Here is a 226,297-nt window from a genome sequence, read left to right as displayed (position 1 = left end):
TGGGGAGAGCGACGCAGTCCCTCCTGCCAGAAATCCTGCCTGCGCCGTGCCGACGGCTATTCCCGAGCAGACGGATCCGGGGAGGAACCCGAGAAGATACTGAGAGTCATCTCTTAGGTTGAAGAGCCAGTAGAGACTGGCGACAGCGAAGGAGCCGCAGCCTACAAGAATCAGTTCACGAGGGGAAAGCCTCGCCCTGCCGGCAGCCATGGAAGAGAGGCCGGCGATCGCGGGACCGACGACGTAGGCGAGGCCGGCCACGGTCGGATCCCAGCGCCAAACCTGAGTCAGATACATCGTTCCACCCAGGATGGACATTGCGAACCCGATGTAGAAGAGCAGCATTCCTGCTACGGACAGCGAGAACGGACGGCTGCGGAACACCCGCAGATCGAGCGCGGGAGATGGCGACGTCAGGCACCTGCGCACGAACACGAGGAGAAGCGCGACGCCGCCGCCGGCCAGGATCCCGAGACGCCAGCTGTACACTCCCCAATCCGTCGAATAGGAGATCGCCGCCACGATGCAGGCGGTTCCGGTCGCGAAGGACGCGGAACCCAGGAGATCTGGCATCTGCGAGCAGCCAGCTTCCGTTTCTCCGATTCTCCGGCTCAGCCATGCCGCCGGAAGCCCTACGGGGACATTGATAAGGAAGATAAGCCTCCAGTCGAGATGGACGAGAAGGCCCCCTAGGATGGGACCGGCCGCGGCCCCTATGCTGGCGATGGCGGCCCATGTCCCGATCGCCCGTTTGTGCGCGTCAGGAGGATAGGCTGTCAGCAGCAGAGCGAGGCTCGACGGAATCATCAGTGCGGCGCCCAGTCCCTTGAAAGCTCGGGCCGCTACCAGCCAGACTACGTCCGGAGAAAGCGCGCAAGCGGCGCTCGACGTCAGGAAGACGATGAGTCCTGTGCGAAAGAGGCGACGCCGCCCGAACCGGTCACCCATGCGGCCTCCGGGAACCATGAAGGCGGCGAAGGCAATCGAATAGGCGCTCAGCACCCAGGAGAGGCTCTGGTTGGACGCGCCGTGGAAGCTGTCGCGAATGGAGGGGAATGCAATGTTCACGATGAAAAGGTCCAAGGCGGACAGGAGGCTGGCCGTGGCAACGACCGCCTGGGTCAGCCGCGGGCCGGCGGATTCGCGCGCTCCCGCTCTATCCCGTCGTAGATTCCGATCCATTCCGTCGCGCCTCCGTTGCCGACAGAGGCATAGCTATGTAACTATTATCATGCAAGCGACTTTATGTTTGTGGTGCCTCGGCCGCAAGCGAAGAGCCCGGCGAGTAATATGCAGCCGAAACACGGAGGCAGGGGGCGAGACCTACCATCTGCCTTCCGTCGCAATCAACGCTTGGTCGAGATGGAGCGGGTTTGACGTTCCGCGGCGAGGACCCTGGAGCACAATGAAAGTGTCCGGAGGCGCCGCGTAAGGAAGCAGCCGCCTGCTTCTCAGCCTTAAGGTCCAGAGGTCTTTACCGCAATCAGATCGCTCAACCTCGATATTGCAATTGTGCATATACACATGTACTTTCTTCTCCGCCGCCGGCCTAGGCGGGAACATCTGAACAAGACGGAGAGAATATATGAGCGCTGAGCGCTACCTCGTAACGGGCGCCACTGGCGAAACCGGCCGCTATACGGTGAAGGAACTTCTGCAACGGGGGCACGAGGTCCGTGCGCTCGTTCGGAAGGATGACGAGCGCGCTGAAGAACTCCGCTCGTCGGGAGCGGAGGTTGTCGTCGGCGACATGCTGGAGCACGACGATCTCCTTGCTGTGACGAAAGGAGTGGCAGGGGCTTACTTCTGCTACCCGGTGCGGCCCGGCATCGTCCAGGCCACGGCATACCTTGCGGACGCTCTTCGGCGGGGCGGAGCGCGGGTTCTAGTGAACATGTCCCAGATCTCGGCCCGCGAGGACTCTCGAAGCCATGCTGCTCGCGACCATTGGATTGCGGAACGCATCTTCGACTGGTCGCGCGTGCCGGTGGTCCACCTGAGGCCTACCTTCTTCTCCCAGTGGTTCCTGTATCCTCATGCGCAGGCGTCCATCGTCAATGAAGGTGCGATCGATCTGCCCTACGGCGAGGGGCGTCACGCCCCTATAGCGGCAGAAGATCAGGCGCGGTTCATCGCAGCCGTGCTTGAAAGCCCGGCCGAACACATTGGAAGGACTTACGCGCTGCATGGCCCGGTCGAGCTCGACCAGAAGGGTATCGCGGCGGCGATCGGGGAGGTGCTAGGAATCGACGTCCAGTACCGGCCGACGACTGTGGCTCAGTACAAGCATCGACTAGAGGCACAGGGTCTTCCCCCATTCCTCGTGCAGCATTTCTGCGCCATTGCGGTGGACTACCAGAACGGCCTCTTCTCCGGGTCGGACAAGGTGATCGAGCAGGTGACGGGTACGAGGCCCCTGACCGTACGGGAGTTCGTCGAGCTCCACAGAAACGAGTTTGCTGTCCGGGCGTCCACCTGAGATTGGCCGTGAGGGCCGATAAACCTGGTCGCTCTGCGGCGCAGATCGGATCTCACGCTCCCCTCCGGTACGTGACGGAAACGAGAGCTGCAGATAGACGAACTGCTCTTCGGGAGCGAAATGCCCAGGGTCTGGTGAAGTCGGTCATGTGTCATGCAGCCGCTGGGACCGGCGATCGCGCTTGTCGCCCGCATGGGCGCTGAGCTGGAAGATCATTTCTCTACGAACCTTCCTGTGAAGACGTCTCAAGGAAACGACGACCTGAAAGTTGGAGCTGAAAAATGATGATTATCAGAAGAATGCAAGCGGTCGTCCTAGCGTCTTTGGCGGTCGCGGGCTGGGTCGCGCAGTGTGGAGCGGCCGACGAGGCCGTTCGTCAGGGGAGGGCGTCGGTGGACGGTCTGGAGATCTTCTACAGGGAGGCCGGCGATCCGGTGCGCCCGACGATAGTCCTGTTGCACGGCTTTCCTTCGTCATCCCACATGTTTCGCGACCTTATTCCTGCCCTTGCCCTTAATTTCCGCGTCATCGCTCCGGACTATCCCGGCATGGGAAGCAGCGCCGTCCCGCCCGAAGGCTCGCCCCCTCTGACCTTCGACAAGGTCGCGGACTATGTCGAGAAGTTCCTGGACGATATGCACGTCAACCGAACTATCCTCTACATGCAGGACTTCGGCGGACCCATAGGCATGCGGCTCGCCACGCGGAATCCGGAACGCGTTGCCGGGCTTGTCATCCAGAACACCCCAATCAGTTTGGACGGTTGGGAACCGGGTCGATTGAAGGCGGTACAAGGACTCAAGGGCCCGGTTACCCCCGAACGGCGCGCGGCGGTGGAGGCACGTGTGGCACTGGCGACCGACGTCTTTCTATACAAGAAGGGAGCCGCCGAGCCGGATCGGCTGAGTCCTGACGCTGTGGCATCCGACGCCTTCGCGCTCGCGGATCCTGCTCGACGAAGGGCGATGGTAGACTTGCAGCTGGACATACCATCGAACCTCGACCTCTATCCTGCATGGCAGTCTTACCTTCGGACGGCGCAGCCCAAAGCCCTCGTCGTCTGGGGCGACGGCGATCCCATTTTCATCCCGAGAGGAGCAGACGCCATCGAGCAATACGACTCGAACGTCGTCGTCCGCCATTATGCGGCAGGTCACTTCGCGCTTGAGGAAAGGCACGACGAAATAGCTAGGGAGATCCTAAAACGCTTCGGTGGTTGAACAGCGACGATGCGTGAAGGCTGACCAGGGGCCGAGCACAACATCGGTACAGGCTGTGCTTTAGAACGGCAACCCGCTAGAGCGCGCGCGTGTGCGGCTGACAGATCCGTCGAGAAAGATGCGCGTGCACCGTCTGGCGCGATCAGCGACGTCCTCTTCCGAAAGAGCGGGGGCGCAACCGAGCATCGCCGCGCGCTGAGGCTCCATGGCCATCATCCCGCGCAGGATCCCAGCGGCCTCCGGCACGTTGTCGAGCTGCAGCGTTTCGGCCGCCACCTGGCGCGCAAGCCATGCCTCGATCGTGGCGCTCGTTCTGCGGACCGCCTGCTCGTAAAAGACCGCGGCTAGCTCCGGGAACCGATCGGATTCCGCCAGGACCAGACGCGTCATGAAGATGGTCTCTTCCGACAGAGTCAGCCTACCGTACGCCGTAAGGAGGTGCTCGAGGCCCTCCCTCGTTGACATGCGGGCAAGCTCCCTTTCCTCGAGCGGCAGGAAATAGCGTCCGATCTGCTGCGAGATGACTTCAGCAAACAGGTCGGACTTGGCTGGAAAGAGCCGGTAGAGAGTTTTTGTTGACACTCCTGCGGAACGTGCGATCCGGGCGACGCTGGCGGAAGCGTAGCCGTCCTGCCGGAACTGCTCGGCGGCTGCGGCCACAATGACGCGCTTCGTCTCCGAGGGCGGCCTGACCGGCGGCCTGCCGCGGCATTTTTCTGTTCGCTCGGAACTCTGTTTCATTGGGCGCCTCCTCGACGTCCGTCGGTAGTTGCCGGGCGGGACGGCGTCCGGCTGGTTGACGACCGGATGGTCGTGTGCGGATCGGCAGCGAAGAAAATCCTGCGTTGGTGCCAACCCGCGGAAGAAGAATCTCAGGAGCATCAAATAGGAAGATGGCTGTTTTCCGAATTCGCGTTGACATACCATCGTACGGGTATAATTTGGAAAATACAAGTTTTCTTAATATCGGGTTGGTGGCATACGCCCCGAGCCCTTCGGAGAAGTCGCTATGGAAGAGAACGTCGTGTCACTTGGGAGCAAGGTAGAGCGGAACGCGGAGCAGGACGCCAAGGCCGAGGCCGGTCGCGCGCCCGGAGGCCGCGATCTTGCCCCGGCGGTTTCCGAGGGTGATGCAGGCAGAAGGCGCGGCAGAAAATTGGCAGGAGCACTTTCGGCATTGGTCGTTCTTGCCGCGGCCGGGTACTACGGCCATCGGTATTGGACGGTCGGGCGTTTCGAGATCTCCACCGACGACGCGTACGTTAAAGCGGACAGCAGTGCCGTCGCTCCAAAGATATCGGGATATCTGACAGATGTCCGCGTCGCGGACAACCAGGTAGTTAGAGCCGGAGAAGTTCTCGCTGTCGTTGACGACCGGGACTACGCGACAGCCTTGGCTCAGGCGAAGGCGGAACTGGACGCTGCAAAAGCCACAGTGGAGGCCAAAAAGGCGGCACTCGACAACCAGCAGGCCGTGATCGCCGCGGCCCGTTCTACCATTGACGTCGATCGCGCCAACGAGGTTTTTGCAGAGCAGAACGACAAGCGGTACGCGCACATGGCAAGCAACGGCTATGCTCCGGTGCAGACGGCGGAGCAGGCGGCCGCTCAAATCGCCGCCAGCCGCGCCACGACGGCGCGTGACTCCGCGACCCTCGACGGCGCGGTGAGGCAGCTTGAGCTTCTGAAGGCGGAGCTTGCTCAGGCGACAGCGGCGCTCGCGCGTAGCGAAGCCGTGCGACGTCAGGCCGAACTCGATGTGTCGTATACGCGCATCGTTGCGCCAATAGACGGCGTTGTGGGCAATCGTACCCTCCGCGTTGGGCAGTTCGTCCAGGCCGGCACGCAGCTTATGACGGTCGTTCCGACCGACTCGGCCTACGTCGTCGCCAACTACAAGGAGACGCAGCTGACGGACGTTCGTCCAGGCCAGGTAGTCGACATCGAGGTCGACATGTTTCCAGGGAGAAGCTTTCATGGCCGAGTCGACAGCATCGCTCCTGCGAGTGGACAGGAGTTCGCTCTTCTTCCGCCCGACAATGCGACGGGCAACTTCACCAAGGTAGTCCAGCGGATCCCGGTTCGAATAGTGCTAGACGGGGAAGGGAAGTCCTCCGGCGAACTGCGCCCAGGCATGTCCGTCACTCCCACCATCGACATCCGGTCCGAGCGCTAGTTCGCTATCCTAAGCAAATCAGGGTATGACAATGTCAAACGTCTCGACGTTCCCCGGCCCCACGCGACCGGTGGCTGAAGCATCGGTGCAAAAGGCCGGGGCGAAGGAATGGATAGCGGTCCTCGCCGGCATGATTGGCGCGTTCATGGCGATCCTCAACATCCAGATCACCAACGCGTCGCTCCTCGACATAGAGGGCGGAATCGGAACCGGCGTCGATAACGGCGCCTGGATCTCGACGTCCTACCTGATCGGGGAGATCATCGTCATCCCGCTGACGGCGTACTTCAGCAGCGTCTTCTCCTTTCGCACCTATATCCTTGCGAACACGATCCTGTTCCCGTTGTTCTCGATGGCCTGCGCGTTTACCCATGACCTAAGTTCAATGATCGCGATGCGAGGGCTCCAAGGATTCGCAGGCGGCATATTGATCCCCATGGCCTTTACTATGGTGCTGACCAAGCTGCCCAAGCCCCAGCAGCCGGTCGGGCTGTCGATATTCGCTCTGTCGGTGACCTTCGCTCCGGCGATAGGGCCAACGATCGGCGGTTACCTGACGGAGAACTACGGATGGCAGACGATCTTCTTCATCAACACCATTCCCAGTGCACTCATGGCAGTCGCGCTTGCCGCCACACTCGACAGGCAGCCGATGCGCCTCGGTCTCCTAAAGGAAGGTGACTGGGCGGGTATTGCCACGATGTCGATCGGTCTCGCTGCATTCCAGACTGTGCTGGAGGAGGGTAATAAGGACGACTGGTTCTCGTCGCCGTTCATCCTCAAGCTCAGCGTGGTCGCGTTCGTGTTTCTGGCCGCATTCATCTGGATTGAACTGACGGTCGAGAAGCCTCTGGTAAAGCTGAGGTTGCTGGCACAACGCAACTTCGGGATCGGTGTCGCAGTCAACGTGCTGGTCGGAGTCGCACTGTTTGGGACGGTGTATATCCTGCCGCAGTACCTGGGGCAGGTGCAGCGTTACAACGCGCAGGAGATCGGCAACGTTCTGGCTTGGACCGGATTGCCGCAGCTTGTGCTGATCCCCCTGGTCCCGATGATGATGAAGAGGTTCGACGCTCGCTACATAGGTTTTCTAGGCATCGCTATCTTCGCCCTCAGCTGTTTCATGAACGTCATGCTCTCCGCAGATAACGCGGGTGATCAGTTCTGGATACCGAACATTGTGAGGGCTATTGGGCAGGCGTTCGTGCTGACGCCGATTACGGCCATCACGACCGGTGGCATAGCACCCTCGGACGCCGCCGCGGCGTCCGGTCTGACGAACATGCTGAGAAACCTCGGTGGCGCAGTGGGAACGGCGACGCTTGGAACCATTCTGACCAAGCGGGAGCAGTTCCATTCGAACATCATCGGACAGTCGGTCACGACGAGTCGGGTGGAGGTTCGCGAACGGCTGGAGCAGTTGACGGCATACTTCCAGGCACACGGGGTGACAGATCACGCGAAAGCCAGCGGCCAAGCCGTGGTCGCTCTTGGACGGGTGGTGAGACGGCAGGCGCTGATCATGGGTTTTAGCGATACCTTCGCTGTGATAGGCGTGGTTCTTGCCGTCGCGGCGATCGCGCTTCTCTTGACGAAGCGGACCTCTGGCGGAGGAGCGGGTGCCCATTAGGCGTGAGTCAGGAGCATCAAGGCTTGAGAGAGAATCCATGAGCAACATGTTTGCTAGCCACGAGAGCGGGGCTCGCGCAGATGGCTGGCCGTCTATCTGACGGGGCGCAATCTGTCCCTAAGGACGTCCGCGTGGTCGCCACCGAATGCAACGGATCACCGGTTAGACACATCGTTCTGAAGGGGCGGCGATGGTTCTCGGGCGCGGACGTGCTGCGCGCATTGGGGCTGGACGTGGCGAGAAGGGGAGCGAGCACTTTTCTTCGGGTTGTTCCACGGTCAGAAGTCAAGTTGGTGTCAGCCGATCTCCTTCCTGCCATGTTCGAAGGGCGGCGCGGCTACAGGATGATGAATCTGGTGAGTGAAGTGGGCGTTGAGGTCCTGATCGATCGCTTTCGGGGCCTGCGCCGTTCGCCGGGATAGGGCCGCGCGGCGGGGCGGGATAGGGCGGCGCTGCGGATAGGAGTTAGCCCCCGCAAAAATTACGTATCGTCCAGCGCCCGCGCTAAACCAGTGCACCAGTACATCGGCTCGATCCGGTTCGTCCTCGTCGAGCATCTAGGAAGTGATCACCTTCCGATCGATCGCATAGGGCTCCTGTGCTGCCGCCGCCAGATCGATTCCCAGCCCTGTCCCTGCAGGGACTGCAACGCAACCGTGCTCGTCCAGCACCGGGCGAGCGAGGTCGAGCAGCGGATGCGGGCCCACGTCGAACTCGATGTGGGGGTAAGGCTCGGCGCCTCCGGCACGATGAGGCGGCAGCGTCGCCGCGAGATGCAGGGCTGCATGGAAGTTGACTGTGCTGCCCCAAACGTGCGGGATGACAGGCCGGTTGTAAATCGCAGCCTGCGCGGCAACTTGAGGCACTCCTGTCAGGCCGCCGCAGATGGCGATGTCGGGCTGCAGGACGTCCATGCTGCCATCGGCGAGGAAAGGCAGGAATCCTGCGGCCCGTGTCACAAAGGACATCATGGACGACGGCAGGATCCGCGACAACGCATATCGGAAATGGGGGACGAGAGGCGGTTAGAGGGCGGCACGAACGGCACTGGAGCGAGGCCGAGCAGCAGCACGCGGCGTCGGCGGAAAGAGCCAGAAGATTGCCCTCCGATTGAAACAGCGGCGTATCCCCACCAACGCGCACGGAACAGGCGCCGGCCGGACCGCAGGACGTAGACGAGCCGTCGAACGGCTTGCCTAGTTCAGGCGAGCGGTAGATCTTGCGCAGCTTAGAACGGACGCTGCCCCTGAAACGGAGCAAGCGAACCGTGTTCGTTCAGGATAGGGCCTCTCTCCCCACCAAGGTGGCGAGACACCGTTGCTTGAGAGCGGCAAGTCTTGGGTCGGCCCGGTCACGTGGGCGAGCCAGCTCTATCTCGAAGACGTCGCGGATACGACCTGGATCGGGTTCCATGACGATCACGCGGTTTCCGAGGTAAAGAGCCTCTTCCACGTCGTGGGTGACGATGACGATCGAGACCCGGTTCTTCTCCCATATGGAGAGCAGTTCGTCCTGCAGTCGCATGCGGAGGATTGAGTCCAGCGCACCGAAGGGTTCGTCCATCAGCAGGATGTCAGGTTCCTGGGCCAGCGCCCTCGCGATCGCCGCTCTCTGCGCCATCCCGCCGGATAGCTGCTTTGGGTATGCTTTTTCATAGTCGGAGAGGCCGACAAGCTGCAGGTAGTGGTGAACCCGCGCAAGACGCTCGGGTTTCCGGAGGTTGGAGGCGTCAAAAGCGAGATCGACGTTCGCGCCGACCGTGAGCCAGGGATAGAGCCGGTGATCTTGGAAGACCATGCCGACCTTGGCCGCTTTCGTATCGCTCACGCCGCCTTGGATGATCGAACCTCGGTAGTCTTCGTCGAGTCCGACTATCAGCCTGAGCAATGTCGACTTGCCGCAGCCGGATGCGCCGACGATGGAGACGATCTCGTTGGGCGCAACGTCGAAGCTGATATCATTGAGCACAGGGCGCTGAACGCCGTTCAAGGCATAGGACTTGCTGACATGTTCGATGGCGAGAGCGGTCATGACTGATCCTGTGCCCATGGAGAAAGTTGTGCAGTGAGCGACCGCACGGCCGTCGTGAGGAGCACGCCGCCGCCCGCAAGCGCGAAGACGCCGACAAGGACGATGTCCATCCGGAACTGGTCGCGAGCGCTGGCAATGTAGCTTCCCAAACCTCGTCCGTTGCCGATCGCGTATTCCGCGCCGATGGTTCCGATCCACGCGGACAGCACCGCGATCTGAAGGCCGACATAGATGCTCGGCAGAGCCGCAGGCAGATAAAGCTTCGAGACCCGCGTCCAGCGCTTCAACTTCAGCGTGCGAGCCACGTCGACGAGCTTTTCCGGAGTGCCTCGGACGCCCTGCTCGGTCGCCAGAAAGAGGGGAAAGAATGTCGATAGCCCGATGAACACCAGCTTGGTACCTTCGCCATTGCCAAACCATGCAGTCAACAGCGGTATCCATGCGAACAGGGCGACCTGCCTGATGGTATGGACGGTCGGAGCAAGGCCGAGCGACGCGACGCGGTACATTCCCGCGGCATAGCCAAGCATCAGCCCGACGATCCCGCCGATCGCTCCGCCAACAAGGACCCGCAGCATGGTCGCCAGAAGCGACAGCCAGAGCTCCCGGCCCGACGCGTCGAGGAAGGGCGTCGTCAGCACCTCCAGGGGGCTGACGGCCATCGGTCCTGACAGCATGCCGGTCATAGACGCAGCCGCCCAGGCGCCTGTCGCCGCCAGCGGCAGGACTGCGCCGAGTGGGAGCCTCCGAGGGGTATGCAGACGCTCAGGCATCTGCGCCGCTCCCTCTCCGGACGAAGGATTCGGCCTGCTTCAGGAGCCAGTCCAGAAGGAAGCCGACGACACCAACGACGACCATGCCAATGATCACGATGTCGAGCTGGAACAGGGTACGGCCCCAGACCATCATGTAACCCAGCCCATCTGTGCCGGCGAGCATCTCCACGACAATCAGAGAGACGAAGGCCTGGCTGAGAGAGAGCCGGATCCCGCTCGCGATGAAGGGCACCATCGAGGGCAAGGTCAGCTTGAAGAAGCGCGTCCGGGCCCTGAGCTTGAGGATGTCCGCGACCTCCGTCAGTCCTTTTGGGACCGTTCGTGCGCCCTCCGCAGTGCTGATGGCCATCGGCACGAAGCAGGCCTTCGCGAGGATCACGATCTTCAGGCTCTCCTCGATGCCCAGAAGAAGGATGAGAATGGGCAGCCAGCCTATGGAAGGAACGGCTGCGAGCGCCCGGAAGGTCGGTCCCAGATAGGCGTCCGCCGTTTCCGACTTGCCGATCAGCAGCCCGAACAGAAAGCCGAGCGAGGCGCCAATCAGGAAGCCTTCCGCAATCCGCCGGAAGCTGACGGCGGCGGCAGCGGCTATGTCGCCGCTTTCCAGCAGATCGAGAAAGGTCTGCAACACCCAGTCAGGCTGCGGCAGGACCTGTGGCGATACCCAGCCGTTGACCGACGCAGCCCACCAGAGCGCCAGTATTCCGGTTGGCAAGGCCAGCGGGAGTACCAGTCTGAGAGCAAGCGACCTTACCTTCCATAACTGCACGTCCGGAGCCGCGCGCTCGACACGAAAGCTCTCTTCGGCTCCGAACGTTGTCATGATATCGCCCCTCAGTTCTGAAGGACGCCTGCCGCGGACCGGTCGGGCCACAGCGACTGCAGGTTCAGCGACTTCACAGCGTTGTCGACATAGGTGCGGTCCACCCATTGGTCGAGATCGACGTCGCGGCGGATCAGCTTCTGCTCCCGGTCGAACGCGATGCCACTCCGATACCGTGCGACGAAGAAGTCGTCGAGGCGCGGGTTGTACTTCTGTCCCAGCGTGCTTCCGGAGTTTGACCTGGCGATGATCTCGACCGGCGATCCGGCGCGCGACCAGATCCTGAAGGCCTCGTCTCTGTTCTTGTCGTCCGCCAGCCACTGCGCCGCCTTCACGAACCCGTTCACAACCTTTTGGGTCGCTTCCGGGAAAGCCTTGCGGAACTTGTCGGTGACGAGGAAGGCGCCGAAGCCGTCGCCCGAAGCGCCCGCTTCCGACGACTTGTAGAAGATCTTGGCGACGCCCTTGTCTTCCAGCGGCAGAAGGAAGTCCGCTCCGAACACGGCATCGACGCTCTTGGCAGCAATCGCGGCGAGCTGATCGGCATTCTTCAGATCGACGATCGTAACGTCCTTCTCCGAAAGCCCGGCGTTCTTCAGTGCGGTGATCAGGCCCCAGTGGATGATCGTCGCCTTCTGGATCGCGACCTTCCTGCCCTTGAGGTCGGCGATCGACTTGATGTTGAGGTCCGGCCGCGCGGCTCCGAAGATCGTCGTTCCGCCGTAGGATGCAAGAATGACGGTATCGAGACCGTTGGCCTTGCCGATGATGTTCGGCACGGCGCCGTAGGAGGCGAAGTCGAGCTGGCCATTGGACAGGGCTTCGTTGATTGCCGGGCCGGTTCCGGTGAAGTAGGTGAACTCCAGCTTCGTCGGCGTGCCCCTGAACTCGTCGGCTATGAATCCCTTGGCGTCGGCGATCGCCTGCAGCCCGACGCCAAATGGCGTGCCGAAGCCGAAGCCTACGTCTCCGAAGCGTATGGTAGCGGGGGCGTCCTCCGCATAGGAAGAGTGCGCGCCGAGCACCACAGCCGCGGCAAGCAGCAGGTTTGAAAGAAGTCGTTTCATCAGTCTCTCCGGTTCAGGGTGTGATCGTGCCGGTCTCGAAGATCCGGTAGCTCAAGTCGCCAGCGGTCCCGCGCGGCTTGGCGTTCTGCCAGCCCATCTCGCGGCGGAAGCTTCCAAAGATGCCGCGGGCGAGCAGATCCTGCTCCGTCGACCCTTCGATCGTCTCGGACAGCGGCGACACGTAAAGCGCGTCGGTGGGGCAGAAGAGTTCGCAAAGGAAGCAGGTCTGGCAGTCGTCCTGCCGTGCGATCACAGGTGCTGCATTCGGAACTGCGTCGAAGACGTTGTCAGGACACGCGTCGACGCAGAGGTCGCACTTGATGCAGCGGTCCACGCTGACGATTTCGATCATGATGCTGCACTCGCCTGCGCTCGGTTGTGGAAGGACGTCCAGATGAGGTCGGTGCCGCCGGTATCAATGGTGCGCGACAAGACCGGATTGGCGTCGGGGAAATCGGTCCGCCGCTGGAGGCCGCGGCTTTCCTTTCGCAGCAGTGCGCTCGCTGTCGCCCACCTTGACGTCGCGATCAGGGCTTCTGCTTCGCGGACCTTGGATGCACGCCCGGTCCGCCAGCTTTCGTCATGCCAGAGATCGGACAGCAGGTGCTCCGTGTCGGAGAGACTCTTCTGGTTTCGGAAGTACCCCTTATCGAGGGGAAGCATCTGCTGTTTGACAATATCGAGAACCGCCTCGATGTCAGTACTCGCGCCTGACGGCCTGGTGGGCGGGCGTTCGGCCGCCGTCCTGACGCTCCTGGAACGCCAGTTCTTTCCGAGGGATCTGACGAATCTTACCGCGTCCTCGCCTGCCCAGGAGCCCGTTGCCATGGCCCAGCTCGAGTTGGGCCCTCCGCCTCCGGTCGAGGCTCCAAACATCGCCTGCCGGGTCGCGGCGTCTCCCGCAGCGAAGAGGCCGGGAACGGTCGTTCCTGCGCGGTTGTCGATCTTGAGCCCGCCAGTGCCTCTCACGGTTCCCTCGTGGCGCAGCGTGATGGGGAAGCGCTGGGTGAACGGGTCGATACCCATCCTGTCGAAGGGAACGAAGATGTTCGGCTGGCCCTTGCGGAATCCCTCCTGAAGGCGGGGGGACGCCTTGTCAAGGATGGCGTAGACCGGGCCTTTGATCAGTTCGCTCGCCACCACGCTCTGACGGTCGCCGGGGGCTGTGAGGACATTGCCCGCCTCGTCGCTGAACGTGCCCCAGAAATAGACGACGCCTTTGGTGACGCTGGAGTAGGCGGGCGAGATGCCATACTGGGCCGAAAACTCCATCCCGGAGAGGACGGCGCCGGCTTCTGCGGCGATCAGGTAGCCGTCTCCGGTCAGGTTGTTGGTGCCGAGTGCTCCGCTCATAAAAGCGCAGCCGCCGGTCGCGATCACGACGGCGCCTGCGCTGATATAAAGTGCTTCGCCTGTGCGTCTGCTGCGGGCGATCGCTCCGGCAGCCATTCCTTCGGAGACGAGAAGCTCCTCCACGGGACAATGGTCGATGACCTTGACCCGTGCCTTGATGAGCTTCTGACGCATGAAGCGCAGGTAGTCGGGTCCCCGAAGCATGCCGCGGTATGGACGGCCGTCCTCGTAAGTGGGAAAATCATAACCCCACTCGGCGAGGAGATCGAGATTGTGGAGAGTCCGGTCGAGCACCCGTTCCACACGCTCGGGCTCTGTGAAGCCGTGTCCGAGCCTGACACGCTGGGCAACGGTCGCCGCACGCTCGGTCGTGCCTCGGCGTGTGTAGATCGTGGTGGTGTTGCCGGCCGCCGTCGCACCGCTTGTCCCGACATAGCCCTTTTCGATCAAAACGACGCTCGCGCCGTTCGCGGCTGCGTTCCATGCTGCCCAGCATCCGGCCGGGCCGCCCCCGACCACCAGGACATCCGTATCCAATCGTACATCTGAAGTATTCATCATCCCCGCACCAGATAAGAGATCACGTCCCGCCCGTTTCAGCCGCCCGCGTGAAGTTCTGCCGCGGTCTTGCTCTTGTTGCTCAGTCCGTCGAAGCGCAGATCGAACTCGTCTTCTGCCTTGAGCGTCTTGCCCTTGAAGCTGCCCGCTGCCTGCAGAATGTCGATCGTCTCCTGCTGGCGCGGAATGGTTTCGCTCTTCCAGTCCGGGATGTACGACCGCTTTTCCGTTTTCACGACGCTGTCCGCGTCTTCAGAACTGAGGCGCTGGTCCTTGATCAGGTATTCCGCTTTCCAGACGTCCTGGTGATCGTTCTTCCAGAGCGAAGCGCGATACCAGTGCACGACGAGGTCGCGGATCGCGGCCGCCTGTGCCGGATCATCGAGCGCGATCTTGCTCGCGTAGAGGATCTTCAGGTTCTTGTTAGCCTCGCCGCCATTGTCGATCTCCTTTGCGCCCGTGCCGGCAACTGACTTCAGATACCTCGCCCGATCCGGCTGCTTGAGAACTGCAGCGTCGATCTGACCGGAGCGCAGAGCGTCGGCGAACTCGGCTAGCCCCAGGTTGATGGGCTTGATGTCGTCCGGCTTCAGTCCGGCCGCCTTCAGGTCGCGAAAGACGATCGCCTGCTGAGCGGTGCCTGGATTGACACCGACCTTCTTGCCCCTAAGGTCCTTCAATTCGTTGATGCCGCTATCGGGCGCCGTGGCGATGATGGTGGTCGGGCCTTCCGTGACCACGACGCCGACGATGACGACGTCGGCATTGGAGAAATGTGCCAGGATCGGCGGCACGTCTCCGACCGCCCCGACCTGCGCCGCGCCCGCGCGGATTGCCTCGAGACGTAGCGGGCCGCTCGTGAAGTTGGCAAAGCCCACGTCGGCTGCAAGCTTGTCGTACTCGCCTGACAGCTTCAGGAGGCTCGCCGCGTTGTTGGCGTCGTCAGCAAGCACGATCTTGGTACCTGACGGCACTCTCGTCGGAAGCGACCCATCCTGAGCGATAGCGCCACTGACGACGAAGAAGGAGAGGAGGGCGGCGACGCCGGCCTTGGCTGCTGCAAGTTTTCTGCGCATAAGACGCCTTTCAATGATGGTGATTGTAATGGTCGGTTACGCCGAGATGGCCCAAGATCTCGGTCCGGCGTTCGTCAAAGCGAACAGGAGATAACCTTGCGTCACCAACCTGCTCGTCATAGGAGACGACTCCATCCGTGATGATCACCACCCGGTCCGCCAGTCGGAGCGCCTCCTCGACGTCATGGGTGACGAAGAGGACGGCAGGTTGGCGACGCTTCACGAGATCGAGGAGCAGCCGCTGCATGCGGATTCGGGTCAGCGCGTCGAGAGCACTGAACGGCTCGTCCGCCAGAATGAGGTCCGGGTTGCGTACAAGCGAACGGGCAAGGGCGACGCGTTGCTGCTCCCCTCCGGATAGGGTCTTCGGCCAGACGTCCGTCCGGTGCTGGAGCTCGACCTCGTCCAGGGCCTTCAGAGCTTCGGCCCGCGCTTGCGGACCCTCAAGTCCAAGGGTTACGTTGTCTATGACGCTTTTCCAGGGAAGTAGCCTCGAATCCTGGAAGAGGACCGACCGTCGGTCTGGGACGGTTATCCGTCCTGATCCCTCGACGCCCTCGTCCAGTCCTGCAATGGCACGTAGGATCGTGCTCTTGCCAGAGCCGCTCTTGCCGAGGAGGGCGACAAACTCGCCCTGCCGGATCTGCAGGTCTACGCCGTGCAGGACTTCGTTGCCGTGGAAGCGGCGGACGAGGCGTTCAACGCGCACCGCCACCTCTCGCTTCGGTGCAGCGCTTCCCGCCATGCGAGCCACTACCGCCATGACAGCACCCTCCGTTCGAGGACGCGGACGACCGCGTCGGAGGTGAAGCCGAGCACGCCGTAGATGCAGAGGCCAAGCAGCACGAGTTCGGTCTGGCCGTAAGTACGAGCCTGCGTAATCATGTAGCCGACGCCGCTGGTCGCGTTGATGGTCTCGACGACCACGAGCGCGGTCCATGCGGCCGTGGCGCCCAGCCTGAGGCCAGTAAAGAAGCCGGGCAGGGACGCAGGAATGACGATGTCCCGCAGGAATCGGCTCTTCGACAGCGACACCGTCTGCCCCAGTTCCATATAGCGCCTGTCGATGCTGGTAAGGGCCGCGTGAACGTTGATGTAGATCGGGATGAGGACGCCGAGCGCGATGATCACGACCTTCATGGATTCGCCAATGCCAAGCCAGATAATGAAGAGCGGTATAAGGGCCAGGTTCGGGATCGCGCGCTTCACCTGGACGTTGCCGTCGATGATGGAGTCGCCGATCCGGGAGAGGCCCGCCAGTACCGCGAGCAGGAATCCCGCGGTAACGCCGATGACGATCCCGAGGCCTGTTCGTTGAAGTGAAATCGCAAGGTCAGTCGCAAGCGTTCCGTCGCTGAGTGTTCCGATGAACGCCTCGTACACGGCGACCGGCCCTGGCAGCTTGCCGGGCGATACCCAGCCGAGCGATGTCGAAACCCACCACGCCGCCAGCACCAGGACAGGTCCAAGCAGCCGCTGGCCAGGGATCCCCGGACGGGGAAGCAGCCTTGTCGGAGGGCGCTTTCTGTCGCCCTCCGACCTTGCAGTTTCGCCCGCTGGGCTGAAGTAGGAAACGAGGGTCATTGGAATACCTCCGCTACTCTGCGGCCGCGACGAAGGTTCGGGACGCCCTTGTCACAGTCGGGCGGTCGAGACCAAGGTGCTCGCGAAGCGTCGTGCCTTCGTAATCCGTTCGGAATAGACCGCGCTTCTGGAGGATCGGCACGACGTTGTCGACGAACGCTTCAAGCGACGTAGGAAGTGCCGGCGGGATGAGGTTGAAGCCGTCGGCCGCGCCGTTCTCGAACCAGTGGACGATCGTGTCGGCGATCTGCTCCGGCGTGCCAGTCGCGATGCGGTGGCCACGGCCGGCGCTGAGCCGTCGCAGGAGCTGCCGCAACGTCAAGGTCTCCGTCGCAGTGAGGTGGTGCACGAGATCGTGGCGGCTCTTCTGATCGCTGGCCAGTTCGCCACGGGCAGGGACGCGCACCACGTCGTCCAGATCGTGGGACGAATAGTCGATGCCGGTCACCCGCTTGAGCTGGGCGAGACCATATGTCGGAAGGGTCAGATCCTCGAAGGTCTCCTGCAGCCTCCCTGCTTCTTCCTCGGTCCCGCCGATAAAGGTCGAGAGGCCCGGAAGGATGTGGACCTTCTCCGGATCGCGCCCATAGGCCCTGACCCGAGCTTTCACGTCGGAATAGAAGGCCTGCGCCTCATCGAGGACCGGCTGGGCGGTGAAGATGGCTTCCGCAAAGCGGGCGGCGAGGTCCTTGCCTGGCTCCGACGAGCCAGCCTGGAAGACGACCGGACGGCCCTGTGGCGAGCGCGGCACCTCAAGGGGACCCGCGACGTCGAAATGCTTGCCGTGATGGTCGAGACGGTGGATCCCGTCCGGATCGATGAACGTACCGCTTCCCTTGTCGCCAACAATGGCGTCGTCGTCCCAGCTATCCCAGAGGCGGTTCACGATATCCAGAAACTCAGCAGCACGTTCGTACCGGGCGTCGGGATCAGGATGATGGCCGAGGCTGAAGTTCGCCGCCGCCGCGGCGTTCGCCGTCGTCACGGCGTTCCAAGCGGCGCGTCCCTTGCTGACATGGTCGAGCGTCGCGAAGCGACGGGCGAGGCCGTAGGGGTCGTTGTATGTCGTCGACGCGGTGGCGACGAGGCCGATCCTCTCCGTCACGCCGGACAGAGCAGCGATCAGTGTGAACGGGTCCAGCGAATCCCACGGACGGTCCTGCGCGCGATCCTTCAGCACCGGGTGGTCTGCGAAGAAGATGGCGTCGAGCTTTCCCTTCTCGGCAATCCTGGCGAGGTTGCGATAGTGCTCGATGTCTGTGACGGAGGCGATCCGCGTTTCTGGAAGCCGCCAGGCGGCTTCGTGCTGCCCGACGTTGCGAAGGAATGCGTTGAGATGGAGCTGGCGGTTCTTCGGCATGTCTACCTCCTGTCGATGAGGTAGATACTCGACAGATTTGATAGACATTACGAGGCAAGAAAATTTCAGATCGGCTTCGGGTGTTAGCAAATATCTCTAATTAACCATGCGCCGCGGAATATCGACGGGACGTTTATCCTGGCGCGGCTTTTTCCGAGCGCGGTCCGGCTAGCGGGGGGCTCATGTTCAAGCTCCCGCCGCGCCTGGACTATATCTTGTCCGCAGATCACCAGAAGGCATACTGGGGAGCTCGATGCATGTGGCCGTCGCAGAGTGGACTATGGCCTCCGTCACCCACACCTTCCCGTCCTCTCCTCTACGGACAACAGCTTCGGCAAGATCACGGTAGAACTCCGCATAGCGCACTACCGCAGCCGCATGCCGCCTCACCGGACCATGGACGGCGGCCATGACATTCGCAGACCCAGCCGACGCCGCTGCAGCGCAGATCGCCAACAAATTAGCGGCATCATCTCAGAAGGGATCAGTCAAATGAGCCGCTGCAGAGCGGCCATGCGTTTTGAATCAAGAATTTTCAGCGCGTGAATCAGAAGTTTTCGGCGCTTTGTGCAGAAACAGCAACTTAAGTGACTCAGCGAAGATTCAACTCGTCACAACCTGCCCAAGATCATACTCCACTAGGCGTTTGATCAGGTGGGGACCTCATGACGACGAAACGATCCGGCGGCCTGCGTCTCTTCCTGGCCGCCGTCATAGTCCTTGCAGTCATCGTTCCCGGCTTTCTGAACCGGTCCCCCTGGATCATCCTTCTCTCGGCCCCGGCCTACACAACACTCTATGCACTGGGCAAATGGAGCACCTGGACGCTGGCATGGCGTACCGGCGGTGTGCGGGCGATCCTGTTGGCTGTCGCGATCACCCTGCCTATCCAACTCGTCCTCGTTGTAGTTTTCTATATGATCGGGCTGGGCGCCAGCCTGTTGCTCGGTCAGTCCAGCGGGCTCCAGCCATTGGCTTCGGTGGATGTCGTCACCGCCGGTGCGCTCTTCCTGATCGCGCTTGCAATATCCCTCTCGATCAACTTCCTCGAGGCGAGGGGTTCAGCTGCGGATCTCCCGCCCATAGCCGATCCCCGGAAGCTCGACACCGATGCTGCGTTTGCCGATGAGGTCGAAGTTGAACTTGATCTGGATCCCCGCCCACTGACGCCGCAGAACTTTTATGTTTCTCGCGGCTATTGGAAACGCGACGCCCTCTACGACGCCTTAGAAGGACGGGGTAAGCCTGTCGTTAAACAGCCGGACGCGGCAAGCGACAAGGCAATCGCCACTGCGGAAGCAAGGCTAGGTGTCCAGTTGCCAGAATCGCTGCGCGATCTCTACAGGATCATGGACGGTGGTTATGTCGGCTGGCTTTACGTGCCGCTGAAGGATAATCCCAGGCCGGTCGACGAGGATTGGCGCGGTGCTTTCTCAATCGATTACTCGTCGCTCGCGTCACTTGATCAACTGCAGACAGTGAAGGAACATTACGAGAGCTTTACGCACGATTCGGATGAGATGCCTCGAAATGCTGACAAGATGATCGTGCTGCAAGCTCGATATCAGGACATGACCTTGCTCGACTATACCCATGGGCCTGAGCCTAAAGTGAGACTGGTCGATTTCGACCGGCATCCAGATCTTTCCACGGACGTCGAGTATTCGGATTTTAAAAGCTATTTTGCAGCCCTCCGTCGACCGCGGCCGGAGAAGCTGATCTCGAGCGATCGCCTTCTCTCCTATCGGAACCAGCCGATTGCCAAGATCAATCTAGCCCAGCAGCCTTCGGAATTCTGGCTGTCGGGTGTGCATGTCTTCGCCAATATAGCTCACTCTCGTAAAGACGGTTCTGCACCAAAGAAACAAGCCGACGACGATCTCGTTGCGGAAACAGAGGCTCGCCTCGGCGTAAAGCTGCCGCATTGCCTGGTCCGCTTCTGGAAATACCGCAATGGTGGCGCTCTTGCTGCCCGCCATCTTCAAATCAGCAAACCGGAGGAAGGCTATGCGGAGATAGAGCTGCCGGATCAACTGATGCCAATGGAATATTTCGCTACTCTGGCCGAAGCCTCTGACCGAATTAGTTATCCGGAGGGCGAAACATCGTTGCGAAAGCGCCATGCGGGTGCTGACCGGCTGGTGATTCTGCAAGCTAAGGACAAGGAAGCGGTTCTCCTGGACTATCGCGGAAATACGCTTGAGCCGGGTATTCTGGTCGTCGACGATATCAATAGCCAGCATCTTGCCAGTGCCGTTCGCGTCAACAGCTTCGATCTCCTGCTCGAGCGTTTGCGAGCCTGGAAGCAGAAGAGCTAGCCTCGACGATCAAACCTCCTTGCGCTTGAGCAGGTAGTCTAGCCCGCCGACGCGGTACCAGCGATAGGCATAGGCCTCGAACAGCAGGCGGTGCTTGCCGGTCTCATCCGCCTCGCTATTGCCGCCATCGGCAAGGTCGATCAAGGTCTCGCCCTTGTCTCCAAGCCCGACAGACAGATCGAACTCCACCGGCGTGGCGTTCAGGTTGTGGACAACCAGCACTGAATTGTCGCGCCAGTCGTAGCGCAGCGCCAGCACGCCGTTATTGCCGGGATTGAGGATCTTGCAGTCTCCCCAGCCGATCTCGGGAGCCTCCTTGCGCATGCGGATCAGCCGCTCCATCCAGTTCAGCATGGAATTCGGATCCCGGCGCTGGTCGGCAACATTGGTGTGCTGGAAACCAAAAGCTCCGCCGCTGATAACGGGAAGCACGGGTTTGTCGTTCTTGGTAAAGCCGCCATGCGGCTCGGTGGACCATTGCATCGGCGTGCGGGCGCAGTTGCGCTCCGGCAGCGACAGGTCGTCGCCCATGGCAATCTCGTCACCGTAGCGGAGGACCGGCGTGCCAGGCAGCGAGAACATCAGGCTATAGGCAAGCTCCAGCCGCCGACGGTCGCCCTGCAGCATGGGCGCCAGCCGCCGGCGGATGCCGCGGTCGTAGAGCTGCATGGACTTGTCCGGCCCGAACTCCTGGAACACCTTCTGGCGCTGCTTTTCCGACAGGCGGCCGAGATCCAGCTCGTCGTGATTGCGCAGGAACAATCCCCACTGCGCCGTCTGCGGATGTTCCAGCGTTTCCTCCACGGCCTTTGCCAGAGGCCGAGCGTCGCTGCTGGCCAAGGCGTAGAAGAGGGCCTGATTGACGTGGAAGTTGAACATCATCTGCATCCGGTCGCCATCGGCGCCGAAATATTTAACATTGTCCTTGGGAACGACATTGGCCTCAGCGAGGATGATGGAATCGCCAAGCCGCCACTGGAGAAATTCCCGGAAGGTTCGCAGCATGTCGAACTGCTCCTTCGGCTTGGTTACCTCAGGCCCTTTTTCAGCGATCACGAAGGGGACCGCGTCCATGCGGAAGCCGGAAACCCCGAGCTGCAGCCAGAAGCCCATGATCTTCAGGATTTCCGCCTGCACATGCGGATTGGCCGTGTTGAGATCCGGCTGAAAATCATAGAAGCGGTGGAAGTAATACTGCTTGGCCTTCTCGTCGCGGGTCCAGGTGGTCTTCTGGACGCCCGGGAAAACCATGCCTTCATCGGCATTGGCGGGCTTTTTATCCGACCAGACATACCAGTCGCGGTAGCGCGAATTGGGATCGCTGCGGGCGTCCTGGAACCAAGGATGCTCGTTGGATGTATGGTTGACGACGAGGTCGATCAGCACCCGGATGCCGCGCTGCTTGGCACCATGGGTGAATTCGACGAAGTCGCCGAGCGTGCCGTAGCGGGGATCGACATTGTAGTAATCAGAGACGTCATAGCCGTCGTCGCGGCCGGGCGAGGTTTGGAAGGGCATCAGCCAGATGGCGTTGACGCCGAGGCCGGCCAGGTAGTCGAGCCGGCGCTGTAGCCCCTGGAAGTCGCCGATACCGTCGCCATTGGCGTCCATGAAGGTTTCGACGGACAGGCAGTAGACGATAGCGTTCTTGTACCACAGGTCATTGATCACGGCACGGCTCCTCGAGCGGTTGACGGTCCGGGGAGGCAAGCGCACGGGCCAGCAAAATGTTCCAGCCTTTCGGTGACATTTGTGCAGTGCAACTTCGACAGGAATTTCCGTATTTCGCAGCTTGTGGTGGACCGGCTGGCCGTGCTGGACAACAAACAAAAAGGCGCCATGCTTGCGGCACGGCGCCTTTGGGATCCGATCTGCCGACCGAAATTGCGGGCGGGCTTAGAACTTGTAGTTCAGGCCGGCCTTAATCGTGTGGTCGTGGACATCCTTCTTGGAGTCGACGCCGCCGGCAAAACTCCGGACGCCGTTGGTTGCCACGTAATTATACTCCACCCGTGCCGAAATATTCGAGGTCAGCTGCTGCTCGACGCCGGCGCCGACCAGGAAGCCCGGCTTCCAGCCGTCTGGACCGGAAACGCGGCCATTGTCGCGGAAGTTCGTCATGGCGAGACCGGCCGTTCCGTAGATGAGCGTCTGATCGAGAGGCATGCCGGCCTTGACCTTGGCGGCCAAACGATGGCGCTCCTTCAGGCTGCCGCCATCCACCTTGACCCGGGCATCGCCGAGATAGGATGCCTCGACTTCGCCGCCGACGATAGCGCCGCCGACGTCGGCATTGTAACCGGCCTGTCCGCCGACGGCGAGGCCCTTGCCGCCCGAGAAGGGGTTGATCTTGGAAGAGGCCATGCCCCCGTGCACGCCCACATAGGCACCGTCCCAGCTGGTGCTGGTGGTGACGGAATCGTTGGAAACAGGTGGTTCCGAATAGGATGTCAGATCGGCGGCCAGAACCGGGGTTGTGAACAGGCCGGCAACCATTGCCAAAGCAGAAAGCTTCACGTTCATGACTATGTTACTCCGTACAGTGCCTTCGCGCGTGACCCGCATTGGCATTACTCAATACTAGCTGTGCGGCGGTTTCCGCCTTCGCCGAACCCCCGGACCGTGTCACGGCTCGGTCCTCGGCATGCGCTATTAATTTTCACGATTTTATAAAGACTTCCTTAACCGGGTGCGGGCCCGAACGATCTGGGCGATCAACAAATGTAACGGCCCTGTGAGGCAAGGCGTTTCCCCACCTTGCGGGGCAAATGCTCCAAGCTTCATCCTCCAGACCACCAGGGCAGGTCGCGCCCGCCTGTACTAGCCTTCCCCGTTCTCCCCCTGCTGTACGTCATTTCACGTATACGGTTTTGCGATGCAGCAACCGATAGTCGCTTAAGCAACGGTTAATGTTTTCGTTGCGAACCAATGAGAAGAGGGGTTCGACCAATGAATTTTAAAGCTAAGCTGGGTGGTGCGCTGCTCGCTGCCGTGCTGTCGACAACGGCGCTGCACGGCGCATTCGCGGCCGACGACACGATCAAGATCGGCGTTCTCCACTCGCTGTCCGGGACAATGGCGATTTCCGAGACGACGCTGAAGGACGTCATGCTGATGCTCGTCGATCAGCAGAACAAGAAGGGCGGCGTGCTCGGCAAGAAGCTCGAAGCCGTCGTCGTCGATCCGGCTTCGGACTGGCCGCTGTTTGCCGAAAAGGCACGCCAGCTGGTTTCCCAGGACAAGGTGGCTGCCGTCTTCGGTTGCTGGACCTCGTCTTCTCGCAAATCGGTTCTTCCAGTTTTCGAAGAACTGAACTCGATCTTGTTCTACCCAGTCCAATACGAGGGTGAAGAATCCTCGCGCAACATCTTCTATACGGGTGCTGCGCCGAACCAGCAGGCGATTCCGGCTGTCGACTACCTGGCCAAGGAAGAAGGCGTCAAGCGCTGGGTTCTGGCCGGCACGGATTATGTTTATCCGCAGACCACCAACAAGATCCTCAAGGCCTATCTGATGTCGAAGGGCGTCGCGGAAAGCGACATCATGATCAACTACACGCCGTTCGGTCATTCCGACTGGCAAACGATCGTTTCCGACATCAAGAAATTTGGCTCTGCCGGCAAGAAGACCGCCGTGGTTTCCACCATCAACGGCGATGCCAATGTTCCCTTCTACAAGGAACTCGGCAACCAGGGCATCAAGGCGGAAGACATTCCGGTCGTCGCGTTTTCGGTCGGTGAAGAAGAACTTGCAGGCCTCGACACCAAGCCGCTGGTCGGCCATCTGGCCGCCTGGAACTATTTCCAGTCGGTCGATGCCGATGTGAACGCCGAGTTCATCAAGGAATGGAAGACCTTCACCAAGAACGAAAAGCGCGTCACGAACGATCCGATGGAAGCCGCCTATATCGGCTTCAATGCCTGGGTCAAAGCCGTCGAAGCTGCCGGAACGACCGATACGGACAAGGTTCTGGACAGCATTATCGGGGTTTCCGTTCCGAATCTTTCGGGCGGCACCTCCACGGTCATGCCGAACCACCATATCACCAAGCCTGTGCTGATCGGCGAAATCCAGGCGGATGGCCAGTTCGAAATCGTCCAGGAAACGCCGGCAGTGGTCGGCGACGAGTGGTCCGACTACCTGCCGGACTCGAAGAACCTGATCTCGGATTGGCGCAAGCCGATGTCCTGCGGCAATTTCAACGTTGCTTCTGGCAAGTGCGGTGGCAAGGGCAGCTGATACCGTCTGCTCCTGATGTTCGAGTGACATCATCGCGGGTGGTTGAGCTAGCCGCCCGTGATTTTGCAAGGGGGTTTCGATGACGAGAAAAATTGCTTTCCGCCTTTTGCAGAGCCTTTGCATACTGCTCTGCCTGACATGTTCCTTTTCCGCACCAAGCTTGGCGCAGTCGGGCAGCGATCCGAAACCATTGATCGATGCGCTTGCCAAAGCGGATTTCAGCGAAACCGAGGTGCTTCTGGGCAAGCTCGCGGCCACGGGGGACACCCGCCTGGTTCCGGCGCTGGAGGCCTTCAATGCAGGTGATCTCTATTTCCGCAAGGCCGACAGCCTGGTTTTCATCGGCGAAGCTGCCGGTTCCAGCTATGAGCTGATTGATCCGCTGACGGGCGCTTCGGCCGGCCAGGCGCCAAAAAATGCCGTCACCAAGATCAAGATCAACAACACGCTGCGGCGGGCTATCCGTTCCGCCCTGGGCGGGCTCACCCTCCTGAGCCCCGATCGCTCCGTGCGTCTGCAGGCGGCGGATGCTTTGCTGCGTTCGCCCAGTCCCGAAAACCTCGATCTGGTGGAAACGGCGCTGGCCAAGGAAAGCGACGCCGAGGTGAAGGCGCGCATGGAGGAAGCCCGGGCCGTGTCGCTGCTCCCTTCGGACCGCAGTCTGGACGAAAAGCGGGCGGCCATCCAGACGATCAAGAGCCTCGGTGGGCGCAATGCGCTCGGTATCCTCAACACCGTGGCCGGCACGATCGATCCGAGCCTCAAGCCGGATCTCGATGCCGCCGTTTCCGCCATCCAAAGCGAACAGCAATTGTGGGATATGGCGCAGAATGTCTGGTACGGCCTGTCGCTGGGGTCGGTACTGCTACTCGCCGGCATCGGGCTTGCCATCACCTTCGGCGTCATGGGCATCATCAACATGGCGCATGGTGAAATGGTCATGCTTGGTGCCTATTCCACATTCGTGGTGCAGGACGTCATCCGCGATCATATGCCCAGCCTGTTCAACTGGTCGCTGGCAATTGCACTGCCGGTCGCCTTTCTGGTGACCGGCGCCGTCGGCTTCGTCATCGAGCGCGGCATCATCCGCTTCCTTTACGGCCGGCCGCTGGAAACCCTGCTCGCCACCTGGGGCGTTTCGCTCATCCTGCAGCAGACCATCCGCTCGATCTTCGGCCCCACCAATCAGGAAGTCGGCAATCCATCCTGGATGTCAGGCTCATTTCCCGTCGGCGGGATGACGATCACCTGGAACCGGATGTGGATCATCGTCTTCTCGCTCACCATCTTCTTCGCGCTGCTGGCGCTGATGAAGAAATCCTCCTACGGGCTCAGCATGCGGGCCGTTACGCAGAACCGGCGCATGGCATCCTCTATGGGGATCAAGACCCCATGGGTCGACGCGCTGACATTTGCGCTTGGCTCGGGGATTGCGGGCATTGCCGGGGTGGCGCTCAGCCAGATCGACAACGTTTCTCCCAATCTCGGGCAGAGCTATATCATCGACAGCTTCATGGTCGTGGTGTTCGGCGGGGTCGGCAATCTTTGGGGAACCTTGGTGGGCGCACTGTCGCTCGGCGTCCTCAACAAGTTCCTCGAACCCTCGGTCGGCGCCGTGCTTGGCAAGATCCTCGTCCTCGTGCTGATCATCCTGTTCATTCAGAAACGGCCGCGCGGGCTCTTCGCGCTCAAGGGAAGGGCGGTGGAAGCATGATGTCCGGCTTTGTCTTCCGCGCCCTGGAGGGCCGCATCGTCATCGCTTTGGCTATTATCTTGGGCGTCGCGGCGGTCGTTCCTGCGCTCAATCTTCTGACGCCCCCCGACAGCACGTTTCACATCCCCACCTATGCCATGTCGCTGATGGGGAAATATCTTTGCTATGCACTTCTGGCCCTGGCGCTGGATCTGGTCTGGGGATATTGCGGCATCCTCTCGCTCGGCCATGGCGCCTTCTTTGCGCTGGGTGGCTATGCCATGGGCATGTACCTGATGCGGCAGATCGGGCCGCGCGGCGTCTATGGCAACCCGGTTCTTCCCGATTTCATGGTGTTCCTGAACTACAAGGAGCTGCCGTGGTTCTGGCATGGCTTCGACTGGTTCGCCTTTGCCATGCTGATGGTGCTGGTGGTGCCGGGCCTGCTCGCCTTCATCTTCGGCTGGTTTGCCTTTCGCTCGCGCGTCAACGGCGTCTATCTGTCGATCATCACCCAGGCGATGACCTATGCGCTGCTGCTTGCTTTCTTCCGCAACGACATGGGCTTTGGCGGCAATAACGGCCTGACCGATTTCAAGGATATCCTCGGCTTCTCCGTTCAGGCGGACGGCACCCGTGCCGTTCTGTTCGCCGTGTCGGCGATCATGCTGGCGCTCTGCCTTCTCCTCGCCTCGGCCATCGTCCGTTCGAAGTTCGGCAAGGTTCTGGTCGGGGTGCGCGATGCGGAAAGCCGGGTCCGCTTCCTCGGCTTCCGGGTCGAGAATATCAAGCTATTCACCTTTGTGGTTTCGGCCATGATGGCGGGCATTGCCGGGGCGCTTTTCGTGCCGCAGGTGGGCATCATCAATCCGGGCGAATTCGCACCGGCCAATTCCATCGAAGTCGTGGTCTGGACCGCCGTCGGCGGGCGCGGCACGCTCATCGGCCCGATCATCGGCGCCTTGCTCGTCAATGCCGGGAAAAGCTTCTTTACCGGCGCCTTTCCGGAAATCTGGCTGTTTGCGCTCGGCGGCCTGTTCATCGCAGTAACGCTTTTCCTGCCGCGCGGCATCGTCGGCGCCATCCAGCACGGCTACAAGGCACGACAGGCGCTGAAGGCCGCGGCAGAGGCTGAAAAGGGCAGGGGCAGTGCCGAAACGGTTGCCCAAGCGGCGCAGGCAGCGGAGTGACGCCATGAACACGATTGCTGAGACACGATCCAAAAGCCTGCTCTACCTGGAAAACGTGTCGGTCTCCTTCGACGGGTTCAAGGCGCTCAATTCGCTGTCCTTCGTCGTCGAGCCGGGCGAATTGCGAGCCATTATCGGACCGAACGGCGCCGGCAAGACGACGATGATGGACATCATCACCGGCAAGACGCGGCCCGACAGCGGCATTGTACTTTTTGAGGACGATATCGATCTGACGAGAAAGGACGAGGCGGATATCGCCCAGCTCGGCATCGGCCGCAAGTTCCAGAAGCCGACCGTGTTCGAAAGCCATACGGTCTGGGACAATCTGGAACTGGCGCTTAACCGTGACCGCGGCGTGTTCGGCACGCTGTTCTACCGCCTGACGCCGGACGACAAGGCCCGTATCGAGGAAATTCTCGAAACGATCCGGATGACCGCCCGCAGAAACGACCTAGCGGCCAATCTCAGTCACGGCCAAAAACAGTGGCTGGAAATCGGCATGCTGCTCGCCCAGGAGCCGAAGCTGCTGCTGGTCGACGAACCGGTTGCCGGCATGACCGATGCTGAAACCACCGAGACGGCGGTGCTTCTGAAGGAAATTGCCAAGACCCGCTCCGTGGTCGTCGTCGAGCACGACATGGGTTTCATCCGCGACCTCGGCGTCAAGGTGACATGCCTTGCGGAGGGTTCGGTGCTCGCCGAAGGCTCGATCGATTTCGTGTCAAGCGATCCGAAAGTGATCGAGAATTACCTGGGGCGCTAACATGCTGACAGTCAGTCACGTCAATCTTCATTACGGCGCGGCGCAGGCGCTGCGCGGCGTCTCGCTGCAGGCGGAGATGGGCAACATCACCTGCGTGCTGGGACGCAACGGCGTCGGCAAGAGTTCTCTGCTGCGGGCCGTCACCGGCCAGCATCCGGTGAGTGCCGGGACGATCAGCTTCCAGGGTGAGGTGCTGAACGGGCTGGCGCCCTATAATCGCGCCAAGCACGGCATCGGCTATGTGCCGCAGGGACGGGAAATATTCCCGCTGCTGACGGTGCAGGAAAACCTGCAAAGCGGCTATGCGCCGCTGGCCCGCAAGGACAAGTTCATTCCCGACGAGATCTTCACTCTCTTTCCGGTCCTGAAGAGCATGCTCAGCCGTCGTGGCGGCGATCTGTCTGGCGGCCAGCAGCAGCAGTTGGCAATCGGTCGGGCGATGGTCACGCGCCCAAAAATCCTCGTTCTCGACGAGCCAACGGAAGGCATCCAGCCGTCGATCATCAAGGATATCGGCCGCGCGATCCGATACTTGCGGGATACGACGGGCATGGCCATCCTGCTCGTCGAACAATATCTGGACTTCTGCCGCGAGCTTGCCGACCAAGTCTATATCATGGATCGTGGCGAGATTGTGCACGAAGGGCCGGCGGAAACACTAGATACGGCGGAAGCAAGGCGGCATCTTACTGTCTGACGCCAAGTTTTCCCGTATGAATGTTTGCACTGCGATGCAGCAAATCGGCCTTTTCATCGCGCCTTGATCTATGCTAACAAGACGGCATTCAAGCAAATGCACATTGTTGATACACTCCTGCACCCATGATGAGGCGCTGATGGATTTTGCTCGTGTTGCCGGTAATCTTTCCGGTTCGGCTCTTGCTCGCAAGACGATGTCACGCAAGATGATGGTAGGAGCCGCTCTTTTTGCCGTCATGAGCCTTATGGCCTCCGGCAGTGCTCTTGCAGCAGGATGCGGCCAGCCGGTCGAGGCAGGCCGTCACCCGATGACCATCAGCGTAGACGGCGTGGCCCGTTCCGCCATCTCTTTCGTTCCTGCTTCCTACACGGGCCAGGACAAGGTCCCGGTCGTTTTCGATCTCCATGGTAGCCACAGCAATCCTGAATCGCAGCTGAACAGAAGCTCCTGGGACAAGGTTGCCGAGAAGAACGGTTTTGTGGTTGTGGCGCTCCGGGGTAGCCTGACATTTCCCGCCGCGCCCGGCACCTATGCCTGGAACGTGCCTTTCGTGACGGCCCAGCAGGGCGGACTGGACGAGCTTGCCTATATTCAGCAGGCGGTCGAGACCGTGAAGCAGGAATTCTGCGTCGATCCCGCCCGCATCTACGCATCCGGTTATTCGGGCGGCGGCCGCATGCTGTCGGCTTATCTATGTTCAGGCCGAGACGATTTCGCCGCTGCAGGATTCGTGCATTCGCTGCGCGCCGGCCGGCCCGTCGAGGCAGACGGCAAATGGGCGCCGGATGCGGAAAACTGCAATCCTGCGCGGCCCATCTCGATCATGGCTTTTGCCGGCGAGAAAGACGCATCCAATCCCTATGCCGGCGGCGGCAGCGCCTATTGGCAGTATGGGTTCAAGACTGCCATCCAGCGCTGGACCGAGCTGGACGGCTGCAAGGGCAATGGCGACCCGAAGACAGTCGACGGCGTCACATTCAATCTCTACGCAACCTGCAAGAACGGCGCCCGCATTGCATCCTATGTGTTCTCAAGCGGGACCCATGACTGGCCGAAGCCGACGCCGTCAACGGAAGCGGTCATGGCCGCCGCCAAGGAAGGCGTCGCCAGCGTCAGCAAGGTTGCCGCGGTGACCATGGCTAAGCCGGCTTTCGACGCGACGAATATTGATCCGGCGTCGCGGATGTGGGACTTCTTCCGCAAGGCCGACAGCACGGATGTCATTGCCACCGCAGCGCCGGCCAAGGCCGGTGCAGCCGGCAAGTCTGGCACGGCCGTTGCATCGGACTGCGTCATGCAAGCCGAACTTCAGGGGACCTCGTGCACCAGCAGCCAGCCGATCAATATGCGCCGCAGCGGGCAAGGGGTGCAGGGCGCCTTGTAACCAAGTCCTTCGGCGGGCGCACGAGACTCGCCGAATTCTTCCAGGAAGGTTGCGCAAAAATACGCCTTCCGGAAACATTCTCGCCTGAAATGGAGGCGATACTCATCAATACGTCAGGGGGACTGACGGGCGGCGACGTGATCGAATGGTCCGTCGCCGCCGCTGATTCCACTCGCCTCTGCGTCACCACTCAAGCCAACGAAAAAATCTACAAGGCTGCCGCCGATACGGCGAGCCTCACCACCCGGATCACCGTTGGCGCAAACGCTTCTATCCATTGGCTGCCGCAGGAAACCATCCTGTTCGACCGGGCTTCCCTCACGCGCAGGCTTGACGTCGACCTTCACGAAAACTCCGAATTCCTGGCTGTCGAGGCCGTGCTACTCGGCCGCAGGGCGATGGGCGAGGCCGTCAATACCGGCTTCTTCCGTGATCGTTGGCGGGTACGTCGCAGCGGCCAGCTGGTTCACGCGGAAGAAATGCGTTTCGAAGGTGAGATAGCTCGGCTTTCAGAGGCCGCTGCTGTCCTATCCGGCCAGGTCGCATTCGCCACTCTTTTCTATTCAGGCCCCCTTGCGGAAGTGCTTTTTCCCCGGCTGCGAGCCTGCGTGGAAGGCATGGCCGGCGGCGCCAGTTTTTGGAACGGCAAGATCATCGCCAGGCTCGTGGCACCAAGCGGCTTTGATCTGAGAAAAAGCCTGGTACCGGCGATTTCCGTATTGCGTAACGGGGCGCCAGTGCCGAAAGTCTGGAACATCTGATCTTACCGCGGGAATCCCATGAACCTGAGCCCAAGAGAAAAAGACAAGCTGCTGATCTCCATGGCGGCGATCGTTGCCCGTCGCCGGCTCGAACGCGGCGTCAAGCTCAACTATCCGGAGGCGATCGCCTTGATCAGCGACTACGTGGTGGAAGGCGCCCGCGATGGCCGCTCGGTCGCCGACCTGATGGAAGCCGGCGCCCATGTCGTCACCCGAGATCAGGTTATGGAGGGGATCGCCGAGATGATCCACGACGTGCAGGTCGAGGCGACTTTCCCGGACGGGACGAAGCTCGTCACCGTCCACGAACCGATCCGCTGAAGGAGGCCTTGATGCTGGAACTGCGACCCAACTGCGAATGCTGCGACAAGGATCTGCCTCCGGAAAGCCGCGAGGCAATGATCTGCACGTTCGAATGCACCTTCTGCGTCGATTGCGTGACGGGAACGCTGGCAGGTGTCTGCCCCAACTGCGGCGGCGAATTCCAGCGGCGGCCGGTGCGGCCGGTTGGGAAACTGGTCCACAATCCGGCATCCACCAAACGCGTTCTGAAGGCCGAGGGCTGTGCGCCCAAGGCGGCATAGGGGAGGAGAACGATATGATACCCGGTGAAGTCATTGCCGCTGCAGGCGACATCGAGCTGAATGCCGGTGCCCCGACGGTCACGGTCGAAGTGTCGAATACCGGCGATCGGCCGGTACAGGTCGGCAGTCACTACCATTTCTTCGAGACCAATAACGGGTTGTCGTTCGAGCGGGACAAGGCGCGCGGCATGCGCCTGGACATCCCGGCGGGTACAGCCGTCCGCTTCGAACCTGGCCAGACGCGCTCGGTCACGCTGATCCCGCTTTCGGGCTTGCGCAGGGTCTACGGTTTTCAGCAGAAGGTCATGGGTTCACTATGAAGACTTTGATGCTCTTGGGCCTCTGCGGATGCGTTCTCCTGATCGACGGCCCGGCGCCCGCGCAGGAGCCGGATGTCGACTGCAGCAAAGCAGAAACCCAGGTCGAGATGACCTATTGCTCCGAACAGGAATTTAACGAGGCTGACAAACGGCTCAATACGCAGTACCAGCGGGTTCGCAAGGCCATGAAGACCTGGGATGCCGATGCGGACCTTCCCGCCTCGGAAGGTGCGGATGCGGCTCTTGTCCGGGCGCAAAGGGCCTGGATCGCATATCGGGATGCCCAGTGTGAATTCTACGGGTTCCAGGGCCATGGCGGCAGTATCGAGCCGCAGCTGATCTACGACTGCCAGCGCGACCTCACCGTCAAGCGCACCACCGAAATCAAGGAGCAGGCGGACGCAATGAGCAACTGAACCGAGCCATCCCCCTGAGCCTCGCCGTCAGCAATCCGAGTTCGATAAGGTAGACCGATCATGCCTCACACTATGTCCCGCGCCGCCTATGCCTCGATGTTCGGCCCGACCACGGGCGACAAGGTGCGGCTGGCCGATACCGAGCTCTTCGTCGAGGTGGAGAAAGATTTCACCACCTATGGCGAAGAGGTGAAGTTCGGCGGCGGCAAGGTGATCCGCGACGGCATGGGACAGAGCCAGGCGACGCGTGCCGAGGGTGCCGTCGACACGGTCATCACCAATGCACTGATCATCGACCATACCGGCATCTACAAGGCTGATGTCGGCCTCAAGGACGGTCGCATCCATGCGATCGGCAAGGCCGGCAATCCGGATACCCAGCCGGGCGTGACGATCGTTATCGGTCCGTCCACCGAGGCGATCGCCGGCGAGGGCAAAATCCTCACCGCCGGCGGCATGGATGCCCATATCCACTTCATCTGCCCGCAGCAGATCGAGGAAGCGCTAATGTCGGGCGTCACCTGCATGCTCGGCGGCGGTTCCGGCCCGGCGCATGGCACGCTTGCCACCACTTGCACCGGCGCCTGGCATATCGAGCGGATGATCGAAAGCTTCGATGCATTCCCGATGAACCTGGCGCTGGCCGGCAAGGGCAATGCCTCGCTGCCGGCACCGCTTGAGGAAATGATCCTCGCCGGCGCTTCGTCGCTGAAGCTGCACGAGGATTGGGGCACGACGCCGGCCGCGATCGACAACTGCCTCACGGTTGCTGATGCTTATGACGTGCAGGTGATGATCCACACCGACACGTTGAACGAAAGCGGTTTCGTTGAGGATACGATCGGCGCCATCAAGGGCCGCACCATTCACGCTTTCCACACGGAAGGGGCGGGCGGCGGCCACGCACCCGACATCATCAAGATCTGCGGCAATCCGAACGTCATCCCGTCATCGACCAATCCGACGCGGCCCTATACGGTCAATACGCTGGCTGAACATCTCGACATGCTGATGGTCTGCCACCACCTGTCGCCGTCGATCCCGGAAGACATCGCCTTTGCCGAAAGCCGCATCCGCAAGGAAACAATCGCGGCGGAAGATATTCTCCACGATATCGGCGCCTTCTCGATCATCTCTTCCGACAGCCAGGCCATGGGCCGTGTCGGCGAAGTGGCGATCCGCACCTGGCAGACGGCCGACAAGATGAAGCGCCAGCGCGGTCAGTTGAAGGAGGAAACCGGCGACAACGACAATTTCCGCGTCAGGCGCTACATCGCCAAGTACACAATCAACCCGGCAATCGCCCATGGCGTTTCCCACGAGATCGGCTCGGTCGAAGTCGGCAAGCGCGCCGACTTGGTGCTCTGGAGCCCGGCCTTCTTTGGCGTGAAGCCGGAAATGGTGCTGCTTGGCGGCTCGATTGCCGCTGCCCCGATGGGCGACCCGAATGCTTCCATCCCGACCCCGCAGCCGATGCATTACCGGCCAATGTTCGCCGCCTATGGGAAGCTGCGGACCAATTCCTCCGTCACCTTCGTGTCCCAGGCCTCGCTGGATGCAGGATTGTCGCACAAGCTTGGCGTCGCCAAGAAGCTCCTGCCGGTGAGGAACACCCGCGGCGGCATTTCGAAGGCATCGATGATCCACAATTCGCTTACGCCGCATGTGGAGGTGGATCCGGAAACCTATGAAGTGCGTGCCGATGGTGAATTGCTGACCTGCCAGCCAGCGACCGTGCTGCCGATGGCGCAGCGCTATTTCCTGTTTTGACTGGCTCCCGCACCAGAAGCGCCGCATGAAAACACTCGCCCAAAGAGTTCTTGCGGTCATCTTCGCCATCGCGCTGATTGCCGCTGCCGGCACATTTATCCCCCGGCCGCTGTTTATCGAGCGCCAGGAACAGGCGGCGGAAACGCGGCGTATCCTGATCCTGTCCAATCCAATTCACACGGATATAGCCATTCCGCTGGCCGATGATACCCGCGCCGCGTTTTCCTTCCTGGCTCCATTCGGAGTTCCAGTCGCCGAACCCGCTGCGGAATGGTTGATCATCGGCTGGGGAGGGCGTGCCTTCTATCTTGAAACGCCAACCTGGGCGGACCTCAAGCCGCTGCCGGCCTTTCGCGCCATCACGCTCGATAATTCAGTTATGCATCTGGACGTGGCAGGCGGTATAGATGAAGGCCATGCCTCAGTTACGCCCCTGGCGCTAGGTCCGGCAGAGTTCCAGCATATGACCGACTTCATCCTGGCGAGCTTTGCCCGCAAGGACGGAGGCGTCATCGTCGTGCCGGACGCGGCCTACGGTCAATATGACCGATTCTTCGAGGCGAACGGCTACTTCAACGCCTTCCTTGGCTGCAATACCTGGACGGCGGCAGTACTGCGCGCTGCCGGACTGCGCACCGGCCTCTGGAATGCGCTGCCGCAAACGCTTACCCTTTCGCTCAAATTTTTCAACTGACCGGAGTTCTACATGCAGCACGTTCGTTCCTATCGTCCCGCCGGCGAAGTTTCCGATCCGCCGGTGGATATCGTGACGCTGCCGCACGACCTTCGCCACCTGCGCCGCAAGCTCCTGCACCTGTCCAACGGCGACATGGTCATGCTCGATCTCAAGGATGCGGTTCTGTTCCACCACGGCGACCGGCTGGTCTTGGAAAACGGCGATACGGTGGAAGTGCAGGCGGCGCCGGAAAAGCTGTTCGAGGTGAAGGCGCGCGACACGCTGCATCTGATCGAACTTGCTTGGCACCTGGGCAACCGGCATCTTTCGGCGCAGATTGAAGGAGGCCGCATTCTGATCCTGCGAGACCATGTCATTCGCGCAATGCTGGAGGGGCTCGGTGCTGCCGTGACCGAGATCGAGGAAGGTTTCCAGCCGGCCCGTGGTGCCTACCATTCGCACGGCGGTCACGGCCATGATCATCATGCTCACTGAGCGGCAATGACAGGCATGCCCGATACGCTCGACACGAAGGCGCTTCTGCGGCTGATGGCCTGGCTATCGCCGGCCTTCCCGATCGGCGGCTTTGCCTGGTCGGGCGGCCTGGAGCGGGCGGTTCACGACCGGCTTGTCAAGGATGCGGCGGATGTCGAGGCCTGGCTTTCGGCGCTTTTGCAGCGCGGGACGCTGTGGAACGATGCCGTGTTGTTTGCTGAAGTCTGGCGGCACTACGATGACGAGGCGGTGCTGAAGGAACTGGCTGAGCTGGGATTGGCCATGGCCGGGTCAGCCGAGCGGTTCGCCGAGACGCTGTCGCTCGGCAAGGCCTTTGTCGCGGCAGCCACTGCTTGGCCGCATCCGGTTCTGGACAGGTTACCTGGCGAAGTGCCGTATCCGGTTGCAGTCGGTGCCGTGGCTGCGGCGCATAAGGTACCGCTGAGCGACGGGCTGGCTGCCTATCTGCATGCCGCAATATCGCAGTCTGTTTCCGCCAGCATCCGGCTCGGCGCGTGCGGGCAGGTAGAGGGCGTGGCCATTCTTGCTGGCATGGAAGATTTGCTTGCTGAAATCGGCAGGAGGGTTTCCACGACCACACTTGAGGATCTCGGAGGCGCAGCCGTGCAGGCGGAGATCGCGTCGCTGAGACATGAAACGCAGTACTCGCGGCTTTTCCGCTCCTGAGAATGGAAACTAAGCCTAGATGTGGATTGAAAGGACGAACATGAAATCGGCGAACGGACCCTTGCGCGTCGGCATCGGCGGGCCTGTCGGGTCGGGCAAGACGGCTTTGACGGAAAAGCTGTGCAAGGCGATGCGTGACGACTATTCGGTCGCCGTCGTCACCAACGACATCTATACCAAGGAGGATGCCGAGGCGCTGGTGCGGATGCAGGCGCTGTCGTCCGACCGCATTGTCGGCGTCGAGACGGGCGGCTGCCCCCATACCGCCATTCGAGAAGACGCCACCATTAACCTGCAGGCCATTGCGGGGCTGAACCAACGGTTCCCGGATCTCGATCTTGTCTTCATCGAATCCGGCGGCGATAACCTTGCGGCAACATTTTCACCGGATCTCGCGGATATTACCATCTACGTGATCTCGACCTGCCAGGGCGAGGAAATTCCCCGCAAGGGTGGCCCTGGCATTACCCGCTCCGACCTGTTGATCATCAACAAGAAAGACCTGGCGCCCTATGTGGGCGCAGATCTCGATGTCATGGACCGGGATGCGAGCCGAATGCGGGACGCCAAGCCGCATATCTTTACCGACCTGAAACGTGGGGATGGCGTGGACCATGTGGTCCGCTTCCTGAAGACAGAGGGCGGGCTGTAAGGAATTTGGCCGGCAACTCCCTCGAAAGCTGCCGGCCCTCAACATGCCACTCCGCCCGCCTGCGGTGCGGCATGCTCTCCAAGAGGGCCTGGATCCCGCCAGATCCGGAACGCCTCGCTTGAACTTAAATATCGCGCAGGGCCGCCACGTCGACAACCTGGATTGCCCGCCCTCGCACCGTGACGCCCGTCTTGCGAAGCGTTGAAAAGGCGCGGGAAAGCGCTTCAGGCGCAAGCCCCAGCATTCCCGCGAGCAGGCTCTTCTGGAACGGCAGCCGGATCGACGCCGGACCGCCGTCAACAGGACAGCGGGCCAGAATATAGTTCGCCACCCGCTGCGGGGCCGTGAACAGGCGATCATTGGCGACGCAGTCCATGGAATTGAGAAGGTGTCGCGACAGGGAGGTCATGACCGCCCTGGCTACGTCCTTCTGCTCATCGGCCAGATCACGAACCGCCTGCATGTCGAAGCGTGCCAAAGTGACGTTTTCAGCAGCCTGGGCGTGATGAGCATATCGATCACCCCCATAAAGAAGGCATTCGGCAAAAGTTTCACCGGGACCGCAAATCTGGATATCGGCTTCCCGCCCCTCATGGCTGAGCCGATAAAGCCGGACATAGCCGCTCAGCACGCAGTAGAAAGCGTCCGGCTTCTCACCTTCACGAAATATAGATGTGCGGCTCGCCAGGCTCAACACGGACATGGCCGACAGCATTCCCACCAGCGAACTTGAACCCAAGCCGTTCAGGAACGGCGTTTTCATGAGAACCGCCCGATCCCGGCTGTTGAGCTTGAGGTTGCTGTTCATCATTTCTGCCGTCTCTTCCATGGTATAAAGCCACTGCACTTTCGAATGATTCAAAAATACCAGCTCGTGGGAAGGCGGGTTTGACATCGATCAAATTTCGACGCTTTTTTTCCAAGCTGCGCAGAAAAAAGCCGGGCGAACGCCCGGCCGTCCGGCATTAGTCGGCGGCGGTCGGCGGCAGTCGTAGAACCCGGCCACCGATATGCGCACCCGGAGCGCTGTCATTGGCATTCGTCTGCCGCTCGATACGAGACAGACGCTCGTCTAGCACGCTGATGGACTGGCTGTTCCTTTGCGCCTGCCTTGCCAGTTCCTCGGTCGACAGTTCCGTCTCCTCTTCATCCTTTTTGCCGACCAAGCGGCCGAACAACCGCCCGAGAAGACGCGAAAGGTCGTCCATGATCAGGAAGAAGGCCGGGACGACCAGGAGGGAGAGGACCGTCGACACGATAATGCCGCCGATGACGGCAATCGCCATGGGCGCCCGGAACGAGCCGCCTTCGCCGACGCCTAAGGCTGATGGCAGCATGCCGGCCGACATGGCGATCGAGGTCATGATGATCGGCCGGGCGCGCTTGCGGCCAGCTTCCACCATGGCATGAACCCGCTCCAGGCCGTGGCGCTTCATCTCGATGGCGAAATCCACCAGCAGGATGGCGTTCTTGGTGACAATACCCATCAGCATCAGGATGCCGATCAGCACCGGCATGGAAAGGGCGTTCTGAGTGATGATCAGCGCCACGGCGACGCCGCCGATAGCCAGCGGCAGCGAAAAGAGGATGGTGAAGGGCTGGATGACGTCCTTGAAGAGCAGGATCAGCACGACCAGAACGAGAAGCAGGCCGAGCAGCATGGCGTTGCTGAAACTCTGCACCATCTCGCCCTGAACCTTGGCGTCGCCGCTTTCCGCCAGACTGACCGTCTTCGGCAGCTCCGTTTCCGCAACGATCCGCTTGAATTCATCGGTTGCCGTATCGAGCGCGGTGCCGAACGGCACGTCCGACCCGATGGCGACGACCCGGTTGCGGTTGTTGCGCTTGATCGAGCTCGGGCCTTCGGAATAATCCACGTCGGCGACGCTGTAGAGCGGCACGGTCGAGCCGGCAGCGGTTTTGATCTTCAGCGAGCGAATGGATGCCAGATTGCGACGAAGGTCGAGCGAGGCCTGCACGCGGATCGGGATCTGCCGGTCGTCGAGCGAGATCTTCGCCAAATTGGCATCAATATCACCGATGGTGACGACGCGGACTGTTTCGGCGATCTGCTGCGGCGTGATACCAAGCCGCGACGCTTCCGCCAGACGCGGGCGGATCTGCAATTCCGGACGCGGAAGGGCACCTTCCGAAGAAACGTTTGCAAGGACGGCAGAGCCGCGGAGCTTGGATTCGAGCAGGCTTACGGCATCATTGAGATCGGCTTCGCTCGTTGACAGGAAGTTGAAAGCGAGATCGCGCTCAGCCCGATCGTTGACCTTGGATATCCGCACGTCGGGAATGGTGTGTATCGCCTCGAAGATTTCCTTTTCCACATCCCATTGCGGGCGCGAGCGGCCGTTTTCCTTTATGTGCGGAACGAACTGCCCGACCAAGGGCAAGGACCCGAGCCCCTTGTTGACCAGCGTCTTGACCAGCGAGTGGTCGATATTCTGGAGGATTACGCGCACCGTTGCGCGGCGCAGCTCCAGATCACCCTTGGGGGAAGCACCGCCGAGGATGAAGACGCTTTCGACGCCATCGATGTCACGGACCGCCTTGTCGATGGCTTCCGTGGTCGACGCAGTTTCGTCAAGCGTTGCGTTCGGCGGCAGTTCCACCGACAGGACGACGCGCGAATTGTCCTCCGGCGGCAGAAAGCTGCCCGGCACCTGGCTCAGGAGAACTACTGAGGCGGCGAGAAAGGCGATAGCGGCCAACATCGTGGCATAGCGCCAGTACCAGCGGCGGGTCGTACCAGTCACGAGCCGGGTATAGGCCTTCATGATCCAGCCGTCATTGTCCTCGTGGTCTTCCATGCCGTCTTCGGCGCCCATCAGGTAGGCAGCCATCAGCGGCGTGATCAGTCGCGCGACCATGAGCGAGAAGAAGACGGAAAAGGCGACGGTCAAGCCGAACTGGATGAAGTACTGGCCCGGTATGCCCGGCATGAAGGATACCGGAACAAAAACGGCGATGATCGTGAAGCTGGTAGCGATAACCGCGAGGCCGATCTCGTCGGCAGCTTCAAGCGCTGCACGGTAGGGTGTCTTTCCCATCTTGATGTGACGGGCAATGTTCTCGATTTCGACGATCGCATCGTCCACGAGAATACCGGTGGCAAGCGTCAGGGCGAGGAAGCTGACGAGGTTCAGCGAGAACCCCATAATGTCCATGATCCAGAAGGTCGGAATGGCCGAAAGCGGCAGCGCGACGGCTGCGATCAAAGTTGCCCGCCAGTTTCTGAGGAACAGGAAGACGACGATGACGGCAAGAATCGAACCTTCCACCAGGGTGTGAAGCGCTGCCTCGTAATTTCCGTAGGTGAAGTAGACGGAATCGTCGACCATTGCTATGTCGACATTCGCATTACCCTTGCGTACCTGGTCGAGGCTTGTGGCGACCGTTTCGGCTACCGAGACTTCGCTGGCGCCCTTGGCGCGGAAAACGGCGAAAGTGACGGCCGGCGTGCCGTTGAAGCGCGCAAAGGATTTCGGCTCTTCATAGGTATCGGCAATCGTGCCGAGCTCCGACAGTTTGACGAAGCGGCCGTTCGACAGGATGATCGTGGTATCGGCGAGCTGCGCCACGTCGCGCGCATCGCCGAGGGTGCGGATCGTTTGTTCGTTGCCTGCCACCTGGCCGCGGCCGGAGCCGAGATCCACATTCGTGCCGCGCAATTGCTGGTTCACATCCGCTGCAGTAATGCCATAGGCATCTAGCTTGGCGGGATTCAGCGATACCCGCACTTCCCGATCCGCGCCGCCATAGCGGTCGATCCGCCCAACGCCCGGCTGGCCTTGGAGCGACCGCTTGATCGTGTCGTCTACAAACCAGGACAGTTCTTCCAGCGTCATGTTGGGCGAGGAAACGGCAAATGTCTGGATCGCCTGGCCTTCGACATCCACCTTGCTGACCACCGGCTCCTCGATGCCGGCCGGCAGGTCGCTGCGGATCTTGTCGATGGCGTCCTTGGTGTCCTGCACCGCCTCCGGCGTCGGCTTTTCGATGCGGAAGACAACGACGGTCTGCGACTGTCCATCCGTCACCGTTGACTGGATCTCGTCGATGCCGCTGATGGAGGCGACAGCGTCCTCGACCTCCTTCGTCACCTGCATTTCGAGTTCGGCGGGCGAGGCGCCGCTCTGCACCACCGTGATTGCCACGACCGGCACATCGATATTGGGAAAGCGGGTGATCGGCAGGGCATAAAACGACTGGATCCCGACAAACAGCAGCAAGGCGAAGCCAAGCAAGGGTGCGATCGGATTGCGAATGGACCACGCGGAGAAGTTCATCGGCTGACCTCAGTTCGCAACAGTGGCAGGTTCGGTGGGTACGGGCGCGATCCTGTCACCGTCGCGCACGAAGGCACCGGCCTTGGCCACTACCAGATCGCCCGCCTGCAGACCGCTGACGATCTGGACGAAGCCGCCATCCTGGATGCCGGTTTCGACCTTGACCTGCTTGACGACATTATCCTCGACGCGCCGGGCGCTCGATCCGGACTGGCTTGTGGTAACGGCAGACAATGGCAGAGCAAGCGCATTGGTTTCCGTGACAATGATTTCGGCACTCGCATACATGCCGGAGCGGGCCCCGCTGTCGCCGTCGACGACGATGTTGACAAGGCCAAGCCGGTTTGTCGGATCGACGGTTGGCGAAACAAGCCGCACCTTGCCCTCGATTGGCTTGCTGCTTCCAGCGACTGTCACGCTGGCGCGTTGGCCTATTTTTACCTTCTGGATATCCGTCTCCGACAGATCCGCAACCAGCTCGATCGCGCCATTCTTGATGACGGTGAACAAGGGCTCGCCCGCGCCGCTGGCGATGGCGCCGATCTTGGCATTCTTCGCAGAAACCACGCCATCGACTGGTGTCTTGACGCCGGTTCGGGTCAGCTTGAGGTCGATATCCTTGATCTGAGCGGCGACAACCGCAATGTCCGACTGACCTACGACAACCGCCTGATTGGCGGCATTGAGGCGAGCCTCAGCCACCTGGACCTGGGCAACGGCCTGTTCGAGCTGCGAAACCGTGCTCGTGCCGCTCTGGCTCAGGCGCTGGGTGCGGTCGCGCTGGCGCTTCGCATCGTCCAGATTGGCCTGGGCTTCCAGGACCTGCGCCTTGTATTGGGCCACGCCGGCTTCGGCCTTGGCCTTGTTGGCCTGAAGCTGGCTTTTTTCAAGGATCAAGGCGTCATCGTTGAGAGAAGCAAGGATACTCTCGGCCGTCACTTCGCTGCCGACATCGACATTGATGGCCTTTATCGAAAGACCATCTACCAGCGGTTGCACGTAGATCTCGTCCACCGGGCGGATGCTGCCTGTGGCGATCACGCGGTCGGTCATCTGCTTTTCGACCGTCTTCGTCACCACAATGGCAGGTAGCTTCGGCTGCGCCGTAGCCGGCTGGCCTGGCTCCTGCGCCCATGCGAAGGTAGCCGTCATCAAAGAAGCAAGCAATGCTGTGGAGCGGACAAGGCGAAGGGGACTGCGAAACATACGGCAACTTCCACACGAGAAGAGGGCGATTTGTTCGCTTCGGGATTGTCCCAGGCCTCGCCACGCCCCTCCACGCACAAGACCCACGCTTAGGTGGCAACCACAGAAATAAGTTGCAAGACCAGCAGCGAAAGATTCCTCAGGCCGCAGTATTACGTGCTGGAAGACCAGAAATCAATCCGCAGCGGTTATGGAAGGAATGAGTTTTGGTTATGGTTGTGGCGGAGCCGGGCCATCCGAGCGAGAATGGTCCGGCTCCCAACGCGCGTTATTTTAGCGCTGCTGACGTAATGTCTGCCGTATAGGCGCCTTCCGGCTTCTTCGAGATGATCTTCTGGTCGAGCAGAGCCTTCACCGTGCGGTCATAGGTCGCCATGTCCAGCTTGCCCGATCCGTCGCCGATCAGCTTGGCCACTTCACCCATCATTCGCTTCTGGTGGTTCTCGTCCTGGCCGCCATTGTCCATGACGATTTCGGCCGCCTCTTCTGGGTTGTCGATCGCATATTTCCAGCCCTTCATCGAGGCGCGCACGAACTTGACCATGTTCTCCTTGAACTTCGGGTCCTTGAGTTTGGTATCGAGCACATAAAGACCGTCCTCAAGCAGATCGTTGCCAAGGGCGGTATAGTTGAAGACGATCAGGTCTTCCTGCTTGAAGCCCGCGTCGATGGCCTGCCAGTATTCATTATAGGTCATGACCGAAATGCAGTCGGCCTGCTTCTGGATCAGCGGCTGGACGTCAAAACTCTGCTTGAGAACCGTTACCCCATCCTTGCCGCCGTCGGTCTTCAAGCCCAGCTTGTTCATCCAGGCGAAGAAAGGATATTCGTTGCCGAAGAACCAGACGCCGAGCGTATGGCCCTTGAAATCGGCTTCCGTCTTGACCGGGCCGTCCTTCGGGCAGATCAGCTGGAGCCCCGACTTCTGGTAGGGCTGGGCAATATTGGTCAGCGGCACGCCTTTCTCACGAGCCACCAGCGCACCACCCATCCAGTCGACGATGACGTCTGCACCGCCGCCGGCGATCACCTGTTCCGGCGCAATGTCAGGCCCGCCCGGCTTGATCGTCACGTCAAGACCTTCGTCTTCGTAAAACCCCTTATCCTTAGCCACGTAATAGCCGCCGAACTGGCCCTGAGCGACCCATTTCAGCTGCAGTGTGACGGGATCGGCCGCCATTGCTTGCGAGGCCGCCATCGCCATGCTGCCTGCCAGGAATGCCATCATCATCTTTTTCATTGTCGTTTCCCTCTGTTTGGTAGCTCTTGTCATTGCCGGGCTGCGGCCCGGATATCAGCGCCTAGCTTCGGTTAGACGGATGCCAGAATGTCGTGATCCTTTCGCCGAGCGACACAAGCCCATAGAAAACCGATCCGGCCAGCGCTGCAACAGCGATTTCGGCCCAGACCATGTCGACATTCATGCGACCGATCTCGGTCGAGATGCGGAACCCCATGCCGACAATCGGCGTACCGAAGAATTCCGCAACGATGGCGCCGATCAGCGCCAGCGTCGAATTGATCTTCAGCGCATTGAAGATGAAGGGCATGGCGGCCGGCAGGCGCAGCTTGACCAGCGTCTGCCAATAGTCGGAAGCATAGGAGCGCATCAGGTCACGCTCCATGATGCCCGAGGCGGACAGGCCGGCCACCGTGTTCACCAGCATGGGGAAGAAGGTCATGATGATCACCACGGCGGCCTTGGATTGCCAGTCGAAGCCGAACCACATGACCATGATCGGCGCCACGCCGACAATCGGCAGCGCCGACGCCAAATTGCCGATCGGCAGCAGGCCGCGGCGAAGGAAGGCGATCCGATCGGCAAGAATGGCGGTCACAAAGCCCGCGGCGCAGCCGACAATGTAGCCGAAGAGCACGGCCTTGAAGATCGTTTGGCGCACGTCCGCCCAGAGGATCGGAACCGAACTCGCCAGCCGCTCGCCGATGGCCGAGGGCGGCGGCAGGAGGATGAAGGGCACGCCGGCGCCGCGGGTCACGGCCTCCCAGAGGATGAGGATCCAGGCGCCGAAGATTGCCGGGATCAGCAGGCGCAACAGCGCCTCGGTCGTGGCCGAACGGGTCTCTACGGCAGACAGCGCCGATACGCAGCGCCATGCCATCAGCCAGCTCGCCGCGATCAGCGGGAAGAAGGCCGATGTCGCGTGCCCCTCGTTGCCGGATAGCAAGCCGATCAGCAGCCAGGCGGCCGCATAGACGCCGACGAACAGGATTGCCGCGAGGATCGGGGCCGAGAGCCTTGCAAAGGAGACGAGGGCTGCACCCACGATCAGCGCGAAGATCAGGACCGTGACACCGTTTCCGGCAGCCGTTGCGGCATCGGGGCCGAGCAGCGGCAGCAAGGGCAAGGCGGCAAGGCAGAGAAGAAGCGCCAAAGCACCCTGCCAGGATCGGCGGATCAGCTTCATGCCGACCTCCCGCCCATCGACCGGTCGACGATCCGGCCCAGCAGGCCGACAAGCGCCACCAGCAGTGCTGCGAGAACCGATCCGGCGATCAGTGCGGCCCAGATGTCGATCGTTTGACTGTAATAGGAGCCGGCCAGCAGCTTGGAGCCGATACCGGCCACGGCACCTGTCGGCAATTCGCCGACGATCGCCCCGACCAGGCTTGCGGCGACCGCCACTTTCATCGAGGTGAACAGGAACGGGATCGAAGCCGGCACACGCAGCTTCCAGAAGGTTTGCGCCGTGCTGGCATGGTAGGTGCGCATCAGGTCGAGCTGAATGAGTTCCGGCGACCTCAGTCCCTTGACCATGCCGACCGCGACCGGAAAGAAGGAAAGATAGGTGGAGATGAAGGCCTTCGGGATCAGGCCGGTTATGTTGATGGCGCCCAGCACGACGATCACCATTGGCGCCACCGCCAGAATCGGCACGGTCTGCGAGGCGATGATCCAGGGCATCAGGCTGCGCTCGAGCGTCGTTACATGCACGATGCCGACCGCGATCAGGATCCCGAGCAGCGTTCCGAAGCCGAAGCCCACAGCGGTTGAGGATAGTGTCACCCAACTGTGGTATACGAGGCTCCGATTGCTGGTGACGCTGCGCAGAAACGTGTTTTCGAAGACATTGCTCACCACCTGATGCGGCGCCGGCAGGATCGGCTTCGGCTGCGACATGGTCTTCTTGAAGAAGTCCGCTGCCGTCGACGTGACATTGGCACGCCGGTCGAGATCCCGTTGGAAGGGCGCGTTCATGAAGTGGGCGCCGATATACCAGATCGCGACGATGGCCAGCACGATTACCGCGACGGGAAGTATGCGGTCCTGGACGAGTTTTTCCGTCTGCATCAGCTCTTCGCCTCCAGCGGAAGCAGCATCAGCACCATGGCGATGACGCCCAAGCCAACGCCTGCCAGTTGCATCGTATTCGGGCGTTCCCCGAAAACGGCAAAGGCGATGACGTTGATCAGCACCAGTTGCGCAATGGCCGAGGCCGAGATGGCCAGCCCCAGCCCGCCCTCGCGCATCAACTTCACCATCATCAGGTTTCCGACGCAGTAAAGCGCCAGCGATAGGACGAGCAGCAGGATATTGTTTGAAGTGATATAAGCCCGCGACGCCGTCGCTGCCGACAGAAACACCGCCATAGCCCCGGCCAGCCAGAGGAGGAAGATGGGGTTCATGCCTCACTCCTCATAACTGTGCCCCGCTCTCAGTCCTTCGCGGACCCGGTGGGCGATGGCGAGGAATTCCGGCGTCTCTCGGATGTCGAGCGGGCGTTCCCTTGGGAGGGTAGATTCGATGATGTCCGTGACGCGGCCGGGACGGGGCGACATGACGACGATGCGGGTCGAGAGATAGACGGCTTCGGGGATGGAATGGGTGACGAAACAGATGGTCTTTTCGGTGCGCGCCCAGAGCTTCAGCAGCTGTTCGTTGAGATGGTCGCGGACGATCTCGTCGAGTGCGCCGAAAGGCTCGTCCATCAGCAGGAGGTCGGCATCGAAAGCCAAAGCCCGGGCGATCGAGGCGCGCTGCTGCATGCCGCCCGAAAGCTGCCAGGGATATTTCTTGCCGAAGCCGGACAGATTGACGAGCTCGAGCGTGCGCTGGATCCGCCCGTCCCGATCGGCCTTGGAATAGCCCATGATCTCCAGCGGCAAGGCGACGTTCTTTTCGATTGTCCGCCAAGGATAAAGGGCGGGCGCCTGGAAGACATAACCGTAGGACCGCGATTTGCGCGCTTCTTCCGGCGTCATGCCGTTGACGGTGATCTCGCCCGACGTGGCCTTCTCAAGATCGGCGATAACCCGCAGAAAGGTTGTCTTGCCGCAGCCGGACGGTCCGATGAAGGAAACAAAGTCACCACGCTTTACCTCCAGATCGACATCCGAGAGTGCATGCACCGGCCCGTCATTGGTCTCGAAGGTCAGGCCCAGCCTTCTGGCGGAGACGACCGAAGATGCAGTTTCATTTACCGGCATTTCGCGAGCGGTCCCCATTTCGTGCCATCCGGGAAGGTCACCGTATAGCCCTTGCTGGATCTGTTCAGAGTTGCCGTGTCCAGCGACCCTGCTTCCCCATCGGCCTCGCATTCTGCTAGGATTTCAAAGCCCGTCGCCGTCTTTTTGGCTTCGCCCCTGAAGTCGCAGGTCGAGACCGAAGTGGTAATGCCGTCGTCGTTCAGCAGAAAGAAGTCGTCGGCGCCTGAGGATTCGCCTGTTCTGGCGTAGATGCAGCCTTCCTTGCTGCCATAGGCGCCGTCGAGGAAGGCGGCGGCGTTTGCGGATGCAGTTGCCATACCCAGGCAGAGGACAGTTGCTACCGAGCGCATCCCGTCACACTCCCGAAGCCGGAATCCCCGACCGCTCCACCTTGCGTGGCGCGGTCAGCTCCTTCCAGTTCGAAAGGGCCTTGCTGACGGCAGGATAGGGCTCGCGCTTGACGAAGTGACCGTGGCCTTCCCGGGTTTTGACGGCGCCATCCTCGATGGCAACGAAACCGCGGGTCAGCGTATATCGCGGCAGCCCGATCACCTGCTTGCCCTCGAAGACATTGTAGTCGATCGCCGATTGCTGCGTGGCAGCCGAGATGGTCTTCGACTTGCTTGGATCGAACACGACAATATCGGCATCGGCACCGACGAGGATCGCGCCTTTCCTCGGATAGATATTGAGGATCTTGGCGATGTTGGTGGAGGTCACTGCCACGAACTCGTTCATGGTGATGCGGCCGGTCGCGACGCCATGGGTCCAGAGCATTGGCAGCCGGTCTTCCAGCCCGCCGGTGCCGTTCGGGATCTTTCTGAAATCGCTGAGGCCGGTGCGCTTCTGGTCCGTGGTGAAGGCGCAGTGGTCGGTCGCCACCACCTGCAGCGAACCCGAGGCGAGGCCGGCCCAGAGTGAATCCTGATGCTGCTTGCTGCGGAAGGGCGGCGACATGACGCGGCGGGCGGAATGGTCCCAGTCCTTGTCGAAATATTCGCTTTCGTCGAGCGTCAGGTGCTGGATCAGCGGCTCACCATAGACGCGCATGCCATTCTGGCGTGCCCGGCGGATCGCCTCGTGGGCCTGTTCGCAGGAGGTATGGACGACATAGAGCGGGACGCCGGCCATATCGGCGATGATGATGGCCCGATTGGTTGCTTCACCCTCGACGGAAGCGGGCCGCGAATAGGCATGCGCTTCCGGGCCGTTATTGCCCTCGTCCATCAGTTTAGCCTGCATGGCAGCAACCACGTCGCCGTTCTCAGCATGAACCAGGGGAAGGGCTCCCAGTTCGGCGCAGCGGGAAAACGACGCGAACATCTCGTCGTCGTTGACCATCAGCGCGCCTTTATAAGCCATGAAGTGCTTGAAGGTGTTGATGCCGTGATGCGAAACAACGGCCTTCATCTCGTTGAAGACCTGCTCGCCCCACCAGGTGATCGCCATGTGGAAGGAGTAGTCGCAGGTGGCGCGCGTCGCCTTGTTGTCCCAGCGCTTCAGCGCGTCGAGCAGTGACTGGCCGGGATCGGGCAGGCAGAAATCGACCACCATGGTCGTGCCGCCGGCCAGCGCCGCGCGCGTGCCGCTTTCGAAATCGTCGGCCGAATAGGTGCCCATGAACGGCATTTCCAGATGCACATGCGGATCGATGCCGCCCGGCATGACATAACAGCCGGAGGCGTCCAACGTAGTGGCCCCGGATAGGTTGGGGCCGATCTCGACGATCTTGCCGCCATCGATCTTGACGTCGGCCATATAGGTGAGGTCGGCAGTGACGATGGTGCCACCCTTGATGACTGTGGTCATGGTTGTTCCCCTTGTTATTGGATTCGCGTGACTGGCAGCACCGATCGCCTTAGCCCGATCATAGTGATGACTGCCGCCTCAAGGAGTTGCATCTCGTCATCGTTCAAATGTCCGATGACTTGCCGTAATGCTGTCTTTTTCAGATGCGTCATCTTGTCGACCATAATCTGCGACGTTACGGACAAGCCATTGTCAGCCGAAGGGTGGATCGTCGGGCGAAAGATCGGTGAGTCGGCAAGGAAGGTCGTTAGCGGGCACATAAGAAGCGTCGTGTGGTAGTCGATGAACTCGTCAGCGTGGAGGATGACAGCCGGTCTAGGCTTGCCGAGATCGCCCTGAAATGCTGCTGTTCCCATGTCGCCGCGTCTGAACTTCACGGCTTTTCCCAATCCGTTTCCGGATCTTCATCCAGAAGTTCGTCTATGCCGGCTCTAAGATCGGACTCGACGGCAGACTTTGCCTGCCTTGCCGCCTCCTCACGATAAGCCTTACTCGTCGCGTCCGGCACCCAAATCTCGACCGGCCGATAGCCACGACGGATCAGGTCGGCGCGCTCTTCGGGTGATAACTCTGCCGGACGTCCCATGGCATTCTCCTTTTCAGCAGGCTGCTCCCCAATCTACTCCACAATCTCCGCCGTCTCCAGCACCGCATGAAACAGCACGTCCGCTCCCGCCGCCGCCCAGTCCTTCGAAATCTCTTCTGCCTCGTTGTGCGAAAGGCCGCCGACGCAGGGGCACATGATCATCGTCGAAGGCGCCACCTTGGCGGCCCAGCAGGCATCGTGGCCGGCGCCGGAGATGACGTTCATGTGGCTGTAGCCCAGACGTTCGGCGGCCTCGCGCACGCGTCCGACCAGGACCGGGTCGAAGGTCACCGGGTCGAAGTGGCCAACCGCTTCCACCGAGCAGCCGACGCCGAGCTTTTCGCAGATTTCGGCGGCCCGGGCCTCGATCCTCGTCCGCATGCGATCGAGCTTGTCTTGGCTCGGCGTGCGGATGTCGACGGTGAAGACCACCTTGCCCGGCAGCACGTTGCGGGAATTGGGCGAGAAGACCATCTGCCCGACACCGCCGACCGCGCCCGGCTGCTCGGCCATCGCCACGTCCTGAACCATTTCCAAGATGCGGCTCATGGCAAGCCCGGCATTGATGCGCATGTTCATCGGCGTCGAGCCCGTGTGGGCTTCGCGGCCGGTCAGGGTGAATTCCAGCCACCAGAGCCCCTGGCAGTGGGTGACCACGCCGATCTGCTTGTCTTCCGCCTCGAGGATCGGCCCCTGTTCGATGTGATATTCGAAATAGGCGTGCATCTTGCGGGCACCGACCTCTTCCTCGCCGACCCAGCCAATCCGCTTCAGCTCGTCGCCGAAGGTTTTCCCGTCCGGATCTTTGCGGCTATAGGCATAGTCTATCGTGTGGACGCCCGCAAAGACGCCCGAAGCAAGCATGGCGGGAGCGAAGCGCGCACCTTCCTCATTTGTCCAGTTGGTGATGGTGATCGGGTGCTTCGTGCGAATGCCGAGATCGTTCAAGGACCGTACGACCTCAAGACCTGCCAGCACGCCGAGGACACCGTCGTATTTTCCGCCCGTCGGTTGTGTGTCGAGATGGCTGCCGATATAAACGGGCAGGGCATCCGGATCGGTGCCTGCGCGTGTGGCGAACATCGTGCCCATTTGGTCGACGCCGATCGCCATGCCCTCTGTTTCACACCATGTCTTGAAGAGGTTGCGGCCTTCTGCGTCCGCATCCGTCAGCGTTTGGCGATTGTTGCCGCCGGCAATGCCAGGGCCGATCTTCGCCATCTCCATCAACATGTCCCAGAGACGGTCGCCGTTGACGCGCAGGTTCTCGCCCGGTGCTGCCACCATGGATTAAGTCCTCACCAGTTATTCTGCCGCCCAGGAGCGGCATGCTGTTCGTTCCCATGGTCCTTCCGCCAAGGAGGCGGAAGATCGGCATTGCCTTTATTATGCTTGTTACCGATATTTGACCGATTGGTAAAAGCTTACAATTTCCGTGGCTTCACTCAAGCCAAAAATCAGGAAACTCCAGATAATTCTGGGCGGTTGAATAAGAAGGCGAATAGCGGATGGCTGTGCCACGGGCGGCAAAGACACAAAGGCGCACGCGCATCCAGGAAGAGAAGGAAGAGCGCATTCTGGATGCGGCGCTCGACGTCTTTTCTTCGAACGGATTTCGCGGATCCACTATAGATCAGATCGCCGAGGCAGCCGGTATGTCGAAGCCGAACCTGCTCTATTATTTCAGAACGAAGGAAGCGATCCACCGGCAGCTGATCGATCGGGTCCTGTTTACTTGGCTGGAGCCGCTGCAGGCATTTGATGCGGAGGGCCGTCCTGAATCCGAGATCCGTTCCTATATTCGCCGGAAGCTAGAAATGGCGCGCGATTTTCCCCGGGAAAGCCGGCTTTTTGCCAATGAAGTGCTGCAGGGAGCGCCGCATATCGAGGACGAGCTGAAAGGTCCGCTGAAGGAATTGGTGGACGAGAAGGCGGAGGTGATCCGCACCTGGGCGCGAGCCGGCAAGATTGCCAAGTGCGATCCTTACCACCTGATTTTCTCGATCTGGTCGACAACGCAGCATTATGCGGATTTCGATGTGCAGGTGCGCGCCGTGCTTGGCCAGGCATCCGCAGGAGAGGGGCGTTTCGAAGACGCGGCGCGCTTCCTCGAGCAGTTGTTCATGGATGGCTTAAGGGCGCGGGCGGGAAAGTAGATCCGCCACAGCCTTTGTCGTTATGCCGGCGAGATGTCGCCGATCATGGACGCGATCGGAGCAGCGACCAGATCAAACAGAAAACGCCGGCCCTGAAGCCGGCGTTTTCGTCCTTGGGAGGATGGTATCAATAATCAGGCTGCAGCCGAAGCATAGCCTTCGGTCGGCACTTCCGAGATCGTCTTCAGAACCTGCGAAGCGATCTGGTAGGGGTCGCCCTGGGAGTTCGGACGGCGATCTTCCAGATAACCCTTGTAGTCGTTCTTGATGAACGAGTGCGGCACGCGGATCGAAGCACCACGGTCGGCAACGCCGTAGGAGAATTTGTTCCACGGGGCGGTTTCGTGCTTGCCGGTCAGACGCTTGTCGTTGTCCGGGCCGTAGACGGCGATGTGGTCCATCAGGTTCTTGTCGAACTGGGCCATCAGAGCTTCGAAATAAGCCTTGCCACCTACTTCGCGCATGAACTTGGTCGAGAAGTTGCAATGCATGCCGGAACCGTTCCAGTCGGTGTCGCCGAGCGGCTTGCAGTGGTACTCAATGTCGATGCCGTATTTTTCAGTCAGGCGCTGCAGCAGGTAGCGGGCCATCCAGATCTGGTCGGCGGCGCGCTTGGAGCCCTTGCCGAAAATCTGGAATTCCCACTGGCCCTTGGCGACTTCGGCATTGATGCCTTCATGGTTGATGCCGGCAGCAAGGCAGAGGTCAAGATGTTCTTCGACGATTTCGCGGGCCACCGAGCCGACGTTCGAATAGCCGACGCCGGTGTAATAGGGGCCCTGCGGAGCCGGGTAGCCTTGTTCCGGGAAGCCGAGCGGGCGACCGTTTTCGTAGAAGAAGTATTCCTGTTCGAAGCCGAACCAGGCGTCTTCGTCATCCAGAATGGTGGCGCGGGCGTTCGATGCATGCGGCGTTACGCCATCCGGCATCATGACTTCGCACATGACCAGCACGCCGTTGGTGCGAGCTGGGTCCGGGTAGACGGCGACCGGCTTCAGCACGCAATCGGACGAGCGGCCTTCGGCCTGCATAGTGGACGAACCGTCGAAGCCCCAAAGCGGCAGCTGCTCGAGCGTCGGGAAGGCGTCGAATTCCTTAATCTGGGTCTTGCCGCGCAAGTTCGGTACCGGGGTATATCCGTCGAGCCAGATGTACTCGAGTTTGTACTTGGTCATTTTTTATCTCTCAGGCCGTGATTCATGGTTGAGGCATCCCGGAACCGCGAATGCTTCCGCCGCCGGGGATAACAAGGAGAACGCATTTCCCGTGCCAGTTTAAGGATAGGCTGAATTTTTCCGCTCTGCTCGTAGAGCGCAGGCGGCCAAACCACAAAGAGCAGCAACAAAATACACTCCAATTCTCTTTGCTGTCCAAGTGGGAACCGGAAGGACCGGTTAGGGTTGGTAGCCGCAGCGACAGTAGGTGACAGAGCTTGGATAGCTCGGGAGTGCAAAGCAATTGAACGCTGGCGCCAGAGCCGTTTTTGATGTAAAATAATGCAATCAGCTTAAAAAATGTGCATATGATGCTGTTGGATGAATATGCGCATGACATCAGGAGACGATGGAATGACAATCGACATGCATCGTGAAACCGCCACGATACTCCAATTCCCGCTGCAGCCGCGCCTTCGCCTTGAAGGCGGGAAGACCATAGCCGGTGGTTATGAGCGCGCGGTCGTCGTGGTCGACACCTGCTGGTATCACGAAGAGGCTGTGCGCGACGCTACACCAAAGCCGGAGCGTCCCAAGCCCTGTTGATCGCTTGCAGGTGCCACGAGACCGCTGATGAGGTTGGAGGTCCCGCGTCAGAAACCGAACAGCCGTACCAGCAAATAGCCGAAAACGGAGATGAAGAGCCAGCCGAAAGCGCCAAGCGCCAGTGGTTTCCAGCCTTCTTGCCCCAGCCGACGTATGTCGGTTTGGAGCCCCATGGCCGCAAGCGCCACCGAAAGCAGGAGACTGGATCCGACCGCCAAGGCATGGCTGACGTCCGGTGGAACGGAGATGGCGCTGTTGACGAACATCGTCATCAGAAAGCCGAGAACGAACCAGGGCATGGGGATCGTCGTCCGGGGGCCGGACGCGGGGCCGGAGCGTATGGAGAATGCCATCGTCAAGACAAGCGGCGCCAGCATGACGACGCGGGCGAGCTTCGAAATCGTTCCAAACTCGCCAGAAACATCGCCTCCCTGGAATGCCGCTGCCACTACCTGCGCCACCTCGTGGATGGTCGCGCCGGTCCATAGACCGTAGGCAAGCGGGTCAAGACCGAGCGGCTGGGCGAGAAGCGGGTAAACGAGCATCGAGATCGAGCCGAACAGGGTCACGCAGGCGACCGCATAGGCAACATGCTCCTGCTTTCCTCGTACGGCTGCATTGGCGGCAATCACCGCCGATGCACCGCAAACAGACGTGCCTGCCGCGATCAGGTCGGTGAGCGACGGGTCGACGCCGATAAGCCTTCCCATCCAGCGAATGGCAACAAAGGTTGAGGCGAGCGTCAGCACGACCAGAAGAATGCCGGACCCTCCGAGTGACAGGATCTGCGTGGCCGTGATCTGGAACCCTAAGAGAACGATACCGAACCGCAGCACATGCCTGATGGAGAAACCCAATCCTGCCGTAACCGCATATGGCAGAGTGACCAAGGAACGGATCAGTAGGCCGATGACGATGGACAGGATGAGCGGGCTCAGCGCTATCCATCCGGTCAGGCCGCGGATGGCGAGAGCGGCGCAGGCGACTGCAGTCGCCAGCAGCATGCCCGGCAGAAGCTTTCGCATTCCCGCAGATGAAAGCTGGCGCCAATGGGTACGTTCTATAACAGCAGGGCAGGAGTTGCTCATGGTTCTACATTCTGCGTAATGACAGGACATAATTCTCCACCATAAGAAATAATTAATCTAACCGATAATTTTCATGATATCGTTCAATTTTACCGAACGGTTTGCTGATGACACTGGAGCAACTGAGAATTTTTGTGGAAGTCGCTAGCCGCGAACATGTGACACGCGCAGCGGAAGCCTTGAATCTCACGCAGTCGGCGGTCAGTGCCGCCATTTCGGCTCTTGAAGCCAGACATGCGGTGATCCTGTTCAACCGGGTCGGTCGGCGGATCGAACTGACGGAAGCAGGCAGGATCTTCATGTCCGAAGCGCGTGCCGTTCTGGATCGGGCCCAGTCGGCGGAGCATGCGCTTGCCGACCTTGGCCGCGCGGCCTCCGGCATTCTGCGCATCCATGCCAGCCAGACCGTTTCAAGCTACTGGTTGCCGGCGCGTCTCGTCGCCTATCACGAGCGCTTCCCCCTTGTTGATCTCCGCCTCACGGTCGGCAACACCCAAAGCGCTGCCGAAGCCGTTCTGGTCGGCGCAGCGGAAATCGCTGTCGTTGAGGGCGAGGTCGCCGTTGCCGGCTTGGAGCACGTCCAAGTCGCCGAAGATCGGCTTGTGCTGGTGGTAGGCAGCCGGCATCCCTGGTCGGACGGACGCAAGATCCGGCCGCAGGATCTGCTCGAAACCCATTGGCTCATGCGCGAAAAAGGCTCAGGAACGCGGTCTGCCTTTGAAGCTTACCTGACCAGCACAGGCATCGATCCAACCGACCTCTCGGTGGTTCTGGAAATGCCTTCCAACGAAGCTGCCATGGCTGCGGTCGAGGCCGGCTTGTCTGCCACCGTGCTGTCCAGCCGCGCCGCCTCCTCATATTCCTTCTCTGGCCGGCTGCACATTGCCGCCTTCGACATGCCGCTCCGAAGTTTTTCGGCTCTTTACCATGGGCAGAGACATGTGACGCGGGCTCTTCGGGCCATGCTGGATCTTTTGGGCGAAGAGACCGCTGAATCATCCGGCTGACGGGTGCCAGGCTTGTTTGGGCTGAGAATTGCTGATCTCCTGAGAAGCGCCGTTATCGTTCAGCGGGACTGTCATCCATGGCGCCGAATACATTCCACCTCTTGCCTTCTGCCAGGCCGGGCATCGATGCCGTTGAAGCGCGCTCGGACTGCAGCTTTCCCCGTCATACTCACGAACAGTTCGGCATTGGTGTCATCCTTCATGGCGCGCAGAAATCCGCCAGCGGACGCGGACCGGTCGAAGCCGGAGCCGGCGATATCATCACCGTCAATCCAGGTGAAATCCACGATGGCGAGCCGATCGGCGACCAAGGCCGCTGGTGGAGGATGCTTTATTTCGATCCGGTTCTCGTGGCTGAAGCCTGGAGCGACGTGACCGAAGGGAGGTCGCGACGGTTTGAATTCGCCCACCCGGTTCTGCCCAATGCCAGAGCCGCGCCGAAGCTGCTAAGGTTGTTCGACAGCGTTGCGGCGCAGGCTGTGGATGCCAAGCTCAGAACGGAAGAGCTATTAGTATGGCTTCTCGCCGACATGGCCGACCTTCATCGAGACAACGGCGCCGTTCATGCCGTTGCTTCGGCCACGTCCATGGCGAAAGCGATGATCGACGATGCGCCCGCGTCAGACTTGACGCTGGCCGATCTCGCCATTGCCTGCAGGCTGAGCCGCTTCCAGCTTCTGAGGGGCTTTGTTGCCGCAACCGGCTTCACGCCGCATGCTTATCTTCTGCAGAAACGGCTTGATCTGGCCCGGCGCCTTATCGCCCGGCGCATGTCGCTGGCACAGGCGGCCGCAGAAGCGGGCTTTGCCGATCAAAGCCATATGACCCGCGTCTTTGCCAGCCGGTACGGCTTCACGCCCGGCGCCTATGCCAGCGCCCATCGCAAGTAATCTGGCCATCGCGCAATCCTGTTCAAGACCGGGCGAGCTTTCGCAGTCAGGCTTGCAAACCTCACCGAACAGGAGCCGCCATGACCATAGAATTTCTCGTCACGACCCTCATCATCACCGCATCGCCCGGAACGGGCGTCGTTTATACGCTCGCGAATGCGCTGTCGCGCGGAGCGAGGGCCAGTCTGATCGCCGCCTTTGGCTGTACTCTCGGCATCATTCCCCATCTCCTGGCCGCGATCGGCGGTCTGGCGGCCATGCTGCATGCTAGCGCGGTGATCTTCGAAATCTTCCGGTATGCCGGAGTGGCCTATCTGCTCTACATGGCCTGGAATTCGCTGCGGGAAAATGGGGCCCTGAAAGTTGAAGGAGAATTGCCGCCCCGCTCGGCCGTGCGGATCATCGTGGATGCGGTGCTCCTTAATCTTCTCAACCCGAAGCTTTCCATCTTCTTCCTGGCTTTCCTTCCGCAGTTCGTCCGGGCCGACGATCCTCGGCCGCTCGCCAGCATGCTCGTCCTCAGCGCGGTCTTCATGGGCATGACATTTGTAGTCTTCGCCGCCTATGGCTTGCTGGCGGTCTCGATGCGGGATCGGGTTATTTCGAGACCTCCCGTGATGCAGTGGCTGCGCCGGGCCTTTGCCGGCGCTTTCGTTCTGCTCGGCCTGCGGCTTGTAATCGTAGAACGCTAGTGGTCTCATCATCGGAGCAAGGCATTGCCGGAAACCAAGAAGCCCGGTCGACCGTGAGGGCGACCGGGCTTCGCGATGCTGCGACGTCAGTTTTATCAGGCGGCGCGGGCAGGGCGGGCGTAGCTGCGCTCGTCGCTGTCCAGCTTGAAGCTCCGCAGGATCGACTGAAGCTGGCGGCTTTCTTCCGCAAGCGTCTCGCTGGCAGCCGTGGTTTCTTCAACCATGGCGGCGTTCTTCTGCGTCATCTGGTCCATATGATTGACGGAGGAATTAATTTCCGCCAGCGCCGTTGACTGTTCGCGGGCGGCGGTGGCAATCGATTCCACATGTCCGTTGACGCGGTTGACGAGGGCTTCGATTTCGAGGAGCGCATCGCCAGTCGAGCGGACCAGCGAGACGCCGCCTTCGACTTCCGAGGCAGATGTGCTGATCAGGGTCTTGATTTCCTTGGCCGCATTGGCGGAGCGCTGAGCAAGCTCACGGACTTCCTGAGCAACCACTGCGAAACCGCGCCCTGCTTCACCGGCACGCGCCGCTTCGACACCTGCGTTGAGAGCCAGAAGGTTGGTCTGGAAGGCGATCTCGTCGATCACCGAGATGATCTGGCTGATCTTCGTAGACGAGTCTTCGATACGGCTCATTGCGGTGACCGCGCTACGGACGATTTCGCCGGACTTCGCAGCGCTCTGCTTGGTCTCATGCACCATGTCACGGGCTTCGGTCGCACGGGCCGAGGCGGCACGAACGGTTGCGGTGATTTCGTCGAGAGCTGCAGCAGTCTCTTCCAGCGCCGCAGCCTGCTGCTCGGTACGCTTGGAAAGATCATTGGCAGCCGAGCTGAGTTCGGCTGAATTGTTGTTGATGGTGCCAGCGGCGCTGCGCACGTTGTTCATCGTGCCGCGCAGGCGAACCATGGTGTTGTTGACGTTGGTCTGCAGTTCGGCGAACGCACCCTGGAAGTGGCCTTCCATGCTTTCCGTAAGGTCGGCGTCGGCCAGGGCCGCGATAACCCGGCGTACTTCCGTGACGGCCCTGTCGACGCTCGAGACCAGCTCGTTGACGCCCTTGGCAAAGCGGTTGAGGTCGTTGTTCTGGTAGTCCTTGGTGATGCGGCCGGAAAAATCGCCGGCGACGGCGGAAGCAACAACGGTGGAAATGCTGCTCTGAAGGTCGCTGCTGCGCTCGTGGAGGGCGGCTTCCTGGGCCTTCAACTCGCGCATGGCGATCGCATTGCTGCGGAAAACCTCGACCGCGGCGGCCATTTCGCCGATCTCGTCCTTGCGGGAAGCATCGACTGAAATGCCGTCCATGTCGCCCTGTGCAAGGCGGCTCATCGCCTGGGTCAGCGAGCGGATGGGCCCGACGATGCCACGGCGCGCAACCATCGTGCTGACAGCCCCACCCGCGACGATGAAAGCGATGGCCGAGATGGCCGCGACAAGCATGGCCGTCGTGGAGGAGGCCAACGCCTCGGCGCGGGCTGCGGCAAGCGCATTGCCAGAATAGGTGCTGTAGACCTTGACGGTGTCGGTAACGACCTTTTGGCCCTCAAGCGCCTTCTTGAGAGATGCGCTGATGGCCGCCGTGTCTGTCGGGTTCTTCTCCGCCGTATCGACCATGGCGCGGATGCTGCCGAAATAGCTGTCGAGCGCTGCGCGGATCTTGCTCAGCTGATCCATCTCGGCGGCATCGGCCGTCGATTGGATCTTGGGCAGGCGCGCCAGCATTTCAGTGGATCGCTTTTCCGTTTCGGCACGGAAGTCCTTGGCTTTGGCCGGGTCGGCGGCAAGCTGATAGGTCATGCGGCTGATGGCAATGATGTCGACGCGCAGGTCCATGGCCTCGCGGGCAACTTCTTCCTCGGCGCCGACGTCCGTCATCGCCTTTTGAAGACCATAAAGTCCGGATCCGGATATGCCAGCAATAATAAGAGAAGCCAGTCCCATCACCACGACGACAAGACCGATCTTCTTTGAAATTGAAATATCTCTAAACGCCATAATCAACACCATTCAGCTCGTTGGCCAAAACAACAGACTGCCCGCGCAAGGAAATGCCACCTCGCGTCAAGAACTCTCGCTAAAACTCTGGCACAACTAAACTAATCCCCGGTTAAAATAATTGGCGATTAGGAGTAACACTTTGGACGTGCTCCTGACGCTCGATGAAGCCGTTGCACGGGACCGCCGGCACCACTTCCATCTCCCTTCACTAAGCTCCGGATAAAGCTCGCATTAGGAAGTCTTTTTGAGACTTTCGAAGCCGAAGCCTTCATCCGCCCAACCGGTCATGCCGCCGACCATCGCCTTGACCGCGAGGCCGAGGCGGGAAAGCCGAAGTGCCGCCTTGTCGGCGCCGTTGCAATGCGGTCCAGCGCAGTAAACGACGAACAAGGTGTTGGCCGGCCATTCCGACATGCGATGAGCCGTCATCTTGCCATGCGGTAGGTTGAGCGCGCCCGGCACATGTGATTGGGCAAACAATGTTGGAGAACGGACATCGAGCAGTACAAAGTCGACATTGGCCGATGCGAGCGACGCATGCACGTCCCAGCAATCTGCTTCGAAAGCCAGCTTGCGAGCAAAATGCTCGGCAGCACTTTCCGGCGCGGCGGCGGTGAATTCTGAAACCGGGCTCGACATGTTCTGGTCCTTTCCTAGCGCAGTTGCTGCCCATCATCGCTGATGTTACTGATGGCGGAAATTGGCCATCATGACCTATAGCGTAAAGATCATGCCAAATCTTTCCATGCCCCAAACCAAAGGTCCGCATGTCGTTGTGCTCGTCTATGACGGGCTTTGTACCTTCGAATTCGGCATCGCCTATGAGGTGTTCGGCCTGCCGCGTCCGGAGATGGGGGAGGGATGGTACAAGTTCTCGGTAGCCGGCGTTGCGCCGGGACCGCTACGGGCGGCAGGCGGGTTGCGTGTTTCCGTCGACAGCGGGCTGGAACTGCTGGAAGAGGCAGATCTCATTATTGTCCCCGGCTGGCGGTCAATCGATGCGCCAGTGCCGGAGCCGCTGGTTGTTGCTTTGCAGACAGCGCATCAGCGCGGGGCTCGTGTGATGTCGCTCTGCTCTGGCGTCGTGGTGCTGGCCGCTGCAGGCCTGCTTGCGGGGCGAAGAGCGACGACCCACTGGCATTATGTGGACACGATTGCCGAACTTTATCCCCACACGTCCTTCGATGCGGATGTTCTTTATGTCGACGAAGCCAATGTGATGACTGCGGCGGGAAGTGCCGCCGGCATTGACCTTTGCTTGCACGTGGTTCGAAGTGATTTCGGCGCTGATGCCGCCAACAGCGTAGCGCGGCGCCTCGTTGTGCCGCCGCATCGCGAAGGTGGGCAGGCGCAGTTCATCGCAAGACCGGTACCGGAGGAGAGGGAAGGGCTTCGCCTCGGTCCGTTGATCGAATGGATGCGGGAGCGGCTGTGCGAAGACCAGCCCATCCGCCTGCTTGCCGACCGGGCCGGCATGAGCATGCGCACCTTTCAGCGACGGTTTGAGGCAGTGACCGGCGACAGTGTCGGAGAATGGCTTTTGAAGGAGCGGCTGCGGCACGCCCGCGATCTTCTGGAAATGCAGCTATCGATATCGCTGGAGGACGTTGCGATCAGCTGCGGCTTTGGCACATTGGCAACCATGCGCCATCATTTCCGCAAGCGGCTGCAAACGAGCCCTAGCGCGTATCGTAGATCCTTCCGGCCATAACGAACCGGCCTCCTGGGGAGGCTACCGTTGGAAGTGGCCGGCCAGGATTCTATTCTGCCGCTTGTCGGGCCACAGGATTGTTTGGGTGCATGGTCCAGTTGGCATAGGTGGGTTCGACAACCTTGCCGGTGCGCTTGTCCAACTCGCCCGCCGGCAAGGCATCCATGGTGATGCAGTTCTCGACAGGACAGACATTGACGCAAAGATTGCAGCCGACGCATTCCTCTTCCATCACCTCAAAATGCCTGATGCCGCCAACCACGTTGGTGATCGCCTGGTGGGAAGTGTCCTCACAGGCGATATGGCAGCGGCCACATTTGATGCAAAGATCCTGATCGATCTTCGCCTTGGCAATGTAGTTGAGGTTGAGATACTGCCAGTCGGTCACGTTGGAGACGGCGCGACCGGTAATGTCGTCGAGCGTCCGGTGGCCCTTTTGATCCATCCAGTCCGACAGGCCGGTGATCATTTCCTGGACGATCTTGAAGCCATAGGTCATGGCGGCGGTGCAGACCTGCACATTGCCGGCGCCGAGCACCAGGAATTCCGCCGCATCGCGCCAGGTCGTGACGCCGCCAATGCCGGAGATCGGCAGGCCATAGGTTTCCGGATCCCGGGCGATCTCCGCCACCATGTTGAGTGCGATCGGCTTGACCGCCGGGCCGCAATAACCGCCATGGCTGCCCTTGCCGCCCACGGATGGATTGGGCGAGAAGGTGTCGAGATCGACGGAAACGATCGAGGAGATCGTGTTGATCAGCGACACGGCATCCGTGCCGCCCCGCTTGGCAGCGCGGGCAGGGTGACGAATGTCGCTGATATTGGGTGTTAGCTTGGTGATGACGGGCATGCGGGTGTACTGCTTGCACCAGCGCACCACCATTTCGATATATTCCGGCACCTGCCCGACGGCCGAGCCCATGCCGCGCTCGGACATGCCGTGCGGACAGCCGAAGTTCAGCTCGATGCCGTCGACCTCGGTTTCTTCGACGAGCGGCAGGATCGCCTTCCAGGCCTGCTCCTCGCAGGGCACCATGATCGAGGCGATGATCGCCCGGTCCGGCCAGTTCCGCTTCACCTCCTTCATCTCGCGAAGGTTGGTGTAAAGATCGCGGTCGGTGATGAGCTCGATATTGTTCAAGCCGAGCAGGCGGCGGTCTGCGCCCCATATCGCGCCGTAACGCGGGCCGTTGACATTGACGACCGGCGGTCCTTCCTCGCCGAGCGTCTTCCAGACGACGCCGCCCCAGCCGGCCTTGAAGGCCCGCTCGACATTGTAGGCCTTGTCGGTCGGCGGCGCCGACGCGAGCCAGAAGGGGTTCGGGGATTTGATGCCGACGAAAGTGTTGCGGATATCAGCCATGTTCGTCTTCCCCCTCAGGCTACGGCAGTGGCCGGCTGCAAGGCAGCGGCGAAGGCTCGGGTAATGCTTTCTGCGGCGTCGCGTCCCTGGGCGGCAGCCGAGACGGTGAGATCCTCGCCGATGCCGGTGCAGTCGCCTCCGGCCCAGACCCGCTCGAGCGAGGTGCGACCTTCAGTATCGACCGCGATCTTGCCTTTGGAGAATTGCAGGGCGCCAAGCCCGGAGGCGGAAAAGCTCTGGCCGATGGCCTTCATGATCTGGTCGGCAGCAAGGACACCGGTTTCGCCGGTGCCGATCAGCTGTCCGTCACGCATGGCGGTATATTCCACTTCGATGCCGGCCACTTTGCCATCCTGTCCGAGGATGGATTTCGGCGCCAACCAATGGCGGATGATGACGCCGTTGGCCTTCGCCAGATCCTGCTCGTAGCCGGACGCGTTCATGTTCTCCTTGCCGCGGCGGTAACAAATCGTCACCTCTTCGGCACCGAGCAGCTTCGCCTGGATGGCTGCGTCGATGGCGGTCATGCCGCCGCCAAGCACGACAACGCGCCGGCCGATCGGCACCGCGCTCTTGTCCCTGGCCTGGCGCAGAGCCGCAATGAAATCGACTGCGTCCTCCACGCCCGCCAGATCTTCGCCCTCGATGCCGAGGCCATTGACGCCGGTCAGGCCCATGCCAAGAAAAATGGCATCATAATTGGCGGTCAAGTCGCTGAGCGAGAAGTCGCGGCCGAGCATCTGGCCGTTGCGGATCTCGATGCCGCCGATGGCGGTGATATAGGCTACCTCGCGCTGGGCAAAATCCTCCACCGCCTTATAGGTGGCAATGCCGTATTCGTTAAGGCCGCCCGCTTTTTCCCGCGCATCCAGAATAACCACGGCGTGACCATGCAGGGCAAGGCGATGCGCAGCGGCGAGCCCGGCGGGACCGGCGCCAACTACCACAATGGTTTTTCCGGTAGGCGCGGCGCGGCGATAGAATTGCCTGTTCTCTTGCATGGCAATGTCTGTCGAATAGCGCTGCAGTTTGCCGATCTCGACCGGCCTGTCTTCCGCTGTGTTGCGAACGCAGGCCTGCTCGCAGAGCGTTTCGGTGGGACAGACGCGGGCGCACATGCCGCCCAGGATATTCTGGTCGAAAATGGTCTTCGCCGAGCCAAGCGGATTGCCGGTCGATATCTGCCGGATGAACAGCGGGATATCAATCGCGGTGGGACAGGCCGTCATGCACGGCGCGTCGTAACAAAAGTAACAGCGGTCCGCCGCGACCAGCGCCTCGTGCTTGTCAAGACGCGGATGAAGATCAGCGAAATTCGCCGCGTATTCGGCCGGCGTCAGGCGGCCGGCCTCAATGCCATTTCCCAGTCGTTCCATCTATGTTCCCTCTTTTATGGATTCATGGACAACTATTGTGCAGACGGTAACATAGCCGAAAAATTTATCAAACGGTAAAATTTAGGCTGCTGACCGGCCGATGCATAATCATGACTAAATTCATCAACTTTAATCTTGCCTGGTAAATTCAAGTTTCATAAGGTGCGCACCATTGAGGGGTTCCAGCCACAGGGAGCCTGCTGCCAACGGGGAGCGTCATGGCAAAGAAACAGAAACGGAAGAGCGGCAATAACGGTGCGGAAACCGCGGCCAAGCCGGCATCCCAGGCAGGCAGCGGCGCAGTCGATGTCCGCAGCTTTCTGTATGTCGGGGGCCGTGACTGTCAGGTTGCGCATCTGCGGGAAATCGCCAGCACCTTCGGTGCCGAACTCATCCACCATGATGGTGGCCTGCGCGAAGCGGTCTCGCGCATCGACACGGTCCTGCCTTCGGTGGACTGCGTCTTTTGCCCGATCGACTGTATCAGCCATGATGCCTGCTTGAGGGTGAAGACCGGCTGCAAGAAGTTCGGCGTCGCTTTCGTGCCGCTGCGCAATGGCTCCAAGTCCAGCCTTGAGCGGGCGCTTCAGACGATGAAAGAACGCAATGATGAACGAAGAACCGCATGACCTAAGCCTGCTGATCGGCCTGCACAAGCTGGCCGAGCAGAACGGCGAGGGGCTGGTGCCGGAACTCTATGCGCTTCTGTCGGTCCAACGAGAGGCTGCGCTGGACATGACCAATGTGGTTGTCTTGCCTGCGGCTTCGAGGTCGCCGGTAACCCGTCTTAGACCCAGCGGCGCCGGCAGAATACTGTCCTTCGGCCGATAATCGACGCGCTTCGGCGTTGCAGGCCCAATCTATGTGATTGCGGATACCTGGTTGTGCCTGTAACGAGGACGCATTGCCTTTTCCCGAGGAGCCTGCCGGTGCGTTGCATAGCATTCATTATTGCACTCGTCTCCACTATGGGCGGATACGGCTCTGCGGCCTTTGCCTGGGGTTGCGTAGCAGAAGCGTAAGATGGCGCCTCCGGCTGGTCGACCGAATATGAGAACCGACGTGATGCGCTGAAGCGTGCCTTGCGAGAATGCGAAGCGAAGACATCGGGAGAGTGCGAGATCACCGACTGCAACGAGGACTGGTAGGTCTCCTCCTGATCCAGCTTCAGCGGCCGGGCGTCTGGAAAAAAGCGCCCGCCGCGAGCACCAGCCATCCCAGCATCATCAGGCTCCCGCCCAGGGGCGCAGCCATCGGGAACAGCCGGTCGCCGAGATAGTGGCGCGACACCAGATCGCCTGCAAAGATGATCGTGCCGAGGCCGAGGATCAGCGCTGCCAAGGTGGCGGTGCGGAAACTCCTGTGCCCAAGATAAAGCCCCAGCAGCACCGGCGCATGCGCCAGGCACATGGTCGAGGCGGAACCCAGAAAAACCGTGTCGCCTCCATGACTTGCGCCGGCCGCCAGAGCCACGCCGGCAGCGCCCATCAACCCGCTCACAGACAGAATCAAGGGTCGCAGATACGCGAACTTTTCCAACAGCCTATCCCTTGTTCTGCATGTGGTGAGCCAGCCTCTCGATCGTTGGCCAGATGATCTCGCGAAGCTTCGGATTGTCGATCGTCTCGTCCATGGCGCGTCGGAAACACAGGATCCATTCGTCTCGCTCCTGCGGGCCGATGGCGGCGCCGAAATGACGCGAGCGCAGTCGCGGATGGCCGTGCTTCTCCACATAGACCGGTGGGCCGCCGAGATAGCCGGTGAGATAATCCTGGAGTTTTGCCTGGCTGCCCTTAAGGCTCGGCGGATGCACGGCGCGGCAGCGGGCGGCTTCGGGCAGGGTGTCCATCAGCTCATAGAACCGCTGCACCAGCTTGGCGATCGTTGTTTTTCCGCCGATCGCTTCGTAAAGCGTCACTGTTTCGCCTGTCATGCCGCTCATCCGGTTTTGATGAGCCGGTGTTAGACGCACCAAAGAAACCAGGCAAGCGGCAGGCCGTCACAGGCAGAGCAAAATACCTTATAGGAGGCCTTGAGATGACGTTGCCGGTACCAGAGCGAAACCGCGCTCAGCCGGATCCTGCGTCCGTGTCTTCGCTATTAGCTTCAGGCAGCGCGCCGGTACCGGGCGTCTTGTCGTTGTCGGTGAGATCTTCGCGTGCATGCGGGCCTGCAGGCGGCTTGCTTGCCGAGGTGGTCGACGTGTCGATATTTTCGACGGCTTGCTGAGCCTGCTTGTCTTCAGCCATGTGCGGACCTCCGGTTTCCTGTTGATGGGTTCAACGTTCGCCGGATGCCGGAGTTCCGGCATGTTCTGTTGGAGAGGGAGGACTGCGGCAGGATCTTCGCTCTCTGGAGAGTTTGTTTCCGGCGATACGGTCCGCTTGGTGAGAAGCAAAAACGCAACGGCTCGTCAACTGTGAAATGATCGCAAGCCGACCATCGGGGAAGATAAAGCCCCGAATGGAAACGAAAAAAAAGCTGGATTGCGATTGCCCGGTCGGTGAAGCTTTGCTAGAGCAGCGGCATCCGCACGGACGGCAAGTGTTCATTCACCCGTCCATCCTGTTGGGGCGTCGCCAAGCGGTAAGGCAACGGCCTTTGATGCCGTCATACCCTGGTTCGAATCCAGGCGCCCCAGCCAATTTTCTCTGAGCTAAAAAGGCTGACGACCAGAACAAACGTCACATACACCTTTCGTTAGAGCAGAATGCCTTCGTCCGCGTCAGCGGTCATCCGCTCGACGATCGAGCGTGTGGCCTGCGCCGCCGATGCTCGCTTTGATGGATTATCGATCAGATCGAGGATAGCTTGTCGCCAGGTTTCCACATCATAGGGAATGCGTATTTCGCCACTGTCGTCGGCTTCGCCGTAAGCGTGCGACGTGGAGAATATTCCAGCTGCCCGCATGCGTGCCACATCAATGCGTTTGGTGGCAGACCGGCAGTCGTTGACATGTGAAGGTGCCAGCGGCACGAGCATTATGTCGATCGAGCGAGATCGTCCTTCATCGACGTAACTTGCCCAGGGAATGGACTTTCTGACGGTTACTCGGGTAATTTTACTCCAAGAGTATGCCGCCGAGCCTTCGGCGAACACCTCGAATATTGCATTCGGGCGTTCAGACAGGACTTGCGCTATGACAGGACGCAGGAATTCATGTTCTTGTACGTGGATGCCTGTCGCGTGATAGGCTACCAAAACTGGCGCATGATCCGCGTTTTGACGGCCGGAATGAGGGATGTCCCACAATGTTCTCGGCGGAGCCGGAGGCATCAGGCGAACATCGACCTCGCCGAATGTCTGCGCCAGCCGCGGTGTCGATACCCAAACCATGTCGAGCTGCCGGTTGAGACGGCGAAGCGGTAATATCGCCTTGGTCAGCAAAGAAAACTTATACCGGATGGCGGACTGGTTGCTAGCGATGACGGCAGGAATGTCGTCATCCAGAAACAGCCCTACGCCCGCAAGTCGGTCTGCCGACGCTTCGATCCATTCAAGCGCGGCAGCTGACATATATCGGCATATGATGACGAGGGCGCCGTTCGGATTTAAGTCGGCAAACTGCTTCTGTCTAATGTCTGCGAACTGATAGGGCGGCATTCCAGGGGCAGTCAAGCGTGCGCTGAAATAGTAGTCGCTGGTCGGGTTCGGGTGCTGCCCGAAGAGAACGACGCTTTGGATCGCGTCGCGCTTCGGCTGCCGTCTTGCAGAGCGAATCCTAGGGGAGGGTAGAGCCTCGGCAATGCGGGAACGCAGTTCAAGCCTATTCATCGCCACCTTGCGCTCCTTCAGATCGAAGGCTCCCTTAACGCATGCCCTTCGATCTATCCAGTGCGCCGGAAGCCGATCGCATGGTCGGTCTATCTGCGACCCGCAAGGCTACCGAACCTCGGTGATAGATCCCGCGGCTGAACGTCGAGACTGTGGTCGCCGACGACCAACGAGAGATTGGGGTTGTAGAACGGATCATTGGCCAGAATATCTCCCCATCGTTGGTGCATATAGGCTTCCTCGGCCGCAAAACGCGCTAGTTTTTCGGGGGTATCGTCCTTGCCGCGAGAAACGGATTCCCGGTGATAGAGGCGAGCATGGGGCGTCCACATGATGCCTTTACCGATCTCGCGGACTTTCAGGCAGTAATCGACGTCATTGAATGCAACGGCAAGATGCTCTTCATCCATGCCGCCTACGGCTTCCCAAAGGCTTCGGCGCGTCAGCAGGCAGGCAGCCGTAACGGCGCTCATCTCCTGGCGTTGCTCGAGAAGACCAAAGTCTTCGCCTGTGCCGGGCTTGCGGAACTGGAAACTGTGTCGTGCGACCGAACCGGAGCCGAGCGTGACGCCGGCATGCTGCACGAAGCCGTCGGGGAAAAACAGCATTGCCCCGGCGATGCCGATATATTCGTCGTCAAGCTCCGCCACCAGCTGATCGAGCCATCCGGGCTCCATGGGTTCGACGTCGTTGTTCAAAAGCAGAATAAGCTCGTGGCGGGCATTTTCCACGCCGAGATTGCAGGCGCGGGCGAAGTTGAACGTTCCGCCCAATTTAATCCGGTTGATCAGGCTTCGTTCTTCGTAATGGGAGAAAAGCGAGAGGGTTTCCGGCTCTCGGCTTTCGTTATCTATGACGATGACGTCCAAGTCGTCATAACGGGTTCTCCGGAATAGACCCTCCAGACACGTGTGCAGGAGATCGGCCCGGTCACGTGTGGGAATGACGACACTTACCTTCGTTTGATTTCTTCGCCTTATGATAGGCGAAGCAGCGACAGACGGACGTGGTTGTCGGCGATGCAACAGAACGCGTGGCACGTGAGCAATTCTTCCGGACTTGGAAGCTTCGATGAGTAACTGGCCAGCGTCGTTCTGCTCGAGGTCGAAATTCCCTTCAAGTGCACTGAGGCGAAAGATCGCTCCATCCGGTGCCAACCAGCCCGTCTTTGCGAGGGGCGGGTTCCACGCCGGCTTGAAAAATGGATTTCTCCGTCTCCCGCGAGCGTCCATGTGGTCCTCGTCGCTATAGGCAGCGGCAACATTGGGGTCCGCCAGTAGCGGCTCGATCAGCTTTTCGACTGCTCTCTCATGAAGCCGCATGCCGGCGGAAAGCCTCATCCAGAAGATGTTTTGCGTTTTGCCGGCTGCCGCCGACATGGCGGAGGGCGCATCGATTTCCCCGATATTGCCATAGGACTGCTGTGCAAGGGATCGTCTTGTTTCTTCGACAAGCGTTTTGGCTCCGACAATGGAAACCATGACGGCAGGCAAAGCTGCGGCATCCCTTGGTGGTATCGAGATGTCGCCCTGCTCGACGACGCTCGTCCACACATCGTAAGCAGGAGCATTCAAGCCGTCGTAGAGACGTGCAAAACGGTATTGAAAGCCGCGCATGTTTTTTGCAACGAGGAGCCTGCAGGCCTGCAACATCGCCCATGGCGCATCTACCGTATTGAAAAACGCTGCCCGCGATAGGCCCACTCTGTGGACAGCCACTGACGGCCTGCGACCCTCCGGTTTACTGTGGCTGGCTACTTCAAGAATTATGTTGCTCATCCCGACAGGCGTCCAGCCGTAGAATCGTCCACAGCCCTTGTTGTTGATAAGCACCGTGCGGGTCAGGGATGATGGAACCCGGCCCGGGCGGATCAGGCCTAGTTTAGCCACGGAGCCTAGCACATGGTCGGGGTCATGAATGTCTATACGCAACGCATGACCTTCAAAATGCGCGGCTTGATCCGGTCTCAAGACAAGAAGCTTATGGCTTGGATCGTGTGACATCGTTGGAATTTTCATCAAAAGGCTGCTTGGCCGTGGGCCGGATTTCACGGCTCGAGCGTAATGTATGTTGTTAAATTACAACTTTCGGCGGTACGCGTCTCGCCGTCTGTCGAGCATTGCAGGTGTCAGGCAGGTACATTTACAGACGCGGATTTCGGTTTCATCGTCATATGCAGTTCGTTTCGCCCAGTTTATGCGCGCTTGCAAGAGAGAGTTGCTTGTCATCGAAACCAGTGTCGATCTGTGACTTTTGTTGAGATCTGACATTACGATGTGTAGCATGGCCGGCGAGGTTGCCGTGACCATCGGGACCCGATTTATTTTTCCTGTCCGGAGGTTGCTGCCCGCCCGCGCATGTGATTGAAGATGATTTTGATGCAGCGTGGGGAGCATAATGCAGTTCGAACAGCTAGCGATACCCGAAGTGGTTTTGATCAAGCCAAAGCGCCTTGGTGATGCACGCGGCTATTTTATGGAAACCTATCGTGCTGATATGTTCGAGCGTGAAATCGGGTCGTTTAGCTTTCTTCAGGATAACCGGTCCTTCTCCGCGGAGATAGGCACTGTTCGAGGTTTGCACTTTCAGCTCGACCCGAAAGCTCAAGGCAAGCTCGTTTCCTGTGCGGCCGGCGCTCTGCTTGACGTAGCGGTCGATCTTCGAACAGGTTCTCCAACCTATGGGCGATTTGTTTCCGCGAAGTTGACTTCCGAAAACGGCTTCCAGCTTTGGGTGCCTGCAGGCTTTGCTCACGGTTTCTGCACGCTACAGCCCGATACAGTGATCAGCTATAAGGTGACGAGCTATTATAGCCAAGAACATGATCGCGGGCTGCTCTGGAATGATCCGGCACTTGGCATCGAATGGCCCGTTGCTGCCGAAAAGGCGATTCTTTCTGACAAGGATCGGAAGCAGCCGACTCTCGACCATCTGGAATCGGCCTTCACCTACAACGTTAAATAGATCATTTGAGGCAGCTTAGATCATGCGCGTACTTGTCACTGGCGGTGCAGGTTTCATCGGATCAGCTGTGGTTCGGCATCTGGTTCAAGACAAGAGCTATGATGTGCTCAACGTCGACAAGCTTACCTATGCAGGTACGCTCACCTCCTTGGAGGCGGTAAAGGCCAACCCGCTTTATCGTTTTCTTCGATCCGACATCTGCGACGGAAAGGTGATGTCGGACGCGTTCGCGAGCTTCAGGCCAGACCGCGTGATGCATCTTGCTGCTGAAAGCCACGTGGATCGCTCCATCACTGGGGCCAAGGACTTTATCGAAACCAATGTCCTTGGTACCTTCACCATGTTGGAATGCGCACGCACGTATTGGCAACAGCTCGAAGGTGAAGCCAAGGAAAGGTTCCGCTTCCTTCATGTCTCGACGGATGAGGTTTACGGATCGTTGGGAGACCAAGGGCTCTTTACGGAAACAACGTCGTACGACCCCAGTTCCCCCTATTCAGCATCCAAGGCAGCCTCGGATCATCTGGCAAAGGCGTGGTTTCGTACCTATGGCATGCCGATCGTCGTCTCCAACTGCTCGAACAATTACGGCCCTTTTCACTTTCCCGAAAAGCTTATCCCCCTGATGATCATCAGCGCGTTGGAAGGGAAGCCTTTGCCGGTCTACGGAGAAGGTACCAATATTCGCGACTGGCTTTATGTCGAAGACCATGCTCGGGCTCTTGATACAATCGCCGAGCACGGACGTGTGGGTGAAACCTATAACGTTGGGGGGCGTAACGAGCGCCGGAACATCGACGTCGTTAGCCGTATCTGCGCTCTGATGGACGATTTGCATCCGGGAGGCGGTCGCCATGCTGACCTTATCACCTATGTGCAAGACCGTCCCGGCCACGATGCACGGTACGCGATCGATGCGAGTAAGCTTGAGACGGAGTTGGGCTGGAAGGCTCGGGAGAATTTCGATACCGGCATCGAAAAGACGGTTCGTTGGTATCTGGAAAACGAGTGGTGGTGGTCGCCGCTGCGCAGCGGGTACGATGGCAGCCGCCTTGGGCTGATGAACGTGAGCGCTTCGCAATGACCGCACCAAAGCGCTATCTCGTCACGGGCCTTCAGGGGCAGGTGGTTCAGTCGCTGATCGAGAGAGCCGCGGGGCATGTAGACGTCGAGCTCATCGCTGCCGGCCGGCCCGAGCTCGACCTCTCTAGGCCAGAGTCAGTTCAGTCAGCGGTTTTTTCCGCCAAACCAGATCTGATCATTTCCGCTGCGGCGTATACAGCCGTCGATCAGGCGGAAAGCGATGAAAGCGCTGCCTTCGCTGCGAATGCGCAAGGTCCGGATGCGCTTGCGAAGGCTGCAGCCCGTCTGGGCATTCCGATCGTTCATCTGTCGACGGATTACGTTTTCGATGGCAGCAAGGCGACCCCGTATACAGAGTTGGATCCCGTCGCCCCGCTTGGCGTCTACGGGCGCAGCAAACTTGAAGGCGAGTATGCTGTAGCCTCGGCGACTGATAATCATGTCATTCTTCGCACTGCCTGGGTCTATGGGCCGTTCGGGAAAAACTTTCTTAAAACAATGTTGAAGGCGGCAGAAAGCCGCGCCCAGTTCAACGTTGTTGACGATCAAAATGGCAACCCTACTTCATCCATTGATATTGCCGATGCACTTCTAGCAATCAGCCGGAACATCATTTCCTTGCCGGATTCAGCGCTACGTGGAGTGTTTCACATGACGGCAAAGGGAGAAGCCACGTGGGCCGATTTTGCCAGGGAGATATTTAAGACGTCATTGGCGAACGGCGGGCCGTCCGCTCATGTCACGTCTATTCCATCCTCCGCGTATCCCACACCCGCAAGGCGCCCGGCGAATTCTCGGCTTGATTGCGGTAAGCTTGAGCGTGCTCACAGCATTTCATTACCCGACTGGCATCTTTCGACTGCCAGCACTGTGGCGCGGCTCGTCGATGTGACGCGGCTTACCCGATAAAAGGAGCTCTGATGAAAGGTATCATTCTAGCGGGCGGCAGCGGCACCCGCCTTCATCCGATGACTCTGGTAACATCGAAGCAACTCATGCCTGTGTATGATAAGCCAATGATCTACTACCCGTTGTCGACGCTGATGTTAGCAGGCATCCGGGAGATACTGATCATATCGACGCCGAAAGACCTGCCGAGCTTTCAAAGCCTTTTAGGCGACGGCTCGAAATGGGGTATATCCCTTAGCTACGCTGAGCAGCTTGCACCCGATGGCCTTGCGCAGGCCTATATCATCGGGGCAAATTTCGTGGGAACGGAGTCTTCTTGCCTGATCCTCGGAGACAACATTTTTTACGGCCACGGCGTGAGCGAGCTTTTTCAGAAGGCGAGCAGGCGTGCCGAAGGCGCAACGGTCTTCGCGTATCATGTGAGCGACCCTCATCGGTATGGAGTTGTAGAATTCGACCAGTCGATGAAGGCGATTTCCATTGAGGAAAAGCCCGCTGAGCCGCGATCAAATTGGGCCGTTACCGGGCTCTATTTCTACGACCGTGAGGTTGTGAATATCGCCGCCGACCTGAAGCCGTCAGCGCGCGGAGAACTTGAGATCACGGATGTTAACCGAGCATATCTGGAACGAGGATTGCTCAGTGTCGAGAAGATGGGGCGGGGTTTTGCGTGGCTCGATACCGGCACACCCGACAGCTTGCTGGAGGCTTCAGAGTTCGTGGCCACCTTGGAACGGCGTCAAGGATTTAAAATCAATTGCCCGGAAGAAATCGCTTACCGGCTTGGCTATATCGACGCCAATCAACTGGCGGCCCTCAGCAGGCAGTATGGAAAGAGCACATATGGGCAGTATCTTGCAAATCTCGGTTAGTTCGAAAGCCACAGGCAATCAGCCATATATTGCCTCCCGAGCGACCGTTGTCTCGCCGGTCAAAAGTGCAACGGAGTTGGATTAGGTTCGTGATCATCCGTCTGACAGAGCCTGTTCAGGATGTCGGTGGTATCGAGACGATGCATCTGCTGTAGAGAACTCGTAGGAGTGTCTTTACGCACCGAAGAAAGTTCGAGAAGGATGCTCGCATACGCTATATGCAGGTTCGATAGGATTGGAGTGATTTATGAAGGCTGTAATATTGGCGGGTGGCTTGGGCACTCGATTGGCGGAAGAAACCAGCCTACGACCGAAGCCGATGGTGGAGATCGGTGGGCGACCGATTTTGTGGCACATCATGAAGATATACTCTCACTATGGCATAAACGAGTTCGTCGTTTGTCTCGGCTATAAGGGGTACATCATAAAAGAATATTTTATGAATTACTTGCTGCATATGGCCGATGTAAGCATCGACCTCTCAAGTCAGACCACAACTATTCATAAAAGAAGAGCCGAACCTTGGAAGGTTACCTTGGTTGACACTGGGGAGGCCTCCATGACCGGCGGCCGTATTGGACGCGTTCGCGACTACATCGGTGACGAGACGTTCTGCATGACCTATGGCGACGGGGTGAGTAACATCGATATCCGCCGCGAGATCGAGTTTCACCAGAGCCATGGGCAAGATGCAACTGTTACGCTTGTACGACCGCCCGGGCGATTTGGAGCGGCCAATCTTGACGGTGACTTCGTGCGAAGCTTCAAAGAGAAGCCAGATGGAGAAGCTGGCTGGATCAACGCTGGCTTTTTCGTGCTATCCCCAAAGGTATTCGATCGCATTGAGGGTGACGATACTGTCTGGGAAAAAGGGCCGATGGAAAGCCTTGCAGCATCGGGTCAACTTGCTGGGTTCCGACATGAGGGATTCTGGCAACCGATGGATACGCTGCGCGATAAACAGCAGCTAGAAGAAATGTGGCGGAATGGCCATGCGCCTTGGCAGGTCTGGAGTTGATGGGTGATATGGCCGGAGTCCTTGCTCGATGAGATCTGATTTTCTGAACGTGTACGCGGGCCAAACCGTCCTCGTGACGGGCCATTCCGGCTTCAAGGGAAGCTGGTTGACCACATGGCTGCACGAACTTGGTGCGAAGGTCATCGCTGCAAGTCTTCCTCCGGATCAAGGTGAAGATTCGCTTTTTGCAGCCGCCAAAATTGAGGAGCTTTGCGACGGCCGCTGGCTCGACATCCGCGACGCCGACGGTGTCTTCTCTTTGGTCGAGGAAATTCGTCCGCGGATAATTTTCCACCTTGCAGCACAAGCACTTGTGCATCGTGGCTATCGGGAACCGCTGTTTACCTTCGGCACCAACATAATGGGCGCGGCGAATGTCCTCGAAGCGGCTCGTCAGACGTCCTCGGTCGAGGCTGTCGTGTTCGTCACGAGTGACAAAGTTTATGATAATCGAGAGTGGCTCTGGGCTTATCGAGAAAATGACGCTTTGGGTGGCTTGGATCCTTATAGTGCGAGCAAAGGTGCTGCAGAACTTGTGGCCCGACCTTACATGACTGTGCTCAAGAGCGAAGGTGATCGTCTCAGGGTCGCGACCGGCCGTGGTGGGAATGTCATCGGGGGTGGTGATTGGTCAGCTGATAGAATCGTTCCGGATGTTGTAAGGGCACTTCGGAAAGGTGAAGCGCTGGTGCTACGCCGGCCCGATGCGACGCGGCCATGGCAGCACGTTCTGGAGCTTTGCTGTGGCTATCTTACCTTGGGCGCTCGCCTTCTCAATGGTTCCCCAGCACGCTCAATGACCGCCAGGAGCTTTATTGGATCGTATAATTTTGGTCCCGACCGAGCAAATGAAATGCCGGTCCGCGAGTTGACGAAAGCTGCCTTGCAGGCTTGGGGCGACCCCTCATATCCCGTGGAGTTCGGGCCGGCGGAACTTCATGAGGCTACTTACCTCAGAGTGGATTCTTCGAAATCGCAGTTCACGTTGGGTTGGAAACCACACCTCACCTTCCAAGAGACGATTGAATGGACGATGAACTGGTATTCCGATTACTGCAACGCTCGCTATGATGCCAGATCTTTGATGCTGAAGCAAATCGATGCTTATTCTAACTTGTACTTGAGGGAAACTCAGTGACAATTTCCGTTCCTCGCAGACAGACAGCGTGCCGTCATTGCAGCTCGCCACTTTCGACCGTATTTGCCGATCTTGGAGCTACACCAGTTTCCAATGACTACCTTACGGAGGAGACCCGTTTTGAGGGTGAACGCTTCTATCCGCTGAAGGCATTTGTGTGTGATGAGTGCCATCTCGTTCAGCTGGAAGATTTTCGCCGTGCGGATGATCTTTTCCGGGAAGATTATGCCTATTTTTCCTCGATCTCGACAAGTTGGTTAGCGCACGCGAAGATTTTTTCGGACGCTATGATATCCCGCCTTGGCTTGGGCGCCGATAGCACTGTGGTGGAAGTTGCCAGCAATGACGGCTATCTGTTGCAGTACTTTCAAGCCTCGGGTTTGCGCGTGCTCGGCGTCGAGCCTTGCCGCTCCGTGGCGGATTTCGCCATCAACGAAAAAGGTATACCTACCCGCATCGAATTCTTTGGGGTGGAGACAGCCAAAAAGCTGGTTGCGGAAGGTTTCCAGGCGGATCTTACAGCCGCTAACAATGTGCTTGCGCATGTTCCCGACATCAACGACTTCGTGTCCGGGTTCCGGGAAATTTTGAAACCGGACGGTGTCGCATGCTTCGAGTTTCCGCACCTGTTCCAACTGATTAACCAAAACCAGTTCGACACTATCTACCACGAACACTTCTCCTATCTTTCTCTTCTCTCCGTACAGCGGTTTTTCGCGGCAAATGGTTTGACAGTGTTCGACGTTGAGAAAATAAAGACCCACGGTGGGTCTCTTCGCGTGTTTGCCTGCAAAGCAGGGGCAAAGTGGGAGGTAGCCCCAAGTGTCGCTGACATCATTGAAGAAGAGCGCCAAGCCGGTCTCGATCGCCCCGAGGTTTATACCTCCTTTGGCGAAAAAGTGCGTGAGACCAAGCGGTCGCTCCTTGAACTTCTCATCTCGCTGAAGCGCGACGGCAAGGTGATCGTGGGATACGGCGCGCCCGCCAAGGGCAATACGCTTCTCAATTACTGCGGCATCGGCAGCGATTTTATCGAGTTCACCGTAGACCGTTCGCCGCAGAAGCAGGGAATGTACCTGCCGGGCACACGGCTGGCGATCAAGGCTCCTGAAGCGATCGATGAAGCAAAGCCCGATTTCGTGCTCATTCTGCCTTGGAACATCAAAGACGAAGTTGTCGAGCAGATGTCTCATATCCGGGACTGGGGTGGACAATTCATCTTACCCATCCCCAAGGCGATGATTATCTAGGGTTAGCTCAAGTGAAGTTCATCGATACTGGCTTGGAGGGTTGCACACTGATCGAGATCGAACCGATCGGAGACAACCGAGGTTTCTTCGCTCGGACATTTTGTTCAGAGGAATTCGCCAAGCGCGGACTGAACCCTGTTACGGCCCAATGCAGCATATCTTTCAGCGCCACGCGCGGCACCACGCGAGGCCTACATTTCCAGCATGGTACCGGCCTGGAGGACAAGCTTGTTCGATGTGTTCAGGGCTCGATATTTGACGTGATGGTCGACCTAAGGGACGGTTCTCCAACATTTGGCCGCTGGTTTGGCCAGATTTTATCGGCCGAAAACAACCTGCAGCTTTATAGCTCCAAGGGTTTTGCTCACGGGTTCCAAACTTTGACAGATGATTGTGTGGTGAGTTACCAGATAGCTCAGCCGTATGACGCCGCGTTGAGTGCCGGCGTTCTCTGGAACGATCCTGACATTGGCATCGAGTGGCCGTTGGAGCCGACTGAACAGTCATCACGCGATCTTGTATTTCCCAGGTTGCGAGAGATGAAATCAGGCGTTTTGCCATGAGCGTCGAGATGGATGTCGGATGAAGCGTCTTCTCATTACAGGTGCGTCGGGCTTCGTTGGCCGACATTGCGCATTACTGGCAGTTAAACAAGGTTACGACGTCTGGGCGACGCGTTCGGGCAGGTCAAGAGAGAACGCCGCATTAGACGTTGAGGGAGTCAATTGGCGCACGGTTGACTTATTGAAGCCAGGCGGTCTGGAAGACGTGTTGGAGGAAGCGCAGCCGACGCATGTCCTTCACACCGCATGGGTGACCGAGCACGGCTCCTACTGGTCGTCGCCCGCGAATTTAGATTGGCTCGCACTTGGCGCACGCTTTTTCCGGCGTTTTAGCGAACTTGGCGGCCAGCGTTTCGTGTCTGCTGGCACCTGCGCCGAGTATGACTGGTCGCACGGTTATATGGTGGAAGGAACAACGCCGGATGCACCGTCGACATTCTATGGCCGTATAAAACTCGCGCATCATCAGTCGCTGATGGCTGCTGCGGAAGGGCTAGGCTTCAGTGCGGCGAGTGGGCGAATATTCTTCGCCTATGGCCCTCACGAAAACTCCGCGAGGCTAATCCCTTCGCTTTGCACCTCTCTTCTAGCGAACTCATATGCCGAAATGGGAAGTGGCATGTTTTTCCGCGATTTCATGCATGTTGATGACGTCGCATCGGGATTTCTTGCCCTTCTGGAGTCCGAACTCACAGGAATATGTAATGTTTGTTCCGGTGAGCCAACGCGGCTGCTCGATATCGCTCTTGCGCTGGGTCGGCTAAACGGCCGAGCCCACTTGATTCGGCCCGGTGCCCGTAGAGACCGAGAAAGCGACCCTAAAATGGTCGTGGGATCCAATCGAAAACTTCTTTCAACGGGGTGGGAGCCGAAAGTCGGATTGGATGAGGGACTGAGCGGCGCCTATAAATGGTGGAGTCGCGTTCTATAAATCCGAAACTTAACTTTAAGTACCGCTGCGAATTTCGCATTTTTAGGGGGTTATGATACATCCAGCGCATTTCCTCGACGCTTACCCTTGCCCGAAACTCCCAACCGCCTCCAACTAGGTAATGTGCTTTTTGGGAACATAGGGTGGCTAAATTCCTCAGCTAACGATTTCGTCAGGGACGCTGTCGAATGGTCGTCTTATAAGGGTTTGATCACCATGGCCATGCCGTTCTTTGCCCAATCGAAGGCCGCTTCCAACTATGATCATCGCCGATGGCGGTGATCGACAGATAATAGCATATCTGGATGCTAGACCTGCGCGGCTTTACATAGAACTAGCGGCTAGGCACTCCGCCACCCCGCGGTGGATACAGAATTTGAGGGACTATCATGCGCGGCACAGACATGTCGCGACTTAGGTTGGGATTCAGAGCAAAATCTTGAAAATCTTCGGTGCTATGCAACTTTCGGAGATGGCTCTTCTCCATTTCGAAGCGCCTGATTTTATCTTCGCCGGTTTCCGGGCCTCGCGACAACGATTCATGGTGATACAGACAAGCAAAAGGCGTCCAGACGATACGATAACCGGCTTTGGAGGCGCGAAGGCAGTAATCGACATCGTTATAAGCGATCGCAAAATGATCCTCATCCCACATCCCGACGGCTCGTGCGCATTCAGCGGAAATCAACATAACCGCACCGGTGACACATGTGAATGAGTTGCGCACGTGCAGTCGGTTCATCGCGCCGCCGTAATCCTTCGGCGACCTAAGGTACCAGTGTCCGGCCAGTCCGCCAAACCCTACTATAATGCCAGCGTGCTGGATCGTATCATCCGGGAAGAGCAATTTTGCTCCGACGATCCCCGCATCTTTTAAAGACAAGCAGGAGGCCATTTCCTTCAGCCATTGGTCCTCTATGACTTCGACATCGTTGTTGAGGATCAGAAACGCGCCCCCTTTAGACGCTTGCATGCCTCGATTTATAGATCGCGAGAAATTGAAAGGCTCAGACTTCATCAGTACGGAGAAGCTAGCCTCATTCCGCTCCCACATCTTGTAAAGATCAAGGACATTCTGATCCGTGGTGCCGTTGTCGACGACAATGACTTCATAGTCCGGATAATCCGTCCGTTCATATACATCGGTTAGAATGCGGGAGATCAAGGCAAAGCTATTTCTGCTCGGAATTATAATCGATATCTTTGGCCAAGTTAGCTCATTCGTATCAAATACCGGCCGATGAAGTGTTGCGGTTATCGCAGATGTGACCTGTACGCGATCGCCATAACGGGCGAAATGGTCCTCGAGAGCATTCCTCGCATTTATCGTTGCTTGTTTCAGGAAGGTCTGTGAGTAGGTATTGCTCGTTCTGCGCCACCAATATGCAGGAAACGGCAGGTGCAGGATCTCTTCCTCGTTCTGACCGTGCAAGTATCGTAAGAGGGTATCGTAATCCTGGGATCCATCGAAGCCCGATCTCAGATATCCGATCTGCCTAAGGCGATCGTGGCGATATATCGAGAAATGGTTGATGTAGTTCAGACCTGTAAGCAATACTGCATCGTATGCAGGCTTCAGGAGCGTCCCGATAGGCTTCAGGCTATCGTCGACGATCAATTCGTCGGTATAGAGGAACGTCGTTTTTCGGTTCTCCGAAAGTGCTTTTCTGATGAGTTTGAGAGCATGAGGCGCAATCATGTCGTCATGGTCGAGAAAGGTAATCCATTCGCCCTTCGCTTCTAAAAGACCTGCGTTGGTTGCTGACGCAATGCCGGCATTTTCAGAGTTCATGATAATCTTTAAGTTGTTTCTTTCCTTCCGGGAAAGAAACCATTGGCGGGTATCGTCGGAATTGGAGCCATCATCGCTGAAGATCAGCTCCGCGCCATGCTGATCCTGGTTATCAAATGAGCTCAACAGATCGTCCAGGTGGCGCGCCGACGCGTTATAAACCGGTACAATGATGCTGAGCCATGGCTCAATTTGATCATAGGGTGACGGAGTTTCGCGGGCCGCAAGTGCATAGGAGGCCTGAACAAAACGCGTAAGCAAAGGACTTTTACTAGAGGAAAAACGCGGGACCTTCAGTCGGAAACGCGGCAAAACGCCGAGCTCCGCCTGCTGGGTCGACTCCACCCCGTCGAGCAGTTTGACGTAGGCCGTAAGTGCAGCCTTGGAAGGGAACGTTTTCGCCTCCATGCGGAAGGTGGAGGGTTTGCTACATGGATCCAGTCGGAAGCTACGGATGAGACCCAACCTGCCGACGTCGGCTGTAATCAGGAAAGAACCAGCCGTAGACAGTATCATGGAATCCTGTTCCCGAAAGCCTTTGCCTCTGTCTATGTAGACCCTCGGGTCGAGCGTTTTCCCATTTTCAGGGGTTAGGTGGATGAGGACGAACGCGTCTCGCATCACGTTGTAGCTCAGCTTAAATGCAGGATCTTCGCCGGTTGCCTTCCACATGGCGTCCGTGTTTGTTTCCCCGCTCAATTTTTCGACATCACTAATGGGTACTACAGTCAGTGCCAAGGAAGATGGCCTCTCATGATGATTTGGTTTCTGGACTACGGTTCAGCTTCCCGCCCGTCCAAACGTGGGGGCAATGCTGCTACCGACGGGCTACGGGTATCAGTTTGTAACGGAGGACCCAGCGCTGTATCCAGTTTTCATTGACGTAACGCTTCCGCAGGTCAACAGCGTCGGTACGTGATTAGACTAGCCGCCTTTGCAACTGCTTCATCAGTTTAATCGGGTGCGGACAATGGACAGCAAACCAAGCGAAGCACTCCAGGCAAGAAGGCTAATGACGACGACACAGCCTATCCAAAGGCCTCGGTGTGGATATTCCGCCTCCTCAGGTAAAGTCGGAGACAGAAACGGATCCAAATATACGAGCTGCTGCTTGCTGACAAACTGCACCTGTTCCACCGTCTTCACCGATGCTGCGAATTGCCGTTCAGCAAGGGTCTGCTCTAGCTCAAGCTGAGACAAATCGAGGGAAGTGTCTGCTAAGCTCCCTCGGTTGCCTTTTTGGCCGGCAAGTTGCAATTTTAGGTCGTCAATCTGGGCCTGCTTGCTGGCAATTTCCCTGCCTAGCACCAGCATTTGCGGTGCTTTGCGTGAAACCGAGACCAGTTGAGAATTGTATTTTTGCTGAAGATCCAGCAGTTGCGTCTGGGCATTGGCAAGCAGGGAGGTAATGATGACCGATGCTCCCCCGACATCCAGGACACCTGTTTTGTTTCGCGCTGCCTGGAGATGCTCACGAGCTGTTTGCAACTGCGCAGCTCCATTTCGGAGATTCGCCTGAGCGGTTTCGATCACGTCTTTCCAGATGCGGTTGTTGATGTCGTTCACCACCCGCTCTGATGCATCGACGACATGTTCGAGAATCCGACGAGCATCTTCGGGGGAAAATGCACGCACCTTAACCGTAACAATCCCACTGGAAGCACTGACGCCGGTGGAGACCATGTCTCTCCAATAATCAAGTAATTCTTCGGCCGTGGCATCCGGCTTCAACCTGGCTAATGGGTCTATATTCGCATCGCTGTAAATTTTCCGGATATTGGCGTCTTTGGATAGCGCGGTGGTCATCTCCCCGCTCAAGATGTAGTTGATTGCTATCTGTGTGTCCTGAGCGATCTTTGCCGTCGGCAGCCCCGTCACCTTTGCGATCTGGTCTTTACCTAAGGCCGGTGTGGAGGATCTAACTGTGAACCGTGCCTCGGACTGGTATTGGTCGGTCGCGATGAAGCCATAGTAGGTCACTGCCGCTGCAATCGGAACAATCAGCAGCAAGACGGTCAAAAGAGCAACGCCAGCCGCGAAAATGCGGTCGATAACGCGAGGTCGCAATCCAACTGCCTTGAACAAGCTGCTGCGATTGGAGGTCGCTAGACGAAGCTTTCTCGCTGTGACCGACAGGCGATTTGCGACATTACGGTTATAGTCGAGGACCGCTGCCGAGCGATCTTCGGGGGGGGGCAGATGTTCGTTATTGCTCATTTAAGCCGAGCCTATGTCAGTTATCTGTTAAGCCGATAATATGCCTCTATTGCAGGCTCTACCTGATCAAAGAACAACACTCGCCCGTCTACGAGCACCATGGCCTTGTCGCAATAAGACTTGATGATGTCCATCCCATGGGAAATCATAATGACGTCGGAATTCTTGCGTCGAGTTTCGAAAGCCACCCGGCATCGCTCCTGAAAGCGCGCATCGCCGACTGCGGTAATTTCATCTACTAGGTAGCAATCGAACTCGATTGCCATCGACAGACCAAACGCAAGCCGGGCGCCCATGCCGGATGAATAGGTTCTAACCGGCGCATTGATGTAATCTCCAAGCTCGGCGAAATCTTCCACGAAACGGCTGACGCGGATCGGATCCTCTCCATAAGCGCGGGCAACAAATTTCAGGTTGTCTTTGCCTGACATGTTAGGATGAAACCCTCCCGAAAATCCGAGCGGCCACGACACCCTTACATCCTTCTCAATGCGCCCAGAATTGGGAATAATCGTCCCGGCGATCATTCGCATCGTGGTGGACTTTCCGGCACCATTGACACCTAAAAGGCCGTACGAGGTACCTGATGCAAATTCGATGTTCGCCTTTTCGAGAATCACCTTTCGATGCTGTTGCGTCTTGAAATGTTTCGACACGTTGGCGAAGCGGATCATAGCCGATGATCCTCCACCGACGCCCATAGCAACATCAACGTCCCCCACAGTACGAGCAGCCCAAGACCGATGATCAAGGGGGTGGACACGCGATTTGGAAAGAGCGCCTCCTCCGGTAGGGACGGATGAACGAAAATCATGACGTATAAAGCTTTCCGCAATGACGCTGCCAGTGCGGCGTTATAGGTTGTTCGCGCCGCCTCATAGAGCTTTTCGGACACCAGGCGTTCGGTTTCCAACTTGGAAAAATTGAGCAGGTGCGCAGCCATACTGGCATTTTCCGGACCTGTTAGTTGTGATTGAAGACGTGAGACCTGGGCGTCCACGCTGCTCTGGGTTCTTACCAGCTGTTCATACGCCGGCGAAGCTTCTGCTGAGGACTGCTTCAAAACAAACAGCCGAGTTTCAAGCTCAAGTTTCTGCGCCAAAAGGGTCGTCAGTAGCTTACCTGTTTCCTTCGCCTGCACTTCCGGGCTCAAAAGTCCCGCCTGGGTCTGAAACTGGTTCAGTGAATACAATGACTCGCCATAGGCCTTTCCGGCCTTTTCGACCTCGCTCCGGATGCCTGCCACCATATCCTGCTGGGCACGACGGTTCAGCTCATTGATCAGGTTTTCGCTTTCGACCAGTATCGCCTCGACGAGAGCTTTGGAATCTTCTGGCCGAAATGTTCGAGCCCTCAGTGTGATTATTCCGGACGGGCCATCGATATAGGCAGTAACCTGTTTTTTCCAATAGTCTAGGAAAGCCTCCACGGAAAACGCCGGGTCGGAACTTGAAAGGAAGTCAATTCCATCACGGGCAAACATTGCCCGGTAATCGATAACCTTGCCAAGCCGTGCCAACAATTCCGGTGAATGGATAAAACTGGTGATGACAAAGGCATCCTGCGGGGCGACATCCAAACCAATGACGCCGCTGTCGACACCGTCAGTTTTTCCCTGATCCGCCAGAGATCGAACGGCGAAATGAGCTTCTGCCGTGTATTGATTGCTTGCCAGGAAAACAAAATAGGAAAGGCAGCCAAGAAAGGGCAGCATGACGATCAAAAAAAACGACAGGAGGCGTATCGGAGGATGGCCGCCGGGTGCTCCTTCCAACTGCCCGCCATAGTTTTCTGTTGTCGTCACTTCGACAACATAGTCAGACAGCCTTTTTTTCGAATGCAGCGCGTTGCGAGCCCGCGTAAACGGCAGAAAGCGAGAAATAGGTCGCACTGGCGCGGCTATGATCTCGATGCCGTCTTCATCTACGGACTTCGTCGCAGTCTCAAGGTTCGCCGTGCTAGTGTGTTCTCTGATCTCCATAGCTTATCGCCTGCCTAACATAGTGGTCCAAAATAAGGTCTTCTTCGAGCATCGCCTCTGCGATCGGTAAGCTGCGTAGTTTCCCCGCGATCATGTCGAGAAGTCCTTGCCGGGCCGGAATTACAAGATCGTCAGCGGAGATTTCGAGCAGGCTTGCAACTGCTTTCTGAAATGTCTGGATATCACTGTTGTGCCCAACGATTGTGAACCGCGACAGGAGATCTATCGCGGGTGCAATATCTCGCCTGCTTGCGCCTTGCTCCGGAGATGTGGTGGCAAGAAGGCGGGTAAGAGGTGACGATAGAACATCGCTGACTTTTTGAGGAGCCTTTTTCAGAAGCGTCTTCAACGAGGACACATCATCGAGATTAGCGTCTTTCAAATATTCGGCGGCTGGTCCGAGAATGAGTTTGTCGCGGTCTCCTATAAAGGAGATATGTGTCGTCGCCATTCTCTTCAAGAGAAGCAAGCGCAAAGCCATCTCGTAATACGGATCCGACAGCATCGTAATGCCAAGAAATCCTTTGTCCAAAAAATGCTCGTAGTTTCGAAAGAGCAGCCGGCCACTCAGATAGATAGAGTCTGTAGAATGGAGATGGAACGCTTGCAGGGCGGTCTCATGTCCAAATCGCTCGATGGAATGAAGTTCATAATGAAAGTTCTGTCCGCAAACCCTGTCGAGCCTCACCATCGGCAGAATTTGCGTTTCGAGCCGTATAATCTTCTTTTGGATAACCGGTGCCCTTTGTGGTCGGCGATAAACCAGCAATCCCGTCTTGGCATCCTGGATCGTAAGGGTATGTCGGCTTGCAAGCATGGGGATCATCGACTCATCCAGTCTGAAGCCGACCACACCGCTTTGGTGGCGGCCCGCCGCACTAACTGCAGGCCTAAGCTGGTCGCATGGAAATACGCCTAGATCCCCACTCTCATCTGAAACCCGAATGCTGGTTGGCTCTGAGAAACCATCAGGAACAAGGTAGCCTTCGAGTGCTTCGCCTGTATCAATCTCGATTCCGAATAGCAATTAGAATGACTCCCGAGTTCGGTTCGGACTTATCGAAGCTAATGATCTGTTCGGCAGTCGGCAGTTTTGCCGTCCCGAAATGCCTGTGCTATCGGGCGCCGCCGGAAGATTGAAGCTTTACTGTGTGGCCAGATTCAAGCTTGCACAACGCGTTTTGCAAAAATCGAAAAGGATGGACCATTGGGGTGCTTCGGGTCCTCATGAGCGACCTCCAGATTCCCAAACCCGAGCCCTGAGAGCAACGAAATAATGTCCTGCCGGTGCATCCAGTAATGTCGGTCTCTCATTCCGCCGCAGAAATTGCTGTTCGTATTTGCTTTGAAATACCCCCGTTCGTAATACCGGACAGGCACACCTCCAACCTCCCGGGTCTCGACGTTGCCGGTAAGGGGTTGCCTACGAGAATCACCCGGTGGCATTGCCGCATCGTCGAAGTAGTGCGTCCATATATATAGGTTATCGCATCTTGCGGCCATTTTCGCGATGAACTGCGCGGGGTCAGCCATATGGTACAGAACGCCCGATGCAATAATCAGGTCATAGCGCAATTCTTTTTCATCAAGCCACTTGAGTGCATCACCCAAGTGAAACTTAGCGCGGTCGATGTTCAGAATTTCTTTGGTTATAAGACACCGAAGGAAACACTGAGTATTTGCCTCTATGGCATCGATGATTGCTGGCCTGTGCTTGTTGAGAATATAGGTATGCATCCCCTCCAGAGGGCCAACTTCCAAGATTCGGCGCTCTTGGATCTGCTCCATTTGCGCAACTGCCCAAATGATTCGGTCATCTGCAAAAAGAGGATGCGTTCCTCCCCAAATTTCGGCTTCCGGTGGAAAGGCGGACGTCCATCCGCTGACAGCGTCTACCGCAGTCTGGTTGCTGGGACTGTCAAAGCAGTACTGCTCGAAGACGTTGTCATCCATGCTATCGGCCGCGGTCTTTTTCGAACGGAAAAAATTTCTGAGCTTTATCAAGTCACGCATCCACGCATAGGGTGTTTAGTTTTAGGCCACTCATAGTCGGCAGAGCTAGAAAACGCAAACCGCACGTTATAAGTTATTCAAATTATAAAGGTTTCTTTGGGTGATCTGAGAGCCAGCGGATCGTATTATAGGGAGCAATGGCCAGATAAATGCTTTTAAGTAGATGAGTGCCGATGGCCATGTCTGGCGCTACTGACACTGATCTGAAATTCGAATGATTCGGGCGCGCGCGGTCTGCAGTTGGACCGGTGAGAAGCGCTTTAGTTGGCGCCGATGGAATTATGAATCCAACATGATGAAACAATGCGGCTGCACCGCTTGAACGGCTTTGGTCGAATGACATGGAATCTGTTGGTGCCGCGTTGCCGTCGATGTTGCGGCAGAACGAATCTCCGGTACAAGCTTCGCACTCTGAAAGCTATACCGTTGGTTTAACGGCAGGCTTGATTTACTGTGATGCAGGGTTTCTAACAAGGACGAACGAATGAGCGGCTTCTTTCATCAGTTTGGGCAGCGCAAAGCTAAGAACGAGGGTGGGCATCTTACACCGGAGCCTTACGAGCCTCAGGTCCGCGTCGAAGATGTGTTTTATCAGCGGTTGGTTGACGCCGACAGGCAGCGGGTTCTAGAGGTTGGAACGCTACAGGCTGTCCCGGGCCGTTCTACGCATTCCATGTCGCTGTTTCCGTCCGTGCAGCCCAAGAATTATGTCAGGTTGGACATCATCGACGGTCCTGACGTCGATGTCGTTGGTGACCTCCACAAACTGCCTAACGACTGGAACAACCGGTTTGACTGCTTTGTCGCCCACGCCGTTTTCGAGCATCTCGAGCGTCCATGGATTGCTGCCAAAGAGGTTGCACGTGTGCTTGCGCCGGGTGGGCGGTTCTTGGTCAAAACCCACCAATGCTTTCCGATCCACGGCTATCCCAGCGACTTCTTCCGCTTCAGCGATGCAGCCTTGAGGCTCATTTTCGAAGATGCCGGATTGGTCGTCGACGCGTGCGGTTATGACTACCGGTGCATGATCATTCCGCCCAAGGAGATTGTGCCTGAAGCGCATCTTAGCGGTTGGAACAAGGAGTTTCCGTCGTACATCCATGTTGGCGCTACGGGATATAAGCCGATCGGATAATTGTTTGACAGGTAAGGGACAGGTGTCATGTCTGGTATGCCCATCTGGCGGCTGAGGCGGGATGGACAGCGAAGCGCTATGTGACAAAGGGTCGTCGATCCCGTTCCATTGGATATCGACCGCAAGTACGGATGTTGGGATGACGGTCTGTCACCCGACACATTGGATCAGGATCCCAGTTCGGCACGGAACGCAGAGACAACAGGTGTCGCCAAGGTCGGCATCCGGCAAAGATCGCGACGCTAGCGTGCGGTTCGTAGAACCCTTGGACCGCTTCACCCCATCTGCTGCTCAGATGTAATCGTAGGTTTCTGCGGCCGTAGCAAACGATAGCTGAGCGAGGACGTCGATATGGCATAGCTGAAGCTCGTCGAATTTCGTAAAGACAGCACGCAATGAGACTCGCTGCCATGGAGATTTTGACAGACGTCGAGCGTTGGCGCGACTGGTCCAATGACGAAAAGCTTTCAATACTGCAAGAGGCGTCCGACCCAGATGCGAGGATTGCCAACGTAGCGCATTGGCACGATATCAAGCCGCGGCAGATTTATACCTCGCGGCGGAAGTTCGCTGTTTCACGATCATCGAGACCGAATGATAGGGTAGAGACGTGAGCCGATGCCCTCCTTCGCTCTCATGAAAATGGCCTTGCACTATTGCGACAGCCCTCAGTGGTTCATATAAAAGTGCCATCTTCAGTTGAGGGTAGTTTCATGCTTGTGAGGTATTTCGTGACGTTTCTGAGAAGCTGGTTTGCTAAATTAGAAAATGGAAAGCGCGAAAGTGCATCTGGAAGCAAGAAATTTCGAACTCGCGTCTATCAGGCAATAGCAGAGAGTGGCGAGTTTAACCGGGACTTCTACAACCAACAGTATCCGGATGTTGCTCGGAGCAAGATAGATCCCCTCAGGCATTATATAAGATACGGCGCCGGTGAAGGGCGAAATCCTAGTGCAAGATTTGATACCCAGTTTTATATGTCCGCCAATCCGGATGTCGCCAGCTCTGGCCTAAATCCACTGTTCCATTACGTGGTACATGGAAAAATCGAAGGGCGTTCCGCAGCTCCTGCTGGAACAAGCAGCTTGACAGAGGCGGCTCTTTTTGATGAGCCATTCTATCTTTCGACATATCCTGACATTGCAGCGGCAGGTGTAGATCCATTTAGGCATTACCTGACCTCAGGTCATTGGGAAGGGAGAAATCCAAACAAATTCTTCTCTTCGGCGTGGTACTCGGCGTTGAACAGAGACAGCATTTCGGCCGGCCAGAACCCACTCAAGCACTATCATGAATTCGGATGGAGAGAGGGTCGTGATCCTCATCCGAATTTTAGCGTTAGGGAATATTTGGCGCACTATCCCGATGTTGCCCAGGCCGGGATCGACCCCCTCGTTCATTACCTCAGGAGCGGCGAGAAAGAAGGACGGCAGGCATTCGCTAGCACGCTCGCTCCGCCGGCGTCAGAGCTTTATTACAGATCGGGCGAGCTTCTTGCTTCATCAGTCACGAGATTAAGGGAAGATGGCCTTCGGGGCCTTGAGAAGAACTTTGGATTTGTCCCTCTTAATGTAGTTGTGGACCCGGTATCTATCAGAGACCCTGCGTTGCTCATTCTGCTCCCGGGGCTGAACAGGAGATACGCAACCGGTGGGCCAAACACGGCTTATATCCTAGGTTGCCTGCTTGCCGCAGAGGGTGTCCCGGTAAAGTTTGTCTCAGTCGACGCCCCAGCTGATCAGGATCTTGGGCCGCTGAAGGAGCATCTACTCAAGTTAACGGGCTTGAAGCCTGATGATCTCGGCATAGAATTTCTCGATGCCCACGCTCGCGACTTGCCGATTACCTTGAATTATAATGATATCTTGTTGGCAACGGCATGGTGGACGGCTCAGCCAGCCAAAGCCGCACATTCTTTACTTCGTAGTCCACGTTTTGCTTATCTGATACAGGACTACGAGAGCATGTTCTATGGTCTCTCGGTCCTCCACGCCTTTGCAGATGAAACATACGGGTATAATCATATTCCTGTAGTAAATACGAAGCTTCTTCTGGATCATCTTGTAGATGAGAAGGTAGGGCGGTTCGCTGATGCAAGTTTTGCAAAAAGCGCTTTGTGCTTCGACCCAGCTGTCGACAGCGAGCATTTTTATCCTGCCAAAAATTCCAAGAGAACGACGCGTCGGCTTCTATTTTATACTCGGCCAACCATGGCCGAGCGTAACCTGTTCTGGCTCGGCGTCGCCTCTCTTAAAGCGGCGGTTCTGGCGGGAGCATTCGGAGACTCCGGCTGGGAGTTCATCGGCATGGGCGAAAATTTCGACCCAATACAGCTCGGACGAGGCTATGTACTCAAACCAGCGGAGTGGATGGATTTTGCTGGTTATGCTCAGCTGATGAGGGAGTCTGATCTGCTTCTATCGCTGATGTTATCGCCGCACCCAAGTTATCCGCCACTTGAATTCGCTGCTTGCGGCGGCGTGGTGATCACAACCACTTATGGCAGCAAAACCCCAGAGCGACTTGCAGAACTCTCGCCCAATATCATTGCGGTGCCAGCCACGTTGGATGAATTAGTACCAGCGATAGTTAAGGGAAGACTAAGGTACGACAACCAGAGTGAAGCACCTGCGATGGTTCCTCTGCCAACTAGCTGGGTCGAAAGCCTTTCGGAGGTCATCCCAGGGCTCATCAGCGAGCTTGAGAAGGATGGACTAACCCGGAAGGCTCGTTTGGTGAAGGTAGAAGGGGATTCGCCTGTTCCGAATGAGGTTCCATCTCCGACCTATTCCTTACTCAATAAGCTTTTCATGGATCGAGCAAGACGGTATACGGCCTCTGAAGACACGATGACGGTTTCTGCTGTGATCCAAATTGCCGGCCCGGGAGAGCTTGACGTTGTCTTGCCCGCCTTTTCATCGCAATCTCGCGACCTTGTAGAGCTAGTTATACAGGTTCCTGAAAAATACCGCAGTAAAGCTCAAAGTTATGTTGCGTCGCGGAGCCATGGTGCGGAACCAAGGATTCTTTCGCGCGATGCATCTATGCGAGAAATCGCGGCTGCAACCACTGCCGACTACATCGTATTTGTAGGACCGGACGGAACGGTCTCTCAAGACGCGTTCGCGGTAGCAAGAGCCTTCGCTGAGCAAACCGGTAGCCCATCGCTGATAGTCGCGGACGGCTACAACGTCTCGGGATCGTCTGGTTCTTTTGATCCGCTGATGAGGACTGGATGGGATCCGGTAATTGCCCACTTCGGTGGTTTTGTTCCTGGCTTCATAGCCGTTGGCCGCAAGTTGGTCGAATCTAGCCCTGAAGACTTCAAAAATGTCGGCCAGATCTTAGCGGATGGGGACAACATCCATCAGTCTGTTCATCTGCCGGAGCAGCTGTGGTTAAGCTTCAAAGGATTAGTACAGAACACGGCGCAAGTGCGGCGCCCCTCATGGATAATCCCTGTTGAAATTCAGTTGGCCGAAGTAATCGAGAGGGATCAACTGTTGGCGGCTATCGCCGAAACGTCATCCGAGATCGTAGCCCTTATCGGCAAATCGACCGCAATTGGAACTCCAGACTACGCAAGTGTAAGTCGGGTTTTCGAGCAATTTCCCGACACTGTGATGGTCGGAGGTCGCGTTAGTTGTTCCTCAGATAAGTTAGGTCGCGGGATCGTCTTTGGGTATGACGGTCTCTTTGGTGACCCACACAATAACTCGATTGACCTGCCGTACACCGTTAATGCTGTCTCTGCGCGACTTGGTTGGGTGAAAGTGTCCCATCTGCGAGAGGCTTTGAAGGATATGCCAAAAAGTTTCGGCATTGACCTCCTTGGCCTCTGGTTGGGAGTTTACGCTAGTGAGACTAGGAATCGAATTGTCTACCTGCCGTCGTATAAGGCCGAGGTGACTTCGACCGATGCTGATTTGTCCAACGCTGATATGCTGCATTTGGGACGAAGGTTGAGGAGCTCTGACTATCGAGCGCGCGGCTATGCACCTAACCTGAACTTCAGCTCAAAGCGCACGTATGAGATTCAAGCGGGATCGTATGCGACTCCTGCTGGTGTTGCCTATGCTGAGATGCCTGTCGTGGACTCGGAAATTGAAGTGCGACGGGACGCCCCGTCGTTCGGAATTTTGACGACTGTCTATATCCGCACCGATGCCTCGCTCTTCCGTGAGACCGCAGGTTGCGTGATGGCACAACTCGACGAACTGGCAGAATGGGTCGTCTTAGCCAATGGTCCGGTCACTCCCGAAGTGGAGGGAGTGCTGCGGGACATAGGTAGTCACGCAAGCGTCCGTGTATTGCGTTGCCCAGTAAACTTAGGGATCCATGGCGGCACGCGTAGATGCCTTGACGAGGCAAGCGCGGAATATCTGATGGTCCTAGACGCGGACGATCTTCTGGTCCCGGGTTCAGCCGCGCTGGTAAGAAATGCAATATCAGAAGCGGGTAATGCGAGAATCTTCTACACCGATGAGGATCTATTAATCGGTGGACGGGCGGTGCATCCTTTTTACAGACCAGACTACGATCCCGCTCATCTACGAGCTCATTCTTTTATCTGGCACGCCATCATTTTCCACAGACCCACCGCGCTCGAACTCGGAACATTCACGAATGGCGATGCCGAGTATGCCCAAGACTGGGACAACCTCCTGAGGTTCGAACTAGCTGGCCATCATCCGGTTCATATCCCGTCTGTGGTCTATCACTGGCGGCAGCACACTAACTCTCTTTCAAACAGCGGATCTACGTTTGAAGGCAGCATCAGATCCGTACGGAACTCTCTTGAGATGATCCGGGCCGCCCAGCCATCTCCAGACAACTTCCAGGTCGTCAAGTTCCCTGGTGACATGGGCGCCCCAGACTTCTTGATCAAGAGATTGCCCAAGAATATTCCCCCAATCGTCCGGCTGCAGTTAGGTGAAGGGCGTCCTGATGACCTCGAAATCCTAATGGGTAGCGTAGATGTGCCGGCATCCAGAGGGCGGAGCGGGTTTAAGATCCTTGAAGACCATGCAAGCCCTGTGAATAGTGACCTTGTTTTGATAGCCGGCCCTAGCGTCAATCTGATTGATCAAGACAACGTGCTACATGCTCTCAGGCACCTAGAGATGATCGACACTGCTGTTGCAGTATGCGGACCGGTTGCCAAATTGGATGGAGAAATCGTCCGGGGGGCTGGTGTTTACACCGGGCCCGACATTTTGGTCGACCCGTATATGGGTAAGTCCTTCTTCCAGAGAGGAGAGGAGATGTTGTCCGCCCTTAAGCCGGTATGCGTGGGGGCGCTGAATCTGGATCTTCTGCTGGTTAGGAAGAATTTCCTTATCGACGCAATGGCGGAAGCGCCTGTGAACCTTCCTCTCCGGAGCCTCGGGGTCTGGCTGGGTATTGTCGCCGAAAGGCGTGGGCTACACGTAGTATATGAGCCTTTGTTCAGGGCTTTTGCTGAGAAGCCGGCAGATCTAATGACTGACACCATGGAACGCGCATCTGTCGCGCCATCCGTGCTGAGGGAGGCGTCGAGCCAGCCTACGCGACGACCCATAAGAGGGCATGCCGCCATGTTGGCGTCACGTAAGATTCACTCCCGTTAGTATTGTCATGGAACGCCGAGAACTCATGAAGCGAGCTCTAGTGGTCGCAGCTTTTGCAGCGGCCCGCCCTCATGAGTCTTTCTCGGACACCATGCCTGATCTTGACTCCAGGCTTCAGCGGATCTCCGGTCGCAATAGCTTCGGCGAGTTAGACATCAATGGCAGCGCCTACCTGGCAGAAGGCAGCCGAAGCGGCATCTTTGACTGGATAGCCGGGGATCATTCGGATCTTATAGCGGCAGACTTAGAACAAGGTATCTACCTAAAATCGGGCGATCGATCAGCAACAGCTGGTGCATGGGTAAGGCGATTTTCTGGGCCATGGAATGCGGCATGGTTTGGCATGAGTTCGGAAAACCAGGGAGCAGCTAATGTTCGCGCTTTCAAGGCCATGCTCGCTCTTGCCGAGACAGGAAGAGCGGAGATCACCTTCCCGCCCGGTAGGTATATGCTCAATGAAAAAATCGAGGTTATTACAGGATTTTCTCTAAGCGTGCTGAGCGACAACGCCGGGTTAGTGGAGCTAGTTTGGTCGAATAGTGATGGCGGCCTCAAAATAACTTTTGCTGACATAACGAAGCCGCCGACAATCCGCGCAATTGACTTCATAACGACTTCGATAGGGGGCGGCACAGCATTAAGTGTCGTTGGGCCGCAGGCAGATTTTGGTTTTCAGAACGGGCCGGCGCTTGAAGACATCGATGTACGTGGATCAGACCCCTCGCGACATTACTGGCAGAACGGCATTTCCCTAAAAAATGTCTGGTACCCGTACGTTCGAAGGGTTGATCTAAAGGGTCGAACGAACGTCGCAGTGGCAGCGACAATGTCAAATGGTCTGCATCTCCATAATTGCCAGGCGCCTCAGGTGCGGGATTGTTACTTCTTACACATGGAGCGGGGCATCAAAGCTACAGGGACGAAAGTAGAAGGCTTTAACCTCACGGGCGGAGAGATTGTTGGAGTGAATTATGGCGTAGATCTTGACGCCTCCCTATTTAATGCGTGCATTTCAATCCACGATCTGCACATCAACGCCTATTCCTGCTGCGTCCGTCTAAGAAACATCGGGCAGATGGCTCTCCATGATTTGCATTTATACAAAACGCCAATTGGGAGCACCTACTGGCAGGCAATAGAGGCCATCAATTGCCACGCACTCAGGATACATAACATACTCCTGTCGACCACGATGCTTGGATCGGGTGGGGCTGACGGCGTTGTTCTCAACGGCTGCACCTACTGTCTTGTGCACGACATTACTGCCGAAGCGTGGCGGGGCGGTGGCACCATGGTCGTCATATCAGGTGGGCCAAGTGAAAAGAACCAGGTTCGAAACATTGCACCTGGTCGGCTGTCTCCCGAGCTCAAATCAGTTCGTGTATCGAATGATGTATTGGGCAATAATCGTTTCGACGACGTTGCTGTAGCGTCACGTCAGAGGTTCAGAGATAAAGACGCTACACCAAGCGTACGAAATGATCTCAACGGTCATTGGCAGTTCGCAAACGCGCTACCTGTCTCTGTTACGTGCTTCACCGATGGGCTCGATGGACAACAAATCACTGTGCTTTTCGCCTCAAGCAAAACAACTTTGACGCACAACTCAAAGCAAATTCTTCGAAACGGCTCTGATGTTCGGCCCCCTGATGGAGCGATCATGACTTTCCGGTATCAGTCCGACGGTGACCTCTGGCGCGAAGAGCAGCGAAATTTTTGAGTGTCCACTTGCTCTCAGCCCTCGAGCAACCGGCGACGGATCAGTCGCTCCAACATCATTCCAGCAAACAAACACATTAGCCCAAAAAAAACTGTGTATTCTCGATCGAGAAGCTTATCGCTATAGGTGGGATAATACGCAACGCGCATCCACTCAACACACTGAAAGACAGGGTTTAGCGACAGCGCATATCCAATCTCGGACGGAAGTGATGCTGCGACGAAGAGAGTGCCAGATGAGATGTATATTACGATCGAGAACAAAGCGTAAGCAGTGACCACAAGAGGCGTCACCGCTGCTAATACGCCAAACAAAGTGCCTGTTCCGATAGCAACAAGCAAAGTGGCGAGATAAGCAGAAACAGCATCGGCCAGGTCATAAGGCCAAGGGTCGTCACCTATCAACTTGAGAATCAGAACCATCAATGCTGCAGTTGCAAACGCGCCGATTACTTCAAGATAAGCGCGAGCGAAAAGAACATCTAGCAGCTTCACGACGGGAAACGACATCATCGGCCGGTTCGATAAGACCGAATACTGCATGAACCTTGATACGTAGAGGAAGCAAAGAGTTGGCACCAACCCGGTCGCAAAGAACACCGTGGCACTTTCTCCATAGGGTACAGCTCGGCCGCTGAAGTGATACATGGCGAGAAGAATTAGCATATGCGCTAGGGGCCAAAGAGGCACGATCAAGAATCCTAGACCATGATCAAAAAACCGCGTGCGCACATCTCGCAGCACAACAGCTCGCATCACATTCGCCTTTTGACGGATCGCTAATTTGGTCGGGCTTGTGTGGTGGTCTTTAGCTAGGGGCATTGGTACTCTCACGCTACTTCAGGCCGAGGCTACCTCAGCTCCCAATGTGGCGCAATGACGACGCATTTGGCTTGTAGAGGGCGGGCGAAAATCAGTAGAGTGTTCGAAGGTGATCATTGGCGTAAGTGTCTACGCGCGATGGGTATTGCTGGTTGTAAGGCGGGCGCGATCTACATCTGATGGACGCTGCTACCCAGCTGGAATGAGGGGGTAAGGTGTCGAACCATTTGCTAATCGCTGGTACGGGCCGTTCTGGAACAAGTCTGCTTGTGAGGCTTCTTACAAAATTGGGGCTTGAAACACACGTATCGGCGTCGGGAGAGGCAAATTGGTATCTAGACGCTAACGCGGGCTTAGAGGACCTTGTCCATCATGCGGACGCAAAGCTGCCGTACGTTGCAAAGTCACCGTGGCTTTATGAGTTCGTGGATTCGGTCCTGGCGCGGGATGATATAACTATCGATGGCGTCATTATTCCGGTGCGAAACCTCGCTGAAGCTGCGAGTAGCAGAGTAGTCGTGGAGTTGCAAAACAGTCACCGCAACCACCCGTGGATGACAGCTGAAGATAAGGTTTGGGAGAACTGGGGGGCGACTCCAGGAGGCGTTCTCTATTCTCTCAACCCGCTGGATGAAGCCCGACTTCTGGCGGTTGGTTTCCACCATTTAGTGGAACGGCTGGCTAATGCGGGAATACCGACTTACCTTCTGGCCTTCCCAAGGTTCACCCACGACGCTGAGTATTTTTATTCAGTACTGAAAGGGTGCTTGCCCTCTGGCGTTAATGTGGAGGACGTCAAGGCGACCTACGAGGTAGTCGACCCCGACAAAATTCGCGTAGGAACTGAGATAGCTGGTGGGGCAGCCGAGAGGATCGTGAAGTCTCCTGAGAAATATCCGTCACTTGAAGAACTCGATAATGCAGCGCTGCGTCGAGAGTTGATAAAAATCAGGGGTGAACTTGTATCGTCAGCTGCCAGCCTTACAGAGACAAGTGCATCTTTGGCAGACTTCCAGGGGCGGAACGCTACGCTAGAGGAGGAACTGAGAGCAGTTCGTTCGCAGCAGTCTTCCCTACAGGAGGAGCTTGCGGCAAAGCTTCTTGCCGAAACTGCTACAGGGGAGAAACTTTCACTTCTTCATGCGCGCACCGTGGATCTTGAGCATGAGCTAAATGCCGCAGAAGCGCGGATCTTGGGGCTAGAAGAAGAGGTGGCTGCAAAATCTGCGGCTGAAGTAACGGCGAACGAAGAATTATCGATTTTTCGGGCACAGTGTCCTTTGATGGAGCGGGAGATAGAAGCACTGCGAATGAGGATTAGAGGTTTTGAGCGAGCTTTGTCTTCCAAGACAGAAGAACTGGAAAATGAACGTCTCGTCTTAAAAAAAGTTAGAGGCAGCGCGTCATGGCGGATTACAGCTCCCCTCCGGAGGGTCGGCCGGCTTCTTCCAAAGAATTGAAGCTTAGTTCTTTTGATGCGGTGGAGGTACTCTGCTTTTTACGTGGATCTTAGCCTCGAAGGCGATGCTGCGCTCGTTGCCGGATTTTACAATTTCGTTGAGCGAGAGGGTTGCGTCGGGGGGCTTCGTCAACAGTTCCTCAACCAGCAGATCGAACAATTCGTCTCCGGTTATGCGCAACCGCCACCACCAGCATATGGTTCTAAATGGACGGCATATTATCTGCAAACACTGAGACTGCAATGACCGACGATAAGAGTTGGCCTATCGACTCCAAACCGACAGCGAACGTAACGTGGCAGAAGACCACGCTAGATAGGCAGCGTCGTGCCAAGCTTTTGGGGCAGAGACCAGTGGTCATCTGGTTCACAGGTTTGTCGGGCTCCGGCAAATCAACCATTGCAAACGAGCTGGACATCCTTCTGCATGCTGAAGGTAGGCATACAGCCATACTAGACGGCGACAACGTCAGAATGGGGCTCAACCGGGATCTTGGTTTTACTGACGCCGATCGCGTCGAGAACATGCGTAGGGTGGCTGAAGTGGCGCGGCTCATGCTTGATGCAGGTCTTATCGTCATCGTGTCATTCATCTCGCCATTCCGCCTGGAGCGTGAGAGTGCAAGAAATCTGATAGATGCTGAAGACTTCGTTGAGGTGTTCATTGATACACCCCTGCAGGTATGCATCGATCGAGATCCGAAAGGCCTTTACGGAAAAGCTTACCGCGGCGAGGTCAAGAATTTTACTGGAATTGATTCCGCCTATGAGGTGCCTCTTGCTCCAGAGGTACATCTGAAGACGGTTGGCGCCAGCCCTGCCGGCAACGCTTCTGAGATCATGTATTATCTGAAACGCTGTCGCTGGGCGGAACGCGCCTAGCGAAGATGGATTTCTGCTGATAATTGTAGATCCCAGCCGCCAGTACGGCCGGATCAGCGTAATGTGCGGCCTGCCCTTGACCAGTTCAAAATTGAGTATGGCTTGCTTAGCCTCAGCCGTAAGCGCTGTTTGCCTCCACCTTGACTGCGGCGTTTGATGCCTTTCGAAGGCTGGAGCCGTCACGCAGATGGCGCCAACGAGGCATTGGCGGCTGGTCATTTCTCGCGGTGTGATCGCCCGCGAACAAACCCAATAACAAACACAACACTCAAGTATGCCATAATCGCCGAACCGCACAGCATTGTTAGTGCAAGGGGATAGAACAGGAAAGGGTCATCCGCGCTTGTGATGGCTGATCCACGTCTGCCGGGCAGCTTTCCATGAAAGGACCACGTAACAGAATAGGCAAGAAATGTTAGGCCTAGAAGGGAGAATCCTACGACCGCTGCCCACTTTTGAAACCAATCTCCCAAATCCTATCTTCGATATAGTGCCGATGATAAGCGCGGCGGCTCCCGTTTACATACACTTGAAGGCTGTTCAAATTGCTAACGTCAACCACTAAATTTGAAGCATTTTGTCGCCTCCGATGCAGCCACGTTGCCTTGCGTGCAGCACCAAGGTAGCAGTTCCTCAATGCGACTCTGCTTGTGGCCGTTGACGATGGCAGTGAGAGTGGAGGTCAGATAAGCCAGCGGATCGACGCCATTGAATTTACAGGTTTCGATCAGAGAGGCGATTGTCGCCCAATTCTCAGCCCCAGCGTCGTGTCCGGCAAAAAGCGCGTTCTTGCGATTGAGGGCTATCGGCCGGATTGTCCGCTCGACGGTGTTGTTGTCGATCTCGATGCGGCCGTCGGTAAGGAAGAGCTTCAATCCATCCCAGTATTTGCCGATATAGGCCGAAGCCTCGCCGAGTGGAGACTTGTTCGCGACACGGGCGCGGTGATGGATGAGCCAGGCATGCATGTCTGCGACCAATGGCGCTGACCGCTCTTGCCGTCTAGAGAGACGAGCCTCCGGATCAAGGCCGCGCAACTCGGCTTTGATGCGATACAGCTCTCCGATCTGCTTGACGCCGTCCTCGGCAATCGGTGCTGAGCCGTTGCAAATGATCTCCACCAGCTTGCGCCGGGCGTGTGCCCAGCAATAGGCAAGCCGGATGTCCGGACCAACGCGCTCAGGCGCGATCAGTCTGTTATATCCGGCATAACCATCGACCTGCACGACGCCGGAGAAGCCCTGCAATATCTGTTCGGCATGAATGCCTCCGCGACCGGGCGCATAGGTGAAAGCGACCCCTGGCGGAGCGCCGCCGCCCCAAGGGTGATCACCCCGTGCCAAGGCCCAGAAGTAACCGGTCTTGGTCTGGCGGGAGCCAGGATCGAGAACTGGAGCACGGGTCTCGTCCATGAACAGCTTGGATGAGTGCTTCAGGTCGGTAATCAGCGCATCAAAGACGGGACGCAATTCGAATGCTGCCCGTCCGACCCAGTCAGCCAGCGTGGATCGGTCGAGGTCAATGCCCTGGGGCTCATGATCTGGGCCTGCCGATAAAGCGGAAGGTGATCGGCATATTTGGAGACCAGCACATGGGCGACGGTCGCTTCCGTCGGCAGCCCTGCCTGGATCAGCCGTGCTGGTGCCGGAGCTTGAACGACTCCGTCTATGCAGGCACGGCACGCAAATTTGGGGCGACGGGTAACCATGACGCGGAACTGCGCCGGGACCACGTCCAGCCGCTCGGAAACATCCTCGCCAATGCAATGCAGGCAACCGCCGCAGGCGCAGATTAGCCTGTCTGGTTCGATCACCTCTTCGACACGCGGAAGATGCTTTGGAAGGGAGCCGCGATTGATCGCGCGTGGCTTGGCAATCCTTGTTTCCAGTAGGAACACCCGCCTCATCCTCGGCATGGATCGCGGCCATGGCCGTTTCCAAGTCTTCCAGCGCCAAATCGAATGGCCAGGATCGGTCTTCTCTGATTTGCGTCCAAAGGCTGCCTGCTTGGATGCCGCGACCAGCTTCTCGATCCGCTCATCCTTGCGGGCGATATGTTCGTCCTTGCTCGCTATCGCCACATCCTTGGCCGCCTCGCGGGCCTGCGCCGCGATCAGCATCGCCTTCAGAGCAGCAACATCATCGGGAAGATCGGCGGCATCAAGCATGGCCGGAACCTACCAAATCCCCCGCCGATTTGCCTTTGGAATTTACAGCCCTGAGTCATCGTGCCGCAGCTATTCGATGGTCTGGGGTTCTCGTCTGGACGGCATGAACTCGCCTCCAATCAAGCCCGGCAAACAGTGCCTTGAACTGAGCGTGGCTCAGTGTCATCAAGCCATCCCTGATTCCAGGCCAAGTGAACGTGTGCTCTTCCAGCCTCTTGTAAGCCAGGACGATACCAGAGCCATCCCAGTATATCAGCTTCAGCCGATCTGCTTTACGGGACCGGAACACGAAGATTGTTCCTGTGAACGGGTCTTTGTGCAACTCGTTCTTCACGAGCGCCGACAATCCGTCATGACCTTTACGGAAGTCGACCGGCTTGGTGGCTACCATGATCCGCACGCGGTTCGATGGAAAGATCATATCGTGGCCGCCAGGGCGCGAGCGATGGAAGCGATCCGGGCCGAAGACGCTCCTTCCTCCAGACGGATTGTGACCGGACCCACGACGATCTCAGCACGGGAAACGGCTTTGACCTTCGACGGCTCAGGGGATGGTGGCTCGACAGCTATGGCCGCAAACTCGACTGCGTCCTCCGGCTCTGGCAACACCAACTTCCCCCGCCGCGCCAGCCATGCCGTCGTCGCGGTCGCCACGGGTGCCCGCAAGGTCTGGCGCGTCTCTATCGAGAGCAGGGCGTCGGCCTCGCTGGAGCGTCAGATCCTCGGCGGCGCCGTGCTTGAGGGTGGGGAACTCGCAAACCACGGCAGGCAGTTCTACCTCGACAACATCGCGATCCATATGAGCGGCATGGCCGCGGAGCAGGTCTTCGTCGGTCACCTTGGGGACGGCGTCGCGTCCGACCTCAACGGAGCGACGCGCATCGCGATCATCCTCGACCGCAACCTGGGCATGAACGGCATGCTCGCCTCGTGGCTAGCAGGCGTCCACGAGCGACTGATCGACAGCGCCCGCCGGGTCGACGGCCCGCTGCTCAAGAGGATCGAACCTGTCCTGCAGGAGCAACTCGCACGCGCGAAGACCACCGTCGAATCCTACCGTACTTCGATCGAGGCTCTCTGGCTGGAGCTGATCGGGGTGGGGCATCTGACGGGACAGCAGATCGTCGACGGCCTGAAGCCGGACGACCGAAGGAAATGCCGACGCCGAAGACGCGCCGGAAAATCAGACAACGGCTGCACGGATAAAGGAGAGACAGCATGACCATCGAATCCATGACAACGACGGCGCCGCCGGAGGTCACCGGCTGGAAGGGCCTAAGCGACCCTGCCCACTTCGAGCAGCTGAAGACGGCCCTGTTCCGGTCGAGGGGCCGCGCCGGTTTCGACTGGGCGGCTCCCGACCGCATCCTCGACGACCTCCGGCACGTCGCCTATCGGCGCGGCCGTCAGGTCGCGGTGGTCTTCCAGTTCCTCGACCAGGATTTCATCGAGGCGGAGGAAGACCTGTCGATGGCGCAGGACGACCTGAACCGCATGTCGAGGAATCTGCCGTTCCTGCGGAAGGTTACGGCCGTTGTCGAAGAAATCGAATCCATTTGGGGTGAGATGTCGGATGTTGCCCGGCTGTTCATGGGATGGAGGCCGTATTCGGGGCAGTGGGCGTGGCCGAATCCTTTGTGGGTGGAAATGACGGCGGCGTTCCGAGAGGGGCGGGATGATGCGGATCGGCAGGAAGAGGTGGAGTGCCCGATCTCCCTCGTTAAAACGAGTTCCGCTTACCGCGACTTGTAGCGCTGCTCAATGTAGTCGATGTGTAGACGAAGTGCTTCTGATGCGGTGATAGCCTGGGCATCGGCGAGTGCTGCCAGTAGCGCTTCCGTCTCATCGAGTGGCAGAGCGGTGGGGGCAAGAACATGCTGGAACGGCTTCACGTCATGTTTCTCCGCCAGCTCGATGATCCTCGTGCGAGCGGTATTCTCGGGTGGAGGGAACGAGGAGGTTGGCAGATGGATGACGTCGTAGACAGGCCGCGGCTGGGCCTCGCTCTTTCAGGCGGCGGTGTTCGTGCGGCGGTGTTCCACCTGGGCGTTCTCCGACATCTTGCAGGTTGGGCCTTCTCGAGCACATCACGCAGATTTCAACCGTGTCCGGAGGCAGCCTGATCGTGGGCGCGATCTTCTCTCACGCTGATTTTAAATGGCCGACCTCCCAGCAGTTCCTGGACGAGATCTATCCCGAAGTTCGCAGGAGGCTTACGGTTGGCGACCTGTTCAGCCTCACCGCCCTGGGCTAGCGCGGAATTCTCCGGGAGAACATTCGTATCCTGTTTCGAAGAGCCGAGATTCTTCCCAAGCTTCTCTCCGCTCGCTGGGCGTCAAAGGATCGGTGAAGGACCTGCCCGACACGCCGGAATGGCATATAAACAGGACCTGCTTCGAGACCGGCAAGAACTGGCGGTTCTCGAAGAGGGTGATGGGCGACTGGCAGTTCGGGCGTCACTTCAGCCCGGACGTCCCAATCGCGAAGGCCATCGCGGCGTCGGCAGCAGTTCCATATGCGATCGGCGTCCTGCGGCTCGAGTTGCCGGAACATGGATGGTGGAAGACGGACCGGGCGAGCAAGAAGCCACAGGAGAAGATTGCGCGCCCTATGCCGCGCGTTCGGCTGTGGGATGGCGGGGCCTACGAAAACATGGGTCTGTAGGCCGTCTACAAGCCTGCCGACGGCCTTCAGGGATGCGACTTCCTCATCTGCAGCGATGCCTCGGGCCCGTTGACGCCGCCGAAGTCTTTTTCGATCACCGAGATGCTTCAGGGCAGGGTCAACTCGCCGCGGCTCTTCGACATCGCAAGCGATCAGATACGGGCACTGCGATCCCGCATGCTGATGGGATCGATCTTGCGTGGAGAAGTGAAGGGCGTCCTGATACGAATGGGCGTTTCCATGCGGCAGTTCGGCATGGAGCCAGCCGCCCTCGCGGAGCGGCTCACCGACGAGCAGAGCGCAGTTTCGCTGAACTACCCGACCAACCTGACGAAGGTATGGGAGGACGACTTTGACCTTCTTTCACGTCACGGCGCGGAGGTTTGCGAGGCCACCTTGGTCGCGTACGGGCAGGCTTGATGCTTTCCGAGCTGTTGAAGCCTGCCGGACGGGCTCGCTCTCGCGGGTAATAGCGTCGCTCTCAGAGAAACCAGTCGCTCTCGCCCGTCGCCCAGCGTTCGATTGGACCTAACATCGCGCGTTAACTGATCGTCTCGACGAGGAGTGTCCTCGCCGACTGGATCTGCCAGCGCACGCGCGTTGCGCGGAAGGCGAATATGCTTAGGGAGGTGAAAGCTCCGTCACAGGCTTGATTACTCCGAGGTGGCTGGGCGAGGAGACCCGCTATTGGCGTCGCTTCTTCGCCTGAGAGCCGTTGTGCACATGCTCGTGGCGAGCTGGCCGTGGTGACATGTCGTTGTCCGCCGGCAGCGCGTAAGTGTTCACGTAACCCGTGCGGTTATCCTTCGTGTCATTCCCGATTCGTAATCTCAGGCCAAACGTCAAGGATTCGGCGCACCCGCGAAAGGCAGTCGAATCCTTCGATAGGCATCTGCGAATCCCTTAAGGCTTTTGTTCGCCGATTACGTCGTAAAACATTCCAGAGTATAAAATGGATAACCTTCGAAATCTCACCCAATTTCGAAATGTACTTATTTATTACAGCGGGGCAAAGTACCGTGTTCGCGTTTGCAGAGCAATTATACTTGCATTCCGAGCGCGAAAACAAAGATACTTGCCGCACATCGGTCGAGCCTAGGTTAGATTTCGGTCGTGATAAAATGCCTGTAATGAAGTGTGACCGCTGGCAGACTTACGAGGCCGCAAAGCTGGGCGCTGCAGGGGACGCGGATGGAGCCGATCTGCCGCGTGGACGAGAGGATTTGGACGCTTTGACCGAAGTCCTGTTTGTAGCGACTTCCGACAGACAAGACGCCCGGAAGCGAAAGGCGCGGTAAGAATCCGGCCTCATGGTTCTCGCCGTTCGCAATAGGCGAAACTAATCCGCTCTTATGTGTCGCTCTAAAAATTAGTGGCGCACCCGACAGGATTCGAACCTGTGACCTTTGGAATCGGAATCCAACACTCTATCCAGCTGAGCTACGGGTGCTAACCGTGAAGCGATGACTCGCTTCATCCGATGAAAAGCTTCTTAGACGAGCCCGCGTGTCTGTTCAACGCATATTTTCATGTTCTTAATTTGTTCTTTTTCTTTCGATGCTGACGCGCTAAGCTCCACCCAGCATTCCTCTTGTCGTGCGGATCCCTGTGGCAAAGCTGCGCAACCTCATCTTCATCCTGGGCGATCAGCTGTCGCCGGACATATCCAGTCTCGACGGCGCGGATCCAGCGCTTGACGGCATCCTCATATGCGAAGTGCTGGAGGAGGCGAGCTATGTGCGGCATCACAAGCGCAAGATCGCCTTCATCTTTTCCGCCATGCGTCACTTTGGGAGGGAGCTGGAGGCGAAGGGTTTTCATGTCCGCTATGTGAGGTTGGACGATCCCGGCAATAGCGGCTCGTTCACCGGCGAGCTCCTTCGCGCGGTGCAGATCCTCGATCCCGAGCGCGTACGGGTCACCGAGGCCGGTGAGTGGCGGGTCATGCAGATGATCGACAGCTGGTCGTCTCGGAGCGGTCTTGCCGTCGACGTGCTCGCCGACCACCGCTTCCTGTGTTCGCATGCGGAGTTCAGGGCCTGGGCCGCCAGTCGTCCGGAACTGCGGATGGAATTTTTCTACCGTGACATGCGCCGGAAGACCGGGCTCCTGATGCGCGGCGCAGAGCCGGAAGGGCGGCGGTGGAATTATGACCTGGAAAACCGCAAGCTGGCCTCCAGCGACCTGTTTCAACCGCGGCATCTGCATGTAGAACCGGACGAGATCACCCGCGAGGTCCTGGACCTCGTGGAAGTGCGCTTTGCCGGTCATATCGGCAGCCTCAAGAATTTCGGTTTCGCCGTGACACGGGCGGATGCGGAAGCCGCCGCCCGGCTGTTCATCGCCGAGTTCCTGCCGGATTTCGGTGTCAAGCAGGATGCCATGGTGAGTGCGGATCCTTTTCTCAACCATTCGCTCCTGTCCTTCTACATCAATATCGGTTTCCTCGATCCGCTGGACGTCTGCCGTGCGGCCGAGCGTGCCTATCACGAGGGCAGGGCGCCGCTGAATTCGGTGGAGGGCTTTATCCGCCAGATCATCGGCTGGCGGGAATATATGCGCGGCGTCTACTGGCTGAGGATGCCGGATCTGGCCACTGCCAATTTCCTCCAGGCGACGCGGCCGCTGCCGCAATTCTACTGGACCGGAAAGACGGACATGAACTGCCTGGCCATCGCCATCGGCGACACGATCCGGCACGCCTATGCGCATCACATCCAGCGTCTGATGGTGACCGGCAATTTCGCGCTGATAGCCGGCATCGATCCGCGGGAGGTTCATCAATGGTATCTGGAAGTCTATGCGGATGCCTATGAATGGGTGGAGATGCCCAATGTCATCGGCATGAGCCAGTTCGCCGATGGCGGCTTTCTCGGCAGCAAGCCCTATGCGGCGAGCGGCAGCTACATCGCCCATATGTCGGACTACTGTACGGATTGCCGCTATAATCCGAAAAAGAAGACGGGTCCGGGCGCCTGTCCCTTCAATGTGCTCTACTGGGATTTTATCGGCCGCAACGAGGACAAGCTGAAGACCGTGCCGCGTCTCGAGCCGGTGCTCGCCGCCTGGCAGCGAATGCCGGCTGAACGCCAGGCGGAATATCGCGAGAATGCGCGGGTCTTTTTGGAAGCGCTTTCGTAACTGCACAAGAAGGGCTAGATGACATGGCCTGATAATGCGCCGCAGGAGATAAGGACGATGATCGACGCCAACCACCCGTTCTACCGACCCTTGTGGCGGCGCTTGATGATCCCGATCGTCTGCCTGATCTGGGTCTGTTTCGAGCTTTATGCCGGCGGGCCGATATGGGCTGCCATGGTCGGTGCAGTCGGCCTTTACGCCACCTACAAGCTCTTCATCGAAAAGCCGAAGGCGGCGGCGCAGGAACGTGCCGACGAGCGGCTGGAATAGGCGAAAGGTTTTACCGCCAGGACAGCTGCCGGATGGCGGTGTCGATCAACAGATTGGCGGTCTGCATGCGGATATTGGCGCTCTCGCGAAACTCAGGCGGGACGCCGTCCGGGTGATTGGACTTGGCGAAATGCCGGCGTTTTTCGCCAAGCTCTGCTTCCGTGTCCGAAGCGGCAATGCCAAGATCCTCGGCAATCTCCTGCGGGCTCAGGCGCAGCAGATGAGGCGGCGCGACCGGTACCGGCCGTGGTTCATCCTGCGGCATCGCCGTCGGCTGGAGATCAGCCATGGGCTCTTCCGCAAGAAAGGCAAGATAGGCGTCCGCGCCGCCCACGGTGACCATCGGTCCGTTGTCCGGCGACACCACGAAGCCCGAGCCGAGCCCCTGGATCCGGAAACTTTCTCCCGCGTCGTCCACGATGTCGTCGGCACGTTCGTCGTCGAGCCGCGTCAAAACAGACTGGAAGATCGATTGTCCGAGCAGCATAGCAACCTCATTGCGTGAGTGCGGACCCAATCATGCAAAGGTGGTGTCGGGCTTGCGGCACGTTCGCCGGCATTCTCCCGGCAGGTTTCCCAGCCAATCAGGTGCCGCTTTACCGCAGCGCCATCACCCTTGAGTTTGGCTTTGGCCCTGCTGGCTCTGGCTTGGCGTCTGGCTCGGCGCCACGCTAAGCGAGACTTTGAGATGCTCTCCTGCAATGCCGATCCGCATGCCGGAGACGGGAACGCAGTCAGTATAGGATAAGCCGGTGGCAATCCGGACATAGCGCTCGTCGGGGCAGACGTTGTTGGCGGCGTCGAAGCCGACCCAACCGAGCCCTGGCAGATGCACTTCCGCCCAGGCATGGGTTGCCACCTGCTCGGTCTGGCCATCCATCAGGAGGTAGCCGGACACATAGCGGGCTGGATTTTCCAGCGAGCGGGCGGCGGCCAGGAAGATATGCGTGTGATCCTGGCAGACGCCGGTCTTTGCCGCCAACGCTTCCTCTGCCGTCGTTTCCGTTGTCGTTGTACCAGGAATATAATCGACCCGGGCGTGAATGGCTTCCATAAGCGTATGCATACGGGCAAGTTCCGTGTCGCCCGTCAGGCTTTTGACCAGTTCGCCCACCAGTTCCCCCGGCTTGGTCAGCGGCGTTTCGCGCAGAAAGAGCCAAAGCGGGCAGAAACCCTGGTGCGGGCCGAAAACGCCGGCGCGGTCCTGCGTTTCAACTTCTCCCGTAGCGGTGATGCGGATGGTTTTTTGCGTGTCTTCTGTCGATACCAGTTCGACCCGGTTGCCGAACTGGTCCGGATAACCGACCTCAACCTTGGCGCCATCGACGCTGACGGTCCAGTTCAGCACCTTCTGGCCCGGGCCGTCCAGCGGCGTCAGCCGCAGGCGCTGCAGCGAATAAGGTACCGGCTCGTCATATTCATATTCGGTCGTATGCGAAATCTTCAACCGCATGGGCGATGTCCTGTTGCCGGTTAAGCTTACTGGTAGAAGCGGTAGCCCTCGGAAATGTCCGCACTTAGCTGGTTGTTGCGGCCGATGAAGTCCTCGAGAAACTCATGTAGGCCGTGATCCATGATGTCGGTGATCGAGCCGCGCTTCAGCATGGCCTTGATCGCATCAGCCGTGTCATGGGCCTTGTGGCGCTGGCCGTAGTCGGTTTCAAGATAGCACAGATTGCTGACGATTTTCTCATAGCAATAAGCGAGCGAACGAGGCATCTGCACCTTGAGGATGAGGAAGTCGGCTATATTGGCCGCCTGGTACTCGCCGTCATAGACCCAGCCATAGGAGCGGTGCGCCGAGACCGACCGCAGGATTGACTCCCATTGAAAATTGTCCAGTGCCGAACCAACCTGGCTGATCGAGGGCAGCAGCACGTAGTATTTCACGTCAAGAATGCGGCTGGTATTGTCTGCACGCTCGATGAATGTGCCGATGCGCGAAAAATTGTAGATCTCGTTGCGCAGCATCGAGCCGTGGAAGGCACCGCGGATCAATCCGCAGCGGTGCTTGATGACGTCGATGAGTTCCGGCAGGTCGGTCGGCTTGGCTTGCCGCGCCAGCCGCGTCTTGAGGTCGATCCAGCATTCATTGGTGGCTTCCCAAGTTTCCCGGGTCAGCGCCGTGCGCACCATGCGGGCGTTGTTGCGCCCATAGTCGATGCAGGACATGACGCTTGACGGGTTTTGCTCGTCGCGCAGCAGGTAATCAACGGCGGCGGCGGCGGTCAGCTTGTCATGCACCTGGTCATAGGCCTTGCGCACGCCTGCGCTCTGCAGCACGCCGTCCCAGTCCTCGTCGGAGGAGCCGGCACGCGTCAGTGCGACGCGGAGACCGGCATCGACGAGGCGGGCGATGTTTTCGGCCCGCTCGATATAGCGGAACATCCAGTAGAGGCCGTTCGCGGTTCTTCCCAACATTTGCGTCAGTCCTCCAGAACCCAGGTATCCTTGGTGCCGCCGCCCTGGCTGGAATTAACCACCAGCGAGCCCTGCTTCAGCGCCACGCGGGTCAGGCCGCCGGGAATGATCTTCACCTTGTCGGAAACCAGCACATAGGGTCGCAGGTCGACGTGGCGGGGAGCAATGCCCTTGTTGACGAAGATCGGCACCGTCGAAAGCGCCAGCGTCGGCTGGGCGATGTAATTGCCGGGCCTTGCGGCGAGCTTCTTGGCGAATTCCTCGCATTCCTTTTTCGTCGCCGTCGGGCCGACCAGCATGCCGTAGCCGCCGGATCCGTGGACTTCCTTGACCACCAGTTCCTCTAGGTGCTCCAGCACGTATTTGAGGCTGTCGGGTTCCGAACAGCGCCAGGTTGGCACATTTTCCAGCAGCGCCTTGCGGCCCGTATAGAACTCGACGATCTCCGGCATATAGGAATAGATCGCCTTGTCATCGGCAATGCCGGTGCCCGGTGCATTGGCAATGGTGATATTGCCGGCGCGGTAGACATCCATGATGCCGGGTATGCCCAGTGCGGAATCCGGGCGGAAGGTGAGGGGATCGAGAAAGTCGTCGTCGACGCGGCGGTAGAGCACGTCGATCGCTTCATAGCCGCGGGTGGTGCGCATTTTGACCCGCCCGTCGATGACACGAAGATCCGAGCCTTCCACCAGTTCGACGCCCATCTGGTCGGCCAGGAAGGAATGCTCGTAATAGGCGGAATTATAGATGCCTGGCGTCAGCACCGCGACCCGTGGCCGTCCCTTGCAGCCGGGCGGCGCCAGCGAGGAGAGCGATTGGCGCAATTGCCGTGGATAATCCTCGACGCGCTGCACCTTGTTCAGGGTGAAGAGCTCGGGAAACATCTGCATCATGGTTTCCCGGTTCTCCAGCATGTAGGAGACCCCGGAAGGCGTGCGGGCATTGTCTTCCAGCACGTAGAACTGATCCTCGCCGGTGCGTACGATATCGGTGCCGACGATATGAGTATAAACGCCGCCCGGCGGCTTGAAGCCGATCATTTCGGGGAGGAAGGCGACGTTCTTCTCGATCAGTTCGCGCGGAATGCGGCCCGCCTTGATGATTTCCTGCTTGTGGTAGATGTCGTCCAGAAAGGCGTTGAGCGCCAAGACCCGCTGTTCGATGCCCTGGGCCAGTTTTCGCCATTCGCGAGCGGAAATGATGCGCGGGATGATGTCGAAGGGGATCAATTTTTCCGAACTGTCGGCATGGCCGTAGACTGCGAAGGTAATGCCGGTTCTTCTGAAGATGTTTTCCGCGTCCTGCGTCTTGCGGATCAGGTGGGCGGCATCCTGATTGGCATACCAGTCGTGATAGGTCTTGTATGGCGGTCGCGGATGGTTTTCCGCCGTCAACATTTCGTCAAATGCCAAACGCATATTCCCCTTTTTTTGTCATAAGAATACAACGCCGTCGGCAATGCAAGAACCATGCGAGATGCCGTCCAAAGATTTGCCCCCCGTGGGTAATTGTCTGCCGAGCCCTACTGCAGCAGAGCTGCTTTGCCCCGTCGAATGTCCAGGCCTCTAACTGGCGAAACGGCAGAAAGATGCCTGCGGGCCATACTCCCTTGCCGCGGTTATTGATCATAGCCGTCAGTTTTTCTGTTTTGACCGGAAAGGGCCATAGGGTTAAGCAGGCCTCGCCATTCATTCCAGCCGGAACCTCCCCATGCTCGACCGCACCGCTCCGGCCATTTTCGTTCTCCTCTGGTCGACCGGCTGGATTGTTGCCAAATATGCCGCGGCCCATGCGGATCCGGTGACCTTTCTGGCCGTGCGCCATGCGCTTGCCGCCGCCGCTTTTTTCGTCATCTGCCTGGCAGTCAACGCGAAATGGCCGAAAACGCGCAGCCAGATCGGCCACGCGCTGCTGTCCGGGGTCTTTCTGCACGGGCTTTATCTTGCCGGCGTCTGGTACGCGATCGGGCAGGGCGTTCCTGCTGGCCTGTCCGGCATCATTGCGGGGCTTCAGCCGCTGCTGACGGCTCTGATGGCGCCGTTCTTCTTGGCAGAGCGGCTGCGACCGCTGCAGAAACTTGGGCTGCTGCTCGGTTTTGCCGGAATCCTGATCGCCGTGTCGCCGCAGCTCATGGGCATACTGGACCAAGGCCTTCAGGGCCTCGCCCTGCCGGTGCTGATCAACCTGATCGCCATGGCTTCGGTCACCTATGGCACGCTCTATCAGAAGCGGTATCTCCAGGAGGGCGACCTGATGTCGATTGCAACGCTGCAATTCCTCGGCGCGCTGATCGTGACCATCCCGATTGCCCTGGCCCTCGAGAACCTGCGCTTCGACTGGACCCAACAGGCGATCCTGTCCATGGCTTGGTCAGTGATCGGCATTTCCATGGGGGCGGTGGCGCTGCTGCTTTATCTCATCCGCCGCGGACAGGTGTCTCGCGCCGCCTCGCTGATCTATCTAATGCCGCCGGTGGTCGCCATTGAAGCGGCCATCCTGTTCGGCGAACCGCTGACGCTACCGATGATCATCGGCACGATCATCGTCGTTTCCGGCGTTTATCTCGTCAACCGAAAGACGGATCCGCAGGCTGCCGGGTAACGCTCCATCGGCAATGGCGTTGCCAGTCGGGAAACGGGTGTCGAGGCCTTCTCCAGACCACTAATCAGCATGGGCAACTCTAAAGGAGAGCTATAGCCATGTTGAGAAAAAAGGTCGCCATCATCACCGGAGCATCGAGCGGGATCGGCAGGGCCGCCGCATTGCTGTTTGCGAAAGAGGGCGCTGCGGTGGTCGTCAATGCGCGCGGAAAGCAAGCGCTTGAGGCGCTGGTCGCCGAGATTGAGGAGAGCGGCGGGCAGGCAGCCTCAGTTTGTGGCGACATCGTCGACGAGACGACCCACCGCCGGCTCGTCGAGACGGCCATCGGGCGCTTCGGCGGTCTCGACATTGCCTTCAACAATGCCGGCACCGTCGGGCCCTACAAACCGCTGACGGAGGTGACGCCAGGTGAATGGCAACATACCATTGCCACCAATCTCATCAGTGCCGTTCTCGCCGCCACGGCACAGATCCCGGCAATGCTGGTGCGCGGTGGCGGTTCGATCATCTTCACGTCAACCTTTGTTGGCACGAGTGTCGGCATTCCCGGCATGTGCGCCTACGGAACCTCGAAGGCCGGCCTGATGGGGTTGGTGAAGGGCATTACCGCCGACTACGCGGCGTCAGGCATCCGGGCGAATGCTCTGCTGCCCGGCGGCACAGATACGCCCATGGCCGGCGACGCGGCCCAAAAGGAATGGGCGGCAGGCTTGCATGCCTTGAAGCGCATTGCTCAACCGGAGGAGATCGCCCGGGCTGCGCTCTTCCTCGCCGGACCGATGTCGAGCTTTGTTGCCGGCACCGCCCTGTGGGCCGACGGGGGAAACTCCGCGGTAAAATGAAGCCATAGACAAAAAAGAGGCCGCGTTGGCGGCCTCTCAAGAAGATTTCAGCAGGCTAGGATCACTTACGCCGGACGGCGCTTGCGACCCTGCTGACCACCGCGGTTTTCACTCTGGTTGTCATTGCCGAAGCGCACAGGGCCACGGTTGTCGCCTGCCTTCTGGACAGGACGGGCCTGGCCGGCAGGTGCCTTGCGCTGTTCCGGACGCGCCGGACGCGCGTCGCCATGAGATGCTGCGGCAGGCTTCTTGGCTGCACGGAAATCGGAGGTCGAGCCGGCAAGATCGTTATCCGCTGCCAAGCGCGGAGCTTCCTCGCCACGACGCTGACCGCGGAAATCGTCGCTGCGGGCACGCTGCGGGCGATCGCCATTGGCACGTGCCGGACGCTGCGGGCGAGCGCCGCGTTCGTCGGAACGCGCGCCGCCCTCGGCGCCTTCACCCGCAAAGAAGGACTTGCGGGCCGGGCGCTCGCGACGCTCCGGACGACCTTCGCCCTGGGGACGGCCTTCGCCATTGCCACGGCCACGATTCTGGCCCTGACCGGCACCGTTGCCGCCCCGGCCGCCTTTGGCGCCACCGCGGTTGTTGTTGCCGCCGCGCGAAGGGCGGCTCATGCCTTCCGGACGGGTGCCGGAAGCCGTGGCAATCTCGATGCCCATGAGCTTTTCGATGTCGCGCAGCAGACCGGTTTCATCGGTCGCGCAGAATGCAATGGCGATGCCGTCGCGGCCGGCACGAGCGGTACGGCCGATCCGGTGCACGTAGGCATCCGGCACTTCCGGCAGGTCATAATTGAAGACATGCGTGACGCCGGGAATATCGATGCCGCGGGCTGCGACGTCGGTCGCCACCAGGACGCGGATCTCCCCGTCGCGGAAGGCCTTCAAAGCCCGCTCGCGCTGACCCTGGCTCTTGTTGCCGTGGATGGACGCGACCTTGAAGCCGATATGCTCAAGATATTTGGACAGCTTTTCCGCCGTGTGCTTGGTGCGCAGGAAGACCATGGCGCGACCATCCGGATTTTCTTCGAGCGACTTCTTGAGAAGTTCGGTCTTGTCGTTCTTGCCGGCGACGAAGTGGACATATTGCTCCACCTTGTCGGCAGCCTTGCCCGGAGGCGTGACGGAAACCTGGATCGGATCCTTTAGGAAGTCGGAGGCGAGATCGGCAATCGCTTTCGGCATGGTGGCAGAAAAGAGCAGCGTCTGACGGTTCTTCGGAACCATCTTGGAAATCTTGCGCAGGTCGTGGATGAAGCCGAGGTCCAGCATCTGGTCGGCTTCGTCGAGCACCAGGTAGCGCACCGCGGTCAGGCCGATCGCCCGGCGGGCAATCAGGTCTAGCAGGCGGCCCGGCGTTGCAACGAGGATGTCGGTGCCCTTTTCGAGCTGCAGCTGCTGCTTGTTGATCGATGCGCCGCCGACGACGGCATTGATCTTCATGGGCGTGCCGCGCACATAGCTTTTCAGGCTCGTAGCGATCTGGTTGACCAGTTCGCGGGTCGGCGCGAGGATCAGCGTGCGGGTCGTGCGGTTGTCAGGACGCTTCGGGTCCTTGGCCAGCATTTCAATGAGCGGCAGGCCGAAAGCCGCCGTCTTGCCAGTGCCGGTCTGGGCGAGGCCGATCATGTCGCGGCCTTCGAGAAGCTGCGGGATGGCCTGCTCCTGGATCGGGGTAGGCGTTTCGTAGCCAAGTGCAAAAAGAGTGGCTACGATCTGCTTGGACAGGCCAAGCTCCTGGAAATTCGTCAAGTCGAATACCTTTTAGGGGCGCCAAAAGCGTCACGCCGAACTGGCACCATGCCGTCCGGTCTACCTGTGGCGTCAAGAACCCCGCGTGAAGTGGGAACTTGCAAGTTGGAAAAACTTTCCAGCGCTTAAACCCTGAATGCCAGGGCGATCTATCTGTGCGCCTTAATCCTTCTTCGCGGTCATTATCTGAGGCGAGGCCAACTCACGCGGCGGCCGGAAGGTGAAAGCTGGACTGCATTTGGTGCTTTCGCAGCCAAAAGTCAAGCAGATGTTTTGTTGACCGATCAAGGCTGGCGGCCGGGCCGTCGAAATGAAAAAAACCTGCCCCGCCGGGTGGCGAAGCAGGTTTGTCTGAAAGCCAGGGGCGGATCCTGCCAGGGATTAGCGGCAGACGCGGGCGCGATAAGCTTCACCCCATTCGTTTTCGACCCATTCATAATGGCACCGTGGCACATACTGCGCCCGGTAATAGGTCCGGTGATAGACCGGCGGCGGCGGTGGCGGCGCGTAGTCGTATTCCGGCTCCACATAAACGGGCTGCTGCGACCCGGCGATGATGGCGCCGCCGATAATGCCGCCGGCCAGGCCGGCTGCCACGCCCGGCAGGATATTGTTGTGGTGGTGGTGATCACGGGCCTGAGCAGCCGGTGCCGTCGCCGCCAAGGCGCCAGCGATGGACAATGCTGCAAGGCCGGCGGAGATAGGTTTCTTGAAAACTTGCATGCTGTGGTTCCTTTCCCTTTGCTTCAGGGTAGGCGGATAATCATGCGCAAAGGCGACGAATTGATGGAAAACATACAGATTTGATCTGAACAGCTGTTCAGCTTGGATCTACCCTCAGTTGATCTTCACGCCCGACGCGCAATCCACAAACAGCATTGCGGCAAAAAGCTGGCGTAACTGCGGCTTTTCTGTTCCCTTAGAAATCCGTTGCAACGCCTCCCTCCGACTTCCGGCGGGTGACGAACTCCTTGAGCTCTTCCTCGATGGCCGGATCGAGTGCCGGTTGCTGATAGGCGGCGAGCGCCTCCTTGAAGATGCGGTTGGCGTGGTCGTAGGTGGTCGGCCGGCCGGCATCTGTCCACGTCTCGAAATTGCGCCAGTCGGACAGGATCGGCGAATAGAAGGCGGTCTCGTAGCGGGCCAGCGTATGGGCAGTCCCGAAATAATGGCCTCCGGGGCCAACGTCGCGCACGGCATCCAGGGCCAGCGCGTCCGGGCTGACGTCGAGCGGCGTCAGGAATTCCGCCACCATTTGCAGCATGTCGACGTCGAGGATGAATTTTTCAAACGAGGCCGTCAGTCCGCCCTCCGTCCAGCCGGCCGAATGCAGCACGAAATTGCCGCCGCCTTGGGTCAGCGCCCAGAGCGACATGGCGGACTCGTAAGCCGCCTGCGCGTCCAGCGTATTGGCGGCATTGGTGTTGGAGGTCCTGTAAGGAATGCGGTAGCGGCGGGCCAGCTGGCCCCCGGCGATCACCGCCTTCATGTATTCCGGTGTCCCAAAGGCCGGCGCGCCGGTCTTCATGTCCACATTGGAGGTGAAGCCGCCATACATGACCGGGGCGCCCTTCCGCACCATCTGCGTGAAGGCGATGCCAGCGAGCGCCTCGGCGTTCTGCTGCACCAGCGCTCCCGCGATCGTCACCGGGGCCATGGCGCCGGCGAGCGTGAAAGGCGTCATGATGACAACCTGGCCCCGCGACGACATTTCGATGATCCCCTGCAGCATCGGCCCGTCGAGGCGCAGCGGCGAGGAGGAATTGATCACGGTAAACAGCGATGGCTCGCTTTCCATCTGCTCCATGGAAACGCCGCGGCCGATGCGGGCGATCTCCAGGGCGTCGAGATTTCGCTGTTTCCCCAGTGAGTAGCAGTGAAAGACCTTGTCAGTCAGCGTCACCAGATCGGACAGGCAGTCGAGGTGGCGGACCGAAGGATGGATGTCGATCGGCTCGACAGGATAGCCGCCGGTCGTGTGGATGATTTCGTAATGCTGGGCGAGCTTGATCAGCTTGCGGAAGTCCGCCTGGTTGCCGGCCCGCCGGCCGCCTTCGCGATCGGCGACAAAAGGCGCGGAGGCGACCTGTGCAAAGACCAGATTACTACCGCCGATGTCGACATTGCGGGCAGGGTTGCGAGCATGCATGGTGAAGGCGGAGGGGGCGGAGGCGATCATTTCGAGAATGAGACCCCGGTCGAACCGGACCCTTTCACTGCCTGGCCTCACCTCGGCCCCGGCCGCCCGCATGCGGTCGCGCGCTTCGGGGAGGATGATATCCATGCCGATTTCCTCGAGCACGGTCAGGGAGGCCTCGTGGATGTCTTCCAGCGCTTCGGCCGAAAGCATCTCCGTGCGGGCGATCGTGTTGACCAGTTTCCGGTAACGGCTGGTCTCCGTGCCGCTTCGGTGGCGCTCGGCCCCGCGTCCGCCGGCGCGTTTGCGGCGCTCGGGTGCGGCAGCCAGCGTTTCGGTATCTGGCGCTTCGGAACCTTGCCCCTCGGAGCTTGGCAGAGGAGGTGTCGTAATCTCGCTCATGATTATCCCGTCCGCGTCATAGCGAGGACACTGTCTCAGAATTTCAGCCGGATTGTCCTCGCCATTTGCGACCACAGTCCGCCTCAACTGGAATACCGGAGCGTGTGGATCGGCAGGCTAAGGCCTGAGAAACAACAAAACCGTCCGCCAACCTCAGCCAACAACGCGTTGTTAACACCCGCTATGGTGTTATCCTCCGATTGAGGGTTAACGAATCGGTCTCGGCTTAACGAGCAAGTGGGGGTAGGTGGAGAGCGAACTGCTAAGAAGAGCCTGCGCGCGGATCCAAGATCTCGCCGAGCCCGCCTTCATTAAGGACAGCGCCCTCGTTTATGTCGCCGTCAACGCTGCCTATGCGCGCCTGTTCGGCGTGCAGCCGGAAGATCTGGTCGGCCAGGTGACCGGTAGCCTGCCCGGGAGCACCGAAGATGCCGAGCGCAAGGAAAAGGAATGCCGCGCCATCGTCTTTGGCAGCGACGAGACGGCGCTCTGCTTCGATCGTGCCGGCGTGCTGCGCCAGGAAATCTACATCGAACGGTTCCTCACCGAAAACGACCATGCCTATCTGTTCGGCACCTATGCGGCCATACCGAAGCAGCAGGGCCTCGCATCTGCCCCTAGGCATCTTGTCGTCGTCCCGTCGGTGCAGCCTGCAGAGCCTTCCTTGAACGGCGCGCTGATCGACGACGCGCTCGACATGCTGGAAATGGGCATCGGCATCTACGACAAGAACGACACGCTGATCTACTGCAATGCGCAGCTTGCCAATCATTTCGAGCCATTGGGCATAGAGATCAAAGCGGGCGTGACGCTGTCGGAAATTCTTGGCTACGCCTTCGAGCGGCGGCAGAATCTCGGGTCCCGAAGCACCGGCAGGACGGCTGCGGAAAAATCCGTCTGGATCGCCGAGCGGCTGAAGCCCTTCAAGCTTCCTTATCACGAAAGCCTCGATCATCTGTCCGATGGTCGCTGGCTTCGCACGCTCAGCAAGCGACTGGAAAACGGCCTGCTGATTGCCGTGCGTCACGACGTGTCGGATTTCAAGGAGCAGGAAATGCTGCTCCGCAGCCAGGTGGCGGAGACCGAGCTTTTCCGCTCGATCCTCGAAGACCTGCCGGCCCCGGTTTTCGTACGCAACGAAAACTACGAACTCACCTATGCTAACCATGCCTATGAGAAAATGCTCGGCGGCGATCGCGAGCAGTTCCTGGGCAAAACGGAAATCGAGATGTTTCCCTGGGGTGCGGAAAAGTTTCGCGCCGAAAATGCCGCCGTCATGGAAGGCCAGTCGATCGATAAGTCCGAGGAGATGACGTTTCCGGACGGTTCGATCATTCCTGTTCTGACGCGCCTGCGCCGCATCAGCACCGAAGGAGGCCAAAACTATCTTGTTGGGTCACGGACGGACGTCTCGCTGATCAAGGAAGCACAGGCGAAGGCGGAGAAGGTGAGCCAGGACCTGCAGACTATTCTGCATGCCCTTCCGGTCGGGATCGCCATCCTCACAGAAGACTTCACCTTCGAATACGTCAATCCGTCCGTGTACGACTTCTGGGATGCGGAAGAGCGTTTCGATCTCGTCGGCCGTCCTTACCGGGATTATCTCAAGGCCAATTTCGACCAGGGCTCCTACGCAGCGCGCAATCAGAGCTTCGAGGACATCTACCAGGAGCGTATCGAAGCGCTGGTCGATCCCGACGGCCGCCCTCCGATCGAAGTCAAGACGCTGCACGGCATGGTCATTGTCGCGTCGGGAACCAGGCTTTCCGGCGGAAAAACGCTGCTGACTTATATGGATATCACCGCCGTGCGTCGCCGCGACGAAGAGATCCAGGAGGCACGGGCGGCGCTCGAAACGCATGGCGCATTAATGCGCGATGCCACCAGCGCCATGTCGCAGGGTCTGCTGATCCTGCATGACGGCGCGGTTGTCTTTTCCAATGATGCGCTTCCGGCCATGCTGGAACTTCCATCGGACGTGGTAGGGCAGGGCGCCAGCTGGCGTGAAATCTTCCGCCTGTGCGTCGGGCGGGGGGATTTCGGCAGCCCCGCGGAAGCTGCTGCGACGCTGCGCTCCTGGGAAGAAAATATTGCCAGCGGCAAGCCGGCATTCGCTTCTTTCCGAATCAACGGCCGCAAATGGATCAAGGTCGAGGCGACGCTGACGGCGAGCGAACACTGGCTGGCCATCTTCACCGATGTAACGGAAAGCAAGGAACGCGAGGAAGAACTGACCCGGCTGCTGCATCGCGCCGAGGCTGCCGACCGGGCCAAGTCCGAATTTCTGGCCAATATGAGCCACGAGATTCGCACGCCGATGAACGGCGTGCTGGGCATGGCCGAACTCCTGGCCAAGTCCAGTCTCGACACCCGACAGAAGACCTTCATCGACATCATCGTCAAATCCGGCAATGCGCTCTTGACGATCATCAACGACATTCTCGACTTCTCCAAGATCGACGCCGGACAGATGAAGCTGCGCAAGGCGCCCTTCGACCCGGTCGAGGCGATCGAGGATGTGGCGACGCTTCTGTCTTCTTCGGCTGCCGAGAAGGATATCGAGCTCATCGTACGCGGCGACGTATCGGTGCGGGAGACGGTGCTCGGGGATGCAGGACGGTTCCGACAGATCGTCACCAACCTGGTCGGCAATGCCGTCAAGTTCACCGAAAAGGGCCATGTCTTCATCGACCTGAAGTCCGAGCCCGCTGCCGATGGCCAGCTCATGCTGGCGATCCGCATCGAAGATACGGGGCTTGGCATTCCGGAAGAAAAGCTGAAGTCGGTTTTCGAGAAGTTCTCGCAGGTCGACACATCGTCGACCCGCCGTCACGAAGGCACCGGGCTAGGGCTGGCCATCACATCCGGCCTGGTGGAACTGTTCGGCGGATATATCGAAGTAGAAAGCGAAGTCGGGCGCGGCTCGGCCTTCACGGTTCATCTGCCCTTCGAAGTGGTCAGCGCCCGCAAATCGGCCACTTCACTGCCGATCAATACCAGCGGTGCCAAGGTTCTGGTGGTGGATGACAATGCTGTCAACCGCCGCATCCTCACCGAACAGCTGAGCATGTGGGGCTTCGACACGGTCGCTGCCGAAAGCGGCGCCGAAGGCCTGGCGGTGCTCGGCGAAGCGGCGCGTCTCGGCGTCGTCATCGATGCAATCGTGCTCGACTATCATATGCCGAACATGAACGGCCTGGATTTCGCCCGCCTGATGCGCCAGGACCGCCGTTTCGACGGCACCGGCATCATCTTCCTGACCTCCATGGACATGGCAAGCGACGACAATGTCTTTGCTTCCCTGAACATCCAGGCGCATCTGATGAAGCCGGCGCGCGCCAACCTGCTGCGCAGCACGATCATCGACGTGGTGCGCTCGGTGCGCACGAAGCGGCGCATGCCGGCACCGGATGTCCCCCCGGCGGCTCCTACTGTTCCTGCGCCGCCCTCCGCGACTTCCAAGGCCGACAGCGGTTCGACGCCTCCTCTCGCGCCGGCGCCGGTGCTGGATGTACTGGTGGCGGAAGACAACGAGGTCAACCAGATCGTCTTCACGCAGATCCTGCAGACCACCGGCTGGCTGTTCCAGATCGTCAAGAACGGCGCCGAAGCGGTGGAAGCCTGGCAGAAACATCATCCGGCGGTGATCGTCATGGACGTCTCCATGCCGGTCATGAACGGTCACCAGGCGACCCAGAAGATCCGCGAGTTGGAACTGGACATGGGCGGCCATACACCGATCATCGGCGTGACGGCGCATGCGCTGGAAAGCGACCGCGAACTCTGCTTCCAAGTGGGCATGGACGACTACCTGTCCAAGCCGATCAGCCCGGAAGCCCTGGAAAACAAGATCCGCACCTGGATTGACGGAGCCGTCGCCACTTCCGTCTCCGGATAGAAGAGACGCCGGCGAGTACAGTCTATTCCTAATTACTGCTTCTTGCCGGACAGCATTTCGCGCTTTCCCGCAAATCCCGGCCGCCGCTCCACCGCAAATCCGGCCGCTATGAGATTGCGCCGCACGAAGCCGGCGGCCGCATAGGTGGCGAAGCTGCCGCCGGGAGCGGTCTTTTCGAACAGTGCCTGCATCAGCTCCGGCGACCACATGTCCGGATTGCGCGACGGTGCAAATCCGTCGAGAAACCAGGCGTCGAACGGGTCCGGCGCGCTGGCCACACCTGCGAGAGCCGGGCCGCAGACGATCGTCAGCCGCGTGGCTTGGTCCGCGTGAATTTCAACATTGCCAGACGGCTGCTCGGGCCAGGCGGCGACAAGCGCCTTGCGCTCGTTGTCGATTTCCGGCCAGCGGGACAGGGCCCTGTCGATCTCGTCGCGCTTCATCGGGAAAAGCTCGAAGGAGGTGAAATGTAGCCTCGTGCCGGGGGAACGGGCCAGCTTCCACTGCCGCCAGGTTTCGCAGAAGTTGAGGCCGGTGCCGAAGCCGAGTTCGCCGATGCGGAAAGGGCGTCCGGCGCTATCTCCTGCCGGTGACGCGTCGGCTTGCCAGCGCTGCGGCAGGCCATTGCCAGCCAGGAAGACATGGCCGCATTCCAGCCGCCCTTCGGTGCGGCAATAAAAGTGATCGCCAAATTTCTGGGAATAGGGCATATCGCCGTCGTGCCAGTCCAGCGTCTGGCTGGTCGTCTCAACCATTTCGGGATCGTGCTTGTTCATGGCATATGCGGATAATCCTGCCGGCTCAGGCGGTCAACCGCAGGCTGACCACGGTTACGCACACGACCTTCCAGCATCCGCCGAGCTCGTCATCATCGGCGGCGGCATTATGGGCCTTTGGGCTGCGGTGCACGCCGAACGGCTGGGGATCGACACACTGCTCGTCGATGCGGGCAGGCTGGGACACGGGGCAAGCGGCGGACTGCTCGGCGCCCTAATGCCGCATATGCCGGACAAGTGGAATGACAAGAAGCAATTCCAGTTCGAGGCGCTGCTTTCCCTCGAAGAGGAAATCGCCAGGCTGGAGGATGCAACAGGCATGGCCTGCGGTTATCGCCGCTCCGGACGGCTGATCCCGCTGCCGAAACCGCATCTGCGCGAGATCGCCCTTCGCCATTCGGCGGATGCCGAGGTCAACTGGCAGCAGGGGGAGCGGCACTTCCGCTGGGACGTGCTCGATCAGCCCCTGCAGGACGGCTGGCCGGACGCATCTTTCACTGCCTCCGGGCTGGTGCATGACACTTTTGCAGCACGCGTTTCGCCGCGCGCTCTTGTCTCGACGCTCGCAGCTTTCCTGCGAAGCGCAAAACACGTGCGGATCGCCGAGGGCCTGGAAGCCGCCCGCGTGGATCCGTCTTCCGGGCGTGCCATGTTCTGCCATGGCGAAAGCATTGCCTTCGGCCGCTGCGTCATCGCCGCGGGATACCAATCCTTCCCGCTGCTGCAGGCGATATCGCCGCCGCTTCCGCGCCCTCTCGGGCAGCCGGTCAAAGGCCAGGCGGCGCTCCTCAAAGCGGATGTCGATCCGGCCCTGCCGGTGATCTTCCTCAACGGGCTTTATGTCGTGGCGCATGAGGACGGTCATGTGGCAATCGGCAGCACCAGCGAAGAAAGTTTCGACAATGCGCAGTCCACCGATGTCCGGCTCGACGATCTGGTCGAGCGGGCGCGTGCGCTCGTCCCGGCCCTCGTGCATGCGCCGGTGATCGAACGCTGGGCCGGCCTGCGGCCGAAGGCGGTGGACCGAGACCCTATGGTGGGACCGCATCCGGATCACGCCCAAGTGATTGCACTCACAGGTGGTTTCAAGGTCAGCTTCGGTCTGGCCCATGCTCTGGCAGCTGCAGCGATTGGTGCCGCGATTTCCCAGGAAATATGGCTTCCGCCGTCCTTCCTGCTCGAAAGTCACCTGGCGGCGGCTTCGCGTTAAACGCGAATCTTCCATTTTTCGTCGTCAATCTGTCACGCAAATCACTTAACCCCTGCGACGGGGATTGTTGAGCATTGCGTAAAACACGGGGCTCTGGATAAGGACTCACGAGAAGGTGACGCATGCGCTATGCCATTCATTTCACGCCGCCGGCTCATGACCCTTTGGCGCTTGCCGCAGCCCAGTGGCTCGGTCGGAATGCGTTTTCCGGCGAAGCCGTGGAGCCTCCTGCAATCCGCGGCATAGGCCTGCACGATATCGCTTATCATACGGCTGTGCCGCGCCGCTACGGTTTTCAGGCGACGCTCAAGGCTCCCTTCCGATTGCCCGCCGATGTCTCAGAAGCCATGCTGCTGCGCCACCTGATGCGGTTTGCCGGTGCTCATGATCCCTTCGAACTGCCGCATCTCGAAGTGGTGCGGCTTGGAAACTTCTTTGGTCTGGCCCCGGCAGTGCCCTGCGAGACCATGCGCTTCCTCGCTGCATCGGTGGTGCAGGAATTCGATGCCTTTCGCGCGCCGCTCAGCGAGGCCGAGCTGGAGCGCTGCGATCCTGACAGCCTTTCCGCCACGCAGTTCGCCAATCTGCATCGCTGGGGCCACCCCTATGTGATGGAAGAATTCCGTTTCCACATGGCGCTGACCGGCCCGCTCTCAACCACGGAAATGCCGCTCTTCGAAAAGACGCTGCGCGAATATTTCGCGCCCTACCTGCGCCATCCCATCGAAATCGCCAATCTGGCGCTGTTCGTTGAGGAAGAAACAGGTGCGCCATTCCAGGTCCATTCCTTGCATCCCATGGGTCGAGTCGCAGCACGCCGGATTGCCTGAAGCCGCCGCTTTAAGCGAAGGCAATCGAACCATCTATCCACCACCGGCATTTGCATCTCGACATGCCCTGAACGGCTAGGCTACCGTCTCTGCGAACGTTCGAGGGGACCCGATGCAGCCACAGGACTATCCACGCGACCTCGTCGGTTACGGCCGCCGCACGCCTGACCCAAAATGGCTGGGTGACGCCCATATCGCGGTGCAGTTCGTGATCAATTACGAGGAGGGCGGCGAGAGCTCCATCCTCGACGGCGATCCTGCCTCGGAAGCGCTGCTCTCGGAAATCGTCGGTGCCGCGCCCTGGCCCGGCCAGCGCAATCTCAACATGGAATCGATCTACGAATACGGCTCGCGGGCAGGCTTCTGGCGGCTCTGGCGGCTGTTTACCGAACTCAACGTGCAGGCCACCGTTTATGGCGTGACGCTGGCTATGGCCCGCAATCCGGAAGCGGTCGCAGCCATGAAGGAAGCTGGCTGGGAAATTGCTAGCCATGGCTATCGCTGGCTCGAATACAAGGATTTCACGGAAACCCGGGAACGCGAACATATCCTCGAGGCGGTGCGGCTTCATACGGAGCTCACCGGAGAGCGGCCCTATGGCATGTACCAGGGCAAGCCGTCTGGCAATACGCTGAAGCTGATCATGGAAGAAGGCGGTTTTCTATATTCCTCCGACAGCTATGCCGACGACCTGCCTTACTGGGTGCCAGGCCTCGCGAACAAGCCCTTCCTGATCATACCCTATACGCTCGACACCAACGACATGCGATTTGCGACGCCGCAGGGCTTCAATGCCGGCGATCAGTTTTTTACCTATCTGAAGGACGCGTTCGATGTGCTTTACCGCGAGGGCGAAGAGGGCAGCCCGAAGATGATGTCGGTCGGCCTGCACTGCCGCCTTGTCGGCCGGCCCGGACGGGCCGCGGCACTCAGGCGCTTCATCGAATATGTGCTGTCCCACGATAAGGTCTGGATTCCGCAGCGCATCGAGATCGCCAGGCATTGGCACGCGCATCATCAGCCGGCCCATGTCCCAGTAGGTGCGCTTTGACGGCGCGCGGCGATTTCATCGAAAAGTTCGGTGGCGTCTTCGAGCATTCGCCCTTTATTGCCGAGCGCGCCTATGACGACGGGTTGATCTTCGTTCCCTTGACGGCCAAGGGCGTGCATGCGGCGCTTGTTTTTGTGTTTCGCAACGCGAGCCACGACGAAAGACTGGGCGTGCTGCGGGCACATCCAGATCTGGCGGGACGGCTGGCGATTGCCGGCGAACTGACCGAAGACAGCAGACAGGAGCAGGCCGGCGCCGGCCTCGACCGCCTGAGCGCTCCCGAACATGCGCGCTTCACCGAACTCAACATCGCCTACATGCAAAAATTCGGCTTTCCCTTCATCATTGCCGTGAAGGGCCTCACCAAGGACGATATCTTGGCCGCCTTCGAGCACCGCATCGGCAACGGCGTCGATGACGAATTCGAAACGGCAACGGCCCAGGTGGAAAAGATCGCGCTTTTGCGTCTGCAATCGCTGCTTCTGCAGAAGTAAGGCGGGGCTTCTTCCTTCTGTTTTTCCGCTAGCCTATAGTGACGCCATGAGACCCTCGGAAGTCCTGGAGAAGAACAGGGAAGCGATCCGCGAAGCGACCATACGCTTCAACGCGGCGAACCCGCGCGTTTTCGGTTCCGTCGCCCGTGGAGAAGACGGACCGGACAGCGATATCGACATTCTGGTCGATGCACTTCCGGGATCGACGCTTTTCAGCCTCGGCGGCTTGCAGTTCGAGCTTGAGCAGATGTTCGGCGGCATCAAGGTTGATCTTCTGACGGAGGGTGGCATTCCCTATGTCATCCGCGATCGAGTTCTTCGGGAAGCCAAGGACATATGACCAACACTGATCGTCTGAAAATTTATATCGATCAGATGCGCACTGCAGCGCTTCGCGCTCGAGAGTTCGTGGAGCAGATGTCCAATGAGGAATTTCTCGACGACGTCCGGACGCAAATGGCGGTCGGAATGGCTTTTGTGCTGATCGGCGAAGCAGCATCCCGGATCATGACGCACTATCCCGATTTTCCCATTGAGCATCCTGAAATCCTGTGGACCCAGATCAAGGGCATGCGCAACTTTGTGGTCCACGACTATTACAAGACGGAGCTGCCAATCCTGCTTGGCACGGTGAGAACATCGCTGCAGGCGCTCGTCTCCGATCTCGATGCTCTGCGCAACATTCATGCCCAGGGCGAATGACGGAAGGATCCCTGTTGACCGAAAAGCTTGAAATCCACCGGCTGACCAAAGCAGCCTTCGCGGCTTTCGGAAACGTCATCGAGGCCGATCCTTCGACCATGCGGCTGATCAACGGCGGCTATACCGAGCGTTACCACGCGCTTTCGTCGCCGCAGGTGATCGGCGAGCCGCTGCCGATCATCTTCAACATCTTCCGGAGTCCGCCGCGTCCTTTCCCCTACGAGGTGACGATGATGGAGCGTCATCCCTTTGCCAGCCAGAGCTTTACGCCACTCTCCGGCCATCCGTTTCTGGTCGCCGTATCCGAGGACGTCCGCGGTGTTCCCGGCAAGCCACGCGTTTTCCTCGTCGGCCCGCATCAGGGGATCAACTACTCCCCGAATGTCTGGCATCATCCGCTGATGGCGCTGCAGGCGACCAGCGACTTCCTCGTCATCGACCGGGAAAACCCCCAGGACAATTACGAGGAATTCTTCTTCCCCGAACCTTATCTCCTTGAGGAGCCTCGCCTGTGACCGGCTTGACCACCCATGTGCTCGATACCGCCAGCGGCATGCCGGCGGCTGGTCTGGTGATCGACCTTTATAGACTGGACGGCGCCGGTCGCGACAAGCTCAAGAGCGTCACCACCAATGAGGATGGCCGCGTCGATGGCGGGCCGATGCTGATCGGCGATGAGTTCCTGCCGGGCGAGTATGAACTCGTCTTCCACGCGGGGGACTATCTGCGCCGCCGCGGCATGCAGCTGACGGAACCCGCCTTTCTCGACGTGATCCCGATCCGCTTCGGCATTTCCGATTCCGCCGCGCATTACCATGTGCCCCTGCTGCTTTCGCCCTACGGCTATTCCACCTACCGGGGCAGCTGATGCGTTTAGCGGTGATCGCCGACGTGCATGGAAATTGTGCCGCTCTGCAGGCGGTGCTCGAGGATATCGCCATGCTCGGCATTCGCGAGATCGTCAATCTGGGTGATTGCTTCAGCGGTCCGCTGGAGGCCGATCGGACCGCGGACCTGATGATCCTCCTCGATGCGGCCGGGACCATGACGGTGCGTGGGAATCACGATCGCCATCTTCTGGAGACCGCGCCCCATGCCATGGGAGCTTCGGATGCGCATGCCCATGGGCAGCTGGCCCCACGTCATCTGCAATGGCTTCGCAGCCTGCCGTTCAGCGCCATCTATCGCGACGAAGTCTATCTTTGCCATGCAACGCCGCAGGCAGACGATGTTTATTGGCTGGAGCAGATCTCGGCGGATGGCCAGGTTTGCCTGAATTCGGTGGAGGAAATCGAAAGGCGCGCCGCGGGCATCGAGCAGGCCTTGATTCTGTGCGCCCATACCCACATTCCGCGTGCCGTGCAGCTTGCCGATGGTCGGCTGATCGTCAATCCGGGAAGCGTCGGCTGCCCAGCCTATGAGGACGATGCGCCTTGTTTCCGCAAGGTTGAGACAGGCCATGCCATGGCGTCCCACGCCGTTCTGGAGAAGTCGGAAAAGGGCTGGGTGCCACAGTTCCGCAATGTCGCTTACGATCATATGGCAATGTCGCGGCTGGCGCAGAAGAACGGCCGTGCCGACTGGGCAAGCGCTTTGGCGACGGGGCGGATCTGAGTTCTCTCCGTCGATCGAAACCATTCCGAAATCCTTGGCCGCGATACTCCGCTTCGAATCGGAAAGGAGATGGTCATGGCTCAATCGCGCGGTAAATCCAGCTCGCGTCGCAAACCCAGTGGCAAGCGTTCGGCAAAATCCGGGTCGACCCTTTGGCCCTGGCTCGCCGCACTGGCGCTGGTCGCCGGCGGCATCGCCCTATACGACAATTCTGTCGGTGCTCGTCGCCTCGTCGCCGGCCTGACGGCGGCAAAGCCAGTCCAGACCGCATCGAAAACCGAGCAGGCGAATGACAAACCTGTGCCGTCCAAGCCCTTGCCAGCAAGTCCTCACCGGCCGGTGACACTTCGGCCTGCGACACCGCCTGATCAGAACCAGACGGCGGCGATCATTCCGCCGGCGCCGATCGGCAAGCCCGGCATGGACGTCACCTCCCAGAGTGCTGTGCCTTCCCAACCCAGCGAGACGAAAACCGGCGAAGCGAAACCGGGCGAAGCGCTGGCCGGCGCTTACCAGGCGAAATTCTATCTTTGCGGCACGGCCAAGCAGGATGATTGCGTCATGGCACCCGATCGCTTCATGTTCCATGGCCAGAAGATCCGCCTTGTCGGCATCGAAGTGCCCGACATCAAGAAACCCCGCTGCGAAAGCGAGCGCATCAAGGCGAGCGATGCAGAGCTGCGCGTACGGGCCTTCCTCGATTCGGGCCCGTTCGAACTTGTCACCTGGCAGGGCAATGGCGATGAAATTGAAGGCCACAAGCTGCGCGACGTTACCCGCAACGGTCGTTCGCTTGCCGATGTCCTCGTCAATGAAGGTTTGGCCAAGCGCCCAGGCGCTGGCAAAGGCGGCTGGTGCTGATCTTCGGAACTATTTCAGCTACGCTGGATGATCAGCCAGTTGATCCGCGCCGGCATATAAAAGGTCAAGCACCAGCACATGCCCTACGACCAATCCTCCTTCGAGTTCGACCTCGCGCTGATCCCGAGCGGCTACAGCGAGGGTGAGTTCAACGGCCGGCGCTGGGGCGTCACCGTGCGGCGGGATGCGGAAGAAAAGCGGATTTGGCTGTTTGCCGAAGATCTGTCCGGCAAGGACATTGTCAGCTTCAATCTCTACCGGATGAAGTCGGGAGTGCTCGCCTTGAAGCCCTGCGAGATGTCGAGCGACAAGGTGGTCGACTTCGTCCACGGCTACCGGTTGCGTAAGGACAAGCAGGCAGAAGGCTGAGCCCAGCCACCGCCGTTTGGAACCCGGATGCCGTCCAGGTGTTGTTGCTCCAGGAGACCGCCATGAGCAACAATGACAGCAATGCTGATCCGGAACAGCGCATCCCGCCCGATGTGACGGAGAGAGCCGACGAGCAGAAGCGTTCCGACCGCCAGTCGCTCGCGCCTGCTGCCGTCCAGCCCTCGCAGACGAAGGACGAGAGCGAAAGGCCGGTCGTCGATCCCGTCACCGGCGGCGTCATCTAGAGGCCGTCAAGCCCTTCACGCAGCGATAAATCTTGAAACCGGAGGATACTTCATGTCCATCTCGGCAACCGTCGGCAAAGTCGCAAGGGTCGCGCAGCAGGGTTTGAGCCTGATCAGCAGCGGCCACGTTGCCCAGGCAGCAGCCCTCTGCTACCGCAACACGGGCGGCGAGCGGAGGTTTCTTGTGATCAGCAGCCGCAAGAGCGGCAAGTTGGGTGTCCCGAAGGGCAATGTCGATCCGGGGGAAACCTCGCCGATTGCAGCGGCCCGGGAAGCTTTCGAGGAAGCCGGCGTGCGGGGAACGGCACAAAACAAGATCCTGACCGCCTATACCTACAGGAAGGACGGCAAGCGGCTCCGCCGCCACGTGGCCGTTCACCCGCTGGAGGTCGCCGGCATGACAGAGGACTTTCCCGAACGGGGCGAACGGACGCTGGCATGGCTTCCGGCGGCCGAAGCTGCCCGCCAGGTCGCCGAGCCCGCTTTGAAGTCGCTATTCGAGGCTCTGGCGGACGGGTCTCTGCCGGAATTCTCGCCGGTGCCGCATCGGCACAACTGAACCCGATGAACCGGCCGGCTCCATCGCTGCGTGGCCGGCCAAGGGTCGTGGCTCTTCGGTCACATGGCCGGGAAGGGCGTTCCCGCTAGAATCTCCCGATCGACATGCTGGATGTCGCGCTTGCCGCACAGCGCCATGCTGATATCCATCTCCTTGCGGATGATTTCCAACGATGCCGTGACGCCCTGCTTGCCCATGGCGCCGAGGCCCCACAGAAAGGGGCGGCCGATATAGGTGCCGCGCGCTCCGAGTGCCACCGCTTTCAGCACGTCCTGGCCGGAGCGGATGCCGCCGTCAAAATGCACCTCGATCCGGTCCCCCACCGCATCGACGATTCGCGGCAGCATGCTGATCGAGGACGGAACACCGTCCAGCTGGCGGCCGCCATGGTTGGATACGATCAGCGCATCGGCGCCCGTATCGGCAGCGGCCCGGGCGTCTTCCTCGTCCAGAATCCCCTTGATGATCAGCTTGCCGCCCCAAAGATCCTTGATCCAGCGGATATCGTCCCAGGAAAGCCGCGGGTCGAACTGCTCGGCCGTCCAGGCGCCGAGCGAGGAAAGATCGGAAACATTGCTCGCATGGCCGACGATATTGCCGAAGCCGCGCCGCTTGGTTTGCAGCATTTCCAGGCACCATTGCGGCTTGGTCGCCAGCTGCAGGGCGCTGTTCAGCGTCCATTTCGGCGGAGCCGAGAGGCCGTTGCGGATATCCTTGTGGCGCTGACCGAGAATCTGCAGGTCGGCCGTCACCACCAGGGCGGAGCACTTTGCAGCCTTGGCCCGGCCGATCAGCCGTTCCACGAAGCCGCGGTCCTTCATCACATAGAGCTGGAACCAGAAGGGTTTTGACGTGACTGAGGCGACGTCTTCGATCGAGCAAATGCTCATGGTCGAAAGCGTGAAGGGTACGCCGAATTCCTCGGCGGCCTTGGCTGCCAGCATTTCTCCGTCGGCGTGCTGCATGCCGGTCATGCCGGTCGGGGCAAGCGCCACCGGCATAGATGCCGTTTCGCCGACCATGGTCGTTGCCAGCGTCCGGTTGGTCATGTCAACCAGCACGCGCTGGCGCAGCTTGATCCTTGCGAAATCCTCTTCATTCGCCCGGTAGGTGCCTTCCGTCCAGGCACCCGAATCGGCGTAGTCGAAGAACATTTTCGGGACTCGGCGGCGTGCGAGCGTCTTCAGGTCGGCAATGGTCAGCGGCGTGGACATGCGGTCATCTTCCTCCAAAAGAAGTCTCAAGGACTAGCATAGAAGCGCGGCCGCGATCATCCCAAACTGCTGGCTTTCGCCGGCAATTTTAGCAGCGCACCCGTCGTAGATATGCTTCGGCCGATCCACGTTCGCCTCAGACAGCCGCCTGCAAGGCCTGTTGAACTGCGATCTCCGCCATGGCGAGCGCTGCCTCCCGGGTTTTGGCAGCAGCAATGAAGCGACCATTGTGACAGAAGGTAGCGCCGTTCACTCCGCAGGCGGCTTCCAGATCACCATTGGTGAGCCCAGCCCAGGCGGCCGGCAGATCCGCCCGTAGTTCGAAAGCGTCGTCGCTGCGGCGAATTCCGGTCAGGCACCAGTCCTTGTCGCGCGGATGGACGACGAAGAGCAGATGGTCAGCGCCGGCCTTCACCACCGCGGCGCGGAAGGGCATGCCCATGGGAAGCTCTAGAATGCGTCCGGTGCCGGTTTCGCCGATCGCTTTCAGGACCATGTCCTCGGCGCGAAGCTTGGCAGCACGCTGTCCGATATTGGCTTCGACGAAGCTGCGAGCGATGGCAAGCGCGTTGCAGAAAGCCCTGTCTTCCGCATCCCCATCCTTTTCGTCGAAAACCGGCTTCAGGGTTTCCAGCAGTGCGGGAAGCGTCAGGTCGGCGAGCGGACCGGCGATCGAGGGGCTGAGGGCGCCATTATCCATCAGGTCGACGGGCAGTACGAAACTCTCATCGAAGGAAGCATGCACGTCATCGACGTTGGCCTGTGGGAGGCCAAAGGCTAAAAGGTAATCGCGGCCGTAATGCTTCCAGATCAGGCCGAAGGAGCTGAACGGCTTGCCGTCGTCGCGCAACGGCGCGCCGCGCTGGTGGTGGTCGAAGATCTGCATCGCCGCGTCGTAATCGCCGCCGACGTCGTAGATGATCCGGTCACCACCGGGTGTGATCCAATCGGGAGCCCGGCTGCGGACCAGCCGCGCCTGCGGGAAAAGCCTTGTCAGGATGACGCTTGATAGAAGCTCGTCGGCATGGAAGCCACCTGAATGGGTGACGAGATAGTCTGGACTCATGCCGGGATGCGCCTTTTCGTGATGGCCGTGATGACTGATCTGATAACCAATTCGTGAAGCCTACTCAAGCCGACGCTCCGGCAGAGGCAGCGGCCGTCTCACCGCGCTCTACGGGCTTGCGCGCCATACCCGCCACATAAGTCTCGACGACTGCCCTGTCGTCGCCCATGGTCTGTAGCAGGAAAAGCTCCTCCGGTAGCGTTTTGATGGTCTCCATGCGCAGTTGCATGGCCGGGGTCGAGGCCGCATTGAGCACCACGAGATCGGCGGTCGAGCCGACATCCAGCGTGCCGATATCCTCCACCATAGACAGGGCTTCTGCATTGCCGCGGGTCATCAGGTAGAAGCTTTCCAGCGGGTTGAGGCGCTCGCCGAGCAGCTGCTGGATCTTGTAGGCTTCGTCCATGGTGCGCAGCATGGAGTAACTGGAGCCGCCGCCGATATCGGTTGCCACCGCCACCCGCACCGGCTTGTCGCGGCGCATCAGCGCCTTCATCGGGAAAAGACCCGAACCGAGGAAGAGGTTGGAGGTCGGGCAGTGGATCGCAATGGCTCCCGCTTCGGAGAGCGCATCCGCCTCGCGATCGGACAAGTGTATGGCATGGCCGAGCAGGGTCTTTTTGCCCAGCAGGCCGTATTGCGCATATATGTCCGTGTAGTCCTTGGCTTCTGGATAAAGCTCGCCGGTATAACGGATCTCCTCGTGGTTTTCGGAAAGATGCGTCTGGATGAACAGGTCCGGAAACTCCTGCGCCAACGCCTGTGCCGCCTTCATCTGCTGCGGGGTGGAGGTGATGGCGAAGCGCGGCGTGATGGCCACATGGTTGCGCCCCTTGCCGTGCCATTCGGCGATTACCGCGCGGGTCTCGTCATAGCCAATCTGCGGCGTATCGAGCAGTCCCTGCGGCGCATTGCGGTCCATCATCACCTTGCCGCCGACCATGCACATGCCGCGCTTCATAGCTTCCGCGAAGTAGGCGTCGGCTGACGTTTTGTGCACGGTGCAATAGGCGGCGGCGGTGGTTGTGCCGTGGCGCAGCAGTTCATCGTAGAAATGCGCGGCGATACGCGCCGCATGATCGCTTTCGACGAAGCGGCATTCCTCCGGAAATGTATAGGTGTTCAGCCATTCCAGCAGGTTGCCGGCATAGGAGGCGACCACCTGCATCTGCGGGAAATGCATGTGGCAATCGATGAAGCCGGGCAAGATGAGATGCGGCCGGTGGTCGATCTCTTCGATCTCCTCCGGTGCCTGTGCCTTGACGGCTGCGTAGTCGCCGGCCGCTGCGATCTTGCCATTAGATATCAAGAGGCCGCCGTCATGCTCGTAGCGATAGCTTTCGATGTCGGTCAGGGCGAGGGGCGCGCGTTTGAAGGACAGAAGGCGCCCGCGGATCAATTTGGCGTGGTTCATTCGGATATGGTGCTTTCATACCAGGCAACCAGAGCTTTGCGCTCCTCGGCCGAGATGGATGTGACATTGCCGGGCGGCATGGCATGGCTGCGGCCGGCCTGGAGATAGATCTCGCGGGCGTGAGCGGCAATCTCCGCGTCGGTTTCGAGCTTAACCGATTTCGGCGCGAAGTTGACGCCGTCATAGGCGGGCTCGGCCGCATGGCACATGGAACAGCGGGACTGGACGACGTCCCTTGCGGCTCCGAAGTGAATGTTGGCGGCGAACCTCCGCTGCATGGTGGAGGTGGCCGGTGCCATGGACGTTTCCGTCGCGCCCGTCAGGATTTTCGGCACGGTCGACAGCCACATGATGAGGATGAAGATCAGCATGGTCGCGAGCCAGGTCCAGGTGGGTCTGCCCTTGCGGGCATGGGTCGTGTTGAACCAGTGCCGGATCGTCACGCCCATCAGGAAGACCAGTGCCGCAATGACCCAGTTGAAGGCCGTCGCGAAAGCGAGCGGATAATGGTTCGACAGCATGAAGAAGATGACGGGCAGCGTCAGGTAGTTGTTGTGAAGCGAGCGCTGCTTGGCGATCATCCCGTATTTCGGATCGGGCGTGCGGCCGGCGATCAGGTCCGCCACGACGATCTTCTGGTTGGGAATGATGATCATGAAGACATTGGCCGACATGATCGTCGCCGTGAAGGCGCCGAGATGCAGGAAGGCGGCGCGGCCGGTGAAGACCTGCGTATACCCCCAGGCCATGGCGACCAGCGCGATATAGAGGACGATCATCAGTCCCCAGGTATTGCGGCCGACCGGTGATCTGCAGAGTTGGTCGTAGAAGATCCAGCCGAGGGCCAGTGATGCGAGCGAGATGAGGATGGCCTGCCAGGGCGCCAGATCCATGACCGAATGGTCGATCAGGAAGAGGTCGGCGCCGCCGTAATAAACGATGCAGAGCATCAGGAAGCCGGAAAGCCAGGTGAAATAGCTCTCGTATTTGAACCATGTCAGATGCTGCGGCATCTGCGTCGGCGCGACGAGATATTTCTGGACATGGTAGAAGCCGCCGCCATGCACCTGCCATTCCTCACCGTACACACCGGCCGGCATGTTCGGCCGCTTTACCAGGCCGAGATCGAGCGCAATGAAATAAAAGGAGGAGCCGATCCAGGCGATCGCGGTGATGACGTGGAACCAGCGTGCCGCAAAGCTCAACCATTCCCAGGCAATGGCATATTCGTACATGGCTTCCCCTTGTTGCCCCCCGACTCGTCACTCTGCGTAAAAATCCACGGCATGGGAAGTGCCGATGCGCGACGAGGCTGTTCCAGACACGCAACCGCGATGCAATGCGCCTGGCAGGAGCTGTTGATCCGCGGTGATCGCCCCGGCCGGGAGTCAGTCGCGGAAACTTTGAATGGTCGTCAGGAGGAAATCGCGGAAAGCGCGGATCTTTCTGGAATTGCGACGGCTCTCGGGATAGGCCAGCCAATAGTCGCTGCCGTCATGGGCAAGGATTGGAAGCGGCTGGATCAGGCGCCCGAGCAGGACGTCGTCGGTATAGAATTCCGGCCTCAGGATTGCGACGCCCTGGCCGGCCACAGCGGCTGCGGCCTCGACCGCCTGCGCGCCGAACTTGGTGCTCGGACGGCCGCTCAGGTCCACATCCGGCATGCCCGCCGCCGCAAACCAGATCCGCCACCAGGGATCGCCGGGATCGATAAGCCGCAGCTTCAGCAGATCTTGGGGCTTGTGCACGCCGCCGATCGTTGCCGCCAGGTCCGGGCTCAGCATCGGCGTGAAATGACTCTTGACCAGGAAGTGGGAGCGCAAACCGGGCCAGTCACCCCGGCCGGTACGGATCGCCACGTCGGCTTCGGTCTTGCCGAAATCGATGATCTCCTGCGAGGTTTCGAGTCTCACCGCCATGCCCGGATTCTGCAGCTGGAAAGTTCCCAGGTGCCGCGCCAGCCACCGAGCCGCAAAGGTCGCCGTGGAGTGGATGACCAGCGTTCCTTCCGCCGTCTCCTTCAAGCCGGCTACCGCATCGGTCATGATCGTGAAAGCTTCCGCGATCTTCGGCGCCAGTCGCTCGCCTGCTTCCGTCAACGAAACCTGCCGCGGTCGGCGCAGAAACAGCGGCTCGCCGAGCGTGTCCTCCAGCAGCTTGATCTGGTAGCTGACCGCCGTCTGGGTCAGTCCCAGTTCCTCTCCGGCTTTGGTGAAGCTCATGTGCCGGGCAGCGGATTCGAAGACCCGCAGCGCGTTCAACGGAAACTGCTTCGAGATTTTCATGGATGAGCTCTCTTGATCCATAGAGACGGTTATTCGATTGGATCTCCGTCATTTCCGGGCGCAGACTACTTCCACAAACAACAAATGAAAATGGGTTATCCCATTGGAGAAATGCGATGTTTTCGTTTGCAGACGTGTATCTTGCGCGGTTTTTGCCGCGGCGTTTAATCGCCGAGATCTTTCGATCCAAAGAAAGGACCTATCAAAATCGACTCGATCTGCAGGGCATGTCGGATCATTGGAAACAGGATCTCGGGCTTCTGGAAGGACGCCAGCGGCCCGGCCAAACCGAAGGCAACGCCTTTCGAGCAGCCCGCATCATTTTTCCGCCGCGAAATCTTTGAGAGGGCGGGCACTGTCACGCTGCGGGCAAGGCGGCTTGGCTGGGGCTGCGAGCCATGTCGCGCGCTATAGCGGCCTGCAGCCAGGTGGCAAAAGCCTTGATCTTTGCGGCGTTCTTGCGCGCCGGCGGATAGCACAGCCAGTAGGTTTTGTTGTCGTCCAGGCAGATATCGAAGGGCTGCACAAGACGTCCGGACAAAAGCTCGGCGGCAAACAGGAAGGGGCTTAGAATGGCCACCCCATGGCCGGCCAGTGCCGCATTCGCCTCCAGGTCCAGGGCGCCGAACGTGTCCAGCTGCATCTGCCGCACATCGACATTCTGGAGACCGGCAGCCTGGAACCAGTCTCGCCAGAAGCCCTTGCTGTTCGAAATCCACGGCAGCTTGAGCAGGTCGGCCGGCTCCGAAATTCCACCGATACTGTCGGCGAGGTCGGGGGTGAGCATGGGCGTATAGGTCATTTTCAGCAAGGCATGGCAGACAAGCCCGTCCCACGGCTTGGCACCGATACGGATCGCCACATCCGTCGGTGGCGGCTCCATGTCGTCGTTGCGGCCCGAATGGCGCACCAGGCGCACGGCGATGTTCGGATGCTGGAGCTGGAAATCGCCGATATGGCGCACCAGCCAATGAGAAGCGAAGGTCGGTGTCGAGTGGATTTCGAGCGTTTCGTCGGCAGTGCCGCGAGCCGCCTGAACCGCTTCAGTCAAAAGGGAAAAGGCTTCCGCCACCTTGGGCAGCAGGTTCTCGCCGGTTTCCGTCAACTGCAGCGCCCGCGGTCTGCGAATGAAAACTGTATCGCCCAGATGTTCTTCCAGCAGCTTGATCTGGTAGCTGACGGCCGTCTGCGTCATCCCCAGCTCTTCCGCGGCACGGGTGAAGTTTTCAAGCCGTGCCACGGCCTCGAAGACCCGCAATGCATTCAGCGGAAAGCGGAGCGAAAGTTTCATCGATAAGCTCTCTTGATCATGGCCCACTCTAATTGAATTGGAAAGCTCCAGCAATCCGGCGCATTGCTGCTTTCGAGCTATTAACTCAGTTTATCGATGAGGCACTCATGCCAGCCCCAATCGCCCGGCTCAGAATCTTACGGCCAGCCATGGCAGATCTATTGGCTTGCCTTCTGAAAGATCTCTCTGCATCGTTCCGCAAGCCTTCCGCTGGCGTGGTCGATATCCCGGATGATCTGGCCCGAGACCTCGGATTGAACGAGAACCTGCCTTGCCAGCGCTGCGAAGCCTATTGGCAGGCGCGGCGAGGATCAAACATGCGCGATCTGCCGATCTGAGCTGCGCTCTAGCGAGGCGCTGATACGTTGCAACAGTTCGGCCGCCACCAGCGCGGCAATAACCGCCGGCCGCTTGTCGCGCACCGCCGACCCGCCGATCGGCAGGACGAGGCGCGACAGCATGGTCTCGTCACCTCCTTCGCGCCGTAGCCAGTTGGAGAAGGTCGCCCGCTTCGTCTTTGAGCCGATCATCCCGACATAAGCGAGGTCGGGGCGTGCCAGCGCCTTCTGTGCAATGAGAAAATCCAGGGCATGGTCGTGGGTGAGAATGACGGCCGCGCCGCCCGCGGGTATCGTCTCGACCAGAGCTTCCGGCATGGCGGTCAGGCGTCGGCTGGTTTGCGCTGGCAGCTCTTGCAGGGCTTCCTCCCGTGTTTCGACCACGCTAACCGCGAAGGGCAGGGGGGCGAGCGCATAGGCCAGCGCCAGTCCCACATGGCCCGAACCGAACAGGAAGACGGCCGGACGCCCCTGCTGGTCGGTTTGCAGCTGCCGCTCCAGCCTTTGTCGAAGTTCGTCGTTCATCGCCGTAAAGAGCAGCTTCGTCCGACCGCCGCAACATTGACCGATCTCCGGTCCAAGTGGAATGTCCATCACCCTTTCGCCGCCGCCCGAAAGCATCGCCCGGGCATTGTCGATCGCCATATATTCGAACTGGCCGCCGCCGATCGTTCCCCAGATTTCCGTGGACGAGACCAGCATAAAGGTTCCCGCCTCGCGTGGCGTCGAGCCTCTGGCTTCGACGATCTCGACGAGGACCGAGCAGGAGTGCGCGACAAGGTAATCGGGTAGTGGAATATGGCCCACAACGACTCCGGCAATGTTGTGCAGGCAACCTTAAACCGGTGGACGTAACGCGGCAACTATCTCGTTCAATGCCTTGGCCTATGCCTGCAGCACTGTCATTGAACCTCTGGAAAACTCGTGTAAAAGTCCCATCTAAAGTCCGCGCGAGGCAGGCCTACAATTCCTCCCAATTTTCGTTCAGTCGCGAGTTAGCTCTTAAAGAATGTCCCATGATTTCCAGAGCGATATAGACGCCGTCCAGGGCATTGGCGCCGTCCCTACGATTCTTGACGTCATCTGCCGTACCACCGGGATGGGCTTTGCGGCTGTCGCGCGGGTAACCGACGATCGGTGGATTGCCTGCCAAGTTCTGGACAATATCGATTTCGGCTTGGCTGCCGGCGGCGAGCTCGAGGTTGAGACGACGCTTTGCCATGAAGTTCGTCAGGCGAAAGAGGTCGTCGTTATCGACAATGTGGCCGAAGATCTGATTTATTGTGGCCACCACACGCCTGCCACCTACGGTCTGCAGAGCTACATTTCCATGCCGATCATCCTGCCGGACGGTACGTTTTTCGGGACACTGTGTGCCATCGATCCGAAGCCGGCGGAGCTGAACAATCCAAAAGTGCTTGGCATGTTCAAGCTGTTTGCCGAGCTGATCGCCTATCACCTTGATGCCAACCAGAAGCTCGAACTGGCGCGTGCCAGTCTGATGGACGAGAAGGCAACGTCCGAGTTGCGCGAGCAGTTCATCGCGGTTCTCGGCCACGACCTGCGCAATCCTCTGGCTTCGATCGACGGCGCCATCAACATCCTGAAGCGGGAGCCGCAGACCGATAAGGCGCTCAAGGTTCTGAGCATGATGCGCGGCAGCGTGATGCGCATGTCGACGCTGATCGGCAATGTGCTCGATTTTGCACGCGGAAGACTGGGCGGCGGACTGACGCTGACAACGGATGCAGAAGCGTCTTTGCAGGATACGCTCGATCAGGTGGTCGCCGAGATCCTGTCGGGGCATCCGGAGCGTCAGATCAACCTTTCCTACGATCTTCAGCATGCCCTGCCGGTCGATCACCAGCGCATTGGCCAGATGTTTTCCAACCTGCTCGGCAATGCCGTAACGCATGGCTCGGCGGACCACCCGATCCATGTTCAGGCGTCGATCATCGACGGTGAACTGCATCTGTCGGTCGCCAATGCAGGCGATCCTATCCCCGCATCTTCGATCCAGAAACTGTTTCTGCCTTTCAAACGCGGCGAAGCAGAATCCAGCATGCAGGGCCTCGGGCTCGGGCTCTATATTGCTTCCCAGATCGCCGAAGCTCATGGGGGCCGGCTCGACGTGTCCTCCGACGACGTCGAGACCCGCTTCACCTTCCGCATGCCGGCGCGCTGAACGGCTGCAGGTCCATGTTCATTCGACTTGGGCTTCTTCGAACGCAGGCGCGAATTCAAGCATGCCCTGCGGCGCCGGGCCGAAGAAGACGATCCTCATGACATAGCGCCTGTCGAGGTCGCCATAGGCCAACTGCCCGTCGCTGATAAAGCCCGAGCCGCGATATACATCGGGACTGCCGATCAGCGCGCAGCCGGACGCGCCCTTTGCCCTCAGCCGATCCAGACCCTGTGCTATCAGCGCTCTTCCTATGCCCTGCCTCTGCCTTGCCGGCTCGACTGAAATCGGCCCAAGGCCGAACCAGCCAGCCTCCGCCCCCTCCACCTTCACTGGCGAAAAGGCGACATGGCCGATGATCCCGCCGTCGTCTTCGGCGACCCGGGAAATTGTCAGATCGCCCGCCTGCCGCAGGGCGTCGACAATGGCCGGTTCCGAGCCGTCGCTGAATGCCATGGGGGCAAAGGCGCGCTCCGTCAGGTCGCGGATCGCATCCTCGTCCCCTGAGCGCTCGTCGCGGATCACCACCATGCATCAAACTCGTCGTTGCAACTATTTTCAACCGAAACCGGACCCTTTTGCAACCTTTGCCGCGCCCGCCAGTAAGGCCGGCGCTGAAAGCTTATGCTCCTGCGGTTCTTCGGCAGGTCCTTTCACGGCCTGGACGCCAAGGCGGGGCTGAGCTTGCGCAGGAAATCACAGGATCCTGCAAAAAGAAAACTTGAGCGGGAACATACTGTATCGCCACATGTTCGACTAACGATACCCCCAGGGGGTATCTGATAAAGATCTAACGAACCCCACCAAGGAGCACCCAGATGTATAGTTTCGACAGACGTCTCCAATATCCGGTGAAAGTCGCCAGCCCAGATCCGGCCTTCGCACGTATGCTGCAGCAGGCGATCGGCGGCGTGGAAGGCGAGATCCGCGTATGCATGCAGTATTTCTTCCAGGCCTGGGGCGCTCGCGGCCCGACCACAAAATACCGCGACATGCTGCTCAACACGGCGACCGAAGAAATCGGTCACATTGAAATGCTTGCAACGGCCGTCGCTCTCAACCTCGAGACTGCCCCGACCAGCCTGCAGGAAGCCGGCGCCATGGATGCCGTTGTTGGCGCTGTCATGGGCGGCGAGAACCCGCGTCACGTGATCGAAGGCGCGATCCAGAAGCACATCCTGTCGACCGGCATGGCGGCGATGCCCGTCGATTCCGACGGCGTTCCCTTCAACATGTCGCATATCTACGCCAGCGGTAACCTTGCCGCCGACATGTATTGTAACGTCGCAGCCGAAAGCACGGGCCGCGTGCTTGCAGTGCGTCTCTTCAATGCCGCCCAGGACCCGGGCATGAAGGACATGCTTCAGTTCCTGATCGCTCGCGACACGATGCACCAGAATCAATGGATGGGCGTGATCGAGGAACTCGGCGGCACGGCGGCAATGCCGATCCCGAACAGCTTCCCGCAGGACATGGAAAACCAGCAGCATAACTACGACTTCTTCGCAACGTCCTCGGACGGCACGCTGCCGCCTCCGGCCCGTTGGAACGAAGGCCCCTCGGTCGATGGCAAGGGCACGTTTACCATCTTCCCGAACGAGCCGATGGGTGAAGAACCGGTTCTCGGCCCGGCTCGTCCGGATAGCGGTGCTCAGCTCGAGCAGATGTAAGCAGAACAAGGCGGGCTCCATTTTCCATGGAGCTCGCCATTTCGTGTTGGCTGGCCCGAGAACTTGTTCTTTCATTGCTGTCTTTCTTGCTGCACCCTCCGGTCTCAAGGATCTAGGTCCGGCATGAAGAATGCAGCAAGACAGGCAGCAGATGGACGCTATTGTAAAAGACGACCGTATCGAGTTGCGGCGTACGGACGACGAGAAGAAAGCGCTGGTGCAGCGCCTGAACCGCATCGAAGGTCAGGTTCGCGGTCTCAAGACGATGATCGAGGACAACCGCCACTGCCAGGACGAGGTCCAGCAGATCGCCGCCGCCACTGCCGCCTTGCGGGAAGTGGCGCTGTTGATCATCGCCCAGCACACGGAGCAAAGCCTGCAGGTGGCGATGCGGCCCGAAGACCGGGATCTGGCGATGAACGACATTACCCAGCTTCTGCGCTCGGCTATGCGCATCTGCGACTAACGGGCGAACGAGGTCGATGCCAGATCGGCTGGCGCCATTTCTTGAACGCCGGCCGGCAGTTCACATCGCCTTCAGCCGCTCGACCGCCATCAGCACACGTTCCGGTGTGGCTGGCGCGTCGAGGCGAGGGCAGACGGCATAATCTGCGACACTTGCCACAGCCATGGAGATCGCTTCGAGTACCGAGATCGCCAGCATGAAGGGCGGCTCGCCGACGGCCTTGGAGCGGCCGATGGTTGCCGCCGGATTTTCCGACCATTCCGCCAGTCTGACATTGAAGATCTTCGGCCGGTCGGAGGCGAGCGGGATCTTGTAGGTGGAGGGCGCGTGGGTCCGCAGCCGGCCCTTGTCATCCCACCACAATTCCTCCGTCGTCAGCCAGCCCATGCCCTGCACGAAACCGCCCTCGATCTGGCCGATGTCGATCGCCGGGTTCAAGGACTTTCCGACATCGTGAAGGATATCGGTGCGGTCGACCATGTATTCGCCGGTGAGCGTGTCAATCGACACTTCCGAGCAGGCCGCGCCATAGGCATAGTAGAAGAAAGGTCGTCCGCGGCCCGCTTTGCGGTCCCAGTGAATGTCCGGCGTCTTGTAGAAGCCGGCTGCCGACAGATGCACGCGGTCGTAATAGGCCGCCCGCACCAGCGTATCAAAGGGCACAATGTCCTCACCGATGCGGATGCAATTGGGCAAGAACTCTACCTCTTTGCGCTCCACCTTCCATTGCCGGCAGGCGAAATCAACCAGCCGCTCCTTCAGCTGGCGTGCCGCATCCAAGGCCGCCATGCCGTTCAGATCGGTGCCGGACGAGGCGGCAGTGGCCGAGGTATTTGGAACTTTTCCGGTCGTCGTGGCGGTGATCTTCACCCGGTCGATGTCGACCTGGAACGTGTCGGCCACCACCTGCGCCACCTTGGTATAAAGGCCCTGGCCCATTTCGGTGCCGCCATGGTTCAGGTGGATCGAGCCGTCCTGGTAGAGATGCACCAGGGCGCCCGCCTGATTATAAGCGGTCATCGTGAAGGAGATGCCGAATTTCACCGGCGTCAGCGCAATGCCCTTGCGGATGACCGGGCTGTTGGCGTTGAAGTCGATAATCGCCTGGCGCCGCGCCTGGTAATCGCTCGAGGCTTCCAGCTCTTCGACGACGCGGGCAATGATATTGTCCTCGACCTCCTGGTGATAGGGGGTCGTGGTGCGCCCCGATCCCGGCTGGCCGTAGAAGTTCAGCTTGCGGATTTCAAGCGGATCCTTGCCCAGCGCATAGGCGATCTCCTCGATGATCCGCTCCGCGCCGAGCATGCCCTGCGGGCCGCCGAAACCGCGAAATGCGGTGTTGGACACGGTATGCGTCTTCAGCGGCTGCGACCGGACCTGCACATGCGGATAGAAATAGCTCGAATCGGCGTGGAAAAGGGCGCGGTCGGTGACCGGGCCGGAAAGATCCGCCGAAAAGCCGCAACGCGCCGCGTAGGTGGCGTCGAGCGCATGGATGCGGCCGTCCTCGTCGAAGGCGACGTCGTACTCGACGCGGAAGTCATGGCGCTTGCCTGTCATCGCCATGTCCTCGTCGCGGTCGGGGCGGAACTTGACGGCGCGGTCGAGCTTCTTGGCGGCGACGGCGGCGAGTGCCGCAAACTGGTTGCCCTGGGTTTCCTTGCCGCCGAAACCGCCGCCCATGCGGCGGATCTGCACGGTGACCGCATGATTGGCGATACCCAGCACATGCGCCACCATATGCTGCACTTCGCTCGGATGCTGGGTTGAGGACCAGACGGTGATGTCGTCGTCCTCGCCGGGAATGGCCATGGCGATATGGCTTTCCAGGTACAAATGTTCCTGGCCGCCGATCGTCATCGATGCCTGGATGCGCAGTGGCGGCTTTTCGATCTCGGTTTGCGGCTCGCCGCGGGTCAGGACCATAGGCTCGACCACAAGCGGCGCACCGTTTTGCCGGGCACCGTCGATATCGGTCCAATGGGGCAGGTCGCGGTATTCGATTTTCGCCAGCCGGGCGGCGCGGCGGGCCTGGTCGCGGGTTTCGGCGATGACGGCGAAAATCGGCTGGCCGTGGAACTGCACCAGATCGGTCGCCAGCAGCGGCTCGTCCCGCTGACCGGTCGAGGCGACGTCGTTGAAACCCGGAATATCGGCGGCGGTCAGAACGTGAACCACGCCCGGCGCCGCCCGCACCGCATCGAGATCGATGGAGACGATTTCCGCATGCGCCCGGTCGGAAAGGCCGAGACCGCCATGCAGCGTGCCGGCGGGTTCGGGAATATCGTCGATATATTCGGCCTGTCCGGTGACATGCTTGTGGGCTGAATCATGTTTCAGCGAGGCATGCATGGGGCCGGTGATGACGGATTTCGTTTCGAAGGTGGAGTTGTCCATCAGCGGGCTCCCCTTTGGTCGCGGACAGAGGCGGTCCACCAAACTCTGCCGTCATAGGAGGATAGGGTGCAGCTCATCACCATCATCACGCGTCCTCCATCTCGAACCGGCGCAGTTCCGTCGGTGCGCCGGCCGTCTCCAGGAAGAACCGCGTCAGCAGGTTCTTGGCCGTCAGGCTGCGATAATCCGCCGTCGCCCGCCAATCGGTCAGCGGCTGGTAATCCTCGTCGAAGGCGTCGCGGGCGGCCGAGATCGTCGCCCAGTTCCAGATCTGGCCGATCAGCGCCGCCTCGACATGCTTGGCACGTTTCGGGGTTGCCGCCATGCCGCCGAAGGCGATGCGGATCGCTTCAATTCTGCCATTTGCATCAAGCGTCATGTTGAAGGCGCCGCAGAGCGCCGAAATGTCCTCGTCCCGACGCTTGGAAATCTTGTAAACGGCGAAGTGACCGTTCTCCGCAGGACGCGGCACGAGAACCTTCTCGACGAATTCGCCCGGCAGCCGGTCCTGCTTGCCGTAGGCCAGGAAGTAATCCTCCAGCGGCATGGTGCGGCGGCCGGAATGGGAGCGCAGCGTCAGCTGGGCGCCAAGCGCGATCAGCGGTGGCGGCGTGTCGCCGATCGGCGAGCCATTGGCGATATTGCCGCCGATCGTGCCCATATTGCGCACCTGGGCGCCGCCGATCCGATCGATCAGCCGACCGATGGCAGGAATCAAGGCTTCCAGGAAACCGTGTGCTTCCGTATAGCTTACGCCAGCGCCAATCGTGATGCCTTCTCCATCAGCCGCAATCGACTGAAGTTCGCTTAAGTGGTTGATGAAGATAACAGGGCTCAAAAGCCGCATCTGCTTGGTGACCCAGAGGCCGACATCGGTGGCGCCGGCAACAACAGTCGCGTCCGGCTCCTGCGACAGCGCCTCGGCGAACGCTTCCAGCGAAGCCGGGATGACCGACCGGCTGCCGTCCTTTTCGACTGTAATCGTGTCCGTCGCCGATTGCAGAGACCAGAGCTTGGCCATGATTTCCGCGCGGTCCCGTTCCAGCGGGTCGAAGAGCGCGCTCGGCCGGTTTGCCGCCACCTGTTCGGCGGCCCTGACGATCGGTTCATAGCCGGTGCAGCGACAGAGATTGCCTTGCAGGGCGCTTTCGATGTCGGCCCGGCTGGGCGCGTCGTTCGAGAGCCACAGCCCATAGAGCGACATGACGAAGCCTGGAGTGCAGAAGCCGCACTGCGAGCCGTGACAATCGACTATCGCCTGCTGCACGGGGTGCAGCGCGCCGTCTTTTGCCGCGAGATGTTCGACCGTGACCACATGTGTGCCGTGCATGGAGCCCATGAGCCGGATGCAGGCATTGACGCCTTCATAGGCCAGGCCGTGGTCGGTCAGCCGTCCAACCAGCACGGTACAGGCACCGCAATCGCCTTCGGCGCAGCCTTCCTTGGTTCCCGTCAACCGCCGCCTCAGGCGCAGATAGTCGAGCAGGGTGTCGGTGGGTGCGAAGTCCCCGAGCGTCACGTCTTCCCCGTTCAGGATGAAGCGGATGGCTGAACTCATGTCTCTCCTTCGTCCGCCGTTGCCGGCTTTTGTGTCCAAGTCACTGCGCGGTCCAGCCGCCGTCGACCGAGATATGCGTGCCCGTTATGCTCCTGGCCGCCTCGCTGGCCAGGAAGATCGCCGTCGCCGCCACTTCCTCGATCGACACGAATTCCTTGGTCGCCTGCAGCCTCAGCATCACGTCGGTCTTCACCTCGGCTTCGGAAATACCACGCTCGCGGGCGGTGTCGGGTATCTGCTGTTCGACGAGCGGCGTCAGCACATAGCCAGGGCAGATCGCATTCACGGTAATCGCGAATTCAGCAAGTTCCAAGGCCGCCGTTTTGGTGAGGCCTAAAATACCGTGCTTGGCCGCGACATAAGCGGATTTGAAGGGCGAGGCGGCCAGAGCATGGGCAGAGGCCACATTGATGATGCGGCCATGGCCGGCCTTCTTCATCAAGGGGATCGTGTGGCGCATGGTGTGGAAGGCGGAAGACAGCAGGATGGCGATCAACTGATCCCATTTTTCCCGCGGGAAATCCTCGATCTTGGCCACATGCTGAATGCCGGCATTGTTGACCAGCACGTCCACCGACCCAAATGTGCCGGCCGCTGTGGCGACCAGGTCCTCGATTTCCTCCGGCTTCGTCATGTCGGCGCCATGGTGGAGGATCTTGCCGCCGCCGAGGCTGCCGAGCTCTCCGACCGCCGCCGCGATCGTCTCCTTCGGGCCGAAGCCGTTGATCACCACATGAGCGCCATCCGCCGCGAAGGCCCTGGCAATGCCAAGGCCTATGCCGCTGGTGGAACCGGTGACGATGACGGTTCTGTTCATGTCCGATGCCTCCCTGACCAGTTTGCCTGGAGCGGCGTTCTAATGCGCCGCGTCGTGGGTCAGGTTATGCGGAAAGCAGCCGGCCTGGCAATCGCCAAGCTCCGTCGGAGCGGTGTTCCTCTTTTCTTGGGAACATCGAGCCGCAGCTCCGGTTTGGTCAGTGTCTCCAACCAAAGGATCAAACCTATGTTTATGCGCGTCGACAAGCTTCAGGCAGAACTTCCGGCGCCTAAACGCGCCGATCCGAACGCGGCAGCTGCGCTTCAGGAATTGCTGGGCGGTAAGTACGGAGAAATGTCCACCCTCGGAAACTATATGTTTCAGAGCTTCAACTTCCGTTCAAAGGAAAAGTTGCGGCCGTTCTACAGCCTCGTCGCCAGTATCACGGCAGAAGAACTCGGCCATGTGGAACTCGTCAGCAACGGCGTCGCCATGCTCAACAACGGTCCTGACAAGCCGGACGGGGATGCGGGCGACGGCGGAGATATTTCCGGCGCCCCCTTTGAAGACATGAAGGATATCCGGCTGGCAGCCGCCTTCCTTTCCGGCGGCGGTGGCGCCATGCCGGTCAACAGCAATGGCCTATCGTGGAACAACGACTTCATCACCACGACCGGTAATGTCGTTGTCGATCTTCTTCATAATTTCCATCTGGAATGCGGCGCGCGTCTTCACAAGCTGCGCGTTTATGAAACCCTGTCCGATCCGACCGGCCGCGAAGTCTGCGGCTATCTGCTGGTGCGCGGTTCCGTCCATGCCCATGCCTATGCCTTGGCTCTCGAAAAGATCACCGGCGTCGACATCAAGAAATTCCTGCCGACACCGAACATCCCGCTCGGCAACATTCCCGAATGCCAGAAATATCTCGACGAAGGTTCACACCGTCGCCTGTATACGTTCAGCCCGAACGACTACAAGGAAATGTCGGGCATCTGGGGCAATGGCGAAGTCGCCTTGCCGCTCGATCCTCCGGGAGAATTGGAAGTGGTGGACGGTATGCCAGAGGGGGGCAAGATCCACCAGCTCGTCGGCGTTCCCTCGGCGTTCACTCCGGACTATTCCCCGGAGGAAATGTTCGAGATCGCCGAGAAACTCTATAAGAAGTCGCGATAATCGTTGAACAATATCGGCGGTCGGTTCCAAAACCGGCCGCTGGTGTTTCGAACTCGGCTGCCGTCAATATTCCGGCGGAGAATGCCGGTCGCCTGCGGTTTCCAGCTCGTTCGCTCGAACGACACGGTTGCGCCCACCGCGCTTGGCCTCGTAAAGCGCCTTGTCCGACATCAGCAGCATCTGTTCCAGTGTTTCGCCGGTGGAAGCTTGGTAGATGCCGAAGCTTGCGGTGACATCGCCCCGCATCAGGGGAGGGATGTCCAGCACGGCCAGCGCGCTCCGAAGCCGTTCGGCAATCATCTCAGCATCCTTGAGCTTGGTGCGCGGAAGGATGATGCAGAATTCCTCTCCGCCTATTCTCGCCGCCAGATCATTGTGACGAAGATGGCGGCGGATGACGTCGCCGGCAGCAACGAGAACCCTGTCGCCGGTGTCATGGCCATAGCCGTCATTGATCTTCTTGAAGCGGTCCAGGTCGCAGAGTATGACGGACATCGAAGCGCGACGGCGCACGGCCCGCGAAATTTCTTCAGAAACCTGCTCCGAGAGCCAGCGCCGGTTGCCTAGTCCCGTCAGCGGATCGGTCGTCGCCTGATGCTGGAGGCGCTTCATCGCACCGTCCATTTCCGACACCATGGCTTCGACGGCGCTCGACAGCGTGCCGATTTCGTCCTCGCCACGATGGCGGATTTCGAAGGGTTGCCCGTCTTCCTGATACTGGTTGACGGCCCGCGCCAGCTTGCGCAGCGGTCGGATCAGCCACCAGAGCGTGGCAAGGCAGATGCCTGTTCCGGCAAGCGTAGCGCCCAGCATCAGTCCCAGCAGAGGTATGGTTTCGGTGCTGAAGCCGCTGGCCAGATAGATGATGAATGCGATCAGCGGAATATGGACGCAGATGAAGCAGATGGTGAAGATCTTCAACGTCAGCGATCGTCGGAAAAACCGCAGCGGCCCCTTCATCACAGTCAGCATCTTCACTCCTTCAGGACATTGCGCGCCGAAAACTAGGTGGCAGGAGCCAATAGAAGGTTAACGAAAAAAATCAATTTGTAATTCTCGGCAAGGCTTTACCCAAGGCTGTGACTCGGCTGCCGAGCGTTCGAGCTGCCTCTGTTTGGAAGATAGGCGTTTTCGTTTGACAGTTGATGAGGCCTTCTGGTCAAAGCTTGGCTCAGGCAAAAGACGATCCTGGGGAGGAGCGGCATGGCGGGTTATGTTCTGGCAATCGATCAGGGGACGACGTCGACACGGGCGATCGTCTTTGACGGCGACATGAAGATCGCCGGCATCGGCCAGAAGGAGTTCACGCAGATCTTTCCGAAATCCGGCTGGGTGGAGCATGATCCGGAAGAGATCTGGGAAAGCGTTCTATGGACCGTCAAGCAGGCTCTCAAGGAGGCCAAGCTCGAGGCGTCCCAGATTGCCGCGATTGGCATCACCAACCAGCGTGAAACCGTTGTGGTCTGGGAGCGCGAGAGTGGCAAGCCGATCCACAACGCGATCGTCTGGCAAGACCGCCGCACCGCTAGCTATTGCGAAAAGCTGAAGCGGCAGGGGCTCGAAAAGCTCTTCACCCGCCGCACTGGCCTTTTGCTTGATCCTTATTTTTCGGGCACCAAGCTTTCCTGGATGCTCGCCAATGTCAAAGGGGCGCGGGCGAGGGCGGCCAAGGGCGAGCTGTGCTTCGGCACCGTCGACAGTTTCCTGATCTGGCGCCTGACCGGAGGCCGGAGCTTCGTGACTGACGCGACCAATGCTTCGCGCACGCTGATCTACAATATCGGCGACAATCGATGGGACGAGGATCTCCTGGAGATCCTTCGCATTCCCGCTGCCATGCTGCCGGAGGTCAAGGACTGCGCCGATGATTTCGGCGTTTGCGACGAGAGCCTGTTCGGCGCGGCCATTCCCATTCTCGGTGTTGCCGGCGACCAGCAGGCGGCGACGATCGGCCAGGCCTGCTTCGAGCCTGGCATGATGAAATCCACCTATGGCACCGGCTGCTTTGCCGTGCTCAACACCGGCACCGACATGTGCCGCTCAAAGAACCGGCTCTTGACCACCATCGCCTACCGACTGGACGGCGAAACGACCTATGCGCTGGAAGGCTCGATCTTCATCGCCGGCGCCGCCGTGCAATGGCTGCGCGACGGGATCGGCGTCATCGAAAAGGCGAGTCAGTCCGGGGAGTTGGCGGCGCAGGCGGATCCTCAACAGGAGGTTTATCTGGTGCCCGCCTTTACCGGGCTCGGGGCGCCCTATTGGGATGCCGAAGCACGCGGCGCCATCTTCGGTCTGACGCGGGCAACCGGACCGGCCGAGCTTTCGCGGGCGGCGCTTGAAGCGGTCTGCTACCAGACCCGCGACCTGCTCGACGCCATGCGCAAGGACTGGCGCAGCTTCGACGGCGACACGGTGCTGCGGGTGGATGGCGGCATGGTGGCCTCCGACTGGACCATGCAGCGGCTTTCCGACCTGCTCGACGCGCCCGTCGATCGACCGACGATTCTGGAAACCACGGCGCTCGGGGCTGCCTGGCTGGCCGGTTCGCGCGCGGGCGTCTGGCCGGATCGCCAGGCATTCGCCAGGAGCTGGGCGCGCCAGTGCCGGTTCGAGCCGCAGATGGACGAGAAGAGCCGTGCTTCCAAGGTGCGTGGCTGGAAAGATGCGGTCAGACGTACGCTAACGGACGCTTGATCCGCAATTTCGCGGAAAGCTTGGCAATTACCAGGGAATTTTCGTCCCCGCCATTTTCACGCCAGGATCGCTGCCTTATGCTTTCCCGGTATTTGCGAGGGTGACTGATGTTTCGATTTCTGCGCGTGGCGGTGTTTTTCCTTCTGCTCGGCTTCAGCTTGGGAGTAGGAAAAACAGAGGCTCAGGCCGGCTATGCGCATTTCATCTATGACGCCACCAGCGGCAAGGTGCTGACCTCCGAAAATGCCGACGTCATCAACCATCCAGCTTCCCTGACCAAGATGATGACGCTCTACCTCACTTTCGAGGCGCTGCATGAAGGGCGGCTCTCCTGGGACGGGCAGATCGTCATGACATCCAATGCGGCCAGCAAGATCCCCTTCAAGCTCGGCCTCAAGGCGGGCCAGCCGCTGACCGTGCGCGAGGCCGTTTATGCCATGGCGATCCGCTCTGCCAATGATGCCGCCGCCGCGATGGCCGATCATCTGGGTGGCAGCGAAGATCGTTTCGGTGCGATGATGACCGCCAAAGCCCGTCGGCTCGGCATGTCGAGCACAGTCTTCCGCAATGCATCCGGTCTGCCGGACGACGCTCAAGTCACGTCGGCGCGCGACATGGCGACCCTGGCCATGGCGCTGATCCGCGACTATCCGGAGGAATACAAGCTGTTTTCGCTGCGCGCCTTCGATTTCCGCGGCAAGCGCATCAAGGGCCATAACAACCTGATGTATCGCTACCCCGGTATGGACGGCATCAAGACCGGCTTCGTCAACGCATCCGGCTTCAATATTGCCAGCGCCGTCAACGTCAACGGCCACCGCATCATCGGCGTCGTCATGGGTGGCAAATCGGCGCGCAAGCGCGACGACCAGATGGCGGCACTTCTCGACAAATATGCAGCGCCGAACGGGGCTGGAAGCGATCCCTCGGGCGCGCTTGTCGCTTCGGTTCCCGAACAGAAGAGGACGGCGGAAGGTCCGCTTCCGCTTTCCTTTGCGGCACCGCAGAAGCAAATTGTCGTCGGCGGCCAGCCGCCGAGGGCGGCCGTCGCCAATCTTTATGCCTTTCCGAGCCAGCCGGCGCATCCTAGCGAGGCGCCGGCGGGTCAGGTCCAGTCGGGTCAGACACAGCCGGTTCAACCTCAAACAGGTCAGACAACAACCTCTGCCCAACCATCGGACTCCTGGAGCATCCAGGTGGCGACGGCAGCCAGCCGGGAGGCTGCATCCGCGCTTCTGGAGCGGGCACGGCCTGTCGTGTCACGGGCCTATGCGAAAGCCTCGCCGAGTGTCGAAAGCTATGCCAAGTCGGGCAAGGAATATTTTCGCGCCCGATTCGCCGGTTTCGCCGATAGGGAGGCGGCTCAAAGCGCCTGCACTCTCTTGAAGTCGAAGTCGGTCAATTGCTTCGTGCTCAGGTAGATATCGGCTGGTGTCTGACGCGCCATTGCAGGCGCGCCGAACAACGTGGAGAGGTGACATGGTTTTTGGCGTCGTGAACCCGGCTAAGACGGGCAAGGATGCCACTCCCCAGCCATGCTCTTACACCCGCTTGGGGATCTCCAGGCCGCGCTGCACGGCCGGGCGGGCCAAGGCGCGATCCAGCCATTCCGGCACCCGCTTCAGTTGGTCGTATTCGACCAGTGCGCCGGCGCCGTAGAAGCCGACAAGGTTGCGCACCCAGCCGATCATGGAAATATCGGCGATCGTGTATTCATCGTTCATGATCCAGTCGCGGCCTTCCAGCCGGCTTTCGAGTACCCGGATCAGGCGGTGCGACTCCTTGGCATAACGGTCACGCGGGCGCTTGTCCTCATAGTCCTTGCCGGCGAACTTGTGGAAGAATCCGAGCTGGCCGAACATCGGCCCAAGCCCGCCCATCTGGAACATCACCCACTGGATCGTCTCGTAGCGCCTGGCCGGATCGGCCGGCAGCAGCTTCCCGGTCTTTTCTGCAAGGTAGATCAGGATGGCGCCGCTCTCGAAAAGCGCGAGCGGCTTGCCGCCGGGGCCATCCGGATCCAAGATCGCCGGGATCTTGCCGTTCGGGTTCAGGGACAGGTATTCCGGCCCCTAGGTTTCGTCGGCGCCGATATTGATGAAATGCGGCTCGTAGGGCAGGCCGATCTCCTCCAGCATGATCGATACCTTGACGCCGTTCGGCGTCGGCACGGAATAGAGCTGCAGGATGTCGGGATTGCTTGCAGGCCATTTGGTGGTGATGGGGTAGTTGGAAAGGTCGGTCATAGGCGCTTCCTCGTTTGTGCATTCGTTTGAGCCGACTATAGCCACGGATAGGTCCTGCGCCAGATATCCCGAACCAACATTTTTTGCTGCGGAGTGTCGGTTCAGGGGCTAATTCTTCGTCTTGATCAGAAGAGGGAGGTCACCATGCTTTATGCCGTGCTTTGCTATGCGCACGAGGAAACCGTATTCGCCTGGTCCCGGGAGGAGGAGGCGTCGGTCATGGAAAGGCTTTATGCGGTGCAGGAGCCGCTCGCCAAAGCCGGCAAGCTCGGCCCAGTCGGCCGGCTGATGCCGACAACGACGGCGACCACGGTGCGAAAAGGCTCGCAGGAGCCGCTGGTGCTGGATGGTCCATTCGCCGAAACCAAGGAAGTCCTGCTCGGCTTCTACACGGTCGACGTCGAGACGCTGGACGCGGCGGTCGCCTTTGCTAAGGAGCTTTCGGCCGTCAATCCCGGCTCCAGCTCTTATGAAATCCGGCCGTTCCACGTTTTCCATGCGGGATACTTGAAGACATGACCGATCTTGCCTGGATCGAACTGGCGCTGAGCGCGGCCCGACCGCAGGCGCTCGGTGCACTTCTGCGCTATTTCCGCAATCTCGATACGGCAGAAGAGGCATTCCAGGAGGCAAGTCTCAGGGCCGTGAAGACATGGCGGGACAAGGGGCCGCCGCGCGATCCGGCTGCCTGGCTGATCTTCGTCGGCCGCAATAGCGGCATCGACCAGATCCGCAAAGGGGCAAAGCACGATCCGCTGCCGCCGGAGGATAGGTTTTCCGATCTCTCGGATGCCGAGCAGGATCTGGCCGAGCGGCTCGATGATTCCTATTACCGAGATGACATCCTGCGCTTGATGTTCATCTGCTGCCATCCGGATCTGCCGACCACCCAGCAGATTGCGCTGGCGCTGCGGATCGTTTCCGGCCTCAGCGTGGCGCAGATCGCGCGAGCCTTCCTGGTCGGCGACAGTGCCATGGAGCAGCGCATTACCAGGGCCAAGGCGCGGGTCGTCAAGGCGGGTGTGCCCTTCGAGGCGCCGAGTGCTTCCGAAAGAAGCGTGCGCCTCGCCACGGTCTCAGCGATGATCTACCTCGTCTTCAACGAAGGCTATTCCGCCGGGATCGCCAATCCGGACAGTGCCGGCTTCTGCGACGAGGCCATCCGGCTGGCGCGGATATTGCTGCGGATCTTTCCAGCCGAACCGGAAGTCATGGGGCTTGCAAGCCTGATGCTCCTGCAGCATTCCCGCGCCAGGGCACGGTTCGACGGGCAGGGCCAGATCGTCCTCCTCGACGACCATGACCGCGGCCTATGGGACCGGACGCTGATCGCAGAAGCGCTGGTCATGCTCGACAAGGCGATCCGCCACCGCAGGCCGGGGACGTATCAGCTGCAGGCGGCGATTTCGGCATTGCATGCGCGAGCGGCGCGGCCTGAGGACACTGACTGGCAGCAGATCGTCCTGCTTTACCAGCGCCTCGAGCAGCTTCATCCATCGCCCGTGGTGACGCTCAACCGCGCGGTGGCGGTCTCGAAACTTGAAGGGCCGCAGGCGGCGCTGGAACTGGTCGAGACGCTTTGGCCAAAGCTAGACGGCTATTTCTACTTCCACGGGGTGCGCGGCAGCCTGTTGATGCAGACCGAGCGCCGGCAGGAGGCCAGGAAGGCATTCGACCGAGCCGTTGCACTTGCACATTCGCCAGCCGAATGCGTCCACATCCGCCAGCAGATCGACCAGCTCGGCGGCGAGACGGGACCATGCGCTTGAAGAAAATCGACGTGGGATGTCGGACCGACGGTGCAGCATACGTCCTGCGGCTACATTACATTCAACAGGATTTCGGGAGAAAGAAATGAACGCTGATACCGCTGCCCATGCCCTGACGCTGACGCGCGAGATTGACGCTCCGGCGGAGAAACTTTTCAAAGCCTGGACGACGCCGGAGCTGATGAAGGAATGGTTCTGCCCAAAACCCTGGAAGGTTTCTCATGCGGAGCTCGACCTTCGGCCCGGCGGCGCCAGTCTGATCGTGATGGAGGGGCCGGAGGGCGAGCAGGTCCCCAATCGCGGCATCTATCTGGAGATCATTCCCAACCGGAAGCTGGTGTTTACTGACGCCTTCACCAGCGCCTGGGTGCCGTCCGAGAAGCCGTTCATGACCGGCATCATCGAATTCGAGGATCTTGGCGATGGTCGCACGCAATATACGGCCAGCGCCGTCCACTGGACGGCGGAAGACAAGCAGGCTCATGAAGAAATGGGGTTTCACCAAGGCTGGGGCGCGGCTGCCGATCAGCTGGAACAACTGGTCAAGAATTTGTGAGATGAGCCCGGGCTGGACGGGATAGGAATGGGGCGGAGCTTTTGAGCCGCCTCCGCCGGCCTGAAGAGAAGTCTGACGGCAGGAGCCGAGCCAGCATCAACTGCCGCACAGGCAGGCTGCGCCGAAGATGCTGCGTTGAAAGTCCAATTGGCTGGCCATCTGCAAAGATCGACAAATCGCCATTGGACAAGCCGGAAGCCCGCTCTACATTTGCGCCACGTCATGATGCGGAATTACGTGGAGCTACGAGTGGTTGAGCCACAGGCACAGCACGATAAGGGCATGGTCTTCCCCTTCGGCGGAGGCGAAACAGGCAAGCTGATCCGAAGCTTTGACTGGTCGGAGACGCCGCTCGGGCCGATTTCCGGTTGGCCGCAGAGCCTGAAGACCGTCACCAATATGCTTCTGCTTTGCCCCATTCCCATTGTTCTTCTGTGGGGCGAAGACGGTATCATGATTTATAACGATGCCTATTCTGTCTTCGCCGGCCGCCGCCACCCCCAGCTTCTCGGCTCCAAAGTGCGCGAGGGCTGGGACGAGATCGCAGATTTCAACGACAATGTCATGAAGGTCGGCCTTGCCGGCGGTACGCTCGCCTACGAGAACCAGGAGCTGACGCTGATCCGCCACGGCAAGCCGGAACCGGCCTGGATGAATCTCGATTATTCGCCGGTCGTCGATGAAAGCGGCAAGCCGGCCGGCGTTATCGCCATTGTGGTGGAAACCACCAGGAGCGTCGTTGCGCAACGCAAGCTCGAGCAGAGCGAAGGACGCTTTCGGGCTTTGACCAATGCCACCTCGGACGTGGTCTACCGGATGAGCGCGGATTGGAGCGAGATGCAGCCGCTCGACGGGCGCGGATTGCTGGCCGACATGGAGCGTCCCAGTGCCGCCTGGCAAGACTTCTACATGCTGCCGGAAGACAAACCTGCCCTACAGGCAGCCATTGACGAAGCCTTGCGGACCAGGAGTGTCTTCCAGCACGAGCATCGGGTGCGCCAGGCGGATGGCTCGATCGGCTGGACGCTGTCCCGAGCCGTGCCGATTGTCGACGAGGCAGGCGACATCGTCGAATGGTTCGGCGCTGCCAGCGATGTCACCGAGCGACGGCGCAACGAGGAGCATCTGCGCCGCGTGGTCCACGAGCTCAACCACCGGGTCAAGAACAACCTGGCGATGACGCAGGCGATCGCCGCCCAGACCTTCCGCAATGTCGACGATCTCAAGGAAGCGCAGGCGCGGTTCGGTTCGCGCATGGTGGCGCTTGGGCAGGCCAATGATCTGCTGACCGGAGAGCGATGGGTCGGCGCTTCCCTTATAGGCGCGATCGGCCAGGCGATCCGCCCGCACTACCCGCAGCCGGAGCGGAGCCTGGTCACCGGCGACGATGTGCAACTAACGCCGAAGACGGCACTGGCGCTCACCTTGGCCATGCACGAGCTCGCCATGAATGCCCTGAAATATGGTGCCTGGTCGAATGCAAGCGGCACGGTCACCGTGACCTCCGCCACCTATTCCGGCTCTGCCGGGGACAGGCGGTTGCGGGTCGAATGGCGAGAAAGCGGCGGGCCGCAGGTGCAGCCGCCGACGCGGCGCGGCTTCGGCTCGGTTCTCATAGAGCGCGGGCTGGCGCGTGAAATGGGCGGCCAGGTGAAGATGGAGTTTTTGCCCGACGGGCTCGTCTGCACCATCGACGCGCCGGAGCATGTGGAAGCGGGAAGCTGACATGCGACTGCGTATCCTGGTGGTCGAGGACGAGATGACCATCGCCTTGCTGATCGAGGACATGCTGAGCGAACTGGGGCATGAGGTCGTCGATCTGGCCATGCGCCTGCCGCAGGCGGTCGAGCTTGCGCAGAGGGCGGATTTCGACCTTGCCATCCTCGACGTCAATCTCGATGGTCGCAAGTCCTTCCCGGTGGCCGACATCCTGTTGGAACGAGGCATACCCTTCGCCTTCGCGACCGGATACGGGGCAGCCGGCATCGAGCCGGCCTATACGGGCCGCCCGGTTCTGACGAAGCCGTTCCTGATGGACGATCTCGAAACCGCGATTGCCACCCTGGCTGCTTCCCCCGCCATTTCTTGATGCCCTGGTGCGGCATCTATCCATTTCATCGAAGGAATGCTTCGAGAGATTGCCGTTTGCCGGCACGCGGCGCACCGACTATCTGAGCGGTATCAGCAAGGGATGATCAAGATGGAACTGGGGCTTCATACTTTTGGCGATGTGGATGCGACGGCAGGCGGCAAGGGGCACGAAGGGGCGCGGCGCATCCGTGACCTGTTGGAAGAGATCGAGCTTGCTGATCAGGTGGGACTCGACGTCTTTGGGCTCGGCGAACATCACCGCCCCGACTACGTCATCTCGTCGCCGGCCGTGGTGCTGGCCGCCGCTGCCGCCCGCACCAAGAAGATTCGCCTGACCAGCGCCGTGACGGTTCTTTCTTCCGACGATCCGGTCCGCGTGTTCCAGCAGTTTTCGACGCTCGACCTGATTTCCGACGGCCGTGCCGAGATCATGGCCGGTCGCGGTTCCTTCATCGAATCCTTTCCGCTGTTCGGCTATGACCTGGAAGATTATGACGCTCTGTTTTCCGACAAGCTCGAACTCCTGCTGGCGCTGCGCGATCATGAGGAGGTGACCTGGCAGGGGACGATGCGACCGGTGATCAACGGACGCGGCGTTTACCCGCGCCCCCTGCAGGAGCCGCTGCCTGTCTGGATTGCCGTTGGCGGCACGCCGCAATCGGTGGCGCGGGCCGGGACGCTCGGCCTGCCGCTGGCGGTCGCCATTATCGGCGGCGACTATCCGCGCTTTGCACCCTTCTTCAACCTGTATCGCGAATCGGCGCGGCGGGCCGGCCATGATCCTGCGACCCTGAAGACCAGCATCAATGTGCATGGTTTCATTGCCGACACGACGCAGGCGGCGGCCGATCAGTTCTATGGCCCGCAGGCGCAGGTGATGGACCGCATCGGCCGCGAACGGGGCTGGGGACCGACCAGCCGGGCCCATTTCGATCAGGCGCGCGGACCGACCGGAAACCTGTTCGTCGGCGAGCCGGAGCTGGTGGCCGAGAAGATCATCGCTGCGCACAAGGTGTTCGGTATGGATCGCTTTCTCCTGCAGATGGCGATCGGGCCGATGCCGCATGCGGCGATCATGCGCGGCATCGAACTCTACGGCACGAAAGTCGCGCCAATCGTGCGAAAAGAACTCGGAGTCGCCAGAAAAGAATTGACGGGATCGGTCGATGGCGCGACACCCGCCGCCGAAAAGCAATGAACACGAGCCGCAGACATGGTTATCTCCACCGATGAAGAACTTGCCAAGCTGAAGGAGATCGGCCGGCTCTGCGCCCAGGCGGTGGAGACCATGGCCAGGGCGCTGGAGCCGGGCATCACCACACGCGAACTGGATGCCATCGGCCGCAAGCTGCTGGAAGACAATGGGGCGCAATCGGCGCCGGAAACCAGCTACCGGTTTCCCGGCGCCACCTGCATCAGCGTCAACGAGGAAGTGGCGCACGGCATTCCGGGCGACCGGATCATCCAGGCGGGCGACCTCGTCAATATCGACGTATCGGCCGTCAAGGATGGCTTTTACGGCGATACCGGCGCTTCCTATGCCCTGCCGCCGGTGAAGCGGGAGATCGAAAAGCTGTGCCGCGACGGGCGTCGGGCGCTGTGGACCGGGCTGCAGCAGGTGAAGACCGGAAAATCCATGGCCGGGATCGGCAATGCGATCGGCGCCTTTGCCAAGAAGAACCGCTATACGCTGATCACCAATCTTTCGAGCCACGGGATTGGCCGCTCGCTGCACGAGGAGCCGAAGGAATTGCCGACCTGGCCGGATCCGCATGAAACCCGGATCATGGAGGAGGGGCTGGTGTTTACCGTCGAGCCCTTCCTGTCGCTCGGCGCCGAATGGGCCGAGGACGGCGGCAATGGCGATTCCTGGACGCTCTACAGCGATCCGCGGGCGCCGACCGTGCAATACGAGCACACGGTGGTGGTGACGCGCAACGGTCCGCTGATCCTGACGCTCGCCTCCTGAACCGATGATCAGGCGCTGCGTGTGAGGCGGCCTTCCAGATGCATGCATCAACCGCCTTCATCGCAGCAATGACAAATCCTTATTTGTCGGCGGGCCCGGCGATTGTCATAAGGGCGGAATGCTGCAGATGAACAATGCTCCTTCCGGCCGCCCCCTGCTGACCGGCTTTGCCGGCGCCATTGCCATGGCCGCCGCCATGGGCTTCGGGCGCTTCTTCTACACGCCGATCCTGCCGGGAATGATGGCCGGGATCCCGATCTCGGCAGCCGATGCCGGCACGATCGCGGCCGGCAATTTCGGCGGCTATCTCGCCGGCGCTATCCTGTCTGCCTATGGCTGGGCGGCGGGGCGCGAGCGGCAGGTGGCGCTCGGCGGACTGCTGACGACGGCGCTGCTGCTGGCCGCCATGGCAATGACGCAGTCGGTCACGGCCTTCGTCGTCATCCGCTTCCTGGCCGGGCTGGCGAGCGCGCTTGCGATGATCTTCACCTCGTCGATCGTGCTGCCCCATGCGGCGGGCAAGAACGTGGTCAACATGCTGCATTTCGGCGGCGTCGGGCTTGGCATAGCGCTGTCTTCGGCACTTGTGCTGGTGGTCAACACGGTTGCCGGCGATGCCGCGCATGGCTGGCGGATCAACTGGCTGGCGGGCGCGGCCATCGTCTTCGTCGTCTGGCTGATCGTCCTGCGGATCCTGCCGCGTCCGCCGCTCGGCCTTGGCAAGGTCGTCGAGCCGCCGCTTCAATGGCGGCTGCCACTGGTTCTCGTGACCGCCTCCTATGGCCTTTTCGGCTTCGGTTATGTGATCACCGCCACTTTTCTGGTGACCATTGCGCGGATGGGCAATGCCGGGCCGCTCGTGGAATTCCTCGCCTGGTTCGTGACCGGCTGCGCAGCGGCGATTTCGCTGCTGGCCTGGCATCCTGTCGTGCGGCGCTTCGGCCTGGCGAAAGCCTATCTGGCGGCGGTGCTGCTGTTGGCAGCCGGCGTGCTCGGCTCGGTCAGCCTGCCGCCGACGCCCGGCGCGCTGATCGGCGGACTGCTGCTCGGCGCCACCTTCATGGTGGTCACCGCCTTCGGGCTGCAGATCGGCCGTCTGCTTTCCCCCGCCAGCCCGCGGCGGGCCTTCGCCTTCATGACAGCAGCCTTCGGCACCGGCCAGATCATCGGCCCGCTGGTGGCCGGATGGCTGGCAGAACGGACCGGCAGCTTCTCGGCGCCGACGCTCGCCGCAGCGGCGGTGCTGGTGGTCTGCGTTCTCCTCGCCATCCCGGTGGCCCGGCGCCCGCTCTAGAGGGTCCGCGGTTACATTTGCGTAACAATCGGGAACGGTTATTGCCGCTCCCTTGGAACTGCCATAGTTTCCGGCTCAACCGTCGTTTTCGACCTCCCGAAGATTCGAAGCCAGGAAAGCCAAAGCTCCGTGTTTCATTCCTTTTTTCCCCGACCGAAGCTGTTTTTCATTTCGGCCGTCATCTGGGCGGTCGTTGTCGTTATATCCTGGTACGCAGGGGGGAGTGCGCTCGGTCCGGCTATAGGTCTCTCTCTTGGTGACGCCAATGCGCCAGTAGACGTCTCACTTTTTTGGTCGGGACCGTTCCTTTGGTTTTATCTGTACTACCTTCTGGCCACTGCCATTTTTGCCGCCTTTTGGTTCGTTTACTCTCCTCACCGCTGGCAGTACTGGTCTGTATTGGGAACCGCGCTTATTGTATTTGTCACCTATTTTTCGGTCCAGGTAAGCGTTGCGTTCAACGCTTGGTATGGTCCCTACTACGATTTGGTTCAGCAGGCGCTTGCAAAGACGGCGCCCGTGACTGCGCAGCAGCTATACTCTGGCCTTCTCGGGATCACCGGCATAGCCTTTGTTTCGATCACTGTGAGCGTGCTGAACCTCTTCTTTGTCAGCCACTACATCTTCCGCTGGCGTACTGCCATGAACGAGTTCTACATGGCCAACTGGTCCAAGCTGCGCCATATCGAGGGCGCATCGCAGCGTGTTCAGGAAGACACGATGCGGTTTGCTTCAACTGTTGAAGGACTGGGAGTCGGCTTCGTTCGTGCGATCATGACATTGATCGCTTTCATGCCGGTGCTGTTTTCGTTTTCGAACACGATCACGGAGCTGCCTATCATTGGCGAAGTACCGCATGCGCTTGTATGGGCGGCAATCGTATGGTCGCTGTTCGGCACTGTCTTTCTTGCCTTAGTTGGCATTAAGCTGCCGGGTTTGGAATTTCGGAATCAGCGCGTTGAAGCAGCCTATCGCAAGGAACTCGTCTATGGCGAGGATCATGCCGATCGAGCCCAGCCTGCAACGATCGCGGAGCTGTTTTCCAACGTCCGAAAAAACTATTTCCGCCTCTATTTTCACTATTTGTATTTCAACATTGCACGCTTCTTCTATCTTCGCGCGGACGACCTTTACAGCTTGCTCGTTCTCATCCCGTCCATTGCCGCTGGGAAAGTGACTCTTGGCATCTTTACGCAGATCGGCAACGTCTTCGATCAGGTACGGACGTCCTTTCAGTATCTGATCAATTCCTGGACGACGATCGTCGAGCTTCTGTCGATCTACAAGCGTCTCAAAGCTTTCGAAGCGGTCATCTATGACGAGCCGTTGCCTACGATTGATCGGAACTATCTGGAACGCGAGGCCGTGGGTGGCGAGATAGCGGCCGACAAGCCGACCTGATCGTATCGGATTCCAAGCAAGCAGTTTTGGCCGCGCCGGATCGTCAGTCCGGCGCGGTTTCGTTTTGAGAATGGGGCAGGCGGGTTATTTCGGGTAGAGGTATGTCAGGCTTTCCACCTGCCCTGATCGCCTTTCCGGTTTTTCGGGGATTTCCGAGCCCCCGTCGACCGCTTTGGCAACCGCCATCGAAACCGGGCCTTGCAGCCCTTGGATGCGACCGGCTCGCGAACCCGGTTTCCCATCCGATGACGATGCAATTGTTGCACGGTGAAGCTGAGCGGGGAAAATCGCGGCCTGCAAAAAATGACAAGTCATTGAAGCGGCGGGAATTTTTTTTCGAGATAGCTGGTATTCTTGCCCGCCGATGGTCAGGTGGGCGCCTGGGCGCGGACGCGATTGAGGCGCCAGCCAAGAAGGCAGCCGATCGTGGCACCGGCCGCCTTGACCAGGGCATCGTCCATATGCGCATGGCGGCTGGGCGACAGATATTGCAGGAGTTCAATGCCGCCAGCGCCAAGCAAGGTCAGCACCGCGCAGAAGATCCATTGCCGCGGATAGGCGAGAACAAACAGAAGCGACATCAAGGCGAAGGCTCCGGCGCGGTCGAGGTCGACCGGAAGCAGGTCGTGCGGGCGCCAGCCGATCGGCGAAACTGTGACGAAGACGATCCCGGCAAAGCTGAGCCAGGCAAGAAGGCGGAACGGCAGGTTGTTCATGAATGTCTCATAGAGCAGGACGGCGGCGGCGGGAAATCAAACCCGTCATGAAAGTTAACCCGGTGCGTACCGAGATCACACATGAGGACCGGTCAGGTCGTCAAAGGCCGGAGGCTCCCTCATGCCTTTGCCGTTCCCGGATCATCGCCACAGCCTGCGAATAGCTGACGCAGGCGACGTCCTGGCGACCGCAGACGTCGCTCACCAATCGCTCCATCGCCCGCCAATAGGCGCCGCCGTTCATCTCGACAAAATGAAAGCCGAGCTGCAGCGGAATGCGGTCGCCGTCATATTGCTTGTCGAAGGCGGCGCGGAAGGCTGCATAGGCGCGCTCTTCGAATTCCGCTGCGCGGCTCGGATTGTCGATGCCGGCGGAGTGGCGGATGAAGAGATTGTAGTCCATGCCGATGATCGGCCGGCCAGCCGGCCCTTCCGGGATGAGCGGCAGGCCGAAGCGGATCAGCCCGTCCTTGTCTTCCGGCATGGCGGGTCCCTTGGTGACGAGGCTTGCGTCATAGCGGATGCCGGCCGCCTTTTCGGCCTCCACCATGCCGGCGCTTGTCGAGAAATAGGGCGCGCGAAACCCGTTGATGTCCCTGGCGACGAAATCGCGCCAACCTTCCGGCTCGTCCAAGGCCGCGCCGGTCGTCTGCCAGGCATTGGACAGGACGTGGCGGAAGCTGGAAAATTCCGCCGTCCAGTCGGCCGCCGCCCAGTCCTTGCCGTCGAAGTGGCCGCAGGTATGGCTGGAAATATCATGGCCTTCGAGATGCGCCTGCCAGATGTGGCCGAGCCTCGTGCGCGCTTCCTCGGCCGTCTGGGCAAAGCCGATATTCGATCTGCCCGGCTTTTGGTGCGGCCCCTGATAGCTCCTGGCCCTGGCGCGCTCGATCAGCAGCGTACAGGACAGGAAGTAGGTGAAATGCGCATGGTTGCGCCGGGCTATATCGCGGCTTCTCTCCCATAGGGTATTGGCGCCGGCGCCATCGAAGGAGATCATCATCAGTTGCTTCGGCTTTTCCTGCGCCTGCGCCACCGGTGCGACAGCAATCAGGAGCATGAGAAACAACGGCACCGAGAATGAACGCATGACACCTCAAACCAAAGCAAATCGAGCCCGCGGTTACTGCCTCCTGATTAAGGCGAAGCTTTGAACCGGATAGACGAAACAGCCAAGTCCTAACCACGGGCCGGTTAACAAGCTTTCGACTTTTGGGCGGGGGGCCTTACATCCTAGATAAAATAGGCTAGAAGGCGCTTTTCCGATGATGGGCCTTTCCGGCCGGAGACCTTGATGGCGCAGGACGACGACAGCTTTTTTCGTGAGGTAAACGAGGAACTCCGTTCCGACCGGATGCAATATGCCTGGAAGCGATATGGCAGGATCATCCTGGCCATCGCCGCCCTGGTCGTCATCGGCACGGCCGCCTATCGCGGCTATGAATACTGGCAGTCGCACAATTCCTCGCAGTCTGGCGATCGCTTCATCGCGGCCCTGAAGCTGGCTTCGGAGAACAAGCCGGACGAGGCCCTGGCGGCCCTTGAAGCGATCGAGAAGGACGGTACCGGATCCTATCCGGTGCTGGCCCATATGCGCGCCGGCACGATCCAGGCGAACAAGGGCGATCTGTCCGGCGCCATCGCCACGTTCACGGCGATCGGCAGCCAGAAAGATGCACCCGAGGCGATCCGCGAACTGGCAAAGCTGCGCGCCGGCTGGCTGCTGATCGATACCGGCACCTATGAACAGGTGGCGGCGCAGGTCCAGGTGATGACGTCGCCGGGCCAGATGCTGGCCAATTCCGCCCGTGAGGCCCTTGGACTTGCCGCCTACAAGGCCGGCAACATGCCGCAGGCCAAGCAGTGGTTCCAGCAGATCGCCAATGACACGGCGGCACCCCGCAATGTCGCCAACCGGGCGCAAATCATGCTCGACAACATCGCCGCTTCCGGCAAAGCGCCCTAACTTCCAGGAGAAGTCAGGGCTTAAGGACAACACCATGAGCTTCACCGTCGCCATCGTCGGACGCCCCAATGTCGGCAAGTCCACGCTTTTCAACCGGCTGGTGGGAAAGAAGCTGGCGCTTGTCGACGATACGCCCGGCGTCACCCGCGACCGCCGCCCGGGCGAAGCTAAGCTCGTCGACCTGCGCTTCACCATCATCGATACGGCGGGGCTTGAAGAGGCCGGGCCGGAAACGCTCGAAGGCCGGATGCGGGCCCAGACCGAGGCTGCAATTGACGACGCCGACCTCACCCTGTTCGTGGTCGATGCAAAATTCGGGCTGACGCCGCTCGACAAGACGTTCGGCGAGCTTTTGCGCCGCAGCGGCAAGCCGGTCGTGCTGGTGGCCAACAAATCAGAGGCCAAGGGTTCGGATGCGGGCTTCTACGATGCCTATACGCTCGGCCTCGGCGAGCCGGTGCCGATCTCGGCTGAGCATGGCGGCGGCATGATCGACCTGCGCGACGCCATCGTCGAAGCGATTGGCGAGGAAAGGGCTTTTCCGGAAGACGACGACGAGGCGGAGACCGATATCGACGTGTCCGGCTCGTCGTTCGGCGATGATGCGGACGACGATTTCGAACCGGAATATGACGAGACCAAGCCGCTCCGGGTGGCAATCATCGGGCGGCCGAATGCCGGCAAGTCGACGCTGATCAACCGCTTCCTCGGCGAGGACCGGCTGCTGACCGGGCCGGAGGCCGGTATTACCCGCGACTCCATCTCAGTGGAATGGGACTGGCGCGGTCGCACGATCAAGATGTTCGACACGGCCGGCATGCGCAAGAAGGCGCGGGTGCAGGAAAAGCTCGAAAAGCTATCGGTCGCCGATTCGCTGCGCTCCATCCGCTTCGCCGAAACGGTCGTCATTGTCTTCGATGCCACTATTCCGTTCGAAAAACAGGACCTGCAGCTCGTCGACCTGGTTCTGCGCGAAGGCCGGGCGGCGGTGCTCGCCTTCAACAAATGGGACCTGGTGGAAGAACCGCAGGCAGTGCTGGCGGAGCTTCGCGAAAAGACCGAGCGGCTGCTGCCGCAGGCGCGCGGCATTCGCGCCGTGCCGATTTCCGGGCAGACCGGTTACGGTCTCGACAAGCTGATGCAGAGCATCATCGACACGGACAAGGTGTGGAACAAGCGCATCTCGACGGCGAAGCTGAACCGCTGGCTGGAAGGCACGCAGATCCAGCATCCGCCACCGGCCGTTTCGGGCCGCCGCCTGAAGCTCAAATACATGACGCAGGTGAAGGCCCGTCCGCCGGCCTTCATGATTTCCTGTACGCGGCCCGACGCCCTGCCGGAAAGCTATATCCGCTATCTCACCAATGGATTGCGGGCGGATTTCGAAATGCCCGGCGTTCCCATCCGCATCCACTTCAAGGCGGGCGAAAACCCCTTCGAAGGCCGCAAGAAGAAGCGTTAGGTCTCGCTGATGCAAGGCTTGCTTGCATTTTGCCGGCGGGCATGATCCACTGATGACATCGCTGCGGTGCTGGAGGGTGCTGCAGGCGGTTCATTGGAGGAGGAAATCATGATCATTATCGGGCTCTTGTCGTCCCTGTGTCTTGCGGCCGGCAGCATCGGCTATTTCGTTTGGCGCGACAAGCGGATCGGCTAAGGCCTATGCGCCAGCCTCCGCCGAAAGCGGCGGGGGCAGCCAAGGCTTTGCGGCTCAAGGCGCGGGAGCGATCAGCGCCTTGCGGCTTTGAGCCGTCAGCACATTTCCAAGAAACTGCCGCGATGCCGATTCCCAGCTGAAATTGCGGGCCAGCTGGCGGGCATTCTCGCGCGAGCATCCGAGCGCCTGCATGCAGGCCTCCCGCAGATCCTCGTTCAAGGCGCCGGCGCCCGACCCGTCTTCGATGATATCGATCGGACCAGTGACGGGATAGGCGGCGACCGGCACGCCGCTTGCCAAGGCTTCCAAAATGGTGTTTCCGAAGGTATCGGTCTTCGAGGGAAAGACGAAGACATCCGCCTGCGCATAGGCATGCGCCAGCTCTTCGCCGATCTTCATGCCGGTAAACAGCACGTCCGGGTAGCGCTTCTGCAAATCGGCGCGCGCCGGTCCGTCGCCGACCACCACCTTCGAGCCGGGCAGATCGAGCGCCAGGAAGGCGGGCAGGTTCTTCTCCACCGCAACGCGGCCGACGGTCATGAAGATCGGGCGCGGCAGATCGAAGGGACGCTCGTCGCGTTCCATCGGATGAAAAACGGTCTGGTCGATGCCGCGGCTCCAGCGCAGGAGATTGTGGATGCCGAGCTTCGTCAGTTCGCGCTCAAGGCTCGCCGTGGCGACCATGCAGCCATTGCCGGCATTGTGGAACCAGCGCACGAAGGCATGCAGCCAGCGCAGCGGAACGGGGAAGCGCGCCGCCACATATTCCGGAAAACGAGTGTGGTAGCTGGTCGAAAAGGACATGTTGTTCTTGAGGCACCAGCGCCGCGCCAGAAGCCCGAGGGGGCCTTCCGTGGCGATATGAACCGCAGTCGGCAAGGTGGCTTCGATCGCATCGGCCACCTGGCCGTAGCTGGCGATGGAAAGGCGGATTTCCGGGTAGGTCGGGCAGGGGATATTAGCGAAATCTTTCGGCGTCACCATAAAGACCTCGACACCCATGCGCAGCAATTCGCGGTTGGTGTTCTCGATGGAACGGACTACGCCGTTCACCTGAGGATACCAGGCATCCGATACGATGGTTATTCTCGTCATTGAGGCCGAACCCGGTTGCCCGTCCGCCCAAGCGACTCGCGTGCAGCGGAGCGTTTTCAGCCCTTCATCGCGTGACAGTGTAACAGGAGGATGAAGGCCGAAGCGGGCTGACGTCAATGCTGTTTATCAGCTGCCAATTGCGTGCCTTGAAGGCTTTCGGAAGAAGCCGCACAAGATCTTCGGCCAACCAAAGAAAGAACGCAGGCCGCCCGGCCCGCGTTTCAGCCGCAAATTTCTTATTCGGAAATGGTCAGCTCCTGATCGAAGGTCGACGTCTGGTCAGCGCTTATGTCGTGGATCGTGTAGGTCAGCAGGTATTTGCCGGCCGGCGCGCCCGTGAGGTTGAGCGTGAAGTCCATGGAGAACTCCATATTGGCGCTATGGCTTTGCAGCACATTTTTTGCAAAGCCCTTTTGATCGCTAACGACCTCACCGCTTGCTGTCTTCAGCAGAAGGTCGGAAATGAAGTTCATCTCGTACATGTCGCCTGGAAGCTCCTTCCAGCCATAGCCGATTGGCTCCACATAGGTGATGATCTTTTCGCCGGGCTTGAAAACGTTACCCTGTTTGGCCTGATATATACCGTAGCCCTGCGACGGTGCGGTGATGAAGGTGACTTCACGCTCGGTAAGCGGCAGTTTGGTCCAGGCGTCATAGACCTTGCCCTCCGCCTTGGTGAGCGTGTCCAGCGGATCGGCATGAACACTTCCGGCTAAGCCCAAGATCGCGGCGGCAACAAAAGTAATACGCATTTCAAGTCCCCTTCAAACCAAACGATATCTGCGCCGTCCCTGGCGAGATGCAGATGACGCTAGGTGGTTCGAGCAGAAAATCGTTGCACCATTTTTGGGGCGATGGACATTTCATCGCGTAGGCGCATGCGGTAGGGCCCGATCCGGACGTGCTACGTGTGAGATGAGGACGAAGCCGGGCCCCGGCATGGACTTCACCGATAACGGCTGTTATCCGTCGGCCATTGCCGAGGTTATGATGAAATACAGACGAGAAATCGACGGGCTGAGGGCGGTTGCCGTCGTACCGGTCATTCTTTACCACGCCAATCTGGGTCTGGTTCCCGGCGGCTTCGTGGGTGTCGACATCTTCTTCGTGATCAGCGGCTTTCTGATCACCACGATTATCCTGGAAGACCTAAGCCGCGATCGTTTCAGCATCCTGCACTTCTACGAGCGGCGGCTGAGGCGCATCGCGCCCGCACTTCTATTGGTTTGTCTTGCATGCGTGCCGTTCGCGGCGCTGTGGATGCTTCCTTCGGAGTTCAAGGCTTTCGGCAAAAGCCTATTCCACAGCGTCCTGATGGTGGCGAATTTCGAGCGCTGGGGTCACTATTATTTTTCGCCGAGCAACGAGCTGAAGCCGCTGCTGCACATGTGGTCTTTGGCGGTCGAAGAGCAATTTTACCTCGTCTTCCCTCCCTTGTTGTGGCTGCTGCGACGGACGTCGCGCCGCTGGATGCTGGCTATCGTCGGCGGGCTGGCGGCGGTCAGCTTCATTCTGACATGGCCGCTGTCCAAGCTCGACCCGTCGGCCAATTTCTACCTTCCATTTACCCGCCTGTGGGAACTTGCGCTTGGCGCCATGCTTGCCATCCAGCCGCTCGAGGCAAGAGCACGCCTAGGGCAGCGCAGCCGATCAGCCTTAGCAATGCTGGGTCTGCTGGCCATCCTCGCATCATACGTGGTTCTCGTGTCGGGACCGCATCATCCGGGGCCTATCACCCTGATACCCTGCCTCGGCACGCTTCTGATCATCGCTTTTGCTTCGCCGCAGAACCTGGCGGGGCGTTTGCTTGGGCTGCCCCCGATCGTCGCCATCGGCTTGATCAGCTATAGCCTTTATCTGTGGCACCAGCCAGTCTTCGCCTTTGCGCGCCTCAGGATGATCGATCCCTTGGCGCCAAGCCACTATCTCGTCTTGATGACGCTCATCCTGACACTCGCCACCTTCTCCTACTTCTTCGTCGAAAAGCCCTTCCGAAGAGGGCAGCTGTTTCCCGCCCAGCGGATCTTCGCATTTGCCGGCGCAGGCGGCGCAGCATTGATCGTCATCGGCATAGTCATGACCAAGGCTGGAGGCTTTGCCAGCCGTGGCCACGATCTGACGGCACTGCGGACGGTTAGCAGCGGCATCAGCGACAGGTGCAACGGCAGGATCGAGCCTGCCTGCGTCACAAAGCCTGAACCGACCATGGCCGTATGGGGCGATTCGTTCGCAATGCATGTCGTCGACGGTATCCTGGCCTCGCAGGAGGCTGGCGCTCCTGGGTTGGTCCAACTCAATAAGAGCACCTGTGCGCCGCTGCTGAATCTTGCTCCGGCTCTGCCCGACGAGCCGGCGGACTGGGCGAGGGAATGCCTCACGCACAATGCGGAGGTGCGCGGATTTATCCAGTCCACGCCGTCCTTGCGCTATGTCGTCGTGTCCTCGAAATTCTCCACCTATCTGGATGCCGGATTGCTTATCGGCGGGGATGGGACTGTCGGCGAGGCTGCCTACCAGGACGTCCGGCGTGATTTCGAGGCGACCCTCGACTGGTTGCGCTTGATCGGCCTCAAGCCGGTCGTCTTTGCACCACCACCACGCGACGGGCGGGATGCCGGCCTCTGCGTTTCGCGCTCAGTGACGCTCGGCATTCCAGACGATTTCTGTGCGATGCGGCGGCAGGACGAAGAAGTGTTCGATGCCAAGGTCAAGCGATTGATGGAGGATGTCTCGACGCGGTTTCCGGTAGTCTCTGTAGATGGCTACCTGTGTGATCAGCAAAGGTGCCGGGTCGGCGAAGATGGCGTATCCTTCTTTTACGACGACGGGCATTTCTCCAGGCAGGGTTCCAAATATCTGGGGCAGCGGCTCGACTTCTACCATCACCTCGTGGACGCGGCGGAACACGGATGCGTGGCCGGGGGTGGGGAGCCGCGCGGCATCTGCCAGATGATGCCCGCCGCAGTGCCCGGCGTCGGAGCCGCTGCACGGTCGAACCTCAGTTCCCCTACGGACGGCGAGCTAGTTCTTCAATAACTTCGGGCTGATCAGGGCGCCGTGATGGCCGATCACCACGGCCGCAACCGATGCGCCGTAGGCTGCGGCCTCGGCCGGAGAGGCGCCGCGCACCAGCCGGGACAGGAAGCCGCCGTTGAAACTGTCGCCGGCGCTCGTCGTATCGACGATATTATCTGTCCTGACGGAAGCAACATGCTCCGCTGCCGCGCCGCCGAAGCTCAAGCTGACGCCGTCGGCGCCGTTCTTCACTACGACATCGGCAACCCCGAGCCCGTGGTAGCGCGCGACGGTGTCGCTGACGGTGGCGTCGCCGAAATGAGTGGTTTCGTCGTCGAAGCTCGGCAGGACCAGGCTGGCCGCGCGGGCGCCGGCTTCGATCGTCCGCAGCATGACGTCCTTGCTCGGCCAAAGCCTCGGGCGGAGGTTTGGATCGAAGGCGACCAACTTGCCCGCGGCCCTGGCGCGGCGCAGTTCGGCGAGCAGCGTATCGACCGCTTCGGGCGCCAGAATGCCGAGCGTGATCCCTGAAAAATAGAGGATGTCGGCCTGCTTGACTGCGGCGCGCAGGTGGTCGGCGTCGTCGGCAAGCTTCTTGGCGGCAGCAGTATCCCGCCAGTAGCTGAAGGTACGCTCCCCGTCTTTCAGGGTGATGAGGTAGAGGCCAGGCGTTTTGCCCTCGATCCGGCGGATATGGCCGGTGCCGATACCGGCATCCTGCATGAAGGCCAGCATGTCGGCCGACAGCGGATCGTCGCCAAGTGCCGTCAGGTAATCCACAGACCAATCCGCGGGAAAACAGGCACGCGCATACCAGGCGGTGTTGAACGTGTCGCCGGCAAAGCCCTTGCGCAACAGGCCTTGACCCGCCTGCGACAGTTCCACCATGCATTCGCCGATCGAAAGAAGCCGTCCGCCCATGTCATCCCTCCAGTGATCCTGATGTCGCTTAGGCCGACACGAAGCCTGTGACAAGAGCGATACATCTTTGCTTTTGCGTTGTCTTTTATCCGCCTGGCTCTAGTTTGGGAGGAAAATCCGGACAAGGAGTCGAGGCGCATGGCGACAGAAGCGGCAAAGGCAGTGGATGCGAATTGGTGGCGCGGGGCGGTGATCTACCAGATCTATCCGCGATCCTTCCAGGATACGACCGGTGACGGTCTGGGCGACATCAAGGGCATTACCCAGCGCCTGCCTTACATCGCTTCGCTCGGCGTCGATGCCATCTGGCTGTCGCCCTTTTTTACCTCGCCGATGGCCGATATGGGCTATGACGTCTCCGATTACTGCAATGTCGACCCTATGTTCGGCACGCTTGCCGATTTCGACGAGATGATGGTGGAAGCAGAGCGCCTCGGGTTGAAGGTGATCATCGACCAGGTGATCAGCCACACGTCCGACCGTCATCCCTGGTTCATCGAAAGCCGTTCGAGCCGCACCAATTCCAAGGCCGATTGGTATGTTTGGGCCGATCCCAAGCCGGATGGCACCGCGCCCACCAACTGGCTGTCGATCTTCGGCGGTCCGGGCTGGGAATGGGACGGAGTGCGCAAGCAATATTACATGCACAATTTTCTGATCGCCCAGCCGGATCTAAACTTCCACAATCAGGAGGTCCAGGAGGCGATGCTGGGGACGGTGAAATTCTGGCTCGACCGGGGCGTGCACGGCTTCCGGCTCGATACGGTGAACTACTATTTCCACGACAAGCAACTGCGCAGCAACCCGCCCATGGTCTACGACACGGACGGCGCCGGCATGGAAACCGATACGAATCCCTATTCCATGCAGAACCATCTCTATGACAAGAGCCAGCCGGAAAATATCGACTTCCTGAAGCGGCTGCGTTCGCTGCTTGACGGTTACGAGGGCCGTGCGACGGTTGGCGAAGTGGGCGACGGGCCGCGGTCGCTGACGACGCTCGCCATCTATACGAGCGGCAATGACAAGCTGCATATGTGCTATACATTCGACCTTCTGGGGCCTGCCTTTTCGGCCGCCTATCTACGTAAGGTTCTGACCACCGTGCAGGATACGGTGACGAACGGCTGGGTCTGCTGGGCGTTTTCCAACCACGACGTGGTTCGGCATGTGACTCGCTTCACCGAAGTGCCCGAGGAACAGGATCGGGTGGCCAAGCTGTCGGTGACACTGCTCTCGACGCTGCGCGGTTCGATTTGCCTTTACCAAGGCGAGGAACTGGGGCTGACGGAAGCGCAGCTTTCCTTCGAGGACCTGCGCGATCCCTATGGCATTCGCTTCTGGCCGGCCTTCAAAGGCCGCGACGGATGCCGCACGCCGATGGTCTGGGAAGCGGGTGCGCCGCATGCCGGCTTCACGACGGGTTCCAAGACCTGGCTGCCGGTGCCAGGCGAGCATGTCTCGCAGGCGGTGGATGCCCAGGAAGCCATAGCGGATTCGGTGCTGCATCATTACCGGGCCGCGCTGGCCTTCCGCAAGTCGCACCCGGCGCTCGTCGACGGCGACATGACCTTCATCGATACCAACCAGGACCTGCTCGCCTTTGTGCGCGAAAAGCATGGCGACAAGCTGCTTTTCGTGTTCAACCTGACGCGCGAAGCGCAGGATTTCCGGCTGCCGGAGCGTCTGTCCTCCTGCATGCCGATCGACCTGCCGGGCTTTGCCCTAGGTTTCGACGGTGGCATTGTCAGGCTCGCCCCCCTCGACGCCTTCTGCGCGCGGGTCTAAGCCGGTCAGGCGGCAGGCGGCAGGCGGCATGCGGCATGCGCGCAAAGGGTCAACCGTATGGTTTAATGTTTGCGTCTGAAGATTTGCGGTCGCCGAGCTGCCTGTGACGGCGGGCGGATGTGGAGAGAGCTAGATTTCCTCGATGCGCCGCTCTTCTTCCGGAAGGACCGAAAGTTCGCGCCAATCGATTTCCTCAAGAAGGAGGTTGTAGACCTCCGGATTTAACTGGTGCTGGCCACGCAAAAAGGCAAGCTTTTCACGCTGGGCGGCAATGACGTCGAGTGCAAGACGGCGATAGTTGTTGAGCGATTCCAGAGCCGGGTTGGACAGGCTCTGCTGCTCCATACGCAATTTCGTGCGCAGCAATTCCGCCTCCTCGCCGCCGGCGCCTTCCAGCCGTGCGAGCCCGGCCGAAGCGATTTTGCCGCGCAGCTCGTTGAGGTCGCCCGCTTCATGCCCGTCGAGATCGAAGCGGAGCCAGCGGATCACGAATTTCAGCGACAGGCCCTGGATGACGAGAGTGGCGAGCACGACCGAGAAGGCGGTCAGGACGACGATGTCGCGGGCCGGAAAGTCCTGCGGAAGTGCGAAGGCGGTCGCAAGCGTCAAAAGTCCTCGCATGCCGCACCAGCCGGTGAGAACAGCTTGCCCGACCGTGGCGCGTTCGGCCCGCGCTTCCCGACGGGCTTGAAAGGCTTCATAGCGGTTCAAGGCAAAACAGACTGCAAAACGAACGGCGACGACGATGACGACGACAATCCCCGCGAAGACGGCTGCCTCTCCCAGCCGCGCCGGCTCGATCTCGCGCAGGATGTCGCGCACCTGCATGCCCATCAGCAGGAAGGCCATGACGTTGAGGACAAAGACGACCGCGCTCCAGACGGCATAGGATTGCACCCGCATGCGAGCTGAGGAAAGCTGCGCATCATTGCTGCTGGCGATCGTCATCGCGAAGGCGACAATGGCCAGCACGGGCGACAAATGCAGGCGCTCGGCCAGGATCCAGAGGAAGAAGGTCTGCACGAATTGGAGGATGTTACCGCCGAGCGTTCCTGACACGAAGGGGGACAGGCGCGTGATGATCCAGGCAGCGATGACACCAAGCAGGATGCCGCCTGGCACCGCAAGCGTAAGGCTCAAGGCAACCGGACCATTCAATGATCCGGCAGACTGGACAGACAGCGCTGCGCTGAAGATCAGCAAGGCGGCGGCATCGTTGAAAAGGCTTTCGCCGCGCAAGATGGCATCGGTATTGCGCGGTATGGCGACGGATGAGAGAACTGCGGTCGCTGCAGCGGCATCCGGCGGTGCAACGATAGCGCCGAGCACGAGCGCGGCTGCAAAAGGCAGACCGGCGAAGGTCCACCCCACCAGAGCAACCACCAAAGCCGTCATGACGACGCCGCCGACAGCAAAAACGAGCAGCGGCAACCAGAAGCGACGGGCCGTCCCGACGGGGAAGTCAAAGGCGGCATCCAGAAGGGCGGGGGCAATGAATAAGGCCAGCGCCACTTTCGGATCAAGAGCCACATAGGGCATGCCGGGAACGAGAGCCACGGCCGCGCCCGCCATGGCCAACATGGAAGGGTAAGGGATGACGAGGCGGCGCGAGACCTGCAGCAACACGATGGCGACGAGAAGCAGTGCCAGAAGGCTTTCAAAAAAACTCACGGCGAACTCCTGCTGTCTCTCGATATCGCTTGAGGGCCATATGCGGCGAGGCGCTGGCGGCTAATGGGGACAAGCATAACTGCGGGCAGCGCATGTGCAACAGACTGTTCACAGGAGAGGCCCGTAAAGCGATCGACCGGTAATGGACATGTCGCAATAATTCGGTAGGTTCAGCTCCGTTGCAACAAAATACAATTCCATCTCCCACCTCGATTGCCTCTTCATCATCTTTGAAGGAAACGACCATGAGCAGCACCATTACGACCAAAGACGGCATAGAAATTTTCTACAAGGACTGGGGCTCGAAAGACGCACAGCCAATCGTTTTCCACCATGGCTGGCCTTTGTCTTCCGACGACTGGGACGCCCAGATGCTGTTCTTCCTCAAAGAAGGCTTTCGCGTCGTCGCCCATGACCGCCGTGGACACGGGCGCTCGAGCCAGGGTGCAGATGGTCACGACATGGATCACTATGCCGCGGATGCGTTTGCCGTCGTCGAACATCTCGACCTGAGGAACGCCGTACATATCGGCCATTCCACCGGCGGCGGCGAAGTTGCCCGCTATGTCGCCAAGCATGGCGAACCCGCCGGCCGCGTCGCCAAGGCCGTTCTTGTTTCGGCCGTTCCGCCGCTGATGCTGAAGACCGAGGCCAATCCTGACGGGCTGCCGCTCGAGGTTTTCGACGGATTTCGCTCTGCGCTCGCCGCCAACCGCGCGCAGTTCTTCCGCGACGTGCCGGCCGGACCGTTCTACGGCTTCAACCGGGATGGCGCGACCGTGCATGAAGGCGTGATCCAGAATTGGTGGCGCCAGGGGATGATGGGCGGCGCCCAGGCCCATTACGACGGTATCAAGGCTTTCTCCGAAACCGACCAGACGGAGGATCTCAAAGCCATCACCGTGCCGACACTGGTGCTGCACGGCGAAGACGACCAGATCGTGCCGATCGGTGCAGCGGCCCATAAGTCGATCAAGCTCCTGAAGAACGGCTCCATCAAGACGTATCCTAGCTTCTCGCACGGTATGCTGACGATCAATGCCGACGTGCTCAACGCCGATTTGCTCGCCTTCATCAAGTCGTAACTTACGAAATTGGCCCGCTCGCGAGAGCGGGCCAATTTTGCGGGCCAATTTTGAAGCAGCCGCTTTTGGGCGGCGGTTCACTGCCGCCGATACCGGCTGCCTTCATTCCGCAGCGACGATCTTGCCGTTTTCCCATTTGAAGAGCGAGAAGCTCCGTGACGTCAGGTCGCCGGTCTCGCCATAGGAGAGGTCACCAATTGCCGTCTTGATCGGTTCGCCGCTCTTCAATGCTGCGGCGACGGCTTCTGCATCGTCGGCGCTCTTTGCCTTTTCAATGCCGGCCTTGATAACCTCGACGGCGGCAAAAGCGTTGAGCGTGAAGGCTTCCGCCGGTATGTTGCGCGCGGCGAGCGCATCGGCGGCGGCCTTGGAGTCAGGGTTTTTCGTGGCGTCCGAAGCGTTGGTGAACAGCGTGCCGGCAGCGGCATTGGAGCCGATGTTCCAGTATTCGCTATTCGACAGGCCATCGCCGCCGATGATGGTTGCCTTGACACCGAGATCTGCAAGCTGGCGGGCCAGCAGTCCGCCTTCCGGGTGATAGCCGCCGAAATAGATGACTTCGACCTTTTCCGACTTGAGGCGGGTGGTCAGGGCGCTGAAATCCTTGTCGCCAGGGGTCACGGCATCGTTCAGCACTTCCTGCACGCCGCCAGCATTGAGGGTTTTCTTGAAGGCGTCCGCCAGGCCCTTGCCATAGGCGCCCTTGTCGTTGACGATCGCCACCTTCTTGTCCCTCAGGGACTTGAGCACATATTGTGCGGCGACCTCCGCCTGCTGGTCGTCGCGGCCGCAGGTGCGCAGCACATTGGTGAGGCCACGGGTCGTCAATGCCGGGGTTGTTGCCGTCGGCGTCACCATCAGCACACCGTTTTCGGCTAGCGCGTCGGAAGCCGGCATGGCCACGCCCGAAGTTACCGGGCCAACCACGAAGCGGATGCCTTCGCCGACGAGCTGGTTGGCGGCGGAAACCCCCTGCTTCGGTTCGGCGGCGTCATCGGCCGCCTTGAGCACGACCTTTTCACCGAGAATGCCGCCCTTTTTGTTGATCTCCTCGATTGCCGTCTCAGCGCCGTTCTTGACCTGATCGCCATAGGCAGCGACGGGGCCGGTCAGCGGAGCAATCAGCCCGATGATGATATCGGCATGTGCGAGCGGTGCGAACGAAAAAGAGGCGAGGGCGGTGGCGCCCAGAAAGGTCTTCAACTTCATGTCTGTCTCCTTGGGTTGGGCCATGGCAGCCCCGGTGATTGCCGCATCTGCGGGCGCTCGTTTTGGATTTCGCCGGGTGCAATCCTTGTGCGATTTCCTGCCATGACGAGGGCGAGGTACGGTCAAGGCCGGCGCGAGTCATGTTTGACTTTCTCAGCCAGCGCCAGATTGTGTATGAACCACGTGCAATATGCGCAAGAACATATCATGTTCATGCCTGTTTTATTGCATTCGACATGAGGCCGCGCCATACGAAAAAGCGGCCACCATGGCCGCTTTGTGGGTTCGGCGCCTGCCTCTTGAAGATCAAATATTTCCCGTCAGGATCTCGCGCAGCTTGCCGAGGATCTCGTCGATATGGTGTTTTTCGACGATCAGCGGCGGCGACATGGCGATCGTGTCGCCGGTGGTGCGGATCAGCAGGCCGTCTTCATAGGCCTTGAGGAAGGCCGTGAAGGCCCGCTTGGTCGGTTCGCCCACGATCGGGTCAAGTTCGATGGCGCCGATCAGGCCGAGGTTTCTGATGTCGATCACATTCGGAAGGTCCTTCAGCGAATGCAAGCCTTCTTCCCAATAAGGCGCGATATCGCGAGCCCGGTCGAACAAGGCTTCCTCCTTGTAGGTTTCGAGCGTCGCCAGAGCGGCGGCCGAAGCGATCGGATTACCGGAATAGGTATAGCCGTGCATGAATTCGATCATGTGCTCAGGCCCGGTCATGAAGGCATCGTGGATTTCGGAGGTGACGAAGACGGCGCCCATGGGAATGACACCGTTGGTGAGGCCCTTGGCGGTGGTGATGATGTCCGGCTTGACGTCGAAATACTGGGCTGCGAAAGGGGCGCCGAGGCGGCCGAAGCCGGTGATGACTTCGTCAAAGATCAGCAGGATGCCGTGCTTGGTGCAGATGTCGCGCAGCTTCTGCAGGTAGCCCTTCGGCGGGATCAACACGCCGGTCGAGCCCGCCACCGGCTCGACGATGACGGCTGCAACTGTCGAGGCGTCATGCAGGGTGACGATGCGTTCCAGTTCGGTCGCCAGGTCACCGCCATGTTCCGGCTGGCCGCGGGTGAAGGCATTCTGGGCCGGCAGGTGGGTATGCGGCATGTGATCGACGCCGGTCAGCAGCGTTCCGAACATTTTTCGATTGGAGACGATGCCGCCGACCGAGATGCCACCAAAATTGACGCCATGATAGCCACGCTCGCGGCCGATCAGGCGAAAGCGCGAACCATTGCCCTTTACGCGGTGATAGGCGAGCGCCACCTTCAGCGCCGTCTCGACTGATTCGGAGCCTGAATTGGTGTAAAGGACGTGGTTCATGCCCTCAGGCGCAATGTCGACCAGCCGGTTGGCAAGTTCGAAGGCCTTCGGATGGCCGAGCTGGAAGGCGGGCGCATAATCCAGTTCGCCAGCCTGTTCGCGGATTGCCTCGGTGATCTTCGGGCGGCAGTGCCCGGCATTGACGCACCAGAGACCAGCCGTTGCATCCAGCACTTGGCGACCGTCATGGGTGGTGTAGTGCATGTCCTTGGCGGCAACGAAGAGGCGGGGCTCCTGCTTGAACTGGCGATTGGCCGTGAACGGCATCCAGAAGGCGCGAAGGTCGTTGGGCGTGGTGTTGAGGCGGTTGGACATGCTGTTCTCCTGCGGCCCTATTGGTTCTGCCAGGGGCCATTCCCGGTCGGCGGCGTTGCGCCAAGTTTGACTGCATGGTCAAATTATCAGCGGGATTGAGGCCGTCAACCGACTTCGGAGCCCCAAAAAGGGGCTGCATTTACAGGAGAAATGTCAAAGCATAAGCCGCCGCCCGCTGGTGCCGCGGGGCGCCGGTTCAAGATCCGGGCAGGGTCGGCGCCATCGGGCGCCGTGGGTCAGGCTGCTGCGGAGGTCTTCTGTTCCTGCGCGCAGTAAAGGTCTTCCAGGGTCGCCAGAACCTTGAGTACGGATTCGGAGGAGCTGGAATAATAGATGGTCTGCGCGTCGCGGCGCGTCTTGACCAGCTTCTGCGCCCTCAGCTTCGACAAATGCTGCGAGAGTGCAGACTGGCTGAGGCCGACCTGCGAAGCCAATGCGCCGACTGCGACTTCGCCCCTGACAAGGCAGCACAGGATCATCAGCCGCTTCGGATTCGCCATGGCGGATAAAAGACCGGCCGCTGCCGTAGAATGCTCTGATAGTGACATCGTGTCCATAAGCTCAATTCCCCTCGTAGCCAAAGCGAGCCGCCCTGGCATTCGCCGTCATCCGTCCGATGAAATAAACCAGCAGCGAACGAAATTGTATATCCCTAGATTTCGGGTAGTTGCCCGGTCTGATAAGCCATGCTGGAAATATAATCCAGCACGCTCTGTGGAGATGGTAAAAGCGTCTCAAATTCGTGCCTTAGCTGGAAATCGCCTCCAATAATGTCGAGACCTGCCCTGTCTGCCCCGCCGAAACGCCAATCGGCGTCAATTTTGGCACCAATCTTGGCGGCAAGGCAAGCTGCGCCTTCCTTCATGTTTTCTAAAGCATTTTGCAGTTGCACCCATTCCGACGTGATTCCCGGCTCGGGGATCAGGAGGTCTGATCCTTTAAGCTGATAGGCGCGTCCGAAACCGCCGTTCAGCGACGCCTTCCTTGGCACAAGCCGAAAGAAGCAGAAGTCGGGAAAATCGACGTAAAGCTGCGCCTTGGGGTGCCGATGAAGAAAGCGGCTGCGGATCCTCAGGTGATCGGGACCGTCCCGCGCCACCTTTTCCGCATCGCTTTGGACGCTGATTCTCGGATGGGCAAGCGGATCGCCCTTGCCCGGCTCCCCGGCGAGAAGCGAACAGCGTGGATCGGCAGCGAGCGCCGTCGTATGGGTCGAAAGGCCGGACACCAGAATAACCGGAGCCGCGTCCGCATCGGTGCCGGTAAGCACGCGGCTGGCGGAAGGATATCCGTCTTCGGGATCGTTGACAGCGAGTGCCATGAACCGGGCACCGCGCACCAGCACGCGCGCAAGCCGGCGGGCCTCGTCGTCCGTATCGCGCAATGTCTGGGGCTTGTCAGCCATTTCCATAACCGTCTTTATCGCCTTGATCTGTGGCGCGACGCATAGCACCTCGCGCGGTAGAGCGAAAGCCGAGCGGCGTAGTCCACTTCAATGATGTTTAACGCTGATGGTTAGCGCGACAGCTGCCGGAGCCTGGTTCAGGATCTCCGGCGGCGGTGGCGGGTGAGGCCGGCAATCACATCTTCGGCGGAAATCGTGCCAATCACGGCGCCGTTTTCTACCACGCCGATTGCTCCCGGCTGGCGCGACAGAGCATCGAGGATATCGATGAGCGGCGTCGCGCTGCGGGCGGTGGCGGTGACGGAGGCGGATGCACCCTGGCCGGTCATGCCGGGGCGCATGACGTCGGCCGCCGTCAGCATGGTGATCGGGTTGAGATGCTGGACGAAGTCGGCGACGTAATCGTCGGCCGGCGCCCGGACGATTTCCTGCGGCGTCCCACACTGGACGATGCGACCGCCCTCCATGATGGCGATGCGGTTGCCGATCCGGAAAGCCTCGTCCAGATCATGGCTGACGAAGAGGATTGTCTTTTTCAGCCGCTGCTGGAATTCCAGGAGCTCGTCCTGCAGACGGTTGCGGATCAGCGGGTCGAGGGCGGAAAAGGGCTCGTCCATAAGCAGGATGGGCGCACCGGTCGCAAAGGCGCGGGCCAGGCCGACGCGCTGCTGCATGCCGCCCGACAGTTCACCCACTTTGCGGTTCGCCCAATTGGTGAGGCTGACCAGTTCGAGCTGTTCGCCGACGCGTTTCCTCCGTTCCGGTTCCGGAATTCCGGCGAGCTCCAGCCCGAAGCCGACATTTTCGGCAACGGTGCGCCAGGGCAGCAGGCCGAATTGCTGGAAGACCATGGACACGGTGTGCATGCGCAGATCGCGCAGGGTCTTGGCGCTCGCCCTGTAGGGATCGACGGGACCCGAGGGCGTCGCAATACTGACAGTGCCCCGGACCACCGGAGCGAGCCCGTTGACGGCGCGCAGAAGCGTCGACTTGCCTGAGCCGGATAGCCCCATCAGCACGAGGATCTCACCCTCGCGAATGGAAAGCGAGGCATTGGCGACGCCCAGAACAATACCGGTGGCGGCGGCGATCTCATCCCGGGTGCGGCCCTGGTCAAGAAGCGGCAAGGCCTGCTGCGGGCTGGCGCCGAAGATGATGTCGACATTGGTGAAAGTGACCGCGTTGGTTACAGAAGCGCTCATGACTTGCTCCCGGGTTCGGCCGTGCGGAACATGCGGTCGAGAATGATCGCCAGCACGACGATGCAGAAGCCGGCATCGAAGCCGCGGGCGATATTGACCGTGTTGAGCGCCCGCACAACCGGCACGCCAAGCCCAGGTGCGCCGACCAGGGCGGCAATCACCACCATGGACAGGGACAGCATGATAGTCTGCGTCAAGCCGGCCATGATCTGCGGCATGGCATAAGGGAGTTCCACCTTGCGCAGCACCTGGAAGGGTGTGGCGCCAAAGGCAATGGCGGCTTCCGTCAGCGCTTCGGGCGTCGAGATGATGCCGAGCCTGGTCAGCCGCACGGGCGCGGGAACGGCAAAGATGACGGTGGCGATAAGGCCGGGCACCATGCCGAGGCCGAACAGGATGAGGGCCGGAATGAGATAAACGAAGGTGGGAATGGTCTGCATCAGATCGAGGACCGGCCGCAGGATTTCGTAAAGCCAGGGCCGGCGGGCTGCCGCAATGCCGACCGGCACGCCGACAAGCATACAGACGGCGGTGGCGGCCAGGACCAGGGCTAGGGTTTCGCTTGTTTCCTTCCAATAGCCTTGGTTGTAGATGAGCAGGAGACCAATGGCGGTGAAGGCTGCGACACCAAGCGAGCGGCGCAGGATCCAGGCAACGCCGGTCAAAAGGGCAATCAGCACGAAGGCATTCGGCCATTGCAGAACGAAAAGCATGGCGTTGATGACGGCCGACAGGACCGCCGACAGCCAATCGAAGAACCAGTCGGCATTGGCGGTCAGCCAATCGACGCAGTCCTTTGCCCAGTTGCCGAGGCGCAGCTTGCCGGTCGAATCCACGAGCCATTCGGGAAGCCAGTTCACGTCGTGTCGCCTGCCTGATCAGGAGAAATGGGAGCCTCGAAGATCAAGGGCCGGAGACCTGCCCTTGATCTTGTGCCGCGTGTCTTACAGGCCGAGTTCGGCCTTGACGGCTTCGGCACCAGGCTTGCCATCCTTGGTGGTGACACCGGCAAGCCAGGGCTGGACGGCTGCGCCATTCGCCTTCAGCCATTTGGTGGCGGCGGCTTCCGGCTCCTCGCCGTCATTGAGGATGCTGCCCATGATCTGGTTTTCCATCGGCAGCGAGAAATTCAGGTTCTTGATGAAGGCGCCGACATTGGGGCATTCCTGCGTATAGCCAGCCCGCACATTGGTGAAGACTTCCGCACCGCCGAAATTCGGTCCGAAGACATCGTCGCCGCCAGTCAGATAGGTCAGCTTGAAGGTCGAGTTCATCGGATGCGGCTCCCAGCCGAGAAAGACGACCGGCTGGCCGGCCTTTTCGGCGCGCGCCACCTGGGCCAGCATGCCTTGCTCCGACGACTCCACCACTTCGAAGCCTTTCAAGCCGTTGGTATTCTTCTCGATCATGCCGAGGATCAGTCGGTTGCCGTCATTGCCGGGCTCGATGCCGTAGATCTTGCCTTCCAGTGCATCCTTATTGGCGGCGATATCCTTGAAGTCCTTGATGCCGAGGGCTGCGCCCTTGGCGTTGGTGGCCAGCGTATATTTTGCCCCAACCAAGTTGGGGCCGATGGATTCGACCGACTTGTCAGTGAGGAAGGGCCGCACATCGGCTTCCTGGGTCGGCATCCAATTGCCGAGGAAAACGTCGATATCCTTGTTCTTCAGCGACGAATAGGTCACGGGCACGGAAAGCACCTTGACGTCCGTGTCATAGCCCAGCGCCTTCAAGAGCACGGAAGCGGTGGCGGTGGTCGCGGTGATGTCGGTCCAGCCGACATCGGAGAAGCGAACCGTGCCGCAGCTCTCGGGTTCGGCCGCAGCAGCAGCGCCCGCCAGCGTCAGAAAAGATGCGGCGAGTGCAAGTGTCGTCTTCAGCGAAGAGGTGGTGCGCATGATTTGCTCCCGTTTTTTATGTTCCCGCCATTATCAATATCTCTCTTCAACAGGCAAGCGCGCGCGTTCACGTCGCGTCGGGCGGGTCATTGCGACACGGGGCAGCCAGGAGCGCCCACATGATTTCCTGTGATTAGCCGGAGCGACCAGCTTTTCTTCCGTTTCGATGCGGATCAAAAGGAGCCTATGGCCAAGCTTTATTTCCACTACGCAACGATGAATGCCGGCAAGTCGACCATGCTGCTGCAGGCCTCCTACAATTACCGGGAGCGCGGCATGCGCACGGCAATCTTCGTGGCGGCGCTGGACGACCGGGCGGGCCAAGGCCGGGTCGCCTCGCGGATCGGCCTCTCCTCGGACGCCATTCCGTTCAGCGAGGAAGATGACCTCTTCGAAATCATCACCGGCATGCACAATGACGACCCAATCGCCTGCGTCTTCGTCGACGAGGCGCAATTCCTGGCGCAGGAGCAGGTTTGGCAACTTGCCCGCGTCTGCGACAGAGTAGGCGCGCCTGTCATGGCTTACGGCCTGCGCACCGATTTCCAGGGCAAGCTCTTCCCAGGGTCGCACGAGCTGCTCGCCATAGCGGACGAGTTGCGCGAAGTGCGCACGATCTGTTTTTGCGGTCGCAAGGCAACCATGGTGGTGCGCATGGACGAAGAGGGCAGGGTTATGCGTCACGGCGCCCAGGTGGAAGTGGGCGGCAACGAAAAATATGTGTCGCTCTGCCGCCGCCACTGGGAAGAAAAGATGCGCTGCGACTAAGAGCTTGTCGCGGCCGCCGGTTTTCGGCGGAAGATAGATGTGGCTGAATCCGTAAGGAACGTTATCTTGCCGCCAAAAGCGACAGGGGGCATCGAACGTGGCGGACAGGAAAAGCTTCGAGACTGCGGTGGGAGAAGTAGGGGCGAAGCTGGAAGCTCTACGATCCGCGCTGGCGGCCTCCGAGACCATGGTTATACAGGCGGCGCGCGACCGGCAGCTTCCAGACAAAGCGGCGCTTGCCGCCGAGCAGGCGCGCCAGGGAGCCGATGCCGATGAGCGCGATGCCGCGGAGCAATCGCTGGCAGCGCTGATCTCCGCCTTTGCGGATCGGCTGGAGGAGGAAAAGCGGGCCTTCGAGGATCGGGAAGTGCCGAGCCGAGCGGAACGGCTGCTCGGATATTTTTCCCGATCGACAACCAGAAGGCTCCTGGAGCGGCGCTGGGTGCGACGCAACAGCCTGGACCGCCTGACCGATCTTCTGCGGCGGGCGGACCGGCTGGCGGGCGTGCTGAGCGAGGAGCGCCGGTTGCTTCTGGCCAAGCATAAGTCGCTTGAAAGCGCTCTTGCGCAATTTGTCGATCACCGCCCCGAGGTGATGGAAAGACTGGGAGATTACCAAAGTGCGGGCGAGCGGCTTCAGGCCGTCACTGCCGTGGAGGACTTCATCCGCCTTTCCAACGCGCTGGTCCGGATGCTGAACAGGCGGGTTGCGGTCTGCAACGCGCTTCTTCACAAGCTGACGGTGGATGTGGAGGATCTGCTGATCCTTTACCGGGTGGTGATCGAGGTTGACGGGAAGCGTCAAGGACTCGCTCTCGATGCACAGGGTTTCATGCATCTCGACGCATCGCTCGATCGCTTTCGACGCGGCATGCTGATCGGCCGCGACCTCGAGCGGTTGAGGGAGGCGACGGAAACGCGCTTCTTCAGCTGGTTTCCCACCTATGGACCGCAGGTGGCGCCTGAGCCGGCAAGTCCGCCGCAGGATTGATCCCTGCCTTGTCGCAACAACCAATTTGCCGATGGCGGTTGTGATTGTGCACCACAGAACATATGTGTGTCGAAGATCGGATGCCCCCGGCACAGGAGACAGCGATGCCCGACCGCATTACCGCCTTTTTCCAGAGGCTTGGCCAAGGCGTCGGCAGAGGCATCGGCCTACTTGTCGCCTGGCTGATCTGGCCCTTCATGGCTGCCCGTGGCTGGTATAGTGGTCGGCACTGGATGGTAAAGGGCCCGGTTATCGCGGTTCTAGCGCTGCTGGTCGGCTCGTATGGCTATTTCATCTGGCAAACCCAGGTCTGGAGCGGCTTCAACCCGAATTTTGTCGACAGCTATCGCTGGTCCGAGCGCACCGTGCCGGCGGGCCAGGAACTGACGGCGCCGGCGCCGGCCAGCCCGCAAACCACGGCCGCAGCCACGGCGGCGCGGCAGTGCCAGTCTTCCGCGATCGTTGACGCGGCCGCAGACCTCACCGACATGAACGTCAACCAGAATGCCTGGATCTCCTCCATGCTGCTTTACCGGCTCGGCCTGTTAGGGCTGGACTGGGACAGCACGCCGTTTCTCGACAACAAGGCTTCCTTCCAGCGCGGTGTGAACCAGGCAGTGCGGCGTACGTCTGTCGAGCTCGTGGATACGCTGGCGCGGATGCGGGGCACGTCCGGGGTCAACAACAATCTCCAGGATGCCCGCAGCAACCTGCAATTCGACGAGTATTCCTGGTATTTTGGCTTGAGCCCCTTCGGGCCGAAGACGCCGAGCCCAAGCTATTACCGGGCGGCGATCGACAGCCTGCGCAAATTCAACGCCGAGTTAACCACCTGCGTAGCAGTTTTCGACGGGCGTGCCGATAACCTGGTGCAGTTCCTCGACCGGATCGCCAATGATATCGGCAGTACCTCGGCAATCCTGCGCGAGCGCTCGGAAAACTTCAACGGCGGCTGGTTCGATACAAGGGCGGATGACCGCTTCTGGTTCGCCTATGGCCAGCTCTATGGGTATTATGCCATCCTCACTGCAGCCGGCGCCGATTTCTCGCAGGTCATTCGCGAGCGCAATCTTGGGCCGATGTGGAGCGAAACGCTGGTGCAGCTGAAAGCGGCGCTGCGCATCCAGCCGGCGATCATTTCCAATGGTCGTGAAGACGGCTGGATCATGCCGTCCCATCTGGCGGTCATGGGCTTTTACATCCTCAGGGTCCGGTCAAACCTCGTCGAGGTCCGCTCCGTTCTCGATCGCTAGGGCTGCAGGATTTGTTGTAGAGCGGCCTTTAAAAGCAGGGCCTCGTCTTCATCCTGTCGGAAGAGCTCATAGCTGATGCCGACCACTTCGCCACTCGTGCCGGGCTTTGGCCGGAATTTGCCGACGGCGCGGACAAACTTGAAGCCTTCTGCACCGATCCGGACCCGGAATATGCTTTCATAGGCGGTCTTGTCGCGGCCGGCATGCTCGAAGATACGCATCAGGTTCGTGAGGTCGTCGGGATGGATCCGCGCGCTGACTTCAACGATGTCGACCGGCCCGGCATGTGGCTCAAGGCCGCAGAGGTGAAAGAAGTTTTCGGTGGCGAACACATGGCCAGCGTCGAGTTCCATGCGCCAGAAACCATAGAGCCGGAAGCCAGTGGCAAGCTCAATCACATCCGCTTGTGAAAGACCGAAATCCCCAAACTGCTGCGCGGCACCCTTTTCAGCGCCGTCGGACCCTGAATTCAATCATTTCCCCCGAAGCAGGAGAAAATGCCCTGCTTATATGATCAGCCTCAACCTCAAGGCTTTAGCTACCAATTGGGTACGATTGACACAATCCAGTTTCTTGATGGCATTGGTCATATACGCGTTAACGGTATGGTCCGACAGCGAAAGGATCTGGCCGATTTCCGCTGATGTCTTGCCTTGTGCCGTCCAGCGGACCACTTCCAATTCGCGCGTCGTCAGCGGCGCGGAAACGCCCTTGTCAGCTCGGCGGATCTTGTCGAAGACGCCGAAGGCATGCAGCAATATCATACCGATTTCGTTGATTTCGACCTGAGTGAGCCTTGGACGGCTGCCATCGATGCGTATGCGGAAACCAGTGCTGTCGACCGAATGCATGGCCATGGCGAGGCTTGTGGTCATCTCGTATTGACGCTGGAGTTCAGCCAATTCTGGCGGAAAGGGAAGGCCGTTGGCGTGGTCGCGCTCGTCGAGCACCCAGCAATAGGGCAGTGAAAACTCGGCCAGGATGGGCGAGAGCGGACATTTGCGGAGCAGCCGCCGCCGGTCGAATTCGCGGATATAGTCCCTGGGCAGGTTCGTGTCGACGATGGATCGAGCCAGCAGCACCTCGTCAGCAGGTGGGACCTTGACCAGCATGAAATAACGGAAACCGAATTCGTGCGTGATGCGCGCAAGCGCGCTCGAGATCCCGGTGCGCGAATCCGCCGCGGAAATTTCGCTGCTTAAAATGGACTGCCGTTCCAGAGTAATCATATCTGAGGCAAAAAATTATCTGATTATGTTAAGGGCAACAAATATACCAAACCATTTGAATAGCCAGTAAAATATGCGGGTCAAGCCCCCACGCAACAACTGTTTATGATACTCGTTCATATTTTTAAGTCTTTCCATATGGTTAACGCCGGCTTGCCCCGTTCAGCTAATCTAAGCGCATGTGCTGGGGGAGATTGAGACGGGGAGGACTGACAAATTTCGCTCCGACTCCTCTCGCCGAATCATCCGCAGAGACGGAGGCGGATGTGGCGCTTGAGCCAGATCGGCCAACCGGCTGCCAGTGTCATACCGCAACGTCAGGTGAACCAAGAAGAAGAGCAAATCGTCATGTTTTAATTATTGACTATTTTTGTCATGTTTTATATTGGCATGATTAAGGCAGATTTTGCCTACCGCCACATATTTGCCAGATTTGAAACGCCTTGCGCTCGGTTCGCGTCCCTTCGCGCGCCGCCGACCGTGCGCGCCTTGAAAGGACAGACATGCCTCACCGCTCCCAGTCTTTGTTGCTCGCCTGCACGGCTTTTGCCGTCTTTTCGCTGCTCTCGGAAGCTTCGGCGCAAGATGCCGCGCAGCAGGACAGCACGGTATTGCGGCCGATCAGTCTGAAGGGGAAACGAACGTCCAATCCGGGCAGTGCCACCGACACACCGCTTGCAACACAAACGACGCAGGCGCAGATCGAGAACAAGCAGATCACCAATATTGAGGATCTCGGCCGAGTGCTTGAACCGGGCGTCAATTTCAACCGCACCACCGGTGCAATCAACATTCGTGGTCTGGAAGGAAGCCGCGTTCTGACAACCGTGGACGGCATTCCGACTCCCTTTATCGACGATGTAACGCGCCAGGCAACCGGCGGCGTCGATGCCTTCGATTTTGGATCGCTCTCAAGTGTAGATGTGGTGCGCGGTGCCGATTCCAGCCGCGCTGGGCCCGGAGCGCTCGGCGGGGTGCTCGGTCTTCGTACCCTTGAGCCTGAAGACCTGATCCAGGAGGGGCGGGACTGGGGCGGCATTGCGAAAACAGGATATGACGGATCCGACACAAGCGGTTTCGGCTCCCTCGGGGTCGCCAAAAAGATCGAAAACACCTCGATTCTTTTCCAAGGCGGCTACAAAAAGGGCCAGGAGCGGAAGAGCAATGGCGACATTGACGCGCTGAGCACGGCACGCACGGAGGCCAATCCCTCCGATTACGATCAGTATAATCTTCTCTTCAAGCTGCGCCACGAGTTCGAGGAAGGACATATGTTCGGCCTAACGGCTGAGCGTTTCCGCCGCGACCGCGACACGGAAACGCGCACCATGCAGACGGCGGCCGGCAATTACCGCGCAGGCAACTATGACGGGATCAAGGATCTGGACCGGGACCGGATCTCGCTTGATTACAAATACGAGTCGCAGAGCGAAGAAAGTCCGGTGGACCGCGCCTGGGCCTCGCTTTACTACATGAAGCAACGGACGCTGGATGGCTATGACGGATATCGCTCGACATCGGTGATCGGTCCTATCGGCCGGCGCAACGAGTATGAGCAGGAAAGTTTCGGCCTCGTCGGGGCAGCGGAAAAGGAGATTGATGCAGGCTTGCTCGACCACAAGCTCACCTTTGGTTTTGATCTTGCTCGCATGACGTCGGAACAAAATTCCGGAGGCTATGACAATTGCCCACCAGAAATCCGACCAGGGGTCTATCCGCCCGGCTTCTCGGCCTGCGCAAACCTGCATACCAACCAGGCGGACACGCCGAAGGTCGATACGAGTCGTATCGGCTTCTATCTCGACGACGAGATCGGCTTTGAGAATTCAGCCTTCACGCTGACGCCGGGCGTGCGCTTCGACTGGGTGCGGCACGAGCCGAAAATGACTGCCGCCTATGACAACAATGCCAGCAATCCGGCCTTGCCCGATGGGTTCGAGGACTTCGCCGTTTCGCCCAAGGTGCGCCTCGGCTATGACGTGAACGAGGACGTGAAACTGTTTGCGCAATGGGCGATGGCCTTCCGCGCTCCGACGGCCGGCGAGCTCTACAGCGTATTCGGCGGCCCCGGCACCTACCTGCGGCTTGGCAATCCGGATCTCGAGTCGGAAACGAGCAACAGCTTCGAAGTCGGCGCCGATCTCGGCGACCAGGACTTTGGCGGCCGGGTCAATCTCTTCTACAACCGTTACAAGAACTTCATCGATGCGCGGAGCTTTACCGCTGCGAAGATCATTGCGGCCGGTTACAATCCAGCAGACTTCCCACAAGGCGTTCAAGGCTACCAGAACATTGCCCGCGCCCGGATTTACGGTGTGGAAGCCAGCGTCCAGAAGACGTTTGCCAGCGGCTTCAGAATTGGCGGCGGACTTGCCTTAGTGCGCGGCGAGGACCTTGATCGGGATACCTTCCTGCGATCGGTCGCACCGTTGAAGGCGGTTGCCAGCTTCGGATACGACACCGAGTTCTGGGGCGTCGGCGTCGACGTGATTGGCGTCAAGCGATCGAAAGCAGACGATGGCTTGGGTGGCAGTTATTTCCGCACCCCAGGCTATGGAATTGTCGACCTGACAGCCTGGTGGGAGCCGGAGCAGGTCAAGGGCCTGAAAATCAATGCCGGCATCTACAACCTCTTCGACAAGACCTATTACGACTACTCCACCGTGAGGGGGTTCAATGCGACGCAGGCGCGGGAATTCTATTCGGAGCCCGGCCGCAGCTTCAAGATCTCGTTGACGCAGCGCTTCTGATTGCCAAGCGAAGACAAAAGCAGAAAGGGCGGGACGAGCGAACGTTGCGCCTTTTCCATGCCCGATCAGCTGTGGCCAGTGGATGTGCCCCTATTCCCACGCGCGGCTCTCTCCTTTATCGATGATGGCTGCATCCTGACGGGTCGCATGCATCAGAAGGGGACACCATGGCCGGCGTGAAATCCGATATCGAAATTGCCCGTGCGGCGCAGAAGAAGCCGATCGGCGAGATCGGCGCCAAGCTGGGTATCCCCCTCGATGCGTTGGCACCCTATGGGCACGACAAGGCGAAGATCGGCGCCGACTTCATTGCGTCGCTTTCGGACCGTAAGGACGGCAAGCTGATCCTGGTCACGGCGATCAACCCGACCCCGGCCGGCGAGGGCAAGACGACGACGACCGTCGGGCTCGGCGACGGATTGAACCGGATCGGCAAACAAGCCGTCATCTGCGTGCGCGAACCGTCACTCGGGCCCTGTTTCGGCGTCAAGGGCGGGGCGGCCGGCGGCGGTTATGCCCAGGTCGTACCGATGGAAGATATCAACCTGCATTTCACCGGCGATTTCCACGCCATCACCTCGGCCCACAATCTGCTGTCGGCGATGATCGACAACCATATCTACTGGGGCAACGCACTCGATATCGATACGCGGCGGATCAGCTGGCGGCGGGTGATGGACATGAACGACCGGGCGCTGCGCCAGATGGTGGCCTCGCTCGGCGGCGTTTCCAACGGCTTTCCGCGCGAAAGCGGCTTTGATATTACCGTGGCGTCGGAAGTCATGGCCATTCTTTGCCTGGCTCAGGACCTTGCGGATCTCGAGCGGCGGCTTGGCGATATCGTCATCGGCTATAGGTTCGACCGTTCGCCGGTCTTTGCCCGCGACCTGAAGGCGGACCGGGCCATGGCGGTGCTGCTGAAGGATGCAATGCAGCCCAACCTCGTCCAGACGCTGGAAAACAACCCCGCCCTCGTGCATGGCGGCCCGTTCGCCAATATTGCGCATGGCTGCAATTCGGTGATCGCCACCAAGGCGGCGCTGAAGCTCGGTGACTATGTGGTGACGGAAGCCGGATTCGGTGCCGATCTCGGGGCGGAAAAGTTCTTCGACATCAAGTGCCGCAAGGCGGGACTGAAGCCGGATGCGGCGGTGATCGTCGCGACGATCCGGGCGCTCAAGATGAACGGCGGCGTCAAGAAGGAAGACCTTTCGACGGAAAATGTCGAGGCGCTGTCGCGCGGCTGCTCCAATCTGGGCCGCCACATCGCCAATGTCAGGAAGTTCGGCGTGCCGGTCGTGGTCGCCATCAACCATTTCACGTCGGATACGGCAGCGGAAGTGGCCGCGATCGAGGACTATGTGGCACGCCACGGCGCCGAAGCGATTGTCTGCCGTCACTGGGCCGAGGGCTCGGCCGGTATCGCGGATCTCGCCTACAAGGTGGTGGAGCTTGCCGAAGGCGGGCAGGCGAATTTCCAGCCGCTTTACCCCGACAACCTGCCGCTGATGGAAAAGATCGAGACGGTTGCCTCGAAAATCTATCACGCAGGCGAAATAACGGCCGACAAGACGGTGCGCGATCAGCTGAAGGCCTGGGAAGAACAGGGCTACGGCCACCTGCCGGTCTGTATCGCCAAGACGCAGTATTCCTTCTCGACGGACCCCAATCTGCGCGGCGCGCCGGAAGGCCATGTGGTGCATGTGCGCGAGGTGCGGCTTTCGGCCGGCGCCGGTTTCGTGGTTTGTATCACCGGCGAGATCATGACCATGCCGGGCCTGCCGCGGGCACCTTCGGCCGAGCGCATTTTCCTGAATGAAGCCGGGTATATAGAAGGCTTGTTCTGATAGCCTGATTCAACCGCTTAAAGAGATGAAGCAGGAGCTTCACGGTTTGATTTACATCGCCTGCAGGTGTCGTCCGGCATTCTCGGGTGAGGGCTCGCCTATTCGCAGATCCGGTAGTCGCCGTTTCGCTCCATCGTGTCGAGATGCAGGTGGTCTTCGTGGGCGGCGTCACTCCCGGGGGCGAGCACTGTGGTGAAATACAGGCAGGCGCCGGCAGTGGCTGTCTTTTGGAAGGCTCCCTCCATGGTGTGATCGTCACCGCGCGGCTTCATCTCGATCTTGTCGCCATTATCCAGTTTGAAAGCGGCCACATCGAAGGCGTTGCCGCGCGCATGCTCCGAAATCCTGCCGGTCGAGGCATTGTTGCGCAGGCGGCAGGCATAGGTGGAGCCGGGAACAAGGCCAGTGATTTTTCGGCCCGGCATGGCGATATTGAGAGCCGGCTGAACCGTATCCTTCAGCCAATGGCCAAGCGCCTGCGCCGTCTTGCAGCGCATGGTCGCGCCGCCTGTGTCGACGCCGGGCAGAACCTCGGCGACATTAATGGGCTGGTCTATGCCGCAGCCTTCACCTTCTTCGATCTTGTTCGTCGTCTTGAACTGCGTGCCCAGCGCTGCAAGATCGGCGAGGCATGCCTTTAGTTCCTCCGGTTCTTCCTTGGCGATCGGCGGGGGAGGCGGAGGCGTTTCGGCTTTAGGCTCCTCCTTTGCGGGCTCGCCTTGAGAGGCGGCTGGCGGAGCGGGCTCACCAGCGGGCGCCACGGCCGGCTTATCCGCTTCTGGCTTGGTGGCTTCAGGCTTGCCTGAATCGGGATTAGCGGCCGGCGCAGGTGTTGGTACGGGTGTTGGTACCGGGGCCGGCGCCGCGGATGACGTATCTTCGGCAGGCTTGGGCAATGGCGTTGGAACTTCCGCCGCATGCGGCGGTTCCGACGCTGTGCCCGGCTGCTCGACCGTCGGCGGATTGGGTTGAGGCTCCGCCACAGGGGTCGCCGGCGCCGGATTGTCAGCAGGCGAATTGGCCGCTGGCGGATTGGCTGCTGGTGCAACCTCGGGGGGCGGCGCAGCAGCCTGGCTTTGCGCTTGTTCAACCGGCTTTGTCATCGGCACGGGAACGGAGGCGAGCGCCGGTGGTTGAGGAACAGCATTGCTTGTCCTGGCAGCCTGCGAAGGCCGGCGGGGACGTGAAGAAGAGCGGCGGCGGGTATTGTCGTCCTGCAGGATGCGGTCGAGGAAGCCTACGTTGACGACATCAGAGCGTCGGGCCGACGCAGGAATATCGGGAACTGGCAGGCTCGCGCCCGCCGCGGTAAGTGCCACCACCAAGATAACAGCCGAACGGATCACGCTTTTTCGCTCCCGTGCCTATGGACGTCAGGCAACGCCCAAGGCTTGAACTTGTTGCACCAGGATGCAGCATTTCCTGCTTCTGTATCCGCGATGTCACGAAAGTTTCGCAGGCGGAACAGGCTTGCCGAATTGCCTGACGCGCCCGTCCGCCCTACAAATCCGGCCAATGATGCGAAGATGGAGGGGATGATGCCGCTCAAGTCCTATGGCGTTCTGGTGGGCAAATGCGTCGAGATAAGACGTGAGGACGAGGACACGGCATCGCCGCATGTCAGTCTCTTCATCCAAGCGGGCGGCCAGCGGTTCCGGGCCGCCATCAACGTCAAGTCAAGCGTTGCCCCATCCGAGGTCGTTTATTATTTCGCCCAGGATTTCCGGCATCCCGTGCTCGAAAGGCTGGTTGACCTGCCTGAGGGCTTCAACAAGCTCGCCCAAACGCCGAGCAGCGGCGCGCTGGACTATATTCGCGGCAATCTGTTCCCTTTTCAAGACGTGATCGCCCTGCCGGCCAACCTGCCGGGGCTCGACAATGACCTCAGCGATATCGTCGAGAGCCTGGCGCGCCGGGCCATTGATGACGCGCAAACGCGGATCTTCGTTTTCGGCGAACCCTTTCCGGACGGAATTCACGACGTGCATATGAACCAAGGCAATGTCCGAAAGTTCGAGCGCGATGACGGTGTCTGGCAGGACGGCGGACTTATGATCCATAGCCCTGGCCTATCTCGCTGGAGCGCCGTTTTCCTGGCCTTTCAGTCGCAAGCCATCCATACCGACGACCAAACTGGCCATCTGGAACCGGGCTCGCTGATGTTCGAGGACATCGTCAACGGCCGTGCGGCGCCTGTGAAGCCGGCTCCGGGTGAGCCATTGCCGGATCAGCCATTGCCAGATCAGCCGGGGCCTGAACAACCGAAATCGGGAAAACCTTTGCCAGAGCCGGGTCAGGGGGACCGCCTGGTCCGTATTGTTTCGGCCATGGTCAATCCGCAGGGGATGGAAGGGCAGCCGGGCTTTGCGGGCGAAGGCGAATGGGTGCAATTGATCAACCTTCTGCCGCAAGACGTCGAGCTCGGCGGCTGGGCTATCCTCAACCGCAACAAAGGACGCAGCGAAATCGAGGCGGGAACCGTTCTGCCGGGCGCCGGCTTCCTGCGCGTGGCGATCAACGCAACGGCTCCGCTCGGCAATAGCGGCGGTCTGATCACGCTGGTGGATGCGCAGGGCCTCAAGGTGGACGGCGTCAGCTATACGGCGGCGGCAGCCAGGCGCGAAGGCTTCCCGATGGGCTTTTGAGCGGAGGATCGCGAACAGGACAGGCGTGCGGGTGACGCAAATTTTGCCCCGCATGCCGGCAAGCCTCTTGTCTGCGATGCTGGCCGCATGTATGTCATGTCCCATGATCAACTCGACGAACATCGGTAACTGGTGGTGGGCACGCTAAGGCGGCCTTGACCAGTCATGTCTATCGACAAGACGAGACCAAGCCGCCCGGGAACCCGAGGCGGCTTTTTTGTTGGCCGCGCCAGGAAACCGGGCAGATCAATTCCGGCAGCAGGCATCGGAGAAGCAGACATGGTAACGATCATTCGCGACGACGGCTCGGAAACCTACGAGACGCGCGGCGGCATCGCCGTCAACCGGCAGCGCCGGGCGACCAGCTATGCCGACGCCATCTCGACTTACGTCGACAAGCTGGATGAGCGCCGCGGTGCTGTATTTTCTTCCAATTACGAATATCCGGGCCGCTACACCCGCTGGGATACGGCGATCGTCGATCCGCCGCTCGGGATTTCCTCGCATGGCCGCAAGGTGTGGATCGAAGCCTTCAACGAACGCGGCGAAGTGCTGCTCGGCTTCGTGGCCGCAAAGCTTGCGACGATCGAGGACCTGACGCTGGGGGAAAGCTTCTCCCGCCGCCTCGATCTCGATGTCAACGAGCCGACCCGCGCCTTCACGGAAGAAGAGCGGTCCAAGATGCCGACCGTCTTCACCGTGCTGCGCGCCATCGTCGACCTCTTCTATTCCGAAGCGGATTCGGCTATCGGCCTGTTCGGTGCCTTCGGCTACGATCTCGCTTTTCAGTTCGACGCGATCAAGCTGTCCATGCAGCGCCCGCAAGACCAGCGCGACATGGTTCTCTACCTGCCCGACGAGATCCTCGTCGTCGACCACCATGCTGCCAAGGCCTGGATCGACCGCTACGACTTTGCCCGGGACGGCGTAACGACCGAGGGCAAGGCGGGCGACATTGCGCCAGAGCCCTTCGTTCGCACCACGACCGTGCCGCCGAAGGGCGACCACAAGCCGGGCGAATATGCGGCGCTCGTCACCCGCGCAAAGGAAAGCTTCCGGCGCGGCGATCTGTTCGAAGTCGTGCCGGGCCAGAAGTTCATGGAGCGTTGTGACAGCAAGCCCTCCGAGATTTCCAACCGGCTGAAGGCCATCAATCCGTCGCCCTATTCCTTCTTCATCAATCTGGGTCATCAGGAATATCTGGTTGGCGCTTCGCCGGAAATGTTCGTTCGGGTTTCGGGCCGCCGCATCGAGACCTGCCCGATCTCCGGCACGATCAAGCGCGGCGAGGACGCAATTTCCGACTCGGAGCAGATCCTCAAGCTGCTGAATTCCAAGAAGGACGAATCCGAGCTGACCATGTGCTCGGACGTAGACCGTAACGACAAGTCACGCGTCTGCGAGCCGGGTTCGGTCAAGGTGATCGGCCGCCGGCAGATCGAGATGTATTCGCGGCTGATCCACACGGTCGATCATATCGAGGGGCGCCTGCGTCCCGACATGGACGCTTTCGACGCCTTTCTCAGCCATGCCTGGGCGGTCACCGTCACCGGTGCGCCGAAACTGTGGGCGATGCGCTTCGTCGAGGCCAACGAGAAGAGCCCGCGCGCCTGGTATGGCGGGGCGATCGGCATGGTCGGCTTCGACGGCAATATGAATACCGGCTTGACGCTGCGCACCATCCGCATCAAGGACGGCATTGCCGAAGTGCGGGCCGGCGCGACGCTGCTCAACGATTCCGATCCGCATGAGGAAGAGGCGGAAACCGAGCTGAAGGCTTCGGCCATGCTGGCGGCGATCCGCGATGCACGGGCCGGCAATACGGCCAAGCCGGGCCGCGACGTTGCCAAAGTCGGGATTGGCGTGAAGATCCTGCTGGTCGACCACGAGGACAGCTTCGTTCACACACTTGCCAATTATTTCCGCCAGACCGGCGCAACGGTATCCACCGTGCGCACGCCGGTACCGGAGGAAATCTTCGACCGCATCGACCCGGATCTCGTCGTGCTGTCGCCGGGACCTGGCAGCCCGAAGGATTTTGACTGCAAGGCGACGATCAAGGCCGCGCGGGCAAAAAACCTGCCGGTGTTCGGCGTCTGCCTTGGCCTGCAAGCGCTGGCCGAAGCCTATGGCGGCGATCTGCGCCACCTGGCGCTGCCGATGCATGGCAAGCCGTCCCGCATACGGGTGCTGGAGCCGGGCATCGTCTTCTCGGGGCTTGCGCATGAAGTGACGGTCGGGCGCTACCATTCGATCTTCGCCGATCCAAAGACGCTGCATCCGGATTTCATGATCACCGCCGAAAGCGAGGACGGCACGATTATGGGGATCGAACACGTCAAGGAGCCGATCGCGGCGGTGCAGTTCCACCCGGAATCGATCATGACGCTCGGCGGCGATGCGGGCATGCGGATGATCGAGAATGTCGTGGCGCATCTGGCACGGCGGCGGGAAACCAAAGCGGCTTGAATTCCCGCTTTTGATCGTGGTTCGTCGGCTTGACCGCGTCGCATTGGCTATGATCCCGCAGAGGCGACACTCAGGGGCAGAATGATAGGTATCGTCAAATAAAACTTATCATTGACTAGTTTTGGTATCTATCTATGATACCTTGGTTGGGATGCTGCGGTGATCCGATCTTTCAAGAACAAGCTCACGGGGTTGATCGCCAGTGGTTCGGTCAGAAAGGGTTTCCCAGCCGAGTTGGTTCGTCGCGCGCAACTGCTGCTGGCGGTGCTGGATGCAGCGACCTCATTGGAGGACCTTCGTTCGCCTCCGGGCAATCGTCTCGAAAAACTGTCCGGAGATCGGCAGGGGCAATATTCGGTGCGCATCAACAAGCAGTGGCGGATCTGCTTCATCTGGACCGACGCCGGACCGGACGACGTGGAGATCACCGACTATCACTAGCGAACGGTGGGCAAACAGGAGATCGACATGGGTATCAGCACGCTTCCGCCTATCCATCCCGGCGAAATCCTGCGCGAGCTTTATCTTGAACCGCTGGAGATGTCTCCATATGCGCTCGCCAAGAAGCTGAACGTTCCACGCACGCGCATCGAGCGCATCGTGGCGCAAAAAACGGGTATTACATCCGATACTGCGCTGCGTCTGGCCAGGTTCTTCAAGACGTCGCCGGAATTCTGGATGAATCTCCAGAACAGTTTCGAGCTCAAAACCGAGGCTCAGGTGCTCAAGGATGAACTTGCACGGATCCCGGAATACGAGGCGGCGGCTTAAAACCCGGCAGGTCAACTGACCTGCACTTGTCATGTCTGGCCTTTGACAAAGCTAGCCGCTTCATTCATATGCATCGCTTATCCGAAACCGCCGCCGCGAGAGCATCTCGCAGCGGCGGTTTCGCTGTTTTGAGCGGTGATCCTGCAAATCGTTCGCAGGCGCAACGAGGGACGTGATGGTGGCGACAGAGGGGAACATGGTCGAGCGGCTAGCCTTTTGGGGCATTCCCATCTCGTTCGGCGTTCTGGGGCTGAAGCTCGCCGCCTGGTGGGTGACGGGATCGGTCGCGCTACTGTCGGATGGGCTGGAATCGCTGGTCAACGTGGCGGCCGCACTGATCGCCTATTTCGTTGTCCGCTATGCGCGCCGGCCGGCCGACCACGACCACCAGTTCGGCCATCACAAGGCGGAATATCTTTCTGCCGTGCTGGAAGGCGTGCTGATCGTCCTGGCCGCCCTGTTGATCATGCAGGAAGCTTGGGGCGGACTGACGACACCAAGGATGCCGGAAGCGCCTTGGCTCGGCCTTTTCATCAATATCCTCGCCGGCATCATCAATGCGGTCTGGGCGACCATCCTGATCCGAACAGCCAAGGCCCATCACTCACCGGCGATGAAGGCCGACGGCCAGCACCTCATGTCGGATGTGGTGACCTCGGCCGGCGTCTTCGTCGGCCTGGTTCTCGCCATCGTCACAGGCTATGCGATCCTCGATCCGCTGCTCGCCATCGTCGTTGCATTCAACATCCTGTGGCAGGGCTATAAGGTGATCTCCCATTCGTTGGGCGGACTGATGGACAAGGCGCTCGAGCCTGACGAGGAAGCGGCGGTGCGCGAGACGATTACGGTCCATTCAGCAGGCGCTCTTGGTGTGCATGATCTCAAATCGCGGCGGGCAGGGGCTGCAGCCTTTATCGACTTTCACCTGGTCGTGCCGGCCGATATGAGCGTCGGCGGAGCGCATGAAATCTGTGATCGCTTGGAAGATGCGATCAGAGCGGTTATTCCCGGCGCAACACCGACCATCCATGTGGAGCCTGAAAGCGAGCGCGCCCATGGACGAAGAGTTGAACTTGAAGGAACACATAAATGACCATGACTGATGTCAGCGGGCTTTCCCAGCTCGGCCAGAATGTGGAAGCGCCGAAGACGCCGGAAGAAGCGGTGCTGGAAAGAGTGCCGAACAGCAACCAGGGAACCGATTATGTGGTGCGCTTCACGGCGCCCGAATTCACCTCGCTCTGCCCGATGACCGGCCAGCCCGACTTTGCCCATATCGTCATAGATTATATCCCGGACGGCTTTCTGGTGGAATCGAAGTCGCTGAAGCTCTTCCTGCATTCCTTCCGCAATCACGGCGCCTTCCATGAGGACTGTTCCGTTTATATCGGCAAGCGGATCGTCGATCTTCTGGCACCGAAATGGCTCAGGATCGGCGCCTACTGGTATCCGCGCGGCGGCATTCCGATCGACGTCTTCTGGCAGACAGGCGCTGTCCCGGCCGGCGTCTGGCTGCCGGATCAGGGCGTTCCCACCTATCGCGGCCGGGGCTAGGGCGTCGTGGGCCAAAGCTCAACCGCCTGATCCAGGCTCAGACGTTCAGATTGTCATCGCCGCCTAGATCATCGCCGCCGAAATCGGAAGCGTCGCCGGCATAATCGTTGCCGAAGTCGGCCTGCTGCAGGCCGTCGCTAGGATCGGGATTGTCGGCATCGCTATTGGAGGCTTCCCGGATGGCATCGTCACCGTAATAGTTGTTGATGACGGTTTCCTCGGTCGGCGTATTGGCGGCCTCGCCGCCGAACGGGTTATGGCCGGCTAAAGGTGAGCCCCAGCCGAGCGAGGACATATGGTTGCCGAAAATGCCTGACAGCGAATTGGCAAGCAGCATGCCACCCGCAACCCCTGCAGCCGTGCCGAGCGCTCCGCCGAGAAAGCTGCTGCCGGCCGAGGGAATGCCCTGGCCGCCCCAACGCCCGGAAGGCTGCGGCGCGCGATAGCCGTCGTCTTCGGAGCGGGGATCATATCCGCGCGGAGGCTGGTAATTCTGGCGCGGCGGGCTGCTCCAGGGGCCGGATGGCGGCGCAGACGACACGGGTGGCGCGGCTCTTGGAGACTGGCCGGAGCCGAAGATCGAACTCAGGAAACCGCCGCCTTCTTCGCCATGGCGGTGCTCCCCCCCTTCTGTCTCCATCTGGCGAACCCGCTCTTCAAGTTCCCGGATGCGCGCGGCTGCAGCCTCAAGCCCCTTTTCCTGGACGATGACGGCCTGGGCCAGATAGTAAGTCGAATAGGGCTGCTGGCGGGTCGCCTGATCGATCAGCGCTTCCGCTTCCGGATCACGCGGCGTCGAGGATGCGGTGCGGACGCGTTCGAAAAGGGCGGTGAGAAGCTGGCGTTCTTCCGGTGACATTGCGGTCTCCTTGCGGACTGTGGTCTCACCAAGGAGGTAGGCAGGGATTGCAGTTTTTCAAAGCCGCAATCCCTTAAATCTTCGTCATGGTTCTCAACCGAAAACCAGCGACAGGCCGATCAGCGCAGTCAGGGCGCCGGCGAGGCGGGCAAGAGCAGGGGCAAAGCGGGATGCGGCAAGGCCAAGCGCAATGCCGGCGCCGTGCAGGAGCGCGGTGGCCGCCACAAAGCCGAGCCCGAACTGCAACGCGCCCGCCGTGCCGAGTTCTTCGCCATGGGCGAAGCCGTGGAACAGCGCGAAGACGGCGACGACGGCTGCAGACGCCGGGACGGGAAGCTTTACCGCCATCGACACCAGAAGACCAAGTGCGATCACCGAGGCGAGGATTGCCGGTTCGACGAAAGGCAGGGCGACGCCGGCTGTGCCTGCAGCAAAGCCAAGGGCCATGGTGGCGACGAAGGCCGCTGGAACCGCCCATAAAGTCGTTACGCTGCCCTGGTCCCGCCCGGCGGTCTGGGCGGCCCAAAGGCCGACCGTTACCATGGCCAGCACGTGGTCGAAACCAAACAGCGGATGCGACACGCCTGCCATGAACGATCCATGCGCCAGGGGGTCGAGATGCGCAAATGCAGGCGCGGCGGCCGCAGTCAGAATAGCAGCGGAAAGCGAAAGGCGTCTCAGCATCTTGGTCTCCAAAATTGATGATCAAAACTGGCAAGGCCTGAGGATAGGCAAGCCAGTTTCGCCTGTCCATTGCCAATCGCTTCAGCTACGGCGCGTGCTCTACGTCATTTAGCCCAGGCGGGCATTGCCCGTGACGTGGGGCAGGGTATGTCACGGTCTGTACGCTGATCGGTGGGCATTGCTTCTGGCTGGATCGGCACTCGCAAGACCAGCCATGCCACGTTCACCTTAGTCTCTTTCGCGCATTGTTTTACGGCGGCGAACACATTATGTCCCGTATATGAATTTCATGCAGGAGACTTTGACCGTGCTGAACGACGAAGACGACAACGACGACAAGACGAAGGAACTACCGCTCGGCAAGGAAACGGAGGCGAACCTTTTCAAGTCGCGTTCGATCTTCATTTATGGGCCCATCACCCAGGAACTGGCGCAGAAGGTCAACACGCAGCTGGTGGCACTGTCTGCAGCCAGCGACGATGACATCCGCATCTACGTCAATTCCCCTGGTGGTCACGTGGAATCAGGCGACTCGATCCACGACATGATCAAGTTCATCAAGCCGAAGGTCTGGATGATCGGCACGGGCTGGGTGGCTTCCGCCGGCGCGCTCATCTATGTAGCGGCTCCGAAGGAGCGCCGGATCGCCCTGCCGAACACCCGCTTCCTGTTACACCAACCGTCCGGCGGCACCCGCGGGATGGCATCGGATATCGAGATCCAGGCCCGCGAAATCATCAAGATGAACCAGCGGCTCATCAAGATCTTCGCCAAGGCCACCGGACAGACGGAAGAAAAGATCGCCGCCGATATCGACCGCGATTACTGGCTCGGTGCAGATGAAGCGGTTGCCTATGGTCTCGCCGCGCGGGTGATCACCAACCAGTCCGAGATCGCTTGATCCAAGCCTAATGCCTCTTTTAGAAACCCCGCCGGTCGCCACCGGCGGGGTTTTTTCTTTGCATGTTGCTGTCCTGGCTGACAGAACGACAGTCCCTTCTTAGGCAGCGTCTCAGACGGCCTGCGCCGTGATCAGTCGGTCCTCTGCCTGGTGCTCATCTTGCCATTGACCGGCAAAGGCCACGAAATCATTGCCCGACATGGGCTTGGCGAACAGATAGCCCTGCAGGGTCTGGCAGCCGAGACTGCGCAGGATTTCCACATGGGCCACCGTTTCGACGCCTTCTGCGACGATTTCAATGCCTTGGGAGCGACCGATTTCGATGATCGCGGCGACCAGCCGGCGTTGCGAGCCAGCCGCCTGAAGCGGCGCGATCAGCTTGCGGTCGATCTTCAATCTCTTCGGGCCGAGTTCCAGCAGACTGACGATAGACGCATGGCCGGTGCCGAAATCGTCGATCTCGATATCGATGCCCAGATCCCTCAACTCGTTGATGACCTCACGTAAATCCTGATCGTGGCCGTCAAAGGAGATGGATTCCAGGAGCTCGAACGACAGCGAACCTGGAACGAAGGACAGGCTTTCCAGCCGTTTCATCAGGCGCTCGTCCTTCAGCCTTTGGGCTGATATGTTGACGGAAAGGTTGGGGATGACAAGCCCGAGCGTGCGCCAGCGGGCTGCCTGAAACAGCGCCTTTTCGAGAATGATGGCATCGATATCGGCTGCGCGGTGGAGGCTCTCGGCTATGCCCAGGAATTGGTCCGGTGCCAGCAGTCCACGCACCGGATGCTGCCATCTTGCGAGCGCTTCGACGCCCACGATCTCCAACGTATGCGCATCGAACTGCGGCTGGAAAAACGGCACGATCTGGTCATTGTCTATAGCCGTGATGAGCTCGTCGGAGGTGCGCTTCGTCTGGATTGTCGCAAGCAGGAGGTCGTGCGAAAACATTTCCATCCTGTTGCGGCCGCGCTTCTTCGCTTCGTAAAGCGCCACATCGGCGTTGATCAGCAACTGGCGCGGCTGCTCGCTTACGGATGTCTGGCAGGCAATACCCGCACTGCAGCCGATGTGGCACTCGATGCCGTCGAAGCGGATCGGTGCTGAAAGGGCCTTGACGATGGCGCAGGCGAGCTCGCGTGCTCTTTCTTCCGGCGCTGGTCCACTGGTCACGACAACGAATTCATCGCCGCCGATGCGCGACGCAAATTCGTCATGGCCGATCAGCTTCAAGACCCGGGCCGTCGCTTCCTTCAGGACTTCATCTCCAGCGGCATGGCCGAGCGTATCGTTGACTTCCTTGAAGCGATCCAGGTCGAAATGGATGAAGGCGAGCCGGTTCGTGGCATCAGTCGATACGGCCGCTTCCATGAACTGGTCCAGGAAACGACGGTTCGGCAGGCCGGTCAGAGCGTCATGCAGCGACTGGTGTTCCAGCGTTCTCCGGACGGTGTGCAGCTGCCGGTTCTGCTCTTCGGTCCGGGACCTTGCATCGCGCAGCTCGGTCTGCGTGACAACATCCTCCGTGACGTCCCAATTTGCGCCCACCAGTCGTTGCACACCGCTTGACGTGCGGTAAATAGCGCCATGCGCACGGATATGCTTGGCTTCGCCGGACGGTGCCAGGATACGGAATTGAGTGATATAAGGTATTTCTTCGTTGACAGACTGGATGAGCAGTTTTTCAGCCGAATGGATATCGTCCGGATGGACCGCTCCTCGCCAGTCTGCGTAGGCATATACGGCCTTGTCGGCCGGCGCGCCATACAGCTCGGACATGCGCCGGTCCCAGATTAGCGTGTCCGTCGCAGGCTCGTATTCCCAGACGCCGATGTCCGATGCTTCTAACGCCAGTGCCAGGCGCTGGGACAAAGCTTCGAGCTCTTCTTCGCGTTGCTGCAGGATGACGATGTTGCGCGAGCGCTGCTTCATGAGGATGCCGGCCCAAACCAGCGGGACGACGATACAGAAGGCAATCAGGAAACTGAAGGTGCGAAAGGCGCCAATATCCGGCGGCGAAAGCTGCCAGCCGCTTCTGGGTACCGCGGCGAGATACCATGTGTCATAGCCGAGTTCGATACGCGCGGTGACCGGATCTTTGTTGAACACGCCAAGACTGCCGAGGAAAAGGTCCTCCTGTGTCGGCGCCGGCCGTCGCGAGATTGCAATTTCCAGTGGCTGCTGGGACGTGTTGACATTGCTGTCGGCATAAAGCTTGTCCAGATCGATAACGGCCGTCAGGACGCCCCAGAACCGGCCGCCGGCGAGCGAGAAGACGGGATAGCGCGCCATAAGCCCGGTGCCGCCCTGTTTCAGCTTGACAGGCCCGGTTATCGTTAAAGCTCGGCGCTGCACGGACTGAAGTACGGCGCCGTATTGCTCCGGATTGGCACGGTAATCGAGGCCGACAACTCCCCGAGCGGCGGCTTCAGGGTAAACATAGCGGACCACGAGTTCGGGTGCAGCAGCCACATTGCGCAATTGCGACGGCACAGCAAAAATGCGTTCGGCGAGTGCGGCAAATTGCGGTTGATTGATATTGGGATTGGCGGCAACGGCGGCCACGAGACCGTGAACGAGCCTTACATTGCCATAGATATTTGTCTCGATGTTCGAGGCGACTTCTGCCAGTTGTTCGGCCGTCTTCAGGCGTTCGGTTGCACGGTATTCCGTATGCTCCTCGAGGTCTCCCAGGATGACCGCAATCGCCACGGCCGTTACGGCGAGAATGGCGGGAAGAAAATAGCTCATCCCGGACCAACGCGATCGGGCGGCACTATGCTTATCGGGGGATGCAACAAGGATCATGAGGGCTTCCGGTACACAGAAGCACAATCTCCCATAGAAGCTTTAACATTATCTAATTTGCCTGTCGCTACCGAAGCTTGGTGCCTGATCTACCAGCAATGGTCTTATTGCGGGTATGTCGGCCTTGCCTGAATGGGCGAGCTTGTGCTCCATGACGCCTTTACCTTCACGGGTCTTCCCAATGCTCAAAGACTTTTCTGTTTCCGCTCTGATGATGGGCCTGCTCACAGCATTTGTAGGTTTCATCAGTTCCTTCGCCGTGATCATGCAGGGGCTTCAGGCGATGGGCGCAGCGGCGCCGGAGATCGCCTCCGCACTGCTGGCTGCCTCGGTCGCCATGGGCCTGCTCGCCATCTGCTTCTCCGCCTGGTATCGAATGCCGATCAGCATGGCATGGACCACGCCCGGAGCAGCATTGCTTTCAGGCATCGGCATGGTCCAGGGTGGTTTTCCCGCAGCGGTCGGCGCGTTCGTCATCTGCGGCGCGCTGATTGTTTTGTCAGGCCTGGTTCGGCCGCTTGGTCGTGCAATCCGTATGATACCAGCGCCGCTGGCCAATGCCATGCTTGCCGGCATCCTGCTCGGCCTGTGCCTGGCACCGGTCAAGGCAGTCGCCTATGACGCCGCGCTCGGCCTTCCAATCGTGCTGACATGGGCCATCGTCGTGTCGCGCTGGCGGCTATGGGCGGTGCCGGCCTCGCTCGGCGCACTGATCCTGGTCCTGATCTTCGGCGTTCATCTGGCCCCCGATGCCTTGGCTCAACTGGCGACCGCCATTCATCCGGATATTACCTTCGTAGCACCCGTCTTCACCTGGCATGGCTTTGTTTCCGTAGCCGTGCCGCTCTTCATCGTCACCATGGCCTCGCAGAACATTCCCGGCATCGCCATTCTCAAGGTGCATGGATACGAGCCTCCTCCGGGGCTTCTGTTTGCCGGCACCGGATTGTTCTCAATTCTCGGGGCCTTCGCCGGCAGCGTTCCGATCAACATGGCGGCGATCACGGCTGCCATGTGTGCCAGCGAAGACGCTCATCCCGATCCACGCAGGCGGTACTGGGCGGCCATCATTGCGGGCTTCGGCTATATCGGCATGGGCTTGCTCGCAGGCGGGATCATCGCCTTCGTGTCGCTGGCGCCGCCGATCCTCCTGCAGGCAGTGGCGGGTCTTGGCCTGATCGGCGCCTTTTCCAACTCTGCTTTTGCAGCATTTCGCGAACCGGAAACCCGGGAGGCGGCAGCCATTACTTTCTTGGTCACTGCGTCCGGGCTGCCGTTCGCAGGCATATCGGGCGCGTTTTGGGGGCTGGTAGCCGGCGGCGTGATGATGGCGTTGCAGCGGGTGTTGCGCAAGCGTATGATGCCATGACTTGTGTTCGCGTGGCGCGGGGCCGGCATGGAGTTCGAGTTCAATGCCGAGAAAAGCGCCTCCAACAAAAACAAGCACGGCATCGATTTCTTAGAAGCGCAGGCGCTGTGGCGCGATGGAGCCTATCTGGACCTTGATGCCAGGTCCGACAACGAACATCGTTTTGCGCGGATCGGCCGTATAGGCGGGATGTTGTGGGTTGCCATCTATACGCTGCGCGGCCGATCGATACGGATTATCTCGGTGCGGCGTGCACATGACACGGAAAGGCGACGTTATGAAGACCATTTCCGCCCAGGAATTCGATGAGAGATTTGATAGGGGCGAGGATATCAGCGAGTATCTCGACTGGGAAAACGCCCGAAGTGGCGGTGAGCAATTCGGTGCCGCGGAACTCGATCTGCCGCTTCGGCTTCTTGGCACCTTAGACCGGGAAGCCGGAAAGCTCGGCGTCACTCGCCAGCAACTGGTGCAGCGGTGGCTCGAGGAGCGGCTAAAGGAGCGGGGTGCTGCCGGACAGGACGCCGCGCAGTAGCGGCTGGGAACTAATCAAGCCGGTCACGGTGGTTGGAGTGGGCTTGCACATCCTCTGCTCCGCGGTTATAGATTCTGGATGATCATGACAGGCGCAATCATGTCTGACCGTTCGTTGACCAGCCGCACCGCGGCCGGAACGACGGTATTTGCGCTTTCCTCGCTTCTTAGCCTCGACCTTACGCGCGGTTGCCGGGTCCGTTGAGGAGCGCCCGGCGGCCGACAAGCCCGCCCGGCATAAGAGCTCCTCTCAAGAACTTTCAAGACCAGAGCAGATAGACCTTCAAGGTCCGCATCGACGAAGGCTCGACCCGAAAGGGCGGCTGGTCGGGGCGTCAGAACGAGATGAGACGAGACCGATGGACGCCAAAGCCAATTCTTCCAGATCGGGCATGCCCGACGCAACCGTGAAATACCGGCCTTACCCAACGATCAACATCCCCGACCGCACCTGGCCCTCCAAGGTCGTTGACAAGGCGCCGATCTGGTGTTCGGTCGACCTGCGGGACGGAAACCAGTCGCTGGTCAATCCAATGGGCCACGACCGCAAGGCCCGCATGTTCAAGCTGCTGCTCGACATGGGCTTCAAGGAAATCGAGATCGGTTTCCCGTCGGCCTCGCAGACCGATTTCGATTTTGCCCGCTGGTGCGTGGAAGAGGGCGGCGTGCCGCAGGACGTGTCGCTGCAGGTGCTGGTGCAGTGCCGCCCGGAACTGATCACCCGCACGTTCGAGGCGCTCGAAGGCGCGCATAAGCCAATCATCCATTTCTACAATTCGACATCTGAACTGCAGCGCCGCGTCGTGTTCGCCAAGGACGTCGCCGGCATCAAGCAGATTGCAGTCGATGCCGCCAAGATGATCACCGACATGGCCGCGAGGGCAAGCGGCGATTTCCGGTTCGAATATTCGCCGGAAAGCTTTACCGGCACCGAACTGGAAGTGGCTCTGGAGATCTGCAACGCGGTGATTGCGGAAATGAAGCCGACGACGGAAAACAAGCTGATCCTCAACCTGCCCTCGACGGTCGAGATGGCGACGCCGAACATCTATGCCGACCAGATCGAGTGGATGTGCCGCAATATCGACAACCGCGAGAATGTCATTATTTCTCTGCATCCCCATAATGACCGGGGCACGGGCATTGCCGCGACCGAGCTCGGCCTGATGGCGGGCGCTGACCGTGTCGAAGGCACGCTGTTCGGCAATGGCGAGCGCACCGGCAATGTCGATGTCGTGACGCTGGCACTCAACATGTATACACAGGGCGTCGATCCGCAACTGGACTGCTCGAACATCGAGCGGATCAAGCAGGTCTACGAATATTCCAATGAAATGGTCATTCCCGAGCGACACCCCTATGTCGGCGAACTGGTCTATACCGCTTTTTCCGGCTCCCATCAGGACGCGATCAACAAGGGCATGAAAGCCATCAAGGTTGCCAATCATCCCGTTTGGGAAGTGCCTTACCTGCCGATCGACCCGCGTGACGTCGGCCGTTCCTACGAGGCGATCATCCGCATCAACTCGCAGTCGGGCAAGGGCGGCATCGCCTACATCCTGGCTGAAGATTACGGGCTGAACCTGCCGCGCAACCTGCAGGTGGAATATCGCGAGGAAATCCAGCGCATCACCGATGAAGAGGGCGTCGAGCTTCCATCGAGGCGGATCTACGACCACTTCATAAACCGCTATGTGGAGCAGCCCGAGGGCCGGCTGAAATTCGTCGATCACAACACCTATCCGGCCGGCGTCGAGCAGAAGGGCGTGCGGGTGGTTTCGGCGGAGATAACCGACCGGGGAGAAGTGAAGCGGATCGAGGGCAAGGGGACCGGCCCGATCGACGGTTTCATCAACGCGCTGTCGACCTATCTTGGCGTGGAGCTGTCAGTCGCCGACTATTCCGAGCACTCGCTGCAGCATGGCTCCAATGCTTCGGCCATCGCCTATGTGGAAATGGAGCATCCGGGCGGAAAGCTGTTTGGCGCGGGCATTAATACCAATATCGTGGCAGCCTCGCTCGAGGCCATCGTTTCGGCGGCCAACCGGGTGCTGGCGGCGCGGGGCTGAGGTCAAGGCTCAGCCTGGCCAAGGATAGGGCCGTCTGTCGAAGACGGGCGGCCCTTGCGAGGTTGGGAGCCAACGGTGTGGTGCTGGCCGCTTTACGAGATTGCGGTGATCTCCAGTTCCTGCTCACCCATGCTGACCACGTCTCCAACGGCCTTGCCGAACAAAAGACGGGCGACCGGCGAAACATGCGATATCGTTCCGCTTTTCGGATCTGCCTCGTCTTCTCCCACGATGCGGTAGGTCTGTACTCGTCCGTCGTCACGGCTGAAGGTGACGGTGCTGCCGAAACCGACAGTTACCGTAGTGGCTGGAGCTGGCATAACCTGGGCCGAGTGGAGCCTGGCTGCAAAATAGCGCAGATCGCGCAGCGGCCCGGCCGCCTGGCGCCGGCGCTCGTTAACATCCTCTATGCCACTGGTTGCATCATAGGCCTGGCGGGCTTTTTGCAGTTCCGCCTCGATCGCTTTCAGCCCGGCCTCGGTGACGAGGTTGGGATGCGGCGAGATCGGGCGGTCGGGCAGCAGGGTTTCTGCAGCCGTTTCCGCACTCTCTTCCTTAACGAAGGCGACGCTCATTCTGAACTCCGTTCATAAGTCAATGCGCCGCGGGCCATACCGAATGCGGCCACGCGGCTCATCGAGCCCTTAGCTTGGGGCCACCTCAGCTTCTCTTGGCTGATCAGACTAGATCAAGCCGGCCGCCTTGGCGGCGATATCATCGAGATCGGCAGCCGAGGACGGGCCGACTAGAACAAAGGTGGCCAGCGGCGTGCTCCAGGAAACCAGCCCGGTATCGTTGCGGATATCTTCGATCGGGCGACCGGTATCCGGACGGGTCTTCGAAAAGGTAAGGGCAATCACCTCGTTCTCCCCGTCGCTGCGCTTATAAAACAGCACACCGAGCGGCAAGCCGTCGGCCGCGACCAGGCGGGCGCCCGCAAAGGTCAAGCCGCTGTCGCTGAGATTAGGAATTCGGAAGCTGACGCCGGTATTGGTCGTCAGCCATTGGAGGATGTCAGCCGGGCGATCGGCGCCGATCTCGCTGAGCCGGCTCTCCTGTCGCTCATAAAGACGGTAATGAGCAACGACATCATCCAGCCAGTCGCGGGCGTCGGAGGCAGGTGCGCTCGTCCGTGCGAAATCCGGCATGGGCGGATGGGCGGCCAGCATATATCCAATGCCGCCGCCGACCCCGAAAAACAGGAGGCAGGCGAGAAGCGCCTGCGCACCGGAGGGACGGAAGGCAAGTGGAGCACGCGGCGCCTGCGGCAGCCGCACGGCGCGGCGCGGCAAGGGAGCGTTCTTGATCGTGCGCACCAGATCGAGTGGCACCGGTTCCTTCAGCATGTCGTCGAGAACCCGCCGGCCGAACTCACCGCCGCGCTTGAGCGAATCGTGCAGGACGCGTGCCTGAGAATCGTTGACGAGCAGAGCCTCGAGCTCGTGCTTGTCCTGGTCGCTGGCTTCACCGTCGAGATAACTGGAAAGGCGCAGTTCGAGCGCGGAGGGCTGGGCGTTTGGCAATGTCATGCTCTCCGTTCGGCCACGTCCATGCCAAGAGCTGCAAGCTTAAGCCGTGCAGCGCAAAGACGGGAAGCGAGCACATCCTTCGAGAGACCGAGGACAGCGGCAGCTTCCTTGTAGGTAAAGCCCTCAACCTCAACCAGAAGAAAACTGCTGGCTAAGCCTTCGGGAAGAGAGAGAAGCAGATAATTGGCTCTTGCCGGGTCGCCTGCGGGTGCGTTGAGATCAGCCGACTGGCTTGCTGCGTCGGATTTGCGGCGCTTCTTGGCGTCATCGGCCCAGGCGCTGCGCATCATGCTGAACAGCCAGCTTTCGATGCGGCCTTCGCCTTTCCAGTGGTGGCTCTTGTGGATCGCCCGGCCGCAGACCAACCGCACAAGATCATCCGCCTCCGGCGCGCTGCCCGTCAGCGTCAGCGCAAAGCGGCGCAGTCGCGGCAGGAGCGCGACCAGATCGCGACGGATATCAGTTGTTGGGGTCGATTGGCTCATGTGCTGAACAAGTTTACTCGGAATCTGCGTTACAATTGCGGCAACAAGCTTCAGCTATGAATTGGATGTGGTCATTTCGCAACAGGCGCCAGATATATTCTACAGAATTCTTGCCGCTTCAGGCACGGAAACCTCGGCGGGCATCGTGCCGTACAGGAGCTTGCTGTCCTCCAGCGCCACTCCGTCGCCTTTTTCGGTGAGGCTGTATCTTTCCCGCAGGAGGTTCCAGTTGCCCCTCTCGCCCGTCAGTGTGAACAGGTTATAGGCAGACCGAGGCTTGTGGCCGCCAGGCCCTTGAGACGCCGAAGCTATGCCAACCACCGGCACCTGCTTCTCGCGGCCCTTGAGCCAATAAAGCGTGTTGAGATGGGTGTGTCCGTGCAAAACGAGTTCTGCACCGCCGGTGGAAATAGCGGCTCCGAAGCGACGGATGCCGATCATCCGCTTGTGGGAGGAGGCGGCGCCGCGGATAGGCGGATGATGGATCAGCACGACGCGAAACAGGCCCTCCTCACCGGCCTGCTTGAGAAGGTTGACCGTTTCACGCGCTTGGCGGGAGCCGTAATAGCCTGATGCCGAAAAGGGCAGGGTGGCATTCGATGTCGAGCATCCGATGATGGCGATCGGGCCGCGCCGCCGCATAGTGGGAAAGATATGATCGTCTTCCGGCCATTGCGCCGGATCGTCGTCGCTTTTGATGAAAGGGTACCATTCGTTGACGGATTTATCGTGGGCACCGGGGACATAGGCATCGTGATTACCGGGCACGACGGTTGTATCGTGCGGATCGCCAATGGTGCGCAACCATTCGCCTGCAAGCCGTGTCTCGATCTTGGTCGCAAGATTGACCAGATCGCCGGTAATCACCAGCTGATCCGGTTCGCGCAGCTTCAGATCGCTCAAGAGCAGGTCAAGCGTGTTGACGAAAAGGTGCTTGCTGCGATTGCGATGCCAGTTCACAAAGCCGGTAATGCGCTTTGAAAAGAGCTCGCGAAGCGACAGCTTCGGAAGCGGGCCCAGGTGGATGTCGGAAATATGCGCGAATTTGAACATGGTTTTGGCATAACGCACGAACCGCCAAAACGTTATCGATTTTCTGGCCTTTGCCGGAGATATGCATGACCGGCCCAGGAATAGCCGAAATCGGCAATGCACGCACGCGCGTCACCGTGTGGCTGCTGCACCGGTTCTTCATGCTGACGCGCGGTATGACGCTTGGCGTACGGGCCGCCTGCTTCGACGACAAAGGCCGCATATTCCTGGTGCGGCATACCTATGTCCCCGGCTGGTACATGCCCGGCGGCGGGGTGGAGCGGCACGAGACGGCCTTGCAGGCGCTTGCCAAGGAATTGCGGGAAGAGGGCAATCTCAAAATCCGCGGGGCGCCGGAGCTTCTGCATGTTTATCTCAACCGCAATGCCAGCCCGAGGGACCATGTGCTGTTCTACAAGGTCAGCGTCGAACAGACGGCGCCGCGGCTGCCGGATCGGGAGATTGCCGAAAGCGGGTTCTTTGCGCTGGATGCTCTTCCCGATGGCGTGACTTCGGCCACGTTGCGCAGGCTGGAGGAGCTCGCGGATGAGGTGCCACGAGGCGAATATTGGTAACCACCAAGCGACGGCTTGGCTCCTAAGCCGCCGGAATGCGCATAGGTCTCCGCATAGTGCAGTCCGTGAAACGCGGGCGGAGCTTCGTCAAACCCAACAGTCTTGGTGGCGTTTCTATACTGGCAGATCAGGCTGACAGCCTGTTTGTGATGTGGCGAGTTTGCCCGGCCCGCGTCTTCATGCCCCTGTAACCATTCTCCATGGAGGCATTTTAAGACTCTCTGTTTTACCACCTGCATAGATACGAAAGCAGGTTCGCATGATCAAGCAGATGCAGTCACAATGGTTTCTTCGGTTTGCTCTCCCGGCAACCCTCTCCTTTACGATCTGCGGCCTCCTCTACCTTACCCTCAACTGGGCGGCGCTGCGGATCGACGAAGTGGCGGAAACTCGGCAAAAAGGTCTGGTTACACTCACCGTGTCCAAGCTGCGCACCGCGATAGCCCACGATCAGGAAAGTGCAACTGTCTGGGATGACGCTGTGCGCAACGCTATAGCGAGAAATCTAGAATGGCTCGATACCAATGTAGGTGCCTGGATGCATACCTATTTTGGTCACGATATAGCCCTGGTACTTAGCGCAGATCGCAACCTCATTTACCGTTTTTCCACCGAGGATGGACCAAGGCCAGATGATCTTGCCCGAGCCTATCTACCGCTTGCCGAGAGACTTCAAGAACGTCTGGCAAGCGGCGACACCGAAGGAACTAACGAACGCGTATTATCGATTGGAGAGGCCGATCTCGTTTATGTTGGTCTGCGACCTGCCATCGTCAGCGTCAAGCCGATCGTGTCCGACAGTGGCGAGATCCAACAGGAGCCCGGGCAGGAGAACCTGCATGTCGCCGTTCGCTTCCTCGACGGTAACCTGCCAAACGAGATCGGCACGGAGTACGAGTTTTCGGACTTGCAGTTCAGTTTAGCGCCGACCAAGGACCTGAGCCGCTCGTTTGTGCCCCTCATCTCCCACTCCGGGGTCGTGCTCGGCTATTTCCACTGGATTCCATTCAGGCCCGGTTCAAGCGTGCTTCAAGCAACGGCACCTGCACTCGTGCTGGCATTCGTCGCCATTGCCGCTGCGGCAAGCCTGTTTGGAGGCATGATCTGGCGGCGCGGCACGCGGCTCGCCTCCAGCAGGGCCGAGCTTCTACACCAGGCGTCGCACGATTCTTTGACAGGGCTCGCCAACCGCGCTCATTTCAACAAGGAGCTCTCCAAACGCCTGGAAGGCGCTTCGGAAGATAAGCTCAGCGTTCTTTTTGTCGACCTCGACCGGTTCAAGGCCGTCAACGACACGTTCGGCCACCCTGCAGGTGATAAGCTCATCACCATGGTTGCCACTCGGCTGAGGTCTCTGCTTGCCAAGGCGCTGATCGCTCGTATCGGTGGAGACGAGTTCACGATCCTTCTCGAAGGAGACGATGCCCAACGAGCAGACCAAATCGCCTCACAGATCATCAAATGTCTCAACCAGCCCTTCGACCTTGAGGGCGGTGCGCACGCTTCGATCGGTGCAAGCGTCGGTGTTGCGACCTCTTCCGGGAAGACGGATTATCTGGAGCTTACCCGCCAGGCGGATATCGCCCTTTATCACTCGAAAGCTGCAGGTCGAAATACTTACGCGATCTTCGGCAGCCATATGGACGAACTGCTGCAGAAGCGGAGACGTCTGGAAGACGATCTTCGTGAGGCGGTCGCATCCGGCATTCAGATCCAGACTTTCTACCAGCCGGTCTTCTCTCTTGATGACGGGAAGGTTGCGTCATTTGAAGCGCTTGCCCGATGGATGCATCCAAGGCAGGGCTTTATCAGCCCAGAGATATTCATTCCTCTTGCGGAAGAAATGGGCCTTATTCACGAGGTCGGGACGCTAGTCCTTCGGGACGTTTGCAAGCTTCTTTTTGAGCTGCCTGCCATCCGTGTGGCGATCAACGTTTCCGTTCTCGAACTCAGCTCGCCAGGCTATGCGCTCCGCGTCATCGGCACGCTTGCCGCTTCCCACATCGATCCTAACCGCCTTGAGATCGAGCTGACGGAGAGCCTGCCCGTCGATAAGGACGGCCACTTCATCAACAACGTTGCTTCCTTACGGGCGGCAGGTGTCAGCTTCGCGATCGACGACTTTGGGACAGGTTACGCCTCCTTCTCGCGCGTGCAGACGATCGACGCTGATCGCATCAAAATCGACAAGTCTTTTGTCGACGACATGGACAAGGCCGACAACAAGGCGATTGTCATGGCTATTATCAGCATGGCACGTGCGAAGGGACTGAAGATCACTGCGGAAGGCGTCGAAACCGAGGCGCAGCGGGCTGCACTCCAGAAGCTTGGCTGCGACGACCTGCAGGGCTTCCTGCTCTCACGTCCCTTGTCTGAGGCGGCGGTCCACTTGCTCGTCAAGGGTCCGGAACGGCGGGCGGTGGCAGTATAGGCATCAGGCCAGATCCGTACCACCGGCCCATGTCTTATCGCCTCAAGCCGCCCGTTTCATTTTCTCCCGCGCGTGCGGCGCATCGAGATCGACCACTGGGCCAACCGGGACGATGCCCGTCGGATTGATCGTCTTGTGGCTCTGGTAATAGTGGTTCTTGATATGCAGCATGTTGCAGGTGTCGGCTATGCCGGGCTGCTGGTAAAGATCGCGCAGATAGGCCGACAGATTGGGGTAATCTGCAATCCGACGGATATTGCATTTGAAATGGCCGACATAGACCGGGTCGAACCGCAGAAGCGTCGCGAACAGCCGCCAATCGGCTTCCGTTGCAGTATCGCCTAATAGATAGCGGCTAATGCCCAGCCGCTCCTCCAGCATGTCGAGCGTCTCGAACAGCGCCGTGACGGCTTCCTCATAGGCTTCCTGGGTCGTCGCAAAGCCGGCCTTGTAGACGCCATTGTTGACCTTGTCGTAGATGACGGCGTTGAGGGCATCAATTTCATGGCGCAGATCCGGCGGATAAAGGTCGAGCGCCGAGCCGGTGATGCCGTCGAAGGCACTGTTGAGCATGCGGATGATTTCAGCACTTTCGTTGGAAACGATGGTGTTCTGCTGCTTGTCCCAAAGGACCGGCACGGTGACGCGGCCGGAATAGGTCGGGTCCGCCTTCAGGTAGAGCTGGTAAAGGTAGTCGAGGCCGAACAGGTCATCTCCTGTCGCGCCGTCGCGCGTTTTGAACTCCCAGCCATTCTCGACCATCAGATAATCGACAACCGAGACCGATATCGTGTCCTCTAGCTTCTTCAGCTTGCGGAAGATCAGGGTGCGGTGGGCCCAGGGGCAGGCGAGCGAGACATAGAGATGGTAGCGCCCTGCCTCTGCCTTGAAGCCTCCGGCGCCCGAGGGGCCGACCGCGCCATCCGCTGTCACCCAGTTGCGGAACTGCGATTGCGATCGCTTGAATCGGCCCTTGGTTTCCTTCGTGTCATACCAGACATCCTGCCATTTTCCATCGACCAACATGCCCATGACGATCTCCTTCATTTCGTTGCCCCTGTAGATACGGCAGCGGTTGCGGATGGCGAGACGGCATTTGTCGAACACTGTGTTTTTGCATTGGACGAAGCGGAATTTTCCTGATACCTCGATTTTCGCACAATTTGGAACATGACTACATGACTGAAGCACGGGCGCTGCGACGACGCTGATCTACCGGAAACGACGCTGAAACGCGTCTTCAAGATCGCTTGTCCCGTCCGCTCACTTTCCACGGCTCCAGTCACCCATGTCCAAGCACAATCTCCTGCCAAAGCACGACCTTGTCTACCTCACGGAAGACGCTTCCCATGATGGCGTCATCGAACTGATCAACGAGGAAGCTTTCGGCCCTGGCCGGCATACCCGCGCCGCCGCCCGCATCCGCGAGCAGGGACCACATGACCGCGGGCTTTCCTTTATCTGTGCGGATGACGGCGAAACCATCGCCTCCGTCCGAATGACGCCGGTTCTGGCGGGGGAGGTCAATGGCCATCTTCTCGGCCCGCTGGCGGTGCGGCCTTCGCACAAGAGCCGCGGCATCGGCCGCGAACTTGTGCGGATCGCGCTGGAGGCTGCAAGACGGCAGGGTTCGGAAGCGGTGATCCTGGTCGGCGATCCGCCCTATTACTGCCCGCTCGGCTTCGAGAAGGTCGCCCATGGCGCGCTGCAGTTTCCAGGTCCGGTGGACATGAACCGGATTCTCGTCGTGCCTTTCGCTCAAGACGTGCATGCACGTCTCAAAGGAACGATCGGCTGGCGCGGATAGAACCTTTCCGCTAAGCACTCCGAGAGGTTGGCGGCGTCGCCGGCCGGTTCGCGCGGGCGAGGGACGGGTGCATGAAATCGATTACCCTGGATCAGGCGCTGGACCGCGCCGGGGCCGGACGATATCAGCGCAGGCTGATCGGCATTTTCGGATTGGTCTGGACCGCTGACGCCATGCAGGTGCTGGCTGTCGGCTTCACCGCCGCATCGATTGCTGCCACCTTCGGGCTGACGGTGCCGGAAGCGCTGCAGACCGGCACCGTCTTCTTTTTCGGCATGCTTCTTGGTGCCATCGGCTTCGGCAGGCTTGCCGACCGGATCGGCCGCCGTTCGGTGCTGATCACCACGGTCGCCTGCGACGCCCTTTTCGGGACCTTGTCGATCTTCGCGCCCGACTTCACCATCCTCCTGGTGCTGCGCTTTCTGACCGGTGCGGCAGTCGGCGGCACGCTGCCGGTCGACTATGCCATGATGTCGGAATTCCTGCCGGCCAGGAACCGGGGCCGCTGGCTGGTCATGCTCGAAGGTTTCTGGGCGCTCGGCACCCTCATCGTCGCATTGACGGCCTGGGCGGCGAGTGCATACGGCGCCGTCGATGCCTGGCGGATCATCTTTGCGGTCACCGCCATTCCAGCCCTGGCCGGCATTGGCATGCGCGTGCTCATTCCCGAATCGCCGATCTACCTGCTGCGAACCGGCAAGCGAGGGGAGGCACGGGAGGTGGTCGACCGCATCCTCGATCTCAACACCGGCTCTAGGCTTGCCGACGACGAGGAGCTTTTGCCTCCTCCGCCGATGGAGAAACTCGGTATTTTCTCTCCGGCACTTCGCCAGCGCAGCACGGCGATCCTGTCGATCTGGTTTCTGGTTTCCGTTTCCTATTACGGCGTCTTTACCTGGATGCCGGCGCGGCTTGCCGGCGAAGGTTTCGGCTTTGTGCGCGGCTACGGTTTTCTGGTGCTAGTGGCGCTGGCGCAGCTGCCGGGCTATGCGCTGGCCGCCTATGGCGTCGAGAAATGGGGCCGCAGGCCGACGCTGATCGGCTTCTGCCTGCTTTCCGCACTTGGCTGCCTGCTGTTCGTCATCGGCTCCAATCCGCTCTTTATCGGCGGCGCCCTGATGCTGATGAGCTTTGCGCTGCTGGGAACCTGGGGAGCCCTCTACGCCTACACGCCGGAGCTCTTTCCGACCCGCTCGCGCGCCACTGGCATGGGGGCTGCCGGCGGCATGGCGCGGCTCGGCGGGCTGATTGCACCGTCGCTCATGGGCAATGTGATCGCGCATGGTTTCGGGTTGACGATCGGCATCTTCGCCGGTCTGCTGTTCATCGCAGGGCTGATCGGGCTGACCATGAAGACCGAAACCCGAGACATGTCACTCGCTTGAAGCTTCCGTGGTGTCGAAGCGCTTTTCAAGCCAGGTGACCGCGTGGCCGCCGGCCAGACCCTTCAAGCTGCCGATCTCCCGGTAGCCGTGGCGCAGGTAAAGCCGCAGCGCCTGCGGATTCATCGTGTCGATATAGGCGCCGATGCAGCCGCGGGCGCGAGCTTCGGCTTCCGCCAGATCGAGCAGGCGAGCTGCAAGCCCTTGGCCGCGCCGATCCTCGGGTATGAAAAGCATGGCGACATAGAGCCATCCGCGTCCGGTATAGCCGACAAGGCCACCATGGATGCTGCCGCCTTCATCATACAGCGGAATGGTCAATTCGCGCCGATGACTTTCCCCGAAGGCCGCAAGATTATGGGCCTTCAACAGTTCGAGGATTGCTGCTTCCTCGGTCGGTGCGAGACCTTCTGTGACCTTGAGTTCGACAGGCATATGTAGCACCATTTGCTTTCAGAAACGCGCGAAGGGATAAACTAAAGCGGCTTCTTCAGGAAGGTGCGGGTGCGTCCACCGACAAAGCCCGGCAGCTCGCCGAACACTTCGTAGCCCTGTCGCTTGTACGCCGCGAGTGCTACCGGGTTGAAGGTGTCGATCCAGGCGCCGTGACAGCCGCGCCGGCGTGCTTCCCCTTCCGCCCGATCGAGAAGACGGGCTGCCATTGCCTGTCCCCGCAAGACTTCGGGAATGAACAGCAATTGGGTGAAAAGCCATCCCCAGGATGTATAGCCGGACAGGCCGCCAATCGTCCGGCCTTCCTCGTCGCGGATCAGAACCGCGAGTGGCAAGCGCTCCGAAGCACCGACCTCGCCTTCGTTGAAGACGGTCAAGCCGTCGGCAATCACGGCCAGCTCTTCGGGTGAGGGCTCGGATGTCAGGTCGAGATCGGCCATTCTCAGCGGCCCTCGCGCCACCACATGGCGGCGATGGCAAACAGCAGAGCCGAAAGCCCGGCGAAGCCGGCGAACAGCGGCAAACTGTTGATCCCTCTCAGAACGGTCTCGTCGGTCATGCGGATCACCATCCGGTCCGGATCGCTGACCCGCACTTCGCCGCGTACCGGCAGGATGTCCGGCAATGTCACGCCGGCGCCGGAAGCAACCCGGGTAACCAGTCCGCGGGTTTTTTCCGCATAGGGCTTCAGCGTGTCTTCGGTGGAGATCATCGCCTTGAACTCCGGCGCATCGACGGTGCCGACATGCACAAGGGTCGAGAAATCGCCGTTGGACACTTCGAACAGACCCGTCTCCTCCATGCGTCGCTCCACCCGATACTGACCAGGACCAAAGGTTGTCATGGGCAGGGTTTCAGTCCGGCCGGAGGGGTATTTGATCGTGGCGGGACCTGGATCGTCGCCGATCGTCTGACGGGTTGCCTGCAGAGTTCGACCGACCGCGCGGGCAGTCAGCGCCTCTTCCTCCAGTTCCGGCTCCTTCATCAGCCAGTGCGCAATGCGGCGGTAAAGCGACACGTGCGGGCCGCCGCCTTCGAAGCCACGGGCCCAGAGCCAGCCCTGGTCGGACAGAAGCATGGCGACGCGGCCTTCACCCTGCCGGTTCAAAACGAGCAGCGGACGGCTTCCGTCACCTTCCATCACCGTCTGACCCTGCGGCGGATCGACATCCACGGTCCGGAACCAGCGGCCCCAGGCCGGCGGGTTGGACGTCGACCCATCAAGGCCACGCGTAACAGGGTGCTTGGTGCCGATCTGCGACAGATGCGGATAAAAACCTGCCTCATGCATTTCGCCAGTCGGGGCGGCCGGCAGCACCTGTTCCAGCGGCGTTGCGGCAATCGAATCCTCGCCCGCATGTTCGGGCCCTGCCGCGATCAGCAGCGCTCCGCCGTTCTCCACATACTGAGCGATATAGTCATAGTAGAGGATAGGCAGCACGCCGCGATGCTTGTAGCGATCGAAAATGATCAGGTCGAAATCCTTGATCTTTTCAACGAAAAGCTCGCGGGTCGGGAAGGCGATCAGTGAGAGCTCGTTGATCGGTGTGCCGTCCTGCTTTTCCGGCGGACGCAGAATGGTGAAATGCACGAGATCGACGGAAGCGTCCGACTTCAGCAGATTGCGCCAGGCCCGCTCGCCGGCGTGCGGTTCGCCTGAAACGAGAAGGACGCGCAGGTTCTGGCGGATGCCGTCGATGACATGGACGGCGCGGTTGTTTGCGGTGGTCACTTCGCCGGGAAGTTCGGCGACCGAGAATTCCATGACATTATTTCCGCCGCGCGGAACGGTGAAGGAAAAGGGGGTTTCCCGCCCTGGGGCCGCCTGCAGCGTGGCGATCTGCTGGCCGTTCATCTTGACCGTGACTTCCGCCGTGCCGCCGGCTTGACCCTGCGGGCGACCATCGTCGAAGACCCGCAGGGTGAGTTCCTGCTCCTCGTTGACGATGCCGAACCGCGGCGCCCGCACCACTTCGACGCGGCGGTCGAATTCATCCGGCTGGCCGGTGATCAGCCCATGGACAGGCGCATTGAACCCGAGATCCTGGTTGGTGCCGGGAAGATCGTGGATCTGGCCGTCGGTAAGGAACACCGCCCCGCCGATCCGTGCCGGCGGTACATCCGAAATGGCGGAGCGAAGCGCGGTGAACAGCTTGGTTGCCGGCGTGTCGGAATCGCCGTCGTCGGCCACTTCGACGACACGCGTCTCGATGCGTGGATACCGTGAGAATCGTTCCTTCAGACCTGCCAGCGCGGCATCCGTTTGCTGCTGGCGCTGGGCGGTGTCCTGGCTTTGTGAGCGGTCGACGATAACGGGTACGATGGTGGACAGCTGTTCCCGATCCTCCTGATTGAGGGTGGGATTGGCAAGCGCCAGAAGCAAAGCGGCAAGCGCAAGCGCGCGGATGCTGGCGCCGCGCACGCTTCGCCAGAAGGCCAGCACTGTCAGGATAACGGCCAGCAGGCCAAGTGTGGCAAGAACGAACCAGGGGAAGAAGGGGGCAAATTCGATGGTCATCCGCTTCCCGCCTTACTGGCCCAGCCGCTCGAGGAGCGCCGGGACATGCACCTGGTCGGCTTTGTAATTGCCGGTCAGCATGTACATCATGATGTTGACGCCCGAGCGATAGGCATATTCCCGCTGCATCTCGTCCGCCGGCACTGTCGGCAGAACCGGTGCGCCTTGCGTATCAATGGCCCAGGCGCCGGCAAAGTCATTGCCGGTGATCAGCAGCGGCGTGACGCCGTCTCCGGTGGAGGAGAGCTCAGTGCCGCTATTGCGGGCATCCTGACGCGCTTCGACCCAAAGCGGGCTGCCGGAATAACGGCCGGGAAACTCCTTCAACAGGTAGAAGGAGCGGGTCAGCACGTGATTTTCTGGAGTCGGCTCGAGCGGTGGAATGTCGATATTGGCGAGGATAGCCTGTAGCCGCTGTGCATTGGCACTGGAGCCGCCGTCCAGCGACGAGAACTGGTCGCGGGTATCGAAAAGCACCGTTCCGCCACCGCGCATATAGGCGTCGATCCGGGAGATGGCGGCTTGCGAGGGCATGGGGGCGGTTGCTGAAATCGGCCAGTAGATGATCGGGTAGAAGGACAGTTCGTCCTTACTGATGTCGACGCCCACGGGTGCGCCCGGCTCAAGGGTCGTGCGGTAGGTCAGAAACTGGCTCAGGCCCTCCAGCCCCTGTTCCGAAATGCGATCGACGTCACTTTCGCCGGTTATGACGTAGGCAAGATGGGTCGTGTCGAGGCGCTCGAGGATCTGCTCATCGCCTGGCTTGGCGCCCTGTCCGGGCTGGAGCTCCTGGGCATGCGATTGCCCCGGTTGGAGCGTCAGCAGGCCCAGCGCAAGGAAAGCCATGGCGGCAGCGGCAGGCCCGGCTGCCCGACGCCGCCCGGGCCTGCGCGAGAAGGCGCCGTTCATGAACAGGACGACAAGGCTGTCCAGCACCAGAAGCGCAAAGGCTGCGGCGAAGAGGGCAGGCCGAAGCGACACGGCCTCGCCGCCTGCAAGCCCTTCGCGCACCAGAGGGCGGCCGTCGGCAGCGGCCTCGAACGGCGCGATCACGCTGCGCGGGGCCAGCAGGTTGACGGCATTATAGCCATCCTCTGTGCCGTAAAGCCCAGGCGGGTGGTCGAAGCTCGCAACGGGTGTCTGGCCTGGCGCTATGGAAATGGGTCGTGCGGTTCCGGTTTCCGTTGTCAAAATGCCATCGGCCGTCAGCAGACGGTATGGCGGAAGGGCTGCTGCGGCGTCACCGCCTGCGCCAGTCGCCGCACCGCCGGCACGGGCGAGCTGAACGAGGCGACGCAGCATATCGACGAACTGGCCGGAAAGCGGAAGGTTCGACCAAGTGGCCTCGGCGCTCGTATGGAAGAGGACGATACGGCCGGCTTCCACCTGTCTGGTGGTGACGAGCGGCGTGCCGTCGGCAAGGCTCGCCCAGGTACGTTCTGCCAAGTCGGGTGTCGGTTCTGCCAAAACCTGGCGGGTGACGGTGATGTCGCTGGCGCGCGGCATGCCGGCAAAGGGACCGAAATTCGGAAAATCGGCGAGCGGCTGCGGCTCCGACCAGGACATGGCACCGCCCAGTGCCCGCTCACCTTGGCGCAGGACGACGGGCACCAGCGGATCGTCGGCCGGTGCGGCCGCCAGACGCGGGCCGGCAAAGCGGATCAGGGTGCCGCCGCGCGCCAGCCATTGCTGCAGCGGCGCGTAGGTTTCGCCCGGCAGGCGACCGATATCGGCCATAATGATTGCCGATGGATTGCTGGCCAGAAGTTCGGGTATGGAGGTTGCGAGATCCGCCGTGCGGGGCTCGATGATATCCGCATAGGGCTCGAGTGCCCGGCTGATGTAGTAGAGCGGCAGGAGCAACGGCTGCAGATCATTGCCGCTGTCGCCGGCGAGAAGAGCGATGCGCCGACGTTTGAAGCCGTCGTCGAGAAGATGTGCGGCGCCGGCTGTGGCTAATCCCTGGACGCTGAGGCGGGCAAGATCGTTGCGCAGTTCGAACGGCGCGTTGATTTGCGCCGTCGCAGTAGCGGCACCGGGCGCGAAGGCGAGCGTTCCTGACGCAAGCGAGCGGCCCTGGCTGTCGAGCGCATCCACCCCGAATTGCTGGGCTGATGTCGTGGCAAGCCGCGTCGCCGTCACGCTCATGGCCGCGGCATTGTTGGTTGCATCGGTGACAGCCACGGCGCTGAGGCCAGTGCCCTCGATGAGGCGGGTGTTGGTGGCCGACAGGCCGTTGAGGAGGGTCATGGCTTCGCTGTCACCGGCTGTTGCGATGCCGTCCGAAATCATCGCCAAGGTGCCCGGGCGTGTGCCTTGGAGAGCTTCGCTCAAAGCCTTGGCTGCCCGGACGCGATCCGGCACCAGCGGCTTGGGGCTGGCGGCCGCCAGCTTTTCGCGGGCAGCTGCGGCAGTGCCGGGCGCCGGCTCCTGGCTCGCATCGGCGGTGAAGGCAATCGATACGGGCAGTTCGGCACTTTCGGCGTCGTCGATCAGCAGGTCGGCCGTCTGGACGCGGCGTTCCCAATCGGCAGCGGTCGCCCAGCCGTTGTCGATGAACAGCACTAACGGGCCGCCTGTAGCAACGGAACTGGCCCGCGGGTTGAGGACCGGATCGGCGATCGCCAGAACGACGGCGGCGGCCAGAGCCATGCGCAGCAAGGTAAGCCACCAGGGGCTCTTGGATGGCGTTTCCTCGCGTTTCAGGACCGTGGCAAGGATCCTCAGCGGCGGAAAGACTTCCGCCCGCGGTCGCGGCGGTGTCAGCCGCAGCAGCCACCAGATGACCGGCAGGGCCATAAGGCCGAAAAGCATGGCGGGATTGGCGAAGGCAAGCGCACTCATGCTCTGCTCCCCGCGACGGCGCGCTGAGCTGGCATGCCCGACAGATAGCCGTGTACTGCGACCAGCGCCTCGGAGGCCAGATGATCCGTGCGGTTGAAGACGAAGCTCCAGCCCAGCCGACGGAGCGCTTCGCCCAGCGCCATGCGACGAGCAGCGTAGGCGCGCTGGTAATCCTCGCGAATGGTCTCGGCGCGTCCGGACACAAGCTTTTCACCGGTTTCCGGATCGGTAAACTCTGTGCGCCCGCTGTAGGGGAAGGTTTCTTCCGCCGGGTCGGCAATTTCTACCACATGGCCGCGCAGGCCGCGGCGGCCTAGTGGAGTGATGCGCTCCATCACCCTGTCAGCGTCGTCGAGAAAATCGCCGATCAGAACAATATCGCTCTGGCCGCGGATCATGGCAGTTTCCGGCAGGCCGGTAGCCGGCGACGCATGCATAATGGCCGTGGCCAGCCTTTCGGCGGCATTGCGGGCGGACACCGGCTCAAGAATGCCGGGGCAGCCGATCCGCTCGCCGGAGCGGGCAAGAATTTCCGCCAGCGCCAGCATGATCACTAGCGCACGGCTTTCTTTCGAGACCTGCGCCAGGGTCGATTTGTACATCATCGAGGGTGAAAGATCGGCCCAGAGCCAAACCGTATGGGCTGCTTCCCATTCACGGTCGCGGACATAGGTATGATCGTCGCGAGCCGAACGACGCCAATCAATGCGCGACAGGCTTTCGCCTTCCGCATAGGGGCGGAACTGCCAGAAGTTCTCGCCAATGCCGCGCTTGCGGCGCCCGTGCCAGCCGGCAATGACGGTGTTGGCTATGCGTTTGGCCTCGACCATGCAATCGGGCACCAGCATGGCCCGCTGCTGGGCACGGGAAAGAACCTCGCTACCGGGTGTCTGCTCGACGGTCTGGCCAATGGATGCCACGCAGGTTCCTTTCCAGGGCGCTCTGTTATCGGCGCTTCAGCCCCGCGCCTGCTTCACCAGGCCGGCGATAACGTCGCGCACCGACATGCCTTCTGCGCGGGCGGCGAAGGTCAGTGCCATACGATGTTCCAGCACCGGCTCGGCCAGCGCATAGACATCGTCGAGCGACGGTGCGAGGCGGCCCTCGTAAAGGGCGCGGGCGCGGGCAGTCAGCATCAGCGATTGGCCGGCGCGCGGGCCGGGACCCCAGGCGACCTGCTTGTCGGTGGCCGCATTGCCATGGCCGGGGCGGGCGGAACGGACAAGGGACAGGATGGCGTCGACGACCTTGTCGCTGACCGGCATCTGGCGGATCAGAACCTGAATCTCCTGCAGCCTGGCCGCGTCTATGACGCTGCGCGGCTTGGTTTCGGAAAGGCCGGTGGTTTCGAGCAGGATCTGCCGCTCGGCAGCCAGTTCCGGGTAAAGCACGTCGACCTGCAGGAGGAAGCGGTCCAGCTGGGCTTCCGGGAGCGGATAGGTACCTTCCTGCTCCAGCGGGTTCTGGGTCGCCAGCACATGGAAGGGGGCAGGCAGATCATAGCGTTGCCCGGCGACAGTGATATGGTACTCCTGCATGGCCTGCAGCAGCGCCGACTGAGTACGCGGCGAGGCGCGGTTGATCTCGTCCGCCATCAGAAGCTGTCCGAAGATGGGGCCCTTGACGAAGCGGAAGGAGCGGCGGCCGGCTTCGTCCGTGTCCATGACTTCGGAGCCGAGGATATCGGAGGGCATCAGGTCCGGCGTGAACTGGATGCGGTTGGAGCCGAGCCCGAGGACCGAGCCGAGCGTGGTGACGAGCTTGGTTTTGGCCAGGCCCGGCACGCCGACCAGCAGCGCATGGCCACCGGATAGAACAGCCAGCAGCGTGTTCTCGACGACCTTTTCCTGGCCGAAGATGACCTTGGCGACCTCTGCGCGAATGGCAGCAATATCGGACAAAGCCTTCTCGGCCGATGCGATGATGGTCTTCTCATCAAGAGCGGTTTCAGCGGAATTCATCATGCCCATGTCGCTCTCCATCATCCAGAACCGGAAGGCTTCCAACTCCGAGCTTCATCCCCGCGGCGAATCGCTGCATCGCAGCAGACGCCCATCGAACCAAACTTATTCCCCGAAAGATGGCTGACAAGCACGTTTCGAATGACTATCTCGTGAGGAACAAGTGCCGTGTGGAGTGCTTACGGTTGAACCGGGACTGAAAGATGGCAGCACAGTCAACTAATTCGGCCAGCGACGCTGCGGGACTTGCGGCTCTGATTTCGCGCGCTTCGGAGCAGGCAGGCGGAGACGGCAATCGAGGCCTGCCACCCGTCCACAAGTGGTATCCGCCTTTCTGCGGCGATATCGACATAGAAATCCGGTCTGACGGAAGCTGGTTCTACATGGGCACGCCTATAGGTCGCGCGCCGCTGGTCAGGCTGTTTTCGACCGTCTTGCGCAAGGATGATGACGGCAGGACCTATCTTGTGACGCCTGTGGAAAAGGTCGGGATCAAAGTCGTCGATGCTCCCTTTCTCGCTGTGGAAATGCAGGTGACGGAGCGGGACGGCCAGCCGGTGCTTTCCTTCCGCACCAATGTCGGCGACGTGGTGGAGGCGGGCGCCGAGCATCCGCTGCGGTTCAAGATCGCCGGCGAAAATCGGCAGCTGAAGCCCTATCTTCTTGTTCGGGGGCGGCTTGAGGCCCTGGTGACGAGAGGCGTGATGTATGATCTGGTGGCTTTGGGCGAGACTGTAGACGTCGACGGCGCAGACATGTTTGCAGTCCGTTCGGCTGGAGAGGTTTTTCCGATCATGCCGGCTGCGGAACTGGATCTCCTGTCGCAATGATGGATGCCCCGCGTTTCTCCGCCGACGCATTCCGTCAACGGGCGCTGAGCCAGAATGGCAGCCCGGTGGAAGATGCCGCTCGCGAGCACGGCGACCATCTGCTCAATCCGACGCTTGTGGATTACGCGTCCGGCCTGAAGCTCAGGGACGCGGCCGTGCTGGTGCCGGTGGTGGATGACGGCGACGATGCCAGGGTCATCCTGACCCAGCGGACAGCGACGCTGAGGAAGCATTCCGGCCAGATCGCTTTTCCGGGCGGCGCGATCGATCCAGAAGATGGTTCGCCTGAACAGGCCGCCCTGCGGGAAGCTGAAGAGGAAATCGGCCTTGTGCCGCATTTTGTCGATACCGTCGGCCGGCTTCCGACCTATTACACCACGACGGGATTTCGCATTACGCCGGTTCTCTCGGTAGTCCGGCCCGGCTTTGATTTAAAACCCAATCCGACGGAAGTCCACGAGGTTTTCGAAGTGCCCTTGTCGTTCCTGATGGACGAGGCGAACCACCAGCGAAGCTCACGGATCTTCGAGGGGACGGAACGGCATTTCTATCTGATGCCCTTCGAGGAGCGCAACATCTGGGGCGTTACGGCGGGCATATTGAGAACGATGTATGAAAGGCTTTATGCATGACTTCGGTTGCGGGAGAGAGCTGGTTTCACGATCCGGCGCTGCAGAGCGTCCTTGATCTGCTGAACGGCGAGGGTGGCGAGGCACGGATTGCCGGCGGCGCCGTCCGCAACGCGCTGATGGGCCTGGCGGTAGCAGACATCGACATTGCCACGACTCTTCTGCCCCAACTGGTGATCGCGCGGGCTGAAAAGGCGGGCATCCAGGCGGTGCCGACCGGCATCGAGCATGGGACCGTAACACTGGTGGTGGACCGGCAGCCATTCGAGGTGACGACGCTCAGGCGCGACATCGAAACGGACGGGCGACATGCCAAGGTAGCCTTCGGGACTGATTGGCAGGCCGATGCCGAACGCCGCGACCTTACCATCAATGCGCTTTATGCGAACCGCCGAGGCGAGGTCATCGATTTCGTCGGCGGACTTGCCGATATAGAAACGCAGACGATCCGTTTTATTGGCGATGCGGCGCAGCGCATCGAGGAAGACTATTTGCGGATCCTCCGCTTCTTTCGCTTCTTTGCCTATTACGGTTCGGGGCGGCCGGATGCCGAAGGCCTGCGCGCTTGCGCAAGGGCTAAAGAGAAGCTGGCGACGCTTTCGGCGGAGCGGGTCTGGTCGGAAACAAAGAAGCTGCTCGGCGCTGCCGATCCGTCGCGGGCACTGCTCTGGATGCGCCAGGTCGGCGTGCTGACGCAGATCGTGCCCGAGACGGAAAAGTGGGGCATCGATTCCATTCATCCGCTTGTCGCTGCGGAAAGGTCGCTGGGCTGGGCACCGGACGCCGTTCTGCGGCTGGCGGCCATTGTGCCGCCGGATGCCGCACGGATGGAGGAGATGGCCAAGCGGCTGAAAATGTCGAAGGCGGATGCCGGGCGCCTGCTGGTATGGGCTCATGCGCCGGTTC

209 protein-coding genes, 2 tRNA genes and 2 pseudogenes (2 of these 213 running past the window's edge) are annotated in these 226,297 nt (G+C 59.9%); 111 read left to right on the top strand and 102 right to left on the bottom strand.

Annotated features, from left to right (window positions below; genetic code table 11):
- A protein-coding gene (locus E2F50_RS03550) for an MFS transporter (protein ID WP_133314659.1) crosses the window boundary here: on the bottom strand, positions 1-1,182 show its 5' portion. The gene continues 234 nt to the left of window position 1, outside the view; only the first 1,182 of its 1,416 coding nucleotides appear in the window; it begins with the start codon at positions 1,180-1,182; the stop codon falls past the left edge of the window.
- 403 nt (positions 1,183-1,585) lie between these two features.
- Between E2F50_RS03550 and E2F50_RS03545 the strand changes: the two genes are divergently transcribed.
- On the top strand, positions 1,586-2,479 hold the full coding sequence (locus E2F50_RS03545; RefSeq protein ID WP_133314658.1) for an NAD(P)H-binding protein: 894 nt from the start codon (positions 1,586-1,588) through the stop codon (positions 2,477-2,479).
- 281 nt (positions 2,480-2,760) lie between these two features.
- Entirely contained in the window at positions 2,761-3,699 is a 939-nt protein-coding gene (locus E2F50_RS03540) for an alpha/beta fold hydrolase (RefSeq protein WP_202615401.1), read from the top strand.
- A 60-nt stretch (positions 3,700-3,759) separates the two neighbouring features.
- Here E2F50_RS03540 and E2F50_RS03535 read toward each other — a convergent pair whose 3' ends face one another.
- Entirely contained in the window at positions 3,760-4,440 is a 681-nt protein-coding gene (locus E2F50_RS03535; RefSeq protein WP_133314657.1) for a TetR/AcrR family transcriptional regulator, read from the bottom strand.
- 268 nt (positions 4,441-4,708) lie between these two features.
- On the opposite strand from E2F50_RS03535, the gene E2F50_RS03530 reads away from it, so the two are divergent.
- From E2F50_RS03530 to E2F50_RS03520, 3 genes are all read left to right on the top strand, one after another.
- On the top strand, positions 4,709-5,875 hold the full coding sequence (locus E2F50_RS03530) for an HlyD family secretion protein (protein ID WP_133314656.1): 1,167 nt from the start codon (positions 4,709-4,711) through the stop codon (positions 5,873-5,875).
- 31 nt (positions 5,876-5,906) lie between these two features.
- A complete protein-coding gene (locus tag E2F50_RS03525) occupies positions 5,907-7,505 on the top strand; it encodes a DHA2 family efflux MFS transporter permease subunit (protein WP_245515280.1) in 1,599 nt (532 codons plus the stop codon).
- A 131-nt stretch (positions 7,506-7,636) separates the two neighbouring features.
- Positions 7,637-7,927, top strand: a complete 291-nt coding sequence (locus E2F50_RS03520) for a BRO-N domain-containing protein (RefSeq protein WP_133314655.1) — start codon at positions 7,637-7,639, stop codon at positions 7,925-7,927.
- A 135-nt stretch (positions 7,928-8,062) separates the two neighbouring features.
- On the opposite strand, the gene E2F50_RS03515 is transcribed toward E2F50_RS03520, so the two are convergent.
- The 11 genes from E2F50_RS03515 to E2F50_RS03465 all read right to left on the bottom strand — a co-directional run bounded on the left by E2F50_RS03515 (position 8,063) and on the right by E2F50_RS03465 (position 18,133).
- The gene (locus E2F50_RS03515; RefSeq protein ID WP_133314654.1) at positions 8,063-8,476 is read right to left on the bottom strand and encodes an enolase C-terminal domain-like protein; all 414 of its coding nucleotides are present in this window, start codon (positions 8,474-8,476) and stop codon (positions 8,063-8,065) included.
- A gap of 304 nt (positions 8,477-8,780) precedes the next feature.
- Positions 8,781-9,536 (bottom strand): ABC transporter ATP-binding protein, encoded by a 756-nt coding sequence (locus E2F50_RS03510; RefSeq protein ID WP_133314653.1) that lies wholly within the window; start codon positions 9,534-9,536, stop codon positions 8,781-8,783.
- Positions 9,533-10,309 carry an ABC transporter permease gene (locus tag E2F50_RS03505; protein WP_245515279.1) on the bottom strand — a complete coding sequence of 259 codons (777 nt, stop codon included), beginning with the start codon at positions 10,307-10,309 and terminating at the stop codon, positions 9,533-9,535. Before E2F50_RS03505 ends, E2F50_RS03510 begins: the two co-directional genes overlap by 4 nt.
- Positions 10,302-11,135, bottom strand: a complete 834-nt coding sequence (locus tag E2F50_RS03500) for an ABC transporter permease (RefSeq protein ID WP_133314652.1) — start codon at positions 11,133-11,135, stop codon at positions 10,302-10,304. Before E2F50_RS03500 ends, E2F50_RS03505 begins: the two co-directional genes overlap by 8 nt.
- An 11-nt stretch (positions 11,136-11,146) precedes the next feature.
- Complete coding sequence (locus E2F50_RS03495) at positions 11,147-12,202, bottom strand: ABC transporter substrate-binding protein (RefSeq protein ID WP_133314651.1); 1,056 nt, start codon at positions 12,200-12,202, stop codon at positions 11,147-11,149.
- Positions 12,203-12,215: 13 nt separating this feature from the next.
- The gene (locus tag E2F50_RS03490) at positions 12,216-12,554 is read right to left on the bottom strand and encodes a 4Fe-4S dicluster domain-containing protein (RefSeq protein ID WP_133314650.1); all 339 of its coding nucleotides are present in this window, start codon (positions 12,552-12,554) and stop codon (positions 12,216-12,218) included.
- On the bottom strand, positions 12,551-14,116 hold the full coding sequence (locus tag E2F50_RS03485; RefSeq protein WP_245515278.1) for an FAD-dependent oxidoreductase: 1,566 nt from the start codon (positions 14,114-14,116) through the stop codon (positions 12,551-12,553). The genes E2F50_RS03490 and E2F50_RS03485 overlap by 4 nt, the downstream gene beginning before the upstream one ends.
- A gap of 35 nt (positions 14,117-14,151) precedes the next feature.
- Entirely contained in the window at positions 14,152-15,189 is a 1,038-nt protein-coding gene (locus tag E2F50_RS03480) for an ABC transporter substrate-binding protein (RefSeq protein WP_133314649.1), read from the bottom strand.
- 10 nt (positions 15,190-15,199) lie between these two features.
- A complete protein-coding gene (locus E2F50_RS03475; RefSeq protein ID WP_425375364.1) occupies positions 15,200-15,943 on the bottom strand; it encodes an ABC transporter ATP-binding protein in 744 nt (247 codons plus the stop codon).
- Entirely contained in the window at positions 15,943-16,773 is an 831-nt protein-coding gene (locus E2F50_RS03470) for an ABC transporter permease (protein ID WP_133314647.1), read from the bottom strand. Before E2F50_RS03470 ends, E2F50_RS03475 begins: the two co-directional genes overlap by 1 nt.
- 13 nt (positions 16,774-16,786) lie before the next feature.
- Positions 16,787-18,133, bottom strand: coding sequence for an LLM class flavin-dependent oxidoreductase (locus tag E2F50_RS03465; protein WP_133314646.1), 1,347 nt, complete (start codon positions 18,131-18,133; stop codon positions 16,787-16,789).
- 665 nt (positions 18,134-18,798) lie between these two features.
- On the opposite strand from E2F50_RS03465, the gene E2F50_RS03460 reads away from it, so the two are divergent.
- A complete protein-coding gene (locus E2F50_RS03460) occupies positions 18,799-20,451 on the top strand; it encodes an SMI1/KNR4 family protein (RefSeq protein WP_133314645.1) in 1,653 nt (550 codons plus the stop codon).
- 9 nt (positions 20,452-20,460) lie between these two features.
- Here the strand turns inward: E2F50_RS03460 and E2F50_RS03455 are convergent, their stop codons facing one another.
- Entirely contained in the window at positions 20,461-22,122 is a 1,662-nt protein-coding gene (locus tag E2F50_RS03455) for an alpha-amylase family protein (RefSeq protein WP_133314644.1), read from the bottom strand.
- A 225-nt stretch (positions 22,123-22,347) separates the two neighbouring features.
- Entirely contained in the window at positions 22,348-22,974 is a 627-nt protein-coding gene (locus tag E2F50_RS03450; RefSeq protein WP_133314643.1) for an outer membrane protein, read from the bottom strand.
- Positions 22,975-23,400: 426 nt separating this feature from the next.
- Here E2F50_RS03450 and urtA point away from each other — a divergent pair, with 426 nt between their 5' ends.
- From urtA to ureG, 16 genes are all read left to right on the top strand, one after another.
- A complete protein-coding gene (gene urtA / locus E2F50_RS03445; RefSeq protein ID WP_133314642.1) occupies positions 23,401-24,690 on the top strand; it encodes an urea ABC transporter substrate-binding protein in 1,290 nt (429 codons plus the stop codon).
- A 79-nt stretch (positions 24,691-24,769) separates the two neighbouring features.
- Positions 24,770-26,404 (top strand): urea ABC transporter permease subunit UrtB, encoded by a 1,635-nt coding sequence (gene urtB / locus E2F50_RS03440; protein ID WP_133314641.1) that lies wholly within the window; start codon positions 24,770-24,772, stop codon positions 26,402-26,404.
- Positions 26,401-27,573: an urea ABC transporter permease subunit UrtC gene (gene urtC / locus E2F50_RS03435; RefSeq protein WP_133314640.1), complete on the top strand. Its 1,173-nt coding sequence runs from the start codon at positions 26,401-26,403 to the stop codon at positions 27,571-27,573. The genes urtB and urtC overlap by 4 nt, the downstream gene beginning before the upstream one ends.
- A 4-nt stretch (positions 27,574-27,577) precedes the next feature.
- Positions 27,578-28,339 (top strand): urea ABC transporter ATP-binding protein UrtD, encoded by a 762-nt coding sequence (gene urtD / locus E2F50_RS03430; protein WP_133314639.1) that lies wholly within the window; start codon positions 27,578-27,580, stop codon positions 28,337-28,339.
- Between the two features lies 1 nt (position 28,340).
- Positions 28,341-29,036: an urea ABC transporter ATP-binding subunit UrtE gene (urtE, locus tag E2F50_RS03425; RefSeq protein WP_133314638.1), complete on the top strand. Its 696-nt coding sequence runs from the start codon at positions 28,341-28,343 to the stop codon at positions 29,034-29,036.
- 139 nt (positions 29,037-29,175) lie between these two features.
- On the top strand, positions 29,176-30,423 hold the full coding sequence (locus E2F50_RS03420) for a CE1 family esterase (protein ID WP_161973968.1): 1,248 nt from the start codon (positions 29,176-29,178) through the stop codon (positions 30,421-30,423).
- A complete protein-coding gene (locus tag E2F50_RS03415) occupies positions 30,360-31,184 on the top strand; it encodes an urease accessory protein UreD (protein WP_133314636.1) in 825 nt (274 codons plus the stop codon). Before E2F50_RS03420 ends, E2F50_RS03415 begins: the two co-directional genes overlap by 64 nt.
- A gap of 18 nt (positions 31,185-31,202) precedes the next feature.
- Positions 31,203-31,505, top strand: a complete 303-nt coding sequence (locus E2F50_RS03410) for an urease subunit gamma (protein ID WP_133314635.1) — start codon at positions 31,203-31,205, stop codon at positions 31,503-31,505.
- 11 nt (positions 31,506-31,516) lie between these two features.
- The gene (locus E2F50_RS03405) at positions 31,517-31,768 is read left to right on the top strand and encodes a DUF1272 domain-containing protein (protein ID WP_133314634.1); all 252 of its coding nucleotides are present in this window, start codon (positions 31,517-31,519) and stop codon (positions 31,766-31,768) included.
- A gap of 14 nt (positions 31,769-31,782) precedes the next feature.
- Entirely contained in the window at positions 31,783-32,088 is a 306-nt protein-coding gene (locus E2F50_RS03400; RefSeq protein WP_133314633.1) for an urease subunit beta, read from the top strand.
- 8 nt (positions 32,089-32,096) lie between these two features.
- Positions 32,097-32,504: a lysozyme inhibitor LprI family protein gene (locus E2F50_RS03395; RefSeq protein ID WP_133314632.1), complete on the top strand. Its 408-nt coding sequence runs from the start codon at positions 32,097-32,099 to the stop codon at positions 32,502-32,504.
- A gap of 60 nt (positions 32,505-32,564) precedes the next feature.
- Positions 32,565-34,274: an urease subunit alpha gene (ureC, locus tag E2F50_RS03390; protein WP_133314631.1), complete on the top strand. Its 1,710-nt coding sequence runs from the start codon at positions 32,565-32,567 to the stop codon at positions 34,272-34,274.
- Between the two features lie 25 nt (positions 34,275-34,299).
- Positions 34,300-34,968 (top strand): TIGR02117 family protein, encoded by a 669-nt coding sequence (locus tag E2F50_RS03385; protein WP_133314630.1) that lies wholly within the window; start codon positions 34,300-34,302, stop codon positions 34,966-34,968.
- Positions 34,969-34,980: 12 nt separating this feature from the next.
- The gene (gene ureE / locus E2F50_RS03380; protein ID WP_133314629.1) at positions 34,981-35,445 is read left to right on the top strand and encodes an urease accessory protein UreE; all 465 of its coding nucleotides are present in this window, start codon (positions 34,981-34,983) and stop codon (positions 35,443-35,445) included.
- Between the two features lie 15 nt (positions 35,446-35,460).
- Positions 35,461-36,132 (top strand): urease accessory protein UreF, encoded by a 672-nt coding sequence (locus E2F50_RS03375; protein ID WP_133315219.1) that lies wholly within the window; start codon positions 35,461-35,463, stop codon positions 36,130-36,132.
- A gap of 40 nt (positions 36,133-36,172) precedes the next feature.
- Positions 36,173-36,784 carry an urease accessory protein UreG gene (ureG, locus tag E2F50_RS03370; protein WP_133314628.1) on the top strand — a complete coding sequence of 204 codons (612 nt, stop codon included), beginning with the start codon at positions 36,173-36,175 and terminating at the stop codon, positions 36,782-36,784.
- 124 nt (positions 36,785-36,908) lie between these two features.
- On the opposite strand, the gene E2F50_RS03365 is transcribed toward ureG, so the two are convergent.
- The 13 genes from E2F50_RS03365 to E2F50_RS03305 form a co-directional block, all read right to left on the bottom strand.
- Complete coding sequence (locus tag E2F50_RS03365) at positions 36,909-37,592, bottom strand: Crp/Fnr family transcriptional regulator (RefSeq protein ID WP_161974033.1); 684 nt, start codon at positions 37,590-37,592, stop codon at positions 36,909-36,911.
- A gap of 157 nt (positions 37,593-37,749) precedes the next feature.
- A complete protein-coding gene (locus E2F50_RS03360; RefSeq protein ID WP_133314627.1) occupies positions 37,750-41,082 on the bottom strand; it encodes an efflux RND transporter permease subunit in 3,333 nt (1,110 codons plus the stop codon).
- Positions 41,083-41,091: 9 nt separating this feature from the next.
- Positions 41,092-42,288: an efflux RND transporter periplasmic adaptor subunit gene (locus E2F50_RS03355; protein WP_133314626.1), complete on the bottom strand. Its 1,197-nt coding sequence runs from the start codon at positions 42,286-42,288 to the stop codon at positions 41,092-41,094.
- A gap of 268 nt (positions 42,289-42,556) precedes the next feature.
- Positions 42,557-43,528, bottom strand: coding sequence for an ABC transporter substrate-binding protein (locus tag E2F50_RS03350; RefSeq protein ID WP_133314625.1), 972 nt, complete (start codon positions 43,526-43,528; stop codon positions 42,557-42,559).
- A 61-nt stretch (positions 43,529-43,589) separates the two neighbouring features.
- Positions 43,590-44,714 carry an ABC transporter permease gene (locus E2F50_RS03345; protein WP_133314624.1) on the bottom strand — a complete coding sequence of 375 codons (1,125 nt, stop codon included), beginning with the start codon at positions 44,712-44,714 and terminating at the stop codon, positions 43,590-43,592.
- Positions 44,711-45,598 (bottom strand): ABC transporter permease, encoded by an 888-nt coding sequence (locus E2F50_RS03340; protein WP_133314623.1) that lies wholly within the window; start codon positions 45,596-45,598, stop codon positions 44,711-44,713. Before E2F50_RS03340 ends, E2F50_RS03345 begins: the two co-directional genes overlap by 4 nt.
- Positions 45,598-45,933 (bottom strand): hypothetical protein, encoded by a 336-nt coding sequence (locus E2F50_RS03335; protein WP_133314622.1) that lies wholly within the window; start codon positions 45,931-45,933, stop codon positions 45,598-45,600. The genes E2F50_RS03340 and E2F50_RS03335 overlap by 1 nt, the downstream gene beginning before the upstream one ends.
- A gap of 3 nt (positions 45,934-45,936) precedes the next feature.
- Positions 45,937-46,752 (bottom strand): ABC transporter ATP-binding protein, encoded by an 816-nt coding sequence (locus E2F50_RS03330; RefSeq protein WP_245515277.1) that lies wholly within the window; start codon positions 46,750-46,752, stop codon positions 45,937-45,939.
- Positions 46,725-47,084 carry a hypothetical protein gene (locus tag E2F50_RS03325; protein WP_133314621.1) on the bottom strand — a complete coding sequence of 120 codons (360 nt, stop codon included), beginning with the start codon at positions 47,082-47,084 and terminating at the stop codon, positions 46,725-46,727. Before E2F50_RS03325 ends, E2F50_RS03330 begins: the two co-directional genes overlap by 28 nt.
- A gap of 4 nt (positions 47,085-47,088) precedes the next feature.
- Positions 47,089-48,543 (bottom strand): dihydropyrimidinase, encoded by a 1,455-nt coding sequence (gene hydA / locus E2F50_RS03320; protein ID WP_133314620.1) that lies wholly within the window; start codon positions 48,541-48,543, stop codon positions 47,089-47,091.
- Positions 48,544-48,557: 14 nt separating this feature from the next.
- Positions 48,558-48,932 carry a type II toxin-antitoxin system PemK/MazF family toxin gene (locus E2F50_RS03315; protein WP_133314619.1) on the bottom strand — a complete coding sequence of 125 codons (375 nt, stop codon included), beginning with the start codon at positions 48,930-48,932 and terminating at the stop codon, positions 48,558-48,560.
- A complete protein-coding gene (locus E2F50_RS03310; protein WP_133314618.1) occupies positions 48,917-49,129 on the bottom strand; it encodes an antitoxin MazE-like protein in 213 nt (70 codons plus the stop codon). Before E2F50_RS03310 ends, E2F50_RS03315 begins: the two co-directional genes overlap by 16 nt.
- A gap of 33 nt (positions 49,130-49,162) precedes the next feature.
- A complete protein-coding gene (locus E2F50_RS03305) occupies positions 49,163-50,416 on the bottom strand; it encodes a Zn-dependent hydrolase (protein ID WP_133314617.1) in 1,254 nt (417 codons plus the stop codon).
- 221 nt (positions 50,417-50,637) lie between these two features.
- Between E2F50_RS03305 and E2F50_RS03300 the strand changes: the two genes are divergently transcribed.
- Complete coding sequence (locus E2F50_RS03300) at positions 50,638-51,285, top strand: TetR family transcriptional regulator C-terminal domain-containing protein (RefSeq protein ID WP_133314616.1); 648 nt, start codon at positions 50,638-50,640, stop codon at positions 51,283-51,285.
- A gap of 134 nt (positions 51,286-51,419) precedes the next feature.
- Here the strand turns inward: E2F50_RS03300 and E2F50_RS03295 are convergent, their stop codons facing one another.
- On the bottom strand, positions 51,420-52,460 hold the full coding sequence (locus E2F50_RS03295; protein ID WP_133314615.1) for a glutamine synthetase beta-grasp domain-containing protein: 1,041 nt from the start codon (positions 52,458-52,460) through the stop codon (positions 51,420-51,422).
- 393 nt (positions 52,461-52,853) lie between these two features.
- Between E2F50_RS03295 and E2F50_RS03290 the strand changes: the two genes are divergently transcribed.
- Positions 52,854-53,045 (top strand): DUF2735 domain-containing protein, encoded by a 192-nt coding sequence (locus E2F50_RS03290; RefSeq protein ID WP_133314614.1) that lies wholly within the window; start codon positions 52,854-52,856, stop codon positions 53,043-53,045.
- 47 nt (positions 53,046-53,092) lie between these two features.
- Here the strand turns inward: E2F50_RS03290 and E2F50_RS03285 are convergent, their stop codons facing one another.
- Positions 53,093-54,133: a YeiH family protein gene (locus E2F50_RS03285; RefSeq protein ID WP_133314613.1), complete on the bottom strand. Its 1,041-nt coding sequence runs from the start codon at positions 54,131-54,133 to the stop codon at positions 53,093-53,095.
- Between the two features lie 107 nt (positions 54,134-54,240).
- Here E2F50_RS03285 and E2F50_RS03280 point away from each other — a divergent pair, with 107 nt between their 5' ends.
- The 3 genes from E2F50_RS03280 to E2F50_RS03270 all read left to right on the top strand — a co-directional run bounded on the left by E2F50_RS03280 (position 54,241) and on the right by E2F50_RS03270 (position 56,722).
- Positions 54,241-55,140: a LysR substrate-binding domain-containing protein gene (locus E2F50_RS03280; RefSeq protein ID WP_133314612.1), complete on the top strand. Its 900-nt coding sequence runs from the start codon at positions 54,241-54,243 to the stop codon at positions 55,138-55,140.
- 77 nt (positions 55,141-55,217) lie between these two features.
- Positions 55,218-56,030 (top strand): AraC family transcriptional regulator, encoded by an 813-nt coding sequence (locus tag E2F50_RS03275; RefSeq protein ID WP_133314611.1) that lies wholly within the window; start codon positions 55,218-55,220, stop codon positions 56,028-56,030.
- A gap of 80 nt (positions 56,031-56,110) precedes the next feature.
- Entirely contained in the window at positions 56,111-56,722 is a 612-nt protein-coding gene (locus E2F50_RS03270) for a LysE family translocator (RefSeq protein ID WP_133314610.1), read from the top strand.
- A 95-nt stretch (positions 56,723-56,817) separates the two neighbouring features.
- Here the strand turns inward: E2F50_RS03270 and E2F50_RS03265 are convergent, their stop codons facing one another.
- On the bottom strand, positions 56,818-58,722 hold the full coding sequence (locus tag E2F50_RS03265) for a methyl-accepting chemotaxis protein (protein WP_133314609.1): 1,905 nt from the start codon (positions 58,720-58,722) through the stop codon (positions 56,818-56,820).
- A gap of 234 nt (positions 58,723-58,956) precedes the next feature.
- On the bottom strand, positions 58,957-59,364 hold the full coding sequence (locus E2F50_RS03260) for a rhodanese-like domain-containing protein (protein ID WP_133314608.1): 408 nt from the start codon (positions 59,362-59,364) through the stop codon (positions 58,957-58,959).
- Between the two features lie 70 nt (positions 59,365-59,434).
- Here E2F50_RS03260 and ftrA point away from each other — a divergent pair, with 70 nt between their 5' ends.
- Complete coding sequence (gene ftrA / locus E2F50_RS03255; RefSeq protein ID WP_133314607.1) at positions 59,435-60,436, top strand: transcriptional regulator FtrA; 1,002 nt, start codon at positions 59,435-59,437, stop codon at positions 60,434-60,436.
- Between the two features lie 49 nt (positions 60,437-60,485).
- Here ftrA and preA read toward each other — a convergent pair whose 3' ends face one another.
- Positions 60,486-61,799 (bottom strand): NAD-dependent dihydropyrimidine dehydrogenase subunit PreA, encoded by a 1,314-nt coding sequence (gene preA / locus E2F50_RS03250; protein WP_133314606.1) that lies wholly within the window; start codon positions 61,797-61,799, stop codon positions 60,486-60,488.
- A gap of 14 nt (positions 61,800-61,813) precedes the next feature.
- Positions 61,814-63,175 carry an NAD(P)-dependent oxidoreductase gene (locus tag E2F50_RS03245; protein ID WP_133314605.1) on the bottom strand — a complete coding sequence of 454 codons (1,362 nt, stop codon included), beginning with the start codon at positions 63,173-63,175 and terminating at the stop codon, positions 61,814-61,816.
- 218 nt (positions 63,176-63,393) lie between these two features.
- Here E2F50_RS03245 and E2F50_RS03240 point away from each other — a divergent pair, with 218 nt between their 5' ends.
- Positions 63,394-63,804 carry a DUF2325 domain-containing protein gene (locus tag E2F50_RS03240; protein WP_133314604.1) on the top strand — a complete coding sequence of 137 codons (411 nt, stop codon included), beginning with the start codon at positions 63,394-63,396 and terminating at the stop codon, positions 63,802-63,804.
- The gene (locus tag E2F50_RS03235; RefSeq protein WP_133314603.1) at positions 63,782-64,006 is read left to right on the top strand and encodes a hypothetical protein; all 225 of its coding nucleotides are present in this window, start codon (positions 63,782-63,784) and stop codon (positions 64,004-64,006) included. Before E2F50_RS03240 ends, E2F50_RS03235 begins: the two co-directional genes overlap by 23 nt.
- A gap of 336 nt (positions 64,007-64,342) precedes the next feature.
- Here E2F50_RS03235 and E2F50_RS03230 read toward each other — a convergent pair whose 3' ends face one another.
- The 3 genes from E2F50_RS03230 to E2F50_RS03220 form a co-directional block, all read right to left on the bottom strand.
- Entirely contained in the window at positions 64,343-64,663 is a 321-nt protein-coding gene (locus E2F50_RS03230) for a DUF423 domain-containing protein (protein ID WP_133315216.1), read from the bottom strand.
- Positions 64,664-64,718: 55 nt separating this feature from the next.
- Positions 64,719-65,108: a group II truncated hemoglobin gene (locus E2F50_RS03225; protein ID WP_133314602.1), complete on the bottom strand. Its 390-nt coding sequence runs from the start codon at positions 65,106-65,108 to the stop codon at positions 64,719-64,721.
- Positions 65,109-65,244: 136 nt separating this feature from the next.
- Positions 65,245-65,424 carry a hypothetical protein gene (locus E2F50_RS03220; protein WP_133314601.1) on the bottom strand — a complete coding sequence of 60 codons (180 nt, stop codon included), beginning with the start codon at positions 65,422-65,424 and terminating at the stop codon, positions 65,245-65,247.
- A 320-nt stretch (positions 65,425-65,744) separates the two neighbouring features.
- Here E2F50_RS03220 and E2F50_RS03215 point away from each other — a divergent pair.
- A tRNA-Gln gene (locus tag E2F50_RS03215) sits at positions 65,745-65,819 on the top strand.
- Between the two features lie 56 nt (positions 65,820-65,875).
- Here E2F50_RS03215 and E2F50_RS03210 read toward each other — a convergent pair.
- Together E2F50_RS03210 and E2F50_RS03205 are read right to left on the bottom strand one after the other, a co-directional pair.
- A complete protein-coding gene (locus E2F50_RS03210; RefSeq protein WP_133314600.1) occupies positions 65,876-66,778 on the bottom strand; it encodes a glycosyltransferase family protein in 903 nt (300 codons plus the stop codon).
- A gap of 260 nt (positions 66,779-67,038) precedes the next feature.
- Positions 67,039-69,000, bottom strand: a complete 1,962-nt coding sequence (locus E2F50_RS03205; RefSeq protein ID WP_133314599.1) for a glycosyltransferase family 2 protein — start codon at positions 68,998-69,000, stop codon at positions 67,039-67,041.
- Between the two features lie 346 nt (positions 69,001-69,346).
- On the opposite strand from E2F50_RS03205, the gene rfbC (E2F50_RS03200) reads away from it, so the two are divergent.
- The 9 genes from rfbC (E2F50_RS03200) to E2F50_RS03160 all read left to right on the top strand — a co-directional run bounded on the left by rfbC (E2F50_RS03200) (position 69,347) and on the right by E2F50_RS03160 (position 77,677).
- The gene (rfbC, locus tag E2F50_RS03200) at positions 69,347-69,913 is read left to right on the top strand and encodes a dTDP-4-dehydrorhamnose 3,5-epimerase (protein WP_133314598.1); all 567 of its coding nucleotides are present in this window, start codon (positions 69,347-69,349) and stop codon (positions 69,911-69,913) included.
- A gap of 22 nt (positions 69,914-69,935) precedes the next feature.
- Entirely contained in the window at positions 69,936-70,997 is a 1,062-nt protein-coding gene (gene rfbB / locus E2F50_RS03195; RefSeq protein ID WP_133314597.1) for a dTDP-glucose 4,6-dehydratase, read from the top strand.
- Positions 70,994-71,905 (top strand): dTDP-4-dehydrorhamnose reductase, encoded by a 912-nt coding sequence (gene rfbD / locus E2F50_RS03190; protein WP_133314596.1) that lies wholly within the window; start codon positions 70,994-70,996, stop codon positions 71,903-71,905. The genes rfbB and rfbD overlap by 4 nt, the downstream gene beginning before the upstream one ends.
- A gap of 11 nt (positions 71,906-71,916) precedes the next feature.
- Positions 71,917-72,777, top strand: coding sequence for a glucose-1-phosphate thymidylyltransferase RfbA (rfbA, locus tag E2F50_RS03185; protein ID WP_133314595.1), 861 nt, complete (start codon positions 71,917-71,919; stop codon positions 72,775-72,777).
- Positions 72,778-73,024: 247 nt separating this feature from the next.
- The gene (gene rfbF, locus E2F50_RS03180; protein ID WP_133314594.1) at positions 73,025-73,795 is read left to right on the top strand and encodes a glucose-1-phosphate cytidylyltransferase; all 771 of its coding nucleotides are present in this window, start codon (positions 73,025-73,027) and stop codon (positions 73,793-73,795) included.
- A gap of 28 nt (positions 73,796-73,823) precedes the next feature.
- Positions 73,824-74,933: a CDP-glucose 4,6-dehydratase gene (gene rfbG / locus E2F50_RS03175; RefSeq protein WP_133314593.1), complete on the top strand. Its 1,110-nt coding sequence runs from the start codon at positions 73,824-73,826 to the stop codon at positions 74,931-74,933.
- The gene (locus tag E2F50_RS03170) at positions 74,930-76,183 is read left to right on the top strand and encodes a class I SAM-dependent methyltransferase (protein ID WP_133314592.1); all 1,254 of its coding nucleotides are present in this window, start codon (positions 74,930-74,932) and stop codon (positions 76,181-76,183) included. The genes rfbG and E2F50_RS03170 overlap by 4 nt, the downstream gene beginning before the upstream one ends.
- An 11-nt stretch (positions 76,184-76,194) precedes the next feature.
- On the top strand, positions 76,195-76,746 hold the full coding sequence (rfbC, locus tag E2F50_RS03165) for a dTDP-4-dehydrorhamnose 3,5-epimerase (protein ID WP_133314591.1): 552 nt from the start codon (positions 76,195-76,197) through the stop codon (positions 76,744-76,746).
- Between the two features lie 19 nt (positions 76,747-76,765).
- Entirely contained in the window at positions 76,766-77,677 is a 912-nt protein-coding gene (locus E2F50_RS03160) for an NAD-dependent epimerase/dehydratase family protein (protein WP_133314590.1), read from the top strand.
- A gap of 334 nt (positions 77,678-78,011) precedes the next feature.
- On the opposite strand, the gene E2F50_RS03155 is transcribed toward E2F50_RS03160, so the two are convergent.
- From E2F50_RS03155 to E2F50_RS03130, 6 genes are all read right to left on the bottom strand, one after another.
- Positions 78,012-80,207, bottom strand: a complete 2,196-nt coding sequence (locus tag E2F50_RS03155) for a glycosyltransferase family 2 protein (RefSeq protein WP_245515276.1) — start codon at positions 80,205-80,207, stop codon at positions 78,012-78,014.
- 210 nt (positions 80,208-80,417) lie between these two features.
- Positions 80,418-81,686, bottom strand: a complete 1,269-nt coding sequence (locus E2F50_RS03150) for a KpsE/RkpR family capsule polysaccharide export protein (RefSeq protein ID WP_133314589.1) — start codon at positions 81,684-81,686, stop codon at positions 80,418-80,420.
- A 20-nt stretch (positions 81,687-81,706) separates the two neighbouring features.
- Positions 81,707-82,360, bottom strand: coding sequence for an ABC transporter ATP-binding protein (locus E2F50_RS03145; protein ID WP_133314588.1), 654 nt, complete (start codon positions 82,358-82,360; stop codon positions 81,707-81,709).
- A complete protein-coding gene (locus E2F50_RS03140; protein ID WP_133314587.1) occupies positions 82,357-83,667 on the bottom strand; it encodes a KpsE/RkpR family capsule polysaccharide export protein in 1,311 nt (436 codons plus the stop codon). The genes E2F50_RS03145 and E2F50_RS03140 overlap by 4 nt, the downstream gene beginning before the upstream one ends.
- Positions 83,645-84,694, bottom strand: a complete 1,050-nt coding sequence (locus E2F50_RS03135; RefSeq protein WP_133314586.1) for a hypothetical protein — start codon at positions 84,692-84,694, stop codon at positions 83,645-83,647. Before E2F50_RS03135 ends, E2F50_RS03140 begins: the two co-directional genes overlap by 23 nt.
- Before the next feature lie 134 nt (positions 84,695-84,828).
- Positions 84,829-85,620 carry a class I SAM-dependent methyltransferase gene (locus E2F50_RS03130; protein ID WP_133315214.1) on the bottom strand — a complete coding sequence of 264 codons (792 nt, stop codon included), beginning with the start codon at positions 85,618-85,620 and terminating at the stop codon, positions 84,829-84,831.
- A gap of 544 nt (positions 85,621-86,164) precedes the next feature.
- Between E2F50_RS03130 and E2F50_RS03125 the strand changes: the two genes are divergently transcribed.
- The 4 genes from E2F50_RS03125 to E2F50_RS03110 all read left to right on the top strand — a co-directional run bounded on the left by E2F50_RS03125 (position 86,165) and on the right by E2F50_RS03110 (position 94,144).
- Complete coding sequence (locus E2F50_RS03125) at positions 86,165-86,815, top strand: class I SAM-dependent methyltransferase (protein WP_133314585.1); 651 nt, start codon at positions 86,165-86,167, stop codon at positions 86,813-86,815.
- Between the two features lie 395 nt (positions 86,816-87,210).
- On the top strand, positions 87,211-87,429 hold the full coding sequence (locus E2F50_RS23630; RefSeq protein ID WP_133314584.1) for a transposase: 219 nt from the start codon (positions 87,211-87,213) through the stop codon (positions 87,427-87,429).
- Between the two features lie 99 nt (positions 87,430-87,528).
- Positions 87,529-92,424, top strand: coding sequence for a rhamnosyltransferase WsaF family glycosyltransferase (locus tag E2F50_RS03115; RefSeq protein ID WP_133314583.1), 4,896 nt, complete (start codon positions 87,529-87,531; stop codon positions 92,422-92,424).
- 25 nt (positions 92,425-92,449) lie between these two features.
- Entirely contained in the window at positions 92,450-94,144 is a 1,695-nt protein-coding gene (locus tag E2F50_RS03110) for a hypothetical protein (RefSeq protein ID WP_133314582.1), read from the top strand.
- A gap of 14 nt (positions 94,145-94,158) precedes the next feature.
- Here E2F50_RS03110 and E2F50_RS03105 read toward each other — a convergent pair whose 3' ends face one another.
- Positions 94,159-94,965 carry an ABC transporter permease gene (locus E2F50_RS03105; protein WP_245515275.1) on the bottom strand — a complete coding sequence of 269 codons (807 nt, stop codon included), beginning with the start codon at positions 94,963-94,965 and terminating at the stop codon, positions 94,159-94,161.
- A gap of 215 nt (positions 94,966-95,180) precedes the next feature.
- On the opposite strand from E2F50_RS03105, the gene E2F50_RS03100 reads away from it, so the two are divergent.
- Positions 95,181-96,425, top strand: a complete 1,245-nt coding sequence (locus tag E2F50_RS03100) for a hypothetical protein (protein ID WP_133314581.1) — start codon at positions 95,181-95,183, stop codon at positions 96,423-96,425.
- Positions 96,426-96,428: 3 nt separating this feature from the next.
- On the opposite strand, the gene E2F50_RS22890 is transcribed toward E2F50_RS03100, so the two are convergent.
- On the bottom strand, positions 96,429-96,584 hold the full coding sequence (locus E2F50_RS22890; protein ID WP_161973964.1) for a hypothetical protein: 156 nt from the start codon (positions 96,582-96,584) through the stop codon (positions 96,429-96,431).
- A gap of 83 nt (positions 96,585-96,667) precedes the next feature.
- Here E2F50_RS22890 and cysC point away from each other — a divergent pair, with 83 nt between their 5' ends.
- Positions 96,668-97,306, top strand: coding sequence for an adenylyl-sulfate kinase (cysC, locus tag E2F50_RS03095; RefSeq protein WP_425375348.1), 639 nt, complete (start codon positions 96,668-96,670; stop codon positions 97,304-97,306).
- A gap of 554 nt (positions 97,307-97,860) precedes the next feature.
- On the opposite strand, the pseudogene tnpC reads toward cysC, so the two are convergent.
- Both tnpC and tnpB read right to left on the bottom strand, forming a co-directional pair.
- Positions 97,861-99,473 (bottom strand): annotated as a pseudogene (gene tnpC, locus E2F50_RS03090) (IS66 family transposase).
- Positions 99,474-99,528: 55 nt separating this feature from the next.
- A complete protein-coding gene (gene tnpB, locus E2F50_RS03085) occupies positions 99,529-99,894 on the bottom strand; it encodes an IS66 family insertion sequence element accessory protein TnpB (protein ID WP_133314579.1) in 366 nt (121 codons plus the stop codon).
- On the opposite strand from tnpB, the gene E2F50_RS03080 reads away from it, so the two are divergent.
- Both E2F50_RS03080 and E2F50_RS03075 read left to right on the top strand, forming a co-directional pair.
- Complete coding sequence (locus E2F50_RS03080; RefSeq protein WP_133314578.1) at positions 99,826-100,695, top strand: M41 family metallopeptidase; 870 nt, start codon at positions 99,826-99,828, stop codon at positions 100,693-100,695. The genes tnpB and E2F50_RS03080 overlap by 69 nt on opposite strands.
- The gene (locus tag E2F50_RS03075; RefSeq protein WP_133314577.1) at positions 100,692-101,225 is read left to right on the top strand and encodes a hypothetical protein; all 534 of its coding nucleotides are present in this window, start codon (positions 100,692-100,694) and stop codon (positions 101,223-101,225) included. Before E2F50_RS03080 ends, E2F50_RS03075 begins: the two co-directional genes overlap by 4 nt.
- On the opposite strand, the gene E2F50_RS22885 is transcribed toward E2F50_RS03075, so the two are convergent.
- Positions 101,210-101,365, bottom strand: a complete 156-nt coding sequence (locus E2F50_RS22885; RefSeq protein ID WP_161973960.1) for a hypothetical protein — start codon at positions 101,363-101,365, stop codon at positions 101,210-101,212. The genes E2F50_RS03075 and E2F50_RS22885 overlap by 16 nt on opposite strands.
- Before the next feature lie 454 nt (positions 101,366-101,819).
- Between E2F50_RS22885 and E2F50_RS23145 the strand changes: the two genes are divergently transcribed.
- Together E2F50_RS23145 and E2F50_RS23140 are read left to right on the top strand one after the other, a co-directional pair.
- The gene (locus E2F50_RS23145) at positions 101,820-102,137 is read left to right on the top strand and encodes a hypothetical protein (protein WP_202615400.1); all 318 of its coding nucleotides are present in this window, start codon (positions 101,820-101,822) and stop codon (positions 102,135-102,137) included.
- A gap of 102 nt (positions 102,138-102,239) precedes the next feature.
- Positions 102,240-102,557, top strand: coding sequence for a hypothetical protein (locus E2F50_RS23140; RefSeq protein WP_202615399.1), 318 nt, complete (start codon positions 102,240-102,242; stop codon positions 102,555-102,557).
- Positions 102,558-103,510: 953 nt separating this feature from the next.
- Here the strand turns inward: E2F50_RS23140 and E2F50_RS03065 are convergent.
- Positions 103,511-103,587: transfer RNA gene (locus tag E2F50_RS03065), tRNA-Arg, on the bottom strand.
- 158 nt (positions 103,588-103,745) lie between these two features.
- Here E2F50_RS03065 and E2F50_RS03060 point away from each other — a divergent pair.
- The gene (locus tag E2F50_RS03060) at positions 103,746-105,278 is read left to right on the top strand and encodes a cryptochrome/photolyase family protein (RefSeq protein ID WP_425375347.1); all 1,533 of its coding nucleotides are present in this window, start codon (positions 103,746-103,748) and stop codon (positions 105,276-105,278) included.
- A gap of 18 nt (positions 105,279-105,296) precedes the next feature.
- Entirely contained in the window at positions 105,297-105,548 is a 252-nt protein-coding gene (locus E2F50_RS03055; protein WP_245515274.1) for a DUF3329 domain-containing protein, read from the top strand.
- Positions 105,549-105,558: 10 nt separating this feature from the next.
- On the opposite strand, the gene E2F50_RS03050 is transcribed toward E2F50_RS03055, so the two are convergent.
- The 4 genes from E2F50_RS03050 to E2F50_RS03035 all read right to left on the bottom strand — a co-directional run bounded on the left by E2F50_RS03050 (position 105,559) and on the right by E2F50_RS03035 (position 109,384).
- Positions 105,559-106,035, bottom strand: a complete 477-nt coding sequence (locus tag E2F50_RS03050) for a hypothetical protein (protein ID WP_133314576.1) — start codon at positions 106,033-106,035, stop codon at positions 105,559-105,561.
- A gap of 123 nt (positions 106,036-106,158) precedes the next feature.
- Positions 106,159-107,001, bottom strand: coding sequence for a transglutaminase family protein (locus E2F50_RS03045; RefSeq protein WP_133314575.1), 843 nt, complete (start codon positions 106,999-107,001; stop codon positions 106,159-106,161).
- Between the two features lie 26 nt (positions 107,002-107,027).
- Positions 107,028-107,969 carry an alpha-E domain-containing protein gene (locus tag E2F50_RS03040; protein WP_133314574.1) on the bottom strand — a complete coding sequence of 314 codons (942 nt, stop codon included), beginning with the start codon at positions 107,967-107,969 and terminating at the stop codon, positions 107,028-107,030.
- Positions 107,970-107,974: 5 nt separating this feature from the next.
- Positions 107,975-109,384, bottom strand: a complete 1,410-nt coding sequence (locus E2F50_RS03035) for a circularly permuted type 2 ATP-grasp protein (RefSeq protein WP_133314573.1) — start codon at positions 109,382-109,384, stop codon at positions 107,975-107,977.
- A 298-nt stretch (positions 109,385-109,682) separates the two neighbouring features.
- Between E2F50_RS03035 and E2F50_RS03030 the strand changes: the two genes are divergently transcribed.
- A complete protein-coding gene (locus tag E2F50_RS03030; protein WP_133314572.1) occupies positions 109,683-110,573 on the top strand; it encodes a DMT family transporter in 891 nt (296 codons plus the stop codon).
- A gap of 92 nt (positions 110,574-110,665) precedes the next feature.
- Positions 110,666-111,415 carry an SDR family oxidoreductase gene (locus E2F50_RS03025; RefSeq protein WP_133314571.1) on the top strand — a complete coding sequence of 250 codons (750 nt, stop codon included), beginning with the start codon at positions 110,666-110,668 and terminating at the stop codon, positions 111,413-111,415.
- Positions 111,416-111,480: 65 nt separating this feature from the next.
- Here E2F50_RS03025 and E2F50_RS03020 read toward each other — a convergent pair whose 3' ends face one another.
- The 3 genes from E2F50_RS03020 to E2F50_RS03010 form a co-directional block, all read right to left on the bottom strand.
- The gene (locus E2F50_RS03020) at positions 111,481-113,169 is read right to left on the bottom strand and encodes a DEAD/DEAH box helicase (RefSeq protein ID WP_133314570.1); all 1,689 of its coding nucleotides are present in this window, start codon (positions 113,167-113,169) and stop codon (positions 111,481-111,483) included.
- Positions 113,170-113,550: 381 nt separating this feature from the next.
- Complete coding sequence (locus E2F50_RS03015; protein WP_133314569.1) at positions 113,551-113,892, bottom strand: hypothetical protein; 342 nt, start codon at positions 113,890-113,892, stop codon at positions 113,551-113,553.
- Positions 113,893-114,088: 196 nt separating this feature from the next.
- Positions 114,089-115,708, bottom strand: a complete 1,620-nt coding sequence (locus E2F50_RS03010) for a trimethylamine methyltransferase family protein (protein WP_133314568.1) — start codon at positions 115,706-115,708, stop codon at positions 114,089-114,091.
- 247 nt (positions 115,709-115,955) lie between these two features.
- On the opposite strand from E2F50_RS03010, the gene E2F50_RS03005 reads away from it, so the two are divergent.
- Positions 115,956-119,606: a PAS domain-containing hybrid sensor histidine kinase/response regulator gene (locus E2F50_RS03005; protein WP_133314567.1), complete on the top strand. Its 3,651-nt coding sequence runs from the start codon at positions 115,956-115,958 to the stop codon at positions 119,604-119,606.
- 32 nt (positions 119,607-119,638) lie between these two features.
- Here the strand turns inward: E2F50_RS03005 and mnmC2 are convergent, their stop codons facing one another.
- Positions 119,639-120,382: a tRNA (5-methylaminomethyl-2-thiouridine)(34)-methyltransferase MnmC2 gene (mnmC2, locus tag E2F50_RS03000; RefSeq protein ID WP_161973958.1), complete on the bottom strand. Its 744-nt coding sequence runs from the start codon at positions 120,380-120,382 to the stop codon at positions 119,639-119,641.
- Here mnmC2 and E2F50_RS02995 point away from each other — a divergent pair.
- The 13 genes from E2F50_RS02995 to E2F50_RS02935 all read left to right on the top strand — a co-directional run bounded on the left by E2F50_RS02995 (position 120,381) and on the right by E2F50_RS02935 (position 128,317).
- Positions 120,381-121,592 carry an NAD(P)/FAD-dependent oxidoreductase gene (locus tag E2F50_RS02995; RefSeq protein WP_133314566.1) on the top strand — a complete coding sequence of 404 codons (1,212 nt, stop codon included), beginning with the start codon at positions 120,381-120,383 and terminating at the stop codon, positions 121,590-121,592. The genes mnmC2 and E2F50_RS02995 overlap by 2 nt on opposite strands.
- A 122-nt stretch (positions 121,593-121,714) precedes the next feature.
- Complete coding sequence (locus E2F50_RS02990) at positions 121,715-122,422, top strand: DUF1045 domain-containing protein (protein ID WP_133314565.1); 708 nt, start codon at positions 121,715-121,717, stop codon at positions 122,420-122,422.
- Positions 122,423-122,534: 112 nt separating this feature from the next.
- Positions 122,535-123,473, top strand: a complete 939-nt coding sequence (gene puuE / locus E2F50_RS02985; protein ID WP_133314564.1) for an allantoinase PuuE — start codon at positions 122,535-122,537, stop codon at positions 123,471-123,473.
- Positions 123,470-123,967, top strand: coding sequence for a 2-oxo-4-hydroxy-4-carboxy-5-ureidoimidazoline decarboxylase (gene uraD, locus E2F50_RS02980; RefSeq protein ID WP_133314563.1), 498 nt, complete (start codon positions 123,470-123,472; stop codon positions 123,965-123,967). The genes puuE and uraD overlap by 4 nt, the downstream gene beginning before the upstream one ends.
- Before the next feature lie 46 nt (positions 123,968-124,013).
- Complete coding sequence (locus tag E2F50_RS02975; protein ID WP_133314562.1) at positions 124,014-124,307, top strand: nucleotidyltransferase family protein; 294 nt, start codon at positions 124,014-124,016, stop codon at positions 124,305-124,307.
- The gene (locus tag E2F50_RS02970) at positions 124,304-124,669 is read left to right on the top strand and encodes a HepT-like ribonuclease domain-containing protein (RefSeq protein ID WP_133314561.1); all 366 of its coding nucleotides are present in this window, start codon (positions 124,304-124,306) and stop codon (positions 124,667-124,669) included. The genes E2F50_RS02975 and E2F50_RS02970 overlap by 4 nt, the downstream gene beginning before the upstream one ends.
- Before the next feature lie 14 nt (positions 124,670-124,683).
- On the top strand, positions 124,684-125,184 hold the full coding sequence (locus E2F50_RS02965; RefSeq protein ID WP_133314560.1) for an ureidoglycolate lyase: 501 nt from the start codon (positions 124,684-124,686) through the stop codon (positions 125,182-125,184).
- Positions 125,181-125,537: a hydroxyisourate hydrolase gene (gene uraH / locus E2F50_RS02960; protein ID WP_133314559.1), complete on the top strand. Its 357-nt coding sequence runs from the start codon at positions 125,181-125,183 to the stop codon at positions 125,535-125,537. The genes E2F50_RS02965 and uraH overlap by 4 nt, the downstream gene beginning before the upstream one ends.
- Complete coding sequence (locus E2F50_RS02955) at positions 125,537-126,283, top strand: metallophosphoesterase family protein (RefSeq protein WP_133314558.1); 747 nt, start codon at positions 125,537-125,539, stop codon at positions 126,281-126,283. The genes uraH and E2F50_RS02955 overlap by 1 nt, the downstream gene beginning before the upstream one ends.
- A 75-nt stretch (positions 126,284-126,358) precedes the next feature.
- Positions 126,359-127,144 carry a hypothetical protein gene (locus E2F50_RS02950; protein ID WP_133314557.1) on the top strand — a complete coding sequence of 262 codons (786 nt, stop codon included), beginning with the start codon at positions 126,359-126,361 and terminating at the stop codon, positions 127,142-127,144.
- Positions 127,145-127,222: 78 nt separating this feature from the next.
- Entirely contained in the window at positions 127,223-127,513 is a 291-nt protein-coding gene (locus tag E2F50_RS02945; RefSeq protein WP_133314556.1) for a hypothetical protein, read from the top strand.
- A gap of 62 nt (positions 127,514-127,575) precedes the next feature.
- Positions 127,576-127,758: a hypothetical protein gene (locus E2F50_RS02940; protein WP_133314555.1), complete on the top strand. Its 183-nt coding sequence runs from the start codon at positions 127,576-127,578 to the stop codon at positions 127,756-127,758.
- A gap of 52 nt (positions 127,759-127,810) precedes the next feature.
- A complete protein-coding gene (locus E2F50_RS02935; RefSeq protein WP_133314554.1) occupies positions 127,811-128,317 on the top strand; it encodes an NUDIX hydrolase in 507 nt (168 codons plus the stop codon).
- Between the two features lie 59 nt (positions 128,318-128,376).
- On the opposite strand, the gene E2F50_RS02930 is transcribed toward E2F50_RS02935, so the two are convergent.
- From E2F50_RS02930 to xdhC, 7 genes are all read right to left on the bottom strand, one after another.
- Positions 128,377-129,531, bottom strand: coding sequence for an alpha-hydroxy acid oxidase (locus tag E2F50_RS02930; protein ID WP_133314553.1), 1,155 nt, complete (start codon positions 129,529-129,531; stop codon positions 128,377-128,379).
- A gap of 136 nt (positions 129,532-129,667) precedes the next feature.
- Positions 129,668-130,597 (bottom strand): MYG1 family protein, encoded by a 930-nt coding sequence (locus E2F50_RS02925; RefSeq protein ID WP_133314552.1) that lies wholly within the window; start codon positions 130,595-130,597, stop codon positions 129,668-129,670.
- A gap of 64 nt (positions 130,598-130,661) precedes the next feature.
- Positions 130,662-132,011 (bottom strand): guanine deaminase, encoded by a 1,350-nt coding sequence (gene guaD / locus E2F50_RS02920; protein ID WP_133314551.1) that lies wholly within the window; start codon positions 132,009-132,011, stop codon positions 130,662-130,664.
- Positions 132,008-133,246, bottom strand: a complete 1,239-nt coding sequence (gene puuD / locus E2F50_RS02915; RefSeq protein ID WP_133314550.1) for a urate hydroxylase PuuD — start codon at positions 133,244-133,246, stop codon at positions 132,008-132,010. The genes guaD and puuD overlap by 4 nt, the downstream gene beginning before the upstream one ends.
- A 153-nt stretch (positions 133,247-133,399) precedes the next feature.
- The gene (locus E2F50_RS02910) at positions 133,400-134,317 is read right to left on the bottom strand and encodes a LysR substrate-binding domain-containing protein (protein WP_133314549.1); all 918 of its coding nucleotides are present in this window, start codon (positions 134,315-134,317) and stop codon (positions 133,400-133,402) included.
- A 337-nt stretch (positions 134,318-134,654) separates the two neighbouring features.
- A complete protein-coding gene (locus tag E2F50_RS02905) occupies positions 134,655-135,587 on the bottom strand; it encodes a LysR substrate-binding domain-containing protein (RefSeq protein WP_133314548.1) in 933 nt (310 codons plus the stop codon).
- Between the two features lie 311 nt (positions 135,588-135,898).
- The gene (xdhC, locus tag E2F50_RS02900) at positions 135,899-136,732 is read right to left on the bottom strand and encodes a xanthine dehydrogenase accessory protein XdhC (protein ID WP_425375346.1); all 834 of its coding nucleotides are present in this window, start codon (positions 136,730-136,732) and stop codon (positions 135,899-135,901) included.
- Between the two features lie 202 nt (positions 136,733-136,934).
- Here xdhC and E2F50_RS02895 point away from each other — a divergent pair, with 202 nt between their 5' ends.
- Positions 136,935-138,110: a GAF domain-containing sensor histidine kinase gene (locus tag E2F50_RS02895; RefSeq protein WP_133314547.1), complete on the top strand. Its 1,176-nt coding sequence runs from the start codon at positions 136,935-136,937 to the stop codon at positions 138,108-138,110.
- Between the two features lie 18 nt (positions 138,111-138,128).
- Here E2F50_RS02895 and E2F50_RS02890 read toward each other — a convergent pair whose 3' ends face one another.
- On the bottom strand, positions 138,129-138,635 hold the full coding sequence (locus tag E2F50_RS02890) for a GNAT family N-acetyltransferase (RefSeq protein WP_133315208.1): 507 nt from the start codon (positions 138,633-138,635) through the stop codon (positions 138,129-138,131).
- A 290-nt stretch (positions 138,636-138,925) separates the two neighbouring features.
- On the opposite strand from E2F50_RS02890, the gene E2F50_RS02885 reads away from it, so the two are divergent.
- Complete coding sequence (locus E2F50_RS02885; RefSeq protein ID WP_133314546.1) at positions 138,926-139,777, top strand: manganese catalase family protein; 852 nt, start codon at positions 138,926-138,928, stop codon at positions 139,775-139,777.
- A gap of 151 nt (positions 139,778-139,928) precedes the next feature.
- Complete coding sequence (locus tag E2F50_RS02880) at positions 139,929-140,243, top strand: metal-sensitive transcriptional regulator (RefSeq protein ID WP_133314545.1); 315 nt, start codon at positions 139,929-139,931, stop codon at positions 140,241-140,243.
- Between the two features lie 60 nt (positions 140,244-140,303).
- On the opposite strand, the gene xdhB is transcribed toward E2F50_RS02880, so the two are convergent.
- The 3 genes from xdhB to E2F50_RS02865 all read right to left on the bottom strand — a co-directional run bounded on the left by xdhB (position 140,304) and on the right by E2F50_RS02865 (position 145,015).
- A complete protein-coding gene (xdhB, locus tag E2F50_RS02875) occupies positions 140,304-142,640 on the bottom strand; it encodes a xanthine dehydrogenase molybdopterin binding subunit (RefSeq protein ID WP_133314544.1) in 2,337 nt (778 codons plus the stop codon).
- Positions 142,641-142,725: 85 nt separating this feature from the next.
- Positions 142,726-144,198, bottom strand: coding sequence for a xanthine dehydrogenase small subunit (xdhA, locus tag E2F50_RS02870; protein WP_133314543.1), 1,473 nt, complete (start codon positions 144,196-144,198; stop codon positions 142,726-142,728).
- A gap of 40 nt (positions 144,199-144,238) precedes the next feature.
- Positions 144,239-145,015, bottom strand: coding sequence for a 3-hydroxybutyrate dehydrogenase (locus E2F50_RS02865; RefSeq protein ID WP_133314542.1), 777 nt, complete (start codon positions 145,013-145,015; stop codon positions 144,239-144,241).
- Between the two features lie 186 nt (positions 145,016-145,201).
- Here E2F50_RS02865 and E2F50_RS02860 point away from each other — a divergent pair, with 186 nt between their 5' ends.
- Positions 145,202-146,128, top strand: coding sequence for a manganese catalase family protein (locus E2F50_RS02860; RefSeq protein WP_133314541.1), 927 nt, complete (start codon positions 145,202-145,204; stop codon positions 146,126-146,128).
- 63 nt (positions 146,129-146,191) lie between these two features.
- Here E2F50_RS02860 and E2F50_RS02855 read toward each other — a convergent pair whose 3' ends face one another.
- Entirely contained in the window at positions 146,192-147,100 is a 909-nt protein-coding gene (locus E2F50_RS02855; protein ID WP_133314540.1) for a GGDEF domain-containing protein, read from the bottom strand.
- Between the two features lie 231 nt (positions 147,101-147,331).
- On the opposite strand from E2F50_RS02855, the gene glpK reads away from it, so the two are divergent.
- Together glpK and E2F50_RS02845 are read left to right on the top strand one after the other, a co-directional pair.
- Complete coding sequence (gene glpK, locus E2F50_RS02850; RefSeq protein WP_133314539.1) at positions 147,332-148,825, top strand: glycerol kinase GlpK; 1,494 nt, start codon at positions 147,332-147,334, stop codon at positions 148,823-148,825.
- 107 nt (positions 148,826-148,932) lie between these two features.
- Positions 148,933-150,246 (top strand): D-alanyl-D-alanine carboxypeptidase, encoded by a 1,314-nt coding sequence (locus E2F50_RS02845; protein WP_133314538.1) that lies wholly within the window; start codon positions 148,933-148,935, stop codon positions 150,244-150,246.
- A gap of 120 nt (positions 150,247-150,366) precedes the next feature.
- On the opposite strand, the pseudogene E2F50_RS02840 reads toward E2F50_RS02845, so the two are convergent.
- A pseudogene (locus E2F50_RS02840) lies at positions 150,367-151,071 on the bottom strand (glutathione S-transferase family protein).
- Between the two features lie 144 nt (positions 151,072-151,215).
- Here E2F50_RS02840 and E2F50_RS02835 point away from each other — a divergent pair.
- The 9 genes from E2F50_RS02835 to sbmA all read left to right on the top strand — a co-directional run bounded on the left by E2F50_RS02835 (position 151,216) and on the right by sbmA (position 160,151).
- Positions 151,216-151,590 carry a YciI family protein gene (locus E2F50_RS02835; protein ID WP_133314537.1) on the top strand — a complete coding sequence of 125 codons (375 nt, stop codon included), beginning with the start codon at positions 151,216-151,218 and terminating at the stop codon, positions 151,588-151,590.
- Entirely contained in the window at positions 151,587-152,840 is a 1,254-nt protein-coding gene (locus E2F50_RS02830) for an RNA polymerase sigma factor (RefSeq protein ID WP_133314536.1), read from the top strand. Before E2F50_RS02835 ends, E2F50_RS02830 begins: the two co-directional genes overlap by 4 nt.
- An 85-nt stretch (positions 152,841-152,925) precedes the next feature.
- Positions 152,926-153,396, top strand: a complete 471-nt coding sequence (locus tag E2F50_RS02825) for an SRPBCC family protein (protein ID WP_133314535.1) — start codon at positions 152,926-152,928, stop codon at positions 153,394-153,396.
- Between the two features lie 249 nt (positions 153,397-153,645).
- Complete coding sequence (locus E2F50_RS02820; protein WP_245515273.1) at positions 153,646-155,121, top strand: sensor histidine kinase; 1,476 nt, start codon at positions 153,646-153,648, stop codon at positions 155,119-155,121.
- A gap of 1 nt (position 155,122) precedes the next feature.
- Complete coding sequence (locus E2F50_RS02815; RefSeq protein ID WP_133314534.1) at positions 155,123-155,485, top strand: response regulator; 363 nt, start codon at positions 155,123-155,125, stop codon at positions 155,483-155,485.
- Between the two features lie 111 nt (positions 155,486-155,596).
- Positions 155,597-156,685 carry an LLM class flavin-dependent oxidoreductase gene (locus E2F50_RS02810; RefSeq protein ID WP_133314533.1) on the top strand — a complete coding sequence of 363 codons (1,089 nt, stop codon included), beginning with the start codon at positions 155,597-155,599 and terminating at the stop codon, positions 156,683-156,685.
- 15 nt (positions 156,686-156,700) lie between these two features.
- A complete protein-coding gene (gene map / locus E2F50_RS02805) occupies positions 156,701-157,456 on the top strand; it encodes a type I methionyl aminopeptidase (RefSeq protein WP_133314532.1) in 756 nt (251 codons plus the stop codon).
- 127 nt (positions 157,457-157,583) lie between these two features.
- The gene (locus E2F50_RS02800) at positions 157,584-158,750 is read left to right on the top strand and encodes a YbfB/YjiJ family MFS transporter (RefSeq protein ID WP_245515272.1); all 1,167 of its coding nucleotides are present in this window, start codon (positions 157,584-157,586) and stop codon (positions 158,748-158,750) included.
- A 129-nt stretch (positions 158,751-158,879) separates the two neighbouring features.
- Complete coding sequence (gene sbmA, locus E2F50_RS02795; RefSeq protein ID WP_133314530.1) at positions 158,880-160,151, top strand: peptide antibiotic transporter SbmA; 1,272 nt, start codon at positions 158,880-158,882, stop codon at positions 160,149-160,151.
- Between the two features lie 368 nt (positions 160,152-160,519).
- Here the strand turns inward: sbmA and E2F50_RS02790 are convergent, their stop codons facing one another.
- Entirely contained in the window at positions 160,520-160,867 is a 348-nt protein-coding gene (locus E2F50_RS02790; RefSeq protein ID WP_133314529.1) for a VanZ family protein, read from the bottom strand.
- Between the two features lie 100 nt (positions 160,868-160,967).
- Positions 160,968-161,957, bottom strand: coding sequence for a polysaccharide deacetylase family protein (locus E2F50_RS02785; protein WP_133314528.1), 990 nt, complete (start codon positions 161,955-161,957; stop codon positions 160,968-160,970).
- A gap of 204 nt (positions 161,958-162,161) precedes the next feature.
- Between E2F50_RS02785 and E2F50_RS02780 the strand changes: the two genes are divergently transcribed.
- Positions 162,162-162,833 (top strand): tetratricopeptide repeat protein, encoded by a 672-nt coding sequence (locus E2F50_RS02780; protein ID WP_133314527.1) that lies wholly within the window; start codon positions 162,162-162,164, stop codon positions 162,831-162,833.
- Between the two features lie 34 nt (positions 162,834-162,867).
- On the top strand, positions 162,868-164,295 hold the full coding sequence (der, locus tag E2F50_RS02775; RefSeq protein ID WP_133314526.1) for a ribosome biogenesis GTPase Der: 1,428 nt from the start codon (positions 162,868-162,870) through the stop codon (positions 164,293-164,295).
- 249 nt (positions 164,296-164,544) lie between these two features.
- Here der and E2F50_RS02770 read toward each other — a convergent pair whose 3' ends face one another.
- Together E2F50_RS02770 and E2F50_RS02765 are read right to left on the bottom strand one after the other, a co-directional pair.
- The gene (locus E2F50_RS02770; protein ID WP_133314525.1) at positions 164,545-165,585 is read right to left on the bottom strand and encodes a glycosyltransferase family 4 protein; all 1,041 of its coding nucleotides are present in this window, start codon (positions 165,583-165,585) and stop codon (positions 164,545-164,547) included.
- A gap of 236 nt (positions 165,586-165,821) precedes the next feature.
- On the bottom strand, positions 165,822-166,337 hold the full coding sequence (locus E2F50_RS02765; protein ID WP_133314524.1) for a hypothetical protein: 516 nt from the start codon (positions 166,335-166,337) through the stop codon (positions 165,822-165,824).
- Between the two features lie 187 nt (positions 166,338-166,524).
- Between E2F50_RS02765 and E2F50_RS02760 the strand changes: the two genes are divergently transcribed.
- On the top strand, positions 166,525-168,621 hold the full coding sequence (locus tag E2F50_RS02760; RefSeq protein WP_161973956.1) for an acyltransferase family protein: 2,097 nt from the start codon (positions 166,525-166,527) through the stop codon (positions 168,619-168,621).
- Here E2F50_RS02760 and E2F50_RS02755 read toward each other — a convergent pair.
- Complete coding sequence (locus E2F50_RS02755; protein WP_133314522.1) at positions 168,607-169,521, bottom strand: sugar kinase; 915 nt, start codon at positions 169,519-169,521, stop codon at positions 168,607-168,609. The genes E2F50_RS02760 and E2F50_RS02755 overlap by 15 nt on opposite strands.
- Positions 169,522-169,659: 138 nt before the next feature.
- Between E2F50_RS02755 and bglA the strand changes: the two genes are divergently transcribed.
- The gene (bglA, locus tag E2F50_RS02750) at positions 169,660-171,309 is read left to right on the top strand and encodes a beta-galactosidase BglA (protein WP_133314521.1); all 1,650 of its coding nucleotides are present in this window, start codon (positions 169,660-169,662) and stop codon (positions 171,307-171,309) included.
- Positions 171,310-171,438: 129 nt separating this feature from the next.
- Here bglA and E2F50_RS02745 read toward each other — a convergent pair whose 3' ends face one another.
- The gene (locus tag E2F50_RS02745; RefSeq protein WP_133314520.1) at positions 171,439-172,980 is read right to left on the bottom strand and encodes a cation:proton antiporter; all 1,542 of its coding nucleotides are present in this window, start codon (positions 172,978-172,980) and stop codon (positions 171,439-171,441) included.
- Between the two features lie 245 nt (positions 172,981-173,225).
- On the opposite strand from E2F50_RS02745, the gene E2F50_RS02740 reads away from it, so the two are divergent.
- Positions 173,226-174,065 carry an alpha/beta fold hydrolase gene (locus E2F50_RS02740; RefSeq protein ID WP_133314519.1) on the top strand — a complete coding sequence of 280 codons (840 nt, stop codon included), beginning with the start codon at positions 173,226-173,228 and terminating at the stop codon, positions 174,063-174,065.
- A 102-nt stretch (positions 174,066-174,167) separates the two neighbouring features.
- On the opposite strand, the gene E2F50_RS02735 is transcribed toward E2F50_RS02740, so the two are convergent.
- The 7 genes from E2F50_RS02735 to E2F50_RS02705 all read right to left on the bottom strand — a co-directional run bounded on the left by E2F50_RS02735 (position 174,168) and on the right by E2F50_RS02705 (position 181,414).
- Positions 174,168-175,274, bottom strand: coding sequence for a branched-chain amino acid ABC transporter substrate-binding protein (locus tag E2F50_RS02735; protein WP_133314518.1), 1,107 nt, complete (start codon positions 175,272-175,274; stop codon positions 174,168-174,170).
- A gap of 306 nt (positions 175,275-175,580) precedes the next feature.
- Positions 175,581-176,909, bottom strand: a complete 1,329-nt coding sequence (aptA, locus tag E2F50_RS02730; protein WP_133314517.1) for an omega-aminotransferase AptA — start codon at positions 176,907-176,909, stop codon at positions 175,581-175,583.
- Positions 176,910-177,145: 236 nt separating this feature from the next.
- On the bottom strand, positions 177,146-177,466 hold the full coding sequence (locus tag E2F50_RS02725; protein WP_133314516.1) for an ArsR/SmtB family transcription factor: 321 nt from the start codon (positions 177,464-177,466) through the stop codon (positions 177,146-177,148).
- A 95-nt stretch (positions 177,467-177,561) separates the two neighbouring features.
- Entirely contained in the window at positions 177,562-178,314 is a 753-nt protein-coding gene (locus tag E2F50_RS02720) for a HugZ family pyridoxamine 5'-phosphate oxidase (protein WP_133314515.1), read from the bottom strand.
- Positions 178,315-178,451: 137 nt separating this feature from the next.
- The gene (gene choV, locus E2F50_RS02715) at positions 178,452-179,516 is read right to left on the bottom strand and encodes a choline ABC transporter ATP-binding protein (protein WP_133314514.1); all 1,065 of its coding nucleotides are present in this window, start codon (positions 179,514-179,516) and stop codon (positions 178,452-178,454) included.
- Positions 179,513-180,376 (bottom strand): choline ABC transporter permease subunit, encoded by an 864-nt coding sequence (choW, locus tag E2F50_RS02710; RefSeq protein ID WP_133314513.1) that lies wholly within the window; start codon positions 180,374-180,376, stop codon positions 179,513-179,515. Before choW ends, choV begins: the two co-directional genes overlap by 4 nt.
- An 84-nt stretch (positions 180,377-180,460) precedes the next feature.
- A complete protein-coding gene (locus E2F50_RS02705) occupies positions 180,461-181,414 on the bottom strand; it encodes a choline ABC transporter substrate-binding protein (RefSeq protein ID WP_133314512.1) in 954 nt (317 codons plus the stop codon).
- A 186-nt stretch (positions 181,415-181,600) separates the two neighbouring features.
- Here E2F50_RS02705 and E2F50_RS02700 point away from each other — a divergent pair, with 186 nt between their 5' ends.
- From E2F50_RS02700 to E2F50_RS02690, 3 genes are all read left to right on the top strand, one after another.
- Entirely contained in the window at positions 181,601-182,182 is a 582-nt protein-coding gene (locus E2F50_RS02700; RefSeq protein WP_133314511.1) for a thymidine kinase, read from the top strand.
- Positions 182,183-182,279: 97 nt separating this feature from the next.
- Positions 182,280-183,173, top strand: coding sequence for a hypothetical protein (locus tag E2F50_RS02695; protein WP_133314510.1), 894 nt, complete (start codon positions 182,280-182,282; stop codon positions 183,171-183,173).
- 104 nt (positions 183,174-183,277) lie between these two features.
- Positions 183,278-184,426 (top strand): DUF2333 family protein, encoded by a 1,149-nt coding sequence (locus E2F50_RS02690; RefSeq protein ID WP_133314509.1) that lies wholly within the window; start codon positions 183,278-183,280, stop codon positions 184,424-184,426.
- On the opposite strand, the gene E2F50_RS02685 is transcribed toward E2F50_RS02690, so the two are convergent.
- Together E2F50_RS02685 and E2F50_RS02680 are read right to left on the bottom strand one after the other, a co-directional pair.
- Positions 184,423-184,899 (bottom strand): PAS domain-containing protein, encoded by a 477-nt coding sequence (locus E2F50_RS02685; protein WP_133314508.1) that lies wholly within the window; start codon positions 184,897-184,899, stop codon positions 184,423-184,425. The genes E2F50_RS02690 and E2F50_RS02685 overlap by 4 nt on opposite strands.
- A 33-nt stretch (positions 184,900-184,932) precedes the next feature.
- Positions 184,933-185,655, bottom strand: a complete 723-nt coding sequence (locus E2F50_RS02680) for a helix-turn-helix transcriptional regulator (protein ID WP_133314507.1) — start codon at positions 185,653-185,655, stop codon at positions 184,933-184,935.
- Positions 185,656-186,158: 503 nt separating this feature from the next.
- On the opposite strand from E2F50_RS02680, the gene E2F50_RS02675 reads away from it, so the two are divergent.
- Positions 186,159-188,405, top strand: coding sequence for a TonB-dependent hemoglobin/transferrin/lactoferrin family receptor (locus E2F50_RS02675; protein ID WP_133314506.1), 2,247 nt, complete (start codon positions 186,159-186,161; stop codon positions 188,403-188,405).
- Between the two features lie 167 nt (positions 188,406-188,572).
- The gene (locus E2F50_RS02670) at positions 188,573-190,252 is read left to right on the top strand and encodes a formate--tetrahydrofolate ligase (RefSeq protein WP_133314505.1); all 1,680 of its coding nucleotides are present in this window, start codon (positions 188,573-188,575) and stop codon (positions 190,250-190,252) included.
- A gap of 98 nt (positions 190,253-190,350) precedes the next feature.
- Here the strand turns inward: E2F50_RS02670 and E2F50_RS02665 are convergent, their stop codons facing one another.
- Positions 190,351-191,598 (bottom strand): extensin-like domain-containing protein, encoded by a 1,248-nt coding sequence (locus E2F50_RS02665; RefSeq protein ID WP_245515271.1) that lies wholly within the window; start codon positions 191,596-191,598, stop codon positions 190,351-190,353.
- Between the two features lie 192 nt (positions 191,599-191,790).
- On the opposite strand from E2F50_RS02665, the gene E2F50_RS02660 reads away from it, so the two are divergent.
- The 6 genes from E2F50_RS02660 (at position 191,791) to queF (ending at position 197,691) form a co-directional block, all read left to right on the top strand.
- On the top strand, positions 191,791-192,897 hold the full coding sequence (locus E2F50_RS02660) for a DUF2278 family protein (protein WP_133314504.1): 1,107 nt from the start codon (positions 191,791-191,793) through the stop codon (positions 192,895-192,897).
- Positions 192,898-193,176: 279 nt separating this feature from the next.
- Positions 193,177-195,366 carry an anthranilate synthase gene (locus E2F50_RS02655; protein WP_133314503.1) on the top strand — a complete coding sequence of 730 codons (2,190 nt, stop codon included), beginning with the start codon at positions 193,177-193,179 and terminating at the stop codon, positions 195,364-195,366.
- A gap of 159 nt (positions 195,367-195,525) precedes the next feature.
- Complete coding sequence (locus E2F50_RS02650; protein WP_133314502.1) at positions 195,526-195,807, top strand: type II toxin-antitoxin system RelE/ParE family toxin; 282 nt, start codon at positions 195,526-195,528, stop codon at positions 195,805-195,807.
- A gap of 27 nt (positions 195,808-195,834) precedes the next feature.
- On the top strand, positions 195,835-196,137 hold the full coding sequence (locus E2F50_RS02645; protein ID WP_133314501.1) for a HigA family addiction module antitoxin: 303 nt from the start codon (positions 195,835-195,837) through the stop codon (positions 196,135-196,137).
- Between the two features lie 175 nt (positions 196,138-196,312).
- Positions 196,313-197,230, top strand: coding sequence for a cation diffusion facilitator family transporter (locus E2F50_RS02640; protein ID WP_425375345.1), 918 nt, complete (start codon positions 196,313-196,315; stop codon positions 197,228-197,230).
- Positions 197,227-197,691, top strand: coding sequence for a preQ(1) synthase (gene queF, locus E2F50_RS02635; protein WP_133314500.1), 465 nt, complete (start codon positions 197,227-197,229; stop codon positions 197,689-197,691). The genes E2F50_RS02640 and queF overlap by 4 nt, the downstream gene beginning before the upstream one ends.
- 37 nt (positions 197,692-197,728) lie before the next feature.
- Here queF and E2F50_RS02630 read toward each other — a convergent pair whose 3' ends face one another.
- Together E2F50_RS02630 and E2F50_RS02625 are read right to left on the bottom strand one after the other, a co-directional pair.
- Positions 197,729-198,550 carry a DUF2076 domain-containing protein gene (locus E2F50_RS02630; RefSeq protein ID WP_133314499.1) on the bottom strand — a complete coding sequence of 274 codons (822 nt, stop codon included), beginning with the start codon at positions 198,548-198,550 and terminating at the stop codon, positions 197,729-197,731.
- Positions 198,551-198,643: 93 nt separating this feature from the next.
- On the bottom strand, positions 198,644-199,234 hold the full coding sequence (locus E2F50_RS02625; RefSeq protein ID WP_133314498.1) for a HupE/UreJ family protein: 591 nt from the start codon (positions 199,232-199,234) through the stop codon (positions 198,644-198,646).
- Between the two features lie 310 nt (positions 199,235-199,544).
- Between E2F50_RS02625 and E2F50_RS02620 the strand changes: the two genes are divergently transcribed.
- On the top strand, positions 199,545-200,135 hold the full coding sequence (locus tag E2F50_RS02620; RefSeq protein ID WP_133315204.1) for an ATP-dependent Clp protease proteolytic subunit: 591 nt from the start codon (positions 199,545-199,547) through the stop codon (positions 200,133-200,135).
- A gap of 111 nt (positions 200,136-200,246) precedes the next feature.
- Here the strand turns inward: E2F50_RS02620 and E2F50_RS02615 are convergent, their stop codons facing one another.
- A complete protein-coding gene (locus E2F50_RS02615) occupies positions 200,247-202,943 on the bottom strand; it encodes a bifunctional diguanylate cyclase/phosphodiesterase (RefSeq protein ID WP_133314497.1) in 2,697 nt (898 codons plus the stop codon).
- 181 nt (positions 202,944-203,124) lie between these two features.
- On the opposite strand from E2F50_RS02615, the gene E2F50_RS02610 reads away from it, so the two are divergent.
- The 4 genes from E2F50_RS02610 to leuA all read left to right on the top strand — a co-directional run bounded on the left by E2F50_RS02610 (position 203,125) and on the right by leuA (position 206,915).
- Positions 203,125-204,312, top strand: a complete 1,188-nt coding sequence (locus E2F50_RS02610; RefSeq protein ID WP_133314496.1) for a benzoate/H(+) symporter BenE family transporter — start codon at positions 203,125-203,127, stop codon at positions 204,310-204,312.
- Positions 204,313-204,339: 27 nt separating this feature from the next.
- Entirely contained in the window at positions 204,340-204,621 is a 282-nt protein-coding gene (locus E2F50_RS02605; RefSeq protein WP_133314495.1) for a BrnT family toxin, read from the top strand.
- On the top strand, positions 204,590-204,847 hold the full coding sequence (gene brnA / locus E2F50_RS02600; protein WP_133314494.1) for a type II toxin-antitoxin system BrnA family antitoxin: 258 nt from the start codon (positions 204,590-204,592) through the stop codon (positions 204,845-204,847). The genes E2F50_RS02605 and brnA overlap by 32 nt, the downstream gene beginning before the upstream one ends.
- Positions 204,848-205,205: 358 nt before the next feature.
- Positions 205,206-206,915, top strand: a complete 1,710-nt coding sequence (gene leuA / locus E2F50_RS02595) for a 2-isopropylmalate synthase (RefSeq protein WP_133314493.1) — start codon at positions 205,206-205,208, stop codon at positions 206,913-206,915.
- Between the two features lie 92 nt (positions 206,916-207,007).
- Here the strand turns inward: leuA and greA are convergent, their stop codons facing one another.
- The 4 genes from greA to E2F50_RS02575 all read right to left on the bottom strand — a co-directional run bounded on the left by greA (position 207,008) and on the right by E2F50_RS02575 (position 209,982).
- On the bottom strand, positions 207,008-207,490 hold the full coding sequence (greA, locus tag E2F50_RS02590) for a transcription elongation factor GreA (protein WP_133314492.1): 483 nt from the start codon (positions 207,488-207,490) through the stop codon (positions 207,008-207,010).
- A gap of 108 nt (positions 207,491-207,598) precedes the next feature.
- Positions 207,599-208,444 (bottom strand): anti-sigma factor family protein, encoded by an 846-nt coding sequence (locus E2F50_RS02585; RefSeq protein WP_133314491.1) that lies wholly within the window; start codon positions 208,442-208,444, stop codon positions 207,599-207,601.
- The gene (locus E2F50_RS02580) at positions 208,441-208,929 is read right to left on the bottom strand and encodes an RNA polymerase sigma factor (protein ID WP_133314490.1); all 489 of its coding nucleotides are present in this window, start codon (positions 208,927-208,929) and stop codon (positions 208,441-208,443) included. Before E2F50_RS02580 ends, E2F50_RS02585 begins: the two co-directional genes overlap by 4 nt.
- 99 nt (positions 208,930-209,028) lie before the next feature.
- Positions 209,029-209,982: a metallophosphoesterase family protein gene (locus E2F50_RS02575; protein ID WP_133315203.1), complete on the bottom strand. Its 954-nt coding sequence runs from the start codon at positions 209,980-209,982 to the stop codon at positions 209,029-209,031.
- Between the two features lie 65 nt (positions 209,983-210,047).
- On the opposite strand from E2F50_RS02575, the gene E2F50_RS02570 reads away from it, so the two are divergent.
- Both E2F50_RS02570 and E2F50_RS02565 read left to right on the top strand, forming a co-directional pair.
- Positions 210,048-210,536, top strand: coding sequence for an NUDIX domain-containing protein (locus E2F50_RS02570; RefSeq protein ID WP_133314489.1), 489 nt, complete (start codon positions 210,048-210,050; stop codon positions 210,534-210,536).
- A 259-nt stretch (positions 210,537-210,795) separates the two neighbouring features.
- Complete coding sequence (locus tag E2F50_RS02565; RefSeq protein WP_133314488.1) at positions 210,796-212,967, top strand: putative bifunctional diguanylate cyclase/phosphodiesterase; 2,172 nt, start codon at positions 210,796-210,798, stop codon at positions 212,965-212,967.
- A 42-nt stretch (positions 212,968-213,009) separates the two neighbouring features.
- Here the strand turns inward: E2F50_RS02565 and E2F50_RS02560 are convergent, their stop codons facing one another.
- The gene (locus E2F50_RS02560; RefSeq protein WP_133315202.1) at positions 213,010-213,999 is read right to left on the bottom strand and encodes a glutathione S-transferase family protein; all 990 of its coding nucleotides are present in this window, start codon (positions 213,997-213,999) and stop codon (positions 213,010-213,012) included.
- Between the two features lie 274 nt (positions 214,000-214,273).
- On the opposite strand from E2F50_RS02560, the gene E2F50_RS02555 reads away from it, so the two are divergent.
- Both E2F50_RS02555 and E2F50_RS02550 read left to right on the top strand, forming a co-directional pair.
- Positions 214,274-214,774 carry a GNAT family N-acetyltransferase gene (locus E2F50_RS02555; RefSeq protein ID WP_133315201.1) on the top strand — a complete coding sequence of 167 codons (501 nt, stop codon included), beginning with the start codon at positions 214,274-214,276 and terminating at the stop codon, positions 214,772-214,774.
- Between the two features lie 71 nt (positions 214,775-214,845).
- A complete protein-coding gene (locus E2F50_RS02550) occupies positions 214,846-216,159 on the top strand; it encodes an MFS transporter (RefSeq protein WP_133314487.1) in 1,314 nt (437 codons plus the stop codon).
- Here E2F50_RS02550 and E2F50_RS02545 read toward each other — a convergent pair.
- The 6 genes from E2F50_RS02545 to E2F50_RS02520 are packed head-to-tail and all read right to left on the bottom strand — an operon-like array spanning position 216,148 to position 223,941.
- The gene (locus E2F50_RS02545; RefSeq protein WP_133314486.1) at positions 216,148-216,591 is read right to left on the bottom strand and encodes a GNAT family N-acetyltransferase; all 444 of its coding nucleotides are present in this window, start codon (positions 216,589-216,591) and stop codon (positions 216,148-216,150) included. The two genes, E2F50_RS02550 and E2F50_RS02545, sit on opposite strands and share 12 nt — an antisense overlap.
- A 41-nt stretch (positions 216,592-216,632) precedes the next feature.
- On the bottom strand, positions 216,633-217,049 hold the full coding sequence (locus tag E2F50_RS02540; protein ID WP_133314485.1) for a GNAT family N-acetyltransferase: 417 nt from the start codon (positions 217,047-217,049) through the stop codon (positions 216,633-216,635).
- A 2-nt stretch (positions 217,050-217,051) separates the two neighbouring features.
- A complete protein-coding gene (locus E2F50_RS02535; RefSeq protein ID WP_133314484.1) occupies positions 217,052-219,127 on the bottom strand; it encodes a hypothetical protein in 2,076 nt (691 codons plus the stop codon).
- Between the two features lie 12 nt (positions 219,128-219,139).
- Positions 219,140-221,971 carry a DUF4159 domain-containing protein gene (locus E2F50_RS02530; protein ID WP_133314483.1) on the bottom strand — a complete coding sequence of 944 codons (2,832 nt, stop codon included), beginning with the start codon at positions 221,969-221,971 and terminating at the stop codon, positions 219,140-219,142.
- Entirely contained in the window at positions 221,968-222,891 is a 924-nt protein-coding gene (locus E2F50_RS02525) for a DUF58 domain-containing protein (RefSeq protein ID WP_133314482.1), read from the bottom strand. Before E2F50_RS02525 ends, E2F50_RS02530 begins: the two co-directional genes overlap by 4 nt.
- 36 nt (positions 222,892-222,927) lie before the next feature.
- Entirely contained in the window at positions 222,928-223,941 is a 1,014-nt protein-coding gene (locus E2F50_RS02520) for an AAA family ATPase (RefSeq protein ID WP_133314481.1), read from the bottom strand.
- Between the two features lie 194 nt (positions 223,942-224,135).
- Here E2F50_RS02520 and E2F50_RS02515 point away from each other — a divergent pair, with 194 nt between their 5' ends.
- The 3 genes in view from E2F50_RS02515 to E2F50_RS02505 are tightly spaced (each overlapping or abutting the next) and all read left to right on the top strand, a layout consistent with a single transcriptional unit that may run on beyond the window.
- Complete coding sequence (locus E2F50_RS02515) at positions 224,136-224,762, top strand: DUF1285 domain-containing protein (protein ID WP_133314480.1); 627 nt, start codon at positions 224,136-224,138, stop codon at positions 224,760-224,762.
- Positions 224,762-225,394: a CoA pyrophosphatase gene (locus E2F50_RS02510; protein ID WP_133315200.1), complete on the top strand. Its 633-nt coding sequence runs from the start codon at positions 224,762-224,764 to the stop codon at positions 225,392-225,394. Before E2F50_RS02515 ends, E2F50_RS02510 begins: the two co-directional genes overlap by 1 nt.
- A protein-coding gene (locus tag E2F50_RS02505; RefSeq protein ID WP_133314479.1) for a CCA tRNA nucleotidyltransferase crosses the window boundary here: on the top strand, positions 225,391-226,297 show its 5' portion. Its footprint extends 356 nt past the window's final position; 907 of the gene's 1,263 nt are visible here — the first part of the coding sequence; its start codon is at positions 225,391-225,393; its stop codon lies beyond the right edge, outside the window. The genes E2F50_RS02510 and E2F50_RS02505 overlap by 4 nt, the downstream gene beginning before the upstream one ends.

This window comes from Rhizobium deserti (genome assembly GCF_004358025.1).
Classification (GTDB): Bacteria; Pseudomonadota; Alphaproteobacteria; order Rhizobiales; family Rhizobiaceae; genus Neorhizobium; species Neorhizobium deserti.
This window is presented reverse-complemented; position numbering and strand designations above follow the sequence as displayed.

What these genes read in the sequence shown, in the direction of transcription:
- E2F50_RS03545 (WP_133314658.1), top strand. Translation starts at nt 1,586, where the DNA reads ATGAGCGCTGAGCGCTACCTCGTAACGGGCGCCACTGGCGAAACCGGC.
- E2F50_RS03540 (WP_202615401.1), top strand. Translation starts at nt 2,761, where the DNA reads ATGATGATTATCAGAAGAATGCAAGCGGTCGTCCTAGCGTCTTTGGCG.
- E2F50_RS03535 (WP_133314657.1), bottom strand. Translation starts at nt 4,440, where the DNA reads ATGAAACAGAGTTCCGAGCGAACAGAAAAATGCCGCGGCAGGCCGCCG.
- E2F50_RS03530 (WP_133314656.1), top strand. Translation starts at nt 4,709, where the DNA reads ATGGAAGAGAACGTCGTGTCACTTGGGAGCAAGGTAGAGCGGAACGCG.
- E2F50_RS03525 (WP_245515280.1), top strand. Translation starts at nt 5,907, where the DNA reads ATGTCAAACGTCTCGACGTTCCCCGGCCCCACGCGACCGGTGGCTGAA.
- E2F50_RS03515 (WP_133314654.1), bottom strand. Translation starts at nt 8,476, where the DNA reads ATGATGTCCTTTGTGACACGGGCCGCAGGATTCCTGCCTTTCCTCGCC.
- E2F50_RS03510 (WP_133314653.1), bottom strand. Translation starts at nt 9,536, where the DNA reads ATGACCGCTCTCGCCATCGAACATGTCAGCAAGTCCTATGCCTTGAAC.
- E2F50_RS03505 (WP_245515279.1), bottom strand. Translation starts at nt 10,309, where the DNA reads ATGCCTGAGCGTCTGCATACCCCTCGGAGGCTCCCACTCGGCGCAGTC.
- E2F50_RS03500 (WP_133314652.1), bottom strand. Translation starts at nt 11,135, where the DNA reads ATGACAACGTTCGGAGCCGAAGAGAGCTTTCGTGTCGAGCGCGCGGCT.
- E2F50_RS03495 (WP_133314651.1), bottom strand. Translation starts at nt 12,202, where the DNA reads ATGAAACGACTTCTTTCAAACCTGCTGCTTGCCGCGGCTGTGGTGCTC.
- E2F50_RS03490 (WP_133314650.1), bottom strand. Translation starts at nt 12,554, where the DNA reads ATGATCGAAATCGTCAGCGTGGACCGCTGCATCAAGTGCGACCTCTGC.
- E2F50_RS03485 (WP_245515278.1), bottom strand. Translation starts at nt 14,116, where the DNA reads ATGATGAATACTTCAGATGTACGATTGGATACGGATGTCCTGGTGGTC.
- E2F50_RS03480 (WP_133314649.1), bottom strand. Translation starts at nt 15,189, where the DNA reads ATGCGCAGAAAACTTGCAGCAGCCAAGGCCGGCGTCGCCGCCCTCCTC.
- E2F50_RS03470 (WP_133314647.1), bottom strand. Translation starts at nt 16,773, where the DNA reads ATGACCCTCGTTTCCTACTTCAGCCCAGCGGGCGAAACTGCAAGGTCG.
- E2F50_RS03465 (WP_133314646.1), bottom strand. Translation starts at nt 18,133, where the DNA reads ATGCCGAAGAACCGCCAGCTCCATCTCAACGCATTCCTTCGCAACGTC.
- E2F50_RS03460 (WP_133314645.1), top strand. Translation starts at nt 18,799, where the DNA reads ATGACGACGAAACGATCCGGCGGCCTGCGTCTCTTCCTGGCCGCCGTC.
- E2F50_RS03450 (WP_133314643.1), bottom strand. Translation starts at nt 22,974, where the DNA reads ATGAACGTGAAGCTTTCTGCTTTGGCAATGGTTGCCGGCCTGTTCACA.
- urtA (WP_133314642.1), top strand. Translation starts at nt 23,401, where the DNA reads ATGAATTTTAAAGCTAAGCTGGGTGGTGCGCTGCTCGCTGCCGTGCTG.
- urtB (WP_133314641.1), top strand. Translation starts at nt 24,770, where the DNA reads ATGACGAGAAAAATTGCTTTCCGCCTTTTGCAGAGCCTTTGCATACTG.
- urtC (WP_133314640.1), top strand. Translation starts at nt 26,401, where the DNA reads ATGATGTCCGGCTTTGTCTTCCGCGCCCTGGAGGGCCGCATCGTCATC.
- urtD (WP_133314639.1), top strand. Translation starts at nt 27,578, where the DNA reads ATGAACACGATTGCTGAGACACGATCCAAAAGCCTGCTCTACCTGGAA.
- urtE (WP_133314638.1), top strand. Translation starts at nt 28,341, where the DNA reads ATGCTGACAGTCAGTCACGTCAATCTTCATTACGGCGCGGCGCAGGCG.
- E2F50_RS03420 (WP_161973968.1), top strand. Translation starts at nt 29,176, where the DNA reads ATGGATTTTGCTCGTGTTGCCGGTAATCTTTCCGGTTCGGCTCTTGCT.
- E2F50_RS03410 (WP_133314635.1), top strand. Translation starts at nt 31,203, where the DNA reads ATGAACCTGAGCCCAAGAGAAAAAGACAAGCTGCTGATCTCCATGGCG.
- E2F50_RS03405 (WP_133314634.1), top strand. Translation starts at nt 31,517, where the DNA reads ATGCTGGAACTGCGACCCAACTGCGAATGCTGCGACAAGGATCTGCCT.
- E2F50_RS03400 (WP_133314633.1), top strand. Translation starts at nt 31,783, where the DNA reads ATGATACCCGGTGAAGTCATTGCCGCTGCAGGCGACATCGAGCTGAAT.
- E2F50_RS03395 (WP_133314632.1), top strand. Translation starts at nt 32,097, where the DNA reads ATGCTCTTGGGCCTCTGCGGATGCGTTCTCCTGATCGACGGCCCGGCG.
- ureC (WP_133314631.1), top strand. Translation starts at nt 32,565, where the DNA reads ATGCCTCACACTATGTCCCGCGCCGCCTATGCCTCGATGTTCGGCCCG.
- E2F50_RS03385 (WP_133314630.1), top strand. Translation starts at nt 34,300, where the DNA reads ATGAAAACACTCGCCCAAAGAGTTCTTGCGGTCATCTTCGCCATCGCG.
- ureE (WP_133314629.1), top strand. Translation starts at nt 34,981, where the DNA reads ATGCAGCACGTTCGTTCCTATCGTCCCGCCGGCGAAGTTTCCGATCCG.
- E2F50_RS03375 (WP_133315219.1), top strand. Translation starts at nt 35,461, where the DNA reads ATGCCCGATACGCTCGACACGAAGGCGCTTCTGCGGCTGATGGCCTGG.
- ureG (WP_133314628.1), top strand. Translation starts at nt 36,173, where the DNA reads ATGAAATCGGCGAACGGACCCTTGCGCGTCGGCATCGGCGGGCCTGTC.
- E2F50_RS03365 (WP_161974033.1), bottom strand. Translation starts at nt 37,592, where the DNA reads ATGAACAGCAACCTCAAGCTCAACAGCCGGGATCGGGCGGTTCTCATG.
- E2F50_RS03360 (WP_133314627.1), bottom strand. Translation starts at nt 41,082, where the DNA reads ATGAACTTCTCCGCGTGGTCCATTCGCAATCCGATCGCACCCTTGCTT.
- E2F50_RS03355 (WP_133314626.1), bottom strand. Translation starts at nt 42,288, where the DNA reads ATGTTTCGCAGTCCCCTTCGCCTTGTCCGCTCCACAGCATTGCTTGCT.
- E2F50_RS03350 (WP_133314625.1), bottom strand. Translation starts at nt 43,528, where the DNA reads ATGAAAAAGATGATGATGGCATTCCTGGCAGGCAGCATGGCGATGGCG.
- E2F50_RS03345 (WP_133314624.1), bottom strand. Translation starts at nt 44,714, where the DNA reads ATGAAGCTGATCCGCCGATCCTGGCAGGGTGCTTTGGCGCTTCTTCTC.
- E2F50_RS03340 (WP_133314623.1), bottom strand. Translation starts at nt 45,598, where the DNA reads ATGCAGACGGAAAAACTCGTCCAGGACCGCATACTTCCCGTCGCGGTA.
- E2F50_RS03335 (WP_133314622.1), bottom strand. Translation starts at nt 45,933, where the DNA reads ATGAACCCCATCTTCCTCCTCTGGCTGGCCGGGGCTATGGCGGTGTTT.
- E2F50_RS03330 (WP_245515277.1), bottom strand. Translation starts at nt 46,752, where the DNA reads ATGGGGACCGCTCGCGAAATGCCGGTAAATGAAACTGCATCTTCGGTC.
- E2F50_RS03325 (WP_133314621.1), bottom strand. Translation starts at nt 47,084, where the DNA reads ATGCGCTCGGTAGCAACTGTCCTCTGCCTGGGTATGGCAACTGCATCC.
- hydA (WP_133314620.1), bottom strand. Translation starts at nt 48,543, where the DNA reads ATGACCACAGTCATCAAGGGTGGCACCATCGTCACTGCCGACCTCACC.
- E2F50_RS03310 (WP_133314618.1), bottom strand. Translation starts at nt 49,129, where the DNA reads ATGGGACGTCCGGCAGAGTTATCACCCGAAGAGCGCGCCGACCTGATC.
- E2F50_RS03305 (WP_133314617.1), bottom strand. Translation starts at nt 50,416, where the DNA reads ATGGTGGCAGCACCGGGCGAGAACCTGCGCGTCAACGGCGACCGTCTC.
- E2F50_RS03300 (WP_133314616.1), top strand. Translation starts at nt 50,638, where the DNA reads ATGGCTGTGCCACGGGCGGCAAAGACACAAAGGCGCACGCGCATCCAG.
- E2F50_RS03295 (WP_133314615.1), bottom strand. Translation starts at nt 52,460, where the DNA reads ATGACCAAGTACAAACTCGAGTACATCTGGCTCGACGGATATACCCCG.
- E2F50_RS03290 (WP_133314614.1), top strand. Translation starts at nt 52,854, where the DNA reads ATGACAATCGACATGCATCGTGAAACCGCCACGATACTCCAATTCCCG.
- E2F50_RS03285 (WP_133314613.1), bottom strand. Translation starts at nt 54,133, where the DNA reads ATGAGCAACTCCTGCCCTGCTGTTATAGAACGTACCCATTGGCGCCAG.
- E2F50_RS03280 (WP_133314612.1), top strand. Translation starts at nt 54,241, where the DNA reads ATGACACTGGAGCAACTGAGAATTTTTGTGGAAGTCGCTAGCCGCGAA.
- E2F50_RS03275 (WP_133314611.1), top strand. Translation starts at nt 55,218, where the DNA reads ATGGCGCCGAATACATTCCACCTCTTGCCTTCTGCCAGGCCGGGCATC.
- E2F50_RS03270 (WP_133314610.1), top strand. Translation starts at nt 56,111, where the DNA reads ATGACCATAGAATTTCTCGTCACGACCCTCATCATCACCGCATCGCCC.
- E2F50_RS03265 (WP_133314609.1), bottom strand. Translation starts at nt 58,722, where the DNA reads ATGGCGTTTAGAGATATTTCAATTTCAAAGAAGATCGGTCTTGTCGTC.
- E2F50_RS03260 (WP_133314608.1), bottom strand. Translation starts at nt 59,364, where the DNA reads ATGTCGAGCCCGGTTTCAGAATTCACCGCCGCCGCGCCGGAAAGTGCT.
- ftrA (WP_133314607.1), top strand. Translation starts at nt 59,435, where the DNA reads ATGACCTATAGCGTAAAGATCATGCCAAATCTTTCCATGCCCCAAACC.
- preA (WP_133314606.1), bottom strand. Translation starts at nt 61,799, where the DNA reads ATGGCTGATATCCGCAACACTTTCGTCGGCATCAAATCCCCGAACCCC.
- E2F50_RS03245 (WP_133314605.1), bottom strand. Translation starts at nt 63,175, where the DNA reads ATGGAACGACTGGGAAATGGCATTGAGGCCGGCCGCCTGACGCCGGCC.
- E2F50_RS03240 (WP_133314604.1), top strand. Translation starts at nt 63,394, where the DNA reads ATGGCAAAGAAACAGAAACGGAAGAGCGGCAATAACGGTGCGGAAACC.
- E2F50_RS03235 (WP_133314603.1), top strand. Translation starts at nt 63,782, where the DNA reads ATGATGAACGAAGAACCGCATGACCTAAGCCTGCTGATCGGCCTGCAC.
- E2F50_RS03230 (WP_133315216.1), bottom strand. Translation starts at nt 64,663, where the DNA reads ATGGGCGCTGCCGGCGTGGCTCTGGCGGCCGGCGCAAGTCATGGAGGC.
- E2F50_RS03225 (WP_133314602.1), bottom strand. Translation starts at nt 65,108, where the DNA reads ATGACAGGCGAAACAGTGACGCTTTACGAAGCGATCGGCGGAAAAACA.
- E2F50_RS03220 (WP_133314601.1), bottom strand. Translation starts at nt 65,424, where the DNA reads ATGGCTGAAGACAAGCAGGCTCAGCAAGCCGTCGAAAATATCGACACG.
- E2F50_RS03210 (WP_133314600.1), bottom strand. Translation starts at nt 66,778, where the DNA reads ATGCCGCCCTATCAGTTCGCAGACATTAGACAGAAGCAGTTTGCCGAC.
- rfbC (WP_133314598.1), top strand. Translation starts at nt 69,347, where the DNA reads ATGCAGTTCGAACAGCTAGCGATACCCGAAGTGGTTTTGATCAAGCCA.
- rfbB (WP_133314597.1), top strand. Translation starts at nt 69,936, where the DNA reads ATGCGCGTACTTGTCACTGGCGGTGCAGGTTTCATCGGATCAGCTGTG.
- rfbD (WP_133314596.1), top strand. Translation starts at nt 70,994, where the DNA reads ATGACCGCACCAAAGCGCTATCTCGTCACGGGCCTTCAGGGGCAGGTG.
- rfbA (WP_133314595.1), top strand. Translation starts at nt 71,917, where the DNA reads ATGAAAGGTATCATTCTAGCGGGCGGCAGCGGCACCCGCCTTCATCCG.
- rfbF (WP_133314594.1), top strand. Translation starts at nt 73,025, where the DNA reads ATGAAGGCTGTAATATTGGCGGGTGGCTTGGGCACTCGATTGGCGGAA.
- rfbG (WP_133314593.1), top strand. Translation starts at nt 73,824, where the DNA reads ATGAGATCTGATTTTCTGAACGTGTACGCGGGCCAAACCGTCCTCGTG.
- E2F50_RS03160 (WP_133314590.1), top strand. Translation starts at nt 76,766, where the DNA reads ATGAAGCGTCTTCTCATTACAGGTGCGTCGGGCTTCGTTGGCCGACAT.
- E2F50_RS03150 (WP_133314589.1), bottom strand. Translation starts at nt 81,686, where the DNA reads ATGAGCAATAACGAACATCTGCCCCCCCCCGAAGATCGCTCGGCAGCG.
- E2F50_RS03145 (WP_133314588.1), bottom strand. Translation starts at nt 82,360, where the DNA reads ATGATCCGCTTCGCCAACGTGTCGAAACATTTCAAGACGCAACAGCAT.
- E2F50_RS03140 (WP_133314587.1), bottom strand. Translation starts at nt 83,667, where the DNA reads ATGGAGATCAGAGAACACACTAGCACGGCGAACCTTGAGACTGCGACG.
- E2F50_RS03130 (WP_133315214.1), bottom strand. Translation starts at nt 85,620, where the DNA reads ATGGATGACAACGTCTTCGAGCAGTACTGCTTTGACAGTCCCAGCAAC.
- E2F50_RS03125 (WP_133314585.1), top strand. Translation starts at nt 86,165, where the DNA reads ATGAGCGGCTTCTTTCATCAGTTTGGGCAGCGCAAAGCTAAGAACGAG.
- E2F50_RS23630 (WP_133314584.1), top strand. Translation starts at nt 87,211, where the DNA reads ATGAGACTCGCTGCCATGGAGATTTTGACAGACGTCGAGCGTTGGCGC.
- E2F50_RS03115 (WP_133314583.1), top strand. Translation starts at nt 87,529, where the DNA reads ATGCTTGTGAGGTATTTCGTGACGTTTCTGAGAAGCTGGTTTGCTAAA.
- E2F50_RS03110 (WP_133314582.1), top strand. Translation starts at nt 92,450, where the DNA reads ATGAAGCGAGCTCTAGTGGTCGCAGCTTTTGCAGCGGCCCGCCCTCAT.
- E2F50_RS03105 (WP_245515275.1), bottom strand. Translation starts at nt 94,965, where the DNA reads ATGCCCCTAGCTAAAGACCACCACACAAGCCCGACCAAATTAGCGATC.
- cysC (WP_425375348.1), top strand. Translation starts at nt 96,668, where the DNA reads ATGACCGACGATAAGAGTTGGCCTATCGACTCCAAACCGACAGCGAAC.
- E2F50_RS03080 (WP_133314578.1), top strand. Translation starts at nt 99,826, where the DNA reads ATGACCTTTACGGAAGTCGACCGGCTTGGTGGCTACCATGATCCGCAC.
- tnpB (WP_133314579.1), bottom strand. Translation starts at nt 99,894, where the DNA reads ATGATCTTTCCATCGAACCGCGTGCGGATCATGGTAGCCACCAAGCCG.
- E2F50_RS03075 (WP_133314577.1), top strand. Translation starts at nt 100,692, where the DNA reads ATGACCATCGAATCCATGACAACGACGGCGCCGCCGGAGGTCACCGGC.
- E2F50_RS23140 (WP_202615399.1), top strand. Translation starts at nt 102,240, where the DNA reads ATGCTTCAGGGCAGGGTCAACTCGCCGCGGCTCTTCGACATCGCAAGC.
- E2F50_RS03055 (WP_245515274.1), top strand. Translation starts at nt 105,297, where the DNA reads ATGACATGGCCTGATAATGCGCCGCAGGAGATAAGGACGATGATCGAC.
- E2F50_RS03050 (WP_133314576.1), bottom strand. Translation starts at nt 106,035, where the DNA reads ATGCTGCTCGGACAATCGATCTTCCAGTCTGTTTTGACGCGGCTCGAC.
- E2F50_RS03045 (WP_133314575.1), bottom strand. Translation starts at nt 107,001, where the DNA reads ATGCGGTTGAAGATTTCGCATACGACCGAATATGAATATGACGAGCCG.
- E2F50_RS03040 (WP_133314574.1), bottom strand. Translation starts at nt 107,969, where the DNA reads ATGTTGGGAAGAACCGCGAACGGCCTCTACTGGATGTTCCGCTATATC.
- E2F50_RS03030 (WP_133314572.1), top strand. Translation starts at nt 109,683, where the DNA reads ATGCTCGACCGCACCGCTCCGGCCATTTTCGTTCTCCTCTGGTCGACC.
- E2F50_RS03015 (WP_133314569.1), bottom strand. Translation starts at nt 113,892, where the DNA reads ATGCAAGTTTTCAAGAAACCTATCTCCGCCGGCCTTGCAGCATTGTCC.
- E2F50_RS03010 (WP_133314568.1), bottom strand. Translation starts at nt 115,708, where the DNA reads ATGAGCGAGATTACGACACCTCCTCTGCCAAGCTCCGAGGGGCAAGGT.
- E2F50_RS02995 (WP_133314566.1), top strand. Translation starts at nt 120,381, where the DNA reads ATGGCATATGCGGATAATCCTGCCGGCTCAGGCGGTCAACCGCAGGCT.
- mnmC2 (WP_161973958.1), bottom strand. Translation starts at nt 120,382, where the DNA reads ATGAACAAGCACGATCCCGAAATGGTTGAGACGACCAGCCAGACGCTG.
- E2F50_RS02990 (WP_133314565.1), top strand. Translation starts at nt 121,715, where the DNA reads ATGCGCTATGCCATTCATTTCACGCCGCCGGCTCATGACCCTTTGGCG.
- puuE (WP_133314564.1), top strand. Translation starts at nt 122,535, where the DNA reads ATGCAGCCACAGGACTATCCACGCGACCTCGTCGGTTACGGCCGCCGC.
- E2F50_RS02975 (WP_133314562.1), top strand. Translation starts at nt 124,014, where the DNA reads ATGAGACCCTCGGAAGTCCTGGAGAAGAACAGGGAAGCGATCCGCGAA.
- E2F50_RS02970 (WP_133314561.1), top strand. Translation starts at nt 124,304, where the DNA reads ATGACCAACACTGATCGTCTGAAAATTTATATCGATCAGATGCGCACT.
- E2F50_RS02955 (WP_133314558.1), top strand. Translation starts at nt 125,537, where the DNA reads ATGCGTTTAGCGGTGATCGCCGACGTGCATGGAAATTGTGCCGCTCTG.
- E2F50_RS02950 (WP_133314557.1), top strand. Translation starts at nt 126,359, where the DNA reads ATGGCTCAATCGCGCGGTAAATCCAGCTCGCGTCGCAAACCCAGTGGC.
- E2F50_RS02945 (WP_133314556.1), top strand. Translation starts at nt 127,223, where the DNA reads ATGCCCTACGACCAATCCTCCTTCGAGTTCGACCTCGCGCTGATCCCG.
- E2F50_RS02940 (WP_133314555.1), top strand. Translation starts at nt 127,576, where the DNA reads ATGAGCAACAATGACAGCAATGCTGATCCGGAACAGCGCATCCCGCCC.
- E2F50_RS02935 (WP_133314554.1), top strand. Translation starts at nt 127,811, where the DNA reads ATGTCCATCTCGGCAACCGTCGGCAAAGTCGCAAGGGTCGCGCAGCAG.
- E2F50_RS02930 (WP_133314553.1), bottom strand. Translation starts at nt 129,531, where the DNA reads ATGTCCACGCCGCTGACCATTGCCGACCTGAAGACGCTCGCACGCCGC.
- E2F50_RS02925 (WP_133314552.1), bottom strand. Translation starts at nt 130,597, where the DNA reads ATGAGTCCAGACTATCTCGTCACCCATTCAGGTGGCTTCCATGCCGAC.
- guaD (WP_133314551.1), bottom strand. Translation starts at nt 132,011, where the DNA reads ATGAACCACGCCAAATTGATCCGCGGGCGCCTTCTGTCCTTCAAACGC.
- puuD (WP_133314550.1), bottom strand. Translation starts at nt 133,246, where the DNA reads ATGTACGAATATGCCATTGCCTGGGAATGGTTGAGCTTTGCGGCACGC.
- E2F50_RS02910 (WP_133314549.1), bottom strand. Translation starts at nt 134,317, where the DNA reads ATGGATCAAGAGAGCTCATCCATGAAAATCTCGAAGCAGTTTCCGTTG.
- E2F50_RS02905 (WP_133314548.1), bottom strand. Translation starts at nt 135,587, where the DNA reads ATGAAACTTTCGCTCCGCTTTCCGCTGAATGCATTGCGGGTCTTCGAG.
- E2F50_RS02895 (WP_133314547.1), top strand. Translation starts at nt 136,935, where the DNA reads ATGTCCCATGATTTCCAGAGCGATATAGACGCCGTCCAGGGCATTGGC.
- E2F50_RS02885 (WP_133314546.1), top strand. Translation starts at nt 138,926, where the DNA reads ATGTATAGTTTCGACAGACGTCTCCAATATCCGGTGAAAGTCGCCAGC.
- E2F50_RS02880 (WP_133314545.1), top strand. Translation starts at nt 139,929, where the DNA reads ATGGACGCTATTGTAAAAGACGACCGTATCGAGTTGCGGCGTACGGAC.
- xdhB (WP_133314544.1), bottom strand. Translation starts at nt 142,640, where the DNA reads ATGGACAACTCCACCTTCGAAACGAAATCCGTCATCACCGGCCCCATG.
- xdhA (WP_133314543.1), bottom strand. Translation starts at nt 144,198, where the DNA reads ATGAGTTCAGCCATCCGCTTCATCCTGAACGGGGAAGACGTGACGCTC.
- E2F50_RS02865 (WP_133314542.1), bottom strand. Translation starts at nt 145,015, where the DNA reads ATGAACAGAACCGTCATCGTCACCGGTTCCACCAGCGGCATAGGCCTT.
- E2F50_RS02860 (WP_133314541.1), top strand. Translation starts at nt 145,202, where the DNA reads ATGTTTATGCGCGTCGACAAGCTTCAGGCAGAACTTCCGGCGCCTAAA.
- E2F50_RS02855 (WP_133314540.1), bottom strand. Translation starts at nt 147,100, where the DNA reads ATGCTGACTGTGATGAAGGGGCCGCTGCGGTTTTTCCGACGATCGCTG.
- glpK (WP_133314539.1), top strand. Translation starts at nt 147,332, where the DNA reads ATGGCGGGTTATGTTCTGGCAATCGATCAGGGGACGACGTCGACACGG.
- E2F50_RS02845 (WP_133314538.1), top strand. Translation starts at nt 148,933, where the DNA reads ATGTTTCGATTTCTGCGCGTGGCGGTGTTTTTCCTTCTGCTCGGCTTC.
- E2F50_RS02835 (WP_133314537.1), top strand. Translation starts at nt 151,216, where the DNA reads ATGCTTTATGCCGTGCTTTGCTATGCGCACGAGGAAACCGTATTCGCC.
- E2F50_RS02830 (WP_133314536.1), top strand. Translation starts at nt 151,587, where the DNA reads ATGACCGATCTTGCCTGGATCGAACTGGCGCTGAGCGCGGCCCGACCG.
- E2F50_RS02825 (WP_133314535.1), top strand. Translation starts at nt 152,926, where the DNA reads ATGAACGCTGATACCGCTGCCCATGCCCTGACGCTGACGCGCGAGATT.
- E2F50_RS02815 (WP_133314534.1), top strand. Translation starts at nt 155,123, where the DNA reads ATGCGACTGCGTATCCTGGTGGTCGAGGACGAGATGACCATCGCCTTG.
- E2F50_RS02810 (WP_133314533.1), top strand. Translation starts at nt 155,597, where the DNA reads ATGGAACTGGGGCTTCATACTTTTGGCGATGTGGATGCGACGGCAGGC.
- map (WP_133314532.1), top strand. Translation starts at nt 156,701, where the DNA reads ATGGTTATCTCCACCGATGAAGAACTTGCCAAGCTGAAGGAGATCGGC.
- E2F50_RS02800 (WP_245515272.1), top strand. Translation starts at nt 157,584, where the DNA reads ATGAACAATGCTCCTTCCGGCCGCCCCCTGCTGACCGGCTTTGCCGGC.
- E2F50_RS02790 (WP_133314529.1), bottom strand. Translation starts at nt 160,867, where the DNA reads ATGAACAACCTGCCGTTCCGCCTTCTTGCCTGGCTCAGCTTTGCCGGG.
- E2F50_RS02785 (WP_133314528.1), bottom strand. Translation starts at nt 161,957, where the DNA reads ATGCGTTCATTCTCGGTGCCGTTGTTTCTCATGCTCCTGATTGCTGTC.
- E2F50_RS02780 (WP_133314527.1), top strand. Translation starts at nt 162,162, where the DNA reads ATGGCGCAGGACGACGACAGCTTTTTTCGTGAGGTAAACGAGGAACTC.
- der (WP_133314526.1), top strand. Translation starts at nt 162,868, where the DNA reads ATGAGCTTCACCGTCGCCATCGTCGGACGCCCCAATGTCGGCAAGTCC.
- E2F50_RS02770 (WP_133314525.1), bottom strand. Translation starts at nt 165,585, where the DNA reads ATGACGAGAATAACCATCGTATCGGATGCCTGGTATCCTCAGGTGAAC.
- E2F50_RS02765 (WP_133314524.1), bottom strand. Translation starts at nt 166,337, where the DNA reads ATGCGTATTACTTTTGTTGCCGCCGCGATCTTGGGCTTAGCCGGAAGT.
- E2F50_RS02760 (WP_161973956.1), top strand. Translation starts at nt 166,525, where the DNA reads ATGGACTTCACCGATAACGGCTGTTATCCGTCGGCCATTGCCGAGGTT.
- E2F50_RS02755 (WP_133314522.1), bottom strand. Translation starts at nt 169,521, where the DNA reads ATGGGCGGACGGCTTCTTTCGATCGGCGAATGCATGGTGGAACTGTCG.
- bglA (WP_133314521.1), top strand. Translation starts at nt 169,660, where the DNA reads ATGGCGACAGAAGCGGCAAAGGCAGTGGATGCGAATTGGTGGCGCGGG.
- E2F50_RS02740 (WP_133314519.1), top strand. Translation starts at nt 173,226, where the DNA reads ATGAGCAGCACCATTACGACCAAAGACGGCATAGAAATTTTCTACAAG.
- E2F50_RS02735 (WP_133314518.1), bottom strand. Translation starts at nt 175,274, where the DNA reads ATGAAGTTGAAGACCTTTCTGGGCGCCACCGCCCTCGCCTCTTTTTCG.
- aptA (WP_133314517.1), bottom strand. Translation starts at nt 176,909, where the DNA reads ATGTCCAACCGCCTCAACACCACGCCCAACGACCTTCGCGCCTTCTGG.
- E2F50_RS02725 (WP_133314516.1), bottom strand. Translation starts at nt 177,466, where the DNA reads ATGGACACGATGTCACTATCAGAGCATTCTACGGCAGCGGCCGGTCTT.
- E2F50_RS02720 (WP_133314515.1), bottom strand. Translation starts at nt 178,314, where the DNA reads ATGGCTGACAAGCCCCAGACATTGCGCGATACGGACGACGAGGCCCGC.
- choV (WP_133314514.1), bottom strand. Translation starts at nt 179,516, where the DNA reads ATGAGCGCTTCTGTAACCAACGCGGTCACTTTCACCAATGTCGACATC.
- E2F50_RS02705 (WP_133314512.1), bottom strand. Translation starts at nt 181,414, where the DNA reads ATGCGCACCACCTCTTCGCTGAAGACGACACTTGCACTCGCCGCATCT.
- E2F50_RS02700 (WP_133314511.1), top strand. Translation starts at nt 181,601, where the DNA reads ATGGCCAAGCTTTATTTCCACTACGCAACGATGAATGCCGGCAAGTCG.
- E2F50_RS02690 (WP_133314509.1), top strand. Translation starts at nt 183,278, where the DNA reads ATGCCCGACCGCATTACCGCCTTTTTCCAGAGGCTTGGCCAAGGCGTC.
- E2F50_RS02680 (WP_133314507.1), bottom strand. Translation starts at nt 185,655, where the DNA reads ATGATTACTCTGGAACGGCAGTCCATTTTAAGCAGCGAAATTTCCGCG.
- E2F50_RS02675 (WP_133314506.1), top strand. Translation starts at nt 186,159, where the DNA reads ATGCCTCACCGCTCCCAGTCTTTGTTGCTCGCCTGCACGGCTTTTGCC.
- E2F50_RS02670 (WP_133314505.1), top strand. Translation starts at nt 188,573, where the DNA reads ATGGCCGGCGTGAAATCCGATATCGAAATTGCCCGTGCGGCGCAGAAG.
- E2F50_RS02660 (WP_133314504.1), top strand. Translation starts at nt 191,791, where the DNA reads ATGCCGCTCAAGTCCTATGGCGTTCTGGTGGGCAAATGCGTCGAGATA.
- E2F50_RS02655 (WP_133314503.1), top strand. Translation starts at nt 193,177, where the DNA reads ATGGTAACGATCATTCGCGACGACGGCTCGGAAACCTACGAGACGCGC.
- E2F50_RS02645 (WP_133314501.1), top strand. Translation starts at nt 195,835, where the DNA reads ATGGGTATCAGCACGCTTCCGCCTATCCATCCCGGCGAAATCCTGCGC.
- E2F50_RS02640 (WP_425375345.1), top strand. Translation starts at nt 196,313, where the DNA reads ATGGTGGCGACAGAGGGGAACATGGTCGAGCGGCTAGCCTTTTGGGGC.
- queF (WP_133314500.1), top strand. Translation starts at nt 197,227, where the DNA reads ATGACCATGACTGATGTCAGCGGGCTTTCCCAGCTCGGCCAGAATGTG.
- E2F50_RS02630 (WP_133314499.1), bottom strand. Translation starts at nt 198,550, where the DNA reads ATGTCACCGGAAGAACGCCAGCTTCTCACCGCCCTTTTCGAACGCGTC.
- E2F50_RS02625 (WP_133314498.1), bottom strand. Translation starts at nt 199,234, where the DNA reads ATGCTGAGACGCCTTTCGCTTTCCGCTGCTATTCTGACTGCGGCCGCC.
- E2F50_RS02615 (WP_133314497.1), bottom strand. Translation starts at nt 202,943, where the DNA reads ATGATCCTTGTTGCATCCCCCGATAAGCATAGTGCCGCCCGATCGCGT.
- E2F50_RS02610 (WP_133314496.1), top strand. Translation starts at nt 203,125, where the DNA reads ATGCTCAAAGACTTTTCTGTTTCCGCTCTGATGATGGGCCTGCTCACA.
- E2F50_RS02605 (WP_133314495.1), top strand. Translation starts at nt 204,340, where the DNA reads ATGGAGTTCGAGTTCAATGCCGAGAAAAGCGCCTCCAACAAAAACAAG.
- brnA (WP_133314494.1), top strand. Translation starts at nt 204,590, where the DNA reads ATGAAGACCATTTCCGCCCAGGAATTCGATGAGAGATTTGATAGGGGC.
- leuA (WP_133314493.1), top strand. Translation starts at nt 205,206, where the DNA reads ATGGACGCCAAAGCCAATTCTTCCAGATCGGGCATGCCCGACGCAACC.
- greA (WP_133314492.1), bottom strand. Translation starts at nt 207,490, where the DNA reads ATGAGCGTCGCCTTCGTTAAGGAAGAGAGTGCGGAAACGGCTGCAGAA.
- E2F50_RS02585 (WP_133314491.1), bottom strand. Translation starts at nt 208,444, where the DNA reads ATGACATTGCCAAACGCCCAGCCCTCCGCGCTCGAACTGCGCCTTTCC.
- E2F50_RS02580 (WP_133314490.1), bottom strand. Translation starts at nt 208,929, where the DNA reads ATGAGCCAATCGACCCCAACAACTGATATCCGTCGCGATCTGGTCGCG.
- E2F50_RS02575 (WP_133315203.1), bottom strand. Translation starts at nt 209,982, where the DNA reads ATGTTCAAATTCGCGCATATTTCCGACATCCACCTGGGCCCGCTTCCG.
- E2F50_RS02570 (WP_133314489.1), top strand. Translation starts at nt 210,048, where the DNA reads ATGACCGGCCCAGGAATAGCCGAAATCGGCAATGCACGCACGCGCGTC.
- E2F50_RS02565 (WP_133314488.1), top strand. Translation starts at nt 210,796, where the DNA reads ATGATCAAGCAGATGCAGTCACAATGGTTTCTTCGGTTTGCTCTCCCG.
- E2F50_RS02560 (WP_133315202.1), bottom strand. Translation starts at nt 213,999, where the DNA reads ATGGGCATGTTGGTCGATGGAAAATGGCAGGATGTCTGGTATGACACG.
- E2F50_RS02550 (WP_133314487.1), top strand. Translation starts at nt 214,846, where the DNA reads ATGAAATCGATTACCCTGGATCAGGCGCTGGACCGCGCCGGGGCCGGA.
- E2F50_RS02545 (WP_133314486.1), bottom strand. Translation starts at nt 216,591, where the DNA reads ATGCCTGTCGAACTCAAGGTCACAGAAGGTCTCGCACCGACCGAGGAA.
- E2F50_RS02540 (WP_133314485.1), bottom strand. Translation starts at nt 217,049, where the DNA reads ATGGCCGATCTCGACCTGACATCCGAGCCCTCACCCGAAGAGCTGGCC.
- E2F50_RS02535 (WP_133314484.1), bottom strand. Translation starts at nt 219,127, where the DNA reads ATGACCATCGAATTTGCCCCCTTCTTCCCCTGGTTCGTTCTTGCCACA.
- E2F50_RS02530 (WP_133314483.1), bottom strand. Translation starts at nt 221,971, where the DNA reads ATGAGTGCGCTTGCCTTCGCCAATCCCGCCATGCTTTTCGGCCTTATG.
- E2F50_RS02520 (WP_133314481.1), bottom strand. Translation starts at nt 223,941, where the DNA reads ATGGGCATGATGAATTCCGCTGAAACCGCTCTTGATGAGAAGACCATC.
- E2F50_RS02515 (WP_133314480.1), top strand. Translation starts at nt 224,136, where the DNA reads ATGGCAGCACAGTCAACTAATTCGGCCAGCGACGCTGCGGGACTTGCG.
- E2F50_RS02510 (WP_133315200.1), top strand. Translation starts at nt 224,762, where the DNA reads ATGGATGCCCCGCGTTTCTCCGCCGACGCATTCCGTCAACGGGCGCTG.